217 protein-coding genes, 1 tRNA gene and 2 pseudogenes (1 of these 220 running past the window's edge) are annotated in these 228,329 nt (G+C 56.9%); 101 read left to right on the forward strand and 119 right to left on the reverse strand.

Going from position 1 to position 228,329, the window contains the following annotated elements; genetic code table 11:
* Nucleotides 1-207: 207 nt before the first annotated feature.
* The 4 genes from QOL67_RS15365 to QOL67_RS15380 all read right to left on the reverse strand — a co-directional run bounded on the left by QOL67_RS15365 (nucleotide 208) and on the right by QOL67_RS15380 (nucleotide 4,221).
* Entirely contained in the window at nucleotides 208-909 is a 702-nt protein-coding gene (locus QOL67_RS15365; RefSeq protein ID WP_283426863.1) for a hypothetical protein, read from the reverse strand.
* Between the two features lie 119 nt (nucleotides 910-1,028).
* The gene (locus QOL67_RS15370) at nucleotides 1,029-2,258 is read right to left on the reverse strand and encodes a PDDEXK-like family protein (RefSeq protein ID WP_283426864.1); all 1,230 of its coding nucleotides are present in this window, start codon (nucleotides 2,256-2,258) and stop codon (nucleotides 1,029-1,031) included.
* 107 nt (nucleotides 2,259-2,365) lie between these two features.
* Nucleotides 2,366-2,704 (reverse strand): hypothetical protein, encoded by a 339-nt coding sequence (locus tag QOL67_RS15375; protein ID WP_283426865.1) that lies wholly within the window; start codon nucleotides 2,702-2,704, stop codon nucleotides 2,366-2,368.
* Between the two features lie 212 nt (nucleotides 2,705-2,916).
* Nucleotides 2,917-4,221: a DUF6538 domain-containing protein gene (locus QOL67_RS15380; RefSeq protein WP_283426866.1), complete on the reverse strand. Its 1,305-nt coding sequence runs from the start codon at nucleotides 4,219-4,221 to the stop codon at nucleotides 2,917-2,919.
* 633 nt (nucleotides 4,222-4,854) lie between these two features.
* Here QOL67_RS15380 and QOL67_RS15385 point away from each other — a divergent pair.
* On the forward strand, nucleotides 4,855-6,462 hold the full coding sequence (locus tag QOL67_RS15385; protein WP_283426867.1) for a reverse transcriptase domain-containing protein: 1,608 nt from the start codon (nucleotides 4,855-4,857) through the stop codon (nucleotides 6,460-6,462).
* A gap of 705 nt (nucleotides 6,463-7,167) precedes the next feature.
* A pseudogene (locus QOL67_RS15390) lies at nucleotides 7,168-7,542 on the forward strand (DDE-type integrase/transposase/recombinase); the annotation flags it as partial.
* Between the two features lie 208 nt (nucleotides 7,543-7,750).
* Here the strand turns inward: QOL67_RS15390 and QOL67_RS15395 are convergent.
* Together QOL67_RS15395 and QOL67_RS15400 are read right to left on the reverse strand one after the other, a co-directional pair.
* Entirely contained in the window at nucleotides 7,751-10,246 is a 2,496-nt protein-coding gene (locus QOL67_RS15395; protein ID WP_283426868.1) for an ATP-binding protein, read from the reverse strand.
* Nucleotides 10,246-10,974: a response regulator transcription factor gene (locus QOL67_RS15400; RefSeq protein WP_283426869.1), complete on the reverse strand. Its 729-nt coding sequence runs from the start codon at nucleotides 10,972-10,974 to the stop codon at nucleotides 10,246-10,248. The genes QOL67_RS15395 and QOL67_RS15400 overlap by 1 nt, the downstream gene beginning before the upstream one ends.
* A 255-nt stretch (nucleotides 10,975-11,229) precedes the next feature.
* On the opposite strand from QOL67_RS15400, the gene phnD reads away from it, so the two are divergent.
* From phnD to QOL67_RS15425, 5 genes are all read left to right on the forward strand, one after another.
* Nucleotides 11,230-12,207, forward strand: coding sequence for a phosphate/phosphite/phosphonate ABC transporter substrate-binding protein (phnD, locus tag QOL67_RS15405; protein WP_283426870.1), 978 nt, complete (start codon nucleotides 11,230-11,232; stop codon nucleotides 12,205-12,207).
* A 121-nt stretch (nucleotides 12,208-12,328) separates the two neighbouring features.
* A complete protein-coding gene (gene phnC / locus QOL67_RS15410) occupies nucleotides 12,329-13,102 on the forward strand; it encodes a phosphonate ABC transporter ATP-binding protein (protein ID WP_283426871.1) in 774 nt (257 codons plus the stop codon).
* Complete coding sequence (phnE, locus tag QOL67_RS15415; protein WP_283426872.1) at nucleotides 13,099-13,893, forward strand: phosphonate ABC transporter, permease protein PhnE; 795 nt, start codon at nucleotides 13,099-13,101, stop codon at nucleotides 13,891-13,893. The genes phnC and phnE (QOL67_RS15415) overlap by 4 nt, the downstream gene beginning before the upstream one ends.
* Nucleotides 13,893-14,702 (forward strand): phosphonate ABC transporter, permease protein PhnE, encoded by an 810-nt coding sequence (phnE, locus tag QOL67_RS15420; protein WP_283427104.1) that lies wholly within the window; start codon nucleotides 13,893-13,895, stop codon nucleotides 14,700-14,702. The genes phnE (QOL67_RS15415) and phnE (QOL67_RS15420) overlap by 1 nt, the downstream gene beginning before the upstream one ends.
* 55 nt (nucleotides 14,703-14,757) lie before the next feature.
* Complete coding sequence (locus QOL67_RS15425) at nucleotides 14,758-15,660, forward strand: HAD-IIA family hydrolase (RefSeq protein WP_283426873.1); 903 nt, start codon at nucleotides 14,758-14,760, stop codon at nucleotides 15,658-15,660.
* 22 nt (nucleotides 15,661-15,682) lie between these two features.
* Here QOL67_RS15425 and QOL67_RS15430 read toward each other — a convergent pair whose 3' ends face one another.
* Entirely contained in the window at nucleotides 15,683-16,777 is a 1,095-nt protein-coding gene (locus QOL67_RS15430; RefSeq protein ID WP_283426874.1) for a M24 family metallopeptidase, read from the reverse strand.
* Nucleotides 16,778-17,147: 370 nt separating this feature from the next.
* On the opposite strand from QOL67_RS15430, the gene QOL67_RS15435 reads away from it, so the two are divergent.
* The 9 genes from QOL67_RS15435 (at nucleotide 17,148) to QOL67_RS15475 (ending at nucleotide 25,441) form a co-directional block, all read left to right on the forward strand.
* Nucleotides 17,148-17,948: a transporter substrate-binding domain-containing protein gene (locus tag QOL67_RS15435; protein WP_283426875.1), complete on the forward strand. Its 801-nt coding sequence runs from the start codon at nucleotides 17,148-17,150 to the stop codon at nucleotides 17,946-17,948.
* 66 nt (nucleotides 17,949-18,014) lie between these two features.
* Nucleotides 18,015-18,677: an amino acid ABC transporter permease gene (locus tag QOL67_RS15440; RefSeq protein ID WP_283426876.1), complete on the forward strand. Its 663-nt coding sequence runs from the start codon at nucleotides 18,015-18,017 to the stop codon at nucleotides 18,675-18,677.
* 10 nt (nucleotides 18,678-18,687) lie between these two features.
* Nucleotides 18,688-19,350, forward strand: coding sequence for an amino acid ABC transporter permease (locus QOL67_RS15445; RefSeq protein WP_283426877.1), 663 nt, complete (start codon nucleotides 18,688-18,690; stop codon nucleotides 19,348-19,350).
* On the forward strand, nucleotides 19,347-20,069 hold the full coding sequence (locus QOL67_RS15450) for an amino acid ABC transporter ATP-binding protein (RefSeq protein WP_283426878.1): 723 nt from the start codon (nucleotides 19,347-19,349) through the stop codon (nucleotides 20,067-20,069). The genes QOL67_RS15445 and QOL67_RS15450 overlap by 4 nt, the downstream gene beginning before the upstream one ends.
* 31 nt (nucleotides 20,070-20,100) lie before the next feature.
* Entirely contained in the window at nucleotides 20,101-21,060 is a 960-nt protein-coding gene (locus tag QOL67_RS15455; protein WP_283426879.1) for a dihydrodipicolinate synthase family protein, read from the forward strand.
* On the forward strand, nucleotides 21,051-21,983 hold the full coding sequence (locus QOL67_RS15460; RefSeq protein ID WP_283426880.1) for a 4-hydroxyproline epimerase: 933 nt from the start codon (nucleotides 21,051-21,053) through the stop codon (nucleotides 21,981-21,983). The genes QOL67_RS15455 and QOL67_RS15460 overlap by 10 nt, the downstream gene beginning before the upstream one ends.
* 66 nt (nucleotides 21,984-22,049) lie before the next feature.
* Entirely contained in the window at nucleotides 22,050-23,288 is a 1,239-nt protein-coding gene (locus tag QOL67_RS15465) for an NAD(P)/FAD-dependent oxidoreductase (protein ID WP_283426881.1), read from the forward strand.
* 12 nt (nucleotides 23,289-23,300) lie between these two features.
* Entirely contained in the window at nucleotides 23,301-24,404 is a 1,104-nt protein-coding gene (locus QOL67_RS15470) for a cis-3-hydroxy-L-proline dehydratase (protein ID WP_283426882.1), read from the forward strand.
* Nucleotides 24,405-24,415: 11 nt separating this feature from the next.
* Nucleotides 24,416-25,441, forward strand: coding sequence for a trans-3-hydroxy-L-proline dehydratase (locus tag QOL67_RS15475; RefSeq protein ID WP_283426883.1), 1,026 nt, complete (start codon nucleotides 24,416-24,418; stop codon nucleotides 25,439-25,441).
* A gap of 17 nt (nucleotides 25,442-25,458) precedes the next feature.
* On the opposite strand, the gene QOL67_RS15480 is transcribed toward QOL67_RS15475, so the two are convergent.
* Nucleotides 25,459-26,475: an Ldh family oxidoreductase gene (locus QOL67_RS15480; protein WP_283426884.1), complete on the reverse strand. Its 1,017-nt coding sequence runs from the start codon at nucleotides 26,473-26,475 to the stop codon at nucleotides 25,459-25,461.
* A gap of 156 nt (nucleotides 26,476-26,631) precedes the next feature.
* Here QOL67_RS15480 and QOL67_RS15485 point away from each other — a divergent pair, with 156 nt between their 5' ends.
* The 4 genes from QOL67_RS15485 to adh all read left to right on the forward strand — a co-directional run bounded on the left by QOL67_RS15485 (nucleotide 26,632) and on the right by adh (nucleotide 31,713).
* Nucleotides 26,632-27,309 (forward strand): GntR family transcriptional regulator, encoded by a 678-nt coding sequence (locus QOL67_RS15485; RefSeq protein ID WP_283426885.1) that lies wholly within the window; start codon nucleotides 26,632-26,634, stop codon nucleotides 27,307-27,309.
* A gap of 89 nt (nucleotides 27,310-27,398) precedes the next feature.
* Nucleotides 27,399-28,913 (forward strand): aldehyde dehydrogenase (NADP(+)), encoded by a 1,515-nt coding sequence (locus QOL67_RS15490; RefSeq protein ID WP_283426886.1) that lies wholly within the window; start codon nucleotides 27,399-27,401, stop codon nucleotides 28,911-28,913.
* 191 nt (nucleotides 28,914-29,104) lie between these two features.
* The gene (locus QOL67_RS15495) at nucleotides 29,105-30,061 is read left to right on the forward strand and encodes a GAF domain-containing protein (protein ID WP_283426887.1); all 957 of its coding nucleotides are present in this window, start codon (nucleotides 29,105-29,107) and stop codon (nucleotides 30,059-30,061) included.
* Nucleotides 30,062-30,189: 128 nt separating this feature from the next.
* Entirely contained in the window at nucleotides 30,190-31,713 is a 1,524-nt protein-coding gene (adh, locus tag QOL67_RS15500; protein ID WP_283426888.1) for an aldehyde dehydrogenase, read from the forward strand.
* Nucleotides 31,714-31,772: 59 nt separating this feature from the next.
* Here the strand turns inward: adh and QOL67_RS15505 are convergent, their stop codons facing one another.
* From QOL67_RS15505 to gstA, 4 genes are all read right to left on the reverse strand, one after another.
* Nucleotides 31,773-32,180, reverse strand: coding sequence for a globin family protein (locus tag QOL67_RS15505; RefSeq protein ID WP_283426889.1), 408 nt, complete (start codon nucleotides 32,178-32,180; stop codon nucleotides 31,773-31,775).
* Between the two features lie 216 nt (nucleotides 32,181-32,396).
* The gene (locus QOL67_RS15510; protein WP_283426890.1) at nucleotides 32,397-32,618 is read right to left on the reverse strand and encodes a tautomerase family protein; all 222 of its coding nucleotides are present in this window, start codon (nucleotides 32,616-32,618) and stop codon (nucleotides 32,397-32,399) included.
* A gap of 3 nt (nucleotides 32,619-32,621) precedes the next feature.
* Nucleotides 32,622-33,002 carry a nuclear transport factor 2 family protein gene (locus QOL67_RS15515; RefSeq protein ID WP_283426891.1) on the reverse strand — a complete coding sequence of 127 codons (381 nt, stop codon included), beginning with the start codon at nucleotides 33,000-33,002 and terminating at the stop codon, nucleotides 32,622-32,624.
* Entirely contained in the window at nucleotides 32,999-33,610 is a 612-nt protein-coding gene (gene gstA / locus QOL67_RS15520) for a glutathione transferase GstA (RefSeq protein WP_283426892.1), read from the reverse strand. Before gstA ends, QOL67_RS15515 begins: the two co-directional genes overlap by 4 nt.
* 110 nt (nucleotides 33,611-33,720) lie before the next feature.
* Here gstA and QOL67_RS15525 point away from each other — a divergent pair, with 110 nt between their 5' ends.
* The 5 genes from QOL67_RS15525 to QOL67_RS15545 all read left to right on the forward strand — a co-directional run bounded on the left by QOL67_RS15525 (nucleotide 33,721) and on the right by QOL67_RS15545 (nucleotide 38,081).
* Entirely contained in the window at nucleotides 33,721-34,596 is an 876-nt protein-coding gene (locus QOL67_RS15525; RefSeq protein WP_283426893.1) for a LysR family transcriptional regulator, read from the forward strand.
* A 162-nt stretch (nucleotides 34,597-34,758) separates the two neighbouring features.
* Nucleotides 34,759-35,430: an FCD domain-containing protein gene (locus QOL67_RS15530; protein WP_283426894.1), complete on the forward strand. Its 672-nt coding sequence runs from the start codon at nucleotides 34,759-34,761 to the stop codon at nucleotides 35,428-35,430.
* Nucleotides 35,431-35,452: 22 nt separating this feature from the next.
* The gene (locus tag QOL67_RS15535; RefSeq protein ID WP_430458960.1) at nucleotides 35,453-36,466 is read left to right on the forward strand and encodes an ABC transporter substrate-binding protein; all 1,014 of its coding nucleotides are present in this window, start codon (nucleotides 35,453-35,455) and stop codon (nucleotides 36,464-36,466) included.
* 57 nt (nucleotides 36,467-36,523) lie between these two features.
* Entirely contained in the window at nucleotides 36,524-37,291 is a 768-nt protein-coding gene (locus QOL67_RS15540) for an ABC transporter ATP-binding protein (RefSeq protein WP_283426895.1), read from the forward strand.
* A complete protein-coding gene (locus tag QOL67_RS15545; RefSeq protein ID WP_283426896.1) occupies nucleotides 37,284-38,081 on the forward strand; it encodes an ABC transporter permease in 798 nt (265 codons plus the stop codon). Before QOL67_RS15540 ends, QOL67_RS15545 begins: the two co-directional genes overlap by 8 nt.
* Nucleotides 38,082-38,355: 274 nt before the next feature.
* Here QOL67_RS15545 and QOL67_RS15550 read toward each other — a convergent pair whose 3' ends face one another.
* Nucleotides 38,356-40,638 carry an adenosylcobalamin-dependent ribonucleoside-diphosphate reductase gene (locus QOL67_RS15550; protein WP_283426897.1) on the reverse strand — a complete coding sequence of 761 codons (2,283 nt, stop codon included), beginning with the start codon at nucleotides 40,636-40,638 and terminating at the stop codon, nucleotides 38,356-38,358.
* A 180-nt stretch (nucleotides 40,639-40,818) separates the two neighbouring features.
* On the opposite strand from QOL67_RS15550, the gene QOL67_RS15555 reads away from it, so the two are divergent.
* Nucleotides 40,819-41,250 (forward strand): DUF1489 family protein, encoded by a 432-nt coding sequence (locus QOL67_RS15555; protein ID WP_283426898.1) that lies wholly within the window; start codon nucleotides 40,819-40,821, stop codon nucleotides 41,248-41,250.
* 144 nt (nucleotides 41,251-41,394) lie between these two features.
* Here the strand turns inward: QOL67_RS15555 and modC are convergent, their stop codons facing one another.
* The 5 genes from modC to QOL67_RS15580 form a co-directional block, all read right to left on the reverse strand.
* Nucleotides 41,395-42,480, reverse strand: a complete 1,086-nt coding sequence (modC, locus tag QOL67_RS15560) for a molybdenum ABC transporter ATP-binding protein (RefSeq protein ID WP_283426899.1) — start codon at nucleotides 42,478-42,480, stop codon at nucleotides 41,395-41,397.
* Complete coding sequence (modB, locus tag QOL67_RS15565) at nucleotides 42,477-43,172, reverse strand: molybdate ABC transporter permease subunit (RefSeq protein ID WP_283426900.1); 696 nt, start codon at nucleotides 43,170-43,172, stop codon at nucleotides 42,477-42,479. Before modB ends, modC begins: the two co-directional genes overlap by 4 nt.
* Nucleotides 43,169-43,948 (reverse strand): molybdate ABC transporter substrate-binding protein, encoded by a 780-nt coding sequence (modA, locus tag QOL67_RS15570; protein ID WP_283426901.1) that lies wholly within the window; start codon nucleotides 43,946-43,948, stop codon nucleotides 43,169-43,171. The genes modB and modA overlap by 4 nt, the downstream gene beginning before the upstream one ends.
* 210 nt (nucleotides 43,949-44,158) lie before the next feature.
* Entirely contained in the window at nucleotides 44,159-45,745 is a 1,587-nt protein-coding gene (locus tag QOL67_RS15575) for a hypothetical protein (protein WP_283426902.1), read from the reverse strand.
* Between the two features lie 11 nt (nucleotides 45,746-45,756).
* Complete coding sequence (locus QOL67_RS15580) at nucleotides 45,757-47,445, reverse strand: DUF3131 domain-containing protein (protein WP_283426903.1); 1,689 nt, start codon at nucleotides 47,443-47,445, stop codon at nucleotides 45,757-45,759.
* Nucleotides 47,446-47,628: 183 nt separating this feature from the next.
* Between QOL67_RS15580 and QOL67_RS15585 the strand changes: the two genes are divergently transcribed.
* The gene (locus tag QOL67_RS15585) at nucleotides 47,629-49,602 is read left to right on the forward strand and encodes an ATP-binding cassette domain-containing protein (RefSeq protein ID WP_283426904.1); all 1,974 of its coding nucleotides are present in this window, start codon (nucleotides 47,629-47,631) and stop codon (nucleotides 49,600-49,602) included.
* Nucleotides 49,583-50,755 carry an HlyD family secretion protein gene (locus tag QOL67_RS15590; RefSeq protein WP_283426905.1) on the forward strand — a complete coding sequence of 391 codons (1,173 nt, stop codon included), beginning with the start codon at nucleotides 49,583-49,585 and terminating at the stop codon, nucleotides 50,753-50,755. The genes QOL67_RS15585 and QOL67_RS15590 overlap by 20 nt, the downstream gene beginning before the upstream one ends.
* A 106-nt stretch (nucleotides 50,756-50,861) precedes the next feature.
* Here QOL67_RS15590 and QOL67_RS15595 read toward each other — a convergent pair whose 3' ends face one another.
* From QOL67_RS15595 to QOL67_RS15615, 5 genes are read right to left on the reverse strand one after another with little or no spacing between them, the layout of a single operon-like run.
* A complete protein-coding gene (locus QOL67_RS15595; RefSeq protein ID WP_283426906.1) occupies nucleotides 50,862-52,184 on the reverse strand; it encodes a DUF3131 domain-containing protein in 1,323 nt (440 codons plus the stop codon).
* Nucleotides 52,159-54,018, reverse strand: coding sequence for a glycosyltransferase (locus tag QOL67_RS15600; RefSeq protein WP_283426907.1), 1,860 nt, complete (start codon nucleotides 54,016-54,018; stop codon nucleotides 52,159-52,161). The genes QOL67_RS15595 and QOL67_RS15600 overlap by 26 nt, the downstream gene beginning before the upstream one ends.
* Before the next feature lie 31 nt (nucleotides 54,019-54,049).
* Nucleotides 54,050-54,898 (reverse strand): hypothetical protein, encoded by an 849-nt coding sequence (locus QOL67_RS15605; protein WP_283426908.1) that lies wholly within the window; start codon nucleotides 54,896-54,898, stop codon nucleotides 54,050-54,052.
* Nucleotides 54,898-56,406, reverse strand: coding sequence for a sugar phosphate nucleotidyltransferase (locus QOL67_RS15610; RefSeq protein ID WP_283426909.1), 1,509 nt, complete (start codon nucleotides 56,404-56,406; stop codon nucleotides 54,898-54,900). Before QOL67_RS15610 ends, QOL67_RS15605 begins: the two co-directional genes overlap by 1 nt.
* Before the next feature lie 15 nt (nucleotides 56,407-56,421).
* Nucleotides 56,422-57,573 (reverse strand): acyltransferase, encoded by a 1,152-nt coding sequence (locus QOL67_RS15615; protein ID WP_283426910.1) that lies wholly within the window; start codon nucleotides 57,571-57,573, stop codon nucleotides 56,422-56,424.
* Between the two features lie 155 nt (nucleotides 57,574-57,728).
* Here QOL67_RS15615 and QOL67_RS15620 point away from each other — a divergent pair, with 155 nt between their 5' ends.
* Both QOL67_RS15620 and QOL67_RS15625 read left to right on the forward strand, forming a co-directional pair.
* A complete protein-coding gene (locus QOL67_RS15620; protein ID WP_283426911.1) occupies nucleotides 57,729-58,262 on the forward strand; it encodes an OmpA family protein in 534 nt (177 codons plus the stop codon).
* 151 nt (nucleotides 58,263-58,413) lie between these two features.
* Nucleotides 58,414-59,202: a family 16 glycosylhydrolase gene (locus QOL67_RS15625; RefSeq protein ID WP_283426912.1), complete on the forward strand. Its 789-nt coding sequence runs from the start codon at nucleotides 58,414-58,416 to the stop codon at nucleotides 59,200-59,202.
* Between the two features lie 15 nt (nucleotides 59,203-59,217).
* Here QOL67_RS15625 and QOL67_RS15630 read toward each other — a convergent pair whose 3' ends face one another.
* From QOL67_RS15630 to QOL67_RS15645, 4 genes are all read right to left on the reverse strand, one after another.
* Complete coding sequence (locus QOL67_RS15630; RefSeq protein ID WP_283426913.1) at nucleotides 59,218-59,343, reverse strand: hypothetical protein; 126 nt, start codon at nucleotides 59,341-59,343, stop codon at nucleotides 59,218-59,220.
* Between the two features lie 157 nt (nucleotides 59,344-59,500).
* A complete protein-coding gene (locus tag QOL67_RS15635) occupies nucleotides 59,501-61,231 on the reverse strand; it encodes a methyl-accepting chemotaxis protein (protein WP_283426914.1) in 1,731 nt (576 codons plus the stop codon).
* 314 nt (nucleotides 61,232-61,545) lie between these two features.
* A complete protein-coding gene (locus QOL67_RS15640) occupies nucleotides 61,546-62,151 on the reverse strand; it encodes a nicotinate-nucleotide adenylyltransferase (protein WP_283426915.1) in 606 nt (201 codons plus the stop codon).
* 106 nt (nucleotides 62,152-62,257) lie between these two features.
* Nucleotides 62,258-62,788 carry a YcnI family copper-binding membrane protein gene (locus QOL67_RS15645; protein ID WP_283426916.1) on the reverse strand — a complete coding sequence of 177 codons (531 nt, stop codon included), beginning with the start codon at nucleotides 62,786-62,788 and terminating at the stop codon, nucleotides 62,258-62,260.
* A gap of 670 nt (nucleotides 62,789-63,458) precedes the next feature.
* On the opposite strand from QOL67_RS15645, the gene QOL67_RS15650 reads away from it, so the two are divergent.
* Nucleotides 63,459-63,956 (forward strand): hypothetical protein, encoded by a 498-nt coding sequence (locus QOL67_RS15650; RefSeq protein WP_283426917.1) that lies wholly within the window; start codon nucleotides 63,459-63,461, stop codon nucleotides 63,954-63,956.
* A 55-nt stretch (nucleotides 63,957-64,011) separates the two neighbouring features.
* Here QOL67_RS15650 and QOL67_RS15655 read toward each other — a convergent pair whose 3' ends face one another.
* Complete coding sequence (locus QOL67_RS15655; RefSeq protein ID WP_283426918.1) at nucleotides 64,012-64,569, reverse strand: hypothetical protein; 558 nt, start codon at nucleotides 64,567-64,569, stop codon at nucleotides 64,012-64,014.
* A gap of 96 nt (nucleotides 64,570-64,665) precedes the next feature.
* Here QOL67_RS15655 and ettA point away from each other — a divergent pair, with 96 nt between their 5' ends.
* On the forward strand, nucleotides 64,666-66,321 hold the full coding sequence (ettA, locus tag QOL67_RS15660; protein WP_283426919.1) for an energy-dependent translational throttle protein EttA: 1,656 nt from the start codon (nucleotides 64,666-64,668) through the stop codon (nucleotides 66,319-66,321).
* Nucleotides 66,322-66,416: 95 nt separating this feature from the next.
* On the forward strand, nucleotides 66,417-67,394 hold the full coding sequence (locus QOL67_RS15665) for a hypothetical protein (protein WP_283426920.1): 978 nt from the start codon (nucleotides 66,417-66,419) through the stop codon (nucleotides 67,392-67,394).
* Nucleotides 67,395-67,493: 99 nt separating this feature from the next.
* Here QOL67_RS15665 and QOL67_RS15670 read toward each other — a convergent pair whose 3' ends face one another.
* Entirely contained in the window at nucleotides 67,494-67,973 is a 480-nt protein-coding gene (locus tag QOL67_RS15670; protein ID WP_283426921.1) for an REP-associated tyrosine transposase, read from the reverse strand.
* 141 nt (nucleotides 67,974-68,114) lie between these two features.
* Between QOL67_RS15670 and QOL67_RS15675 the strand changes: the two genes are divergently transcribed.
* Nucleotides 68,115-68,501 (forward strand): hypothetical protein, encoded by a 387-nt coding sequence (locus tag QOL67_RS15675; protein WP_283426922.1) that lies wholly within the window; start codon nucleotides 68,115-68,117, stop codon nucleotides 68,499-68,501.
* 96 nt (nucleotides 68,502-68,597) lie between these two features.
* The gene (locus QOL67_RS15680) at nucleotides 68,598-68,813 is read left to right on the forward strand and encodes a hypothetical protein (protein WP_283426923.1); all 216 of its coding nucleotides are present in this window, start codon (nucleotides 68,598-68,600) and stop codon (nucleotides 68,811-68,813) included.
* Between the two features lie 59 nt (nucleotides 68,814-68,872).
* Here the strand turns inward: QOL67_RS15680 and QOL67_RS15685 are convergent, their stop codons facing one another.
* A complete protein-coding gene (locus QOL67_RS15685) occupies nucleotides 68,873-69,238 on the reverse strand; it encodes a BrnA antitoxin family protein (protein ID WP_283426924.1) in 366 nt (121 codons plus the stop codon).
* Between the two features lie 145 nt (nucleotides 69,239-69,383).
* Nucleotides 69,384-69,791: an acyl-CoA thioesterase gene (locus QOL67_RS15690; protein WP_283426925.1), complete on the reverse strand. Its 408-nt coding sequence runs from the start codon at nucleotides 69,789-69,791 to the stop codon at nucleotides 69,384-69,386.
* An 87-nt stretch (nucleotides 69,792-69,878) separates the two neighbouring features.
* Here QOL67_RS15690 and QOL67_RS15695 point away from each other — a divergent pair, with 87 nt between their 5' ends.
* Nucleotides 69,879-71,036 carry an NAD(P)/FAD-dependent oxidoreductase gene (locus tag QOL67_RS15695; RefSeq protein WP_283426926.1) on the forward strand — a complete coding sequence of 386 codons (1,158 nt, stop codon included), beginning with the start codon at nucleotides 69,879-69,881 and terminating at the stop codon, nucleotides 71,034-71,036.
* On the opposite strand, the gene trxC is transcribed toward QOL67_RS15695, so the two are convergent.
* The 9 genes from trxC to QOL67_RS15740 form a co-directional block, all read right to left on the reverse strand.
* The gene (gene trxC, locus QOL67_RS15700; RefSeq protein WP_283426927.1) at nucleotides 71,020-71,451 is read right to left on the reverse strand and encodes a thioredoxin TrxC; all 432 of its coding nucleotides are present in this window, start codon (nucleotides 71,449-71,451) and stop codon (nucleotides 71,020-71,022) included. The genes QOL67_RS15695 and trxC overlap by 17 nt on opposite strands.
* A gap of 120 nt (nucleotides 71,452-71,571) precedes the next feature.
* Nucleotides 71,572-72,552, reverse strand: coding sequence for an ABC transporter substrate-binding protein (locus QOL67_RS15705; protein WP_283427106.1), 981 nt, complete (start codon nucleotides 72,550-72,552; stop codon nucleotides 71,572-71,574).
* A gap of 196 nt (nucleotides 72,553-72,748) precedes the next feature.
* The gene (locus tag QOL67_RS15710) at nucleotides 72,749-73,594 is read right to left on the reverse strand and encodes an ABC transporter permease (RefSeq protein WP_283427107.1); all 846 of its coding nucleotides are present in this window, start codon (nucleotides 73,592-73,594) and stop codon (nucleotides 72,749-72,751) included.
* Nucleotides 73,594-74,466 carry an ABC transporter permease gene (locus QOL67_RS15715; protein WP_283426928.1) on the reverse strand — a complete coding sequence of 291 codons (873 nt, stop codon included), beginning with the start codon at nucleotides 74,464-74,466 and terminating at the stop codon, nucleotides 73,594-73,596. Before QOL67_RS15715 ends, QOL67_RS15710 begins: the two co-directional genes overlap by 1 nt.
* On the reverse strand, nucleotides 74,463-74,894 hold the full coding sequence (locus tag QOL67_RS15720; protein ID WP_283426929.1) for a GNAT family N-acetyltransferase: 432 nt from the start codon (nucleotides 74,892-74,894) through the stop codon (nucleotides 74,463-74,465). Before QOL67_RS15720 ends, QOL67_RS15715 begins: the two co-directional genes overlap by 4 nt.
* Nucleotides 74,887-75,666: an ABC transporter ATP-binding protein gene (locus QOL67_RS15725; protein WP_283426930.1), complete on the reverse strand. Its 780-nt coding sequence runs from the start codon at nucleotides 75,664-75,666 to the stop codon at nucleotides 74,887-74,889. The genes QOL67_RS15720 and QOL67_RS15725 overlap by 8 nt, the downstream gene beginning before the upstream one ends.
* An 83-nt stretch (nucleotides 75,667-75,749) precedes the next feature.
* Nucleotides 75,750-77,207: a dihydropyrimidinase gene (hydA, locus tag QOL67_RS15730; RefSeq protein ID WP_283426931.1), complete on the reverse strand. Its 1,458-nt coding sequence runs from the start codon at nucleotides 77,205-77,207 to the stop codon at nucleotides 75,750-75,752.
* Entirely contained in the window at nucleotides 77,197-77,457 is a 261-nt protein-coding gene (locus QOL67_RS15735) for a hypothetical protein (protein WP_283426932.1), read from the reverse strand. Before QOL67_RS15735 ends, hydA begins: the two co-directional genes overlap by 11 nt.
* A gap of 98 nt (nucleotides 77,458-77,555) precedes the next feature.
* The gene (locus tag QOL67_RS15740) at nucleotides 77,556-78,806 is read right to left on the reverse strand and encodes a Zn-dependent hydrolase (RefSeq protein ID WP_283426933.1); all 1,251 of its coding nucleotides are present in this window, start codon (nucleotides 78,804-78,806) and stop codon (nucleotides 77,556-77,558) included.
* Nucleotides 78,807-78,961: 155 nt separating this feature from the next.
* On the opposite strand from QOL67_RS15740, the gene QOL67_RS15745 reads away from it, so the two are divergent.
* Complete coding sequence (locus QOL67_RS15745; RefSeq protein WP_283426934.1) at nucleotides 78,962-79,609, forward strand: TetR/AcrR family transcriptional regulator; 648 nt, start codon at nucleotides 78,962-78,964, stop codon at nucleotides 79,607-79,609.
* Between the two features lie 81 nt (nucleotides 79,610-79,690).
* The gene (locus tag QOL67_RS15750; protein WP_283426935.1) at nucleotides 79,691-80,308 is read left to right on the forward strand and encodes a TetR family transcriptional regulator C-terminal domain-containing protein; all 618 of its coding nucleotides are present in this window, start codon (nucleotides 79,691-79,693) and stop codon (nucleotides 80,306-80,308) included.
* A 172-nt stretch (nucleotides 80,309-80,480) separates the two neighbouring features.
* On the opposite strand, the gene preA is transcribed toward QOL67_RS15750, so the two are convergent.
* Nucleotides 80,481-81,785 carry an NAD-dependent dihydropyrimidine dehydrogenase subunit PreA gene (gene preA, locus QOL67_RS15755; protein WP_283426936.1) on the reverse strand — a complete coding sequence of 435 codons (1,305 nt, stop codon included), beginning with the start codon at nucleotides 81,783-81,785 and terminating at the stop codon, nucleotides 80,481-80,483.
* Nucleotides 81,786-81,799: 14 nt separating this feature from the next.
* Entirely contained in the window at nucleotides 81,800-83,122 is a 1,323-nt protein-coding gene (locus QOL67_RS15760) for an NAD(P)-dependent oxidoreductase (protein ID WP_283426937.1), read from the reverse strand.
* Between the two features lie 416 nt (nucleotides 83,123-83,538).
* Between QOL67_RS15760 and QOL67_RS15765 the strand changes: the two genes are divergently transcribed.
* Nucleotides 83,539-83,745, forward strand: coding sequence for a cold-shock protein (locus QOL67_RS15765; protein ID WP_283426938.1), 207 nt, complete (start codon nucleotides 83,539-83,541; stop codon nucleotides 83,743-83,745).
* A gap of 61 nt (nucleotides 83,746-83,806) precedes the next feature.
* Here the strand turns inward: QOL67_RS15765 and QOL67_RS15770 are convergent, their stop codons facing one another.
* Nucleotides 83,807-84,574: a type 1 glutamine amidotransferase domain-containing protein gene (locus QOL67_RS15770; RefSeq protein WP_283426939.1), complete on the reverse strand. Its 768-nt coding sequence runs from the start codon at nucleotides 84,572-84,574 to the stop codon at nucleotides 83,807-83,809.
* A 68-nt stretch (nucleotides 84,575-84,642) separates the two neighbouring features.
* Here QOL67_RS15770 and QOL67_RS15775 point away from each other — a divergent pair, with 68 nt between their 5' ends.
* Nucleotides 84,643-85,527: a LysR family transcriptional regulator gene (locus tag QOL67_RS15775; protein ID WP_283426940.1), complete on the forward strand. Its 885-nt coding sequence runs from the start codon at nucleotides 84,643-84,645 to the stop codon at nucleotides 85,525-85,527.
* Nucleotides 85,528-85,601: 74 nt separating this feature from the next.
* Here QOL67_RS15775 and QOL67_RS15780 read toward each other — a convergent pair.
* The 4 genes from QOL67_RS15780 to pdxH form a co-directional block, all read right to left on the reverse strand.
* Nucleotides 85,602-85,678: transfer RNA gene (locus tag QOL67_RS15780), tRNA-Pro, on the reverse strand.
* Nucleotides 85,679-85,724: 46 nt separating this feature from the next.
* Nucleotides 85,725-86,171, reverse strand: a complete 447-nt coding sequence (locus tag QOL67_RS15785; protein ID WP_283427108.1) for a DUF192 domain-containing protein — start codon at nucleotides 86,169-86,171, stop codon at nucleotides 85,725-85,727.
* A 47-nt stretch (nucleotides 86,172-86,218) separates the two neighbouring features.
* Nucleotides 86,219-86,776, reverse strand: coding sequence for a cold-shock protein (locus QOL67_RS15790; RefSeq protein ID WP_283426941.1), 558 nt, complete (start codon nucleotides 86,774-86,776; stop codon nucleotides 86,219-86,221).
* Nucleotides 86,777-86,872: 96 nt separating this feature from the next.
* Nucleotides 86,873-87,478 carry a pyridoxamine 5'-phosphate oxidase gene (gene pdxH, locus QOL67_RS15795; protein ID WP_283427109.1) on the reverse strand — a complete coding sequence of 202 codons (606 nt, stop codon included), beginning with the start codon at nucleotides 87,476-87,478 and terminating at the stop codon, nucleotides 86,873-86,875.
* Nucleotides 87,479-87,602: 124 nt separating this feature from the next.
* Here pdxH and fabI point away from each other — a divergent pair, with 124 nt between their 5' ends.
* From fabI to QOL67_RS15840, 9 genes are all read left to right on the forward strand, one after another.
* Nucleotides 87,603-88,421, forward strand: a complete 819-nt coding sequence (fabI, locus tag QOL67_RS15800; protein WP_283426942.1) for an enoyl-ACP reductase FabI — start codon at nucleotides 87,603-87,605, stop codon at nucleotides 88,419-88,421.
* Nucleotides 88,418-89,032 carry a LysE family translocator gene (locus QOL67_RS15805; RefSeq protein WP_283426943.1) on the forward strand — a complete coding sequence of 205 codons (615 nt, stop codon included), beginning with the start codon at nucleotides 88,418-88,420 and terminating at the stop codon, nucleotides 89,030-89,032. Before fabI ends, QOL67_RS15805 begins: the two co-directional genes overlap by 4 nt.
* 15 nt (nucleotides 89,033-89,047) lie before the next feature.
* Complete coding sequence (locus QOL67_RS15810; RefSeq protein ID WP_283426944.1) at nucleotides 89,048-89,806, forward strand: L,D-transpeptidase family protein; 759 nt, start codon at nucleotides 89,048-89,050, stop codon at nucleotides 89,804-89,806.
* A gap of 73 nt (nucleotides 89,807-89,879) precedes the next feature.
* Nucleotides 89,880-90,398, forward strand: coding sequence for a xanthine phosphoribosyltransferase (gene gpt, locus QOL67_RS15815; protein WP_283426945.1), 519 nt, complete (start codon nucleotides 89,880-89,882; stop codon nucleotides 90,396-90,398).
* Between the two features lie 111 nt (nucleotides 90,399-90,509).
* Complete coding sequence (locus QOL67_RS15820; RefSeq protein WP_283426946.1) at nucleotides 90,510-91,685, forward strand: aminotransferase; 1,176 nt, start codon at nucleotides 90,510-90,512, stop codon at nucleotides 91,683-91,685.
* A 107-nt stretch (nucleotides 91,686-91,792) separates the two neighbouring features.
* Entirely contained in the window at nucleotides 91,793-93,646 is a 1,854-nt protein-coding gene (locus tag QOL67_RS15825; protein ID WP_283426947.1) for a peptidylprolyl isomerase, read from the forward strand.
* 15 nt (nucleotides 93,647-93,661) lie between these two features.
* A complete protein-coding gene (gene trpE, locus QOL67_RS15830) occupies nucleotides 93,662-95,173 on the forward strand; it encodes an anthranilate synthase component I (RefSeq protein WP_283426948.1) in 1,512 nt (503 codons plus the stop codon).
* Nucleotides 95,170-95,352 carry a VOC family protein gene (locus tag QOL67_RS15835; protein ID WP_283426949.1) on the forward strand — a complete coding sequence of 61 codons (183 nt, stop codon included), beginning with the start codon at nucleotides 95,170-95,172 and terminating at the stop codon, nucleotides 95,350-95,352. The genes trpE and QOL67_RS15835 overlap by 4 nt, the downstream gene beginning before the upstream one ends.
* Nucleotides 95,352-95,558, forward strand: a complete 207-nt coding sequence (locus QOL67_RS15840) for a VOC family protein (RefSeq protein WP_283426950.1) — start codon at nucleotides 95,352-95,354, stop codon at nucleotides 95,556-95,558. The genes QOL67_RS15835 and QOL67_RS15840 overlap by 1 nt, the downstream gene beginning before the upstream one ends.
* Before the next feature lie 39 nt (nucleotides 95,559-95,597).
* Here the strand turns inward: QOL67_RS15840 and QOL67_RS15845 are convergent, their stop codons facing one another.
* Nucleotides 95,598-95,774: a hypothetical protein gene (locus tag QOL67_RS15845; protein ID WP_283426951.1), complete on the reverse strand. Its 177-nt coding sequence runs from the start codon at nucleotides 95,772-95,774 to the stop codon at nucleotides 95,598-95,600.
* A gap of 316 nt (nucleotides 95,775-96,090) precedes the next feature.
* Between QOL67_RS15845 and QOL67_RS15850 the strand changes: the two genes are divergently transcribed.
* A complete protein-coding gene (locus QOL67_RS15850) occupies nucleotides 96,091-98,052 on the forward strand; it encodes a bifunctional 2',3'-cyclic-nucleotide 2'-phosphodiesterase/3'-nucleotidase (protein ID WP_283426952.1) in 1,962 nt (653 codons plus the stop codon).
* A 55-nt stretch (nucleotides 98,053-98,107) separates the two neighbouring features.
* Here QOL67_RS15850 and QOL67_RS15855 read toward each other — a convergent pair whose 3' ends face one another.
* The 20 genes from QOL67_RS15855 to QOL67_RS15950 form a co-directional block, all read right to left on the reverse strand.
* Entirely contained in the window at nucleotides 98,108-98,680 is a 573-nt protein-coding gene (locus QOL67_RS15855) for a hypothetical protein (RefSeq protein WP_283426953.1), read from the reverse strand.
* Nucleotides 98,681-98,689: 9 nt separating this feature from the next.
* Nucleotides 98,690-99,112, reverse strand: a complete 423-nt coding sequence (locus QOL67_RS15860; RefSeq protein ID WP_283426954.1) for a hypothetical protein — start codon at nucleotides 99,110-99,112, stop codon at nucleotides 98,690-98,692.
* Nucleotides 99,113-99,271: 159 nt separating this feature from the next.
* Nucleotides 99,272-102,409, reverse strand: coding sequence for an efflux RND transporter permease subunit (locus QOL67_RS15865; RefSeq protein ID WP_283426955.1), 3,138 nt, complete (start codon nucleotides 102,407-102,409; stop codon nucleotides 99,272-99,274).
* A gap of 3 nt (nucleotides 102,410-102,412) precedes the next feature.
* Nucleotides 102,413-103,549 (reverse strand): efflux RND transporter periplasmic adaptor subunit, encoded by a 1,137-nt coding sequence (locus tag QOL67_RS15870; RefSeq protein WP_283426956.1) that lies wholly within the window; start codon nucleotides 103,547-103,549, stop codon nucleotides 102,413-102,415.
* Nucleotides 103,550-103,742: 193 nt separating this feature from the next.
* A complete protein-coding gene (locus QOL67_RS15875; RefSeq protein WP_283426957.1) occupies nucleotides 103,743-104,111 on the reverse strand; it encodes a Na+/H+ antiporter subunit G in 369 nt (122 codons plus the stop codon).
* 11 nt (nucleotides 104,112-104,122) lie between these two features.
* Nucleotides 104,123-104,392 (reverse strand): K+/H+ antiporter subunit F, encoded by a 270-nt coding sequence (locus QOL67_RS15880; RefSeq protein ID WP_283426958.1) that lies wholly within the window; start codon nucleotides 104,390-104,392, stop codon nucleotides 104,123-104,125.
* Nucleotides 104,389-104,880: a Na+/H+ antiporter subunit E gene (locus QOL67_RS15885; RefSeq protein ID WP_283426959.1), complete on the reverse strand. Its 492-nt coding sequence runs from the start codon at nucleotides 104,878-104,880 to the stop codon at nucleotides 104,389-104,391. The genes QOL67_RS15880 and QOL67_RS15885 overlap by 4 nt, the downstream gene beginning before the upstream one ends.
* Entirely contained in the window at nucleotides 104,877-106,409 is a 1,533-nt protein-coding gene (locus QOL67_RS15890; RefSeq protein WP_283426960.1) for a monovalent cation/H+ antiporter subunit D, read from the reverse strand. Before QOL67_RS15890 ends, QOL67_RS15885 begins: the two co-directional genes overlap by 4 nt.
* The gene (locus QOL67_RS15895; protein WP_283426961.1) at nucleotides 106,406-106,774 is read right to left on the reverse strand and encodes a Na+/H+ antiporter subunit C; all 369 of its coding nucleotides are present in this window, start codon (nucleotides 106,772-106,774) and stop codon (nucleotides 106,406-106,408) included. The genes QOL67_RS15890 and QOL67_RS15895 overlap by 4 nt, the downstream gene beginning before the upstream one ends.
* A gap of 1 nt (nucleotide 106,775) precedes the next feature.
* Nucleotides 106,776-109,643, reverse strand: a complete 2,868-nt coding sequence (locus QOL67_RS15900) for a monovalent cation/H+ antiporter subunit A (RefSeq protein WP_283426962.1) — start codon at nucleotides 109,641-109,643, stop codon at nucleotides 106,776-106,778.
* A gap of 129 nt (nucleotides 109,644-109,772) precedes the next feature.
* Complete coding sequence (locus QOL67_RS15905; RefSeq protein ID WP_283426963.1) at nucleotides 109,773-111,710, reverse strand: multiheme c-type cytochrome; 1,938 nt, start codon at nucleotides 111,708-111,710, stop codon at nucleotides 109,773-109,775.
* An 11-nt stretch (nucleotides 111,711-111,721) separates the two neighbouring features.
* Nucleotides 111,722-113,002: a BatD family protein gene (locus QOL67_RS15910; protein ID WP_283426964.1), complete on the reverse strand. Its 1,281-nt coding sequence runs from the start codon at nucleotides 113,000-113,002 to the stop codon at nucleotides 111,722-111,724.
* Nucleotides 112,999-114,570: a vWA domain-containing protein gene (locus QOL67_RS15915; protein ID WP_283426965.1), complete on the reverse strand. Its 1,572-nt coding sequence runs from the start codon at nucleotides 114,568-114,570 to the stop codon at nucleotides 112,999-113,001. The genes QOL67_RS15910 and QOL67_RS15915 overlap by 4 nt, the downstream gene beginning before the upstream one ends.
* Nucleotides 114,567-115,550, reverse strand: coding sequence for a VWA domain-containing protein (locus tag QOL67_RS15920; RefSeq protein ID WP_283426966.1), 984 nt, complete (start codon nucleotides 115,548-115,550; stop codon nucleotides 114,567-114,569). The genes QOL67_RS15915 and QOL67_RS15920 overlap by 4 nt, the downstream gene beginning before the upstream one ends.
* Nucleotides 115,543-116,028, reverse strand: coding sequence for a DUF4381 domain-containing protein (locus QOL67_RS15925; protein ID WP_283426967.1), 486 nt, complete (start codon nucleotides 116,026-116,028; stop codon nucleotides 115,543-115,545). Before QOL67_RS15925 ends, QOL67_RS15920 begins: the two co-directional genes overlap by 8 nt.
* On the reverse strand, nucleotides 116,025-117,008 hold the full coding sequence (locus tag QOL67_RS15930; protein WP_283426968.1) for a DUF58 domain-containing protein: 984 nt from the start codon (nucleotides 117,006-117,008) through the stop codon (nucleotides 116,025-116,027). The genes QOL67_RS15925 and QOL67_RS15930 overlap by 4 nt, the downstream gene beginning before the upstream one ends.
* A gap of 12 nt (nucleotides 117,009-117,020) precedes the next feature.
* Complete coding sequence (locus QOL67_RS15935; RefSeq protein WP_283427110.1) at nucleotides 117,021-118,016, reverse strand: AAA family ATPase; 996 nt, start codon at nucleotides 118,014-118,016, stop codon at nucleotides 117,021-117,023.
* Nucleotides 118,016-119,008 (reverse strand): HAD family hydrolase, encoded by a 993-nt coding sequence (locus QOL67_RS15940; protein ID WP_283426969.1) that lies wholly within the window; start codon nucleotides 119,006-119,008, stop codon nucleotides 118,016-118,018. The genes QOL67_RS15935 and QOL67_RS15940 overlap by 1 nt, the downstream gene beginning before the upstream one ends.
* Before the next feature lie 91 nt (nucleotides 119,009-119,099).
* Nucleotides 119,100-120,659 carry an arylsulfatase gene (locus tag QOL67_RS15945; protein ID WP_283426970.1) on the reverse strand — a complete coding sequence of 520 codons (1,560 nt, stop codon included), beginning with the start codon at nucleotides 120,657-120,659 and terminating at the stop codon, nucleotides 119,100-119,102.
* Nucleotides 120,660-120,879: 220 nt separating this feature from the next.
* Nucleotides 120,880-121,659: a 23S rRNA (adenine(2030)-N(6))-methyltransferase RlmJ gene (locus QOL67_RS15950; RefSeq protein ID WP_283426971.1), complete on the reverse strand. Its 780-nt coding sequence runs from the start codon at nucleotides 121,657-121,659 to the stop codon at nucleotides 120,880-120,882.
* Nucleotides 121,660-121,864: 205 nt separating this feature from the next.
* Here QOL67_RS15950 and QOL67_RS15955 point away from each other — a divergent pair, with 205 nt between their 5' ends.
* From QOL67_RS15955 to rodA, 6 genes are all read left to right on the forward strand, one after another.
* The gene (locus tag QOL67_RS15955) at nucleotides 121,865-122,503 is read left to right on the forward strand and encodes a TorF family putative porin (protein WP_283426972.1); all 639 of its coding nucleotides are present in this window, start codon (nucleotides 121,865-121,867) and stop codon (nucleotides 122,501-122,503) included.
* A 164-nt stretch (nucleotides 122,504-122,667) separates the two neighbouring features.
* Nucleotides 122,668-123,708, forward strand: a complete 1,041-nt coding sequence (locus tag QOL67_RS15960) for a rod shape-determining protein (RefSeq protein WP_283426973.1) — start codon at nucleotides 122,668-122,670, stop codon at nucleotides 123,706-123,708.
* A 79-nt stretch (nucleotides 123,709-123,787) separates the two neighbouring features.
* A complete protein-coding gene (gene mreC / locus QOL67_RS15965; RefSeq protein WP_283426974.1) occupies nucleotides 123,788-124,681 on the forward strand; it encodes a rod shape-determining protein MreC in 894 nt (297 codons plus the stop codon).
* Entirely contained in the window at nucleotides 124,674-125,204 is a 531-nt protein-coding gene (locus QOL67_RS15970; RefSeq protein WP_283426975.1) for a rod shape-determining protein MreD, read from the forward strand. Before mreC ends, QOL67_RS15970 begins: the two co-directional genes overlap by 8 nt.
* Nucleotides 125,204-127,147, forward strand: a complete 1,944-nt coding sequence (gene mrdA / locus QOL67_RS15975) for a penicillin-binding protein 2 (protein WP_283426976.1) — start codon at nucleotides 125,204-125,206, stop codon at nucleotides 127,145-127,147. The genes QOL67_RS15970 and mrdA overlap by 1 nt, the downstream gene beginning before the upstream one ends.
* 7 nt (nucleotides 127,148-127,154) lie before the next feature.
* Nucleotides 127,155-128,300 (forward strand): rod shape-determining protein RodA, encoded by a 1,146-nt coding sequence (rodA, locus tag QOL67_RS15980; protein ID WP_283426977.1) that lies wholly within the window; start codon nucleotides 127,155-127,157, stop codon nucleotides 128,298-128,300.
* 7 nt (nucleotides 128,301-128,307) lie between these two features.
* On the opposite strand, the gene QOL67_RS15985 is transcribed toward rodA, so the two are convergent.
* Nucleotides 128,308-129,153, reverse strand: coding sequence for a LysR substrate-binding domain-containing protein (locus tag QOL67_RS15985; protein WP_283426978.1), 846 nt, complete (start codon nucleotides 129,151-129,153; stop codon nucleotides 128,308-128,310).
* Between the two features lie 102 nt (nucleotides 129,154-129,255).
* Between QOL67_RS15985 and QOL67_RS15990 the strand changes: the two genes are divergently transcribed.
* Both QOL67_RS15990 and QOL67_RS15995 read left to right on the forward strand, forming a co-directional pair.
* Entirely contained in the window at nucleotides 129,256-129,666 is a 411-nt protein-coding gene (locus QOL67_RS15990) for a VOC family protein (RefSeq protein WP_283426979.1), read from the forward strand.
* Nucleotides 129,663-130,592, forward strand: coding sequence for a 2-hydroxyacid dehydrogenase (locus QOL67_RS15995; RefSeq protein ID WP_283426980.1), 930 nt, complete (start codon nucleotides 129,663-129,665; stop codon nucleotides 130,590-130,592). Before QOL67_RS15990 ends, QOL67_RS15995 begins: the two co-directional genes overlap by 4 nt.
* Before the next feature lie 83 nt (nucleotides 130,593-130,675).
* On the opposite strand, the gene QOL67_RS16000 is transcribed toward QOL67_RS15995, so the two are convergent.
* Together QOL67_RS16000 and QOL67_RS16005 are read right to left on the reverse strand one after the other, a co-directional pair.
* Nucleotides 130,676-131,467 (reverse strand): SseB family protein, encoded by a 792-nt coding sequence (locus tag QOL67_RS16000; protein WP_283426981.1) that lies wholly within the window; start codon nucleotides 131,465-131,467, stop codon nucleotides 130,676-130,678.
* Entirely contained in the window at nucleotides 131,464-132,045 is a 582-nt protein-coding gene (locus QOL67_RS16005; RefSeq protein ID WP_283426982.1) for a uracil-DNA glycosylase family protein, read from the reverse strand. Before QOL67_RS16005 ends, QOL67_RS16000 begins: the two co-directional genes overlap by 4 nt.
* An 85-nt stretch (nucleotides 132,046-132,130) precedes the next feature.
* Here QOL67_RS16005 and QOL67_RS16010 point away from each other — a divergent pair, with 85 nt between their 5' ends.
* From QOL67_RS16010 to QOL67_RS16045, 8 genes are all read left to right on the forward strand, one after another.
* Entirely contained in the window at nucleotides 132,131-132,475 is a 345-nt protein-coding gene (locus QOL67_RS16010) for an ArsR/SmtB family transcription factor (RefSeq protein ID WP_283426983.1), read from the forward strand.
* Nucleotides 132,468-133,505, forward strand: coding sequence for a permease (locus tag QOL67_RS16015; protein ID WP_283426984.1), 1,038 nt, complete (start codon nucleotides 132,468-132,470; stop codon nucleotides 133,503-133,505). The genes QOL67_RS16010 and QOL67_RS16015 overlap by 8 nt, the downstream gene beginning before the upstream one ends.
* Before the next feature lie 291 nt (nucleotides 133,506-133,796).
* Entirely contained in the window at nucleotides 133,797-134,456 is a 660-nt protein-coding gene (locus tag QOL67_RS16020; protein ID WP_283426985.1) for an ABC transporter ATP-binding protein, read from the forward strand.
* Nucleotides 134,434-136,068 carry a KpsE/RkpR family capsule polysaccharide export protein gene (locus QOL67_RS16025; RefSeq protein WP_283426986.1) on the forward strand — a complete coding sequence of 545 codons (1,635 nt, stop codon included), beginning with the start codon at nucleotides 134,434-134,436 and terminating at the stop codon, nucleotides 136,066-136,068. Before QOL67_RS16020 ends, QOL67_RS16025 begins: the two co-directional genes overlap by 23 nt.
* Nucleotides 136,068-136,901 carry a 3-deoxy-8-phosphooctulonate synthase gene (gene kdsA / locus QOL67_RS16030; RefSeq protein ID WP_283426987.1) on the forward strand — a complete coding sequence of 278 codons (834 nt, stop codon included), beginning with the start codon at nucleotides 136,068-136,070 and terminating at the stop codon, nucleotides 136,899-136,901. The genes QOL67_RS16025 and kdsA overlap by 1 nt, the downstream gene beginning before the upstream one ends.
* A gap of 31 nt (nucleotides 136,902-136,932) precedes the next feature.
* Nucleotides 136,933-138,429: a phosphomannomutase/phosphoglucomutase gene (locus QOL67_RS16035; RefSeq protein ID WP_283426988.1), complete on the forward strand. Its 1,497-nt coding sequence runs from the start codon at nucleotides 136,933-136,935 to the stop codon at nucleotides 138,427-138,429.
* 267 nt (nucleotides 138,430-138,696) lie between these two features.
* The gene (locus QOL67_RS16040; RefSeq protein ID WP_283426989.1) at nucleotides 138,697-139,188 is read left to right on the forward strand and encodes an RNA polymerase sigma factor; all 492 of its coding nucleotides are present in this window, start codon (nucleotides 138,697-138,699) and stop codon (nucleotides 139,186-139,188) included.
* Entirely contained in the window at nucleotides 139,185-139,922 is a 738-nt protein-coding gene (locus QOL67_RS16045) for an anti-sigma factor family protein (protein WP_283426990.1), read from the forward strand. Before QOL67_RS16040 ends, QOL67_RS16045 begins: the two co-directional genes overlap by 4 nt.
* A gap of 75 nt (nucleotides 139,923-139,997) precedes the next feature.
* Here the strand turns inward: QOL67_RS16045 and QOL67_RS16050 are convergent, their stop codons facing one another.
* The 9 genes from QOL67_RS16050 to QOL67_RS16090 form a co-directional block, all read right to left on the reverse strand.
* Entirely contained in the window at nucleotides 139,998-140,717 is a 720-nt protein-coding gene (locus QOL67_RS16050; protein ID WP_283426991.1) for a c-type cytochrome, read from the reverse strand.
* A gap of 72 nt (nucleotides 140,718-140,789) precedes the next feature.
* On the reverse strand, nucleotides 140,790-142,082 hold the full coding sequence (locus tag QOL67_RS16055; protein WP_283426992.1) for a sulfite oxidase: 1,293 nt from the start codon (nucleotides 142,080-142,082) through the stop codon (nucleotides 140,790-140,792).
* Nucleotides 142,083-142,324: 242 nt separating this feature from the next.
* Nucleotides 142,325-144,517, reverse strand: a complete 2,193-nt coding sequence (locus tag QOL67_RS16060) for a methyl-accepting chemotaxis protein (RefSeq protein WP_283426993.1) — start codon at nucleotides 144,515-144,517, stop codon at nucleotides 142,325-142,327.
* Nucleotides 144,518-144,556: 39 nt separating this feature from the next.
* A complete protein-coding gene (locus QOL67_RS16065; protein WP_283426994.1) occupies nucleotides 144,557-144,970 on the reverse strand; it encodes a rhodanese-like domain-containing protein in 414 nt (137 codons plus the stop codon).
* A 271-nt stretch (nucleotides 144,971-145,241) separates the two neighbouring features.
* Nucleotides 145,242-147,254, reverse strand: a complete 2,013-nt coding sequence (locus tag QOL67_RS16070; protein ID WP_283426995.1) for a M3 family metallopeptidase — start codon at nucleotides 147,252-147,254, stop codon at nucleotides 145,242-145,244.
* Nucleotides 147,255-147,411: 157 nt separating this feature from the next.
* The gene (locus QOL67_RS16075; protein ID WP_283426996.1) at nucleotides 147,412-148,467 is read right to left on the reverse strand and encodes a HesA/MoeB/ThiF family protein; all 1,056 of its coding nucleotides are present in this window, start codon (nucleotides 148,465-148,467) and stop codon (nucleotides 147,412-147,414) included.
* A complete protein-coding gene (gene dut / locus QOL67_RS16080) occupies nucleotides 148,467-148,934 on the reverse strand; it encodes a dUTP diphosphatase (RefSeq protein ID WP_283426997.1) in 468 nt (155 codons plus the stop codon). The genes QOL67_RS16075 and dut overlap by 1 nt, the downstream gene beginning before the upstream one ends.
* Before the next feature lie 48 nt (nucleotides 148,935-148,982).
* Nucleotides 148,983-150,179: a bifunctional phosphopantothenoylcysteine decarboxylase/phosphopantothenate--cysteine ligase CoaBC gene (gene coaBC, locus QOL67_RS16085; RefSeq protein ID WP_283426998.1), complete on the reverse strand. Its 1,197-nt coding sequence runs from the start codon at nucleotides 150,177-150,179 to the stop codon at nucleotides 148,983-148,985.
* A 66-nt stretch (nucleotides 150,180-150,245) separates the two neighbouring features.
* Complete coding sequence (locus tag QOL67_RS16090) at nucleotides 150,246-151,031, reverse strand: ChaN family lipoprotein (protein WP_283426999.1); 786 nt, start codon at nucleotides 151,029-151,031, stop codon at nucleotides 150,246-150,248.
* A 128-nt stretch (nucleotides 151,032-151,159) separates the two neighbouring features.
* Here QOL67_RS16090 and cobU point away from each other — a divergent pair, with 128 nt between their 5' ends.
* The 4 genes from cobU (at nucleotide 151,160) to QOL67_RS16110 (ending at nucleotide 154,778) form a co-directional block, all read left to right on the forward strand.
* The gene (gene cobU / locus QOL67_RS16095; protein ID WP_283427000.1) at nucleotides 151,160-151,681 is read left to right on the forward strand and encodes a bifunctional adenosylcobinamide kinase/adenosylcobinamide-phosphate guanylyltransferase; all 522 of its coding nucleotides are present in this window, start codon (nucleotides 151,160-151,162) and stop codon (nucleotides 151,679-151,681) included.
* Nucleotides 151,678-152,256, forward strand: coding sequence for a histidine phosphatase family protein (locus QOL67_RS16100; protein WP_283427001.1), 579 nt, complete (start codon nucleotides 151,678-151,680; stop codon nucleotides 152,254-152,256). Before cobU ends, QOL67_RS16100 begins: the two co-directional genes overlap by 4 nt.
* Nucleotides 152,257-152,314: 58 nt before the next feature.
* Entirely contained in the window at nucleotides 152,315-153,181 is an 867-nt protein-coding gene (locus QOL67_RS16105) for a glutathione S-transferase (protein ID WP_283427002.1), read from the forward strand.
* An 82-nt stretch (nucleotides 153,182-153,263) separates the two neighbouring features.
* Nucleotides 153,264-154,778, forward strand: coding sequence for a YifB family Mg chelatase-like AAA ATPase (locus QOL67_RS16110; RefSeq protein ID WP_283427003.1), 1,515 nt, complete (start codon nucleotides 153,264-153,266; stop codon nucleotides 154,776-154,778).
* Here the strand turns inward: QOL67_RS16110 and gshB are convergent.
* The 3 genes from gshB to rsmI all read right to left on the reverse strand — a co-directional run bounded on the left by gshB (nucleotide 154,775) and on the right by rsmI (nucleotide 157,042).
* Nucleotides 154,775-155,710 carry a glutathione synthase gene (gene gshB / locus QOL67_RS16115; RefSeq protein ID WP_283427004.1) on the reverse strand — a complete coding sequence of 312 codons (936 nt, stop codon included), beginning with the start codon at nucleotides 155,708-155,710 and terminating at the stop codon, nucleotides 154,775-154,777. The two genes, QOL67_RS16110 and gshB, sit on opposite strands and share 4 nt — an antisense overlap.
* Before the next feature lie 71 nt (nucleotides 155,711-155,781).
* Nucleotides 155,782-156,153, reverse strand: a complete 372-nt coding sequence (locus QOL67_RS16120; RefSeq protein WP_283427005.1) for a YraN family protein — start codon at nucleotides 156,151-156,153, stop codon at nucleotides 155,782-155,784.
* 28 nt (nucleotides 156,154-156,181) lie between these two features.
* Nucleotides 156,182-157,042, reverse strand: a complete 861-nt coding sequence (gene rsmI, locus QOL67_RS16125; RefSeq protein WP_283427006.1) for a 16S rRNA (cytidine(1402)-2'-O)-methyltransferase — start codon at nucleotides 157,040-157,042, stop codon at nucleotides 156,182-156,184.
* A 93-nt stretch (nucleotides 157,043-157,135) separates the two neighbouring features.
* Here rsmI and QOL67_RS16130 point away from each other — a divergent pair, with 93 nt between their 5' ends.
* The 4 genes from QOL67_RS16130 to QOL67_RS16145 all read left to right on the forward strand — a co-directional run bounded on the left by QOL67_RS16130 (nucleotide 157,136) and on the right by QOL67_RS16145 (nucleotide 163,260).
* A complete protein-coding gene (locus QOL67_RS16130) occupies nucleotides 157,136-158,308 on the forward strand; it encodes a penicillin-binding protein activator (RefSeq protein ID WP_283427007.1) in 1,173 nt (390 codons plus the stop codon).
* Entirely contained in the window at nucleotides 158,268-161,081 is a 2,814-nt protein-coding gene (locus QOL67_RS16135; RefSeq protein ID WP_430458961.1) for a [protein-PII] uridylyltransferase, read from the forward strand. Before QOL67_RS16130 ends, QOL67_RS16135 begins: the two co-directional genes overlap by 41 nt.
* Nucleotides 161,078-162,619, forward strand: coding sequence for a murein biosynthesis integral membrane protein MurJ (gene murJ, locus QOL67_RS16140; RefSeq protein ID WP_283427008.1), 1,542 nt, complete (start codon nucleotides 161,078-161,080; stop codon nucleotides 162,617-162,619). The genes QOL67_RS16135 and murJ overlap by 4 nt, the downstream gene beginning before the upstream one ends.
* Nucleotides 162,620-162,714: 95 nt before the next feature.
* Nucleotides 162,715-163,260 (forward strand): HdeD family acid-resistance protein, encoded by a 546-nt coding sequence (locus QOL67_RS16145; protein ID WP_283427009.1) that lies wholly within the window; start codon nucleotides 162,715-162,717, stop codon nucleotides 163,258-163,260.
* A gap of 11 nt (nucleotides 163,261-163,271) precedes the next feature.
* Here QOL67_RS16145 and QOL67_RS16150 read toward each other — a convergent pair whose 3' ends face one another.
* On the reverse strand, nucleotides 163,272-163,958 hold the full coding sequence (locus QOL67_RS16150) for a rhomboid family intramembrane serine protease (protein WP_283427010.1): 687 nt from the start codon (nucleotides 163,956-163,958) through the stop codon (nucleotides 163,272-163,274).
* Nucleotides 163,959-164,045: 87 nt separating this feature from the next.
* On the opposite strand from QOL67_RS16150, the gene trpS reads away from it, so the two are divergent.
* Entirely contained in the window at nucleotides 164,046-165,083 is a 1,038-nt protein-coding gene (trpS, locus tag QOL67_RS16155; RefSeq protein ID WP_283427011.1) for a tryptophan--tRNA ligase, read from the forward strand.
* Between the two features lie 162 nt (nucleotides 165,084-165,245).
* A pseudogene (locus tag QOL67_RS16160) lies at nucleotides 165,246-166,089 on the forward strand (IS1/IS1595 family N-terminal zinc-binding domain-containing protein).
* A gap of 630 nt (nucleotides 166,090-166,719) precedes the next feature.
* Here the strand turns inward: QOL67_RS16160 and QOL67_RS16165 are convergent.
* Nucleotides 166,720-167,280, reverse strand: coding sequence for a GNAT family N-acetyltransferase (locus tag QOL67_RS16165; RefSeq protein ID WP_283427012.1), 561 nt, complete (start codon nucleotides 167,278-167,280; stop codon nucleotides 166,720-166,722).
* A gap of 257 nt (nucleotides 167,281-167,537) precedes the next feature.
* Here QOL67_RS16165 and QOL67_RS16170 point away from each other — a divergent pair, with 257 nt between their 5' ends.
* The 3 genes from QOL67_RS16170 (at nucleotide 167,538) to QOL67_RS16180 (ending at nucleotide 171,736) form a co-directional block, all read left to right on the forward strand.
* Nucleotides 167,538-169,031, forward strand: a complete 1,494-nt coding sequence (locus QOL67_RS16170) for a BCCT family transporter (protein ID WP_283427013.1) — start codon at nucleotides 167,538-167,540, stop codon at nucleotides 169,029-169,031.
* Between the two features lie 225 nt (nucleotides 169,032-169,256).
* On the forward strand, nucleotides 169,257-169,742 hold the full coding sequence (locus QOL67_RS16175; RefSeq protein WP_283427014.1) for a VOC family protein: 486 nt from the start codon (nucleotides 169,257-169,259) through the stop codon (nucleotides 169,740-169,742).
* A gap of 101 nt (nucleotides 169,743-169,843) precedes the next feature.
* A complete protein-coding gene (locus QOL67_RS16180) occupies nucleotides 169,844-171,736 on the forward strand; it encodes a PhoX family protein (RefSeq protein ID WP_283427015.1) in 1,893 nt (630 codons plus the stop codon).
* A gap of 113 nt (nucleotides 171,737-171,849) precedes the next feature.
* Here the strand turns inward: QOL67_RS16180 and QOL67_RS16185 are convergent, their stop codons facing one another.
* The 5 genes from QOL67_RS16185 to QOL67_RS16205 all read right to left on the reverse strand — a co-directional run bounded on the left by QOL67_RS16185 (nucleotide 171,850) and on the right by QOL67_RS16205 (nucleotide 178,047).
* Nucleotides 171,850-172,578 carry an SDR family oxidoreductase gene (locus tag QOL67_RS16185; protein ID WP_283427016.1) on the reverse strand — a complete coding sequence of 243 codons (729 nt, stop codon included), beginning with the start codon at nucleotides 172,576-172,578 and terminating at the stop codon, nucleotides 171,850-171,852.
* Complete coding sequence (locus tag QOL67_RS16190) at nucleotides 172,575-174,107, reverse strand: ATP-dependent DNA helicase (RefSeq protein WP_283427017.1); 1,533 nt, start codon at nucleotides 174,105-174,107, stop codon at nucleotides 172,575-172,577. The genes QOL67_RS16185 and QOL67_RS16190 overlap by 4 nt, the downstream gene beginning before the upstream one ends.
* Nucleotides 174,108-174,282: 175 nt before the next feature.
* The gene (locus QOL67_RS16195; protein ID WP_283427018.1) at nucleotides 174,283-174,981 is read right to left on the reverse strand and encodes a substrate-binding periplasmic protein; all 699 of its coding nucleotides are present in this window, start codon (nucleotides 174,979-174,981) and stop codon (nucleotides 174,283-174,285) included.
* A 269-nt stretch (nucleotides 174,982-175,250) separates the two neighbouring features.
* A complete protein-coding gene (ccrA, locus tag QOL67_RS16200; RefSeq protein ID WP_283427019.1) occupies nucleotides 175,251-176,537 on the reverse strand; it encodes a crotonyl-CoA carboxylase/reductase in 1,287 nt (428 codons plus the stop codon).
* A 151-nt stretch (nucleotides 176,538-176,688) separates the two neighbouring features.
* Nucleotides 176,689-178,047 (reverse strand): 1-acyl-sn-glycerol-3-phosphate acyltransferase, encoded by a 1,359-nt coding sequence (locus QOL67_RS16205; protein WP_283427020.1) that lies wholly within the window; start codon nucleotides 178,045-178,047, stop codon nucleotides 176,689-176,691.
* 192 nt (nucleotides 178,048-178,239) lie between these two features.
* Here QOL67_RS16205 and QOL67_RS16210 point away from each other — a divergent pair, with 192 nt between their 5' ends.
* The 6 genes from QOL67_RS16210 (at nucleotide 178,240) to QOL67_RS16235 (ending at nucleotide 185,026) form a co-directional block, all read left to right on the forward strand.
* Nucleotides 178,240-180,234: a protein meaA gene (locus tag QOL67_RS16210; protein WP_283427021.1), complete on the forward strand. Its 1,995-nt coding sequence runs from the start codon at nucleotides 178,240-178,242 to the stop codon at nucleotides 180,232-180,234.
* A gap of 192 nt (nucleotides 180,235-180,426) precedes the next feature.
* Entirely contained in the window at nucleotides 180,427-180,741 is a 315-nt protein-coding gene (locus QOL67_RS16215; protein ID WP_283427022.1) for an H-NS histone family protein, read from the forward strand.
* Between the two features lie 191 nt (nucleotides 180,742-180,932).
* The gene (gene deoD / locus QOL67_RS16220; RefSeq protein WP_283427023.1) at nucleotides 180,933-181,637 is read left to right on the forward strand and encodes a purine-nucleoside phosphorylase; all 705 of its coding nucleotides are present in this window, start codon (nucleotides 180,933-180,935) and stop codon (nucleotides 181,635-181,637) included.
* A gap of 110 nt (nucleotides 181,638-181,747) precedes the next feature.
* Complete coding sequence (locus QOL67_RS16225; protein WP_283427024.1) at nucleotides 181,748-182,413, forward strand: alpha/beta hydrolase; 666 nt, start codon at nucleotides 181,748-181,750, stop codon at nucleotides 182,411-182,413.
* Nucleotides 182,414-182,514: 101 nt separating this feature from the next.
* Entirely contained in the window at nucleotides 182,515-184,209 is a 1,695-nt protein-coding gene (locus QOL67_RS16230; RefSeq protein WP_283427025.1) for a hypothetical protein, read from the forward strand.
* Nucleotides 184,210-184,441: 232 nt separating this feature from the next.
* Entirely contained in the window at nucleotides 184,442-185,026 is a 585-nt protein-coding gene (locus QOL67_RS16235; RefSeq protein ID WP_283427026.1) for an HNH endonuclease, read from the forward strand.
* Between the two features lie 101 nt (nucleotides 185,027-185,127).
* On the opposite strand, the gene QOL67_RS16240 is transcribed toward QOL67_RS16235, so the two are convergent.
* The 16 genes from QOL67_RS16240 to QOL67_RS16315 form a co-directional block, all read right to left on the reverse strand.
* On the reverse strand, nucleotides 185,128-185,988 hold the full coding sequence (locus QOL67_RS16240; protein ID WP_283427027.1) for an urea carboxylase-associated family protein: 861 nt from the start codon (nucleotides 185,986-185,988) through the stop codon (nucleotides 185,128-185,130).
* Between the two features lie 49 nt (nucleotides 185,989-186,037).
* Complete coding sequence (locus tag QOL67_RS16245; protein WP_283427028.1) at nucleotides 186,038-186,472, reverse strand: DUF4399 domain-containing protein; 435 nt, start codon at nucleotides 186,470-186,472, stop codon at nucleotides 186,038-186,040.
* Nucleotides 186,473-186,530: 58 nt separating this feature from the next.
* Nucleotides 186,531-188,171 carry an FAD-binding dehydrogenase gene (locus QOL67_RS16250; protein ID WP_283427029.1) on the reverse strand — a complete coding sequence of 547 codons (1,641 nt, stop codon included), beginning with the start codon at nucleotides 188,169-188,171 and terminating at the stop codon, nucleotides 186,531-186,533.
* Nucleotides 188,172-188,309: 138 nt separating this feature from the next.
* The gene (locus QOL67_RS16255; RefSeq protein ID WP_283427030.1) at nucleotides 188,310-188,462 is read right to left on the reverse strand and encodes a hypothetical protein; all 153 of its coding nucleotides are present in this window, start codon (nucleotides 188,460-188,462) and stop codon (nucleotides 188,310-188,312) included.
* Nucleotides 188,463-188,650: 188 nt separating this feature from the next.
* Complete coding sequence (locus tag QOL67_RS16260; protein WP_283427031.1) at nucleotides 188,651-189,430, reverse strand: succinate dehydrogenase iron-sulfur subunit; 780 nt, start codon at nucleotides 189,428-189,430, stop codon at nucleotides 188,651-188,653.
* 52 nt (nucleotides 189,431-189,482) lie between these two features.
* Nucleotides 189,483-190,301, reverse strand: a complete 819-nt coding sequence (locus QOL67_RS16265) for a hypothetical protein (RefSeq protein WP_283427032.1) — start codon at nucleotides 190,299-190,301, stop codon at nucleotides 189,483-189,485.
* A gap of 46 nt (nucleotides 190,302-190,347) precedes the next feature.
* Nucleotides 190,348-190,902, reverse strand: coding sequence for a hypothetical protein (locus tag QOL67_RS16270; RefSeq protein WP_283427033.1), 555 nt, complete (start codon nucleotides 190,900-190,902; stop codon nucleotides 190,348-190,350).
* A complete protein-coding gene (gene sdhA / locus QOL67_RS16275; RefSeq protein WP_283427034.1) occupies nucleotides 190,902-192,710 on the reverse strand; it encodes a succinate dehydrogenase flavoprotein subunit in 1,809 nt (602 codons plus the stop codon). The genes QOL67_RS16270 and sdhA overlap by 1 nt, the downstream gene beginning before the upstream one ends.
* Nucleotides 192,711-192,734: 24 nt before the next feature.
* On the reverse strand, nucleotides 192,735-193,106 hold the full coding sequence (gene sdhD, locus QOL67_RS16280) for a succinate dehydrogenase, hydrophobic membrane anchor protein (protein WP_283427035.1): 372 nt from the start codon (nucleotides 193,104-193,106) through the stop codon (nucleotides 192,735-192,737).
* Nucleotides 193,107-193,117: 11 nt separating this feature from the next.
* A complete protein-coding gene (gene sdhC, locus QOL67_RS16285; RefSeq protein WP_283427036.1) occupies nucleotides 193,118-193,501 on the reverse strand; it encodes a succinate dehydrogenase, cytochrome b556 subunit in 384 nt (127 codons plus the stop codon).
* Between the two features lie 256 nt (nucleotides 193,502-193,757).
* Nucleotides 193,758-194,423: a DUF1194 domain-containing protein gene (locus QOL67_RS16290; protein ID WP_283427037.1), complete on the reverse strand. Its 666-nt coding sequence runs from the start codon at nucleotides 194,421-194,423 to the stop codon at nucleotides 193,758-193,760.
* Between the two features lie 53 nt (nucleotides 194,424-194,476).
* On the reverse strand, nucleotides 194,477-195,229 hold the full coding sequence (locus tag QOL67_RS16295; protein ID WP_283427038.1) for a DUF4344 domain-containing metallopeptidase: 753 nt from the start codon (nucleotides 195,227-195,229) through the stop codon (nucleotides 194,477-194,479).
* A gap of 8 nt (nucleotides 195,230-195,237) precedes the next feature.
* Complete coding sequence (locus tag QOL67_RS16300) at nucleotides 195,238-196,269, reverse strand: MaoC family dehydratase (protein ID WP_283427039.1); 1,032 nt, start codon at nucleotides 196,267-196,269, stop codon at nucleotides 195,238-195,240.
* Nucleotides 196,269-196,472, reverse strand: a complete 204-nt coding sequence (locus QOL67_RS16305; protein ID WP_283427040.1) for a DUF1737 domain-containing protein — start codon at nucleotides 196,470-196,472, stop codon at nucleotides 196,269-196,271. The genes QOL67_RS16300 and QOL67_RS16305 overlap by 1 nt, the downstream gene beginning before the upstream one ends.
* Before the next feature lie 4 nt (nucleotides 196,473-196,476).
* Nucleotides 196,477-197,028, reverse strand: coding sequence for an NnrU family protein (locus QOL67_RS16310; protein ID WP_283427041.1), 552 nt, complete (start codon nucleotides 197,026-197,028; stop codon nucleotides 196,477-196,479).
* Between the two features lie 140 nt (nucleotides 197,029-197,168).
* Complete coding sequence (locus QOL67_RS16315) at nucleotides 197,169-198,023, reverse strand: HpcH/HpaI aldolase/citrate lyase family protein (RefSeq protein WP_283427042.1); 855 nt, start codon at nucleotides 198,021-198,023, stop codon at nucleotides 197,169-197,171.
* Between the two features lie 310 nt (nucleotides 198,024-198,333).
* Here QOL67_RS16315 and QOL67_RS16320 point away from each other — a divergent pair, with 310 nt between their 5' ends.
* The gene (locus tag QOL67_RS16320) at nucleotides 198,334-198,651 is read left to right on the forward strand and encodes a hypothetical protein (RefSeq protein ID WP_283427043.1); all 318 of its coding nucleotides are present in this window, start codon (nucleotides 198,334-198,336) and stop codon (nucleotides 198,649-198,651) included.
* 12 nt (nucleotides 198,652-198,663) lie between these two features.
* Here the strand turns inward: QOL67_RS16320 and QOL67_RS16325 are convergent, their stop codons facing one another.
* Both QOL67_RS16325 and QOL67_RS16330 read right to left on the reverse strand, forming a co-directional pair.
* The gene (locus QOL67_RS16325; RefSeq protein WP_283427044.1) at nucleotides 198,664-199,404 is read right to left on the reverse strand and encodes a sulfite exporter TauE/SafE family protein; all 741 of its coding nucleotides are present in this window, start codon (nucleotides 199,402-199,404) and stop codon (nucleotides 198,664-198,666) included.
* A 75-nt stretch (nucleotides 199,405-199,479) separates the two neighbouring features.
* Nucleotides 199,480-199,683, reverse strand: coding sequence for an SHOCT domain-containing protein (locus QOL67_RS16330; RefSeq protein WP_283427045.1), 204 nt, complete (start codon nucleotides 199,681-199,683; stop codon nucleotides 199,480-199,482).
* Between the two features lie 221 nt (nucleotides 199,684-199,904).
* Between QOL67_RS16330 and mdh the strand changes: the two genes are divergently transcribed.
* The gene (gene mdh, locus QOL67_RS16335; protein ID WP_283427046.1) at nucleotides 199,905-200,867 is read left to right on the forward strand and encodes a malate dehydrogenase; all 963 of its coding nucleotides are present in this window, start codon (nucleotides 199,905-199,907) and stop codon (nucleotides 200,865-200,867) included.
* 52 nt (nucleotides 200,868-200,919) lie between these two features.
* Here the strand turns inward: mdh and QOL67_RS16340 are convergent, their stop codons facing one another.
* Nucleotides 200,920-201,918: a glycosyltransferase family 2 protein gene (locus QOL67_RS16340; RefSeq protein WP_283427047.1), complete on the reverse strand. Its 999-nt coding sequence runs from the start codon at nucleotides 201,916-201,918 to the stop codon at nucleotides 200,920-200,922.
* A gap of 889 nt (nucleotides 201,919-202,807) precedes the next feature.
* Between QOL67_RS16340 and sucC the strand changes: the two genes are divergently transcribed.
* The 7 genes from sucC (at nucleotide 202,808) to lpdA (ending at nucleotide 212,645) form a co-directional block, all read left to right on the forward strand.
* Complete coding sequence (sucC, locus tag QOL67_RS16345; RefSeq protein WP_283427048.1) at nucleotides 202,808-204,004, forward strand: ADP-forming succinate--CoA ligase subunit beta; 1,197 nt, start codon at nucleotides 202,808-202,810, stop codon at nucleotides 204,002-204,004.
* Nucleotides 204,005-204,572: 568 nt separating this feature from the next.
* Entirely contained in the window at nucleotides 204,573-205,454 is an 882-nt protein-coding gene (gene sucD, locus QOL67_RS16350) for a succinate--CoA ligase subunit alpha (protein ID WP_283427049.1), read from the forward strand.
* Between the two features lie 251 nt (nucleotides 205,455-205,705).
* Nucleotides 205,706-208,666 carry a 2-oxoglutarate dehydrogenase E1 component gene (locus QOL67_RS16355; RefSeq protein WP_283427050.1) on the forward strand — a complete coding sequence of 987 codons (2,961 nt, stop codon included), beginning with the start codon at nucleotides 205,706-205,708 and terminating at the stop codon, nucleotides 208,664-208,666.
* Between the two features lie 3 nt (nucleotides 208,667-208,669).
* On the forward strand, nucleotides 208,670-210,160 hold the full coding sequence (gene odhB, locus QOL67_RS16360; RefSeq protein ID WP_283427051.1) for a 2-oxoglutarate dehydrogenase complex dihydrolipoyllysine-residue succinyltransferase: 1,491 nt from the start codon (nucleotides 208,670-208,672) through the stop codon (nucleotides 210,158-210,160).
* A gap of 162 nt (nucleotides 210,161-210,322) precedes the next feature.
* Entirely contained in the window at nucleotides 210,323-210,706 is a 384-nt protein-coding gene (locus QOL67_RS16365) for a hypothetical protein (protein WP_283427052.1), read from the forward strand.
* A gap of 188 nt (nucleotides 210,707-210,894) precedes the next feature.
* Nucleotides 210,895-211,164 carry a hypothetical protein gene (locus QOL67_RS16370; RefSeq protein WP_283427053.1) on the forward strand — a complete coding sequence of 90 codons (270 nt, stop codon included), beginning with the start codon at nucleotides 210,895-210,897 and terminating at the stop codon, nucleotides 211,162-211,164.
* A gap of 86 nt (nucleotides 211,165-211,250) precedes the next feature.
* The gene (lpdA, locus tag QOL67_RS16375; protein WP_283427054.1) at nucleotides 211,251-212,645 is read left to right on the forward strand and encodes a dihydrolipoyl dehydrogenase; all 1,395 of its coding nucleotides are present in this window, start codon (nucleotides 211,251-211,253) and stop codon (nucleotides 212,643-212,645) included.
* Between the two features lie 70 nt (nucleotides 212,646-212,715).
* Here the strand turns inward: lpdA and QOL67_RS16380 are convergent, their stop codons facing one another.
* Genes QOL67_RS16380 through QOL67_RS16395 form a run of 4 tightly spaced genes read right to left on the reverse strand, consistent with a single transcriptional unit; the run spans nucleotide 212,716 to nucleotide 215,624 of the window.
* Entirely contained in the window at nucleotides 212,716-213,321 is a 606-nt protein-coding gene (locus tag QOL67_RS16380) for a pyridoxamine 5'-phosphate oxidase family protein (RefSeq protein WP_283427112.1), read from the reverse strand.
* On the reverse strand, nucleotides 213,305-214,048 hold the full coding sequence (locus QOL67_RS16385; protein ID WP_283427055.1) for a lysophospholipid acyltransferase family protein: 744 nt from the start codon (nucleotides 214,046-214,048) through the stop codon (nucleotides 213,305-213,307). Before QOL67_RS16385 ends, QOL67_RS16380 begins: the two co-directional genes overlap by 17 nt.
* Entirely contained in the window at nucleotides 214,048-214,950 is a 903-nt protein-coding gene (locus QOL67_RS16390) for a cell division protein FtsX (RefSeq protein ID WP_283427056.1), read from the reverse strand. The genes QOL67_RS16385 and QOL67_RS16390 overlap by 1 nt, the downstream gene beginning before the upstream one ends.
* Nucleotides 214,947-215,624 (reverse strand): cell division ATP-binding protein FtsE, encoded by a 678-nt coding sequence (locus QOL67_RS16395; protein ID WP_283427057.1) that lies wholly within the window; start codon nucleotides 215,622-215,624, stop codon nucleotides 214,947-214,949. The genes QOL67_RS16390 and QOL67_RS16395 overlap by 4 nt, the downstream gene beginning before the upstream one ends.
* Before the next feature lie 144 nt (nucleotides 215,625-215,768).
* Between QOL67_RS16395 and QOL67_RS16400 the strand changes: the two genes are divergently transcribed.
* Entirely contained in the window at nucleotides 215,769-216,917 is a 1,149-nt protein-coding gene (locus QOL67_RS16400) for a zinc-ribbon domain-containing protein (RefSeq protein ID WP_283427058.1), read from the forward strand.
* Between the two features lie 24 nt (nucleotides 216,918-216,941).
* Here the strand turns inward: QOL67_RS16400 and QOL67_RS16405 are convergent, their stop codons facing one another.
* The 5 genes from QOL67_RS16405 to argH form a co-directional block, all read right to left on the reverse strand.
* Nucleotides 216,942-219,506, reverse strand: coding sequence for a TIGR02302 family protein (locus QOL67_RS16405; RefSeq protein ID WP_283427059.1), 2,565 nt, complete (start codon nucleotides 219,504-219,506; stop codon nucleotides 216,942-216,944).
* A gap of 21 nt (nucleotides 219,507-219,527) precedes the next feature.
* A complete protein-coding gene (gene lysA, locus QOL67_RS16410; protein WP_283427060.1) occupies nucleotides 219,528-220,808 on the reverse strand; it encodes a diaminopimelate decarboxylase in 1,281 nt (426 codons plus the stop codon).
* Between the two features lie 83 nt (nucleotides 220,809-220,891).
* Nucleotides 220,892-221,209 (reverse strand): DUF2834 domain-containing protein, encoded by a 318-nt coding sequence (locus QOL67_RS16415; RefSeq protein WP_283427061.1) that lies wholly within the window; start codon nucleotides 221,207-221,209, stop codon nucleotides 220,892-220,894.
* 104 nt (nucleotides 221,210-221,313) lie between these two features.
* Nucleotides 221,314-221,511: a hypothetical protein gene (locus QOL67_RS16420; protein ID WP_283427062.1), complete on the reverse strand. Its 198-nt coding sequence runs from the start codon at nucleotides 221,509-221,511 to the stop codon at nucleotides 221,314-221,316.
* Between the two features lie 139 nt (nucleotides 221,512-221,650).
* A complete protein-coding gene (gene argH / locus QOL67_RS16425; protein WP_283427063.1) occupies nucleotides 221,651-223,045 on the reverse strand; it encodes an argininosuccinate lyase in 1,395 nt (464 codons plus the stop codon).
* A 22-nt stretch (nucleotides 223,046-223,067) separates the two neighbouring features.
* On the opposite strand from argH, the gene QOL67_RS16430 reads away from it, so the two are divergent.
* From QOL67_RS16430 to phbB, 5 genes are all read left to right on the forward strand, one after another.
* Nucleotides 223,068-223,670 carry a TlpA family protein disulfide reductase gene (locus QOL67_RS16430; RefSeq protein ID WP_283427064.1) on the forward strand — a complete coding sequence of 201 codons (603 nt, stop codon included), beginning with the start codon at nucleotides 223,068-223,070 and terminating at the stop codon, nucleotides 223,668-223,670.
* A gap of 41 nt (nucleotides 223,671-223,711) precedes the next feature.
* A complete protein-coding gene (locus QOL67_RS16435) occupies nucleotides 223,712-224,329 on the forward strand; it encodes a hypothetical protein (RefSeq protein WP_283427065.1) in 618 nt (205 codons plus the stop codon).
* 200 nt (nucleotides 224,330-224,529) lie between these two features.
* Nucleotides 224,530-225,369 (forward strand): EAL domain-containing protein, encoded by an 840-nt coding sequence (locus tag QOL67_RS16440; RefSeq protein WP_283427066.1) that lies wholly within the window; start codon nucleotides 224,530-224,532, stop codon nucleotides 225,367-225,369.
* A 202-nt stretch (nucleotides 225,370-225,571) separates the two neighbouring features.
* Complete coding sequence (locus QOL67_RS16445; protein WP_283427067.1) at nucleotides 225,572-226,750, forward strand: acetyl-CoA C-acetyltransferase; 1,179 nt, start codon at nucleotides 225,572-225,574, stop codon at nucleotides 226,748-226,750.
* A gap of 193 nt (nucleotides 226,751-226,943) precedes the next feature.
* Nucleotides 226,944-227,666 carry an acetoacetyl-CoA reductase gene (gene phbB / locus QOL67_RS16450; RefSeq protein ID WP_164644962.1) on the forward strand — a complete coding sequence of 241 codons (723 nt, stop codon included), beginning with the start codon at nucleotides 226,944-226,946 and terminating at the stop codon, nucleotides 227,664-227,666.
* A 74-nt stretch (nucleotides 227,667-227,740) separates the two neighbouring features.
* On the opposite strand, the gene QOL67_RS16455 is transcribed toward phbB, so the two are convergent.
* Complete coding sequence (locus QOL67_RS16455) at nucleotides 227,741-227,899, reverse strand: hypothetical protein (protein ID WP_283427068.1); 159 nt, start codon at nucleotides 227,897-227,899, stop codon at nucleotides 227,741-227,743.
* Nucleotides 227,900-228,015: 116 nt separating this feature from the next.
* Here QOL67_RS16455 and gcvA point away from each other — a divergent pair, with 116 nt between their 5' ends.
* On the forward strand, nucleotides 228,016-228,329 hold the beginning of the coding sequence (gcvA, locus tag QOL67_RS16460; RefSeq protein ID WP_283427069.1) for a transcriptional regulator GcvA. 637 nt of this gene lie beyond the right edge of the window; only the first 314 of its 951 coding nucleotides appear in the window; it begins with the start codon at nucleotides 228,016-228,018; the stop codon falls past the right edge of the window.

Raw genomic sequence — 228,329 nt, forward strand, 5'->3', positions numbered from 1 at the left:
ATTCATTGGGGCATTTTGGGGGGCAGAACGGTTCAATGGGACCGAGTGGGCTCTTCGTTCACTGATGTTCGGATTAGTGGCTGGGGTGGTAGGAAGCCTTGCGTCTCGATGAAACGCATCGGCTTTCCCGAACCAACTCCAAAACTGGGGCAGCTACTGGGGCGAAACGCTAGTGAGCCGTGGGCACTTTGGCCTGTCTTTGTGGCCCTAACGATGGAGATGGACCTGAAGGCACCGCCAGCGTTCACAGAACTCTTCCGTCCGCTTTTTTGCCTCGTCATCTGGATTGATGATGAAGAACGTCCGAGGGCTGTAGGCTTTGGCTCGCACTGCTAGAGCTGGGCTTTGGATCTCAGCTAGCCAGTGATCAACTTCAGCACCGTGCCCACCCTTACGCCTCGTATTGTGATGATAGATCACTGCACAGCGTCCGTCCGCTAGAGCTCTGACCTCACTCAGAGGAATGTGCTTGCCGAACTTGGCTCGCCCTTTCCGACGATCATCATCGTCAACTATGCCATTATCAGGGTCCGCAAACACAAGGTCGCAGTCAGTCGCCGCCAGCAACGCTCTGGACATCCAGTCAGACCGCCCCTGACGTCTGAGGCCATGATGCAGGTGCGACTGATCAGTGCTTTCATCAAACGAAACAGCACCATCAACCACTGGAAGAAGAGAGGTTATCGACCGTTCAGTGGCCACAACTGTTTTGAGATGATTGAAGAGCGGCGGATCAAGCACAGCATACCTATCGGCCTGATCCAGATATCCGATGTGGCGTCCATCACCATTGTGAATTTCATCAGGAAAGCGATACCAAACCACCCCCAGCTTCCTCTCTGGCGATAATGCTCTGAGCAGGCCAAGCTTGATGAAGTCGCCGATATCGCCCGCGTACCTATCCTGCATGTCGGCTCACTTCCCGATCTCCCAATAACGCCATTACCAGCTCTCGGTTCCGCCGACTGAACCGTCTGAAGTCTGGAGTGGCAGTCGGTCGAGGCGAACCAGGAAGAGCGGGGGCGGCATCAAACTTCCTCCAACCCCTTGAGAGCATCGTCAAAACCCCGAAGCGTTTTGGAATAGAAGCTTGCAATGTCATCTCGCATTTTGGCCAAATCGGCTTCCTCGATGCCTTGTTCAAGCATCTTTTCCATTTGCGGCCGGTTCCTCAGAGATTTGGATACTATGCGGCTAAACTCGGGAGACAGAGGGCGAACCTGGCTGGGAAGAGCATTGCCTTCTTTGAGGGCCGTAAATACTTTTTGCCTCTCCTGTTGATCACCACGCCCAATGACCATTCGAACGGCTAGCGTTCGTTCCGAAACCTCAATTTCGCAGAGAAGAATTCGGTTGGAAGGGGTCCAACCACTCCCAGACTGCATGGATTGAAACCTGTCCCACTCCGTAACTGCGAGGCGAATGAACCGAGCGTTGGCGGAATCAATTGCGACCGTCAAACCGGCATTGGAGGTCTCCAGGCCTTCATTAATTGATTTGAGCGTTACTTCCTCAGAAAGGAGTTTTGCGAGCTCTCGAGCTGGGTTTGGTCTTCGGTCTGTAAGGAACTCAAGCGCATTCTTGTGCTTTGCCCAAATTTTCTCGGCTAAGTCCTCAAGTGCGGGGTCTTCCAAGTACTTTCTCCTGATCATCTGGGTGTAAGATTCGAGCATCATTCGGGCTTTAGGGTCTCCCGATTGATTGTTGTTCGCGGATTCTAGGTTCCTCACCAGCGATGAGAAGTTGATACTGATCCAATCGGGATCACTCGCGTCATCATCCCTCAAAGTCATGAAGTAAAACAGGTGCTTCGCTTGCGGCCAAGTTTCGCGAACAGTGGTTGCGTATCTCTTTAGCTGTCCTGCACTTTCTCGAGCTTCAACTTTGAGTTCGATGGCAAATACTAGGTCGTCGCTAGGCTGCAGCCCTGGCAGTCGCAAGAGCAGGTCTATGTTCCGCCACTCTCTCAAGACTTCGATTTCGCCGAGGTCTCGTAAATGGAGTTGTAGCAATAGTTTGGGCTCTCCGGATGCTGTTACCAGTGTTTCTAGTAACGCTCTGGTGCAAGTATCATCAAAACCGTGTTGACCGCGAGGATTCACAACGTTCGCGAGAAAATTCGAATGCCGGATTTCGGTTCGTTCTACCGATAAGGCCTCAAATGGGCAATACACATCCAGTCGTTCACTTAACCTCGCAAAGTCGGACGACTTCACGATCAAGTTAGACAGTTCAATATCTAAAGGGGTATGTTCCAAATCTGGCCCTCCACCCTTCAACCTTCAACCTTCAACCTTCAACCTTCAACCTTCAACCTTCAACCTTCAACCTTCAACCTTCAACCTATGAGGTGATTACCAAGGGGTCAAGGAGCATAGGACTGGCGTATCCCGAGGAAGCAGGAAGCGCCGACCTGAGTGTCGCTAAGGAACTGACTGTAAATTGAAACACCTTTTTTTCTCAAAAGAAGTGGTTGCCTTCGACCTATACGTAATTCTCTGTCTTTACCTATGAATTGATGCCGAATAATTGTGAAGTTCAACCGTAACCCCAACCGCTGAGCCCAAAAATTCATGTCTTCCTTCAACACGGAAACTAAATCCGGCTGGAGGAAATCCGCCAGTTTTCCACCCAACCTCAAATCCTCTGACCTTTCACCGACATTCTCCTGATGATCGCCCCTGTTCATCAACTGGAGGATCATTCATGAACTTGCTCAGCACCACCGCACTGCACCTTTGCTCTTACGGCGATACTCACTGCCATAACTGCGGGAGAGCCGTTTCGAAGTGGATAGAGAAGTGCCCTAAGTGCGGCTACGAGTTGTAAAAAAAAAGAAAAGTGGACCCCGGCCAGCACGAAGCCAGCCGGGGTTAAGCTTAGGGCATCCTGTGACCCTCTCTATGTCAGGAACAGTCACATCGGCAGGCGGATCTGATCCACGATGCCTCGCTTCTGCTGGTCCGAAATGCCCGCGCTGTAGATACCGTAGGTCATCCCATTTTCTGAGCGAGCTGACTTGTGGCCAACGATGCTAGCCGTGAAGTGCTCAGGCACACCGGTGCGCTCACATTGGGTCACAAACCACTTACGCGTCGAATGAAACACCAGGCCTGGACGCTCAAGTCGCTTCGCCTTTCTCAGAGCTGTGAAGCCCTTGGTCACACGATCAACCGTCAAGTCAGGAAACAGCGGTCCCTCGCTTGGAAGACTCCGAAACAATTCCTCCAACGCAGGATGCACAGGCACCTCGCGTTCTGCCGCATCCGTCTTTAACAGCCGAAGCTCATTTGGACGCACGTGAACAAAGCCACCAAGATTGCCCTTTGAGGTCAGGTCTTCTCTGAGCAGCCCTACCGCCTCACCAGCCCGCATGCCTGAGAGCAGACAGGTCAGCATCACGGGTCGCAAAGCATCGTCCTTGGTCGCCAGCAGCTGAACCACTTCCTCATCTGTTGGCACGGCATAAGGCTGTGGTTTGATCTTCTGATCGAACAGCACTGTCCTGAAGGGGTTCTGCTCAAGATGTCCCTCATAAACCGCCCAGTCCAGGAACGCGTTGACCTGTGCCCAGATCCTCTTCTGCGTTCGAGTTGTGATCCGAGCAGTTCCTTGAACGGAGAAGGCCACCAACTGGTCGAGCGACAACCCTCTGGTCCTCTCCGACTTGCCAATGACCGGTGACAGCTGAGCCACCAGACTAAGGAACTCGCGCCCCTCATCTCTGGTCAAACTGCACAGCGATTGGTCGCCATATTTTGAGAGGAACAAGCCCACCGAATACCGCACCGATTTAAACCCACCGGGCCGAAGCTCATTGGACCTGCGACCTAAGTAGACAGCGCCCTGATCCTTAATCGGGATCTTTTGGCGGGGCCGAACCCGCTCAAAGTTGGAGCGATCCTCAAGCTGCCCGGAGGCCTCCAGAGTGGACCGTAGACGATCAAGAGCTGCCCCTGATGCTTCAGCCCAATCAAGGACGTCAGCGGTCTTCTCTGGCTGAGAGAGGGCTTCTTCCGCACCCGCTCGGACCTGCGAAACAGTCTTCTCATATCGAAGGTTTACCTCCGCTGCCCGTGCGCGAGCGGTGTGGACGGAGTTGGTCTTAAGGCTTTGTTTCAGGGCTTGTTGACCAAGGACCAGCTCAACGTCCTTAGGCCAGTTACGTCTGAACAACCACGTGTGGCCCTTCAAGTACGCATAACGAATTTGAGCAGACATCAGTCTCCTCCTTTCTGTTTTGGGTGAGGCGGCTAACCGCGTTGATGGACCCGTAGAACAAGGTCAAAGTCCGGCTCGCCGTACTCGCCCGTCAGAGGTCCGGTCACTGAGTAGCCACCGATGCAGTCGTTAAAAACGAAATCGACCCGAAACAGATGTTCGGGCCAATCTTCAGTTGCTCGGATAACGACGATGTCGTCGGGTTGCGGCTCAACCATCTCTTGCGCCTCGAATCCAGGCGGCGAGAAAGACCAGCATCAACGCCATCGAGACAGTTGGATGTGTCCTGGCACCGAGCCAAAGTATCGCGGTCAACACGGAACGAGGGGGTGCGCTCATAAGAAAACCCCCGGCGGTATCGCCGAGGGTACGAAACGATTTCATGGTGTATCTCCTTACGTTGTTTCTATTTTAGATACGCAAGGGACCTCGGTTTATGGCGGCAATACTGCTCTCACCTGACAGTGATGCAGCACAACCATTATGGTGCCATTCCGGAGGCCTTAACCTCTCTCGCATACGCATTGACATCTGTCGCAATTTCAAGTTTGAGTTGTTTTACGGCGTGGAGCCTAGGCGGCGGTGCAGCTACCCGGTCTCTTAGAGGCCGATGACGCTCTTTGGGGAAACCCATTGGACGACGGTGGTTCCTCGTTAGAACTACTGGAAACCCTTACTTTAGGCACTGCCGCCGAAATCATGAGAAAAGAACTTCGAGACGAAATCAAAAGGCTTTGCCGTAAGGCGTTCCAAAAGCAAGAAGCGGAACGCGTAACCGAGTTAAAGTATCAAAAGAAGTTTACAACTCGCACGGGACTTCCTGCGAGAACCGGTTGGCCGAAGGGGTCGACATATAGCCATCGACATTTTGACCCCAGCCACTGCGTTAGAAACGCAAATGCTCAGGCAACGGCGATTTGGTCAAAGGTTCTCGACAATAGTTATCAGCCGACTCCGGCTATCTGCTATTCAATCCCAAAGCCGACTGGCGGACAGCGTGAAATAATGGCATTCTCGATTCCGGATGCCGCACTAGCCAATGTCCTTTTCCGCGCTGCACGCGATAGAAACAGAAAACGACTTTCGCCTTTTTCATTTGCCTACCTGCCCGACAGAAACGTGTTTGATGCGATTATTTCTCTGAATCAGTTTGAAGCTGACGGCAAACTGATTGCAGTTCAAATCGACTTCGAAAAGTACTTTGACTCCATTCCGAAAGGATACCTAGAGGGTCTGATAGACGACAATGCAATTGTTAGTCTGACACCTCATGAGCGCTACGTTTTCAAAGCGTTTTTGTCCCATCAGTTCGGGAGTTCTGAGCACTTCTGGTCCAAGGATTTCAAGAGCAGACATCGAGGGACACCTCAAGGCAACTCAGTCTCTTTGCTATTGGCGAATTTAGCCAACGATCAGTTGGATCGAAAACTAGCAAGGGAAGCCGGGAGGTTTGTGCGCTTTGCGGACGATGTGGTTGCCTTTTGCGATAGGCATGAGGACGCTGAAAGAATAGCTCGCTGTTTTGAGCGTCATTGTGGCAATAGTGGTCTGAGCATTAATCGAACAAAATCCCCAGGAATTACTGCTGTCTCGAGAAATGAACAGGAGATTAAGACGATTGCCGAGTTTAAGTATCTTGGCTATTCTCTTTCAAACGAAGCACTTCGCATCCCGGCCCCAAAAGTGCGTCAGTACCAGCAAAAATTCTCTAGATTGACACATATCTATTTGATCCACTCGTTGCAGTTTGGGTTCAACTCAAAAAGATGCTCCGCCTCCGCCGGGTATGACTGGGACCTGCTTGGGCTTATCTCTGAAATCCGCAGGTCCGTGTATGGCGGCCTAGACGAGAGAGATATTCAGGACTTCATTTTGAGAGGCAAACGTCTGCGCTCGATGCAAGGGCTAATGGGTTTTTATTGCCTGCTTGAAGATCCAGAGCGACTTCGAATACTCGATGGTTGGCTGGTGAACCATATTCGCCGCTCAATGGTTTATAGAAATAAGTTGCTTTTGACTAAGTATGGGGCGAGTTGCCCAACCCCTTCCAACAGTGAGCTGATATCAGGAAAGTGGTTAAACCTTGGGGCATGGGGTAGAGACCCTGATGAAGTAGAGCCACAACTGCCCAGCTTTGTTAGAGGCTGGCGTGCCGCGAGAAAATACTACCTCACTTTTGGCTTGGAAGGTGTGCAACCGCCAAAATACGGAGACGATTCCTCTTTCAACGCGCTCCCCTAAGTTTGCAGCCAGTTTACCCTGAATCAACTGACTCTCTAGACCTCAGACCGAAATCTGTGACCGAGTGGTGGCGGTCAGGGTCGACCCGCCAACTGACGGAGTGGTCCACGTCTCGCATGGTCCGTTGCAGAATGCTTGCCGTCGTCGCTTCAGGACGGGCCACAAAGACAGGCCAAAGTGCCCACGGCTCACTAGCGTTTCGCCCCAGTAGCTGCCCCAGTTTTGGAGTTGGTTCGGGAAAGCCGATGCGTTTCATCGAGACGCAAGGCTTCCTACCACCCCAGCCACTAATCCGAACATCAATGAACGAAGAGCCCACTCGGTCCCATTGAACAGCTCTGCCCCCCAAAATGCCCCTGTTTATGCCCCTGTTGGTTTGGGAGTGTCTGAGACAGGAAGATTGGCCCCAGTAGTGACGACTGAGATGGTCTGAGTGGAGTCCGATTAAGCCCTCTAGGCTGGGACCCTTAAGCTTCCCCTTCTGCCACTTTGCGCCCTAAGGATGCTCGGTAGATATCTCAGGCAACAAACCAACCTTTAGCCTGAACTCTTCCCTCATGACCTCACTGGCTTCTGCTTTGTAGTTGGCATTCACCAAGATCGCGTCATGGATAGGCAAAGCAGTGATCGCCTTGGCCTTCAGGGACAGAAAGACATCAACAAGGATGGGCCCCACATTGCTGCGCAATGCACTGCTGGGCAGTGGTGAGCAACCGCATGAAACGTGACCTTGCAATCTAGGCGCTGGAGGTGGCGATCGCATTCAGGGCACCGCCCAAACGCAGCATTCATCACTCGGATCGCAGTAGCCAATATTGCTCCCGCGATTATCACAGGTTCCTGCGCCAACATGGGTTCAAGGTATCGATGGCTGGTCATGGCAATTGCTATGATAATGCGGCGATCGAGACGTTCTTCAAGACCATCAAAGCTGAACTGATCAGGCGACAGTCATGGGACACACGGCGGCAAGCTGAGATGGCCATCTTCGAATACATGGACGGCTTCTACAATCCGCGACGCCGACACTCAGCATTGGACTGGAAAAGCCCTGTCGCCTTCGAACGGAAAGTGGCCTAAACGAGCAATTGGGGCGGCACAAAAACGGAGCAGGTCCAATTTACCGTTGGGCCACATCTCGCGCTTGCAATCGCTGCCGACCAAAGCGCCAGCATCCCGGATCAGTTGTCCGTCTCTGACTTATACGCGCAAACGGGCTCTGATGCTGAGGCTACACGAAGCCAAATGCACGACCTGAGTCAGCAACAGGCGCATCGTGACACCCCATTCAGCCCAGCACGTCACGCAATGACGTTTCCGTCACTGGCTTAGACAGGATTGCCGGCTGCGCTTTGTTGATTGCCTCAACGCGCCCCTGCATATCTCTTGTCGACATCAAGATCAGAGTGCAATCCGGAAATTGATGATAACCAAGCTGCAATAGTTCCCAACCGGACCGTCCATCGTCCAAATTCAAATCGCTGATCAAAAGCCCCAGCTCTCGCATGGCTCTCAAACGCCGCTGCCCTGCGGCAAAACTCGAAGCCGTCTCCACACTATAACCCAACTCAGCCAAAACCGCCGCCGTGGCGCCCAAATACGCTGGGTCATCATCAATCACTAGAGCCGGACCGCGCCCCACGCCGTGCTCTGCGCCCGATGCAATCTGAGCGTTGAGTGGGAACAACATCGTAACAGTTGTGCCATGATCAGTCGGGCCAGTACGACTGAGGATCGACAAGGTGCCACCCGATTGATGCACAAAACCATCCACCATCGACAAACCAAGCCCGGTGCCGCCGCCATCATCCCTTTGTGAGAAAAATGGCTCCGTCGCCCGACTGCGCGCGTCCTCACTCATACCTCGACCTGTGTCGCAAATGGCCACAAACGCACCACCGCCGCCATCTGCATCCGCACCAACGCGCACACTTACCTGCCCGGCGCCATCAATTGCCTGGCCCGCATTCACGCAAATATTCAGAACCGCACTCTCCAATTGGCCAGGGTCAACACGTGCAAACACTGGCGCATCAGGCAGCTCAAATGACATGGACACGGTTTCCGGCATGCCAATCTCCAGCAGGTCTGCCATACCCTCAACCAACTGGCCGATGTCAGTAACCTGCGGTGCCAAGTGCTGCTTACGTGCAAATGCCAACAGCCGCTCCGTCAAAGACACGCCAAGATCCAATGCCGACCGTATCCGCGCCTGCAAGTCTCTGGACCTCTCTGGATCGGCCTTTTCCAAAAGGTGCAAATTGCCCGATATGCTCGACAAGATGTTGCCAAAGTCATGCGCCACCTCGCCGGAAACTTTGCCCAACGCCTCTACACGCCGGATTTCTTCCAAACGTTGTTCCATTCGCTTGCGCTCAGTGGTTTCCGACAGCAGCCAGACCTCCTCGCCATTGGGTAAAGGGGAGCGTCGCAGCTCCAGAACATTGCCGGAGGGATCGACATATTCCTCAAACCCGCCGTGTTCACTGGCTGAGGTTTGTCGTTCAAAACGAGACTGCGCAATCAACTCCGAAACTTTGGTACGCACACCATCTTCTGCACCGGGCAGTCGCAGAAGGTGCCGCAAGTTGGCGTTCTCCGCCTCAATCCAGCCCCCCGCGGACGCTATTGCCACCCCGTCTTTAATGTTGCGGAACACCCGCGAAAACAGCGCGTTCTGATGCCCAACCTGCCGCGTGCGACGCTCCAGTTTACGCGCACTTTCCCGGAAAACGTGGAACGCGGCATAGAGCTGGCCAATCTCGTCCTCAGACGTTGGGCCGTGTGGCAATTCGGTGCGGTGGTTGCCCGCAGCCAACCTCCGCATGGCAGCAGCAATCAAATGCAGGTTTCGCGCCACGTAGCGCGACACATACAACGACGAAGAAATCGCCACCAAAAGGCTTGCTGCCGTCAATGCCAGAAATACATTTTTGGCAAATTCCAAATTGCCAGACGTTTCCATGCGCGCCTGCGACAACCTTGCCTCCGCTTGGGTGACCTTGCCTTCGGCAAACGTACTGACGCGGTGCGCCTCCTGCCGAATGCGAAACAACGCGTTCTCCGCATCCAACCGCGCCGCCAACGCTCGGTGTTTCAACACAAACAGACTTTCACTGCGCACGGATGCAGCCTCAATCTCCGCCAAAGCGTCTTCATGCATCGGCGTCACGAACCGATGTGCTTCTTCCCGTTGCTTGGTGTGTCGGCGGCTAAACTCTCCAAGCTCGATCAAGGCATTGGATCGCCCCGCCCCAATGGCGCTTGCGGTTAGTTGCTGCAGTGCCGCCCAAACTTCGCGTTCCTCCAACGGCAATGCCCGATCACTGGCCAAACGCCGCACCCGCTGGTTCAAGCGCTCCATATCCCGGTCAATTGCATCCAGTTCTGCCTGACGCGCCGCCTGTGGCGCCAATGCCTTGGATAAATCGTCAATCGCCAATCGCAGACGTGCGACAGGCAGATGCAATTCGGTGTCCTCCGCAGCGAGCACCTCAATGCGGCGCAGGTTTTCCAGGACCTTTTCTTCCTCTTTTTCCAGTTGGAACGGAGGAAATAACGCGTGCAAAAACGGTGCAGACGTCGCCAGTTCTGCGGATTCCCGTGACAAATCAAGCGCATCGGACACCTCAGCCAAGGTCTCTTTGTGCAAAACATTCATCCAGAGCTCAGTACGATTGAGCACCAACATGCCAACCAAACTCACCAGCAGGATCAACCCGAACAGTACCGATATGGCTGCAGACAGGCGTGCCCTTACGCTCAACCGCGACAAAATCGCCATCACGCGACATCCGTGCCAAGGTTAAAGATGTAGCCCTGCGCCCGTCGGGTCTGAAGATGCACCGGCTTAGACGGCACCGGCTCAATCTTGCGTCGTAGCCGCAGTATAAGCACGTCAATTGTGCGATCCACATAGCGCTCCATGTCTGAACCCAACTCTTTGAGCAGCTCTGGCCGCGGGATCACCCGATCGGGATTGCGGGCAAAATACTCCAACAGTCGGTATTCCGCATTGGTAAGGGGAACTTCGTCTCCCTGCGCGTCCAACAACCGGCGCGATTGCACATCAATCCGCATGTCCCGAAAGGCAATGCCCTGCCCAGTTGCAAGATTTGATTTGGCGCTGCCATGACCATATCGACGCAACACGGCGCGAATGCGTGCCACCAACTCGCGTGGATTGAATGGTTTTATCAGGTAGTCATCCGCGCCGGTTTCCAGGCCAATAATCTTGTCGATCTCATCGCCGACACCGGTCAGCATGACAATTGGAATTTCGTAACGCTCTCGAATGTGGATCGCCAGCGTCAATCCGGACTCCCCGCGCAACCGTAAATCTATCAGCGCCAAATCCACCTGTGGCGGATCTCCCAAGGCCATAAATGCCGCAATGCCGGGGCAACACACAGCATCAAACCCGCTCTCCCGCATCAAAGCAGACAGCGTGTCGCGCACACTCTCATCATCGTCCACAATGGCGATCAGAGGATCATCTTTACCCGTTTGCATGAAACCCCATCCTGCGGTGTTGCGTGACCTCCCACCATCAGGGGGGACAATTGTTCTGAATCAGTTTCGTAGATCATGCCAGATTGTAAGTCTGCGCGCGCGGCTTTGTAACATTGTTAACATGAAAGCCCGCATTCATCTGTTCCGTTAACAAAACCTTCCTCGCCTCAGCGCCCCCGCGTCTCCTACGCTGATCTGGTCAACGCCTTGCTTTGGGATCACAACTCCATGGCCAGCGTTATTAGGGAGGACACCATGACACCAATTTTCACCCGCGCGGCAACAGCCTTGGGCATTCTATCGGTAAGCGCTTTTGCTGCCGCCGCTGAGTGTGCAGACCGTGGCGCACTGGACGATCTATATTGCGACGCCAACGGCGATCTGGTTGCGGACACCCCAACGGACCCAGCTGAACTGAACAATCCGGACACTCTGGTCTTTGCTTATACACCAGTTGAAGATCCCGCCGTTTACGCAGACATCTGGGCGCCGTTCATTGCCCATATGGAAGACGTCACCGGCAAAGACGTGCAATTCTTCGCAGTACAATCCAACTCCGCCGAAGTGGAAGCCATGCGCTCCGGCCGCCTGCACGTTGCAGGTTTCTCCACAGGTCCAACGCCTTTTGCGGTGAACCTCGCAGGTGCGGTCCCATTTGCCATCATGGGCGCAGACGACGGTCAGTTTGGCTACAAGCTGCAAGTCTTCACCCAAGCTGACAGTGAGATCAAAGAAGTCAAAGACCTCGCCGGTCGCCGTGTGGCGCACACTTCGCCAACATCCAACTCCGGCAACCAGGCCCCTCGCGCCCTGTTCCCCTCACTGGGCGTCGAGCCGGATAAAGACTACGAAGTGACCTACTCAGGCTCACACGACCAATCCATGCTGGGTGTTGTGGCTGGCGACTATGACGCTGCACCAGTGGCCTCCGAAGTGGTGGAGCGTATGGCGGAACGCGGTCTCTATGATCCCAAAGACGTGCGCATGGTCTGGGAAAGCGATCCATTCCCAACCACCTCGTTCACCGTGGCTCACAACCTGGACCCTGAGCTGTCTGAGAAAATCAAAGAAGCTTTCTTCACCTTTGAATTCTCCGGCACAAAACTGGGTGAAGAATTTGCCGGCGTGAGCAAATTTATCCCGATCACTTACAAAGATCAGTGGGCGGTCATCCGCCAGATCCAGAGCTCCAACGGCGTGGAATACACCCCGCAGGGTCTCGCAGGTAAGTAACTCAAAGACCAACCAAGCCCGGTCAGCGCATGTCGTTGTCCGGGCACCTTTTCGGCCTTGCGCAAAGCTCTCGGTGGCGGGCGCGTTTTGGGCGGGGCCGCGCCATGTCCGGAAGACCGCAATGCTTAAAATATCAAAACTCACAAAACGCTACGGCTCGGGCGATCCCGTGCTCAAGGAACTGGACCTGACCGTTGAGGGTGACCAGCTCACCTCCGTAATTGGCTCCTCAGGCGCCGGCAAAAGCACGCTGTTGCGCTGTATCAACCGCTTGGTGGAACCCACCTCAGGCTCCATTGATCTGAACGGCACCGAATTTACCACGCTGAACCGGCGCGACCTGCGCCATGCGCGCCGCCGCATCGGCATGGTTTTTCAAAGCTTCAATCTAATTGACCGCCTGACCGTGATGGAAAACGTACAATCCGGTCGTTTGGGCTACATCTCCACATGGGCCGCTCTCACCCGACGTTATCCACGTGAAGACATCCGCCACGCCTACGAGCTAATGGAGCGGGTTGGCATCGCCCACTATGCAGACCGCCGCGCAGACGAACTCTCAGGCGGTGAACGCCAACGCGTTGGTGTAGTGCGCGCATTGATGCAGCGTCCCGAAATCCTGCTGGCAGATGAACCAACAGCCTCGCTTGATCCCAAAACATCGGAACAGATCATGTCGCTGCTGCGTGACCTCGCTTCTGAATTGAAACTGCCTGTGATCATCAACATCCACAACGTAACCGAAGCCAAAGAATACAGCGACCGCATTGTCGGCATGCGCTATGGCCGCATCATCTTTGATGACCTGCCGAGTAAACTCACCCAATCCGAGATGGATGAGATTTACGCCGGTGTGCCCGCCATGGATCGCGCCGAAGTTGGGGCCGTGGCATGAGCATGGCCAAAGACACCTGGCGCAAGCCACCGTTCATATCCAACCCCCTGCTGCGCTATGGGCTCTACGCTGCGGCGGCAATCTACGTAGTCTTCACCTTGACCACACTGCCCATCGACTGGGACCGCGTGTCTGACGGTATGCGTCGCGCGCAGCGCATCTTCAGCGGCGCCTTTCCGCCAAGTTTTGAGCGCTCCGGCCTGCTGATCGACGGCTTTCTCGAAAGCTTGAAAATAGCGATCCTTGCCACCGTTGGCGGCATTCTGCTTTCCGTCCCATTGGCCTTCATGGCTGCCAGCAACATCGCCGTCAAACCCGTCTATATTCTGGGCCGCGGCATCATCATCGTTGCGCGCAGCTTCCACCCGGTCATCGTCGCCATCATCTTTGTGAAAGCCGTGGGGTTTGGCCCATTCGCAGGAGCTCTCACCTTGGTTGTCTACTCCATTGGATTTGTTGCCAAACTTCTGGCTGAACGCATTGAAGAAATCGACTTCGGTCAGGTTGAGGCCATGCGCTCCGTTGGCGCAGGGTTCCTCGCCACATTGGTCTACGCTGTGATCCCACAGATCATGCCGCGCCTTGTGGGCTTGGGCATTTACCAACTCGACAGCAACCTGCGCGCCTCCGCAGTGGTGGGCATCGTCGGCGCTGGCGGCATCGGCGCCACTCTGGCCAATGCTTTTGGCCGCTACGACTATGACTTCGCGCTGGCCATCACCATGGTCATTGTGGGCGTGATCCTCGTGTCCGAGGCAATCAGTGGCTTTATCAGGAAGCGGATCGCATGATGAGCTCTCAATCTATGCAACAAACACTTGACCACTGGTCCCGGTTCACCCTGCAGCAACGCCTCATGCGCTACGGCGGATTTGCCCTCACCCTTCTGGTTGTGGCTTGGGCGCTTTCCAGCATCAATGTGATCTGGGAATGGGTGTGGGATGCACCTGTACAGATGGGTGATCTCTTTGGCCGGATGATGCCACCGGACCCCAGCAACCTGCCTTCGATCCTTGAGGCAATTTGGCAGACCGTGAATATCGCCACTTTGGCCACCATGTTTGCCGTCGTGGTTGCACTTCCTGTGGCTTACATCTCGGCACAAAACACCACTCCCAACCGGGTCACACTTTGGATTGGCCGCTTCATTCTGGTGTCGTCCCGCTCGGTCAACACCATCATCTGGGCGCTGTTGTTTGTGGCCATCTTTGGGCCTGGCATTGTCGCGGGTATTGTCGCGATCATGTTCCGCTCAATTGGCTTCCTAGGCAAACTGCTCGGTGAAGCCATTGAAGAGATTGACACAAAACCAGTCGAAGCGCTGGAAGCCTGTGGTGCCTCGCGCTTTAAGATTGTGCTCTACGCCATTGTGCCCCAGGTCATGCCCGCCTTTTTTGCAATCGCTATCCTGCGCTGGGACATCAACCTGCGGGAATCCACGGTTCTTGGGCTTGTTGGTGCCGGCGGCATTGGCATGATCCTGCAAGGAGCTATCGACACTTTCAACTGGCCGGAGGTTTCCATGGTGTTGCTCACCATCCTCGCGCTGGTGGTGTTTGGTGAAGTGGTCTCTTCTTACTTGCGCAAGAAAATCCTCTGACCTTACAACGGCGGCCGACATCCTCGGCCGCCCATTTTCTTTCCGGACCCTATTTATGATCGACACGCAAACAGCGTTTGACCGCTACGAAAGCCTGCGCCACGCGCTGCCTTCCGCTACCTTCCCGGACACCTCCCATGCTGGCCGCGATCTCAGCGACACAGCAGAGCACTATGACGCCTACATCCTTGATGCCTTTGGTGTTTTGAACCGCGGCGAGACAGCTATTGAAGGCGCGGTCGAGCGCATGACAGAGCTACGCGCCGCAGGCAAACGGCTGATCGTTCTGACCAACGCCGCCAGCTATACGCGTGTTGAAATCCTCGCCAAATACCATCGCCTTGGCTTTGATTTCACCGCTGACGAAGTGGTCTCGAGCCGCGACGTGGCCTTCGCGAACCTGCCCAAACTGGCAGACGGTCAAGTCTGGGCAGCCATCTCCGCAGAGGGTGATAACTTCAGCGACGCGCCCGCCTCCGCAACGCTCCAGGATGTCATCGAGAACCCAAATCTCCTAAACACAGCAAGTGGCTTTCTGTTCTTATCCACCGCCCGCTGGAATAACGCAGACACCGACGCCCTTACAAGGGCACTGCAGGACACCCCTCGCCCTTTGGTCATCGCCAATCCCGACTTGGTGGCCCCTCGCGAAGACGGCCTCACCATTGAGCCCGGCATGATCGCCCACAACATCGTGGACCGCGTCGATGCCGAAGCCACATTTTTCGGCAAACCCTACGGAAACGCTTTTGACACCGCTCTGGCCCGCCTCCCCGGTATCCCACGTCACCGCATCGCTATGGTGGGCGACACGTTGCATACGGATGTGCTTGGCGGCGCTGCAGCGGGTATCGGCACCATCTTGATCACAGATCATGGCTTGTTCAACGGCTTCGACGTCGCGCCTTACATCAAACAATCCGGCATTAAGCCGAACTGGATTGTTTCAACAACTTAGGTTTTGAAAAACGTCGCTTGCCTCAGCGCGCCACAATCAACAACTCCTTGGGAAAGGACGTCAACGCCCGCACGCCATCGGCCGTGACCAGCATGTCGTCCTCAATCCGTACGCCAAAGTTGCCGAGATCGTACAGACCCGGCTCATTGGTCCAGACCATGCCTTCGCGCATCACCTCGTGATTGCCGCGCATAATGTAAGGTGCCTCATGCACCTCGCGCCCCAATCCATGCCCGGTCTTGGTGCGAATGCGATCAACAAAAGGGGAGGCTTCCAACACACCAGTGACGGCATCATCAATCTGATGCGCTGTCACGCCTGGTTTGGCCACCTCAAAGCCACGTAGATTGGCAGCCAAAACAGTCTCATAGACTGCCCGCCCCTCATCGCTTACATCTCCAACAAACACGGTGCGCGTGATATCCGCCGCAAACCCATCTTTGCGGGCTCCAAAATCAAACAACAACGCGTCCCCTTCTTGCACCGCATAATCCGACCGTGCCTTACCATGTGGCCGCGCCGTGTTGTCGCCTGCCACAACAATGGGCGAAAACGCCAGATCATCCGCCCCTTCGGCAAACAACGCCTGGATCAATGCGCTTTCGATCTGCTTTTCCGTTTGCCCAATCTGCACACCGTCCAGCACGTGTGACAAAGCCCGCTCTGACACGTCAATCGCCACCTGAAGCGCCGCCACATCTGCCTCCGACTTGATCACCCGCAAGCCCGATATTGCCTTTTCACCATCTACAATCCGCAAGTCCGACTGCGCTTTGGTCAATGCCACCTGCACAAACACACGCATCACCTGGCCTTCGACCGCCAAAGAGCCAATCTTCAGATGCTCGGTGAGCGCCGCAAAGGCCGCGTCATACCCGTCCTGATCGCGCCAATCAAACACCGCACCGTCAAATTCCACCAAAGCCCAACTGCCCAATTCCAAGTTCGGCACAATCGCCGCTGGCGCGCCCTCCTCGGGGATCACCGCCAAAAATGGGCGCTCATGGCTCATAAATGGTTTGCCAAAGGCCCGGGTGAAATTTGGCCCCGGCACCAGCGCCACAGCATCCACATTCAGATCCCGCGCCACTTGGCGGTATTCGGACAGCTTCGACATTCTGATCTCCTGAAAACTCTCTGTGCAGCTTCACTTCTGCATTTTTGGATACAGTATCCACAAAATACATTTACGCACAATCACCTTAATCCGACGGCAAGCGCGATCCAAGGAATCGCCGCCGAGTCTCTGTCAGAATTCGAGAGATGGACACTCCTAAGGGGTACGTATCCAACATGATCCTAGTTGGGAACGCAACGCCCCTATATTTCCGGACCTCCTCCACCGCGTAAAAAAGTCATTTATTTCAGGTAACTACGTCTCTCGACGTCCTTAAACCGGTCAACTCTCATTTGGCGCAAATATTTTATATTGGATTTTGTATCCAATTTGGATTAGCACTCGGTCCACCAACTTTTGGGAGGACCCTATGCTTAAGAAACTCGCTGCCATCGCGGCACTCACCACCTTCGCCGCCATTCCGGCCAAAGCTGACACCCTTGACGACGTGGTTGATCGCGGCACACTGCGCTGCGGTGTGGTGCTCGATTTCCCGCCAATTGGCTACCGTGATGCCAACAACGAGCCTGCCGGCTACGACGTTGAGTATTGCAACGACTTGGCCGCCGCGCTGGAAGTGGAAGCCGAAGTGCTGCCAGTGACCTGGGCGGAACGCCTGCCAGTGATTGTAACCGGCCGTGCCGACGTGGTGTTTGGCGCCACATCTGACAGCCTCGCCCGTGCGCGCACCGTTGGCTTCACCATCCCCTACGCGATCTACTACGCCCAAGGCGTGGTGAATGCAGACAGCGGTATCTCAACATTCGAAGACATCCGCGGCAAGCGTGTTGCCGCTGCCATCGGAACCGTACCAGAGCAGGAATGGCTGAAAATCGCCGCTGAATGGGGCGAAGAAGGCAACTACCAAGGCTACCAGTCCGAAAACGAAGTGTTCTTGGCTGTAGCACAAGGCAAAGCTGACATCGGCATCACCACCAACACCGCTGTTCTGCCCATCACGCAGCAGTACGACAGCATTCTCGCAGGCCCACGCATGCCTTGGACCACCGACTACACCTCTGTTGTGGGCAAGCGCGAAGACGTAACCTGGCTGAACTTCCTCAACCTGTTTGTGACCCACCAAGTGCGCTCCGGCCGCTATTCCGAACTGTGGGGCAAATACGTGGGTGGCGAAGCGCCAGAGCTGCGCATCCCCGGCGTGATGTACTGATCCACCACTCCCTAAAACCCGCCCCTGTCCAGCACATGCTGGGCGGGGGCCACGGGAACAAACCACATGTTTGATTACAACTTCCATTGGCGACCGGTGATGAAAAGCCTGCCAGACCTGCTTGAGGCAGCAATGCTGACCCTGCAGGTGGCTGTGCTCGCCATGATCCTTGGCATCGTCATCGGCCTCTGCCTCGCCTTGATCCGCCTGCACATGCGCGGCCCGCTCTTGTGGCTGGCCTCCACCTGGGTGGAACTGGCCCGCAACACCCCTGCCCTGTTTCAGCTTTTCTTCTTTGGCTTTGGTCTTGGCTCTTTTGGCCTGCACCTCTCGCCCTACATGATTGTGCTCATGGGGCTGACCTTCAACTGCGCCGGTTATCTGGCGGAAAACTTTCGCGGCGGCTTTCAAGCCATTCCGGACACCCAAATCCGCGCCTCCCGCTCGCTCGGAATGAACGCATGGCAAGCCTACACCCGCATCGTGATCCCGCAGGTGTTTCGCATCGTCTATCACCCGATCACCAACCAAATGGTCTGGGCCGTGCTGATGTCGTCGCTTGGCATGCTCGTCGGCTTCCGCGAACTCTCCGGTGAGACGCAATTCTTCGCCTCCCGCACCTTCCGGATCTTTGAATACTTCGCCGTCACCGCGGTCATCTACTACGTGATCGTGAAACTCATCCTCGGAGCCTCCCGCCTTTTGGCGACCCGGCTCTTCCGGTACTGAGGAGCGCCCCATGGAACCTACTATTAGCTTTTTCAGCGGATTTGCTCCCAAAGACCTTCTGTTTCTTGGCGAAGCGGCCGTCCGCACCATGTGGATTTCGGTCTTGTCGATCTCCATCGGTACTGTGCTCGGCGTGATCTTTGGCTGGATATTATATGAGGGAAAATGGGCCGCGGCCCTCACCGTCGCCCCCATTTTGGACGTCTTCCGCTCGGTGCCTCTGATCATCCAATTGGTGTTGTTCTACAACTTCGCCCCCATCATTGGCCTCAACCTTGATCCGTTTGCCTCTGGCGTGGTGATCCTAACGATCTACACCGCGTCCCTAGTGGCCAGCGTCGCCCGTGGTGGGATCGAAGCCGTCGACGCCCCCATGCGCCGCGCCGCACGCAGCCTTGGCATGAGCTACTGGCAAGATCTGCGCTACGTGGTCCTGCCCATCGGTGGTCGCGCCGTGTTCCCGGCTTGGGTTGGGGTTGCCCTTGGCGTGATGAAAGACAGCGCGCTGGTCTCCGTACTCGGCTACGTCGAACTGCTCAAAGCCAGCCAAATCCTGATCACCCGGACACAGGAACCCTTCCTCATCCTTTCCATCGCAGGCGCGTTCTACTTCGCGCTCAGCTACCCAATTTCGCGCTATGCCGCGTCGCTTGAAAGAAAGTGGGCCCAATGATCGAAATTCATGACCTGCACAAATACTTTGGTTCCCTGCACGTGCTCAAGGGCATCGACCTGAACGTCGAAAAAGGCGAGGTGCTCTCCGTCATCGGCGCGTCGGGGTCCGGCAAATCCACACTGCTCTACTGCATCAATGGGCTGGAGCCTGTGCAGCAGGGCAAAGTGGTGGTCGACGGCACCGACGTGCATGCCAAAGGCACCGACATCAACAAACTGCGCCAGCAGCTTGGCATGGTGTTTCAACAATGGAACAGCTTTCCGCATCTGACCGCGCTGGAAAACGTCGCCCTCGCGCCCAAGATCGTGAAAGGCAAATCCAAAGCCGAAGCCCGCGAGATCGCCGCGCAACAGCTCAAACACGTGGGTTTGGGTGACAAACTCGACGTCTACCCATCCGCCCTCTCCGGTGGTCAACAACAGCGCCTCGCCATTGCCCGCGCCCTCGCTATGGAGCCGGAATACATGCTCTTTGACGAAGCCACCTCCGCACTTGATCCGGAGCTGGTCGGCGAAGTGCTCGAAACCATGCGCATGCTGGCCGAAGAAGGCATGACCATGATCTGCGTGACCCACGAAATGGGCTTTGCCCGCGACGTGAGCGACCGCGTCGCCTTCTTCCACCAGGGCGTCATGGAAGAAATCGGCCCGCCCGAGCAAATCTTCGGAAACCCGCAGTCTGAACACACCCAAAAATTCCTCGCCAACGTGCGCTAACCCCGCACGCAAGACCAAAAAGGCAAAAGCTATGACCAAAAACATCTTCTCCGGCACCATGCCGGCCCTCATGACCCCGTGCAAAGCAGACCGCAGCCCGGACTACGACGCGCTTGTGAAAAAAGGCCACGACATGATCGCGGCAGGTATGTCCGCTGTGGTCTACTGTGGTTCCATGGGCGACTGGCCCCTGCTGTCCGACGAAGAGCGCATGACCGGCGTGCAGCGACTGGTTGAGGCAGGCATCCCGGTTGTCGTTGGCACCGGCGCCATCAATCCCAAGTCCGCCGTCGCGCACGCGGCTCATGCGCAGAAAGTTGGCGCCGTTGGCCTGATGGTGATCCCGCGTGTATTGTCCCGTGGCTCCTCCATGGCTGCACAGAAGAACCACTTCAAAGCCATCCTTGAGGCCGCGCCCGACGTGCCCGCGATCATCTACAACAGTCCTGTGTATGGTTTTGCGACCAAAGCTGACCTGTTCTTCGCGCTGCGTTCCGAACATAAAAACCTGATTGGTTTCAAAGAGTTTGGCGGCAAAGATGATCTGCGTTACGCCGCAGAGCACATCACCTCCCAGGACGATCAAGTCACCCTGATGGTGGGCGTGGACACCGAGGTCTACCATGGTTTTGTCAACTGTGGCGCCACCGGCTCCATCACCGGCATCGGCACCGCTCTGCCAAAAGAAGCCCTGCTGCTCGCTGCCCTGTCACAAAAAGCCGCCGCTGGTCACGCTGAGGCCCGCAAACGCGCGCAGGAACTCGAAGAAGCTTTTGGTGTGCTCGCCAGCTTTGATGAAGGCACCGACCTGGTCCTTTACTACAAATACCTGCTCGTCCTGAACGGCGAAGAGGAATACCGCCTGCACTTCAACGAGACCGACGTTCTGAGCGACGCCCAGCGCAACTACTGTGAGGCGCAATACAGCCTGTTCCGCACCTGGTTTGCCGACTGGTCCAAGCAAGGCGGAGTCATCGCTGAATGCATGTGATCGACAGCCATACCGGCGGGGAGCCGACACGGGTGATCCTGGACGGCGGGCCGGATCTGGGGACCGGCTCCCTCACAGAACGCGCGCACCGTCTGGCGACGGAGCATGAGGATTTCTATCTCTCCGTGATGCGCGAACCGCGTGGCCAACCCGCTATGGTTGGCGCGCTTCTGGTGGAACCGGTGGACCCCACCTGTGTGGCAGGCGTGATCTACTTTGACATGGGCGCTGTGCTCGGCATGTGCGGCCATGGCACCATTGGTCTTACCGTGACATTGGCACATCTGGGCCGCATCACACCCGGAGTGCATCGCATCGAAACGCCGGCTGGTGTGGTTGAGGTGGAACTCAGCGATGCCAACACTGTGACCGTCAGAAACGTCGAAAGCCGTCGTGTGCGCAAACACGTCACTCTGGACGTGCCAGGTTATGGCATGATCACCGGTGACGTGGCCTATGGCGGCAACTGGTTTTTCATCCTCGATCCAAGCCCGCTGCCCGTCAACATTGGCAACATCCGCGCGCTGACCGACATGGGCATCGCCATTCGTGATGCTGCCAATGACATCGGCGCGGGTGGTGAGAACGGCGAACCGATCGATCACGTGATCTTTCAGGGTGAAGCGCCGGAGAAAGGCGTGCACAGCCGCAACTTTGTGCTCTGCCCGGATGATACTTACGACCGCTCCCCTTGTGGCACGGGCAGCTCCGCGCGGCTGGCCTGCTTAGCCGCAGACAACCGTTTGGCCCCTAGCGAAGAAATCGTGCAGCACAGCGTGATCGGCAGCCCCTACACGCTGTCCTATCAAACAGGCCCCAACGGTGGCGTCATCCCTTCGATCACCGGCCAAGCCTTTGTCACCGCACAAAGCACCATCCTGTTTGAAACCGAAGACCCCTTCAAACACGGCATCGCGCATTAGCGCCTTCCGGACAGACATCCCTCCCCGTGCCTGTCCGGTCTCTCCCTCTCACGACAGGTCACAGGCATGACAAACGACATCATCGTCATTGGCGCCGGCATCATTGGCATCTCCACCGCGTTGGAGTTGCAACGCCGCGGCCATCAGGTCCGCGTGTTGGATCGCGCAGGCATCGCAACAGAAGCCTCCAGCGGCAACGCTGGCGCTTTTGCTTTCACCGACATTGAGCCGCTTGCCACCCCCGGCATCATGCGCAAAGCCCCCAAGTGGCTGCTCGATCCGCTTGGCCCCCTGTCGATCCCTCCGGCCTACGTCCTAAAAATCGCCCCTTGGATGCTGCGCTTCTGGCGCGCCAGCTGGAAAGACCGCTACACCGCCTCAGTGGATGCACAAACTCAGTTGATGACCCATTCCCGCGCCGCGCTGGAACGTCAGATCATAGTCACAAAAGGCGAAGACATGATGCAGCGAGAAGGCCAGTTGCAGCTCTATGAAGGCGAAAAGGAATTCCGCGCCAGCCTGTCCGGCTGGGAGCTGCGTCGCTCCCACGGCATTGATTTCCAAATATTGGAAACACCCGAAGTCATCGCAGAGATCCAGCCCGGCCTTGATCCTCGGTTCACCCATGCGGTCTTCACCCCCGGCTGGATGAACACGGTTGATCCACAAGCGTGGACACAACATCTCGCCGACGCCTTTCTCGCTCATGGCGGACGCATCGACACCGCCAACATTCATGCGCTGGAATGCCATGACAGCGCCGCCGTTTTGCATACGGAAAACGGTCCCATCTCGGCTCCCAAGGTGATCGTGGCGGCGGGTGCATGGTCCCACCACCTCGCCCACACAATGGGAGACAAGATCCCGCTTGAAACAGAACGCGGCTACAACACCACGCTGCCCACTGGCGCCTTCCCGCTGCGCACCCACCTGACCTTTGGCGGCCACGGTTTTGTGGTGACCAAAATCAACGGCGGCGTACGCGTGGGCGGCGCAGTGGAGCTTGGCGGTCTCAAGCTTAAGCCAAACTACAAGCGCGCCGACATTCTCCTGCAAAAAGCCGCCAGATTTATGCCTGCACTGGACACCTCAAGAGGCAATCAATGGATGGGGTTCCGCCCCTCCATGCCAGACAGTCTACCGGTTATCGGTCCCGCCGCGCGCAGCAACAACATCCTTTACGCTTTTGGGCACGGCCACCTCGGCCTCACCCAATCCGCAGGCACCGCAGAACTGATCGCGGACCTCGTGGACAACACCTCCCCCGCCATTCCTCTCACCGCTTATGCGGCCACCCGTTTCTGAAAGGAACACGCTATGAAAATCACCGGTTTCAACGTCTATCAAGTTGACCTGCCTCTAAAAGAAGGCCGCTACAACTGGTCCAACGGCAATTTCATCGAAGTCTTCGACAGCACCGTGCTGGAAATCCTCACCGATGAGGGCCTCAAGGGCTACGCCGAATGCTGCCCGCTGGGCTCCGCCTACCTGCCGTCTTTTGCCAAGGGCGTCCGCGCAGGCTTGGCTGAATTGGCCCCGCACCTCATTGGTCAGGACCCGCTCAACATCGGTGCGATCAACCGCACCATGGACGCCGCTCTGCGCGGCCACCCCTACGCCAAGGCCCCTGTCGACATCGCTTGCTGGGACCTTTTGGGCAAAGCCACGATGCAGCCAGTTTACACTCTTTTAGGCGGTGCCGCACAGGACGACGTGGTGCTCTACCGCGCCATCAGTCAGGAAGACCCGGACGTCATGGCCAAGAAGATCGAAGGCTATGCCGCCGAGGGCTACACCAAGTTCCAACTCAAGGTGGGCGGCGAGGCCAATGACGACATCGACCGCATCCACGCCACCCGCGCTGTGCTGAAGAAAACCGATCAGCTTGTGGCCGACGCCAACACCGGCTGGACCCGCCACGAGGCCGCCCGCGTGGTGAACGCTGTGGCCAATCTCGACGTCTACATTGAACAGCCCTGTCTGACCTATGAGGAAAGCATCTCCATCCGCCGCCGTACCTCTCTGCCATTTGTGATGGACGAGGTCATCGACACACCCAACACTTTGGTAAAAGGCATAGCCGAAGATGCGATGGACGCCATCAACCTGAAAATCTCCAAGGTCGGCGGCCTCACCAAGGCCCGCCTGATGCGTGACCTCTGCGTGGCGCATGGCATCCCCATGACCATCGAAGACACTTGGGGCGGCGACATCACCACCGCAGCCATTGCCCATCTGGCCCGCTCCACACCCGCAGAATTCACTTTCTCCGCGACAGACTTCAACTCTTACGGCACAGTCACCATCGCCGAGGGTGCGCCGAAGCGCAAAAACGGCCGCATGACCGCGCCGGACACGCGCGGTCTTGGCATCACACCTGTGTTTGACGCTCTGGGCGATCCTGTCGCCACCTACCGCTGAAGGACTTCTAAATGCGCAGCAGCAAAACCATCCATGTGGTCTCCGCCCATGCTGAGGGCGAAGTGGGTGACGTGATTGTCGGTGGCGTAACCCCGCCACCGGGCGACACCATCTGGGAGCAACGCAGCTTCATTGCCAAGGACCAAACCCTACGAAACTTTGTGCTGAATGAACCTCGTGGCGGCGTATTCCGCCACGTGAACCTGCTTGTGCCGCCCAAACACCCGGACGCCGACGCCGCTTGGATCATCATGGAGCCAGAAGACACACCGCCAATGTCTGGCTCCAACTCGATCTGCGTCTCCACCGTGCTTCTGGATGGCGGCATCATCCCGATGCAGGAACCGGAAACCTTTATGACGCTGGAGGCTCCCGGCGGTTTGGTGAAAGTCCGCGCCGAATGCAAAGACGGTAAGGCCCAGCGCATCTTTGTGCAAAACCTGCCCAGCTTTGCGGACAAAATTGGCGTGCCGCTTGAAGTACCCGGCCACGGAACCATCACGGTTGATACGGCCTACGGAGGCGACAGTTTTGTGGTTGTCGACGCAGAGGCGCTTGGCTTTGAGATTGTGGAAGATGAGGCCAAGGACATCGCACGCCTTGGCGTCGCCATCACCAATGCCGCCAACGACCAACTTGGCTTCACGCATCCGGAAAACCCGGATTGGAACCACATCTCTTTCTGCGCGTTCTGTGGTCCTCTGTCTCGTACTGAAACGGGCCTCACGGGCAAATCTGCTGTGGCTATCCAACCGGGCAAAGTGGACCGCTCGCCCACTGGCACAGCTGTCTCCGCCCGCATGGCGCTTATGGTTGCCAAAGGTCAGATGAAACCCAACGAGACATTTGATGCGGTGTCCATTATCGGCTCCCGTTTTTCCGGCCGCATCGTAGAAAGCACAACCGTCGGCGACCGCTCCGCAATTGTGCCGGAAATCTCCGGCCGTGGCTGGGTCACCGGCATTCATCAACATATGCTGGACCCTGATGACCCTTGGCCCACAGGTTACCGCCTCAGTGACACTTGGGGCGCCTAATAATGGCTGGGCGGCCCTTAGCCGCCCAGTTTCTTTAGATCTTCCAGAAGCGCTTTGGGCACCTCAACATAGCCGCGCTCTGTATTGCGCGCCCGCGCCTCAAACCGCCGTTGAGATGGCAACCGCGCACCCTGATCCAGAATATCCGCAAACAGCCGCTCCGCTCGGGCATTGTTATCAGCCACTCGCCCGCCGCTCAGGTGATACGGATCAAGCGCCAGAATGATCTGCCCATGATAGGGCGCACCACCCTGCCCTTCGGCAAACGCCATGCTTTGTGCACTGGTCAGATCATCAATCAGCGGCCCCGCCATCAGTTCAATCATGATCGACAGTGCGGAACCCTTGTAGCCACCAAAGGTCAACATCGCGCCATCCAGCGCCGCCTGCGGATCAATAGTTGGGTTGCCTTCATCATCTACTGCGACACCTTCCGGCAACGGCTTTCCAGCCCGCAGGTACAGTTCAATTTCCCCCCGCGCAAACCCGCTGGTGGCAAAATCAAACGTAAATGGATTTTTGCCCATACGTGGCCAGGAAAACGCCAACGGATTGGTCCCCAGAGTACCGCGTTTTCCTCCAGCCGGAGCGACCCAGGAATGGCTGGGTACCATCGACAACCCCGCCAAGCCTTCTTCAGACAACCGTTCCACCTCTGGCCAAAGCGCGGAGAAATGGAAGCAGTTGTTCACAGTCATCGCCGCCATGCCAAACTTGCGCGCCTTCTCGATCAATGTCGGCATCGCCTCATTCACCGCCAAAATAGACATCGCATCACGCGCATTTACCCGCACAATTGCACCCTCTGACGGATCAATATGCGGCAACGCATGCCCATCGATCTTTCCAGCCTTCATCGTTTGATGGCACATCAATAGGCGGAACAGCCCGTGGGACTGACAATCATCGCGCTGACATTGGAGAAGCATCTCGGCAATTGCTGCAGCGTGTCGGTCACCATAACCAACGTCAGATAAGGTTTGCACCGCAAGCTGGCGCAGATCTTCCAGGGTGATTTGAGCCATTTCAGCCATCAATACTTCTCCCGCCAAATTTTATGGATATTGGATACAATAAACTCAAGCCGCACCACAAGCTGGAAAATTACCTCACGAACGCAAATCTTGTTGGAAAATCAGCATACAGCCGGTACCTGTATCCAAAACACAGCTTTAAATGAAGGATACGGCATGACTGGGAAGCGCGCGGTTACCAAACAGAGTCTGCCAGAGATGATCGCCAACGATCTACGTGAGCGCATCCTTAGTGGCGACATGTCTGAAGGGGAACCAATCCGTCAGGAAGCACTTGCCGAGGAGTATGACGTCTCCCGCATGCCAATCCGCGAGGCTCTGAAACGGCTCAATGCCGAAGGACTGATCCAATGGGCCAACAATCGTGGTGGCACTGTCACCAAGCACTCAATCGGCGAGATTGGTGAAATCTTTGACCTGCGCATTCTGATCGAAACCGACCTCTTCCGTCGTGCAATACCGCAGATGTCGCTCGCCGATTTTGACAAGTGTGAGAACATCTTACAGCAGATGGAAACCTCGTATGACGAGGATGATGTGGCACGCTGGGGAACGCTCAACCACGCGTATCACAGTGCACTTTACGCCGCTGCCGGACGTAGCCTTACCAAAGACATCCTTGACCGCATCAACATCCAATCCGACCGCTACGTGCGCCTACACCTTAGCGTCATGGAACAGCGCGAGCCGGCCAAGGAAGAGCACCGCAACCTGCTCAAACTAGCTCGGGAGCGAAACACTGATGCAGCCTGCGGCCTGCTTGCCGCACATATTGAGCGCACCAAGAACGAACTTCTTGAGCTGATCGAGGCAAAACGCGCAATCGAAACCTAATTCCAAGTCGCTTTTTGCGGAACAGACTTGCTTGCGTCGATAAATTGGATACAATATCCACAAGCAATCTTTCAAACAGCGAGTCCCACATGACTTTTGTCCCTCACGGCAACCACCTCATTGCTGGCACCTGGGTGTCCGGCGGCGCCAAATTTCCATCTGAACCTGCGCACGGCCCAGCCCATGACTTCTCCATTGGCACTGTCAATAATGTTGACGCAGCTGTGCAAGCCGCCGAAGACGCCTTCTGGAGCTTTGGCTACTCGTCCCGCACCGAGCGCGCCGCCTTCCTGAACGCCATCGCCGATGAAATCGACGCGCGGGCTGAGGCTATCACCCAAATTGGCACCCAGGAAACCGGCCTGCCCGAAGCCCGCCTGCAAGGCGAGCGCGGCCGCACCACCGGTCAGCTGCGTCTGTTTGCCGAACACATCCTCAAAGGCGATTACCTCGATCTGCGCCACGACCCGGCCCTGCCCGATCGCGCACCAATGCCGCGTCCCGAGCTCAAGATGATGCAGCGCCCCATTGGGCCTGTGGCCGTGTTTGGCGCGTCCAACTTCCCGCTGGCTTTTTCCACCGCAGGTGGTGACACCGCCGCCGCATTGGCCGCTGGCTGCCCCGTTGTGGTGAAAGGCCACTCCGCGCATCCCGGCACCGGTGAAATCATCGCCGAAGCCATCCATGCGGCGATCAAATCTTGCGACCTGCACCCCGGTGTGTTCAGCCTGATCCAGGGTGGCAACCGCACTGTGGGTTCCGCTCTGGTGCAACACCCGCTGATCAAAGCGGTTGGTTTCACTGGCTCGCTCGCAGGTGGCCGTGCCCTGTTTGATCTCTGCGCCGCCCGCCCGGAACCAATCCCCTTCTTTGGCGAACTCGGCTCCGTGAATCCCATGTTCATCTTTGAGAACGCGCTGGCCAACCGCCATGCTGAGCTCGCCACAGGTTGGGCTGGCTCTCTGACCATGGGCGCCGGCCAATTCTGCACCAACCCCGGCATCGCTGTTGTGCTTGCTGGCTCGAACGCAGAAACCTTTGCGCAAGAAGCCACAGCCGCCCTCACCGATCAGCCAGAGCAAACCATGCTCACGGACGGCATCGCCGCTGCCTACCGCAAAGGCCAAACTTTGGTCGCCGAAACCACCGGCGTGCAAGAGCTGTTAAAAACCAGCTGCGACCTGCGCGGCGCCACACCGTACCTCTACCAAACCACCGCACAGAACTGGCTGGCCAACGAAGTGCTGGGCGAGGAAGTCTTCGGCCCGCTTGGCGTGATCCTTGTCGCCGACACCCTCGATGAAATGCGCGCCGTGGCCAAGCAACTGCAAGGTCAGCTCACCTGCACACTGCATATGGACGACGCTGACACCGAAGCCGCGCAAAGCCTGCTGCCCATTCTGGAACGCAAAGCTGGCCGCATTCTGGCCAACGGCTTCCCCACCGGCGTCGAGGTCAGCGACACCATGGTGCACGGCGGCCCTTACCCGGCCTCCACAAACTTTGGCGCCACCTCGGTGGGCACGCTCTCCATCCGCCGCTTCCTGCGTCCGGTCTGTTATCAGAACCTGCCAGCGGCTCTGGATCCAACCACACAAACCTAAGACCCGGCCCACCGGGCCAAACCCAAAGACACCTCCCCAAAGGGCGGCATCACATCCGATGTCGCCCTTTTTTGTATCTCCCCGCGCCTTTGGTCGCAGTTGCACTTTGTCCGCTTTCCAGTAGCTTACCGCAAAGACCCGCAGCCACTTTTAGCCAGAACTCTGTTTAGTCCCCAGTCGGAGCGAACCTTATGCGCCCCATTTCCCATGTTGACCGCGTTCTGGACGCTGCTTTTTCTCCCTCTGCCGCTGCACACTCCCGTCTTGCCGCCAGTTGGCGCCGCTCTGCCCACAAACACGGGCTGGATCCAGCTTCCAAGCGCGACGTGGCCCGCGTCACCCAAAACTGCCTCAAACACCGTCGAGCGTCCCTGGACACTTTCATGACCGTTGCCGCCCCGCGTCTGGACTCGCTTTACGCTCTGGTCGGCCAATCCGGCTGTGGCGTGTTTCTGTCCGACGCCAAAGGCGTGATCCTGGATCAACGTCTCAGCGACGCGGACGCCCCCACCTTCGATCACTGGGGCCTGTGCAATGGTGCCGACTGGAGCGAAGCGCAGGAAGGCACCAATGGCATTGGCACCTGCCTCACCGAAGGCCGCCGCTTGATCATCCACCGCGACGAACACTTCTTTGCCTGCAACACCGGCATGAGCTGCATCGACGCCCCAATTTATGGCAGCGACGGCACAATTGTCGCCGCTCTGGACGTTTCCTCTGCCCGCGCGGATCAAACCGAAGCCTTCAACCGCCTGATCGCCGCACAGGTTGCCCAAACAGCCCGCGCCATCGAAGAAGCCCACTTCCGCGCCACTTTCCCCACCGCCCGCATTGTGGTGGCAGAAAGCGAAGACGCCGAGGCCGCCACCCTGCTTGCCATCGACAGCGATGATCTGGTGGTGGGCGCCACCCGCGAGGCCCGCCGCGTCTTTGGCATGGAAAGCAGCGCCGCGCTGACGCCGCGCCCAGCCGCAGACATCTTGGGGCGAGAAGACGGCCCCACCGGATTTGAAAAAGCCGAGCGCGCCGCCGTAGTTCGCGCCATCGCCCGCGCAGACGGCAACATCAGCCAGGCGGCGCGCCAGCTTGGCATTGGCCGCGCCACGCTCTATCGCCGCATGAAACGCCTCGGCCTTAACGAAACGTGACCCCATGTGTCTCACCCCTGAGACACCTCGTTTGTACAACCGTTTGCCCCCTCCCTGACGCGCACCTCCGCACACGCCATCCTCCCTGCAATCCGATCGGAGGAGATCGGACCTAGAGGAGGACCACTATGAACGACATGACCCACACCGAGACCGGCACCTACGTCTCGCCTTTTGCAGATCGCTACGACAATTTCATCGGCGGCGAATTTGTTGCACCGGTCAACGGCCGCTACTTTGACAACGTCACCCCGATCACCGGCGAGAAAGTCTGCGAAGTCGCCCGCTCCGACGCCGCCGACATCGAAAAAGCGCTGGACGCCGCGCACGCCGCCAAAGACGCTTGGGGAAAGACCTCCGCGGCTGAGCGCTCCAACCTGCTGTTGAAAGTGGCTGACGCCATCGACGCCAACCTAGAGCGCCTCGCGCAAGCAGAGACCTGGGACAACGGTAAACCAATCCGCGAAACCATGGCGGCTGACATTCCACTTTCCGCTGACCACTTCCGCTACTTCGCAGGCGTGCTGCGTGGTCAGGAAGGCAACATGTCCGAGATTGACGCGGACACCGTGGCGTATCACTTCCACGAGCCTCTGGGCGTTGTTGGTCAGATCATCCCATGGAACTTCTCCATCCTGATGGCCGCTTGGAAACTGGCCCCTGCTCTGGCCGCAGGTAACTGCATCGTGCTGAAACCAGCTGAGCAAACCCCAGCCGCAATCATGATCCTTGCGGAAATCATGTCCGAGTTCCTGCCAGCTGGTGTTCTGAACATCGTAAACGGCTACGGTGCCGAAGTGGGCGCCCCACTGGCAAGCTCCAAGCGTATCGCAAAGATCGCCTTCACTGGCTCCACCGCCACCGGCAAAAAGATCATGGAAGCGGCCACCGACAACCTGATCCCGGTCACGCTGGAACTGGGCGGCAAATCGCCAAACATCTTCTTCTCTGATGTCATGGCCAAAGATGACGCCTTCCTAGACAAAGCGGTCGAAGGCTTTGTGCTGTTTGCCTTCAACCAAGGCGAAGTCTGCACCTGCCCGTCCCGTGCCCTGATCCAGGAAGACATCTACGAAGAGTTCATCAAACGTGCCATCGCCCGCGTTCAGGCCATCAAACAGGGCGACCCACGCAACCCGGAAACCATGGTTGGCGCACAGGCTTCCGTGGAACAGCAAGAGAAAATTCTCTCCTACCTGACCATCGGTGTGGAAGAAGGTGCCGAAGTGCTGACCGGTGGCGCAGCGGCCAAATTCAATGGTGAGCTTTCTGGCGGCAACTACATTCAGCCAACCATCCTGAAAGGCCACAATAAAATGCGTGTCTTCCAGGAAGAAATCTTTGGCCCGGTTGTCTCCGTGACCACCTTCAAAACCGAAGAAGAAGCGCTCGAGATTGCCAATGACACCATGTACGGCCTCGGCGCCGGTGTTTGGTCACGTGACGCCAACACCTGCTACCGCTTTGGCCGCGCCATCGAAGCTGGCCGTGTCTGGGTGAACAACTACCACGCCTACCCGGCCCACGCTGCCTTTGGTGGTTACAAACAGTCCGGTATTGGCCGCGAGAACCACAAAATGATGCTGGACCACTACCAGCAGACCAAGAACATCCTGATGAGCTACAACCCAAACAAGTTGGGCTTCTTCTAGGAACCGCCCCCCCGTGAGGAAACTTCCCCCGCTGCGTTTGTGGCGGGGGCTTTTTATGCCTACTCTGACCCAGCGCCAATCATCACATCAGACAGTGTCCCATAGGCTGCAATCCAGGCTGCTTGCACATCATCTGTGAACGCCTCCCCAAGCCCCTGACGCAACGCCCACATCAGCGCTTCACCGACAAAGCGGTAATCTTCAGGCGTAACCTCATAATCAGTGTGACGCTGTCCCAATCCAACAACCGCAGGTAAAAACCGCCCCGGTGAATTGAGGCATTTCATCACCAACTCTAACATCTGCATAAATTTCTTTTTTTGCTCCGCCATGTCTTCGGGAAACAGCGGTCGCAAGTGCGGCGCCAGATCAAAAAACCGACCGTAAAACAGACCCGCAATCGCCTCTGCATTTGGCGTTACCATCCGAAAGCTGCTCTGCACCAAATTGATCTGTTCCGGGGTCATCTCAAGGATCCTTCACAAAGGTAGCAATTGTAACCTACACCAATTTCCACCCCGCGGCCCGAAATTTAACTTACGCAACAGCGGCCAAAGGTCTTACTGTTTCGCGTAAACAAAAACACTCGCGCCTCACTGGTCGGCCCATTCTGTGCCGCGCACCTGCGAAGTGACCCCGTGCCACAGTTTCACTTCGCAAGCCACGCACAGGCGCCTTTGGGCTTATCGCGCTTGCGCCCGATACGCCTCCACAGGCAATCCACCAATGCCCCAATCTTCCAGCGCAACCTCATTGATGACAACAAAGGTGGTTGCCGGGCTTTTGCCAAGTACGTTCTTTAGCAGGTCCGTGACCCCCGCAATCAACTGGGCCTTTTGTTCCACGCTTGGGCCGTCACCATTCGGGCCACCTTCGCGGGTCACTTCAATATTCACATAAGGCATCAATCAATCCTCTAGCGGAACATAGGTGAAAACTTTGGTCACGATGCGCCAGCCAGACCCGTCATCAACAAGCGTGAGCACATCCAAAAATGCACGCCCCATCATGCTCATATGTGCGGTAACATGCGCCAAACGCCCCCCTGGAAACGCAATTTCCAGCACATGTTCTTCGCGCGGATCACCACGTTTGGCCGGTGGTTCGCGGCTGTCCACACGCTCCATGTATGTCTCCAGATCGAGACAAAGCTCATCCCCGTGAGTGGCGCAGACATAGGACAAACGCGGATGAAACACCCGGCGCAAAAGCGCACTGTCTGCCTGGTGCAGCCCCTCAAAGTACGTTTCCATCAGCAAGCTTACGGCTTTAAAATCAGCTGGTGTCATTGGATCAGCCCCTCCGCTCGCATTGCGCGCTGAACCGAAGGGCGAGACGCCACACGGGTCACAAACGCTGCCAGAAGAGGCCAGCGCGTGATGTCGATTTCGGTGAAGTTGGCCCAGTTTGAGACCACAAACAAATAGGCGTCAGCGACAGAAAACCGGTTAGAAACCAACCATTCTCGGCAATCTTTCAACTGCGTTTCAATCAGATCAAATTTGCCCGCGACTGCTGCGCGCGCGGTGTCTTTAGCAATCTCAGATGTGCCATTTCGAAACAATGGGCCAAATGCCTTGTGCAACTCAGTTCCTATCCAATTGAGCTGCTCGTTCACACGTGCGCGATCCAGCGTGCCCGCTGCTGGTGCCAAACCCGCCTCAGCGTTGCTATCCGCGATAAATTGCAAAATTGCCGGCCCTTCGGTCAGCACGCCGCCTGCATCCAACTCCAACGCGGGCACATATCCTTTTGCGTTGATCAAGTGATAGTCCGCGCCAGCTTCGGTGCGACCGGCATCGGTGTCCACCATTTCGATGTCATAGGCGAGCCCGGCTTCCTGCAAAATGATGTGGCTGGCCAGCGAGCAGGCACCGGGTTTGTAGTACAGTTTCATGGGATACTCCTGTGATAAAAGATGCCCCATGGCTAAACGCCGAAATCATAAATTGATAATATTGTGTTCTCACTTTAATGATCAGAAAAATCGATCATGAAGGCGTTCTTTTGAAACACGATCAACTTTTGGCATTAGACGCAATTGTCTCAACCGGCACATTTCGGGGCGCAGCCGAACGGCTGAACAAGTCCCAATCAGCGGTCAGCCACGCTATCCGCCTGCTCGAAGAAGAACTTGAAATTTCACTGTTCAGCCGCGCGGCCTACCGCCCAGCCCTAACGCCTGCCGGCGAGATTTTTTACCGCGAAGCCTCACGCGTGTTACGTCAGATGCAAGATTTGCGGTCAACAGCAGCCCGGCTGCGCGCCCGCGTGGAACCAGAGATAACCCTTGCTGTCACGGCAACAATGGACCTCGACCCACTGTTGTCCGCTTTGGCGGACGTTGGACAGCGCCACCCGGCGACACATCTCCGGTTGGCCATGGAAATGATGGGCGGGCCAGCCGCGAGATTGATGGAGGGCAAGGCAGATATTGCATTGGCCTCGATGGATGGGGTGCCGCTGGATAAAGTTGAGGCTGAACCCGTCGCAGAGGTGACAATTCGCCCGGTCGCCAGTCCCAAATTGGACCTGCCTTCCGGCACCCGGGCACTCTCTGTCTCAGACATGCAAAGCTATATCCAAGTTGTCACCGCAGGAACCGGCGGCGATGCCTATGCGCAAAGCCGAGACTTGCTCCCCGGAGGACGCAAATGGACGGTTTCCGATCTCAGCGCGAAGAAAAAGGTGATTGTCTCCGGCTTGGGTTGGGGCGGCATGCCGGATCACATGACCCGCGAAGAACGGGAGGCAGGAGGTTTGCGGTCTCTGAACCTCGAGGGGTTTCCCCCGCGGCATACGGTCCTCTACAAAATAAGGCGCAGAGATCGCCCACCGGGCGTTGTCGCCACAGACCTTTGGGACCGAATTGGGACAGGCTGATGTCGTTTACCGCCTGCTTGCCTTCCCCATGCGCTGCGCACCATAGCGCGTTGGGATCGAGCTCCGCAACATTGCGGCCTGCCAGCCCCGCTAATAACCCTCTTGACACACGGCGTTCAATATTCGCAAAAATGTCCAACATTTTTGATTTTGGTCGGTAAAATGATCCTGCGACGCGACAGCCAAGAAGACGACACCGTTATTGCCATGCTTGCGGCTGCTTTACGGCGCGACATCTCTTTTGGCACGTTGTTGCCAGACCAAAAGTTGAAGTTGCAAGCCCTGCGCACGCGGTATGGAGGATCCAACCACTCGATGCGTGAAACCCTACGGCTGCTCACCGCCGAAGGGCTGGTGGAGGCCACGTCCCAGCGCGGATTTCGGGTCGCCTCAGCAACTGAGGATGATGTGCGCGACATTCTGATGGTGCGGACGGAGATCGAGAAACTGGCCGTCGCTTTGGCCGTCGAAAACGGCGATATCGCTTGGGAGGGCCGCGTGATTGCCGCGCATCATGCCCTTCGCAAAGCCGAAGAGTGCATCGCCGAGACCGCTGATGACTTGACTGCGATGGAGTGGGATGAGGCCTGTCGGGCGTTTTCCTACGCACTCATTGATGCCTGCGGCAGCCCGCGTCTCATCGACCTTCAGCGCAAACTATACAATCAAAGCCGCCGGTTTCGGCTGGCGCTGCTCCGCGAAGGGCACCTTGACTTTGACAGGCGCGGCAAACGGCAACAGGCGCTTGTCGATGCGGTTCTGGCCCGCGACAGCAAGGCTGCGATTGCAGCTTTGGCAGAGGACATCAAATCGGAATTACAGCCGGACACTTGAAACAGATCATTGGGAGGATAACGTGATCAAACTTACTCGCCGGAAGGCACTGGCCCTGATGGGCGGCACGGTGGCAGCAAGCGGATTGGCCGCGCCTGCACTGGCCATGAACAAAAAAATCAAAGTGGGCGCACTGCGTTTCACATCCCACTCCGGCAACTTCGTGGCCTTTGAGCGCGGTTACTTCGCCGAGGCAGGATTGGATGTGGAATTTGAGTTTTTCCAAGCTGCACAACCCATGGCCGTCGCCATCGCAAGCGGCGACATCGACTATGCGGTGACCGCTATTTCTGGCGGTCTCATTAGTCTGGCTGACAAAGGCGCAATCAAAGTTATTGGCGGCGCATTGCAAGAAGAAGCTGGCATTGATGGTCAGAAGTACCTGATCTCCGATGCCTCCTATCAAGCTGGCATCAAAAGCCTCAAAGATCTCGATGGCAAGAAATACGCCGTCACCCAGGCAGGCTCATCCTTCCACTACATGGGCGCCAAAATGGCAGCCGCCGAAGGCATCAACCTGAACTTCACTCCTTTGCAAAAGGTTGGTGCGATCATCGGCGCGATGAAGTCCGGTCAAGTGGATGGTTGGTCGATTGTGCCGCACATCGCCAAACCTCTGGCCAAAGCGGGCGCATGGCACATTGCGGGCAATGTCTCGGACTACATCCCGGATTATCAGGTCACCACCGTGTTCACTTCCGCCAATAACGCAGCCAACGAGCGTGGTCAGACCGAAAGCTTCCTGGCCGGTTTCTCCAAAGGCGTGGATGACTATGCTGCCGCCATGATTGACGGCACAGCGGATCAGGACGCGATGGTCGATCTGATCCACAAATATGTCTACACAGACCGCGAACGCGCCAAGGCAGCCGGATCCATCATCAATGGCACCATGCGCATCAGCTCCGGTGCTGCCCTGAACGTGGGCTCTGTTCAAGACCAGTTGAGCTGGTTCCAATCCGAAGGATTGGTCGGCGCAGACATCACCCTCGACACACTCGTAGACAGCTCCTACGTGGAAACAACCGGCGCCTAGACCGCCCTCAGGTGGGGCAGCAAGAGCCGCCCCGCCGCAGACTTCTTGAGGCACGACATGGACATCAGGCTTGATGGTATCGGCCATTCTTACGATGGCTTTGAGGTGATGCGCGACATCACACTCGACATCCCAAACCAACAAATCATCTGCATTGTCGGGCCGTCAGGCTGCGGAAAATCGACGCTCCTGAGGTTCATTGGCGGGCTGGAACGCCCCCAACGTGGTCAGGTTTTGCAGCTGGGTAATCCCCCCAAAGACTGCCTCAACCCGTTGACCTATATCTTTCAGGATTTTGCCCTACTGCCGTGGCGGTCAGTAACCGGAAACATCTCGCTGGTCTTGGAGGATCACGGTATCCGAGGCGCCGCCGCGCGCGAGATCATCACCGATGTTCTGGCCCGCACCAAGCTCACCGATTTTGCCAAAGCCCTGCCCAAACAGCTGTCAGGCGGCATGAAGCAACGCGTGGCCATTGCCCGCGCCTTGGCGGTGAAACCCGCCGTTATGTTGATGGACGAGCCACTGTCTGCGCTCGACAGCCAAACCCGCGAGTTGTTGATGGATGATCTGGTCAGCCTTTGGTCGCGCCAGCCTTTCACAGCTGTCTACGTCACGCATAACTTAGCGGAGGCCGTGCGCCTTGGGCACAAGGTAGTTGTTTTGTCGCGCCGCCCCGGCCAAATCCGCGAGATTGTCGAGATCGACAAACCTTTGGCTGACCGTGAGTTTGGCGACGCGGACCTCGACGCCTACCAGAAACGCCTGTGGAACCTGATGCGCGACGAAGCCCGCGCCGCAGATGAGGAGTTGCTGCATGTCTGAAACTTCAGAAAAAGCCGTCACCTTTCGCGGCGGCGGGTTTGCCCCCAAACCCAAAGCCTGGATTGGTGTCGCAGTCTTTGTTGTGCTTATCGCCATCGCAGAATGGGGTACTCAGTCAGGCTGGATTTCACCTCTGACCCTGCCCAAACCGTCCGATGTTTTGGAGACATTCCGCCAACTTTATACCAGCGGATTGCTGTTTCAACATTTAGGCCCCTCCTTGGCACGCCTCGCTGTGGGCGCCACCTTTGGTGTCAGCATAGGCATCGCCGTTGGCGTGTTAATTGGGCTGTTTTCCCATATCCGATCCGGGCTTGTACCTTTGGTGGCCGCAATTTTTCCCATCCCGAAAATTGCCCTTTTGCCGCTGTTTGTGATCTGGTTTGGCATTGGCGAAGGCTCCAAATATGCCCTCATCGCATTTGGCACCTTCACCCCCACCGTTGTCGCCACCTACGGCGCTGTCGACAATGTGGATCGCACATTGATCCGTATGGGTCAGAGCTTTGGCCTGTCATGGTGGTCCATTGTGCGCAAAATCATCCTGCCAGGGGCTATGCCAGGCATCTTGTCTGGCCTGCGCATCAGCCTCGCAATTGCGATCATCCTGCTTGTCGCAGCAGAAATGCTGGGCGCGCAATACGGGATTGGCGCGTATATCCTTGAGGCCGGCTCGCTTTATGACCTAGAGCGGTTGTTTGCAGGAGTTGTGATCCTGTCGCTGCTTGGTGTGATTGTGAGCACTGTCATCGGATTCATCGAACGACGCATGCTTGGCTGGCGCTCCTGAACACAGCGCCAATAATCGCTCTGATGGAGGCGTGACCTTCATCATCAGGCCACCCAGATTCAGTAAAACACAAACGACGCAGCATGCCCGCGAGATCGAATTTGTGTTATCGATGTGAACGCATCAAGTCGAAAAGCAAACAGCCCACCTATGGTTCATAGGGATAGACAGAAAACGGCGCAGGGTCCTCCCTGCGCCGTTTCTCATTTAGACAATTCAGTGATTGAAGAACCCCAAAAATCCAAGACGGAAACCGAAAGCTCCTCAGTTTCCTTCACCCACACTTGCTGTGGCCACAGCTGCGGCATGTCATACAGCCTTCCACCATCTGCAAATCAAACTGACCACAGCTTGGGCAGGCTTTGCCACGTGGGGCGCCACCAACTGCCATTACTTCAGCCTGCGGGTCGGATTTCAGCCCCATGCCTTCACCTTCGATGAAGCCAATCGCAATCATGTGGCGCTCCAGCACGCCGCCAATCGCAGCCAGAATGGACGGGATGTATTTGCCCTCCATCCACGCGCCACCACGCGGGTCAAACACAGCCTTCAGCTCTTCGACCACAAACGATACGTCCCCGCCACGACGGAACACCGCCGAAATCATCCGGGTCAACGCCAATGTCCAGGCGTAGTGCTCCATGTTTTTGGAGTTGATAAACACTTCAAACGGACGGCGATGCCCATTGATGATCACATCGTTCACCGTCAGGTAAATCGCGTGCTCGCTGTCTGGCCATTTCAGCTTGTAGGTCGCACCTTCAAGGCTTTGTGGCCGTTCCAGCGGCTCCGCCATGTAAATGACCTCACCGGAATCTGCCACATGGTCCGCTGGCTGCTCACCCGGCGCTTTCTCACTGCTTTCAGACACGGTCAAAACCGAGCCCGTCACATCGTTTGGACGATAGGTGGTGCAGCCTTTGCAGCCGGTGTCCCACGCCTGCATGTAGACATCTTTGAAGCTTTCAAAGTCGATGTCTTCCGGGCAGTTGATGGTTTTGGAGATCGAGCTGTCGATCCATTTTTGCGCCGCCGCCTGCATGCGCACATGCGCTGCGGGTGCCAATGTCTGTGCATTCACAAAATAGCTTGGCAGCTCCTTGTCGCCAAACTTGTCGCGCCACATTTGCACTGCGTAATCAACCACTTCCTCTTCCGTGCGCGAGCCGTCTTTCTGCAAAACCTTGCGGGTGTAGGCATAGGCAAACACCGGTTCGATGCCTGAGGACACGTTGCCCGCATAGAGGCTGATGGTGCCGGTTGGTGCAATCGACGTCAGCAGCGCGTTGCGAATGCCGTGCTCAGCAATCGCCGCCTTCACGTCCTCGTCCAAGTCCTGAACCAGGCCACCGTTCACGTATTTGTCTTTGTCAAAGAGCGGGAAAGCCCCCTTCTCTTTTGCCAGATCCACCGACGCCAGGTAAGACGCGCGCGCAATGGCTTTCATCCAGGCTTCGGTCTGCAAGGCCGCTTCTTCGGTGCCGTACTCCAGGCCCAACATCAGCAGAGCATCCGCAAGGCCGGTCACACCAAGGCCGATCCGGCGCTTGTTCTGAGCTTCATTCTGCTGCTCCGGCAGCGGGAATTTGGACGCATCCACAACGTTGTCCATCATCCGCACGGCAGTTGCCACCAGATCAGTCAGCGCCTCTTCATTGAGTTCCGCCGCTTTTTCAAACGGGTCGGTTACCAATCGTGCAAGGTTGATCGAGCCCAGCAAACACGCACCATAAGGCGGCAATGGCTGCTCACCACATGGGTTGGTTGCCGCAATCTCTTCGACATAGCTGAGGTTGTTGCGCTGGTTGATGCGGTCGATGAAAATCACACCTGGCTCAGCATAGTCATAGGTGCCCTGCATGATCTTGTTCCACAGGTCACGCGCATCCACGGTGTGATACACCCGATCGCCAAACTTCAGCTCCCACGGACCATCCGCTTTCACCGCTTCCATAAAGTCATCGGTCACCAGCACGGACATGTTGAACATGCGCAGACGGGCCGGGTCAGATTTGGCAGTGATGAAATCTTCAACATCCGGGTGGTCACAACGCATGGTCGCCATCATCGCGCCGCGACGGGAGCCCGCAGACATGATGGTGCGGCACATTGCGTCCCACACATCCATAAAGCTCAACGGTCCGGACGCATCCGCCGCCACGCCCATTACGTCCGCGCCGCGCGGACGAATGGTGGAGAAGTCATAGCCAATGCCGCCGCCCTGCTGCATGGTCAGCGCCGCTTCTTTGAGCATGTCAAAAATGCCGGACATGCTGTCGGGTACCGTGCCCATCACAAAACAGTTGAACAATGTCACATTGCGCGCGGTGCCTGCGCCAGCCGTGATCCGGCCGGCTGGCAGATATTTAAAGTCTTCCAACGCGCCGTAGAATTTCTCTTCCCACTTGGCCGAGTCTTTTTCCACTTTGGCCAGATCGCGGGCGATCCGTCGCCAGCTGTCTTCCACCGACAGATCAATCGGCGTACCGTCCGCCTCTTTGAAACGGTATTTCATGTCCCAGATTTGCTCTGCGATGGGGGCGGCGAAACGGCTCATCGGTGGATTCCTTGGTTGTGCTGCGCGTGAGTTTAGGGTTTTTTAATCTATATCAAATCTGCGTCATCTGACAACGGGCAAATATGGTATTTTTCGCGAAGGAACCACATTATTTTGGGGTTGAAGGTTAACAACCCCACTATATACTGTGTTGTCCGTGCATAATTCTGTGGATAAACTGTGGGTAAAACCGTGCATCTTGTGAAACTTTCGGTTGGCTCAGAGAGCCCGGAAACGCTTGCGGCCTGGCAAGAGGCCAACAAAGCGCGCTTTCCTGACGGACTCCCCCGCCACGTCACGCGCATGTGGCCTAAACGTGAGGCTGAAATCCTCAATGGAGGCTCAATTTATTGGGTCATCAAGGGCAGCATTCAGTGCCGTCAGCGCGTTTTGCGTTTGGACGAAGTCATAGGCGAAGACGGCATCCGCCGATGCGCGATCGTTTTGGAGCCAAAAGTGCATCTGACACAGGCCGCTCTCAAACGTCCTTTTCAAGGATGGCGTTACCTGAAGCCCGAGGACGCTCCTGCCGATCTGCCTGCCAACCGCGCCAATGACGATGTTTTGCCGGACGACCTCAACCGCGCCCTGGCAGAAATAGGCGTTCTCTAAAGAGATGCAACGCGCGGTGCAGTAACCGTTGCGCGCGCCCTGCGCCTCACAAAAACGCACCTCTGCGATACAGTCGTAATACCGACGCAATACTGACATGGATTTTCCAGAGATTTGGCGGATTAACGCGCCAACAAATCAAACTCAGCGCGTGCCAATATCCTGCGGTGCCACGGACACGGATTTCATCACCGCATAACAGCGCACACCTTCTGACAACTCAAGGGCAGCCGCCGACCGTCGCGTGATCCGCGCCAAAATGCGCCCGGCTTTGGTGTCCACCGACACAATGGCGCCCGGCCCACCGCCGGATCGAACCGAGTGCACCTTGCCCTCCACAATATTGAGCGCAGACAACCCTTTAGGCGCCTCTCTTGAGAGGATCACATCATGCGCAGCCACGCGCACACGCACCTTATGTCCCGTTGGATGGCCCACCTCTGGCAACATCAAAGCCACGCCATTGGCTGAAAGTTCTGTAAGCCCGTCCTCGTGATGCTGCGCCACTACCGCCTCAAGTACCGCCCCCACAGCCCGCGGTCCCATAGGCGTAAAGCTCGGATCAGACAGCACTTCCGCCGCCGTCCCCACCCGATCCACCTTGCCTTCTTTGAGCGCCACAACCGTGGTCGCCAACCGCGCCACCTCGGCAATTGAATGAGTAACATACAGAATTGGAAGGGAAAATTCATCCCGCAGCCGCTCAAAATACGGCAATATCTCCGCCTTACGTGGCTCATCCAACGCCGCCAGAGGTTCATCTGCCAAGATCAATTTAGGCCGCGCCAACAATGCACGCCCAATAGCCACCCGCTGCTTTTCGCCGCCCGACAATTCCGACGGCCGCCGCTCCAACAACGCGGCAATGCCAAGGATATCAACCACCTGATCAAAGCTCGCCACCTCTGGTCGCGCTTTTGCCAACCCATTGCCGTACATCAAGTTTTTGCGCACCGACATATGCGGAAACAAGCGGCCCTCCTGAAACACATACCCAAGGCTGCGCTGATGTGTGGGCACCCAAACTCCTGCCGCACTGTCACTCAGAACCGCGTCATTCACAACAACCCGACTCTTTTTGGGTTTACTCAGCCCCGCCACCGCGTTGATCACACTGGTCTTTCCGGATCCAGAGCTGCCAAACAACACCGTCAGCCCAACCGGTGCCTCAAATCGCACATCGAGGTCAAAACCTCGAAACCCCTGCCGGATGTGCACCTCAACACTCATGCCTGCCCCACCTTTCTGGCGATGCGGCGGGCGAGCACTTCAGACAATATCAACGCCCCTGCAGCCACGATGATACTAACCACCACAAGCCGCATCGCTGCCGTTTCACCACCAGGCACTTGCAAAAACGCGTAGATTGCACTTGGCAAGGTCCGTGTTTGGCCGGGAATATTGCTGACAAATGTAATGGTTGCACCAAATTCTCCCATCGCTTTGGCAAAAGCGAGCACCATTCCCGCCAATAGCCCAGGCAACATCAATGGTACCGTGACTGTGAAAAACACCATCAAACGTGAGGCCCCAAGCGTGGCGGCGGCCTGCTCCAACTTTGGGTCAATCGCTTCAATCGAAAGCCGGATGGACCGCACAAGCAATGGAAACGCCATTACGGCTGCCGCCAGGGCTGCTCCGGTCCAACGAAAGGCAAACACCACGCCAATTTCTTTGAGAGCACCGCCAATAAGACCCTGCGTGCCAAATGTCACCAGCAACAAATACCCTGTCGCAACTGGAGGAAGAACAAGTGGCAAGTGTACCAAAACGTTAACAATTTGTTTACCAAAAAAGTCCCAGCGCGCGAGTGCATAAGCGACAAGAACCCCCGGTACAACAGCGCCCAACATTGCCCAAAAGGCCACCTTAAGAGACAGGCCCACTGCCGCCCATTCCTGCGGTCCCAACCACTCCGTCATTGTGTTTCCTCCAACACAACAAACCCACGATTGGCAAAGGCCTCCCTCGCTGCATCGCTTTCCATGTAGGTCATAAATTCAAGCACTTCCGGCCGATCTTGCCCAGTGACAACAGCGGTAGGATAGACAATCTTACTGTGCAAATCCGCCGTAAACCGAGCGGCGATCCGCACACGATCATCCACCTCTGCATCCGTGGCATACACAATCCCCGCGGCCACTTCTCCCAGCGCCACCAGCGCCAGCGCCGCACGCACATTATCTGTTTCGACCACATTGGGTCGAATGCCCTCCCAAAGCCCGAGGGATTGCAGGGCTTCTCTGCCGTAAATGCCTGCGGGCACCGCCTCAACCAGAGCCATCGCAACCTTGCCAGATTTTAATATTTCCGACAAATCTGCGACAACGCCTTCCTTCGAACTGGCCGCTATACTCACAGGAACCACAAGCGCCAACTCATTGCCAAATCTGGTGTTTATATTTTCCTTGGCCAGAAGACCTTTATTGTTCAGGTACGTCATCCACTTGACATTTGCCAACATTACCACATCTGCAGGCGCGCCATACGCAACCTGCCGCGCCAAGGTGGAAGATCCGGCAAACGAGGCGGTGATCTTATGTCCACTTTTCTCTTCAAACCTGGAAATTACGTCTGAAACCGCTTCCTGTAGGCTGGCGGCGGCAAAAATGCTGATCTGCTCAGCCCGAACAGACGACACAGCTACACCGAAGATGCCGGTCGCCAGAAGAAGCACAGAGAAGTAAGACCGCAGCATGGAACCCATTGTGTCCAGACAAGTTTTGTTGCCTGCATAGGCCTAGCCAATGTAGGCCAACCTACGCAAGGACTTTGCGCCCCTTCCCGGACATTCAGGATGGGCCGTCTGAGTGGCAAACCCATGGTCGTCCGCCCCTCCGAAGCCAAAACACATGTCAAACGCGACCGCCAAAGCTCTCGACCTTTACCGCACAAAAAAACGGAGAGCTTAGGGCTGAAGCACATGTCCCGCCCCTGTGCGCGACAACAAAGCTGGCAGCGCCGCGGACACAAAATACCGCGACAACAGTTGATACTCTTCCACTGATGCCTGCCCCGGCAATGCCACACCTTGGTGCTCAACCGTGCCTGCGGCGGCCATCTCGGTCTCCAACTCAGCCAAAATTTGATCCACCATCGCGTTTTCATACAAGACATTTGACGGCGTTGCGGCAATTTCTGTCAGGGTGCTCAGCCCTGGAATGGCGCTGGCTTGAGAGGGTATGATCCTATTGTCTGGAACCGCCTGTAAAATTGCGCGCGCTGTCTGTGCATCAAATCCCAGGTGCTGAACCAAATAGGCCATACGGGCGCTGCTCTGACCCTGAACTGGCGGAGAAGAATCTGTCCTCTCGGTATCCCGCCCCAGATTGCCCAAAGGCACCGGTTGGGTCGAATTGCTTAGTGAGGCATACGAACCTGTTGCATTGGGCTGGAACTGAGACACCTGCGCCTGCAGCCGCTCCATCGCCTCAAACAGCTTTTTTACCTCAGCCTGCGATGGTTGCCCAATAGGTTCAGCATCCTGCTGTGAAAACAGCGCCGAGGGTCTGGCCCGCATTGCATCCGCATCTTGTGCCTCAACAAACAGGTCTTTCAACGTGGCCAGTTCTCGTCGCAAGGTTTCAGCATCCAGCACGTCTGGTGCGCCCGCACTATACGGTGACAGCACCGGCTGGATCGTCACTGGCTGCACTTGCACGGGCGGAATTGTGTTGCTTTGCACCATTGTGGTCTGCGGCACTTGCGCAGAGTACGTGAGAGGAGCAGCGGAGGTGGCCGGCGCAATCCCAGTTGCCATTGGAGTTCCATACCCTGGCGCCACCACTTGTGGCTGTGGCATTGGAGAATTCCACGCCGCCGGCTGCGTCATACCCCCTGCGCTCTCTGCGTTTGGCACAGGCCACCCTCTTGGCAACACGGCGTAATCCTGGCGCGCAGCAATCCAACGCAGATAGGCTGTGACCGCCGAAAAGCCTTTGAGCGACACCCGCCCAACTTCGGTGGACCCCCGCCGGGTGCTCAGCTCCCCACCCGCGCCCAAAAGCAATTCAAGTTGCACATCCAATGGCTGCAAGATGCGCTCAGGCACCTGTATCTCCGAGACGCCCTCAGACACAAAAAACATGTCGCCAGCCAATGCGTGTTCCAGCCGCATCTGCAGCTGCCCCCGCTCAGTCAGAAACACCTCAAGCCCGTCTTTACGCGCCGCGCAAGCATAGGTACGCGGCCGACAGATCACCTCAAACACGTCGACATCCAACCGCGGCGTAGGGGCAAACCGCGCATACCCATCTGGATCAAACCGGAAATAGACCCCTTGCACCAGCCCTTCTTGAAAGCTGGGCCAGCCAAACGCCCCTCGCAACGCCTGTCGTGCCTCCCGTGCGCCAATGGCAAAGGGAATGGCCGTATCCAGGATGGCATTTTCCGAAGCAAACGCCTCGGCGCTCCGATCTTGGCCTCGCGCTGGTTGCACCGCCACAAAGGACGCGGCGCCGATCGAAACGGCCAAAGAGAAAAATAGTGCCTGCATGGTATGTCGCATTAGAAATCAGCCTTCTCTTGTACTGAATGACGCAAAGCCGGCAGCCAGTCGTCTTTCTGGGGGGGGTCCGGGTAATGGCGCAACAATCGTATGTCTTGATCGCGGAACGCGGTGTACCAGACCTCTGTGTCGCCCGTGTAAGGCGTCAGAATTGTGCCCTGCACCTTGTGCAGCAAGGCGGTGAGAATGATGCCATTATTGTTGGCTGTGAAAATGCCGACCCGTCCCTGCCCGCGCTCGTAAAGCCCTTCATACATGCCGTTTTCCGGATCGTAGAGCTCGATCATCGCCTCATAGAGCACGTCCGTGTACTCGGTCTCCCACAAGGCCCAGAGGCCCAGCGCCGCCTTGGCCGCCACTGCGGAATGATCCGGGACGTAGTCGCCGCGCGGCGTCACGGTGTTCCACGGGTAGCCGTCCGAAAAGATTGTATCGTAAGTGAAATACGGTGGCCCTTTGACATTGTGTTCTGAGCGCGCAGTCATAAACCCGGTCTGACGCCAACGGTTTTCCTGCACCTGATAAATCCGATCGGCAAACTCGGCGCGCCACCCGTCGGTATGCACCCACTCAGGACTGCTGTCGTCATGTGGGAGATCAAAACCCAGCTCCAACCCGTCTTGCAGGTAACTCTCTGTCACCACATAATTTTGAGAGTGGAAAATTCGAGGGTCGCGGCCATCATACGGCACCTGAATGCCAAAAATGGACGCTGTCAAAAACGGCTCTGCACGATGGGCCAATCGCGGCCGAAACCCCCAGAGGGCAAAACCCTTGGCCGCATACTCTTCATACCCCAGCCGCCCTTCCTGGGCATAGACCGTTTCATCCGTTTCCTTGTCGACATAGGCGCCAAACATCAGCCCCTCATCGTCAATCACATTGCGAAAATCCCACTTCAAAAGCACCGAATCGATGGTGTTGGCCAAATAGGGGTAGCGATTTTTGTAGATCCGCATCCACACAAGAAAGCGCCCGATATCCAGTGCGGAAAATCCAATTTCACCCGGTTTATTGGTATAATCCACCTTTGCGCCGGTTTTGGTGTGATACACTTTGTTGGGCAGCTCTTTGCGAAATAAATCCAAGCCTTTGATGGTCGTCAACAACTGCGTGATGCGGCGATCAAATTCTGGCTTTTCAATAAGGCAAAGCTCATAAGCGCTAACCAGACCTGCCATATAAGATGCAGTGTCCCACAGTGTGGTGGACGGGTAATTCCCCACCGAATTGGCCAATCCGGTGGACTCCTGCGTGAACTGTTCGAAGTAGTGCCATGCAACCTGAGCTGCCCGCATATCACGTTCATTTAGGAACCCGCGACGGCTGCGGTATTTTCGCACATAAGCGTTGTGCTTGTCATAGCCATGCGGGGCATTTTCCCCTCGGCTTTGTTGATCAAAGTAATCCGCAGGCATGTCGCACATGCGTGGCGGTTTTTCACGGCGGCGCTGCTCAACGGCCATACTACTGGTAACGCTGGGCAAATTGCCTCTCATAAGGGCGGGAATTTCATCCAATGCGCCCCCAGCTATGATCGGAATGACCTCGTCTTCCTGGGCTAGAAACACGCGGCGCGCAGAGACGCCAACTGCGTAACTCGCTCCGGTGATACACACCACCACAAGGCAAAACATCAAGACACCCACGATCGGGGCTCGCTTGCTGGAACCAACAGCACTCTTCATAAAACACACTCCAAACGGAATACATCTATAAAACCCCAAAATGGTTAAGAATTGGCAACTTCAATATTTGATCGCCAAATTACCGGTAATGGACAAAATAAGAACAAAAAATTACACGCAAACGCCTTCTTAACCTCATCCCGATATTCTTTCCATGTTCTTTGAGTAACCGGGTGTTGTTTTATGTCTCATGATCGCGCGCTGCCTGACCTATCTCTGGATGTCATTGGCACAATTTCAAATGAGCCAAGTGCATTTCGGGATCGCACGGTGCCCATGTGGACACACGGGGTGTCGTTTCTCTTTTCGTTTGGAGGCGGCATATGCCTACTCGCGGTCGCTATTTTTGTCGTGTTTTTTTACGAACTTGTGGCACAAGAGGGACAACGCATTCTTGCGGTATTGCTCGCCTTTGGAGCCGTGGTGCCAATCCTGGGCATTTTGATTTTTGATGTTGGACACGCCCGAGCACTTTCCGGCTACCGCCACATCCGAAAGCGCAATGCCGTAACCGGCCAGGCTCTTGTTGCGGTGCTCGCAGGAGGGGTGTTTGGCTTTCTGCACCCGCTGATGGCGGCGCCTTTTGTTGTTGGCGGCGTGTTGAGCTGGCTCCTTTGCGGCATGGCCGCGCGATGGACCCGCCGCGAACCCATGTGGGAGTTCTTGCCGCAAGAAGCCACCAGCTTCCTGTCCGGACGGGATCAAAGGGCCATCGATTTGGCCAACGCCGCCCGCGGGGACAGCGCGTTACTGGAAGGGCTGCAGAAAGTGCTGAGCCTTGGCGCACTTATCGCAGGTTTTGCTGTGGCCAGTTGGCTCAGCGCAACTGAGGTTATCAACATCGCAGCCATCGCCACCAGTGCTTTGGTGACCTATTGGTCTGTGGACGCGTTTTTTGCCTATTTTCGCCAACGCTCCGTTGCCGATCCCGAACGCCTTGGCCGCGCCGATGAGGTGGTGCTTTTACCGCCCCCGTATTCGGCGGATCCGGAGGGCGACAACACTTCCCTTGTTGTGCACCATTTAACTGTGCGCCCGGCAAGCGGAGCGGCCCTGTTGTCCGATGTGTCCTTTCGCGTCGAGCCTGGCGAAGTGATTGGCCTGTCTGGCGACAGCTTCTCCGGCAAGTCTCTCTTAATGCAAGCCCTGCACGCACCACATGACCTCACCGGGTTACAGATTGAAGGTCATGTCGCCCTGCAAGGCGCCTCTCTTTGGAGCCGCAATGGTGAGGACCGCCCGATCCAAAGTGTATTGGTGCCCCCCGAAACCTTGTCCGTGCCGGGCGGTGGCGCGGCGAACCTGTCCTGTTTTTGCGGAGATGCGCAATTGGATCGCGCCCGCAAGGCCCTGCAATCTTTGGTCTTTACCGCGGACACCGTGTCTCGAATTCTCAACGCATCAGACGTACGCCACCTCTCCCGCACAGAGCAAAAGGCCTTGTCTCTGGCGCGCGCATTGGCGCTGCGCCCTGGGCTATTTTTGATTGACCGACCCGAAGATGGCGCCAGTGAAAGCCTGCTCGCAGCCCTTGGTGACCGTTTGCGTTCTGAGGCCCGACTGGGCCATACCACATTGCTCGCCACCGAAAACCGCCAGCTCCTGGAACGCTGCGACCGCTTGTTAATGATGCAAAACGGACGCGTGATCGAATTTGCTTCAACGGCGGAAATCCGGGCGCGGTTGTCTTCCGGTTGGAGCCGTTTTGTCACCACCCGTGAGCTGGACAATGAAGAGGCGTTGGATGCCTGGCTTTGCAGCCAATTCCGCCGCGACGGGGATGAAGGGAACCGCCGTGCGGTCTGTATGGTGGCCAATGAAATGCTGGCCGTGGCCTGCCAGGCACCAAGCGACAGCAGTAACAGCTCGGATAACGTCTCTTTTGAATTCAAACATTTTGTTGGGCAGTGCCAATTGCGCATGATTGACCCGCGCTTGGCTCTCTCTTCAGGCGCCATGCAAAAAGCTCGGGTCGCCGCAGACACCTCTGTCGAAGGTGAGCGCTTGTCCCCACTTGCCAAAATTATGCGCGACAGCCTGGAAGTGGAAACCGGTGGCGAAGACGGAGAAGGTTATCTTCAGGTCACAATGAAAACCTATGATCCTCGGCTGCAGGAAAACCGCAAAGGGCATGCCGATGCACCGTCCCAAACTTGATCTTCACCCACCGCGCAGCCTCAACCCCTTGCAATGGATGTGGGTATTATGGGCGCTCTTGGCGACAAGCCTGCTGGTGATCAGCGCTTGGGCCTTTGCCACCCGTTTTTCGGTACAGCCCGCGCGCAGTGTGCGCGGCTCCTTTGAAAGCCAAACGCCCTTCGTCGACGTGGTTTTGCCAGCTGATGTCACATTAAGCGAGCTGCTAATTATCAATGGTGATCCAGTGGTTGTTGGGCAAAAGCTCGCGAGACTTGATCAAGTTGCGCTCCATGAATTGCTCGACAGGCTGCGCCAGGATCTCGCGGAAAATGCAGCAGCAAGCACGTGCTGGCGGGATCCTTCTCTCCCTCCGACAAGTTCCGGAGAAACGCTCTCGACGTCTTTGCAATCCTGTTACAACGCCAAAAGACGCCAGCAATTGGCGCGGGAGCAGCTGATGCACCGCCGCCATAGCCTTCAACGCGAAACCGCGCTTGCCGTGCGCGAGCTGGTCTTGCGCGCAAAAAACACGCCGCCAGCCGAGCAAAAAATCCTGATGCTGCGTGCCGCGTTGGAGCGGGAAACCCTCAATAGTGTGGTACGTGATGTGGAGTTTGAATTGGCAGACCTAATTCAATCTCAAGACGCCAGCCGCCTTCATGAGCTGACGGCGCTGGAAGCAGATTCGGCTGCCCTACACACGCGCTTGCTAACCCTGGAAGAAATCGCCGCTGATCCATGGCTCTACGCCCCACAGGACGGGCGTATCGAGCGCCTCCGCCGGCTGCCGGAAACCGCCGCGCGGGCGTGGGATGTCACTTTGGCGCAAATTCAAACGGACGCTCCCAACACGTATCAAGCCCGGTTTGTAATCCCGGTATCAGAAGCGGACACCCTACATGTTGGCGATCCGTTGTTTGTCACTCTGGCAGGTATACCGGTGCCGCAAAACCGGTTTCCGGCCCGCGTGCAAACCATCAAAAGCATGGACACCAGCGCTAGCAACGCCAGCGAAGTGCTTGTGCGCCTGTCCACGCCGGACCAACAAACACTAGGCATTTTGCGCACTTTGCCAGCAGGCACACGCTCATCCATGCAAGTTGACCTCCCGGTGCAAAAGCTCAGTAGCATGTTAAGCGCTGCCACAGACCGCATGAAACGCTCTTTCTAGCTCGCCAGCCACCCCATCCGTGATTTATCCATAGAAAAGCTCCGAAACCACTCCGGAGCTTTATCTATTGCAGCACATTTCTTGTCCCAATATTTTGAGACCGCCGTCACTCAACCAGCAGCAATGGCCCTTTGTGTTTATAGTGCAAGGCTTCCAAAACAACCGCATTGGTGTTCAAGGTCAGCGCCATGTTGACACGGCCATCAGCCTCATATTGCCCCGCATACCAGCCGTGTTCACCAGCCAGGTGATCCAGACCGACAACCACTTCCTCTGTGTACGGGGTGCCATACAGTGCCTGCCAGGCAAACGCAGCTTTCAAACTGACTGTTCTGAGCGCATCATGAGCGCTGCCGTCTTCGGCCAACACCGCCCAATCTGCCCCGTTGCCAAAAACCGCCCCATACAGAAAATGCGGCGCTTGATCGATGTGATCTTCGCTCACCATAGTGGCCTGGCCTGTCTGCCGTGCCCGCGCTTCTTGCGCCTGATACAGCCGACTGGCCAAAAGCCGTCCTTCTGCATTCAAACCTGTTTCGAAAGCTTGCAAAACATAAGGTTCACTGACCACTGGTGTGATCGCCCCAAAATCTTTTGCCCGCCGTCGATCGATGCCGATGTTTATACCTGACACCTCTTCCCACGCCATGATAGGGCGCGCAGTGCTGGCACCCAACACATCCAATCCCCAAAGCGCGGCCGCCCGTGCGCCATACTGCTCATAGCCAATGCGCCCTTCCTGATGATACCGTGTCTGGCCGTCCTGCCGGCTACTGCCCCACAGCCGCCCCTCCGCGGTCATCGCTGCCAAATCCCAGGTCGCAAGCAAGGCCCGTATGCGCGGGCCATATTCTGGCGTTTGGATCTCCAGAATACGCAACGCCATGAGCAGTCGAGACACATCCAGCGCAGACCAGCCGATGCCCTCCGGCACGGGCGTGTTGGCATAATCCACCATGGCAAGACTGCGGGTATCATACGCTTTATTTGGCAGCCGTCCTTCAAACAACGGCAGGCGCTCCAATCCGCTCAAAAACGCATCGCTGCGGCTCAAAAACGTACCGTCATCCACTATCCCCAAGCCTTTTGCAGCCAGAAGCGCCATGAGATAACTGCCTTGATCCCACAGGGTTGCGCTGGGGTGGTCATGGATGGCATCCACAAGCCCGGTTTCGGCCCGATAATGGCTTTCGAAATACCGCCAAGCCGTCGCAGCCGAGCGCCAGTCCTGTGTCGTCATTCCCTGTCCAGGTTTGGGCTGAAGCCCCTCGGTTTGTGGCAGTTGCGCCAAGCCGGTGTCACGCATAACGCGGCCCCAACCGTCCTGCTGCACGGCGATCCCCGCCGTCAGCAAAAGCCCGGTGAGGAACGCAAAACTTGACCGATTGGCCCGGACAGGGGCGTCAGTTTGAATAGGAGTGGGCGACATGTTGCACCTCCGTTGTACTCTGCTGGGAGACTGTGGTGTGGTCTTGCGACAAATGCGCGGGCGGACGCCAGCGCGCCATTTGGACAGCGCGCACCACAAAGCTCATATTCACGCCCAGCCAAAACAGATTGACCCACAACAGTGACGCGCTGTAGCCGGGGACGTGCTGCGCTGTTTGCCAAACACCAAGAACGGCCGCACCGCCCATGACACCCAAAAGGGTCACATGCGGCCAGACATGCCGCATGTTTGGCGTGCCACCAGCATTGGGCAGTTTGGGTGTTGGAGCAAACTGAGGCGTTTGGCGACGCAATACACAATAGAGCGCCCGCAGCTGAACTGGCAGAGCCACAACAGCCATGACACGTCCGGCGCCGATCGCGTGCCCCTTACAGGCCGCAACCATGGCCAACTCTCCCAGGACCACCGCCGGCAAAAATCGTTGAAAGAACTCCACCGAAAAGGCCGAAACCGGCGCCCACCCCGTGGCAAGTGACACAACCGGAGCCAATAGCAGGACCGGTGCCCACAGGATGCTCAGATAAGACCAGAACGTCGCCCCATAATGCAGCTTTTGGCGCCAGTTCAGCCCTTTGCGAAACAGTGGATTGTCCCAGATTGCGATATCAAACGTACCACCGGCATATTTGAGCCTCTGCGCTGCCCAGGCTGTCATACACCATGGCGACAACATGCGTGCTTCCACCTGAGGGTGGTATACCGAAGTCCACCTTGCCGCTTGATCTGCGTGTATCAAAATCGACGTGTATAGGTCTTCTGACACATGAAACCGGTACGGTTGCAAGGGATGCGCTGAGAGGCAAGCCTGAGTGTTCAAACGACTTTTTGCTGCGGCCTTACTTACGGACTGCGTTTTGTCACGCAAGGCGGCATCAAACACCGCTTCCCGACGATGAATGGACGCCGCGCCACAGCAGAACGAGGCACCGTTGCGGTTTCGCCGCCGCTGAATCACATCAAAAAACACACTTGGGTCGGACAAAAAGGGATCCCGCCCAACGCGGTTTTTTCCACTCATCCAAGTCAAAACACGCGCGATCACCCGCGAGCACCACCTCGCTGTCCTGGGACACGCCCGTATCCACCTTGGGCTTTGACGTGTTACCCATCTGTGCCAACTCTCGCCTTCCGGCAAGTCATAAAACCAATGCGGCGTCTGAACCCAAGCCACGTTTGGATCACGAAAATAGCCCATGGTGTTCTGCAAAAACGACGGAAGCAGCCTGGTGTCAGCGTCGCAAATCACAACAAAATCCCCTGATGTGCGCAACAGCGCATGCCTCAAGTTACCTGCTTTAAACCCCTCATTTGTTTGCCGTGCGAAGTAGCTTATGCCGCGGCGATCCGCCTCCAACGCCATTCCGGCACGATCCCCGTCATCCAACAAACAAACGCGTACCCGCACCCCGTCAGGCACGTATACAGCCGCCGCAGCCTCCAACGAAGGCCCCACAACGTCGAGCGGCTCATCATACGTGGTGACAAAAATATCCACCGTGGTGGTTGTGGATTGCGGCGTGCGCCAGGGATTATCATCCCAAACCGCGCCAAAAGGCGTGTCCCCTTCATCCCAGATGTCGAAGTAAAACAACGACGTGCCCAAGAAAAACAAACTCTCCGCAGTGGCGACACAAACGGAAAACACAAAGGCGTCCGAATTTAGGGAGGCAGTCCAGCGCCAGTGCAAATAGGCCGCGCCGGCGGCAATGGTTGCGCCAGCCAAAAAGTTCCAAACCCACCGGCGACAGGAACCGAGGGGCGCATAGATGGGCGCTTGGCGATGGGAAAACTGCTCAAAATACGGCTTGGTCATTGTGTGTGCACCTCCAATGGCCCTGTCATCATCAGCGCGCATTCGCCTGTTGGTGATCGCGTACAAACATGTCCACAACACGCATAATTGCGTCAGCTTCTGTCCCGTGATGGTCCTTGGCCGTGGATCCCGTCGAGTAAGACCAAACACCGGCCGCAACCTTGATCCGAAGATCCCGGGTCAACAGCACCTCCTGCGACAAGCTGGCAAAAACTGAATACTCGTATTTGCACAGATCGCTTGGATCAGAGAACGAAAAATAGAGGTTCAAAGTGGGTTGTCCTGGCACAAGATGAAGTTGGTCTTGGGGGACAATCCGAATGCCTGCTGCCGCGAGTTTGGCGTCAAAGGCTTTTTGCAGCTGGCGCCCAAATGTTCCATCAAATCCAGGTGGAGGCTTAAGAGTTGTCAGGTCCAGGTGTAGTTGCTTAACCCCCCGTAACACTTCTCCTTTTTCAGACCGAGGCAAAGCCCTCGGGTCAAAACCAAGGCTCAAAGCCGCCTGATTTTTCAGGCAAACTTCCGGCGCTTCGGGGTGGTCACGCGGCAGCCCTCCTGCCTGACTTCCGCCATCATGCACACCAAACAATCGATAAATAAACCCAGTGTTGCTGGTGTCCAGAGGACGGCTTGAAAAGCTGCGCCGCTCCTGACACTGCGCGCCCCCCGGGCAATGCGTTCCAACAAAGTCAACCCGCTCCCACAAAATCCAAAATCTGTCCTGCGCTGAGGTTGCACGTACGGTATCAGCCCGCACCGAATGGAACATAAAAACGATACAAACCCCGATCAAACCGACTTGCCACACCAGTGACCCAAATCCCAACAACCATCGCCAAACCTTTGCAGCCAGGCGCTCCACTTGCCCTTTTTGCCTCATCACACACCTCCGCCAGCCTGCCGCACCGTAGGTTGAGGCTGTATCAAAGGCTCCCTATCCTGAAGCGGCTCAACCTCAACACCGCCAAGCGGCGTGTGCGGTTGCGCATGGCTGTCCATATAGCGGTGATCAACCGCCCAATCAGGCGCCACAATCATGTCATCAACCCAAGTTCCCGGTTTTATGCGGGTTTGCGCACACACCACGGATCGGCGCACCAAGCTGCGTCCACAGGCCCGTGCGCCGGCACCAAGCACAACCGGCCCCTCCAGCTTTGCACCAGCTTCCACCACCGCATCCGCGCCGATAAAGGCTGGTCCAACAATCACTGCACGCGGCGAGACTTGTGCTCCATCCGCAGCCCAGACGTGCCGCCGTATCAGCTGCCCGTTTGGCATCAGGTCAGGGATAAGCCCGCGCAGTCCGCGAGATAGGCCAGAGAAATAGTCTTGTGGGTTGCCCATATCGATCCAACTGAAAGGGGCATCGTAGACCTGCAAATGTTGCCCTGCGGCCAAAAGCCTGGGCAGCAAATGCTGCGCAATGTCTTGCTCAGGCTGCGCAGACACATGTTTCAAAACTCTTGGCGCAAAGACGTAGATGCCGGTGCTGGCCAGGCAGGATGGGGCATCTTTGGGCGCTGGCTTCTCGATAAACCGTCGAATGCGTCCAGATCTCTCCGCATCAATGATGCCGTATTGTTGCACACGCGCGGGCGGCACATGCTGTGCGGCCATTGTCACATCCGCACCACTGGCGCGATGCTGCGCCAATAATGCCGCCACATCGACATTGGTTACAGCATCGCCGCAAAACACCAGGAAATCCTCGTCAAACGCACGGGTGTTGCGCTGCAGATGTCGCAGGGTGCTGGCCGATCCTAGGGGAGCACCCTGCCACTGATCACCGTACCACTCACCTTCATTCAAAAATTGGAAACTGCGCAATGGCGAGCTGCGCACATGCGCGTGGAACTGAGGGGCCAGGTGCCCGGGATTGAGGATAAAGTCCCTGATCCCAAACCCCGAAAGATGCCGCAGCACATGGTCCAGTATCGGTCGCCCGAGGAAATCGAGCAGCGGTTTGGGTGTATCCTGACTGAGCGGCGCCATGCGCGCGCCTTGTCCTGCCACCAAAATCACGGCCTTTACGCCGGTCAATTGCCGGGCGCGAAATACCGGGGCCGCAAGCGCATCTTTACGGGTTTTAAACACTCTCAACAATTTGGCCAAAGAGCATTTTGAGATTTCCTTCTGAACACGCTCGCCCGCCCCAAAGAACCCAACCGCCATCTGATGTGGCGCTTCACTTTGAAACTCGACCAATGCTGCAAGGCCAGAGCGCGCAATCCGGCGCACTGCACTGAGATCCACCAAAATTGCCGAGCGCCCGCGGACGGCACATTGGGCTTCTGCGGCTTTCAACGTGGCGTAGTCGGCTGATGTCAGCCGTGCCGCGGCGATCTTCAGGATCGAAATCATGCCGACATCTTCAGAATTCGTAAGCATTGGAGTCTCCTTGATCTAAGAGCGCGTTCCGGCTTTCTGCGGTGAACGAAACAAGGGAAAATCAGGCAGAGAACCCAATCCCACTGTCCACGCGGTCAACCTGAGGCGGCTCAGCGCCCAGACGAAACAGCCGGTTGCGGGAAGCGTCCAGGCAAGTTCCAACACAATAGACTGACTGGGCGTGACATCCCGTCCCGCCAACGCCACTTCCGCAAGGTCCAGAAAAACCGGATGGCACAAATAAAGCCCGAACGCGTACTTCGAAAGCCGCGACAGCCCAGCCGGCCACGCCTTATGGGCCAGGGTCAGGCATAAAACCAAAAGCGCCACCGGCATCAAGTAATCCGCCCAAAAGACAAAAGGATTGTCATACACCCAGAGGCCGGTTGCGATCACCTTGGCTGTACTAATCAGCTTGAGGGCGAGCAACACAATCACAATCAGGGCAATTGGCCAAATCCAGATTTGCCGCTGCGCTGCCGTGGTTTGGCGCCATACTCCCAAAACCGCACCTGCCGCCATGCCGTAGCCAATATAACTCAGTACCTTGAGGGCACGCACCGCATAGCCAAGCGTTTCCGTGTCCCAAAGGGCGGCATACAGCACAGGGTCCACCCGCTGTTTCAGCAGCAATGCCGGTACCACCATAAGGCCCAGCGCGGGCTTCCGTTCCGCCACCCCGAATAGTGGGAAAAACAGCAGGAGCGCAAACAGCGTTGGGATAAAATGCATGTGATACTTCACATCCCCCAACAGCAGATACCCGGCCCAAGTGACAGGCTGTTGAAGCGCGGCAAAAACCTCAGCCTCATACCCCAACGACCGGGCCTTCAGAAGGTTGTAAAACGCATAAGCCGCGGTCCAGAACACAAATGGGATCAGCAGCCTACGTGCCTGTTCAGCCATCACTGTGCCATAACTGCGGGGGCGCCGGGAAAGCGCCATCAACAGCAACATAATCGAGATCATCAAAAACAGTTCCGTCCGCGCCGTATACAGCAGCGCGCGCAGCACCATGGGCGCCAGGCGCGCCGCAGGATCCGCCTCCGGGAACGGCTGCCCTTGGGCATCCGCTGTCACATGCAACCCAACCATCGACACACCTGCAAAAAGGCGCAAGGCGTCGATCCAAGTGTGCCGCCCCGCATAAGGACCATCTGCAACCATGCAGTTCACCATTTACCAAACAAACAACACAATCAGTGTCGCCGCCACATCTGAACAAAAAGTGAACAAATGCGCATTTGTTTTTATTTTGTTCTACATTCATTTACCGCTTCGCAACAGTTTGTTCTTACCCTGATGGGGCTAGGAGAGTTGTTATGTGTGTCTTTCGGTTCCCCCATCTACTGATGCTGGCTTTGCTCGGCGGTTTTGATCCAAGCGCAGCAAATGCATTGAATGAAGCTGATCTCTGCGCCCGTGCCGTGGAGCAGTACGGCGTGGAACCCACGCAATGCGGTTCGCTCAGCGCCGGGTCGCCGTCGTCCTCCCAAACGGCCCTGCCCAATGAGGTGCTGGAAAGCCACATTTTTTTCCCACAAGGCGGCGCCAGTTTGAATGACGACGCACAGGTACAGCTTGCGGTGCTGCTGTCCGTGCTAAATACATCGGTGATGCAGTCCGCGTGCTTGCGCCTGATTGGCCACTCTGACAGCAGCGGTGGTGCGGACGCCAATAAGGCACTGGCACTCAAGCGTGCCGAAACAGTTGCAGCTGCGCTGCGCGACGGGTTGAAAGACCCTTCGCGCATCCGCGTCGTCGACTCCGCAGGCGAAGCACTGCCTCTGTCCGGTTTGGAAAGCACGTCCGTACATAACCGCCGCGTGGAAATTCAGGCCAAGACCTGCCCGTAACGCAAAATCCGTCCCATTACGGCAAATCCACCGCAATCATTAACCAAAATGCACGTTAACCAACGCGCGCGTTTTCTCTTGCCCTCCTGCCCTGTCTGGTGATCTCAAAGGTGTGGAAATAATCCATTAACCTTGATCGGGTGGGGGCCTGATGCGTGGGATACTCGAAAGCTGGCGCCGCCTGCGTCTTGGCTGGGCCGTGGCGTTAGCGGCAGCCAGTCCGGCGTTGGCTGATCCAATCAACGGATTTAGTGAACAGTTTGTGCAGCCACCTGTAGCGAGTTGGCATGTCGCACATTACAACTTCAGCCACCCGGCGTTTGACACCGACTGGAGCCGCAAAAACCTGCGGTTTGATCAAGGGCTGCATCTGTCGTTGACCCCGCAGACTTCCACAGAAAACCGCTTTTTAGGGGCTTCAATCCGGCGCGACACGCCAAGCCACTATGGCCGCTACGAGGCGGTGCTGCACCCGGCGCGGGGTGACGGCATTGTCACCGGTTTTTTCACCTATACCGGGCCGCACTATGGCACCCGACATGATGAAATCGACATTGAGTTTCTTGGGCAGGACACCACCCAAGTTCAGGTCGCCTGGTTTGTGGACGGTCATCTCAGAAGCCGTAAAATCCCATTGGGGTTTGACGCCGCTGACCAACCGCGCCGTTATGCCTTTGAATGGCATTCGGATCGCTTGCGGTGGTTTGCCGAGGACAAGCTGATTTTTGAAGTGACCGAGGCAGAGTCCCCGCTGCCAAAGGAACCAGGCTACTTGTTTGCCAATCTATGGGCGGTGGACAAAAGCGTCGCCTCCTGGGCCGGCGTTGCGGCAGAGGGAACCTCTGCACAGGCTTATGTGGGCCACATGCAATTTGCGCCGCTTATCACGCTCACATCGGGGTTGGGTACGGCACTGGCCACCGGACGGCTCTCACCATAGCCGATCGGCGCCAACTCAATGGCCTTTCAAAAACCCAAATGCAGCAGAGGTTGCAAAGCCGTTTTCTGCAGAGCCCGTTGCAGCCATGGTCGACACCGCCATAACCGTCAGAGTCACAAACATCACCACGTGTTTTTGCATAAAAAGTCCTCTCTGCTACCAGCCGCTACAACATTCATGCTGGCGGGATTCGGTAAAACCAAAGTGAACTCCGCAAAATTTTCACTGCCCCAATCCACACAAAAAGGCCGGCACACATTCCCTGCACACCGGCCTTCAAAATTGTTCCACCTGCTGTTTAAGCCGTCTGACGGAAGTCCTCGTCATAGGCATTGGAATTTGCCCCGCTCACCGAAGACGGGCGGAAACTGCCAACCAGCTCAGCCAACTCACCGGCGGCTTCTTGCAATGCCCGTCCCTGCGCGCTGGAGCGGTCCACCAGGCTGGCGTTCTGCTGAGTGACCCGGTCAAGATCCATCACACCAGAGTTGATCTCGGTGATCGCGGTTGCCTGATCGCGGGAGCTGTCGGCAATCTGCACTGCCAGCTTGCTCACTTCCTGGATCTTGGTGATGATCTCTTCGATCGCCTTGCCAGCCTGATCCACCAGATCCACGCCAACCTCAACCTGGTCAGATGAGGTATCAATCAATTCCTTGATCTCATGCGCACTGGTCGCGGAACGCAGCGCCAGAGAGCGCACCTCCGAAGCCACCACAGCAAAGCCACGACCGCTATCACCAGCTCGCGCAGCCTCAACCCCGGCATTCAGCGCCAAAAGATTGGTCTGGAACGAAATGTCCTCAATCACGCGGTTGATCTCGCTGATCTTTCCGGAGCTGTCTTTGATGTCTTGCATCGCTTCCATCGCGGATTTCACAATCTCGCCGCCGCGCAACGCGTCACTCTTGGTGGCTGTCACTGTGCTTTCAACCGATTTGGTTTGATCAGACGCGGTCTGCACACTGTCAGTGATCGAGCCAATCGCGGCTGCGGTCTCCTCCAGCGTTGCGGCCTGAGCCTCAGTACGTTTGGCAAGATTCTGCGTGCCTTCCGCCATCTCGCCAGTCTCGTCTTCGATCTGCGAAATGGTACCCAACACGCGGCCAATCACATCGTCCAAAGCTTCTGCGGTCTTGTTGAAATCCGCCCGCAACATTTCATAATCGCTGCTAAACGCCGTGGTGATGCGATGGCTCAATTGGCCCTGCGCCAGATGATTCAACCCATCCGCCAGTTCATTGACCACCTCGGATTGCTCCCGCGCCGACGCCTGGGCCTGCTCTTCCATGTTCTTGTTGGCTTTGATGGTTTCCACAAATTCGCGCACCGCCCGCGCCAGCCGGCCCAATTCATCTTTGCGATCGGTTGAGGGCACCTCACTTGCGGTGTCACCCTCCCGCAACGCTGTGATCCGCGCCACAATCCGCGCCAGCGGACGGGTCACACCTGCTGCAGAGACATAAACAATGGCAGACATCACCAAACAGATCAGCGCCACAGCCAGCAGCGACTGCATATACAGCTTGTTCACCACAGCAGCGATCACGCCGTCATAAAATCCCATCACCATTTCGGCCACAACTGTGCCATCGGTGTGGTGGATCGGAAATTTCACATAGGCCACATGGTTCGTTTCAAACCGCGCTTCGGCTTCTTCCATCGCCAGAATCTCGGCCACGCCTTCTTCCCAACCGGTTTGATCCGCGCCTTCAACAGCCACTTTTGCAAAAAGCTCACCATCGACAAACACTTTGGCAAACAACGCATTTTCCATCTGGGTCACACCGGCAATGGCACCTGCGGCACCATCGGTGTTAAAATCCCAAACCGCGGCTGCCACCGGCGGTGCCACAAAGGTCTGCGACAGCGCCAATTCGCTCTCAAACGCCTTAATCAGGGTGTTGCTTTGCTTGCTCACCCAAAACACGGTGGTCGCAATGAAGGACACCAGGATACAGGCCACGATCGGCAACAATAGCCGCCCCATAATCGACAACCCAAAAGACCGCTTCTTTTCACCAGTCATTATTCGCTCCGGCCAGACCGTCGCCACATCCTGTGGAGGGGCCTGCATAGGCGCCATTTTTTGGCGCAGTTTCAATCTGTTACGCGATCATAACCTGCCATCAGACAAGCCCAAATCCTCACCTCCCACCTGGCCCAATTGCCAAATGAAAACCCGTAAACACTGTGTGCCTCTGTGTGTCTTGATGGGGAAACCGCAGTTTCGCTTGTCCAAAAGACGCACAGACGCCTTTAGTTCCTCGATCAAATTAGATCTGCTGAGTTAATAGAGACTTACGCGGGACAACAGTATTTCACTTATAAAGCAGAAACACTTTAACCCTTTGGCCACGAACCGTTTTTTCGCAACTCAGTAGAGCTGATTGCCTGCATAGGGACATTGGCAAACGCCCAAGCCGGCGCGTGGGCGCGACTCAGGGCACGGCTGTTTTTGGGGTGCAGCCGCGCCGTTCGAAACACCTGTGCCGCCTTGGCTGTGCGCGCTTCGATCCGATCACCGGGACGGGCCAGTACCCCCACGGGCACTCGGGCCATTATGTCCTGCCAGTCTTTCCAGCGATGAAACTGCGCCAAATTATCGGCGCCCATCAGCCAAACAAACCGCGCCTGCGGACATTTGTCCTGCAGCACAGCCAGCGTCTCCGCTGTGTAGCGTGTCCCCACGTGGCTCTCAAAATCAGAGACATGCACCCGCGGATGCGCCATGATCTCCCGCGCCGCCGCCAAGCGCCGCGCAAGTTTAGCCGGTCCACGATCCTTGAGCGGATTGCCCGGGCTCACCAGCCACCAGACCTGATCCAGACCAAATCGCTTGAGCGCCTCTTTGGTAATGTGCACATGGCCTGCATGTGGTGGATCAAACGATCCCCCAAGCAGGCCAATTTTCTGGCCGCGCGCGACATATGGCAATCCGTAAGGCACGCAGGCTAAAAAGCTTTGGGCGGGCGGGAAGTCAACATCAAAGCGCCAAAGGCACAAAAAAGGGCGACCGATCTTGGCCGCCCATCTCCAATTTCATATTATGGGTTTAGTGCGAGTGCGCGTTGGGTGCAGTCAGCATCAACCCAGGCGCTGGCTTTTTAAGCTCATGTGGATCCTGACCTTTGGCCGGGATTTCCACCCATGGATTTGCCCCTTCAAAACAGGACTGCACCGTTGGGAAGAACAACATTTCGCCAGCTGGAAGCGACTTATCAAGCTTCGCCATAAAGACAAATTCATCAAAGTGAGGAGCCGCCAATTCACCGGTCCAGACCACCTCTTTGACACCTTCCGTCATGGTCCGCCCATGCAGCTCATAACTGTTTTCATACGCGCCGTTCACTGTCTCCAGCGTCCAGCCTGGCTTGGGCATTGGCTTCACCGACAGCACGCCTTCTGGGATCTGCACCCGCATGGATTTGGTGGCCGAGCCATCGCAGCCATGGCCGATACGCACCACAGCTTTATAGTAGCTGCCCACCTCGGCTTCTTTGACTTCAAGTGTGGCATGGGCGTTGGCGACAGTTCCGGTTACCGCCGCAAACACGCAGGCGGACACAATGTGAGAGATTTTCATTTTCATTTTCCTGATATCTTTGAGATGTGGAGGGGTCCCTCCGTTTGCCTGGTCAGGAAAAAGATGGCGGTGCTCTTGCAAAATAGGCTGTTTCGCCCGCCCTCACAGACCACGTCTGAGACGGCCAGAGGGCCCGCTCCCGGTAGGAGGAAACAGGGGTCGGCACTGATTGCGTTGGCACGAGCAAAACGGTTGCGGCTACGATACAGCTTGGGCACTCCAGCCCAGCGTCGCCACCCATTTCGCCGCAGATGTCCCCAGCGCCAAACAGCCCTGTAACGTCAAACACAGGCTCCGCTACCGCGCGGGTGACATGGGCGGTTGAAAACGTCGCAAAACTCAGTGCCGCAAACAGCAACACGAAGAGATTTATCAGGACTCTGCTTTTCAACGCCTGCGGTCTTTCAGCTATTCAAGGACAACTTTTGGCTTTGTCACCTGTGGGTAACCGCTGCGACATGACCTAGCTCAAGCCACCGCAAGAAAACACCTTTAAATTGTGCCATCAGGCCTCAAACTGCAGATACTCTTCCAAAAGCATCTCCCAGCTTTCCTGTGGATCAAACGATCCCCCAAGCAAGTCAATTTTCTGTCCACGCGCGACATATGGCATTCCGTAAAGCATGGAGTTTTAGTGGACTGTTGCGGCGGGAAGACCAAACTCAGGCGGATGACGACGCCGCCGCTCTCCCGAAAGCTGCAATCAGCTCTTGCACGCATAGCGATAAACAAAATACACAATCTCTCGGAAAATTACGAAAGTCGAATAATGAAAAAGCTTATTGTAGCAGCAACGGCACTGTGCCTATGTACCGCACTCCCCGCCGCAGCCGCCGACAAATATGTCAGTTATCGTATCAAGAAAAAAACCCCTACCGTGGAAGGCACTTTGTTGGTCGACGGTTTTTCAATTGGTGAAATTCAGACGTTTGTCCGAAAAAACTGTGCCGGAAAAGTTGGGGACGTTGCTCTAGTCGGAAAACCACGCAAAAAACGCGGGAACCTGCTCCAGAAATTCAAAACAACATGCAGTGGAGGACCGGCGCAGCGATATGCTGGCGCCAAAAGTGTCACTTTGGAACACGAGTTGATGCCGGATGGTCGCGTACTGACCGAAATGCTCTATGGCCTTAACGGCGACGTTCAGTTTCTTCAAGAATACAACTAACTCTAAGCCGACAGGTGGCAAATCGTTTTCGACTAGCCGCCTGTCTCAGACCGCCTCACTCACACTGCAGATACTCTTCCAACAACATCTCCCAACTCTCCGCTGGGTCAAAGTCATCCAACAGCCCGTCGCCCTCGCGTCCGGTAAACGCCGTCATCCCATGTTGCACCATGTAGCGTGGCGAATGCGTGGGCGGCCCAAAGTCCGCCATCTGCGCACACAATGCGGAATGCTTGGGGCTGCCGCTATCGCCAAACCGCGCCACAGCCTCCTGCATGCGCGGGCCAAACGCCTCGCCAGTGGCATGTTGAATTTCCAGCATCATCACCTGACCGGCCTGATGTGCGGTGGTGTCTTCCACCCGCAGCGTGTCAAACGCCGTGCGCAGTTGCATGGTCACTACCATCTCAAACGCGCGGTCATCCTGATCATCTTTAAAACAGCGGATCACCCCTCCCGCCAAATCGGCAGGCGAATAGGCGTTGGACAACTCACTGAGCGCCACACAGCCCACCTCATGGGTGCTCTCCAGATTGCCATCCGCCTCATAATTGGTCACCTGCGCCACCCCCTGAGTGGCCCACAACATTCCCACAACCGCCAACCACCGCATGTCACTTTCCTTCTTCAAAACCGCGCGGATCATTGCCCTTTTGCCCACGCTTGGCTAGACCCGCTGAAACAACATTTTTCTTCGGAGTCGACTCCCATGGCAGCTTATCAGTACGTCTACCACATGCAGGGTGTGTCCAAGACCTACCCCGGCGGCAAGAAATGCTTTGAAAACATCCACCTGTCCTTCCTTCCAGGCGTGAAAATTGGTGTGGTTGGTGTCAACGGCGCCGGTAAATCGACCCTGATGAAGATCATGGCCGGTCTGGACAAAGACTTCACCGGTGAAGCCTGGTCCGCCGAAGGCGCCCGCGTTGGCTACCTGCCACAGGAGCCAAAGCTCGACGAAAGCCTGTCCGTGCGCGAAAACGTAATGCTGGGCGTTGCCGCGAAAAAGGCCATTCTGGACCGCTACAACGAACTTGCCATGAACTACAGCGACGAAACCGCTGAGGAAATGGCCGCACTTCAAGACGACATCGACGCCCAAAACCTCTGGGATCTCGACAGCCAGGTCGACATCTCCATGGAGGCCCTGCGCTGCCCCCCTGATGACGCCCGCATTCAAGACCTCTCCGGTGGGGAAGCCCGCCGCGTGGCGCTCTGCAAACTGCTGCTCGAAGCGCCCGAAATGCTGCTGCTGGATGAGCCGACCAACCACCTGGACGCGGAAACCATCGCCTGGCTGCAGCAGCACCTGATCGACTACAAAGGCACCATCCTCTGCGTCACCCACGACCGTTACTTCCTGGATGACATCACCAGTTGGATCCTCGAGCTCGACCGCGGCAAAGGCATTCCTTACGAAGGCAACTACTCCGCATGGCTGGAGCAGAAAGCCAAACGTCTGGAGCAGGAAGCCCGCGAGGACAAATCCAAGCAGCAAACCTTGCAGCGCGAACTTGACTGGATGCGTCAGGGTCAAAAAGCCCGTCAGGCCAAATCCAAAGCCCGTATCAGCGCCTATAACGAGATGGCCAACCAGTCTGAGCGTGAGAAAGTTGGCCGCGCCCAGATCGTCATTCCAAACGGGCCTCGTCTGGGCTCCAAGGTCATCGAGGTCAACGGGCTCTCAAAGCACTATGGCGACAAGCAGCTGATCGAAAACCTCGAATTCTCCCTGCCCCCGGGCGGCATTGTTGGCGTGATCGGCCCCAACGGCGCCGGTAAATCCACGCTCTTCAAAATGCTCACCGGTCAGGAACAGCCGGACGAAGGCACCGTGGAATACGGCGACACCGTGAAGCTCTCCTACGTCGACCAGTCCCGCGATGACCTAAACGACAAAGACACCGTCTGGGAAGCCATCTCCGGCGGCGCGGAAATCATCGAACTGGGTGACGCCCAGGTCAACTCCCGCGCCTATTGCTCGTCGTTCAACTTCAAAGGTGGCGATCAACAGAAACCGCTGAACCTGCTGTCCGGTGGGGAACGCAACCGCGTGCACATGGCGCGTCTGCTCAAAGAAGGCGGCAACGTGCTTCTGCTCGACGAACCGACCAACGATCTGGACGTGGAAACCCTCCGCGCGCTCGAAGACGCCCTGGTGGATTTTGCAGGCTGCGCCGTGGTCATCTCCCACGACCGCTTCTTCCTCGACCGCATCTGTACCCACATGCTGGCCTTTGAAGGCGACGCCCATGTGGAATGGTTTGAAGGCAACTTTGAGGACTACGAGGAAGACAAGAAACGGCGTCTTGGGGCGGATGCTCTGGAGCCGAAACGCTTGAAGCATAAGAAATTTTCACGGTAAGTGTTTGACCCCGTCAAACACTTACAGCGCGTGGCAGGGTTTTGGCGCAGCCAATAACCCGTACGCGCCCCGGTGAGACGGCACCCAAACGCTGAGTGACCAAAAACAAAAAACACCCGCGCTCCGGCGCGGGTTTTCTCTTTTCACCACCTCAATTGATCCCCCGAAAAGCCCGCAAAGCGGACTTACGCGTCCGACCCGTCCAAAAAAGGGCGGGCGACGGACGCGTTTCCTCTTTCAAGAACACTGCACTTGGAATGAAAACTGCGGGGCAAACCACACAAAAAGTGCCCTTGTATTTCAAACAACTTCGCCCGACAAAAAGTGAACCAACGCAAAATCGTATTGAACCACCCGTGCATCTGAGCAATCTTAAATTGATCGATCTAGGGAGTAAAACCATCGTGTTACCCGCCTCTTACGACGTCAAGTTGCGCAAACTGGAGAAAACGATCCAGCAAGCCAAAAGAGATTTTGAAAAAGAACAGGACATTGATTCACTGGCGAGCGATATAACCGACGCATTAATATCATTACATCTACTCCTAGACAGAGCACAGAACCAAATCTGGGCGAAATACAATTCAAAAAAAGAAGGCAGGGGCAAACCCAATATATATTTTCCAGTTACGTCGAACAAAGAACGTTTCACCGAACGCCTGCAGAAGGACCAGTTACATGAGCTGCAGAATAAGAACCCCCGCATTTTTGAGCTGATTGAAAATACTCAACCATTCGAACAAGATAGCAATTGGTTGGAGAAACTGCATGAAATTTCATCAAATCGTCACGAGCGGGACGCAACGATCCAAAATCGTCAAGCAGTAACCGGATTTGGCTTAGGTAGAGGCCAAGATCTTTACATCCGCCATATGAGCATCACAAACGGAAATGTGTTCTTTGACGGCCTCGCCACCAATCAGCAAACTGGACAAACGGAACCTCTCAAATTTACTCCCACCGTCGAAAACCGTTTGTTGCTGGAAGACCTATCAACCGACCCAATAGAATTTGCAAAGCTCGCGCATTCACGTTCAAAAACTCTTCTAACACAAATTTTCAACGCGCTTTAGCTCAAAACCACGAACTTACCCTGCCCTCGTAGGGTGCGCATTCACTGCGCACCACTTCGCCCAACCACACATGGCAACGGTGCGCAATAAATGCGCACCCTACACCCATCGCCCACATGCAATGTCTCGATGCACCGACGAATACGGCCACTCCTCGGCGCGCTGAACACACCCATGTTTGACCGGGTTCATATGACAATACGTGATCGCTGCTTTATAGCTCTCCGCATCACGAATATGATGCTCCCAAAAGCGCCGCTGCCACACCGCCCGCTCCCGTCGAGCCACATGGCTGCTCCGCTGAACGCCCTTCGGTACGGATCGCGAAAACCGCGCCTTGATGATCTGCCATCGCCTTGCATAATCGCTATCGCCCCGAGGCAAAGTCCAAACCGCATGCATATGGTCGGGCATCACGACCCACGCATCAATATAAAACCGGCGCTCTGCATGTGTTTTGAAGACTGCCTCTCGGAGAGCATCAATGCGCTGCACTAACAAATCCCCGCCACGCGCAGCAAGATTGACGGTAAAAAACACCGTCGCGCCGGGCACCTTGGGGCGAATATAGTGGGACATGTCTCCAGCCTACCAAATTCCAGTTAACGGCTGATTAACCAACACCAAACATCACACCCCCGCCATCCCGCTGTAACACCTCTTAAACCCACCACGCCACGCCCCCATCCTCAGTGCACCACCACTCACGAGGATCACCCCATGCGCCACCTGCTCCCAGCCCTCATCGCCGCGCTCCTCATGGGTGCACTCATCGCGCTAGACGTCGCCCGCCCCCTCGGCGCGCACCCATGGTGGAGCCAAAAGACCCTCCTGATCGGCGCGCCCCTCGGCCTGATCCTCGCCACCCTCACAAGCCTCAAACTGCGCCCGATCCCGCTGACCATCACCTTTGCCATCACCATCGCACTGGCCTTCGCCACCGCCAAACACGGTCAAGCCCAATTCGCTGCCTCATATGCCGAGGATCAACTGGCCGGAAAGCTCTGGTACTTCGGCTGGATCGCAACCGGTGCCACCCTCGCCGCAACCCTCACGGCCACGCTCACAGCCCTCATCCAAACCCTGTGCCCCAACAAACCCAGATAAGTTTTAGCCACCACCCACAGCAAAGCCCTTTCCATGCCACATTTGCGCCCCATTTGACCTTAGTAATGGTTAATGAGATCAACCGGAGACGCAGACATGGCCCTTATCCTCATCTTTGCTGGCAGCATCGCAGGCATCCTGCTTGGTGGCATTCAGATGATGTTTCAGGACGCCTCGGTCTGGACCGCCCTCACCACCTACCTGAGCTTCTCCCTCGGCTTCCCGCTTAGCGCCGGCCTCATCGCCCTGGCGCTCACCGCGCTGCGCAGCCGCTTTGCGGAGCAGGACGAATTTGGCCTCTACAACGTCTGACCCTTCACAGTTTTCAAATCTACTGGGAAGTCACAGCCCGCTGTGACGGGGCAGCGCCCCTAATCGCGCAACCGTGCCGCCAAATGCGCTTCCAACTGCACCTCTTCGGCAATCTTCATCTGCGCCCAGGTCGCCAGTAACCGATTGATGCGCGCCTGATAGCCCTGCCCCATCGCGCGGTAAAATTTCGCCACCGAGCGGTCCAGATACAGCGTCACCTTCTCTTTTGGCTCCGCCACGTCCAGATCCTGCTCCAGCGTGTGCCAGGCCTCAGGCACCGCCTCCCGCAGCGCCTCTGTGATCCAGGTCTCTGCGGTCAATGCCAGCAAGTTGCGCCCCAAAGCTTCTCGCGCAATGCGCTGCGTCTTGGTGCCTTTGCTGGCCCGTTGAAACGGCGGCCAATGCTCGCTCTGATCCTCAGACATGCTGCGCCTCCCTGAAAGACACCCTGCCGATCAGAGGTTAAACCCACCAAACTGCACCGCGCGCCGCCGTTGCGCGCGCCCAAATATGCACCTCCGCGAAACAGCCGCGATACAGACGTAATACCGACGTGCAAATTCGCCCAGTTTAGCGCGGCGGCCAGGCCGCATCTTCTTGCGGCACAGCCCGCGGTTTTCCATCCTCATCAATCGCCACATAGGTGAACACCGCCTCGGTCACCTTCTCTGAAACGCCCCGCCGGTGCCGCACCGCCCAGGCCTCTATTTTGATGCCCATAGAGCTGCGCCCCACCCGCTCCACCCAGGCCCAAACACAAAGGATATCACCGACTTGCACCGGTCTGATGAACTGCATCGCATCCACCGCAACCGTGGTCACCCGCCCCTTGGCGCGTTGGGCCGCGATGATCCCGCTGGCAATATCCATCTGGCTCAACACCCAGCCCCCAAAGATGTCGCCATTGATGTTCACATCTGACGGCATCGCCAACACCCGCAGGGTTGCTTCTCCGTCTGGCTGTCTCTCATCACTCATGGCGCATCCTTTCTTGGCTTTCCCCACCCTAACCCTCTGGTGTCCCCACGAAAAGCTGGTAGAAACCCGGGCCAGAAGGACGCTTGTATGACCCAGTTTGACATCATCGTAATTGGCGCAGGCCCCGCAGGTAGCGCTGCGGCCACCTGGGCCGCCAAACAGGGCCGCTCCGTGGCGCTGATCGACAAAGCCGCCTTCCCGCGCACCAAACTCTGCGGCGGGCTATTCACCGAACGCAGCCGCGCCTACTACCATGAAATATTTGGCCAAGATGTGGATCTCACTCACGCCGTGACACGCGACGAGATTGCCTTCTGGTACGACGGTCGAGAGCTCGCCGTTCTCAAGGACATCCCGCCGCTGCATCTCACCATGCGTCTGGATCTGGACACCACGATGCTGACCCATGCCTTGGATGCCGGTGTTGAGGACTATACCGGGCACCACATCTCGGAACTCACTGAGACATCATTGAAATTACGCAACGGACCCATCTTATCAGCTGCCGTTATTATTGGAGCAGATGGCGTGAACTCGGTTGTCGCCAAACAGCTTTTTGGCAAATCTTTCGACACAAAAACCATTGGCTTTGGCCTTGAAATCGAGGCACCTCTGTCGGAGCAAAACCCTAAGAACCACCCTTTGCGCATCGACTTCGCCGCCGCCACTTGGGGCTACGGCTGGTCCTTCCCAAAACAAGGCTCCACCACGGTTGGCGTTGGCGGTCTACGGGCGCCAAACCCAGACATGAAAGACCACATGCAGCGCTACATGCGCACGCTGGGCTTGCCATCTGAAGAGGTGAAAATCAAAGGCCACCACCTGCCTTTTGGCGACTTCCGCCCCACCCCAGGCCGCGCCCATATCCTGCTCGCGGGCGACGCTGCTGGTCTGGTGGATCCAATCACCGGTGAAGGCATCGGCTTTGCCATGAAAAGCGGTCAACTCGCCGCCGAGGCTGCCTGTAACGCGCTCAAGTCCAACGCGCCGCACACTGCAATTGACCTCTACAAGGCCGAGCTCACGGATATGCACCGCAACTTGCGCATCGCCCGCAACCTGCGGCGTATTATCTTTGCCCCGCGTTGGCAGAAAGCTTTCATTGGCACTTTCCGCCGCTCCGGTACCGTGCGCATGATGTATATGCGTCTTCTGGCAGGCGAAGTGGAGTATCCGGAGCTGGCGCGTCGTGTGCTGACCCGCCTGCCTCGCTACTTGCTGAACGCGATCAGACGGACGCCTTAACCCACTTCACAATGGCCGATTTGGGCATCGCGCCGGACTGCCGGGCACGTTCCTTGCCATTGGTGAAAGCCGCCATCGTCGGAATGCCACGAATGCGATATTTCGAACCGGCATTCTTATGCGCTTCGGTGTTCAGCTTCACCAACCGCACCGCGCCGTTAACCTCTTGTGCAGCCGCCTGATACTGCGGCGCCATCTGCCGGCAAGGCCCACACCAGGGCGCCCAAAAATCCACCACCAATGGCACATCATCAGTGCGCACAGCCTTCTCAAACATGGATAGGTCCACCTCAGCAACTTTGCCGTTCATCAAACCCTTGCCACAGCTGCCACACTTCGGTCCTGCCGCGAGTTTGTCGTAAGGCACACGATTGACTTGGCCGCAGCCAAAACAGGTCAACTTTTTGCCACTCATCGTCTCTCTCCAGCGTCACATTCTGCAAATCACATATGTGTCAGTCCATCGATTTGGAACCCCAAAGGCAAAGAAAAAGGCCGGGCAACACCCGGCCTTTCCCAGCATTGAAAACTTAATTTAGTTCAGTGCTTTGTCGGTGATCGCGTGGGTCCAGGCGCCTTCCGGCTTCTTGGTGATCACAGGATCAGACCCACCGGACATCAGGCTGTCCACAGTGCGGTCAAAGTCGGCCACATCCAGCGCGCCATTGCTGCCCGCAGTCAGCTTGGCAATCTCGCTCATCATACGCACTTGATGCTCTTCGGTCTGTGCACCGGAAGCATCGTTGTCCAGCACGATCAGCGCCGCTTCTTCTGGGTTCTCTTCAGCCCATTTCCAGCCCTTCATGGACGCGCGCACAAAACGCACCATTTTGTCCTCAAACGCCGGATCGGCCAGCTTCTCTTCCATGACGTACATGCCGTCTTCCAGCGTAGCCACACCCTGGTCTTCGTACTTGAACACCACCAGGTCGTCCGGGCTCAGACCGGCGTCAATGATCTGCCAATATTCGTTGTAGGTCATGGTCGACACACAGGCTGCCTGCCCTTGCAGAATTGGGTCGACGTTGAAGCCCTGCTTCAGCACTGTCACACCACCATCAGAGCCGTCTGTTGCCAGACCCAATTTGCTCATCCAGCTCAGGAACGGGTACTCGTTGCCAAAGAACCAAACGCCGAGCGTCTTGCCAGCAAAATCTTCCGGCGAGGACACACCAGCGTCTTTGCGGCAGGTCAGCATCATGCCAGAGGCTTTGAACGGCTGCGCAATGTTCACCAGCGCCAGGCCTTTTTCACGGGACGCCAAAGCAGACGGCATCCAGTCCAGCACCACATCGGCACCGCCACCGGCAATTACCTGAGCCGGGGCAATATCCGGTCCACCTGGCTTGATAGTCACGTTCAGATCTTCTTCGCCGTAGAAGCCTTTGTCTTGCGCCACATAATAGCCGGCAAATTGCGCCTGCGTGACCCACTTCAATTGCAGCGTCACATCATCCGCAGCATGTGCCACGCTGGCAGCAACGCCCAGTGCCGCGGCTGTCAGTGCTTTCATCATCGTTTTCATTTTGGCTTTCTCCTTGTTGGTATTTGGCTTTTTGTTATTGATGCACCATCTCCGTGATGCCTGTCACAAAGCAGAACCCTCTGGGATTGCTATGAATTCATTCAAATGTGCTTTTGCCTAACTTCGCATCTTCCGGGCACAGGATTGCACATCCCCTGCCCGGATGGAAAAGGAAGTTACCTTTTCGTCATCGCGATTTCCTTTGCGAAGGGTGCCAGAAGGTCACGGATTTCTCCAGCAAGGCCACACCGCCGTAAAACAGCGACCCCGCCAAGGCTGCTACAACAATCTCCGCCCAAACCATATCCAGCGCAAGCCGCCCGACCTCTGTCGAGATACGGAAGCCCATACCTTTGATTGGACTGCCAAAAAATTCAGCCACAATCGCGCCAATCAGCGCCAGTGTGGTCGAAATTTTGAGGCCGTTGAAGACAAAAGGCATTGCCGCAGGCAAGCGCAACTTAAACAGTGTTTGTTTGTAGTTTGAACCATAGGTCCGCATCAGATCACGTTGCATGTGATCCGTCGCCTGGAGCCCCTCCACCGTGTTCACCAACATTGGGAAAAACACCATGATCACCACCACAGCTGCTTTGGATTGCCAGTCAAAACCAAACCACATCACCATAATTGGAGCCATGCCAATGATCGGTAAGGCCGCCACGAAGTTGCCCACCGGCAGCAGGCCCCGTTGCAAAAACGGGAAGCGGTCAATCACCAATGCGGTCAGGAAGGCTGCGCCGCAGCCCAGGATATAGCCCGACATCGCGCCCTTGATCACCGTCTGTACAAAGTCTTGCCACAGCGTCGGGATTGACGTGGCAAACGTAACCGCAATGGCTGTTGGCGCAGGCAGCAACACCGGGTTGATTTCAAACCCACGCACCGCACATTCCCAAAGCACCACAATGGTCAGCCCAAAGATCACCGGCACCGCCAGCGCAGTGAACCGTGTTCTAGGCTGGTGTGACAGACATGAATTTATCCGCCAGCCAAGCAGCCACGTCACTATTCCAAATACAATCCAGCCCATCATGCCATCCCCATCCGTTTGAGAACCACTTTTTGGATCACGCCAATGATCGCCACCAGTGCCGCCGCAAGGGCTGCCGCGGTAATCAACGCGCTCCATATCTGGATCGTTTGTCCGTAGTAGCTACCCGCCAATAGGCGCGCGCCCAATCCAGCAACGGCACCGGTAGGCAATTCGCCAACAATGGCCCCAACCAACGAAGCCGCCATCGCCACTTTCAGTGACGGGAACAAAAACGGCATCGAGCTTGGCAGACGCAACTTCCAGAACTCCTGCCCTTTGCCGGCGCTCCAGGTTTTCATCTGATCCACCATCATATGATCCGGGCTGCGCAGGCCTTTCACCATGCCAACAACCACTGGGAAGAAGCTGAGATACATGGAAATCACTGCCTTGGGCAGCAGGCCAGAAATGCCAATTGCGTTCAGAACCACAATAATCATGGGCGCAATTGCCAGGATCGGAATGGTCTGGCTGGCAATCACCCAAGGCATGACGCTCATGTCCATAGTGCGGTTGTACACGATCCCCACCGACAGCGAGACTCCCAGCGCAGTGCCCATAGCAAAACCCAAAAGCGTCGCTGAGAGCGTGATCCAACTGTGATAAATCAGGCTGCGTTTGGAGAACGCGCGGCCTTTGACAACCATTTCTCCAGTGGTTTTCCAAATCTCGCGGCCCACTTGATGTGGCGCCGGAAGTTTGGGTTTTTTCTGGTTCATCGTGTCCGCCACCATCTCAGAGAAGGTGATCTCTACGTTGGCCCGTTTGGCCTTGTCATAAGCCCAGGACGCATTGAGCGCCACGGCGCCCGCGTACCACAGCACAAAGATCGCGGCGACAACGGTCAGGATAGGTCCGATATTCCTCATGCCCGCCACTCCATTCGCACTTCGCGCACAGACTCTTGGATCTCGCCGTCGTGGCGACTGACCTCTTCAAATCCTTCACGTTTGTAGAATTTCTGTGCCTTTTCATTGGGCTCATGTGTGGTTAGCCAGACAAATCCGCGCCCTGACTTGGCTTTATCCATCAGCGCCTTGCCCACGCCCGCGCCGGTTTTGCGGCAATACAGGCCACCAACGCGCGACACATTTACATCAAACGATAGGTAGCCCTCTATCGGGTCACCTGCGACCCAAATCTCGCGCTCAGGCATCGCCTCGCGAATGAATTCGGCAATTTCCGCTGGTGCATAAGGTGAGGTCATCCACTCCGTAGCAGCCTCCCAGTCACAGACGATCTGCGCCATCGCTGGCACATCCGCCTCCACTGCCCGTCTTACGGCAACCTCAGTCATCGCCATGCCCCGCACGCAGACCATCACGCACCCGATGCGCAATTTCGATGAACTCAGGGCTGTCGCGAATGTCCAGCGGCCGTTCTTTGGGCAATGTGCTCTCAATCACATCATGTATGCGCCCCGGGCGTGGGCTCATCACCACAATCTTTGTGCTTAGATACACTGCTTCTGGAATGGAGTGCGTCACAAAGCCAATGGTCTTATTGGTCCGCGCCCACAGCTCCAAAAGCTGCTCGTTCAAGTGGTCACGCACAATCTCGTCCAGCGCGCCAAATGGCTCATCCATCAACAAAATATCCGCCTGAAACGCCAAGGCCCGCGCAATGCTGGCCCGCTGTTGCATCCCGCCAGACAACTGCCAAGGAAATTTGTTCTCAAACCCTTCCAGATGCACCAGCTCCAGCACCTCTTGCACGGATTTGTCTTGTTCTGCCCTTCCGATCCCCATGATCTCCAAAGGCAGGCGAATGTTGCCACCAATGGTGCGCCACGGGTACAGCCCCGCGTGCTGGAATACATAGCCGTAGGCGCGAGATTTGCGTGCCTCGGTTGGGCTCACCCCATTGACGGAGATCTCCCCCGCCGTGGGCTGCTCCAAATCGGCCATACAGCGCAGGAATGTGGTCTTGCCACAGCCCGACGGCCCAATGAAGGAGACAAAATCCCCTTTGTTGATATCAAGGTTGATGTCCTTGAGCGCATGAACCGGCCCGTCGTTTGTTTCAAACGTCAGGCTCAGGTTCTTGGCTGAAATGACTGTGTCGTTCATCTTGGCTCTCGTTTCACCGCCCTGTGCGGAGTTGTTTTTTGGGTGGCCCCAGGTTGATCCCGGGTGCCACCTTTTTAGCTGTCTTAAACGCCGGTCGCCGGAATACCGGAGCGCTTCACCGGCTGTGGCGAGGTCAACTCTTTCCAAGTCGACAAAGCCTTGTTCACCGTGGTGTTGGCTTCACGTTCGACAAACTTACCATGGCCTTCCTGCGTGCGGATCTCGCCGTCATGCACCGCCACCTGACCACGGGTCAGCGTGAAGCGCGGCAGGCCTTTGACCTCTTTGCCTTCAAACACGTTGTAGTCGATCGCCGATTGCTGCGAACTGGCCGAAATCGTCTTGGACTTCTCCGGATCCCAAACCACCAGGTCCGCATCCGCGCCTACGAGAACCGCGCCTTTTTTCGGGTAGCAGTTCAGGATCTTGGCGATGTTGGTCGAAGTCACAGCCACAAATTCATTTGGCGTCAATCGCCCCGTCGCCACACCGTGTGTCCACAACATCGGCATACGATCTTCGAGACCACCGGTGCCGTTTGGAATTAGCGAAAAGTCGTTGAGACCATTACGCTTCTGTTCTGTGGTAAAGGCACAGTGATCGGTGGCCACCACGCTCAAAGAGCCTGATTGCAGACCGGCCCATAGGCTGTCTTGGTGTTTCAGATTACGGAATGGCGGGCTCATCACACGGCGCGCGGCGTGGTCCCAATCCGGGTTGAAATACTCGCTTTCATCCAGCGTCAGGTGCTGGATCAGCGGTTCCCCCCAAACGCGTTTGCCCTGCATACGCGCACGACGAATTGCCTCATGCGCCTCTTCACAAGAGGTGTGCACCACATACAGCGGCACGCCCGCCATATCGGCAATCATGATCGCGCGATTGGTGGCTTCACCCTCAACCTGCGAAGGGCGCGAATATGCATGCGCCTCAGGTCCCGTATTGCCCTCAGCCAGCAACTTCGCAGTCATCTCTGCCACCACATCGCCGTTCTCGGCATGCACCATGGCAATTCCGCCCAGCTCGCTGAGACGGTTAAACGAGGCAAACAGCTCGTCGTCATTGACCATCAACGCGCCTTTATAGGCGAGGAAGTGCTTAAACGTGTTGATCCCACGCTGCTCGATCACAGTTTTCATATCGTTGAACACCTGTTCGCCCCACCAGGTCACCGCCATATGGAACGAGTAGTCACAGTTCGCGCGGGTCGATTTATTGTCCCAGCGCTTGATCGCATCCAGCAAGCTCTCGCCTTGGTTGGGCAGACAGAAATCCACCACCATTGTGGTGCCGCCCGCCAGACCAGCGCGTGTGCCGCTCTCAAAATCATCAGTGGAATAAGTGCCCATAAACGGCATCTCAAGATGCACGTGTGGGTCAATCCCACCCGGCATCACGTAACAGCCGGTGGCGTCCAGTTCCTCATCGCCTTTGAGGCCCTTGCCAATCTCAATGATCTGACCGTTCTCAATCAGCACATCCGCTTCATAAGACAGATCTGCGGTCACCACGGTGCCGTTCTTAATGACTTTAGTCGCCATCGAAACTCTCCCTGTTTTGCTCTCTAGCTTGCGCCAAGAGCTCATTGAATTCAGCGGACAAAATCTGTGCGCTGGCTTTTTCTATCGAACATTCGAGATTCCAAAGCGCCTGAACCAAGGGCTGGTTGTACGCCCCGTCCGCCAAAAGGGTCTCGCTCAACTTTTCAAGCTCAGCAGACAGGATGACGACGTCTGAAACCGTAAGCTGTACCGAAACTTCCTCAGCCAAATTTTGCATTGTTTTGCTCATTTGCACGCCAGCTTCATTTGGCCAAAATTATCCCGGGTGTGTGGGGGCTGACCCCCACCTATGTCTGTGTCCGGGGGCAGCGCCCCCGGTCTTGTCAATTATTCCACAACTTCCGCTGTCTCGAGCACCGCATGCAGCATCACATCCGTGCCCGCTGAGGCCCACTCTTTGCTGATGTCTTCGGCCTCATTGTGTGACAGCCCGTCGACACAAGGACACATGATCATAGCGGTCGGCGCCACATCGTTGATCCAGCAGGCGTCATGCCCGGCACCAGAGACAATATCCATGTGGCTGTAGCCGAGACGCTCCGCCGCCTCGCGCACCGCGCCCACACAAGCCTCATCAAAGGCGGGTGGATCAAACTGGCCAACAATCTCCCAGTCCAGCCCCACTTCGATCTCTTCACAGAGCTGCGGCGCTTTCTCGGCAAACTCTGCCAGCATCGCGTCAATCACCTCCTGCAGGTGGCTGCGGAAATCGATGGTGAAGACCACCTTGCCCGGAATGATGTTGCGCGAATTTGGATAGACATCCACATGCCCAATTGCGCCCACCGCGTTTGGTTGATGTTTCATCGCAATCTCATGCACCAGCTCGGTGATCCGCGCCAAGCCCCGCCCAGCGTTCTTGCGCATCGGCATTGGTGTGGACCCTGTGTGGCTTTCTTTGCCAGTCACTGTGCACTCAATCCAGCGCAGGCCCTGACCGTGGGTCACAACCCCAATGTCTTTGTTCTGGGCTTCCAGAATAGGCCCCTGCTCGATGTGCAATTCAAACATCGCATGCATCTTCCGCGCGCCAACTTCTTCGTCGCCAACCCAGCCAATCCGCTTGATCTCATCACCAAAGCTTTTGCCTTCAGCATCCACACGATCATAAGCCCAATCCTGTGTGTGGCGACCTGTGAACACGCCCGATGCCAGCATAGCGGGCGCATAACGTGTGCCTTCTTCGTTGGTCCAGTTGGTCACAACAATTGGGTGTTTGGTTTTGATGCCCAGATCATTCATCGTGCGCACAGCTTCCAAGCCGCCGAGCACACCCAGCACACCGTCATACTTGCCGCCAGTTGGCTGCGTATCCAGATGGCTGCCCATGTAGACCGGCAGCGCCTCAGGGTCTTCGCCCGGACGCGTGGCAAACATATTGCCCATCGTATCCACGCCCATGCTCATACCCGCAGCCTCACACCACGATTGGAACAGAGCCCGGCCTTCCGCATCTTCATCAGTCAAAGTCTGGCGATTGTTGCCACCGGCGATACCGGGGCCAATCTTGGCCATCTCCATCAGGCTGTCCCACAGCCGATCCGCGTTCACCTTGAGGTTCTCACCCGGTGCACCCATAGCATCTACTCCCTAATGTCTGGCCCGGGCTTGCGCCCATTTGGGCTGCCCTTGCTGGTGGGGCTCTTGATCTCACGGCCTTCCTGACCGTATGGTCAAAATCAGACGACCACACCCTGACCAACCGGTCAAGATTTTTTATCAGGGCTTTTTTGATGGCAGAGACCTCAGCGGCATCCCCCAAAGCGACCAGCAAAAAAATGCGCCGTCAGGAAGCAGAAGCGCTTATTTTGTCGGCAGCTGAAAAAGTCTTTGCTGAGGCAGGCTTTGGAGGCGCCACCATGCAGCTCATCGCTGACGTCGCCGGGTTGCCCAAGGCCAACCTGCATTATTACTTTCCAACCAAGGAGTTGCTCTATCGGCAGGTGGTGCAGAAAATCTTTCAGATCTGGCTTCAGGCAGCCGATATCTTTGATCAGGCCGACGGCCCGGAAGAAGGCATTGGCGCCTATATCGACGCCAAAATGGAGATCTCCCGCCGCCATGCGGACGGCTCCAAAGTCTGGGCCAGCGAGGTCATGCATGGGGCACCGGTGATTCAGGATTATCTGGAAACCACGCTCACCGACTGGACCAACGGGCGAATCGAGGTGATCGAACGCTGGATCGCCGAGGGCCGCATGGCGCCGATCGATCCGCGCCACCTGCTCTACATGCTTTGGGCCACCACCCAGCATTACGCTGACTTTGGCCACCAGATCGACACCCTTAACGGCGGCAGCCCTCTCAACGACAAACAGTGGGAAGCGGCCAAATCCAATATCAAAACCATCATCCTGCGCGGGATTGGTGCCACCGAGTAAGGCTTTCCTATCCTAAATCCCTGTAGACCCACGCCTTTGGCTGCATTAGCCTAAAAAGGCAAGAAATACGGAATGTTACCCATGGCCGAGGCATCAGCGCGCAAACCCAGCCGCATTCAGCAACGCAATCGCAAGCGCATCTTGGATGCCGCGCTAGAGGTGTTTTCACGCCACGGCTACCGCGGCGCCACGCTGGACCTGATCGCCGAAGAGGCCGGCCTGTCCAAGCCCAACATCCTTTATTATTTTGGCGGCAAAGAAGACATCCATGTCACCCTGCTCAACCAGCTGATGGAAACCTGGCTCGACCCGCTGGACCATATGGACCCGGACGGCGAACCGCTTGAAGAAATCCTCGGCTACGTGCACCGGAAATTGGAAATGAGCCGCGAATTCCCGCGCGAAAGCCGCCTCTTTGCCAATGAAATCTTGCAAGGCGCGCCGCGTATGGGGCCCCATCTGGAAAGCGACCTGAAACCGCTGGTCGACAAAAAGACCGCGCTTATTCGCACATGGATCGCTCAAGGCAAACTGGCCGACGTAGACCCGCGCCATCTGATGTTCTCGATCTGGGCCACCACCCAGCATTACGCCGATTTTGACGCGCAGGTTCAGGTGCTCAGTGACAGCGACACCGACGCGCTCGACGGTGCCGACACCTTCCTCGATCAGATGTTCCGCAAACTGCTGACTCCCTAGGCGGCTCACGCCCCTACATTCCACCAAGCCGAACAGTTTTGCGTGACGCATTGCGCCCGCCTCCTTGTGGCCTCCGCACAAAAAAAGCCGCCGCGACTGGGGAACCGCGACGGCTTGGAACAGGACGGAAAGCCCCTGCCATGCGGGAAGGGCATTCCCGCTTTGCTAAGGTTTACTCCGCAGCCGTTGACATCGGATTGTTTGGATGTGCTGTCCAATTTCCATAGTCAGCCTCAACCGGCTTGCCTGTGCGCTCATCCAATTCACCGGTCTCCAGCGTGCGCATGGTGATACAGTTTTCCACCGGACACACATTAACACAGAGGTTACACGCCACGCATTCGTCGTCTTTCACCGTGAAGACACGGTCTTCAGACATCTCAATCGCCTGGTGAGAGGTATCCTCACAGGCCGCGTAGCACCGGCCACAGCTGATGCAATCGTCTTGATTGATCTCCGCCTTAGTGATGTGGTTGAGGTTCAGATATTGCCAGTCAGTGACATTTGGTGTCGCCATGCCAACAAAATCTGCGGTGCTTTCATAGCCTTTCTCATCCATCCATTGGCTCAGACCAGAGATCATTTCTTGAACAATCTTAAAGCCATAGGTCATCGCCGCCGTACACACCTGCACATTGCCTGCACCCAGTGCTATAAACTCCGCCGCGTCACGCCACGTGGTGATGCCGCCAATACCCGAAATCGGCAGCTTCGCCGTCTCAGGGTTGCGTGCAATCTCTGCAACCATGTTGAGCGCGATTGGTTTCACCGCTGGACCACAGTAGCCGCCATGGGTGCCCTTGCCGTCAATCATCGGCTCCGGACTCATCGCATCCAAGTTTACAGTGGTGATCGAGTTGATTGTGTTGATCAGGCTGACCGCATCCGCCCCACCGCGCAGCGCTGCCTCTGCAGGATGCAGGATGTTGGTGATGTTGGGTGTCAGCTTCACAATCACCGGCAGGTCGGTGGCCTCTTTGCACCAGCGGGATACCATTTCGATGTACTCAGGCACCTGGCCAACCGCAGCACCCATACCGCGCTCCGCCATGCCGTGTGGACAGCCAAAGTTTAGCTCAAACCCGTCACAGCCGGTCTCCGCGATCATCGGAAGGATGCGTTTCCACTCATCCTCCTCGCAAGGCACCATGACCGAGGCAATCAACGCGTGATCGGGATAGTCCCGCTTCACGCGCGCCATTTCCTCAAGGTTCACTTCCAATGGACGGTCGGTGATCAGCTCGATGTTGTTCAAGCCAAGTAGCCGCCGATCCGCGCCGTGGATCGCCCCGTATCGCGGACCGTTCACATTGACAACGGGAGGACCTTCCGCACCCAAAGTTTTCCAGACTACGCCGCCCCAACCTGCTTCAAAGGCGCGGCGCACATTATACTCTTTATCCGTTGGCGGCGCCGAGGCGAGCCAGAACGGGTTGGGGGATTTGATCCCTACAAATTCACTTTCGAGATTGGCCATTCGCTTATCTCCCCTTACGCCGACAGTTTGGCGTGAATGTCTTCGGCCGCGTCACGACCCTCAGCCACCGCAGTCACGGTCAGATCATCGCCGCCTGTGGCACAATCGCCACCAGCCCAGATGCCATCCACGGACGTACGTCCGCTGTCATCCACTTTGATCTTGCCCCACTCCAGCGCAGGCAGGCCTTCACCTTCCAGCGTCTGGCCAATGGCTTTGAACACCTGATCCGCTTGTAAGCGCACGGTTTGTCCGGTCGGCTTCAAATCATTGTCGGTGTATTCAAGCTCGATCTCACGCACCGCACCATTGCCGATCACCCCTTTCGGCGAGGCGTTGGTGATGATCCGTACGCCTTTGGACGCCGCCAGATCCTGCTCAAACTCGGACGCATTCATCCGGTCTTTGCCACGACGATAGACCAGCGAGACGTTCAACGCGCCCAACAGCTTCGCCTGCACCGCAGCATCCACAGCGGTCATGCCGCCACCAATCACCACAACATCGCGACCAATCGCCATTTTACTCAGGTCATCCGCCTGACGCAGCTCTGCGATGAAATCCACCGCGTCATCCACGCCGTCTTTGTCTTCGCCATCCACGCCCAGCGCGTTCACGCCGCCAAGGCCTATGCCAAGGAACACCGCGTCAAACTCAGTTTTTAAACCCTCAAGAGACAGACCGTCGCCCAGCTTTTTGCCGGTTTCCACGGTAATACCGCCAATTTTCAAGAGCCAATCAACCTCACGCTCGGCAAAACTCTCGACTGATTTATAGGCCGCAATGCCAAATTCGTTCAGACCGCCCGCCTTAGCACGTGCATCATACACTGTGATGTCATGCCCATGCATCGCCAAACGGTGCGCTGCCGACAAACCGGCGGGACCGGCACCGACCACCGCAATCTTTTTGCCCGTGCTCGCCGCACGTTCAAACGGATGCTGTCCAGCGTCTACCAGCTTGTCGGTGGCATACCGTTGCAAACGACCAATCTCGACCGGATTGCCCTCCGCAGTTTCACGCACACAGACCTGCTCACAGAGCGTCTCTGTTGGACAAACACGGGCGCACATGCCGCCCAGAATGTTCTGATCAAAAATCGTCTTGGCCGCCGCTTCCGGCGTGCCGGTGGCGATCTGTCGAATGAACAGAGGAATATCAATATCTGTCGGACAGGCCGTCATACACGGCGCATCGTGACAGAAATAACACCGATCCGACGCCACAAGAGCCTCGTGATCATCAAAACGGGGGTGCAAATCCCCAAAGTTCTCGGTCAGTTCCACAGAGTCTAAACGCGCTGCTTGAATGCCGTTGCTAAACGGTGTGTTGGACATAGGACCTCCCCATACACCTTGTTGGCTACCCCCACAGGCTTGCACAGGTTTTTTGACCAATCAATAAAAAAATTTACCACATGGTCAAAAGATTGCGCAGCCACCCCAGTTGCCACACGATGGGCGTGATGCATAAAAACTCACCATTTTTCTAACATCCGCAAAGCGTTGCCTATTCCAGATCTGGCAGGCACAACAGTCCGTCCATGCGAGGCACAACTATGACGTTTTGATGAAATCATCCCAAATGTAAGACTATTTCTGCAAAAAACTCTTGTTTTCTGCCTGAGATTTTATCAGATGGTAGACGCGCAGTTTCTATTTTCGACCCCCTGCTCCTAACCGGCTCAGCTTTCGATCAAGATACCCGCCGGGTTGCCGCATGTTGCGGGCAGCACAAAACAAGGAGAACGACGATGGCTACTGGCACCGTCAAATGGTTCAACACCACCAAAGGCTTCGGCTTCATTGCACCTGACGAAGGCGGCAACGACGTATTTGTCCACATTTCTGCAGTTGAGCGTTCCGGCCTGACCGGTCTGGCCGACAACCAGAAAGTGAGCTACGAGCTGCAAGCTGGCCGTGATGGCCGCGAAAGCGCGATCGATCTGGCCCTGCTCTAAGCAGGTCTTGGACAAGCGATTTTTTGAAAGGCGCCCCTCGGGCGCCTTTTTGTTTGCAATTTTACGTTCCCGACGCCACCCTTTTCATCTCTTCCAAGGTCCGCTCTGCCGTTACTGTGGCGGAGTTTGGATTTTGCCCGGTGATCAGTCGCTCATCCACCACTGTGTGCTGCGCCAAAGGGATCATGGCCTTACTGTACTGCAACCCTCGATCCTTTAGCCGTTGCTCCATGTTATACGGCACCAGTCGCTTAACTCCGGCGATTCCTTCGTCAAAGTAAGAAAAACCCGTGCCCCGCTTGCCATCAATCAGGTAGGTTCCATCGCTCAAGAGCACTTCTTGCAGGGCCGCAACCCCATGACAAACCGCTGATACAACTTTGCCACCTTCATAGAAGTCTGCTGTTTTTGCGTGTAACTCTGAATTTTCAGCAAAATCCCACATGGCCCCGTGCCCACCGGCAAAATAGACCACATCGTAAGTTGCCCAGTTCACGTCCGAAATTGATTTTGTATTCTCAAGTAACGTCATAAACGCTGGATCTTGCCGGCGCTTTTTGGTCGCCTTGTCCATAACAAAGAAACCCAGACTTCGGCCATCTACATGGATCCTCCCCCCCTTTGGACTCACAATGTCCATCGCAATGCCCGCGGCTTCGAAGACATCATAAAAATGTGTCAGTTCAGACAGCCATAACCCGGTCGGCGCGGCCTTGGAGTTGTCAAATTTGGTGTGATTGGTCACGATGATCAGAACTTTGCTCATTCTCATGCCCTTTTTCTGGCGTACGACCTCAATGGATGTCGCATGGTTGATTTGATAGATCAAAACTATTTATACCGATCAGGGACAACAATTCCTCCCACGACCACAACTATCATGTATGAGATTCACCAATGCGCTTACCTCTCGCTATGCTCGAAATTTTCAATGCCATAGCCCAAGCCGGAAGCATGCGGGCGGCAGCTCAAACGCTGGGCATCAAACCCTCAACCGTGAGCCACCAATTAAAAAATCTCGAGCAACAGCTTGGGACCACATTGTTTATTCGCACCACCCGCGCCGTCAACTTAACCGAGGCAGGCCGCGCTCTGGCGCGCAATACAGAACCGGCTTTCTACCTGCTTGGCGATGGGCTTCACCAAGCAAAGACCGCTGGCCACACTGCCACGGGCGCGCTCAAACTGGCCGTCCCGGAGTTTGCCCTGTTCCTGCTCCTGCAAAAGAACCTGCCAGACTTTCAATGTGAGTACCCGGAAATTGAAATCGAGCTATCTGTGGATGATGCAATTTCGGACATTCTGGAGACCGGCTTCCACGCGGGGTTTCGTCTGGGCGGCGTCGTAGCACAAGACATGGTCGCAAAGCCGCTCACTCCGCCCTTAGAAACGGCGGTGGTCGCAAGTCCCAAATACCTTGCGACACACGGTATCCCCAAAACGCCCTCGGATTTACTGGCACATAATTGCCTTCGGTATCGGTTTCACAGTTCTGGCCTCATCGCCCCCTGGTCATTTCACGGAGCTGAAGGCCCTTATCCCGTGGATGTGCGCGGAAATCTGATTGCAAACTCGTTACCAGTGACCCTCGAACTGGCCAAACAAGGGCGCGGGATGGCTTTTGGGTTTCGTGATTACGTCTTAGAAGACCTAAACAGCGGAGATCTTGTTGAGGTGCTTCAAAACCACGTCGCTCCGGTTCCTGGAATTCACATCTATTTCCCACGCGAATACCGCACCATGATCCCCCTTCGTCTGCTCATTGAACATCTTCAAGCATAGACAACTCGGCGGCTCCAAACAGAAAAAGACGCAACCTTGCGGCTACGTCTTTTTTCTCTTCCTCTGGGAGGAAATGGTCGGGACGGCAAGATTCGAACTTGCGACCCCCTGTACCCAAAACAGGTGCGCTACCAGGCTGCGCTACGCCCCGACATGTGAAGCAGGGTTTACCTCCACTGTTCGGGAATGAAAACCCCCTAACAACGCCAGTTTGCTATTTCTTGCAAAAAATTTTTGTGGCGCATTTCACTGCCCACAGAAATGCCCATGGCCGCTGCCAACCCGCCATTAATTTCTAAAACATAGCGCACTTCGTCGCCGCCAAAAATCGGTGTTTCATCCAACGGAATTGCGTTGCTATGGATATGCTGAACCACCCCATGTTCGTCTGCGAATAGCATATCGAGAGGAATCAAAGTGTTCCGCATCCAGAAAGACGCCGATCGCGTGGTCTCATAGACAAAGAGCATGCCCGCGCTGCTTGGCATATGGGAGCGATTCATCAGCCCCTGTGCCCGTTCGGTCTCAGTGTCTGCCACATCTACGGAGAATCGCGCCTGCCCAAAGTCGCCGCGTATCAGCAAGCTGTCCTCGAGGCAGGCGTCTTCTGCTTGGGCAGGCAAGGAGATCACGAGCCCTGCCAGCAGCCCAAATATCCCAACGCCGATCCAGTGACCGGCGCCAAAGAGTGTTAGTCGTTTTCCAAAACCGCGTTTTCCCACGCCAATACCTCAGTTGCCATGCGACCACGTTTACCGTCGATCACACGCAGCGCCAAGGCCTCGCCTGGCTGCAGGTCAGACAGACCCGAGCGGCGCAACACTTCGATGTGCAGGAAAATATCTTCTGGACGGCCAAACACATTGGCAAAGCCAAAGCCCTTGCCCTTGTCGAACCACTTCACCCGCGCCGGTTCAAGCGGCGTCGCGCGAATGTCGTCCAGATCCATGCCTTCAAAATCGGACAGCGCCACCGGCGTCTCCGTTTCTGGTGCTTCGATCTTGAACACCTCCACGGCCTGTGCGCCGCGTTGGGTCACTTGCACGGACACATCAATTACGGAGCCATCCGCAACCGAGCTTTGGCCGAAGTTGCGCAACACATTTGCGTGCAACAAAATGTCCGGTCCACCGTCGTCTGAAATTATGAATCCGAAACCCTTGACCGGGTCGAACCATTTCACCACGCCCATCACCTGCGTGACGTCATTTTCTAGAGTACTCAATGCCTCAACCTTAGTTTGTATCATCCCCATGATCTGCGCGACTGTGCTGCATCACGACGACTTCGGCAAGCGCAAAATTTCCATGCTTTTCATGCGCTTGCCACTAAAGTTTTTAACTAATTAAGGGTTAAGGCGCTGAATTTCCCACGGTTTTTCAGGTGTTTCGCGTGTCCAGCGGAACCTATCGTGTAGCCGAAACGCCCCATCTGCCCAAAATTCGATTTCGGCAGGAATAAGCCGATACCCACCCCAAAAAGGCGGACGCTTCGGATGAGTGCCGTGCGCGGCTGTTATTTTTGCCACTTTTGCCATCAATTCTGTCCGAGAATTAAGCGGTTGGGACTGCTCAGAGGCCCAGGCACCCAGCTTGCTCTTCAAACTTCGCGACTCAAAATATGCATCTGCTTGAGGACCATCTTCCCGCCTAACGTGTCCTCTGACCCGAATCTGGCGGCGCAAGGATTTCCAGTGAATCACAAAAGACGCCTTGCCGGCCCCGTCCAGTTCCTGCGCTTTTGCACTGCCGTAATTTGTGTAGAACACAAACGCTGCGTCCTCGATGTCTTTCAAAAGCACCATTCGCGAATTTGGCATGCCTTCTGCATCCACGGTGGAAAGCGCAATCGCATTGGCATCATTTGGTTCACTCTTTTCAGCGTCAGCCAACCACATCCGCGCAATCTTTAATGGGTCATCTCCCGCAAAAATCCCAGCTCTCTCGCTCATAACTGCCTCCAAAATCATCATCCTGCCGCTCAGGCTAGGTAAATTCCAATCCCGCGAAGACCTTGATGCGACAGGGTCAATCGCCTAAACGTCACGCATAACCAAGTGGGACGGAGTTCACCGGATGTCAAATCAACTCATGGCAGGCAAACGCGGTCTGATTATGGGGCTTGCCAACGACAAGTCTATTGCCTGGGGCATTGCAAAGGCCTGCGCCGACGCTGGCGCCGAGCTGGCATTCTCATATATGGGCGACGCTTTCAAGAAACGTGTTGTCCCCCTAGCGGAACAACTCAATGTCGACACGCTTATTGACTGTGATGTGTCTGACCCAGCCTCTCTAGATGCGGCCTTTTCAGAAATCGAAGAGAAATGGGGCAAGATCGATTTCATCGTGCATGCGATTGGCTTCTCTGACAAAAACGAATTACGCGGTCGCTACGTGGAAACGTCCAAAGACAATTTCCTTATGACCATGGACATCTCCGTTTATTCGTTCACCGCCGTGATGCAGCGCGCCGAGAAAATGATGACAGACGGCGGCTCCGCTTTGACGCTCACGTACTACGGAGCTGAGCAAGTTATGCCACACTATAACGTCATGGGTGTGGCCAAGGCCGCATTAGAAGCTTCTGTGAAGTATCTTGCCGAAGACCTCGGCAAAGACGGCATCCGCGTAAACGCTATCTCTGCTGGTCCAATCAAAACCTTGGCCGCTTCCGGCATCGGGGATTTCCGTTACATCCTGAAATGGAACGAACTGAACTCACCCCTGCGTCGCAATGTTAGCATCGAAGACGTGGGCAACTCCGCGCTTTACCTGCTGTCAGATCTTGGCAGCGGTGTAACCGGCGAAAATCTGCACGTCGACGCAGGCTACCACGTCGTTGGTATGAAAGCCGTCGACGCGCCGGACATCGACGCCGTGGTTGGGCGTAAATGAGCCTCGCCGCCTTTGTCGCCGCCGTCTTTCTTTGTTTGATGGCCGCTGTCAGCCCCGGCCCGGCCGTGCTCATGGCTGCCCGTGTGGGTCTGCAACATGGCCTCAAAACCGGCGCTGCCTTATCTGTGGGAATTGGCCTCGGTGCGGTCTTCTGGGCCGCCTCCGCCCTCTTTGGCCTCGCGCTGCTGTTTGAATACGCGCCTTTCCTGCTGACGGTACTGAAATTCGGCGGCGCAGCCTTCCTGATCTGGACAGCCGTAAAAATGTGGCGTGCCGCAGATGAACCGCTGGTAGACAGCGACACCGATCTTGCCGCAACCACACCATTGGCTGCGTTGCGCCTCGGCATCTGGACCCAACTGGCCAACCCGAAGCCAGCCGTCTTTTTTGGCGCGGTTTTTGTTGGCACTGTGCCCACCGACGCCACCCCATTGGCGCTGGCCCTGCTGTTGGTATGCATCTTCCTTGGCGAGTTCCTCTGGAACACCTCCGTGGCGCGGCTGTTTTCTCTGGACCGCACGCGCAAGATCTACATCAGCTTAAAGCACCTGATTGACCGCGTCTTTGGGGGTCTGCTGGCCGCTTTGGGCATCAAGATCGCCGCGTTCTAAGCCGGCACCCCGATCATGCGCAAATTCCTCAAGGCCCTCTTTCTATTGCTCTGCATCACAAGCGCCTTGGGGATTCTTGCCCTCTACTACCGCCAACACCTACCCAATCCTGTCACCGAGATCATCTGGCCCCGCGACAACATCAAAGTGGTGCGCACCCGTCAAACGCCCATGTTGGAAACAGGCTTTGCCGCGCTCAACACCTCCCTTGGTGCCCCGATCTATATCCGGATTTTCAAAGAGGAGCGCGAACTGGAGCTCTGGGTGCACACCCCAGCCAACACCTATGCCCTCTTCAAAACCTACCCCATCTGCAACCACTCCGGCGGCCTTGGACCCAAACTTAAAGAGGGAGACCGACAATCGCCGGAGGGCTTCTATACCGTCACCAAGTCCGCTTTGAACCCCAACAGCAGCTACCACCTATCCTTCAATCTCGGCTTTCCCAACCGGTTTGACCGTGCACATGATCGCACCGGCAGCTTCCTGATGGTGCATGGCGACTGCGTTTCTATCGGCTGTTACGCCATGACCGATCCGGCCATTGAGGAAATCTACGTCGCGGTCGAAGAGGCACTTAAAGGTGGTCAATCCTCGATCCCGGTACACGCATTCCCATTCCGGCCGACGCCAAAGCGCATGGCCTTGGCCTCCGGCCAGCGTTGGGAAGCCTTCTGGCAGCAACTTGCCCCCGCCTACCACGCTTTCGCCGAAACAGGCCGGCCGCCATTGATCACTGTAGACAACGGCAGGTATCTCGTCACAACTTGGTAAACACGCAAACAGTTTGCGCCGCGTGGCCCTTCTGCTAGAACGGCTGAAATCTGCGACAAAGGGGTGAGTCCACATGAGCGAGCGTCTGCCACACGAAAAAGGTTTCCACATCAGCTGGGATCAAATCCACCGCGACAGCCGCGCGCTGGCGTGGCGTCTGGACGGCAAAGGGCCAAACGACGGCGCTTGGAAAGCCGTGGTTGCCATCACCCGTGGTGGTATGGCCCCTGCGATGATCGTCAGCCGCGAGCTCGACATCCGCACCGTCGATACTATTTCAGTGAAATCCTACTACTCCGGCGGTGGCGCTCAAGACAAACAGCGCGAAGCGCAGGTTCTCAAAAGCCCCGACGCTGAGCTCATGGGGGACGGCGAAGGCATTCTGGTTATTGATGACTTGGTGGATTCCGGCAAAACCCTCGAACTGGTGCGCAAGCTGTACCCCAAGGCCCACTTTGCCACCGTTTATGCCAAACCAGCTGGCGAGCCGATGGTCGACACCTTCATCACCGGCGTGAGCCAGGATACCTGGATTTTCTTCCCTTGGGACATGGCCCTGCAATACGTTGAGCCCTATCGCGGCACCGATTGATCGCAGCGCATGGTGGGCACGCCCCACACGCAACACCGCACAATTCGGACCGCAGCGAGAGGCCTTGCTGCGGTTTTCTTTTGTCCGCTTCCTGCTTGAGAGACTGACCCAATGACCCTCCCCCGCACAGCCGCCACTTTTGCTCCGCCCGTGATGGAAGCTCGTCGCTGGCTCGAAGGTGTGACCTTCCCGGATAAGCGCCCACTGATCAACGTCAGCCAAGCCGCCCCTGTCGCAGCACCGCCGGAACCTCTCCTGCAACACATCGCAGACACCGCGCTCACCAATCCTGAGGCGCACCTCTACGGGCCCGTGCTTGGCCTACCGGAACTGCGCACCGAGGTGGCCACGCAATGGTCCGCGGCCTACACAGCCGAAATCGCTCCTGCGCAAGTTGCCATCACCTCCGGCTGCAATCAGGCCTTCTGTGCCACCCTGACCGCCATTGCTGGTGAAGGCGACGAGGTGATCCTGCCAACGCCATGGTACTTCAATCACAAAATGTGGCTGGATATGCAGGGCGTCACCGCCGTGCCGCTGTCCACAGACGCGCAGCTCTTGCCCGACCCAGACCACGCCGCCGCGCTGATCACAGAGCGTACCCGCGCCATTGTTCTGGTCACCCCCAACAACCCGGGCGGCGTCGAATATCCGGCAGAACTGGTCCGCGCCATGTATGAGCTTGCCAAATCCCGTGGCATCCGGCTTATCGTGGATGAAACTTACCGCGACTTTGACAGCCGCACCGGCGCGCCACATGACCTCTTTGGTGACCCGGATTGGCAGGAGACACTGGTGCAACTCTACTCCTTCTCCAAAGCCTACCGCCTCACCGGCCACCGGATTGGCGCCATGGTTGGCAGTGTGGAGCTTTTGGCAGAGGCCGAAAAGTTCCTGGACACCGTCACCATCTGCCCCAACCAGCTTGGCCAGCACGCTGCCCTCTGGGGCATGCAAAACCTCAGTCATTGGTTGGCGGGCGAGCGCGCCGAAATCCTCGATCGTCGCGCCGCCATCACCGACAACATGCCGAACCTCGCCGCTCAAGGCTGGGAGCTTCAAGGCGCCGGGGCCTACTTCGCCTATATGAAGCATCCGTTTGACATGCCGTCGGACCAACTGGCGCAGCAATTGGTGCGAAGCCACAGCATCCTGACCCTGCCCGGCACCATGTTTACACCCAAAGGGGATCAGGCCGGCAAAAACACCCTACGCATCGCCTTCGCCAACGTGGAGCGCGCAGGAATTGCCGACCTTTTTGCCCGTCTCGCCACGGTCAAAGCCTGACGCAAACACAACACAGGCGGGACAGGCCAATCATGCTTGCCCCCCCTGCCCCAACCGCGTAGACCTTCGCAGAAGAAACTTGAACAAACACAGGGCGGAACACCAATATGTCGCAAGGAAAAGGCTCCGGCAAAACCTCCAAGACCTTCGTCTGGATCCTCATGGCGATGCTCATTCTGGGTCTCGGCGGGTTTGGCGTGACCAACCTGTCCGGCACCGTGCGCTCCGTGGGCACCGTGGGCGAAGAAGATATCTCCGTCGACGACTACGCCCGCGCCTTACAAGAAGAGCTGCGCGCACTTGAGGCCCAAACTGGCCAGTCCCTACCCTTTGCCCAGGCCCAGGCCTTTGGTATCGACCGCATGGTTCTGGCCCGCCTGTCCACAACACGCTCGTTGGACGCTGAAAACAAGCGCCTTGGCATTTCCATTGGCGACGAAAACCTCGCTCAGGAATTGATGAACATCCCATCGTTCCAAGGTCTGGATGGCTCTTTTGACCGCGACGCCTACGCCTTTGCCATTGATCAGGCAGGCATGAACGAATCTGAATTTGAGGACAGCGTGCGCGAAGACACCGTCCGCTCCCTGCTGCAAGGCGCCGTGGTCTCCGGTCTGGTTATGCCTGACGTCTACGCCGACACCGTGATCGAATTTGTCGCCGAAGAGCGCGACTTCACTTGGTCGCAACTGACCGGTGACAATCTGACCACCGCAGTCACCGCCCCAACCGCGGCAGAAGTCGAAACATTCTACAACGACAACCAGGACCGCTTTATGCTGCCCGCCACGCGGCAGATCACCTACGCGTGGCTGTCACCAGAAATGATCATTGATCAAGTGGATGTTGACGAAGCGTCTCTTCAAAAACTCTATGACGAACGAGACAGCGAGTTTAACCGCCCGGAACGCCGTTTGGTAGAGCGTCTGGCCTTTGCTGATGACGCTGCGGCGCAAGCCGCGATGGAGCAAATCGCAGCTGGCACCGCCACCTTCACCAGCTTGGTCGAAGGCCGTGGTCTGTCGCTGTCTGATGTGGATTTGGGTGACGTGACCAAAGCGCAGCTTGGCGAAGCTGGCGAAGCTGTATTCCTTGCACCCGCTAATGGCATCGCGGGCCCTGCCCCCTCCACGCTTGGCCCCTCTCTGTTCCGCGTGAACGGCATACTTGGTGCACAGTCGACCTCCTTTGACGAAGCCAAAGACCTGCTGCGAGAAGAACTTGCCGCAGAGCGCTCCCGCCGCCTAATTGACACCCAGATCGGCAACATCGACGACTTGCTTGCCGGTGGCGCGACACTGGAAGAGTTGGTTGAAGAAACCGATATGGAGCTGGGTATCCTCAACTGGCACCCTGCATCCGAAGATGATCTTGCCGGCTATGAGGGCTTCCGCGCCGTCGCCTCCGCTGTAACCTTGGACGACTTCCCACAGATTGAAGTGCTTGAAGACGGCGGCATATTTGCCCTGCGCCTCGAAGGTGAAACCCCAAGCCAGCCAGCCCCGCTGGCAGATGTGGCTGAGGAGGCTGCTGCAGCCATCACCGCAGAGCGCACCACCGAAGCCCTCAAAGGCCTGGTCGAGACCCTGACGCCACGCCTGAACGACGGCACCAGCTTCACTTCTTTTGGCTTCACTGCCAACGAAGAGGTCGACATGGACCGCGCCGCCTTTGTGCCAAGCACACCACCACAGTTCCTGACAGAGGTCTTTGAGATGGAAGTGGGCGATTTGCGCACCCTGGACAGTCCCGACGGCCTGATCGTTGTCCGCCTGAACGCCATCAAGGCCCCGGCCACCGACGATCCAGAAGTTACTGCCCTGAAGGCTGCGATCACCGCGCAGCTGTCCAGCGGCATTTCGCAGGACGTTTTTGCGGCCTACGCTCAGGCGCTGCAAACCATGTACCCGACTCAGATCAACCAACAGGCACTGAACGCGGTGCACGTGAACTTCCAGTAAAGAAAGGCCGCCAAGGTGGACCTGACTCCCTCGTTTGAAGATTTTGCCAAAGCCTATGAGGCCGGTGAAAATCAGGTAGTGTACACGCGGCTCGCCGCCGACCTCGACACCCCGGTGTCGCTCATGCTCAAGCTTACTGGCGCCCACAAAGACGCCTTTATGCTTGAGTCTGTGACCGGTGGCGAAGTGCGTGGACGGTATTCCATCATTGGCATGAAGCCCGATCTGATCTGGCAAACCCATGGCACCGAAAGCCGCATCAACCGCACCGCGCGGTTTGATCCAGACGGCTTTACACCACAGGACGGCGACCCGCTGACCAACCTGCGGGCTCTGATCGCGGAAAGCCGCATCGACCTACCTGAAGATATGCCGCAGGCCTCCGCTGGTCTGTTTGGCTACCTCGGCTATGATATGATCCGCCTTGTGGAGCATCTGCCCAACGTGAACCCGGACCCGCTGGGCCTGCCCGACGCCTGCATGCTGCGCCCCTCTGTGGTGGCTGTGCTGGATGGTGTGAAAGGCGAAGTCACCGTGGTCTCCCCTGCGTGGGTCAGCGACGGCCAATCCGCCCGCGCCGCTTACGCACAAGCAGCCGAGCGCGTGATGGATGCCGTGCGCGACCTCGAACGCGCCATGCCGCAAGCTGCACGTGATCTGGGTGATGCCCATGAGGTCTCGCCACCGGTCTCCAACTTCACCAAAGACGGCTACTTGGCCGCTGTCAAGAAAGCCAAAGAGTACATCAAGGCAGGTGACATCTTCCAAGTTGTGCCCGCCCAACGCTGGACACAGGACTTCCCGCAGCCGCCATTTGCGCTCTACCGCTCGCTGCGCCGCACCAACCCGTCACCGTTCATGTTCTACTTCAACTTCGGTGGTTTTCAAGTTGTCGGCGCCAGCCCCGAAATCCTCGTGCGGGTCTTTGGCGACGAAGTCACCATCCGCCCGATCGCAGGCACCCGACCGCGCGGAGAAACACCTGAGCAGGACAAAGCGCTCGAAGAGGACTTACTGGCAGACAAGAAAGAACTTGCCGAGCACCTCATGCTGCTTGATCTGGGCCGCAACGATACCGGCCGCGTCTCCAAAATTGGCACCGTGCGCCCGACCGAGAAATTCATCATCGAACGTTACAGCCACGTGATGCACATCGTCTCCAACGTGGTGGGTGAACTGGCTGAGGACAAAGACGCGTTGGACGCCTTCTTTGCCGGCATGCCCGCAGGCACTGTCTCCGGTGCGCCCAAAGTGCGCGCGATGGAAATCATCGACGAGCTGGAACCAGAGAAACGCGGCATCTACGGCGGCGGCGTGGGCTACTTTAGCTCAGGTGGCGACATGGACATCTGCATCGCGCTGCGTACAGCAATTGTGAAAGACCAAAAGCTCTACATTCAGGCCGGTGGTGGCGTTGTTTATGACAGCGACCCAGAAGCGGAATACATGGAGACCGTACACAAATCCAACGCCATCCGTCGCGCTGCCGCTGACGCTGCGCGCTTTACCGGCAACGGCAATACGTGAGCGAAACGTCAAATACCTCCGCAGCACTGGGCACTGTGACTCCCTATTTCACGGTGCCAGACGCGGAGGCCTTTATCCATTTCGCACAATCCGCCTTTGACGCGAAGATAATCAAAGAAGACCGCTACGACAGCGGCGTGGTCCAACACGCCCGTCTACAGATTGCACCTCGGTCCTGATGCTCAACCAGGCAACAGACACCTACCCTGCCAATGCTTCCCAAATGTACATTCAGGTTACCGATGCCACTACGTCTTATGCCCGTGCCCTGGAACTTGGCGCCACCTCGATCATGCAACCAAACCTGCGCCCCCACGGCGAGCAAATGGCTGGGATCATCGATCCAAGCGGCAACACCTGGTGGATCGCCAGCTCGGCAAATTAACCACGTAGCCCCCAACAAAAAAGCCACCCCTAAGGCGGCCTATTTTATCTTCTTGGCAATCTTTTCTTCTTTGGACAATTTGTTGCCCCAGGTATTCTTACTGATCCCCATATCATAGGCCATCGGCTTGGTTTTGCCTTTGCTGACCTTACCGCCTTTGTCCAAATACTGCTGGATCAGATCCTCATCGGTGGTCTCTTTAGGCACATGTTTCATCGCCATCTTCCCCCATCTGCAAGGTGCGGAATCGCGCCATGCTTTGTTTCTCCAGCCTATCAACGGGTCCGTGAATGGCCAGCCCAAACAACAGCATTCCAAATCATATTGCATATACTCAGACTTGATGGATGCTGTTTCCGTCACAAACTCACCCCTCAGTTGTCCCACCAACACTCAGGCGCAGAACGCAAAAGTTTGTCCAAACGGTAAAACCAACGTTACACTGTGCAATCACATAGCAAGAAAGATCGTCAGTTTGATTCGTCGGGGATCACGCGAGGCGGCGTATTTTTTAAAACTTAGGGAGCCCATCATGTCTCAATTCACCTTATCACGTCGCCATTTTCTGGCTTCAACGGCAGGCTTCATTGCCCTGCACCCTTTCTCCGCCAACGCTGCCACCAATCAGGCACACCTACGGATCATGGAGACCACCGACCTGCACGTGCACGTCTTCCCGTATGATTATTATGCCGACAAACCACGCGACACAGTTGGCCTCTCCCGCACCGCCTCCCACGTAAAAGCCATCCGGGCTGAGGCCACCAACTCCATGCTGATCGACAACGGTGACTTTCTGCAGGGCAACCCAATGGGCGACTACATCGCTTATGAGCGCGGCATGAAAGAAGGCGACATGCACCCCGTCATCACCGCGATGAACACCGTTGGCTTTGATGCCTCAACGCTGGGCAACCATGAGTTCAACTACGGCCTCGATTTCCTGATGAAATCTCTCGCGGGCGCGGACTTCCCGGTGATCTGTGCCAACGTTGCGCTCGAAGAAGGCGGCAGCCCAACCAAAGACAAAACCCTGATCAAGCCTTACGTGATCCTCGACCGAGAAATCACCGACGGCGCTGGTGAAACCCACCCGATCAAAGTCGGCCTGATTGGCTTTGTGCCACCACAAGTGATGAACTGGGACCGCCGCCATCTCGAAGGCAACGTCATGGCGCGTGACATCGTCGACACCGCCAAAGCTTATGTGCCGGTGATGAAAGAACAGGGCTGTGATCTGATCATCGCGCTCTCCCACTCCGGCATTGGTGCCGCCGACCACAGCGACGGCATGGAAAACGCCTCCGTTCCACTGGCAGCGATCGACGGCATCGACGCAGTTCTGACCGGCCACCACCACCGTGTGTTCCCCTCCTCCGCCTATGACGGCATGGCAGGCGTGGACGTGGCCAACGGCACGCTGATGGGCAAACCCGCCGCCATGGGCGGATTCTGGGGCTCTCACCTTGGTCTGATTGACCTGATGCTGGAACGCTCCGGCAACGAGTGGAAAATTGTCAGCCACTCAACAGAGGCCCGCCCGATTTCCAAACGCAACGAAGACCGTTCCATCACGGCGCTTGTGGAAGATCAGCCAGACGTCTTGGCCAGTGTTCAGGCCGAACACGACGCCACATTGGCTTACGTGCGCCGTGCAGTTGGCAAGACAGACGCGCCATTGCACAGCTACTTCGCGCTGGTCGCGGATGACCCGTCGGTGCAGATCGTGTCGATTGCCCAAAGCTGGTACATTGCGGAGATGATGAAAGGCACCGAATACGAAGGCTTGCCCATTCTATCTGCCGCCGCCCCTTTCAAAGCTGGTGGGCGTGGTGGTCCAGAGTATTACACCGACGTGGCCAAAGGCGACGTGGCGATCAAAAACGTGTCGGACCTTTATCTCTACCCCAACACTGCTCGCGCGGTGAAGGTGAGTGGCCAAGAGGTCAAAGACTGGCTGGAACGCTCGGCGGGTATCTTCAACCAAGTGGAAGCCGGCAAAGCGGATCAAGTGCTGCTGAACCCGGATTTCCCATCTTACAACTTTGATGTGATGGACGGTGTCACCTATGAAATCGACCTGTCCCAGCCTTCCAAATTTGACCCCAAGGGCAATCTGATCAACGCCGATGCCAACCGCATCGTGAACCTGATGTTTGACGGCAAGCCTTTGGACATGAACGCGGAATTCATCATCGCCACCAACAACTACCGCGCTGGCGGCGGCGGCAAATTCCCAGGCGCCATGGGCGACACCATTGTGTTTGAAGGCCCGGACACCAACCGCGACGTGATCGTGCGCTACATCGTTGAGAAAGGCACCATCAGCCCACGTGCGGATGCCAACTGGACCTTCGCCCCATTGCCGGGCACGTCGGTATTGTTTGATACTGGGCCGAAGGCCGCAGACTACAGCGACAGCGTGGACGGTGTCTCGATTGAAGCTGCAGGAGAAGGCCCCGACGGTTTCGCGCGCTTTCGCATTCAGCTGTAAGCGTCGCTGCACAAAGACAAAGGGCCGGAGGTTTCTCCGGCCCTTTTCTATACACTCAAAGACAGGTCCAAGTTTCCACATCATACTGAGGCGACGGCATCTTTGGCCACGGTTGGGGCGCCTCACTTGGATTGCGCAACAGCGGGTCAAACTGCCCTTTCCGGTTGCGTAAGCTCTCTGGATCCAGCGCCAATCTCTGACACTTTGCCAGGTCGCTGATGGTCGTGCCGCGGGCCTGTGTCAGGTCAATCAAATGCCCCTTCCGCTGGCTCAACGTCGCCCGAAACTTCAAAGGTTGATCCAGTGTGAATATATGTGTGTTCACCCCAAACAGCTTGGCCTCGCCTTGCCAGTCCTCACCGGACGCAAACACAAGTTCAAATCGCCCCGGCGGCACCAAAACCTGAAAAAATTCCCCGCCTCGCACGTAAGCCGCCAAGACAACCTTCTCCCTCTCGACATCCCGCAAATGGAGGAGATAGTCGGCATCTCCCGTAGTTTTGATCAGCAATGGCAGAGTGGCAGGCAACCCAGACCGGTTCCACAACAGCCCCTGTGGTCGCTCATCCGAAGACGCTGACAGTGCCGTCACAAACACTGCAAAGAGCGTAGAAATGACCCGCGCCATAGCCGAACCTCACACAACGTCGCCCTCACCAAACTTCGCGATCCTATACAAACACACCGCATAGATCGCGGTGACCGGCGTCAAGAGCACCTCAAACAAGGTGGTCGAGAACAGCGCCAAAACGGTATTGACGACCACAAAGTAAAACAAGAACCACTGAATTTTCTCAACCACAGACCGCGCGCCTGAGCTTGTCACAAATCCCCCTGCAACACCGCCCACAAGCATCAACAACAGGTTTAGCGCCAAGGCCAAAAGCTCAAACGGCAGCATGGTCTGATCGGTCAAACGCCCGCCCCACACAATGCTATGGGGTAAAACACCTGCGATGATAAGCAGATGGAAGATCAAAAACAGAGACGGCAGTACAATCAAGAACCTGCTCGCCGCTCCAAGACTAAGTTTTACGATGAAAGCATCCAACGATTTCATGTTTTTCTGGCCTTCCGCCATTCGACAGCCCCGGCGCCACCAAGGTTTCAAAAACCACGCGCCACCAAAACAACGCCCGGTCCAAAACGCACTGTGGCGGCAACCTGTCATAGGTATGTGCCGCCACAGACTACGTTTTCTCCAGTGTTCAGAGCGGATTTATGCCGCCTCTGACGGCTCCGCCTTCTTGTTTGTCCCTTTGGCCCACTCTCGTGCCTGCTGCAGCAAGACATAGAGGATCGGCACAATCACGACACCAATGACTGTTGCAGCAAGCATGCCGCCAAACACCGCCACACCAATCGCCTTCTGGCTCGCGGCCCCGGCCCCGTTGGCCGCCAACAATGGCACCACGCCCAACAGGAAGGACAGGGCTGTCATCATCACGGCCCGGAAACGCTGGCTGGCCGCTTCAATCGCAGCCTCCTTGATACTCAGACCTGCTGCCCGCCGTTCCATCGCAAACTCCACGATAAGAATGGCATTTTTGGAGGCCAAGCCAATCAGCATGATCATCCCGATCTGCGTGTAGAGGTTCACATCCCCGCCAGACACCGCCACCGCCGCCAGCGCGCCGAACAACGCCACCGTCACTGAGAGCAAAATGCCAATTGGCATCGTCCAACTCTCATACTGAGCCACAAGGAACAGGTAGGCAAAGACCACCGCCATGATCAGGATAATCACGACAAGCCCGCTGCCGGACTGCTGTTGCTGCGCGGTTCCGGTCCATTCAAAACTATATCCTGGTGGCAGAGCGTTGACGGCCTCTTCTTCCAAGACACGAATGGCATCGCCGGTTGAAAGCCCTTCTTTTGGCACCCCGGTCACAGTGGCGGAGCGGAACATATTGTAGCGGTTCAGCGCCACCGGCCCAAGCTCGTTGCGCACGGTTACAAGCGTGCCCATTGGCACCATATCTCCGCTTTGCGACCGCACATATAACGCATTGATGTCCTCAACCTGTGAACGGAACTCGCCATCCGCCTGGATCATCACGCGATAGACACGTCCAAACAGGTTAAAATCATTCACATAGATCGAGCCCATATAGCCTTGTAACGTTGTGAACACATCAGAGATCGACACGTTCAAAGACTTGGCCTTCTCGCGATCCAGATCCACATAGACCTTGGGCACGTTCGCGCGGAATGTGGAGTAGCTCTGTGCCATCTCATCACGTTGGTTGGTCGCATAGACCAAAGAGCCAACAGCCGCTGCCAGGTCCTGCGCAGAGCCACCGCCAGTCTGCTGCACCTTCATTTCCACGCCCGCGCTCATTCCGAGACCAGAAATCGGCGGTGGATTAAACGCAATCACACTGGCAGAAATCTCCTGGTTGGCGACGCCATAAACCTTCGCCAAAATCCCGTCCGCACTCAGCTCATCCGTCTGACGATCATCCCATGGATCAAGGTTCAAAATGATCATCGAACCGTTGGAACCGGAGCCGTTGAGCAAACTAAACCCATTCACCATTACAGAACCAGCCACGCCCGGAATTTCCATCAGCTGTTCATTCAAGCGTGCCGTAACGGTCTCGGTTCGCTCCAACGACGCCGCATCCGGCAGTTGCACATCCACAAACAGCGTGCCGTTGTCTTCCAAAGGAATAAAGCCCGCTGGAATGGTGTTAAACAAGGTACCGGACCCCGCAACCATCACCGCCAACATAACCACGGCAATGATCGGAATGCGCACACACCGACGCACAACGCCAACATAAGCACCGCGCGCGCCATCCACGCCTTTCTCAAACACCGCCATCACCCCTTTGGGGCCACCTGGATCGCGTGCTTTCAAGATCAGCGAGCACAGCGCCGGAGACAGTGTTAGCGCGTTTATTGAGGAGATCACAACCGCTGTAGAAATGGTCACGGCAAACTGCGTATACAGCCGTCCTGTGATGCCGGGCATAAAGGTCACCGGTACAAACACCGCCAACAGAACCAACGTTGTCGCAATAACGGGGCCCGTAATCTGCCCCATCGCCTTACGGGTTGCTTCCGCCGCTGGTAGCCCCTCTTCCGCGATGATCCGTTCGACGTTCTCAACCACAACAATAGCATCGTCCACCACAATCCCAATGGCCAAGACCAGAGCAAACAGCGAGATGGTGTTGAGCGACATGCCAAACAACAACAAGAACGCAAATGTGCCGATCAAAGACACTGGAATGGCGATCGCCGGGATGGCTGTTGCCCGCACATTTCCAAGGAAAATGAACACCACCGAAATCACCAGAATAAAGGTCAAAATCAAGGTTGAGACCACATCACTCAGCGACTGTTCCACAAACAGCGTGCTGTCATAGGGGATGGCATAGGTCACATCATCCGGGAATGCGGCTGAGAGGCGTTCAACTTCAGCCTTCACTGCATCTGCTACCGCAAGCGCATTCTCGCCTGGTGCCTGATAAATTGCCAAAACCGTCGCTGGATTGCCATCTGCACGGCCAGAGGCGTTGTAATAGTTTGCGCCCAACTCCACACGTGCCACGTCTTTCATGCGCACGATGCTCCCGGCCTCGCCAGTCCGCAGCACAATCTCTTCAAACTCCTTCACAGTGCTCAAACGGCCCTTGGATTTGATGGTGTATTGAAATTGCTGACCTGTTGGGATCGGAGGTGTCCCAATCTGGCCCGCTGAGACTTCGAGGTTTTGCTCCCGGATAGCTGCAACCAAGTCGCCCGGCGTCAGGCCAAGCCCAGCCATGCGGTCAGGGTCCATCCACATCCGCATGGAGTATTCAAAATTGGTCATCACATCAGCCTTACCCACCCCTTTGACGCGCGCCAGCGCGTCACGAAGGTTGATGGAGGCATAGTTGGAAAGGAACACTTCATCATAGGTGCTGTTGGGCGACGCAAGTGTCACGATCAAAAGCATGTTGGTGGAGGACTTTTGTGTCACAACCCCGCTGTTTGTCACCTCTGTGGGCAACTGCGACGTCGCCTGAGCCACCCGGTTTTGCACATTCACTGACGCGATGTCCGGATCTGTTCCAACTTCGAAAGTTACGGAAAGGTTGTAAGAGCCGGTGTCCGTGCTGTCAGACGACATATAGATCATGTCGTCCACCCCGTTCACCTGTGCCTCAATTGGCGCGGCGACGGTGTTTTCAACGGTTTCTGAATTGGCTCCGGTGTAATTGGTCGACACTGTGACCACCGGTGGTGTGATGTCCGGAAACTGCTCAACAGGGAGCGCATTATACCCGATGAACCCCATTATGGAGAGCACCAGTGAGATCACAAACGCCGTCTTGGGGCGTTGGATGAAAATCGCTGAAAACACGGCTTATTGCTCCTCTGTCGACTGACCGGCCAGCACCGCGTCCACGGTTACGCCGGGGCGCACTCGCTGCAGACCTTCGACAATCACCCCTTCGCCTTCGCGCATGCCGTCTTCAACAACCACAGCTGCTTCTACCTGACGGCCCAGCGTCACATAGCGCTGCTCCACCGTCTGTTGTTGCCCCACAACAAGTACAAAGTCGCCGCGCTGATCTCGCTGCACAGCCGCCTGAGGGATCATCAACACCTGACTTGGCGAGGCGCTGGCAATCCGAACATTCAGGAACGCTCCATCCAACAGCAAACCCCGCGCGTTTTCAAACTCGGCACGCAAGGTAATCGTGCCCGTGGCCGGGTTGATCCGGTTGTCAACAAACACCACCTGGCCCACTTCTTCCAGCTCGTCGCCATTCGGCAAGATGACATAGACCTTGGGGGCTTTGTCTTTGTCCGCCAGTTCCTGAAGCTCGGCTTCGTGATGCTCCATCACTTCAACCAATTGTTTTTCTGTGAGCGAGAACTCCACATAGATCGGCGCAGTGCGCACAATGTTGATCAGCGACGCACTTGTCGGCCCCACCAACTCGCCTACACTGACATTTGAGCGCCCAACACGGCCGTCAAACGGTGCGTGGATTTTGGTGTAATCCAAATCCAGCTGCGCCTGAGCAATTGCGGCTTTGGCAATTTCAACCTGCGCCTTGGCCACTTCATTGTTGGCCACCGCCACATCACGGTCTGCCTCTGTGCCCACATCACGCTCAAACAGCTCGGATTTCCGCACTAACTCCACTTCAGTTAAGCGAAGATTGGCTTCCGCTTGCGCCAGGTCGGCTTTACGCGCGTCCACTGTCGCTTGGTAGACCTCAGGTTCGATCTCAAACAACAGATCCCCCGCGGTCACCACGTCACCGTCCTGACCGTGAATCTTCTCCACGAACCCACTCACCCGCGCGACAAGGTCAACCTTATCCACGGCCTCACCTTTACCAATGAAAATCACTTCATCGATCAACTCATCAGTGTAGGCGGCGGCAATAGCAACTTTGGGTGCGGGCGCATCTTGTGCGATGGCGCTCGATGTCAAAAGGCTCACCGAGAGCATGGCCGCCGAGAAGGGCGTGAAATACGGAAACTTCATGGTGTCTATTCCCAATAGATTGGAGATCAGGGCCGACAATGGGCGGTGATCCCATGACAATTGACGCCATAGAAACACGCGACACAGCAGGCGGCAAGCGTGTGTTAACCACAAATGCCAAGCATCTGTCTGAAAAAGCAAAAACGCGCCCATTGCGGAGCCCGTTTTCCTAGCTTGGAACCCATTTGGTCAATTAGTCTTGGTCGTAGTACGCAGGCGGATCATCATAGATCGCCCAACCAAACTCGCCTTCTGACCCCGGCAACTCTTCCTGTTTCATCTTCGCCTGGATGTAGGTCTTGGCCACAAAGTGCGCACTAACCGGCGCGGTCAGGAACAGGAAAATAGTGATCAACAATTCATGGAACGACAGGCTGTTTTTTACGAGAAGAAAATACAACATCGAGGCAATCAACACCCCGCCAACCCCAAGCGTGGTTGCTTTGGTCGGCGCGTGCAAGCGCTGCATAGTATCGTGCAATTTGATCACGCCCACACTTCCGACCAGCCCAAACACACCGGCCAGAACAATGAAGAAGGATATAAGAATTTCTACCAACATCTGCCTCTCCTTTACTCGATGATATCGCCGCGCAGCACAAAGCGGCAGTAAGCCACGGTCGACACAAAGCCCACCATTGCCACCAGCATAGACGCTTCGTAATAAATCGCGGTGCCTTGGTGTACGCCGTAGAGAATTAGCAGCGCGATCGTGTTGATCACAATTGTGTCCAACGCCAGGATGCGATCCGCCGCTGTTGGTCCACTTGCGATGCGCCAAACACACAACAAAATGCCAATCCCAAAACAGGCAAAGCCAAAATAGAGAGCCATCGTGATCATGGGAAAATCTCCTTCAACCGGCGCTCATAGCGGTTTTTGATCTCGTCGCGCACCGCATCCGGATCGTCACAATCCAAACAGTGCACCAGTACACTGCTGCCATCCGCCGACAGCATTGCCGACACCGTGCCGGGCGTCATGGTGATGGTGCCTGCAAGAATGGTGATCGCTTCTGGTGACGTGACTTCCAGGGGCACACAGACCCATTTGGAATGAATGTCTTTGTTGCGTTTGAACAGGATAATCGCGGCCACCTGGAAATTGGCAACAACAATGTCCCACAACACAATCAGCACATATTCAAGGGCTTTGAAATGGTTCTGAATGTGCGGACGGCCCGGCCAATAAGGCGCGGTCAGGATTGGCACAATCACCCCAAAGATACCGCCCAGCAATACGTTGCCCACAGTCACTTTGTTCACCAGCATCAGCCAAATGATCAATAACGTGAAGCTAAACAGCGGATGTGGCAGAAGTTTCCGTCTCATTTCAGATCCTCCCCATGTTGACCAAGCACCGCATCAACATAGCCCGACACATCAAACAACTGCACAGACGCTTGCTCAAGGTATCCCATGACAGGTCCAGCAAACGCGGCCAAAAGCGCCAGCATGGTCAAAGAAGCTGTAACACCAACTAGTGCGTTTACGCCAATTGGCGACACCGTCTCAGATGCTTCGGCCTCTGCGTCCACCATGGCAGTGGATTTCCAAAACACAACGCTGCCGGCCCGCGCAAACCCCACGATAGTCACCAGAGAGCCGATCAGGATCGCGGCCCAAGCGGTGGCCATCCACGGCATGTCCCGCACACCATCCAGCACCAACAGCTTACCAAGGAACCCGCTCAGCGGCGGCATCCCTGTCACACCAATGGCTCCAACAAAGAAGAACGCCGCAAACAGACCATTCTGATAGATCGGAGGCTGCGCGGTCAGCGCGTCACTGCCGCGTCGTGTCACAACCAAATCAGCCAACAGGAACAACGCCGCAGCGGCAAAGGTCGAGTGCAACAGATAATACAAGCCAACCGCGATGGCCTCTGGCGTGAAAGCTGCGACGGCCAGCAACAGCGTGCCCATTGAGCCAACAACCGCAAAGGCCAGCATTGGCATCAGGCGACGTGCGCCAAGAACGCCAATTGCCCCCACCGCCACGGTGATCACCGACGCCGGCATCACCCAGCTTCCGATTAACCCATCCACTGCCGCCACATCTGGCCCAAACACCAGCGTGTAAAAGCGGATGATGGCATAGGCGCCAACTTTGGTCATGATCGCAAACAACGCAGCCACTGGGGCGGGCGCATTGGCATAGGTCCCCGGCAACCAGAACTGCACCGGAAACAGCGCCGCCTTGATGGCAAACACCATCAACAACAACACCGCCGAGACCCGCAGAACACCCGCTTCCTCCACCGGCAGTTCCCGCACTTTCAGCGCCAGGTCAGCAAGGTTCAGGGTGCCCGTCGAGGCATAAAGCGCACCAAGGGCAAACAGGAACAGTGTGGAGCCCGCTAGGTTCATCACAACATATTGCAGCCCCGCCTTAAGCCGGACCTTGCCGCCGCCGTGGATCATCAGACCATAGGAAGCAATCAGCAACACTTCAAAGAACACAAACAGGTTGAAAGCGTCCCCGGTCAGAAACGCGCCGCAGACCCCCATCAGTTGGAACTGAAACAGCGCATGAAAATGTCGCCCGCGATTGTCCCATTCGGTGGCAATTGCATGCCAAAGCACAACCATTGCCAACATCGATGTCAGCAGCACCATCATTGCCGAGAGACGATCCAGAACCAGCACAATGCCAAATGGCGCGGGCCAGTCGCCAAGGTAGTAAACATGCGTTTGCCCATCGGCCACTATGGTCAGCAAACCAAGAGAAATCGCAGCCAGCATCACAGTGCCAGCCACTGATGCATAGCGTGCCAGCTTAATGTCGTGACGCATCACATAAGCAATCACCGGTGCCAGCAGCGCTGGCAGCACAACCGGGGCAATTATCCAGTGGTTCATACGCCCTGCCCCTCTTCATTTTCGGCGGCATCTTCATCCGCGTCCGTCATGTTGATCTCGTCACTATCGGCCTCAAGGTAGGCACCCAGCGCAATCATCACCAATACGGCCGTCATGCCAAAGCTGATCACAATCGCGGTCAGTACCAAAGCCTGCGGCAACGGGTCAGAGTAGCTCACATCGGCATAATTGTTCAGGATCGGCGGTGCATTCACCGCCAAACGGCCGGTGGCAAACAGGAACACATTTACAGCGTAAGACAAGAGCGCCATTCCGAGGATCACAGGAAAGGCTCGCAGGCGCAGGATCAGGTAGATTCCACCCGCCGTCAGCACGCCAATGGCACTGGCAACAATCATCTCCATGTCATTGGCCCTCCTTCTGTTCTTGCTCGTCTGCGCTGTCCTCGGATGGGTCGTGATCCATCGGCGTCACGTTGATGGTTTCGCCTGCAAACCGCGCAATCCGCGACAGGCTGTACAGCATCAGCATCACCGCTCCCAAGACCGCCAAAAACACACCCAGATCAAAGGCCATCGCCGTGGCCCATTCAAACTCTTCGATTGGGGGGAAATGCAGATAACCGTAGGCGCTGGTCAAAAACGGCTTGCCCGCCAGCCACGCGCCCACACCGGTCAGACCGGCAATAATCACGCCCCAGCCAATCATCGAGTGATACTCGATCCTCTGCCGCAGCTGCGCCCAGGCAAAACCAGAGGCCATATACTGCATCAACAGAGCGATAGAGATCACCAATCCGGCGACAAAGCCACCACCGGGCTGGTTGTGCCCCCGCAAGAAGATGTAGATGCCCACCATGATGGCAATTGGCAGCATGGCGCGGGTTGCCACCACCATCATCAGCGGGTGACGATCCCGCGACCGATCCGGCGAAAACGCCCGATCGCGCAGCCGTTTGGCCGCCGGGCCACGCAACAGCGCATCCATCAGCGCAAAGATTGTCAAACCAGCGATGCCCAGCACAATAATCTCGCCGTAGGTGTCGTAGCCGCGAAAGTCGACCAAGATCACGTTCACCACATTGGTGCCACCGCCGCCCTTGTAGGAATTGGCAAGGTGATAGGCCGAAATACTGTCCACGTCGCGTGTCAGGAATGCCATTGCCAAAGCGGCCACCGCGCCGCCACCGGCAATCGCCACCACCGCATCACGCAAGCGCTTGCCGTTGCTGCTTTCCGCCGGTGTGTCTTTTGGCAAAAAGTAGAGCGCCAACAGCAGCAGCATGATGGTCACAGTCTCAACCGAAATCTGGGTCAGCGCCAGATCCGGTGCGGAGAGATACACAAACCCGCCTGAGATCACGAGACCAATGATCGAGATAAAGATCAACGACCGGAACCGCTTGCGATGCTGGCTCACCACCAGCCAGGTTGCCGCCACCAACGACAGCCAACCAACCCAAATCAACGGCGGAACTGGCAGTAGCTCACGCGTCGGCGCCGCCATGCCACTGGTAAAGTACGCATGGGCACCAACCGCAATAGAGGCCACAACCAGAAGCGCCAGATAGCGGCTCATCACCCCGTTGTGTGTGCCCTGCGCAATGGCCTTGGCCGTTGCAACACAGCGCTCCATGACGGCGTCAAAAATCGCTTTGGCCTCTGGCCTCGGCAGACGCGCCCAAATCGCATCCAGCTTGCCATGCAGCACCAACAAGACGCCACCAACCGCAAAGGCAACCACCGACATCCACAGCGCGGGGGTCACCCCATGCCACAGCTTCAAATGCGGATGTGTATCCAGTCCGGTTACAGCATTGGCAGCAACAGTGACCAACGGCTCTGCGAGGAACGGCATTGCACCAATCAAAACCACCAGAACGGTCAACAACGCCGGCGCGGCATAGAGCCCAAATGGCGGATCATGTGGCGTCGACGGGTAGTCATCCCGCACCGGTCCCCCAAACACATGGAAAATGAACCGGAACGAATACGCCACCGAGAAACAAGCGCCAAGAGTTGCCAGAACCGGCACAATCCACGGGTTGTTGTACCACACTGTGTGGGCCGCTTCTTCAAGCATCATCTCTTTGGAGATAAAGCCATTAAGTGGAATGGTCCCCGCCATCGACAGGGCAGTGATTGTGCCAATAATCGCCGTGATCGGCATCAGTTTGGCCAGACCACCCAGCCGTTTGACGTCGCGTGTATGGGCCTCGTGATCGACTATACCTGCGGTCATAAACAGCGCCGCTTTGAAAGTCAGGTGGTTGATGATGTGAAACACCGCCGCGATCACCGCTGCCTTGGTGCCAAAGCCCAGAAGCATGGTCAGCAGACCCAAGTGGCTGACAGTGGAGAACGCCAAGAGCGCTTTCAGGTCATCCTTGAACAATGCAATCACGGCCCCAAGAACCATGGTGATCAACCCAGTGGTCGCCACAATGTAAAACCACGGTTCAGTGCCTGCCAAAACCGGCCACATGCGGGCCATCAGGAAGATACCCGCCTTCACCATGGTGGCCGAATGCAGATACGCGGAAACCGGCGTTGGGGCTGCCATGGCATGGGGCAGCCAGAAGTGGAACGGGAATTGGGCAGATTTAGTAAACGCCCCAATCAGGATCAGGATCAACGCAGGCATGTACCATTCGCTGGCTTTGATCAGCTCGCCCTGTGCCAGAATATCAGTCAGATTATAGCTGCCCACGATATTGCCAAGGATCAGCATACCACCAATCATCGCCAAGCCACCGGCACCAGTCACGGTCAGCGCCATGCGCGCGCCTTGGCGGCCTTCCGGCAAGTGTTTCCAATAGCCGATAAGCAGGAAAGATGACAGGCTAGTCAATTCCCAAAAAATCAACAAAAGCAGGATGTTGTCAGACAAAACGATACCCAACATCGCCCCTTGGAACAGCAGCAGATAGGTATAAAATTGGCCCATCGGGTCATCGCTGGACAGGTAGAACCGCGCATACAGGATAATCAACAGGCCCACACCAAGGATCATGCCTGCAAACAACAGCCCTAGGCCATCCAGAAAGAAGCTGGCCGAAAGGCCAAGCTGCGGCAGCCATTCAATGGTGGTGCTGACAACCTCGCCGCGCATCACTGCAGGCACCTGGGTGCCTAATAAAATCAATGCCAGAATAGTCGGGACAGCGGTGAAGGATGCACAGGCATTGCGCCCGGCACGGATCATGATCCCCGGCACCAATGCGCCGAGAAAAGGTAAAATGGCAACTAAGGCCAGAATACTGCCGTCATTCATCGGCGCCCTCCTGTTCGTTGACCCAGAGTGATAAGCATCCGACCACCCTAAAACAACCGGCGCCTACCCAAAAGGCGGTAGAAAAACTCCGTGTTTCTCGCGGTTTGTGCGAAGATGCCGCAGGTCGGGCTAGAATTGCTCCGCCAGCTGCTGCAGCCCGGGGTCATCCGGATTATAAGCCAAGGCCTGCCGCATACGTTTCTGCGCCGCACGTGCCCCCTCAACCTGGGCTGTCATTCGGATCAAACTGCTCCAGGCCTGCGGGTTTTGCGGGTTGAGCCGCACCGCCTCAGACAAAGCCGCAATGGCAGACGGCAAATTGCCCGACACCATAGAATAGCCCGCCACCTGCAAATGTGCCTCAGCAAAATCCATCTGGTTCTGCACCACCATGCCAAACTCCCGGTAGGCTTGCCCAAGCGCCGCGCGCAACCTGTCAGGTAACCGATCTGGCCGCTGACTCATAATCGCCCGCGCCGCCGCGAGCCGCACCGCGCGCACCTCATCGTTCAGCCCTTGCAACAGATATGGCGCCGTTGCTACCACAGCCCGCGCGCGCAGCGCATTCAGCGCACCAACTCGAATTTGCGGATCTTCGTTTTCCAAAAACGCACCCAGCTCTTTCAAATCCAAGGAGGTCGCCCCCGGCCCCAACAGCCAAAGCGCCGTCGCGCGCACCAAATTGGATTGTGTGTTATCTTGAGCCAATCCCAACAGATCGCCAGCCGCCGCACGTGGATTTGCCCGCCCCTTGGCCAACACCTCACCATAGTGCGGCTCCTGCCAACGCCCTTCGGGGAACCACTCCTGCACTTTGCCCGCCGCCCAAGCGTTGCTCTGATCATCATGACAAGTGATACAGGCATTCGGGCTGTCCAGCGTGTCGCTCAGATCGGGGCGTGGCACCCGAAAGCTGTGATCACGCCGCGGGTCTGTGCCCATATACACCTTGTCCACCATGTGGCAGCTCACACATTGCGCCGCATCCGTTCCTTCGGGATGGTTGGTATGCGCGACATCCTCATAGTCCGCCAACCGCAGACTTTCGAACTCCGTGTTGCCCGCAAGCGAATGGCATTGCGTGCAAACCGCGTTGCCTTCCGCGACAACCTCCGCTGAATGCGGTTCATGGCAATTGGCGCAAGTCACACCCTTCTGAGACATCTTGGATTGCAAGAATGACCCGTAGACGTAAACCTCATCCAAAATTTGCCCGTCGGCGTGGTACAAACCGGGCCGCAGCATCGCGAGGTTGTAATTGTCTGCAAAGGCCGCACCGGGCAGTGGATTGCCGTTGCCAAACCCTTCGCGTCGGGAATGACACCCCGCACATTGCTCCATTGCCTCTGTCGGCTCTGACATCGTCGCTGTGAATCCCCAGTCATCCAACGCCACCGCAAAAGGCTCCGGCTTGGCTCCCTCAACAAGTGTCAAATGCGCGGCGCCTGGACCGTGGCAGGCCTCACAACCCACGCCAATCTCAACTTGCGTGCTCGCGTAGCGCCGTGTCTGGAAATCGTAGCTCTTCTCAAACCCCGTCGCGTGGCACTCCGCGCAGCGGCTGTTCCAGTTTTTATACACGCCCGTCCAATGAAACGCGTCCTCTGGTGGCAAGTCCTGATCAGGATAAAGGTGATACCACTCCCGCTGCGCCACATCCCAAACCACATCAAAGCTCTGCAGCCGGCCTTTGCCGGTCGACAGGATCGGGTGCTCCAACGGATGCACCCCACCAACTGAATGCATGTCATAACGCGCCTCAACGCCATCCTTCTCGCGCACCGTCACAACATAAGAATCGCCATCCCTGTCAAAGGTCGCGCGCATGCCGTCATGCTCAAAACTCTCGCCCTCAAACGCCCCGACAAAACTGTCGTCCCCAGGCATTCGCCAAGCCTCGCCATGGTGCGAGGTCTTCCACGCATCATAGGCTTCCGTATGACAATCCTTACAGGCCTCTGACCCCACATAGTCCGGCACATCTACGCCATGCGGCGTCTGCGCAAATCCAGCAGTGCCCAGCATCAAGCACGCCAGCGCCATGCCGAAAAAAATCTTCAAAGTCATAAACGTGTCTTTCAGTTCTGATGCCTGGAGACCGGATTGAGCGGTGGCAAATCCGGCGCCTTCGTGTCGCGACGATAGCGGGTTTCGCGGTGTTTTCTATGGCAGAGTTTTTTGAGACGATCCCAAGCCTGCGTTTCTTCAGGTGCACTGCCGTTACCAAACCGCGCCGCGCCAATTTGTAGGAATGCTTGCGCGACAGCGTCCTCGGTCTCCCGCCCTGCAAGCGGCACTTTCTGCGACCATTGCAAATAGGTTTGTTTTGCCGGGCTCAAATCCCGTTTTTGCAGAGCCTTTTTCAGCAAACCGTAGGTGTAGCCTGCACTCTGCAGCCGCCGATCCTGCGCTTTCTCCCAAGACCGATGCAATACCGGTACACCCCAGCGCACAAATCCCGCGCCAACAAGCAATAGCCCCACCAAGGCCGCCCCCCATCGCGCCACCTTCGCGGCCTCTAACGGCTCCGCGCTTGGCGCCAACGCCTGCGCATCCGCCTGCACGTCAATTGCCTCAGTGGTGGCTTCTTCCACCTTGCCCGTTTTCAGATTGAACCACTGGACACGCACCTCAGGCAACGCGCCTTCCACGCCACCCTCCACCACGTAGACAGTCTTTTCCAAACGCGAGCCACTAACCACCCCGCGGTTTTCCGTCTCTTCCACCGCCGGACTTTCCGGATATGCCCGCAGCCCGGCAAGCCCTTCTTCCGGCGTCACAGATGGCAAAAACATCGGCGACACGCCTTCGATCTTCACTTCAAGGACCCGCGAAAAACTTGCGCCCGCGTCCAGACCTGTGGTTTCCCCCTCAACAGTCTGCATCAAAGTCAACTTTTCCGCCGCCACAAACGGGTCAAGTCCCTCAGCCCCCTCCGGCACAACACCCGTCACTGTCTGCGACGGCACCGGCAATGTTGCTTCCAGCACATCGCTGCCCTCAAGCGCCCGATAGCGCACCGTCACTTCGCCCGCCGGGATCTCAAACGTGCCCGGCACCACGGGTGTAATCTGATAGCGCCGAGAAATTCCCGACCAGGTCTCGCCACCAATGCTCTTGCTGGTGGGTGAACTCGCCTTTGATGGCAACCGAACCATCAGGTTGGGTGTTTCAAAATCCGGCCACATAGGTGGGTCCGGCATGAAAGTTGGAACCAAGACCGTCAACCTAAGCGTCAAAGGTTGCCCTGGCACCGTCTCATTTTCTTCGAACGTCACATCAAGCTTTGGCACACTATCCTGCGCCCAAAGCGCGACCGAACTGCAAATCCACACGACGCAAACCACGAACCACCTCATGGCTGCTCCTCCCGTGCCGCTTCCAGCCGGAACCGCTGCTTCAGAAAATCTTCGGTGCGCGTGTCCACCGTGCGCATCCATTGCTCCGTGGACAAATGCGCAGGCACCTCATCCTGCGGCACTTCGATCTGAGTGTCTTCCCCGCGCCCGCTTTCGTTGTCAAACACCACGTCATCCGCACCAATCCCACTGTCTTCTCCTGTGTCGGATTGTTCGCGTGTGGTCTCCACATACTCCACAATGGCTTTGGAAATCGGCAAGTTTTGCTGCGCGCCCTTGTGCTCTGGTTCCATCTCCAGCGCCCGTTCAAAAGCCCGCACGCCATCGCGATAGCCGCGCGACTTCAAATGCGCCATACCTTGTAGGAATGCCGCATCCGCCGTTTCCAGTCGCGCCATTTCCTGCGCTGCCGTCTCATATTGTCCACCACGATAGAGCGCCACGCCACGCATATACGGATCCTCAAACGCCTCTGCCGCATCGGCATAGTCCTTACGCTCAAACGCCCGCCAACCTTGCTGATCCGGCGTCAAAAACCAATCTCGCCAGCCTTCCGCCTGCACCTGACCTGGTTGCAGTAGCCACAGCACCATCGCCGCCTGCCCGGCCCAGCGCACCGCCATGCCGCGCCGGAACCACAGAAGCAGCAGCGCCAAGGCCGGCCACGCCAACCAAACGCCGCGATCCTCCCAAGGCTGCGCTTCATCCTCAAGCTGCGCCCGCCGAAAAGCCGAGGCCAATGAGCGCTCAACCTCCGTCACATCGCGATTGTCCGGCGTTACGCGGGTCGCCGACATCCCGTCTGGCACCTGTGGCAAGGCCGTGCCTTCCGGCAACATGAAAAGGAAACTCATCGAGGCCACAGCCTCAGACACCACAGCCCCATCCTCAGCGGAATCGTCTTGCCCCCAAACCTCGGCCAGCTCCGCCGCCGCGCTGGCCGACAGCTCATCAACCATGAACACCACGCCGCCCGATGCCCCTTCCCGCGCCAACAGCGCCTGCGCCGTTGCAAACCCGGCTTGAATGTTCTGCCCTTCGATCGGCATCACCGCCGTGGTCAGCCCTTCCAAATACGGCTGCATCACCCCGGGGTCTTCGCTCATCGGCACCACCACATGCGCGGTGCCTGCAAAAGCTACCAAAGCCGTCCGTGCCCCACTGCGCAATGCCAACAAATCCATGGTCTTCTGCCGCGCCCGCGCCAATCGTTCTGGCGCCACATCGGTATTCTGCATTGATTGCGTGACTTGCATCACCACCACCAACGGCGCGGTTTGCGCCGCAAACGGCGTTGGCACGCGGGTCCAACTTGGCCCCGCCACCGCCGCTACCAAAAGCAGTAACACCAGCGAGATCACATCAATCGGCTGCATCCGCTTTACACTGTTACCCGGCACTGTGAGTGCCGCCGCCAGATGTGGTGCCAACCACCCGTTATTGCCACCCGTCGCACCCCGCCTTTTTCGCAACCGCCACCAAGTCCACAAAACCGGAGCAGCACAGACAAGCAGCCAAGGTCTCAAGAAATGAAACGCCTCAAAGAACAGCGATATGTCAGCTGTCATGCCGGTGTCCTCCTGCGATCCCGCACCCAGAGCGACAACAATAGCGTCAGGCCAAGGCCAAGCGCCGCCATCAAAGGCCAATGCGCCAGGTTCTGTTGCGGCCGCCAGCTCAACGTCTCAACTTCACGGGGATTCAGCCTGTCGATCTCCTCGTAAATCTTATCCAACGCCTCCGCATCCGCAGCGAAATACGCATCCCCCCCGGTGCGTTTGGCCAAATCCGTCAGCAATTCCATGTCGAGCCGATCTTCGCCACTGGCCTCAGGGTCCCCCACGCCAATTGCAAACATCTGCACGCCTTTGTCCCGCGCAATCTCGGCGGCGTTCACCGGACTCATCCGGCTCGCCGTGTCATTGCCATCTGACAACAGGATCAACAGCCGTTCTTCAATCTCGCTGGCTTCAAACGTTTTGATCGCCAAGCCAATCGAGTCACCCAGCGCCGTGTGCGGCCCCGCCATACCCACCTTGGTCTGCGCCAATAACGTTCGCACCGTGTCCAAGTCTTCGGTTAGCGGCGCCTGCACATAAGCCCGCGTACCAAATACAATTAGCGCCACACGGTCACCAGAACGATCCGCCAAAAACGCCTCGACCACATCTTGCACCGCCGCCAAACGCTGCACCGGCTTGCCGTCCTCACCGGGGAAGTCCCGCGTGTCCATGCTGCCGGAAATATCAATCGCCAGGATCACGTCCCGCGTGGCTTTGGTGATCTCCTGCGGTGGTCCCAGACGCACCGGCCCCGCCAAGGCCAGCACCAACAGCGCCCACATAATGCCGCCACAAATCAGCGCCCGTCGCTTATGCGCCACAATGGCAGCCCCGTCCTGCACCGTCAGCCCTGCGGCCTGTGCAATCTGATCAAAGAACGGCACCCGAAGCGCGTCTTGACGCTGGCGATACGGCGGCACAAACCGGCGCCACAAAAGTGGTAGTGGCAGCAGCATCAACACAAGAGGATGGCTCAGTTCAAACATCGCCCGCCTCCCTGCCCTTGTGGGTCTTCACCCAGTCCCGCGCCGCAACCGTCACGTTTGGGTCTGCCGCCGAAGGTGCTTCCTGATAGGCCGCCATGGCCAGCGCAGTCTGGTCCCACGCGCCCCTGCCAGTCTCTTGCAAAAACCCAACCCACGCCGCGCCGCTCAAAGCCGCAACTCTCCGCCGCCCGTAAGCCACCAACGCCGCACGTTTCAGGATAATGGAAATCGCCACAGGGTCATCCCCGGCCACCCGCAATTCTCGCAAGGCAGCACGGCGATACGCATTCGCCTGATAGTGCTGCCAAAACCGCCATCCACGCCACGTCATCAAAGCCAAAACAAGCGCCAACAAAACCAGCCATCCCACGGTTTGAGGCATCATCGACACCGGCGCCGGGTCCGGCACCTCAACCAGTTGGTTAAGAAGTCCAACAAGGCTGTTGTTGTCCACGACTTGATCAGCGCCCTCACTCATCGCACGCGCCCACCCAACAAGCGTACCACCTGGCCCAGTGTGTCTTCTGCTGCGGTCAAAGGCAGCACCGACAAACGCATCCGCTTTTGCCATTCAATCACTTGTTCCAATCGCGACGCTGTCACCTGCGCCACACCGTCTCGCACTTTGCTGTCGGCGAAATCCATCAAAGCCTGCTTGGCGCCATCAGAGCCGGTCACCTGTCCTGTTGTGGGTACGGTCTCCGCACTTGGATCCCCCACCAAACCCAAAACCACATCGTTGTGCTGCGCAATGGCTCCGAGCCTGCGCTCGGTCACCGCATCACAGGCATCAAAATCGCTGATCAGGACCACCAAATGATCCCGCGTTGCCAACCTAGCTACCGCCTCCAGCACGTCATTAAACGGCATCGGCACCATTTTCGGCGCATCTGCCCTGAGTCGGTGGTTGGCCCTTTCCAAACTGGTCAAAAACCGCGTCACCGCCGCCCGCCCCCGTCCGGGGCGCAGCTCGTCTATCTTGCTGTCGCCAAACACCACGCCGCCCACCCGGTCGCCCTGTTTGGCCACCCGATGCGCCACAATCGCCGCGAATTCCGCGGCCGTAACCGCCTTGGTGTTATGCACCGTGCCGTAAAACATCGACATACGTTGATCGACCACAATCAGGGTCGGCCGATCTCGCTCTTCGGTATAAACCCGGACATAGGGTGTTCCAGCCCGCGCCGTGACCTTCCAGTCAATCGCGCGCACATCATCACCCGGCAGGTAATCCCGCAGTTCTTCAAAATCCAAACCCCGCCCCCGAATGCGCGACCGATGCCGCCCTTGCAAGGCGGACCGCGCCGGTTGGTTTGGCAAAAATGAAATCGCGCGCGCTGCCGCCTCCAGAGACCGCATCCCCTGCAAGCTCACATGAATGCGCGGATCATCTGCCTCTGAAGAGGGGGCGCGGTCTGGCGCGACGCCAGCGCGGGATAGGGCTGCACGGTTTCGCATGGCTTCCTCCGCTTATGGCACCGCCACCAGCGTCAACAGCTCGGCCACCACATCGTCTGCCGACACTCCGCTGCCTTGTGCTTCATAGCTCAGCGCCAAACGATGGCGCAGCACATCCGGCGCGATTGCCTGAATATCCTCGGGATCGACATAGTCCCGCCCCTTCATCCAGGCATGTGCCCGTGAACAGCGGTCCAACGCCAATGACGCACGTGGACTTCCGCCCAGCTCAATCCACTTGGCAAGGTTTTCACCAAACTCCGCTGGCGTGCGCGTAGCCTGTACAATCGTGGCCATATAGACCTCCATCGCTTCAGCACAGTGCAGACCTGCAATCTCGCGCCGCGCCTCAAACACGACGTCTTGTGAAATCGGTTCTCGCGGCGCTTTTGCGGCTTTTTCCCCGGCCTGCGACTGCAACTGCGCCTGCTCCTCGCCGCGCACCAACCGGATCACTTCGATCTCGTCTTCCAGTGGCGGATACAGAATGTTCACATGCATCAAGAACCGGTCCATCTGCGCTTCCGGCAGCGGATAGGTGCCTTCCTGCTCCACCGGGTTCTGCGTCGCCATCACCATGAACAGCGGCTCCATCTGATGTGTTGTGCCAGCCACTGTCACCTGCCGCTCTTCCATGGCTTCCAGCAACGCCGCCTGCACCTTTGCTGGTGCGCGATTGATCTCATCAGCCAACACAACGTTGGCAAAAATCGGCCCCGGCTGAAACCGGAACTGCTGCCCGTCTGCTGCGCCTTGCACGTACATCTCCGTGCCAGTCACATCCGCAGGCAGCAAATCAGGCGTGAACTGAATACGCGAATAGTCACACTCCAAGTTCTTTGCCAAAGCTTTGACCGCGCGGGTTTTGGCCAGCCCCGGCAGGCCTTCCAAAAGCAAATTGCCATTGGCCAACAGCCCAATCAGCAACCGGTCAATCACATCACGCTGCCCGATAATGCTTTCGCCCATACGGTCGCGCAGTGCGTTGACTTCGTCCAGAGCTGCCATCACTCAGCCTCGCCCGTAAAAATCCGCGTCCACTCGTTTTTTATATCCACAAGCACCCAGCCGCGATCCTCGGCTTCATCAAGCCCTCGGTTCAGCACGCCAATGTGCCCTTCACGGTCATAGGCCCACTCGCGCTCTGCATCCGTGTGGTGAATGTAGACGCCAAGACGCGCGCCCTCGCCCGCCGTGGTGTACTCCAGCATCTCAAAATCACCATCCGAGTTGCCAACTGCCATGATCGGCCGCTTGCCAATATGGTGGTTGATCGCAACTGGTTTGCCGCCTTTGTCATCGTTGAAGAACAGCGCGTCGTTTTTGATGATTGTCGGCACGCCGTTGACCACCTCATAAGAGGACGTCAGAGACGAGCCAATCGTCTGCTCTGGTGGAATGCTGTAAACGTCCTCCGCAAAGACCCGCATAAAATCAATGCCGCCACCGGACACAATGTAAGTCTTAAACTCTTCATCGCGCAGATAGCGCAACAGTTCGACCATCGGCTGATAAGTCATTTCATCGTAGCCAAGCCCCGTGGTGGGGTGTTTGGCCCCCGAAACCCAAGCCGCCACATCCGCAGAAAATTCATTCAGGCTCTGATTGGCATGGGACAGCGCCAAAATTTCAAGGAGCCCCTCTTTGCCACCGGCCAAAACGCCATCCATGTCGCCCGCCGCTGCAGCTTTCAATACATCACTGGTCAGCTTGGACGGGTCCTCTTTGCCAATCTTGGCCACACGATCCAGCGCAAAAAACAGTTGGAAGTACACAGGCTGTTCTGCCCAAAGCGTGCCGTCGTTGTCAAACACCGCAATCCGGTCAGCCGGCGTAACATAGTCTGCCCCGCCAACGTCGGAAACCGCTTCGACAAACTCAATTATCCGGTCTTTGGATGCCCCCTGCCAAGACGGCAGCGGATCTGCCAAACCAACACCGGCGACGCCAATCAAAGCCAGAGACAAACAGGTTGTTTTAAAAGAACTCAACAAAGTCATGGGACCATCCAAATTGCATCGGGGCGGTGCCCCAAGTCAAAAAATATCCCTCCCGGCCATGTCGGCCGGAAGGGCGTTTTAAGCAAAGCTCTTACTTAGAGCCGATCTGGCTGAAGATCTTTTCTTTGGCATCGCCAATTGTGAAGCTGCCCGGTTTTTGACGGGGCGGGAACTCCTCAAAGGTTGCCAAGAAATCAGACACATAGGCAGATGCCGGCAACAGTAGGTACACGCGATCCAGATACCAATCCCAATAGGTGTTGGAGGTGATGTTGGACCGCTCATATGGATCCCGACGCAGGTTGAACAACAGCGGAATACGCAGTTCTGTCCAAGGCTCCGCCCAAGCCCGCAGGGTTTGCGGGTAGCGGTGCTCTAGGAAGATCACTTTCCAATCGTCATAGCGCAGCGCCGTCAGATCCCCATCATCTGAGAAGTAGAAAATCTCATGACGCGGCCCCTCATCAGACTCTCCCGTCAGATATGGCAGGAAGTTGTAGCCATCCAGATGCACTTTGTACTCACGACCAATGGCCTGAACACCACCTTCTTTGAGTTGCGCTTTGATATCTGGGTTGCCAGCTGCGGCCACATAGGTTGGCAGCCAATCCATATGGTGCATGATGTCGTTGCTGACAGAACCGGCTTCGATCTTACCAGGCCAACGCACCATCGACGGCACACGCCAGCCACCTTCCCAATTGGTGTTCTTTTCACCCCGGAATGGCGTCATCGCCGCGTCCGGCCAACTGTTCATGTGTGGACCGTTGTCGGTAGAATAATGCACGATGGTGTTGTCGGCGATGCCAAGCTCGTCCAGCACATCCAGCAGCTGACCAACATGCATGTCATGTTCAATCATACCTGCTGTGTATTCATCCACGTGTTTACCGGCAATTTCGTCTGCCTTGGCGCGCATCTCGTCTTTGACATGCGTGCGGAAGTGCATCCGTGTGCCGCTCCACCAAACGTAAAACGGCTGACCTTGATCGTTGGCGCGTTTGATAAAATCAATCGTCGCAGCAACGGTTTCTTCGTCAACCGTTTCCATCCGCTTTTTGGTCAGCGGACCGGTGTCCTCAATCGTGCCATCTGCTGACGATTTGATTACACCACGCGGACCAAACCGCTCGCGGAACTCAGGGTTCTGAGGATAGTCCTCATTCTCCGGCTCTTCTTCCGCGTTCAGGTGATACAGGTTGCCAAAGAACTCATCAAACCCGTGGTTGGTTGGCAACATTTCGTCCAAATCACCTAGGTGATTTTTGCCAAACTGCCCCGTCACATAGCCTTCTGCTTTCAGCAGACCAGCAATGGTTGGATCTTCGACCTGCATGCCTTCTTTGGCACCGGGCATCCCAACTTTAGACAGGCCTGTGCGGAACACAGACTGGCCCATGATGTAGGACGAGCGGCCAGCGGTACAGGATTGCTCACCATAGTAGTCGGTGAAAATCATGCCCTCTTCGGCCACACGGTCAATGTTTGGCGTTTGGTATCCCATCAAACCCATGGTGTAGGCGGAGATGTTGGATTGCCCGACATCATCCCCCCAAATCACGAGAATATTGGGTTTATCTTGCGCCGCCGCAGCGGTCGCAACTGTCGCCAGCACAACGGACACCGCTGATATCTGACGGACAGTTCTCATTGGGTTCAGACCCATAACAAAACTCCCTAAAAAATGCACACCTGAAAGCAGTCTTTGCTGAAAAATGGCGACCAAAAGCCGTCAGGCACCACACCCAAAAAATGCGCAACCGACGAGGGTGTGTCAATTGAATTTGCTCGTTAAGTGGTGGATTTCACAATATGAAACGCAACTCAGGCGTAAGTGAAACCGTGCCGTCAAGCGCCACGCTTTGACGAGGTCAGAGGCTAACAAACCTCTCGGTCAGGTCCTGCGCCTCCGCTTGAAGTCCATAAGGCGCGTTGATGATGAACATGCCCGACCCTATCATACGATGGCCCTCTCGTGCAGGGGGGAATTCCACTTCATGGCGCAAGACTTTGGGAAAGCCCTTGTCCTCAAGCGCATCCAACATCGGTTCATGGGCGCCATCGCGCAAAATCGGATACCACAACGCAATCACACCCACATTCCATTTGCGGTGCACATTGGCGATCCAGCCTGGAAGGGTTTTGTAGTCACTTTTGATCTCATAACTTGGATCAATCAACAGCACCCCACGACGCGGTGTGGGCGGGCAAATCCCCATCACGGTTTCGAACCCGTCTTTCTGATGCACCTTCGCCCCACTGCCGCGCATTGCCAGCCGCAAAGCTGTCGCTTCTTGAGGGTGAAGCTCACAGATCTGCATGCTGTCCTGCGGCCGTAAAAGCGCCTGCGCGATTGCTGGAGACCCCGGGTAGGTTTTCTCGCCATGTTTCTCACGCACAGCCATCAAGGCACGCGAAAACGGATGCGAGTCAGCAAACCAGTCTTCTACCCGACCAATACCAGCTTCCGCCTCGCCGGTTTTGACCGCCGCCGCATCATCAAGCTGATACACCCCACGCGCCGCGTGGGTCTCCAAATAGCACATTGGCTTGGGCTTTTGTCCCAAATAGTCCAGCATCACCGCCAAAAGCGCGTGTTTCTGGACATCGGCCAAATTGCCGGCGTGGTAGATGTGTTGGTAACTCAGCATAGGCTTTCAATAGCCTGCCAGCGCACCAAAGCCCAGACGGCAGTTTTCAGCCAATCAAATCCGCTGTTTTTTGCAATCTCCCGCCCAAATCTAAGCGGCTTTTTGCGCCCACCTTCAAAGCCTTCGACCCCGATGCCACATGCGTCTCGAGACAGGCAAGTCTCGCAAAAACAAAAACACCACTCACGCATGAGAGGAACGACCCATGAACTATCGCACATCCCTTTGCGCCGCTGCGCTTTGTGCTCCCTTTGCCTTCGCCACCAGTGCCACCGCACAAGGTTGGAACTGGTCATACGGCGCGGACATGACGTCCGACTACATCGACTCAGGTGTTTCAAAGTCAGACGGCTTTGCGATCCAGCCTTGGGTCGAAGTCGAAAACAGTGGGTTCTATTTTGGAGCATGGGGCTCCAACGTCGACATCGGTACAGACGACAAATGGCAATACGACCTTTACACAGGGTACCGCTCCAGTGTGGGCACTAACTTTGCCTATGATCTTGGCTTGGTTCGAAAATCCTACGACGACACCGGCTATGACAGGAGCGAAGCCGCTGTGGGTTTGACCTATACGTTTTACAACGCCATGTACGTCAAAGGGTATGCCGCCTACGATTGGTCCAACAAGAATTACAACCGCTATGCGCAAGTTGGGTATGACATTGGCGACCGCTGGCGCACCTCCGCCCGCTACGGGGTCGATGACGGTGCGACAAGTGACTATTACTGGGACGTTGGGGCGGAATACGCTTTCACCGACACCATCTCGTTTGACATGCGCTATCACGGGCGTGATGGCGACGACGAAGGTGTGGTTGGCATGCTGAAATTTGCCTTCTAAAACGCAAATTCTTGTGGGTGGCCAAGCTTTGGCCACCCCTCGCGGCGGAATGTCGCCTTTGATTTATCACAGGTCTTTAACAACCGCCTATGTCTTCCTATAAGAAGACCGCTCGGACTCGAGAGAGTCGCGGGCTTTGGGAATTTTTGGGGGAACGAAATCTTATGCTGGGAAAATTGGGCAGCCTGTTTACATCCGACATGGCTATCGACCTAGGGACCGCAAACACGCTGGTCTACGTAAAGGGTAAAGGTATTATTCTCAGCGAACCTTCTGTGGTGGCCTATCACGTCAAAGACGGCGTGAAAAAAGTGCTGGCTGTGGGCGAAGACGCCAAGCTGATGTTGGGCCGCACGCCCGGGAGCATCGAAGCCATCCGCCCTATGCGCGACGGTGTGATTGCCGATTTTGACACCGCCGAAGAGATGATCAAACATTTCATCCGCAAAGTGCACAAGCGCTCCACATTCTCAAAACCAAAGATCATTGTGTGCGTGCCCCACGGTGCCACCCCCGTTGAAAAACGCGCCATTCGTCAATCCGTGTTATCCGCAGGTGCGCGCCGCGCAGGTCTGGTGGCAGAGCCCATCGCAGCTGCCATCGGCGCGGGCATGCCAATTACGGATCCCACCGGCAACATGGTTGTCGACATTGGCGGCGGCACCACAGAAGTCGCCGTTCTGTCTCTTGGCGACATCGTTTATGCACGCTCCGTGCGTGTCGGCGGTGACCGCATGGACGAAGCGGTCATAAACTACCTGCGTCGCCAGCAAAACCTGCTGGTTGGTGAAGCCACTGCTGAGCGCATCAAAACTTCCATCGGCACCGCCCGTATGCCGGATGACGGTCGCGGCACATCCATGATGATCCGGGGGCGCGACCTGCTGAACGGCGTGCCCAAAGAAACCGAAATCTCTCAGGCGCAAGTTGCAGAAGCTCTGGCGGAGCCGGTTCAGCAAATTTGCGAAGCCGTGATGACCGCGCTGGAAGCAACCCCACCGGATCTGGCTGCTGACATTGTGGATCGCGGCGTCATGCTGACCGGCGGCGGCGCGCTGCTGGGTGAATTGGATCTAGCCCTGCGCGAGCAAACCGGCCTGGCCGTGTCGATTGCTGACGAAAGCTTGAACTGTGTGGCCATGGGCACCGGCAAGGCGCTCGAGTATGAAAAGCAACTGCGCCACGCGATTGACTACGACAGCTGACCCGGCCTCTCAGCGCCGGTTTGGCGTCAGCCCTCCGGCGGTGTAGCATTACGCCCACCCCTATTGATCCGGAGGCACCTTGGCCAAAGATCGCACCCAGAGCGAGGATATTTCAGCACCGCTTCGGCGGCTGTTGCTGGGTGTGTTGATCCTCCTTCTGCTTGGCATCTTCTTGATCTGGCGCATCGACAGCCCGCGCGTCGAACGCTTCCGCGCACAGATCACCGACACTGTGGTGCCAAATTTTGACTGGGCGATGGCCCCCGTCACTGGCGCCATCAACATGCTGCGCAACTTCCAAAGCTACACCCGCATTGTCGAACAGAACCGCGACTTACGCCGCGAGTTGCAGGATATGAAGGCTTGGAAAGAAGCCGCGTTGCAGCTGGAACAGGAAAACGCCCGCCTGCTGGATCTCAACAATGTGCGTCTTGATCCGCGCCTGACCTATGTCACCGGCGTTGTTCTGGCAGACAGCGGCTCTCCATTCCGCCAATCAGTGCTGCTCAACATCGGCGCACGGGACGGCATCATCGATGGCTGGGCCGCGATGGATGGCATCGGCCTTGTGGGCCGCATCTCCGGCGTGGGCCAATCCAGCTCCCGCGTGATGCTGCTGACCGACAGCTCTAGCCGCATTCCCGCCCGCATCCAACCGTCCGGGCAAACCGCGTTGATCGTGGGCGACAACTCCGTCGCGCCACATGTAGACTTTCTCGAAACACCCGACCTCGTGCGCCCTGGCGACCGGGTTGTGACCTCCGGTGACGGTGGTGTGTTCCCCGGCGGTCTGTTGATTGGTCAAGTTGCCGTGGATCCCTCCGGGCGTCTGCGCGTGCGCTTGGCTGCTGACTATGAGCGCCTCGAGTTTTTGCGTGTTTTGCGCCACCACGGCCAAGAACGCCTCGACAGCCCTGGTTCCGTGATCGCACCAGACACCCCCGACGCCTTCTCGGAGACCACCGATGGCTGACGCCGCTCTGTCCAACAAAGTGGTGATGCGCTGTGTCTTTACGGTCTTGTGCTTGATCCTGATCTTTGTGCATCTCTTGCCGCTGGAAACCACGCCCCGCCGCTGGGCTGGCCCTGAATTTATGGTGGTTCTGGCCTTGGCGTGGTCTGTGCGCCAACCGGAGTATACGCCACCACTTCTGATCGCCGGCGTTTTCCTTCTTGCCGACTTCCTGCTTTTGCGCCCGCCGGGACTGGGCGCCGCGATCATGGTGTTTGCCTGCGAAATTCAACGCAGCCGCTCCCTGCGCCTGCGCGATGCCACCTTTGCCACCGAATGGCTCACCGCCGCCGCGATCATGCTTGCAATTACACTGGGCTATCGCCTGGTTGGCACCATCTTTTTACTGCCGCTGCCTTCCTTAGGTCTGATGCTGATGCAAACGATCATGAACATCGCCATTTATCCCGGTGTGGTGTTCCTGTCGCATCTGCTGTTTGGCGTGCGTCGCTCGTCTGTGCATGACACACTGGGGGCAAACTGATGCGCAACAAAACCCCAACCGAAGTCACCGAGATCCACACCCGCCTGTCTCGGCGTGCGCTCTTGTTGGGTGGCACCATGCTGGCCTTCATGACCGGTCTTGGTTTTCGCATGCGCCATTTGCAGCTCGATCAGGCTGACCAATACCGTCTGCTCGCCGAAGAAAATCGCATCAACATCCGCCTGATCCCCCCCGCCCGTGGCGAGATCTTTGACCGCAATGGCATTGTGTTGGCGCGCAACGAGCCGTCTTACCGCGTCACGCTTGTCCCCGAAGACGCAGGCAACGTGGACGCCGTGATCGACAAACTGGCCACTTTGGTGGAGCTCGACCCCAATGAACTGGACCGCGCTGTCACCGAAATGCGCCGCTCGCCACCGTTCCTGCCTGTCACCATTGCTGACCGCGTCAGCTGGGATGAGCTTTCCCGCGTGGCCGTAAACACTCCGGCCTTGCCTGGCATCACACCCGAAGTGGGTCTCTCCCGCTACTATCCGCTGCGCGGCGACCTGGCCCACGTGCTGGGGTATGTAGGTCCGGTATCGGATTATGATCTGTCCAAGATTGACGATCCAGACCAGCTCCTTCGCATCCCGCGCTTTCAGATTGGCAAAGTCGGCCTCGAAGGCCGTATGGAGGATGATCTGCGCGGTGTGGCTGGCACCAAGCGGGTCGAAGTGAACGCCGTCGGCCGCATCATGCGTGAGTTGGACCGCCGCGAAGGCGAACAGGGCGACGACATCCAGTTAACCATCGATCAGCAACTGCAATCGTACGCCCAAGCCCGCCTTGGCGACGAAAGCGCTGCCGCAGTGGTGATGGATTGCGAAACCGGTGATCTCTTGGCGGTGGCCTCTGCCCCCACCTTTGACCCTAACCTGTTTGTTGAAGGCATTTCTGTCGCTGACTACGGCGACCTGACAAACAACGACCATCGTCCCCTGGCGGCAAAATCCGTGCAAGGTACTTACCCGCCCGGCTCCACCTTCAAGATGATAACCGCCCTTGCCGCGTTGGAAGCAGGCGTTGTTGGCTATGATGACACAGTTTATTGCCCCGGCCACATGGAAATCTCCAACCGCCGCTTCCACTGTTGGAAGCGCGGTGGCCATGGGCAGATGAACTTGGTGCAGGCCTTGCGCGAAAGCTGCGACGTCTACTTCTATGACCTCGCGCTGCAAGTTGGTATCGACAAGATGTCCACAATTGCCGCCCAATTTGGCATTGGCGAGAAATTTGACCTGCCATTGTCCGGTGTGGCCCGCGGCCTCAACCCATCGCGCGACTGGAAGTCGTCTGTGCGGGGCGAAGACTGGGTGGTTGGCGATACGGCAAATGCCTCCATTGGCCAGGGGTTTGTCTTGGCCTCCCCGCTCCAGCTTGCGGTCATGACCGCCCGCCTCGCAACCGGCAAAGCGGTTCCCCCACGTTTGGTGAAATCCATCAACGGGGTCGACCAGCCGCTGCCCGAACCCCCACGGCTCGACATCAGCCCGACCCATCTCGCAGAGGTGCAACGTGGCATGTACGCGGTGTCCAACCACCGACGCGGCACCGCCTACAGCAAACGCATCATCGAAGATCAGTACCGCATGGCCGGTAAAACCGGCACTTCTCAGGTGCGCAACATCACCGCTGCCGAACGCGCACGCGGGGTGACCCGCAATGAGGATCTGCCTTGGAACCGTCGCGATCACGGCCTGTTTGTGAACTACGCCCCGTTTGAAAACCCAAAAATTGCCGTGGCCGTTGTTGTAGAGCATGGCAGCGGTTCCAAAGCCGCTACCCCAATCGGACGCGACATCACGCTTCAGGCACTTTATGGCGGCACCCCGCCGCTGTCTGCTTACCCCACCAAAGACCGCAACCGCATCGAGAAACAGCAAGAAGAGCTGGAGAAACTGGTGCCAGGCCGCGAGATCACGCGCCGCAACCGGGCATGAGGCGCAAATGAGTTATCTCGAATACAACGTCAAACATGTGCCCGCCGGATTACGAAAGGTCCTGCACCTTAATTGGGCCTTGCTCTTGCTGATCACAGCTGTCGCAGGCGTTGGATTCTTAATGCTCTATTCGGTGGCTGGCGGCTCGTTTTCGCCTTGGGCAGAACCTCAAATGAAACGCTACGCCTTGGGGGTATTTGCGATGTTTGTGGTTGCCATGGTGCCCATTTGGTTCTGGCGCTCTGTGTCGGGTTTTGCCTATCTGGTCAGCCTTATTTTGCTGGTGTTGGTCGAAGTCATGGGCAGCGTCGGCATGGGGGCTCAGCGCTGGATCGATTTGGGTTTCATGCGCCTACAACCGTCTGAGCTGATGAAGATCACCCTCGTGATGTGCCTCGCCGCCTACTACGACTGGCTCCCAACCGAAAAAACCAGCCGCCCCCTTTGGGTGCTGCTGCCCGTGCTGCTGATCATCATCCCCACCGCATTGGTCCTGCGCCAACCGGACCTCGGCACCTCGATCCTGTTGCTCACTGGCGGTGCGATTGTGATGTTCCTGGCCGGAGTGCATTGGGGATATTTTGCCGCTGTGATCAGCATGGTTGTTGGTTTGGTCGTGGCTGTTTTCCAATCGCGCGGCACCGACTGGCAACTCCTGAAAAACTACCAATACCGCCGTATCGACACTTTCCTGGACCCGTCCTCCGACCCGCTTGGCGCAGGCTATCACATCACGCAGTCCAAAATTGCCCTGGGGTCTGGTGGCTGGACCGGACGCGGTTTTATGCAGGGCACACAAAGCCGCCTGAACTTCTTGCCCGAAAAACACACCGACTTTATTTTCACCACCTTGGCCGAAGAATTTGGCTATATCGGTGCAATTTCTCTGCTGTCGCTCTACGCCCTGATCGTTGTGTTCTGCATCGCCTCCGCTATCGCCAACAAAGACCGCTACTCCTCGCTACTGATCCTCGGGATCGCCGGCGCGTTCTTTTTATTCTTTGCGGTCAACATGTCGATGGTGATGGGGCTTGCACCGGTCGTGGGCGTGCCCCTGCCTTTGGTCAGCTACGGTGGCTCTGCCATGCTGGTTCTGATGGTTGGTTTTGGGCTTGTGCAATCTGCCCACGTGCACCGTCCGCGGCAAGTCTAGGAGCAGCCTAAGCGCTCTCCACTCCCACCGTACGGCGCAACAAGCGGACAAGAGGCCGCCGCGCATCCCGTCGCCACGTGAGCAACCCAACCTTGCGAAAGGCACCTGGAATTTGTGTGAACTGCAAGTCCCCATGGTGCTTCACCAACCCCTCCCAGCGCGGAAGGACCGCCTGCCCCAATCCGTCTTCAATCATCTGCGCGATGATCTCCACCGCATCCAGTTCACAGCGCACGGTTGGCTCACCCACTTGAGACCGCAGCGCAGTCCAGCAAACTGCCCCACCCCAAGACATGCGGCTATATACCAAAAACGGCGCACCAGGATTATGGTCTTGTCCCGCTGGGCGCACAAACCCAATGGGCTGCGCAGCAAGCACATCAAATTGCATGGTCTTGGGTAAATCAAACGGCGGTGTCACAATCAGCGCCGCATCCAAGGCGCCGTCTTCAAACTGTTTGAAAAGCTGCTCGGAAGCCGCGGGGATCAAAGCCAGCTCCACGCTCGGCGCATCTGTCTCAAGCGTTTTCACAACCGCCGGACCATAGTCACTCAGCGCCGTGGACACCGCCCCCAACCGCAGCTGTCCGCCAAGCTGCTCTTGCGCCAATCGCCCGGCCAACCCCGCCTTCAGCACCACCATCTGTCGCAGATCCGACAACAACGCCTCACAATCAGGCGTGGCCGTCATGCGGCGTCCGTCCCGCACCAAAAGCGGCACTTTCAACGCCGCCTCCAGCGTTGCCACGCGTTGCGCCGCTGCCGCCGCCGTAATGCCCTGACGACGCGCAGCTGCCGCCAATGACCCTTCATCCACCGCCGCCAGCAGCGTTTCTACAAATCTCACGTCCATAGTTTTCCTTATGTCTGAAGATGCAAAAACAAGCAACTCTTCTTCACTTTACCCTTCTACCTAGGCGCAGAGACCCTATTCTCCTCTTCAAAGGAACCGCGCATGACCATCTTTCATCTTGCCTACAACGTCCGCGATCTCGAACAGGCCCGCGCTTTTTATGGCGGCCTTCTGGGCTGCTCCGAAGGCCGCAGCACCGACACCTGGGTGGACTACAACTTCTTCGGACACCAATTGTCCCTGCACATCGGCGAGCCCTTTGCCACCGCTGCCACCGGCCACGTCGGAGAGCACATGGTGCCGATGCCACACCTTGGTGTGATTCTGCCCAAAGGGGAGTGGGACACCCTCGCTTTTCGCCTGACGAATGCGGGCCTCGAGTTTGTTCTCAAACCCTTCACCCGCTTTGCAGGGGAACCTGGTGAGCAAAGCACCATGTTTTTCAACGACCCGTTTGGGAACCCCATCGAAATCAAAGGCTTTGCCGACATGTCCGGAGTATTTGCCACATGATCAACGTTCTTTTTGCCGCCAAGCCAGAGCGCTGGGTGGAATATGAAACCCCGCTAAAAGACGCATTAGAGGCCGCCGGTGTCACTGCCAATGTGCAGACCAAGTTCGCGCCTGAGGAGGTCGACTACATCGTCTACGCCCCCAACAGCGCAGTGCAGGATTTCACGCCTTACACCCGCTGCAAGGCGGTGCTGAACCTCTGGGCCGGTGTCGAAAGCATCGTGGGCAACAAAACCCTGACCATGCCACTTTGCCGTATGGTGGATCCCGGCATGACCCAAGGCATGAAAGAATGGGTTGTCGGCCACGTGATGCGCCATCACCTGGGCATGGACCGCAATATCCTTGGCCAAAACGGCGACTGGACCCCGCATGTGCCGCCTCTTGCCCAGGACCGCCGCGTGACCATCATGGGCCTGGGCGAATTGGGAAGCGCCTGTGCCGAAGCTTTACGTGATCTGGGGTTTGACGTCGCTGGTTGGAGCCGCCGCGCCAAGGACATCACCGGCGTCACCTGCCTGCATGGCGACGACGGCCTAAAAACCGCCCTCGCCCGCGCCGACATCCTAGTGCTGCTGCTGCCCAAAACCGCCGCCACCGAAAACTTGCTCAACGCAGAACGCCTGTCCTGGATGCCCAAAGGCGCGATGATTGTGAACCCCGGCCGTGGGCCGCTAATTGACGACGACGCCTTGCTGGGGGCGCTCAACTCCGGCCACATCGCCCACGCCACATTGGACGTATTCCGGGTGGAACCACTGCCAAAAGACCACCCTTATTGGGCCTATCCCAACGTCACGGTCACGCCGCACATCGCCTCAGAAACCCGTACAAAAACCTCAAGCGAAGTGGTGGCGGAGAATGTCCGACGCGGAGAGGTTGGCGAACCGTTTGTGCATGTCGTTGATCGCGGCGCAGGCTACTAACCACAAGTCAGAGGGGCCGGCCCCTCTGGCACAGCACGCTGTGCCATTCACCCCGGGATATTTGGGGAATGAGAAAACCGGGATCAGCGCAGAATCGGCGGCTTGTCCGGATCACTTCCCGGCGTGACGGGCACGTGGTCTTCCGCCTTGGGTGGCTCCGGCAAGTCAAACCTTAGCCCTACTCTTGCCAATTGTGCAGCCACCGGATCACTTGCCGCAAAGAAGCCTACATCCAGCGCGCCCGCTTCAATGCCAGAGAAGGTCAGTGCTTCGTTCACCGCTTTGGCCAACGCCCCATCTGCACCTGGCACAACATCCACAAAGCCTAGCATGTGCGAGCGACTGCCGCTTTCATAGGTTGTACCCACCAGATAAGCCATCTTGGCCAGACCAGCCGCCGTGCTCAGCTTGGCATCCAGTGCGGTAATCAGAACTTCCGGCAACCCCGCAGGTGGCAAAAAGCTCTCCACCTTGGCCTCCACCTCATCTGGCGCATGGTCCAGCGTGTCCGCCAGCCAGCCCAAAGCCTCGTTTGGGATCAGGATCGAGGACGGAGCCACCTCTGGATTGACCGCAAGCCCAATGCCCTGCCCCGCCAGCATGTTGGCAATCACCCGCCCGGACAGCCCGGCATAAGGCGCCACCCGCCCCACAAACTGCGCCAGCCGGTCTTCGGTATCAAACACCAGCACAAAGCTGGCATCCGAGGTTTCAAAAATCTCCGGCGCAATGCGATCATCCTCTGGCTCTTTTTCCAGCAGCATAAACAGCTCCGCATCCGCCAACCGCTCATAAAATCGCAGGCGCGCTGCGTCATCTTCAGGCGCCGCTTCCATCGCCGCATGGGCCTTGTCCAATGGGGTCAGATCGCTCACGTCAGCACCTCCTTGATGCGGGTTTGCAGCGCGGGCAGCAGCTCGGCCTCAAACCAGGGATTCTTCTTGATCCATGCCGTATTGCGCCACGAGGGATGTGGCAAGGGGAAGACCAAGGGCGCAAAGTCGCGCCAAGCCCGCACCGTGTCCGTCACCCCCGCCTTCGTGCCGAGATGCCACTTTTGGGCATGGCCACCCACAACAAGCGTTAGCGGCACGTCACCAAGCACTTCCATGACTTGGCCCCGCCAGGTTTTGGCGCAGATTGGTGGCGGCGGAAGGTCGCTTCCCGCCGCATTGTAGCCGGGAAAGCAAAACGCCATGGGCACTATCGCCACACAGGACCTGTCATAGAAAACAGCGTGATCCACGCCCATCCAATCCCGCAGCCGGTCACCACTCGGATCAGTGAACGGCTGCCCACTCTCATGCACCCGCGCCCCCGGCGCCTGCCCCACAATCAACAGCTTTGGCCTTGCCTCAAACCAAACCACTGGCCGAGGGCGGTGGCCAGTCGCGGTGTTTGCAAACCGGTCTGCGCAAAGTTGGCAGGCTTGAATTTCCTGGCGTAAAGACATGCCCTCCTGATAGCTGCCCAAATTTATTTCGACAATATTCGAAATAACTCTTGCGCGACTCATTCATTTCGATATTTTTAGAAATATGAAACATAATGACCCCACAGATATCTCGCTCGAAGTGGCCGCCTCCACCTTTGCGGCGCTTGGTTCAGAGCAACGGCTCTCGGTTCTGCGCTGCCTTGTGCGCGCTGGCCATAACGGGCTTTCCATCGGTGAACTCGGCAAACGCACCGGCGTGACCGGCTCCACCTTGACCCACCATATGAAAATCCTCGCCCAGGCCGGGTTGGTGACTCAAGAAAAACAAGGGCGGTCCATCATCTGCGCCGCCATCGCTTACGACGCCGTACGCGATCTCTCGACCTTCCTGTTGCGAGAGTGCTGCGCCGACGTTGCCAAAAAGTGCAAGGAACACGACCATGGCTGACACAACCCAAAACGCCCCTGCGCCTTGGCGGAACAAGTGGAAGAAACTCGACAAAGCCTGGCTGGCGGTGGGGATCATCCCTCTGACCCTTCTGCTGGTCGCGCCGGAGAAATTCCTGCCAGCCTCTGAGATCGTGTTTGGCGCAATGAGCCACACCGGCATTTTCATCATTATTGCCATCACATTGGTCGCCTTTGTAAAAGCCACCGGCGCAGACAACCTCATTGCCAAAGCGTTTCAGGGCAATCAGGTGCGCATGATCATCCTTGCGGCCTTTATGGGCGGCATGTCACCCTTCTGCTCCTGCGAAGTGATCCCCTTTATTGCGGCATTGCTTGCTGTTGGTGCCCCCTTGGGCGCGGTGATGGCCTTCTGGCTGGCCTCTCCTTTGATGGACCCCGCCATGTTTACAATCACTTGGGGCGAACTCGGCCTGGACTTCGCTGTGGCCAAAACCATTGCTGCCGTGAGCATCGGCATGATGGGTGGTTTCCTGACCATGACCTTCTCCAACACGGCGGTGTTTGCCGAGCCCCTGCGCGAAAAGCCTCAGGTAGGCGGCTGCTGCGGCACCAAAGCGCCGTTCTCGGCCAAACCTGTCTGGAAGTTCTGGGGCGACGCGGATCGTCGGACCATCTTCCGCACCACTTGGGTGGACAACGCCCTGTTCCTCGTGAAATGGCTGTTGATCGCCTACATGTTCGAAGCCCTGATGGTGGTCTATGACACCACGGCTTGGGTCGGACAGTTCTTGGGTGGCGAAGGCTTTGGCACCATCCTGATCGCGGCTTTGATTGGCATGCCCGCCTACCTCAACGGATTTGCTGCCGTGGGCTTTATCAGCGGCCTGATGGAGCAAGGTATGTCCAACGGTGCGGCCATGTCCTTTGTGATTGCTGGTGGCGTCAGCTGTATCCCCGCCGCCATTGCGGTCTGGGCTCTGGTGAAACCACGCATCTTTGCGGCTTACCTCGGCTTTGCCCTCACTGGCGCGCTGATTGCAGGCACCGTCTGGCAAGCGGTCGCATAACCTTCTGCCGCGTCCAAATCTCAGCCAAAACCACCGGTGCCAACAAAGCATCGGTGGTTACGCGCTTCACTGCTTAACAAAGCAATTGGAAACACAGAATTTCTCTCATTTTCTCCGTGACTTCCGCTTTCCCCTTCAATTTTCTACATTTCTTTCTGCATTCCCACCTCAGACAGTTGCTATCTGCCTGACAAATCCGACATATTGGCCAAAACGCCGTCAGAGCGTTAATCATCGTGTTAGAGAGTTTTGTGCTATAGTGGCACATAAGAGCAGTTTCAGGAGCAGGTAATGCTCGAGTTCGACAATGTGAGTAAGTCCTTCTGGACCGGCACGCAGCGCAAGGTCATCCTTGAGCGCGTCTCTTTCCGTGTCGAATTGGGCAACTCCCTAGGTATCTTGGCCCCCAACGGCACCGGCAAAACCACGCTGATCAATATGATGGCGGGGCTGGAAAAGCCCGACGAAGGTGTGATCCGCCGCGATTGTCGCATTTCTTTCCCACTTGGGTTCATGGGCGGGGTTGTGAACAAACACACCGCGGTGGAAAACAGTCGCTACATCGCCCGGCTCTACGGTCTTGATCCAGACTACGTCGAGGCTTTCTGTCGCTGGCTCTGCAATCTGGGCGAATACTTCGACCAGCCGCTTGGCACCTATTCCTCCGGTATGCGCTCGCGCTTCACCTTTGCGCTGATGCTGGCGCTGGATTTCGACATCTACCTGATTGACGAGGGCATGCCCTCTTCCACGGACGTGGATTTCAACAAAAAAGCCGGTGAAGTGCTCCGCGAACGCCTGCGCACCACCACAATTGTGATTGTGTCACACCAGCCGCAAGTGCTGGAAAAATTTGCCCGTTCTGCCGCTGTGCTGTTGAATGGCAAACTGTATATGTTCGACACCTTGGAAGAGGCCAAGCAGCTCTATGACTACCAAACCCAAGGCTAAGAAATTCCGCGTCCGCCGCAGCGAGACCCCACCTGCCCAACCAACTGTGGAAGCAGCACCTGTCGCGCAGCCGGCCGCCCAGCCGCCTCGCCCGCGTGCGGTGACTCTGCCCAATCCGGGGCAATCCACAGCAGAACAACCCGCGCCCGCTAATACGGCACAACCAACGCCACAAGGGGCTGAGGCCGCAATCGACGCGATCAAGCGCGAAGGGCTCACGGGTCGCCAATTGCGTATGGCCCGCCGCATGGCACAGAAAAACAATCTGGCGCCAACCTCCGATTATGACGCCGTGCGTCTGTTGCGCGAAGCGGGCATCGATCCGTTCCAGCGCACCAACATGCTGGACCTGATGCCGTCTGACAAAGCGGGCAAGCCCCCCGCCAAAGGCGGCAAGGTGCAGCTGCCTCAAACCATGCCCATGGGCAAAGAAACCCTGCCTTCAACCGAGACCATGTCACCCGCCGACATGAGGGCACTGGAAATTGGCGAAATTCAAAAAGACATCGCGCGCCGCCGCCGCCGTCGCCTGCTGCTTTTGCTGGCACGCCTCTCGGCCTTTGTTTTTCTGCCTACCTTTTTTGCAGGCTGGTATTTTTACGCGGTCGCCACGCCGATGTTCTCCACAAAATCTGCCTTCTTGGTCCAACAGGCCGATAGCACCGGCGGCTCTGCCCTTGGCGGCCTACTGCCCGCACAGCTCAACTCCAACCAGGATGCCATTGCCGTTCAGGACTATTTGACCAGCAAAGACGCGATGATCCGACTGGACAATGATGTTGGGTTCAAAGACCACTTCTCCAATCCGGAGATCGATCCGATTCAGCGTCTGGACGAAAACCCGTCTAACGAAAAGGCCTATAAGGTCTACAAAAAGTTTGTCAAAATCGGCTACGACCCCACCGAAGGCTCGATCCGCATGGAGGTCAGCGCCGCAGACCCGGAGATCGCAACCCAGTTTTCCAAAGCTCTGATTTCCTATGCGGAACAACGGGTTGACGACCTCTCTCAACGCAAGCGCAAAGACCAGCTGCGCGACGCCCGCAACAGTTTGGAAACCGCCAAAGAAGAGCGCCGCAATGCCCAGATAGATCTGGTGCGCTTGCAGGAGAACACCGTGCTTGATCCTGAGGGCGTGATTGCTTCGCTGCGTCAACAGATCACCAATCTGGAAATCCAGCTGCAAGAAAAGCAATTGCAACTCGCCGCACTCGAAGACAACTCGCGCCCCAACAAGGCCCGTGTGGAAGGTGTGCGTGGTGATGTGCGCCGTCTTCAGGCAGCCTTGGCCACCCAACGCGCACGTATGACCGAGGCCACAGCCGGCGAGGAATCCCTTGCAGCCAAGACCTCACAAATTCAAATCGCACAAGCCGACCTCGCGGCGGCAGATTTGCAGATGCAAACATCTTTGCAAACGCTGAAGCAAACCGAGTTGGAGGCCAACCGGCAGGTGCGCTATCTGACCACCTCAGTAGACCCAGTGTCGGCGCAGGACCCGTCTTACCCGCGCAGCTTTGAAAACACGATCTTGGCCTTCCTGATCTTTTCGGGCATCTATCTGATGGTCTCGCTGACCGCGTCCATCCTCAGAGAACAGGTGTCTTCGTAATGAAACATGTAAATGTTGGTGCTCTCACCATTGGCAATGACCTCCCCCTGACGGTCATTGCTGGCCCATGCCAGCTGGAGAGCAAGGACCACGCCGAAATGATCGCAGGCACCATGAAAGAAGCCTGCGCCAAGGCCGGCGCGCAGTATGTGTTCAAAGCCAGCTATGACAAAGCCAACCGCACGTCGCTTACCGGCATTCGCGGTTTGGGTCTGGACGCAGGCCTTTCCGTGCTCGATGGCATCCGCAAAGACTTTGACGTGCCAGTTCTGACCGATGTGCACACCGAAGAACAATGTGTGCTGGCCGCCGAGGCCGTCGACATCCTACAGATCCCAGCCTTCCTGTGCCGCCAAACAGACATGTTGGTGGCTGCGGGCAAAACCGGCGCGGTGGTGAACGTGAAAAAAGGCCAATTCCTGGCCCCTTGGGAGATGGGCAACATCGTCACCAAGATCGAGAGCACGGGTAACACCAACATCCTGCTAACCGAACGTGGCACCTCCTTTGGTTACAACACGCTTGTGGCCGACATGCGCGCCCTGCCGCAAATGGCCAAAACCGGCTATCCGGTGGTGATGGACGCAACCCACTCTGTGCAACAACCCGGCGGCCAGGGCGGCAGCTCCGGCGGCCAACGCGAATTTGCACCGGTTATGGCCCGCGCTGCTGTGTCTATTGGCACCGCCGCTGTGTTTATCGAAACCCACCAGGATCCGGACAAAGCGCCGTCAGACGGGCCAAATATGATCCATCTTGACCAAATGCCGCAACTGATTGACACATTGATGCAGTTTGATGTGTTGGCCAAAGCCAACCCAATTGCCATTTGAACGCTCTATTTTGACGAAGAAAGACTTTGCTATGAAAAAACCATTGCCGGAAGTGCGCCCAAACACCTGGGAATTTCTGCGCGACCCGATGATCGCTCCCACCGGCTTTCGTGAATATGACGCCCGCTGGCAATTCCCAGAGGCCATCAACCTGCCGGGCATGACCGCCCTTGGCTTTGGTCTAGGCACGCAGATGCAGCGCCGTGGCATCGAGCCCGTCATTGCCGTGGGCAACGACTACCGCGACTATTCCGTGTCCATCAAAATGGCGCTGATTGTGGGCCTGATGAAGGCGGGCATTCACGTCAAGGACATCGGCCCTGCCCTGTCGCCCATGGCCTATTTCTCCCAGTTTCACCTGGATGCCCCTGCTGTGGCCATGGTCACCGCCTCGCACAACCCAAATGGTTGGACTGGCGTGAAGATGGGCTTTGAAAAGCCGCTCACCCACGGCCCGGATGAGATGGCAGAACTGCGCGACATCGTGTTGAACGGCGACTTTGACGCCCATGACGGTGGCAAACATGAATTTATCAACGGCGTGCGCGAGGCTTATCTCGACGATCTGGTTGGCGATTTCAAAATGTCTCGCCCGCTGAAGGTTGTCTGCGCCACTGGCAACGGCACTGCCGCCGCCTTTGCGCCAGAGCTCTTCAAACGCATGGGTGTGGAAGTGGTCGAGAGCCATTGTGAACTCGATTACACTTTCCCGCACTACAACCCCAACCCCGAAGCCATGGAAATGCTGCACGACATGTCTGCCTCCGTGAAAGCCTCCGGCGCAGACCTTGCGCTTGGCTTTGACGGCGATGGCGACCGCTGCGGCTTGGTGGACGACGAAGGTGAGGAAATCTTTGCTGACAAGGTGGGCGTGATCATGGCCAAAGACCTTGGCAAGCTTTACCCCAACGCCACCTTTGTCGCGGACGTGAAATCCACTGGCCTATATGCCGCTGACCCGGATCTTTTGGCCACCGGCGCCAAGACCGATTATTGGAAGACCGGCCACAGTCACATGAAACGCCGTGTGAAGGAAATTGGCGCATTGGCGGGCTTTGAAAAGTCCGGGCACTACTTCCTCGCCGATCCAATTGGTCGCGGCTACGACTGTGGCATGCGCGTGGCTGTCGAGATCTGCAAAATGCTCGACCGCAACCCGGACATGAAAATGTCGGACATGCGCAAAGCCTTGCCCAAAACGTGGTCCACTCCCACGATGTCGCCCTATGCGTCTGATACCGAGAAATACGACATTCTGGAGCGTATCGTGGCCAAGCTCTCCGCTATGCACGAAGCTGGCGACAAAATTGCCGGACGTTCCATCAGCGAAGTTGTGACTGTAAACGGCGCGCGCGTCATTCTGGACAACGGCAGCTGGGGCCTTGTGCGCGCTAGTTCCAACACACCCAACTTGGTGGTGGTGATTGAAAGCAATGAAAGCGACGCAGAGATGCGCCAAATCTTTGCCGACATTGACACGGTGATCCGCACAGAACCCGGTGTTGGCGACTACGATCAAACGATTTAAGGCGTTAACCGCGAGCCTCTTGCGCCCCGCAGCACCTATCCATAGCCCAAGAATTTACAGGCCCGCGCCAATGCCGGGCCTGTTTCTTATTGCACCTGAGCGTTGCGCCTTCTGGCCAAGGGTTGCCCCCCTTGCGTCGCCTCAAGACACTACATTTCTATCGCCCCATCTGGTCTACAAATGCTGGCAGTTGCGGCGGGAATCCAGTACCTTGCCCCACATGGAACGCAAAGCCACGCTCAGCTCGCAACAGGCACCGACGCAGCAATGACACTCGACGTCTTGCTACCGGAACTGCGCGCCTATGCGCTTTCTTTGTCCAAACACCGCCATGATTCCGAAGACTTGGTCCAAGACGCGATCGAACGCGCATTGCGGTCGGACAAGCGCCCAAAACCACTGGCTGATCTGCGCCCATGGATGTTTCGGATCATTCGCAATCTGCATGTGGATGAGACACGAAAAAAACGCGTGCGCATGGAATATTCCAATACGCAAAGCCGTTTATCTATTGACCTAACGCAAAGCCACGACCATGCCGAAGACATAACTGTACGGACGACATTTGCGACCTTACCGCCCGCCATGCGAGAAGTGTTGTTTCTTGTTGATGTCATGGGCATGAAATACGCTGAAGCCGCCGAAATCATGGAGGTGCCACATGGCACTGTGATGAGCCGGGTCAGCCGCGCCCGCCGCGCGTTGATCGAAGCAATTGAGGCCACGCCAGAGCGGGCCAACAAGGACACCAAAAGATGACCGATCTAAGCGACAGCGATTGGGACCTGATCAACGCCTATGCAGACGGCGAACTGCCCGCATCTGACCTGCAGGCCTTTGAGGCCCGCCTGTCTAACGAGCTTGCGTTACAAGAGGCGCTGCAGAAGGTGCAGATGGTGTCCAGCGCATTGGCGCAGATGCGCCCCGAGGTGGCCATGCCCGCTTTGGATTCCGCGCAACCTGCAAACCGCAACTGGCGCCCCCTCGCGACTTGCGCCTCCTTTGCGGCCATGGCGATTGTCGCCGCAGGCGTGTTTATCATGTCATCCAAAGCGCCAAAATCTGCGATCGAGCTACATCAGGCGTTCTTGGACACAAGCTACACACTGTCATCAGTGTCCGACGTTCAAAACGTTGAAGTACAGGCAAATCCGTTGGCGCCTGAGTTGCTGATGGCCAATCTGTATCTGGTGGAGCAGACAACCTTGTCCGGTGGCCGCAGCGCTGCGCATTACAAAGGGCGTAACAACTGCCGTCTGACCCTGATTTCCGGACCAAATGTGGCGTCCACCGCAGTGCCAGAAGGTGTCCGCGCAGTGCAGTGGGATACCAACGGGCGTGGCTTTGTTGTCTTGGCATCAGGCATGGATCAGCGTCGATTTAACGCCATTGCAGAGTTCCTGCGTCAGGCAACCCATGCACCAACCCAACCCAAAACCGTTTTGGCAATGAAACAGGCCACAGATGCGGCGGCCCCTTGTCAGCAAGTCTAATCCGGATCTCGCTTGAACGGAGCTAGGGAGGCCCTTTGCCGCGTTTCGCCGGCAAAGGGCCTCAACTTTAAGACATTAGTTCTTTTTGCCCGGGAAGTTGGGGCGATCTACGCCATAATTCGCGGTGAGGTAGTCGAGAATAATCGTGCGTTCAGGCTCCTCAAACTCGTCCATGCCCTGATCTTCGACCATCCACTCAAACAATTCGAGCCAGCCATCGCGGCTGAGCCCCTGCTGCGCGACAATCATCTCGGAATGACAGGCAGAACAGGCATAAAAGGTCTCTTCAACACCCGGCGCGTCATGGAGAATGCCGTATTCGTAGTCTTCTTGCTCATCAGCGGCCTCACCCGAGGCCGTCTCTACCGAAGAGTCAAAGCTCAGCGGTGCGTCACTGTTCTGATTGAGAAACGCAATCAGATTGGCCCGGTCAGAGGCTTTCTTCATGCCTGCAAAAGTCATCTTGGTGCCTTTGACCAAGGCTTTTGGCTTGGTCAGGAACGCGTCCAGCTGATCGACAGACCATGTGCCCCCCAACGCGATAAGCGGCTTGGAGTATTTGTATCCATCCACAGCGGCCACCGGCCCGCCCACAATTCCATAAAGATTGGGGCCGGTCTTTTTCTTGCCGCCCTGATCAACCGTGTGACAGGCCTTACATTTCTTGAAGGCTTTTTCGCCTTTGGCAATGTTGGCTTCCGGCAGCAGCTCGGCGACGGTTTCGGCATAAGACATAGCTGGCAAAGCAAGCGTCAGGCAAAAGCCCAGACTTGCCCCGATGGCGGGGATACGCATGGAGGTCTCCTGGTAGTGGTGTGAGTGTGTCTTCGGATGGACGGCGCCGCAACGCCGTCCAGATTGGGTAAATTAGCTGACGCGCAGGCCAACCCGGTGCATGGTGTTGTTGAGATACCCTTTGGGGTTCCAATCAATGGCAAACGGCTGCATTTCGCCATTGCTGTCAGTCGCCCGCGCCCAAACTTCGTAGTAGCCGGCCTGCGGGAAGGACACATTGGACCGCCAGTTCTGCCACGCGCCGGAGTTCACCGGTGCATCCAGCTCTGCGGTCTGCCAGGTGGCGCCAAAGTCCGAAGAAACTTCCAGCTTTTCAATTGTGCGGTCACCGGACCACGCGTGCCCGCGCACCTCGGTTTCCATACCCACGTCTGCACCATTGGCTGGGAAAGTCACCAAAGATTTCACCGGCATACGCTCGATGATCACAAAGTCTTCGGTTTCTACCTTTTCACCCGGAGCCACCGGGCGGTTTGGCACACGGTACGCTTTGCCGGTCATCTTTGGACCATCATGCACAACGTCCCGCAGCTCGATGCGTGTCAGCCATTTTTGGGCTGTGGAGGCGGGCCAACCTGGCACCACCAGACGCAGAGGCGCGCCATTAAGCGGGTGCAACGGGGCACCGTTCATTTCAAACGCAATCAGAATCTCATCTGTCATCGCTTTGCCAATTGGCATGCCGCGCGAAATTGGCAGTTTGTCTGGATCGCCAGACAAGTGCGCATCCGCGCCATAGTGGGCTGTGTAAACCACGTTGGATTGCACCCCTGCCGCTTCCAGCACGTCTTTCAATCGCACACCGGTCCACTCGGAACAGGCCACCGCACCATAGGTCCACTGGTTGCCTTTGGCTGGCGGATTAAAAAAGCCGCGCCCGTTGCCGCCACATTCCAGCGTCAGCGCACTGGTGACCACTTCGAACTTTTCTTTCAGATCCGCGATGCTCAACGTCATCGGCGTGTCAACAAAACCGTCAATGGTCAATGTCCAGCTTGCCGCATCGGTATCCATTGGAGGAATGCCGTTGTTGCGCACAAAGTGGCGTGAGGTTGGGGTGATCGCATCATCCAGAAGCTCTGGCGGGGTTTCCGCGTTCACCGGCCGGTCATTAAGCAGCGTCAAGCCGTCTTTGCCCACCAGAACGTCCTCAGACGCCATGGCCGCTGGCACAAAACCAATTGGCATATTGCGATGGAACGGGATCGACGTGCCCACCATGGCCGCCATAGTGGCCAGGCCGGTGCGCTTGAGGAAGCCGCGGCGGTCCGGGTTTGGCACCCGCCCGTAAAACTCCTTGTCCGCCTTCTCCGGGTTCTCGGCGAAAAAGCTGTTTACGTCCTTAGTCTTATCGTCGTCGGCCATATTATCCTCCCATGGCGTAGTGCTGTTGGGCGCCCCACTCTGATTGGTGGTTGCAAGGGACTAACGGATGGCACCGCTAAAATATTCCTTTGAGAGTCATATTTTTGGGGAACAGGCGGCAATGTCGGGTACAGGGCCCCTTTTCAATTAACAAATTTGGTGTGCCAACGACAAAATCCTGAAACAAAAAAGCCCCCGGACGTACATCCAGGAGGCTGTTTCTTAAACCGCGGCCTTGCAGATCACGCGACAAATCTATCTTCATCCACGTCTTCAGCATCCATATCCGGTGCTTGCATGACCTTGAAACCTGACACAGTGCTCGACAGAATTTTGGATTCCGACTGTGCCCCCTGCATGGCGGTGTTAACCTCAAAAAACGCCGCTGCATTTTCCTGTGTCGACTTGTCCAAACGCCCTACGGCCACGTTGATTTCGTTGATACCAACGGAGGTGTCTTTGGTGGCTGCCGCAATGTGGCGAATTTGATCAGTGGCGCCGTTGACCCCAACAACAATCTCATCAAACGCCTTGCCTGTATCGCGGACCAAGGACACGCCCCGCTCCACTGTTGACCCGGTGGTTTTGATAAGCTCTGAAATTTGTCTGGCGGACTCTGACGATTTTTGCGCCAAGGCACGGACTTCAGACGCCACAACAGCAAATCCTTGCCCCGCCTCTCCCGCACGGGCCGCTTCGACACCCGCATTAAGCGCCAGTAGGTTGGTTTGGAACGCAATGTCCTCGATAACAGCCAAGGTGCCATCAATTGAGTCTGTGGCCGCTTCGATTTCCGCCATCGCCTCAACCGCCAAGCTCATGACCTGCTGCCCTTGAGCCGCACGGTTTGTGATGTCATCAACGGAGGTATTTGCTTCAGTTGCCGACGCCGCCATGGAGCCAACCGTAGAGGACATCTGCTCCAACGCCGCCGCCGTTTCTTCCAAGGCCGCCGCGTTTTGCTCGGAGTTTGCCGCCACGGAATCCGTGGTGCGAGACACTTCTGACGACACATTTTCCACAACAGCCGCGGATTTTGACACCAGATTGATTTTCTCAGACAAGCTGTCGGTTGCAGTGTTCATCGAGGTGGCGATATCGCCAAAAATCCCCTGAAACCCGTCGGGCATCCGATAGGTCAAATCCTGCTGCTCCATATGGCTCAGACCGCTGCGCACCGCCTCCAGACCTTCATTTGCAGAACTGCCGATGCTGTTCACCTTCACACAGATCTCTTTGAAGATGCCCTCTTTGTCCTCAGTGCCAAGCTGGCCAGTGAAATCGCCACGCGCACAGGCTTCGACCACTTCGGCGATCTCTTCAGCAGCAACTTTTTCTGAGGCGCGTTGGGCCAGCAACAGCTCGATTGAGGCATGCAGTTCAGCAATTTCCTTGGCGGAGCTGCGGTATTTAAGCGGTTCGGCCTCGTCCCCGCGGGCAGCCGAGGCCAACGCCTGAGTGCCTTCACGCAATGGGCGCAGCTGTCGGCGGCACCAGATCAACATGGCGCCGAGGAAAAGCGCGATCATGCCAAGAAGAGCCCCCATCGCCCGGAAAATCACCGCCGATTTTTCGGCCTGCTGGGCGGAAAAGTCGGACAGCAAAATCAGATCAAAGGCCGTGCCGTCTTGGTTGACGCCAATCCGGTTGCGCGCGGCAACAAAGTGCTGCTCGCCCGTGGCAATCACATCAAATGTCAAATCATTGCCAGCAAGCGCATTCATCGCTGTGGAAGTAATTTCGGCTTGGTCCGGGCCTGCGGCAACGTCGGCCTCAGGGTCCGCTTCAGCAACCAGAGGCGCTTCATAGCCTTGCAACGTCCAGTCCGCATTTGGATGAACCTCAGCTAAAAGCACACTCATTTGCATCGCCTCGGCGATCACCGGCAGGCTGGACTGCGCGTCCAGAGCAAGCAGGCCATAACCCACCACATTCCGTCCGGAGAACAGAGGGAAGGCATAGACCGCGCCAATGCGCGTGTCGTCAATCTGTGTGATCTCAAAGGCCCGTTGGCGACTGTCTTTGATCTGTCGAACAATCTCCGGGGTGCCAGCCTGCTTCAGGGGCTCATCCTGGGTGCTGAACGCAGCGACAGACGTGCCGTCTTTGTCAAAAATGATCAGATCGGAAATTTCGCCCGACGCAGAGGCGCGGTTGAACGTGGAGGTTAAGTCCTCTTTCAGGGCGGCGAAATCTCCGTCTTTCAGAGCATTCATACTGTCTCTGGACCGGGAAATTGTGCGGCCGTGGGTTGTGAGTGTCTTCTCGCTGCGTTGCAGGACCTGCACGGCTGCAACGCTGGCGTTTTCTGCGTTTAGGGACAGCAAAGTTGTCTCAACCCGCTTCAAAATGGCGCCTCCGCCAAAGACAAAGGCTGCGGTCATGGCCATGGCAAAAATACAAAGCCCCACGACGATACGGTTTGAAAGTGACATATGTGCTGTCCCCAATAGTTTTCTTAAATCTCTGGTCGATTATTCAATCGGGAACCCTGCGTTTTCCCACGCTGGGTAGCCATCGCGGAAGTAATACACTTTGCCAAAGCCCCAGGAGACAGCCATTTCAGCAGCTTTTGAGGAGCGCATGCAGGAGTGACCGTTGCAGTAGAACACAACCGGCACATCAGCGCCGACAACTTCAGCCAGAGCATCTTGTGTCAGGGCAGATTTCACATCCAGATGCACGGCACCCGGAATGCGGCCCGCTTCATAATCAGACGGCTTGCGCACGTCGATAAAGGCCACGCCTTCATCAAACAGTTGAACCGCCTCTGCTGGTGATACCGTGGTTGCGCCGGATACCGTTTCAGGGGATTGCGCAGCCAGTGCAGCAAATGGCAATAGCACCAACGCTGCGACTGCCGCGAGCTTGCTCAGAAAATGTGACATTTGGATCTCCAAGGTTACAGTCCGATTGGACAATTGGATCCAAGTAAGCTCAATTCCTCTAATTTTCTGCTAACCGCGAAATCTTGGCAGACCACACAACCCACCATATCTCCTAATTTGGCCACACGGACAACGCCGCTGCTGCGGCAAGAAAATCCGCAATCTCACAATCCACTAAGTGCCAAATTGGAGACCCGGTCCGTACTCCAAATTGGCCAAACACCCGCGAAAGCTGACTCCTCGCGGGTGCTTCTTATGCCAATTCTGTCGCTCAGGCCGCCAAACCGCGGCCTTTCAAAAGAGCCTCAACACCGGGCAGACGCCCGCGGAACCGCTTATACAGCTCGTCCGCCTCCACCGAGCCGCCAGTCGACAAGATATGCCGCTCCAGCGCCTTTGCCGTCTCCGGATCAAACGCGCTGCCCGCCTCCTCAAAGGCTTCAAACGCGTCCGCATCCATCACCTCAGACCACATGTAGCTGTAATAACCTGAGCTATAGCCGTCTCCGGCAAACACATGGGCAAAATGAGGCGTCGCATGGCGCATGGTGATCGCCGCTGGCATGCCCAGCTCCGCCAGAACCTCCGCCTGCTTGGCCATCGGATCGCTTGGGGCCGCGCCTTCGTGAAACGCCAGATCGACCAGCGCGGAGGCAACATATTCCACCGTGGCAAAGCCCTGATCAAAGTTCGCCGCACCCAGCACCTTCTCCAGCATCGCTTGCGGCATCGCCTCGCCGGTCTCCGCATGGGTGGCATACTCCGCCAGCACCTCGGGAACCTCCAGCCAGTGTTCATACAGCTGGCTTGGCAACTCCACAAAGTCCCGCGCCACCGACGTGCCGGAAATGCTCTCATAGGTCACATTGGACAGCATCTGATGCAGCGCATGCCCAAACTCGTGGAACAACGTGCGCGCATCGTCATAGGACAACAGCGCCGGGTCACCCTTTGCAAAGTTGCAGACGTTGATCACAACCGGCCCCTGCACCTCAGGGAATTTCGCCTGCCCCCGCATCGCCGAACACCACGCGCCAGAGCGTTTTCCGCCCCGCGCAAAATAGTCGCCGATGAAAACCGCCACGTGATCTCCGTCGCGTGTCACTTCCCAGGCGCGGCAATCCTCATGGTAAAGCGGCACATCCAACTCTTTGAATGCCAGACCGAACAGTTTGCTTGCACAGGCAAAGCTCGCCTCGATCATGCGGTTAAGCTGCAAGTACGGCTTCAGCGCCGCCTCATCCAAATCATGTTCCGCCTTGCGCCGCTTCTCCGCGTAATAGCGCCAATCCCACGGCGCCAGATCGCCGTTGATGCCATCCGAATGCATCATCTCTGTCAGCACGACAGCATCTGCCTCTGCCCGCGCCTTCGCAGGCGCCCAAACATCCATCAACAGCCCACGCACCGCATCGGGCGTCTTAGCCATCTCGGTTTCCAGCTTGTAGTCGGCAAAACTTGCGTAGCCCAAAAGCTTCGCCCGCTCCTCGCGCAGCGCAAGTATCTCGCCCGCAATCGCACGATTATCGGTCTCGCCCCCATTGGCGCCCCGCGAGGCCCAGGCGTCAAACGCCTTCTCCCGCAGATCACGCCGCGGCGAGAACTGCAAAAACGGCACAATGATCGAACGTGACAAGGTCACAACAGGCCCTTCCGCGCCCTTCTCTTCGCCTGCGGCCCGCGCCGCATCCACCGCAAACGCCGGCAATCCTTCGAGGTCTTCCTCAGCCAAAGGCATGAACCATTCGCGCTCATCCGCCAGAAGGTTCTGCGTGAACTCTGTGCCCAGCACCGCCAAGCGACCTTTGATCTCTTTCATGCGCGCATCCGCGTCGCCTTCAAGCGCAGCCCCGCCGCGCACAAAGCCGCGATGGGTCAACATCAGCACCCGCTGCTGCTCTTCCGTCAGGTCCAACGTGTCCCGCGCGTCCCAAATGGCTTGGATCCGGCCAAACAACGCTTTGTTGGCTGAAATCTCTGCCGAATGCGCCGCCAACTTCGGCGAGAACGCCCGCTGCAACTCTTCCCGCGCCGGATTGCTGTCTGCACCGGCCACCGAGAAGAACACCGACAGCACTTTGTCGAGCCCCTCACCGGCCACTTCCATCGCCTCGATGGTGTTGGCAAAGCTGGGTGCCTCGGCACTGTCGGCAATGGCGTCAACTTCGACTTTATGCGCCGCCAAAGCTTCCTCAAAAGCAGGCGCAAAGTCAGCGTCAGAAATCTTGTCAAACGGGGCGAGCTTAAACGGGGTGTCCCAATTGGACAGCAGCGGATTTGTCATCAGATGAATCTCCTTTGATCCCACCCTAGGCAGCGCTCAAAGCAGGTGCAATCCACCTCACCAATCCGTGCGCAGCTGCACAACTACGCGCGGCATGTGCATCCATCGCCACAGTTGCAATACAGTCGTGATACAGACGCAATACCGATGCGGAAAATCAGGCGTTTTTACCGCCGCAAGTTGGGCAATCAGAGCGGGACTTCAGCCCAATCTTGCGGGTCTCCCCCCACAGCGCATCATAGATCATCATCTCACCGCGCAGGGCCGCCCCGGCGCCGGTGATCACCTTGATTGCCTCCGCCGCCATCATCGTGCCAACCACGCCCGGCAGTGGCCCAACAACCCCAGCCTCTGAGCAACTGGGGGCCATGCCTGGCGCAGGGGCTTCCGGGAAAATACATTGATAACAAGGGGTTCCACCGGCGGGATCAAACACGCTCAACTGGCCCTCCCATTGCGAAAGCGCGCCGGAAATCAACGGTTTGCCCTGTGCCACGCAGACCTCATTCACCAAGTAGCGCGTGCCAAAATTATCCGTGCCATCCAGCACCAGATCATATGCGCCAATGATCTCCGCCGCATCTTCTTCGGTCAGCCGACGCGGATACGGCACCACCGTCACAAACGGATTCTGCGCCGTCATCGCCTCCGCCGCCGACAACACCTTTGGCGTGCCAATCGCCTCATCTTTGTGGATCACTTGACGCTGCAGATTGGAGTTGTCGACCACGTCGTCATCCACCACCCCGATTGTGCCTACTCCAGACGCTGCCAGATACAGCAAAACCGGTGAGCCAAGCCCTCCGGCGCCGACCACCAACACCCTGGCATCTTTAAGTTTTTTCTGCCCCAAACCACCCAGTTCGCGCAGCACAATATGACGTGCATAGCGGTTCAATTCGGTGTCGGTAAACAGCTCTTGCGCGGCACTCTCCTGCGCCGCATCTGAAGTTTTGGCATCTGCTTTTTGGCGCAGTTTCTGCACCATTGAGGAATAGCCCAACACAACCGCAACTGCCGCGCCAATCATCAACCACATCGCCAAGCTACCACCCGTCGCAACCACCAACTGATGCTCTGGCGGAAACACAAGTTGCACGCCGACAACGGCCAGATACAGCAGCCCAATCATGGTCCAGCGCGCAGACTTAGGCGCGCCCATCACCATGCCAATCGCCCAAAGCCCGGCAACCATTGCAAGCACCAAAAACATCAAAGCACTCCCGTCGAGCCAAACCCACCGGACCCACGGCTGGTCTCACTAAGCTCTTGATCCAATTGAAACTCTGCCATCACGACCGGTGCCACAACCATCTGCGCAATGCGCATGCCATGGCTGATCTCAAAGGCCTCCTGACCCGCGTTCAAAACAATCACCCCAAGCGGCCCCCGATAATCACTGTCGATTGTGCCCGGGCTGTTGGGCAAAGTGATCCCATGCTTTAGAGCCAATCCGGACCGCGGCCGCATCTGCACCTCAAAACCCCTTGGGATTTCCAGCGACAATCCAGTGGGGACCAAGGCCCGCGCGCCCGGCGCCAGTGTCACGCCATCCCGTTGATCTAACGGAAAATTTACCCGCACATCCGCCCCGGCAGAGCCTGCCGTTTCATACGACGGCAAACCCACTGACCGATCCGCATCGTCCAACCATTTTAGCTTAATTGGCACCGCAGCCATGTCTTCACTGTCCCCAAATATCCCCGCCGGAGGCCGCGCCTTGGCGCGTCACTTTATCAGCGCCTGCGCCACACGTGCCGCCAGTTTCTCTGCAACGTCAGCCTTGCCCATGCGCGGCCAAGCCTCTGATCCACCGTCCGAGATCAGAGTCACCGCATTTTCACTGCCGCCCATAATCCCGGTCGCCGGGCTCACATCATTGGCCACAATCCAATCGCAGCCTTTGCGCAGCCGCTTTGCTGTGGCGTTGTCAATCACATCATCAGTTTCAGCAGCAAAGCCAACCACCAAGCCAGGGCGCCCGTCATCCATCTGGCTCACGGTGGCCAAAATGTCGGGGTTCTCGGCAAACTCCAATGTTGGCAAGCCGCCTTTGGTCTTTTTTATCTTGCTGTCAGAGGCACTTACCACCCGCCAGTCCGCCACCGCCGCACAGAAAATCGCCGCGTCCGCCGGCAAACATCCCCGCACCGCGTCCATCATTTCCGCCGCCGTCTGTACCTCAACCAAATGCACACCATCCGGGCGCGCCGCATCTGCTGGTCCCGTGACAAACACCACTTCCGCGCCGAGTTTCATCAGCGCATTGGCAATCGCAGTGCCCTGTGCCCCGGACGAGCGATTTGCAATGTAACGCACCGGGTCAATTGGCTCATGTGTCGGCCCCGAGGTCACCAACACCCGCTTCCCTTGCAACGGGCCTTCTGACAGAGCGCCTTGAATTGCTTGCACAATTTCCATCGGCTCAGACATCCGCCCCGGCCCAAACTCACCACAGGCCATATCCCCCTCGTTGGGGCCAACAAACGTTATACCATCTGCCTTCAACTGCGCCAGATTGCGCTGCGTTGCCGGATGATCCCACATGCGCACATTCATCGCAGGTGCCACCAACACTGGCGTATCCGTCGCCAACAACAGCGTCGACGCCATGTCATTGGCCAGACCATTGGTCATCTTCGCCATCAAATCCGCCGTCCCCGGCGCAACCACAATCAAATCGGCAGACCGTGACAATTGTATATGGCCCATATCGGCCTCATCGGTCAGATCAAACAGATCGCGATAGGCTTTCTCTCCCGCGAGTGACGACACCGACAGAGGCGTGACAAACTCTTCCGCAGCACGGGTCAACACTGGCGTCACCCAAGCGCCGCGCTCGCGCAACCTCCGGATCAACTCAAGCGACTTATAGGCCGCGATTCCGCCGGCAATGATCAGGAGAATTCGTTTGTCTGTCAGCATTTAGCAGAGCTCTTTCGCGCTAGGGTGCCCAAATCTAAGCCGCATGAGCCTAAGGAGCAAGCATGCTTATTTGAAGGCTTCACACGGGTCGTCCCGCGCGGCCGCTTCGGTCACAATCCAGAGATCATAAGGCTGCGCCCCTTCGGGTTCACTCTCAAACTGACCAAAAGACATCGAAGACACCTCTTTAGGCAACAACACCGGGGCGCCCCAATCCGTGCGCGCGTGGCCATTGCCTGTGATCACCGCCACCGGCCCACCAGTTTCCGCCAACGCTTCCGTCACCGCTTGCGCCAGCCGCGCATCGCGCAACCGCTGCGCCATAACCATGCCTGGCAACATCTCTTCTGGCAACGCATCACAATGCGCCGCCAGTTGCAGCGCCTCGCGTTCTTCCTGTTGCGCTTTCGGCAACGGCAAAGTCAGGCCAAAAACCGCTCCCGCTCCGTCAAGAACGCCACTCATGTCGCCACCCTTAAACGCAATCCCGGCGGCCTCTCGTGGCACCTGTGCCCCGAAAACTTTTGCATCCCCAAGCACCGCAAATATCGGATAGTACATCGCAAAATCTGGCCAGCCGCTCTCCGCCCAGCCCAGCGCCGCATCCAGTGCGAGTTGATCATCCAGCAATTCTTGTGTCACCTGCGCCGCCTGTTCCGGCACCAACATCTCAAACACAACCGCCTTTGGCGCGATCGCCAGCAAAGCTTGGGTTTGATTGTCATGATGGATCGGATTGTCATGGATTTCCCCAAAGAAAACCACATCCACGTCGCGAAACACATCGTAGGACACCGATTGTGCGGCAACCGAGCCAGCTACGAAGGCAGCGGCCAGAGGGGCAAATATCATTTTCATGGCGCCACAAAACCGCGCACCACGGCCAGATGCAAGCCCACGTCGTGTCGCATGCCGTTTTCCAGCTTGCCCATCAAAAACGAATGACGCAGGGTGCCCGTCAATATGCAAAGGATGACGCCATGCTCCCCAAACTGAGCCTGATTTTAGGTGGTGCCAATTCCGGCAAGTCAGCATTTGCTGAGGCCCTAGTCATGGCAGAGTCACACCCGCGCATATACATTGCAACGGCACAGGCCTTTGACGATGAAATGCGCCAAAAAGTGCAAAGCCATCTGGTGCAGCGCGGTCCCAATTGGAAAACCATCGAAGCACCACTCACGACATCTGATGCGCTAGAAAATCTGCCAGAGGACACAGTTGTCCTTCTAGACTGCGCCACAATGTGGCTGTCCAATCACATGCTTGCGGAAACAGACCTTGCCGCAGAACAAGCCAAACTGCTCGACGCGCTGAAGGCCTGCCCGGCCCAGGTGGTCGTTGTCTCCAACGAGGTTGGCTTGGATGTCGTGCCGGAAAACGCCCTTGCCCGCCGCTTCCGAAATGCCCAAGGCGCTCTCAACCAAGCGATTGCCAAACAAGCGGATTTGGCTGTGCTTGTCGTGGCCGGGTTGCCGATGGTGCTCAAAGGAGAGCTGCCATGACCGAACTGCATTTGGTCCGCCACGGCCCCACCCACGCCAAAACCATGGTGGGCTGGTCAGACTTGCCCGCCGATCTCTCCGACACCGCCCAAGTTGCCCGCCTTGCGGACCACCTGCCCTCTGACGGCATTGTCATAAGCTCAGACCTGCAACGCTGCGTCGCCACCGCCGACGCCATTCAGCGCGACCGCCGCAGGCTTGCCCATGATGCAACCTTGCGCGAAATCCACTTTGGCGATTGGGAGCTCAAGTCTTTTGCAGAAATCGAAGCCAACGATCCAGACCGCATTCGCGCCTATTGGGAAACTCCCGGAGATGTCCGCCCCCCCAATGGCGAAAGCTGGAACGAGGTCACCACCCGTGTAGATGGCGCCATTGATCGCTTGATAACGACACACCAAGGTGCCAAACTGATCGTGGTTGTGCATTTTGGCGTGATCCTGACACAGATCCAACGTGCTGAGCAGCTGACCGCAGACGAGGCCTTTGCGCACCGTATCGACAACCTCTCGGTCACCTCGATCAAAATCACCGATAGCGGATGGATCACACATCCAATCAATCACATTCCGTGATGGGTTTCGTCAAAATGTTTTAATTTTGTGATATGTCATTCCGTGCTAAGTTTCCGACATGACCTATGATTTGTACCTCGGCGATTACGCCTATTCCTCCTGGTCGCTGCGCGGCTGGCTTCTGTTTGAAAAATTCGGCATCAGCCGCAACCTCACATTGGTCGACTTCTCCGACCAATCGGTGGCTGAGCAATTGCAAAAAATCGCGCCGGCGCGCACCGTGCCCACCATGGTGACACCCGAGGGCGCGATTGTCTCCGACAGTCTCGCCATTGCGGAAGAGCTTGCAACCCGTCATCCGGACGCTGGGTTGTGGCCAGCCGACCCCGGCGCCCGTGCCACTGCCCGTAACCTGGCGGCAGAAATGCACGCCGGCTTCTTCACGCTGCGCAACGACTGCCCAATGAACCTGCGCCAAGCCTACGCGGACTCGTCCCCCTCCGACGATCTGCTCAAGGACCTGCAACGCCTTGAAACCATTTGGGAACACGCCCGCGCCACCTATGGCACTGATGGTCCCTGGCTGTGCGGATCTTACAGCATTGCAGATGCTTTCTTTGCGCCGGTAGCCGCTCGCATTGCCGGCTACAACTTACCCGTTGGAGCCGTTGCGCAGGCCTATGTAGACACCACCCTATCTGACCCGGCATTCCGTCGCTGGCGGGCCATGGGGCTCGTGCGCGGTGAAACCCTGCCGTGGTACGCCAAAGACTACCCAACACGCGCCTGGCCTGGCCCCGCAGCGCTCACCGCCAAAGCCGTCGAGGGCGGCACGCCCGAAAATGCCAACTGCCCCTACTCCGGCAAACCTTCCACACATCTGATGGAATTCAACGGACGCACCTTTGGCATGTGCAACGCTTTCTGCCGCGACAAGACTGTGGCTGACCCAGAAGCCTGGCCCGCCTTCATGGCACTGCTCTAAGCATAAATTAACCTTTCTCTAACCATCCCTCGCTACCAATAGTTAACGTTTGTTAAATTGTTTGGTGGCGGGGGTTTTTGCCATGGTCGCACGGGCGTACACCGTGGCGTTTGAAGGCGTTGAGGCGCATCAGGTTGAGGTCCAATGCGCATTGGCGCCCGGCCTCCCGGCCTTTGCCATTGTCGGCCTGCCTGACAAAGCCGTCTCCGAAGCTCGGGACCGCATCCGCGCCGCGCTCGCTTCCATGGCAATCGCCCTGCCCTCCAAACGCATCACCATCAACCTGTCGCCCGCAGATCTGCCCAAAGAAGGCAGTCACTTTGACCTGCCCATCGCCGTGGCTCTGCTCGCCGCGCTCGGCATCATTCCTGAAGATGCATCAGAAAGCACTGTGAGCCTTGGCGAACTCTCCCTTGATGGCTCCCTCGTAGGCGTCACAGGTGCCTTACCCGCCGCGATGAGTGCGGCCGAAGACGACCGTATGTTGCTCTGCCCCGCCGTCAGCAGCCCCGAGGCCGCCTGGGTCGCCGCCACGCAAGTGATTGGTGCGGCCTCTCTGGCTGACGTTGTGCGCCACTACACTGGACAATCCCCTCTTGCGCCCTCACAACCCGGCGAGGTGCAAAGCGAGACCAGCTCCCTCGACCTGCGGGATGTGAAAGGCCAGGAACGCGCCAAACGTGCTTTGGAAATCGCAGCCGCCGGACGCCATCACCTGTTTATGGTGGGCTCTCCCGGTTCCGGAAAATCCATGTTGGCCGCCCGCCTGCCCACCATCCTCCCCCCAATGAGCCCCACCGAAGCCTTGGAAACCTCAATGATCCACTCAGTTGCCGGTATTCTAGACCAAGGTGGCATCTCCCGTGCACGCCCGTTTCGCGAACCCCATCATTCTGCATCGATGGCCGCCATCGTTGGTGGAGGTCGCCGCGCCCAACCCGGCGAAATCTCACTCGCCCACAACGGCGTGTTGTTCATGGACGAAATGCCAGAGTTCTCCCGCCCCGTGCTAGAAACCCTGCGCCAACCTATTGAAACCGGCCAGGTCATGATCGCACGGGCAAATGCCCATGTGACGTATCCCTGCAAATTCATGCTGATCGCCGCCGCCAATCCCTGCCGCTGTGGCCACATGTATGATCCGTCTCAAGCCTGCGCCCGCGTGCCTGAGTGTGGCCAAGACTACCTTGGTCGCCTCTCCGGCCCACTTATGGATCGCCTTGATTTGCGCATAGAAGTCCCGCCGGTTGCTTTTCGAGACCTCGACCTGCCCAACGATGGCGACACATCAGAACAAGTCGCCCAACGTGTGGCCGCCGCCCGCGCACTGCAAACGGAAAGGTTCGAAACCCACGAAGGCATCCGCGTGAACGCCGACGCCCAAGGCCAAGCTCTGGAAGAGATTGCCACACCAGATGCCGAAGGCCGCGCCTTGCTGTCCCAAGTGGCAGAACGCTTTGGCCTGACCGCGCGTGGCTATCACCGCGTCTTGCGCGTGGCCCGCACCATCGCGGACCTCGAGGGCGCCGAGCAAATCCGCCGCCCTCATCTGGCAGAAGCCATCAGCTTCCGCCTGTCCACCTCACAAGAGGTTTAAGCCAGCTTGCCTTCAATCGCTTCCCAGATTTTCTCGGCAATGTTCACCCCATCAAACCGCTCCAGCTCCTGAATGCCGGTGGGCGAGGTCACGTTGATCTCTGTCAGGTAGTCGCCAATCACGTCGATCCCAACAAAAACCTGCCCCTTTTCACGCAGCAACGGCCCAATCGCGGCACAGATCTCCAGATCACGCTCCGTCAGCCCAATCTTCTCCGGACGTCCGCCCACATGCATGTTGGACCGCGTCTCCCCAGCCGCAGGCACGCGGTTGATCGCGCCAACCGGCTCACCGTTCACTAGGATCACCCGCTTGTCGCCGTTGCTCACATCCGGCAGGAATTTCTGCACAATCAGCGGTTCACGGCTGAAGCCGGTGAAGAGCTCATGCAGCGAGGTCAGGTTGCGGTCATTGGCATCCAGGCGGAACACACCCGCACCACCATTGCCGTAGAGCGGTTTCAAAATCACATCGCCGTGCTTGGCTTTGAATTCCTTGATGGTTTCCAGATCGCGGGCAATTGTGGTTGGTGGTGTCAGGTCTGGGAAATCCAGCACCAACAGCTTTTCAGGGTAGTTGCGCACCCAGAACGGGTCATTCACCACCAACGTGTCCGGCGCCAAACGGTCCAGCAAATGCGTGCTGGTGATGTAGTGCATGTCAAATGGCGGGTCCTGACGCAGCCAAACCACGTCAAAATCTTTCAGGTTCACGCGTTCAAACAGCCCCAGGTCTACATGATTGCCCTGCTCACGGCGCACCACCATGGAATGGCCCCGCGCGGTGATCTCGCCTTCTTCGTAGGCCAGATGATCGGGCGAATAGAAAAACAACTCGTGCCCCCGCGCCTGCGCCTCTTCGGCGATGCGGAAAGAGCTGTCTGCGTTGATGTCGACCGAGGTGATCGGATCCATTTGAAAGGCGATTTTCATGTGCGCACCCTGATAATACGTTCGCACTTACATGGCCCATGCCACCCCCGCTTGCAATGGGGAGGCTGATCTTACCAAAGCGCATTCTCAAGGATGTGAACCTCTCCCTGCCCGTTCACCAAAGCCACATCAAATCGCATCTCGGTCAATAGGCCTTTGGGCTCCCCACCGGCAAACTCCTCAGCAGCCTTCATCAACCTTTGCACTTGCTTAGGAAGCAACCGCACCACCGCACTGTCAAAACTACGACTGTGTTTCACTTCGACAAACACCAACTCGTCACCATCGCGCAGGATCAGATCAACTTCACCCGCTTTGCCCCGCCAGCGCGCTTTGGCCAGCGACAGACCTTTCGCCTCATAGTGCCGCAGCACCATGTCCTCGGCGGCCTGCCCAGCCAGATAATTGCTGCGCCCGGTGTCTACTTTGCGCGTGTCACTCATACCAAACCTCTGCCCCACCTCCGGCAGGCTACCCCGCCTTTTGCAGCTTCAACGCCAATTGGTACACTTTACGCCGGTTGATGCCATAGGCCTTGGCAATGGCATCCGAGGCATCGCGCACCGACAACGAATCCAAAGCCTCTCTCAGCGCGGTCTCGATGTCTTCTTCACTGGCAGCCTCGCCCCGCTGCCGATCAATCAACACAACAATCTCACCCTTGATTGTCCGTTCTGGCAACTCCGCTGCCAACTCGTCCAACGTTCCCCGCAGCACTTCTTCAAACTTCTTGGTCAACTCCCGCGCCACAGCAGCTTTGCGTCCGCCGCCCAGAACCTCCGCGGCATCAGCCACCATCGCCATCACACGTTTCGGCGATTCGTAAAAAACCAACGTCCCCGGCACTTCGCGCACAGCTTCCAAGGCCGTTTGCCGTGCTTTCTTGGCATTGGGAAGAAATCCGGCAAAGAAAAACGAATCCGTCGGCAATCCTGCCAGCGACAAAGCCGTGATGATCGCACTGGGCCCGGGAGCGCTGGTCACCAAATGCCCAGCTTCGGCCGCAGCAAGTGACAAATGATAGCCCGGATCGGCAATCAACGGCGTGCCCGCCTCGGAGGCATAAGCCACCGATTTTCCAGCCTCCAGATAGCTCAACAGCTTGCCTCGCGCGCCTTCTCCCGAATGATCGTGATACGACAAAACATGTCGCCCATTCAGCGGGACCCCGTGTATTTCAAGGAGTTTCTTCATCGACCGTGTATCTTCCGCCGCAATCACATCTGCGCTGGCGAGAACATCCAACGCCCGCAAGGTGATGTCACGCGCACTGCCAATTGGTGTGGCGACAAAGTACAAACCGGGCTGCAATTTCACGGTCTGGTGATTCATAGCTGGACCCGCCTTTTCACTCGTTTATTATTCGGCAGCAACGCGGCCGGACCTCAATCACGGGCGTGACCCCAACGGGAGTGGAGCTTACCTATGTTGTCTTTTCTTAAACCCGCCCACCGCTTTGTGAAAGGGGCGGTCGCAGGGCTGTCCACGCTGGCGCTAATCTCTTGTGTTGAAAGCACCGGAAACTCCGGTCCAAAAATTGATGCCTCTGCGCCCGTGCCTGTCGCGCTTCTGGTGCCCAAAGGGTCCAGCAACTCGGGTGACGCGCTTCTTGCACAAAGCCTTGAAAATGCCGCCAAACTGGCAATTGCCGACCTCGGCGGAGTGAAAATTGACCTGCGCGTCTACCCAACAGCTGGAGACCCAAGCACTGCACAAGCTTCCGCCATCCAGGCTGTGGATGAAGGGGCAAAGATCATTCTTGGTCCGGTATTTGGCGAAGCCGCCAACGCCGCTGCCAAAGCTGTGGCGTCCCGAAATGTCAATGTGCTCTCATTCTCAAACAACACCACGATTGCTGGCGGCAACCTGTTTGTGCTTGGCCCAACATTTGACAACACCGCAGACCGTCTGGTTGCGTTTGCCAATAGCCAAGGCAAAGGCAACATCATGACAGTGCATGCCAACAATTCAGCGGGTTTGCTCGGCAACACCGCAATTGCCAACGCCATCACGCGCAAAGGCGCGAACAACGCAGGTGCCGTGGGATATGAATTTTCCCAAGAAGGTGTGATTGCCGCCGTCAGCCAAATCAAGCTGAACGCAGAGCAAAACAGCGCGGACACGCTGTTCCTGACGGCAAATACGTCCGGAGCGCTTCCGCTGCTGACGCAGTTGCTTCCCGAAGCTGGCCTCAGCCCGGCGACCATTCAATACATGGGTTTGACCCGTTGGGACGTCCCTGCTCAAACCTTGGAATTGCCCGGTGTGCAGGGTGGCTGGTACACGATGCCTGATCCCACCCTGACCAACCAGTTCCAGACCCGCTATGCGCAAACCTACGGCGGCCTGCCGCATTCCATTGGCGGCCTGGCGTATGACGGCATTGCGGCAATCGGCGCTCTGGTCAAACAAGGCAAATCTGATGCACTGACCACAGGCGCATTGACACAAGGTGCGGGTTTTCAGGGTGTGAACGGCATCTTCCGCCTGCGCACAGACGGTACAAACGAACGTGGGCTGGCCGTGGCCACAATCCGCGACAAAAAGGTGGTAATCATTGACCCTGCCCCATCCCGATTTGGAGGCGCTGGCAGCTAAAGCTGGCGACATCTTTCCAGCCCCGCCCAGCGCGGGGCTGATCTGCTCTGCTGACAACATCTTCAATTGCGCGGAAGTCACCGCCGAGCTTGCTGAAATCCTTAAAAAGGGCGGCAAAGAAAGTGAGCTGCGCAAAGAAGTGGTCCCGCTGCTTATGGCCCGTCGCAAGGCTGCCATGGCGCAGATCGCGGCCTCTTTCCGTGAGCAGCCCCGCGCGGCCCGCGCGATGACACGATCCTACACATGGCTGACAGATTGCCTGGTCAGCTGTGCTTTCCATGTCGCCACCGTCAGGTTCTATCCTTTGGCCACCCCTACCGAAGCAGAGCGCATCGCGCTCTTTGCCGTGGGCGGCTATGGCCGTGGTGAAATGGCGCCTCAGTCAGATGTCGACCTGCTATTTCTGACGCCATACAAGATCACACCGTGGGCGGAGAGCGTGATTGAATCCATGCTTTACCTGCTTTGGGATTTACGTCTGAAAGTTGGGCATAGCTCTCGCACAGTGAAAGACTGCCTGCGCTTGGGCCGGGAAGACTTCACCATTCGCACTGCATTGTTGGAGAACCGGTTCCTGCGCGGCCACGAGCCACTGGACGAGGAACTCACCTCCCGCCTTGAGGACGAATTGTTCAAAGGCACCGAGCAGGAGTTCATCGAAGCAAAGCTCAACGAACGGGACGAGCGCCACAATAAACAAGGCCAGCGCTACGTTGTTGAGCCCAACGTGAAAGAAGGCAAAGGTGGCCTGCGTGATCTGCAATCTCTCTTCTGGATTGCCAAGTACGTCTATCACGTCTCGGAAGTTTCTGAGCTTGTTGAGAAAGAGGTCTTGGCTCAGGACGAGCTGGAACGGTTTATTGAAGCCGAAAACTTCCTCTGGGCGGTGCGTGGTCATCTGCATCTGACCGCCGGTCGCCCCATGGAGCAGCTGACCTTTGACGTACAAGTCGAAATTGCGGATCAGATAGGCTACAGCGACAAAGGCGGCCGTCGCGCAGTCGAACACTTCATGCAGGAATTCTTCCGCCAGGCCACAGCTGTGGGCGATTTGACCCGCATCCTGTTGACCAAGCTGGAGGCCAACCACGCCAAGGCCGAACCACTTCTCGAGCGCATATTCCGTCGCCGCCCCCGTATGAAACCAGGCTACAAAATGGTGCACAACCGCCTGGACGTGGCCGATGAACAAGTATTCCTCTCCGATCCGCTGAACCTGCTGCGCCTGTTTGAAGAGGGTCTGCGCACCGGCATGTTGATCCACCCGGATGCCATGCGTTTGGTCACCGCAAACTTGCATTTGATTGACGAAGATTTCCGCGCCAACAAAGAAGCGCGCCGCCTGTTCCTCGATCTGCTGCTCAAACACGGCAACCCCGAGCGCGCGCTGCGCCGTATGAACGAATTGGGAGTGCTCGCAGCTTTCATCCCTGAGTTTGAGCCTATCGTGGCGATGATGCAGTTCAACATGTATCACTCCTATACGGTGGATGAGCACACCATTCAGGTGATCTCCAACTTCATGGACATCGAGCGTAAGGATCTTGAGGACGAGCTCCCGCTCAGCTCCGAAATCCTGGCCTCCAGCGGCATCAACCGCAAGGTGTTGATGGTCGCCATGCTGCTGCATGACATTGGCAAAGGACGCGACATTGACCACTCGATTTTGGGCGCCCGAATTGCCCGCAAGGTGGCGCCTAACCTGGGCTTGAACAAAGCCGACAGCGAAACGGTGGAATGGCTGGTACGCTATCACCTGCTGATGTCCGACATGGCGCAAAAACGCGACATCGCCGATCCCCGCACCGTGCGCGACTTTGCCAAGGCCGTACAAACCGTGGATCGCCTCAACTTACTGACCATCCTGACAGTTTGCGACATTCGCGGCGTTGGCCCCAATACTTGGAACAACTGGAAAGCCGTGCTGATCCGTGCGCTCTACGGCCAGACCAAACTGGTGCTTGAGGACGGCATGGAATCCCTCACCCGCGAAAATCGCGGTACCAAAGCCAAAAAGCTCCTGCGTGAAGAGTTGGCTGATTGGCCAACCAAAGACCTCAAGAAAGAGACCGCTCGCCACTACAAACCGTACTGGCAAGGCCTGCACATCACCGCGCACAAAGTTTTTGCTGAGCTTCTGCGCGACATTCCAGACGACGAAATCCGCATCGACCTGCACCCAGACGAAGACCGGGACGCCACCCGCGTGTGCTTTGCCATGGCGGATCATCCCGGCATCTTCTCGCGCATGTGCGGCGCGCTGGCGCTTGTTGGCGCCAACATCGTCGACGCCCGTACCTTCACGTCCAAAGATGGTTACGCCACCGCCGCCTTCTGGATACAGGATTCCGAGGACGCGCCCTATGAGGCCTCCCGCCTGCCGCGCCTGCGCAAAATGATCGAACGCACCCTAGCCGGAGAGGTGGTCACCACCGACGCGATCAAGTCCCGCGACGTCATCAAAAAACGGGAACGGGCGTTCAAAGTCCCAACCACCATCCTGTTTGATAACGAGGGCTCCGAAATCTACACGATCATCGAAGTCGACACCCGTGACCGACCTGGTCTGCTGTTTGATCTCACCCGCGCCTTGGCCAACACCAACGTATACATCGCCTCCGCGGTGATCGCGACTTTTGGCGAACAAGTCGTCGACACCTTCTACGTCAAAGACATGTTTGGTCTGAAGTTCCACGCCGAAAGTAAACAAAAGGCGTTGGAGAGAAAGCTGCGTGAAGCCATACTGCAAGGCGCTGAAAGGGCCAAAGCATGAAGCCGATCCGCCTGATGCGCGGCTTTCTGACCGTCGGCTTCTGGACCCTCCTGAGCCGCGTTCTCGGCTTTGTGCGTGAAATCCTGTTGCTGAGCTTCATTGGTCCCGGCCCGTTGTTGGACGCTTTTGTGGCCGCTTTCCGACTGCCCAACATGTTTCGCCGTTTTTTTGCCGAAGGCGCGTTTAATGCCGCCTTTGTGCCAATGTTCTCCAAAAAACTCGAAGGCGACGACGACGCAGAACATTTTGCCAGCGAAGCGCTCAGCCTCTTGTTTGCCGCCGTCATGACCCTAACAGCCCTCGGTATGATCTTCATGCCCGCGCTGGTCTGGCTCACGGCCGAAGGTTTTGCCGGGGATGAACGCTTTGATCTGACTGTTGGCTATGGCCGGATTGTCTTCCCCTACATCTTCTTCATGTCCTTGGCCGCGCTGTTTTCCGGCGTGCTCAATGCCACAGGGCGCTTTGCCGCCGCTGCTGCGGCCCCCGTGCTGCTCAACATCCTGATCATTCCGGCGCTGATTTTGGGCCACCTCTCCGGCGGTCCTGTCATCACTTGGCTGATATGGACCATCCCAGTGGCAGGTGTCGCACAACTGGGGCTGGTTTGGACTGCCACCCGCCGTGCAGGTTTGCACATCTCCCTGCGCCTGCCCAAATGGACGCCTGACATGGCCCGCATGGTGCGCGTGGCGGTGCCCGCGGCTCTGGCCTCCGGTGTCATGCAAATCAATCTGGTGGTGGGACAAATCGTGGCCTCCAACACCGAAGGCGCGGTGAGCTGGCTTTATGCCGCTGACCGCCTGTACCAGTTGCCTCTGGGCGTGATTGGCATTGCCATCGGCATAGTGCTCCTACCCGACCTCTCACGCCGTCTGAAAGCGGACGACCAAACTGGGGCGCAGAACGCCTTTTCCCGCGCCAGCGAGTTTGCGATGTTCCTGACCATCCCCTGCGCCGTCGCGTTCTTGATCATCCCTTTGCCCATAGTTTCGGTACTCTATGAGCGCGGTGCCACCGGCTCAGATGACGTCGCCGCAATCTCGGTTGCCCTGGCGATTTACGCAATTGGCCTGCCCGCGTTTGTGCTGCAAAAACTGCTGCAACCGCTCTATTTTGCCCGCGAAGACACCAAACGCCCGTTCCGATTTGCAGTCTGGGCCATGGTGGTGAATGCGGCTCTGGCTTTTGGCCTCGCGCCCTACATTCAATGGATGGCCCCGGCCATTGCCGCCACTGTTGCAGCTTGGATTATGGTGGCTCAGCTTGGCTTTGGCGCGCGTGAGTACGGCACCGTTGCCAAGTTTGACACCCGCCTGCGCAAACGTCTTTGGCGCATCTGCGTGGCGTCTGCGGCTATGGGGGGAACACTCTGGATCACCTGGGTCATTCTGGTCCCTTGGTTTAGCCTGCCCGGCTGGCGCTACATGGCTTTGCTGATCCTGCTGTCATTGGGAACAGCTGTCTATTTTGGCGTCGGCCGCCTGATCGGTGCCTATACGCCAGGCGTGTTAAAAGCCGCTGCCCGCCGTGGTTGAGCGGACACAAACCGACAAATAGACTCAGAAACAAGTTGCTCCCCCCCCCATAAGTGCCATTAACCTAAGGCATTCTTAAATCTCGGGAGTGAGACATGAATAATTGGATCGTAATGATGATCGTCGGCCTCTTGGCCGTGGTCTTGGGTGTTCTGGCATTGGCCAACCCTTTCGCAGCCTCCATGACTGCAACCGTGTTTGCGGGCTGGAGCTTTCTTTTCTTGGGCGCTGTTCAGGCCTTCGCATCCTTTAGCGCGCCGTCCACCGGCGCCAAAATTGCCGGGGTCATCCTTGGCCTTCTGGCCATGGTGATTGGTGTACATATCATCGCGCAACCACTTCAGGGCCTGCTGTCTCTGACTTTCGCCGCAGGCATCCTGTTTCTGGTGTCCGGTGTTTTCAAAGGCGTGTTTGGCTTTTCAAACTTCGAAGGCAGCGCGCGGTGGGCATTGTTGCTCTCTGGCCTGATCTCCGTGGTCCTCGGCCTGATGGTGCTCAACAATTTCCCGCAATCCGCCGCAGTTCTGCTCGGAGTTTTGCTGGCTATTGAGCTTCTCTCCAACGGCATCAGCGCCATCGCACTGGCCTTTGCCGTGCGCAATCTGAACAACGCTGAAGCAGACCAAGAGGAAGCGGCCTAATCAGGCCATTTCTACTGGCGGCGGATCTTTTCGCGGATCCGCTGCCACCCTCCGGGGATCAGTGCAAAGGACATCAAAAACCCTGCGCCAAAGCCGATCACATCGGCCACCCAATCCGGACCGCCCCCAAAAACTAGGCTAAAGCCCAACTGAATGGCCACCAACATGCCAATCAGCGAGAACGCGCGAACTTGTGGTTCGCCCACGGCCCCCAAACTGGTCCACAGCAAGAACGTAAACGCACCAATGAGGCCGTAAACGCCAGGGTAGCTGCCCAGCAAAGGTGTGGACACATCCAATATCAGCGCATAGCCCAATGCACCCACAACGCCAGACAGCACAAAGATCACCAGAGTGGCCCAGCCGGAAAACACCTCTCCCACCATCTTGCCCATTGCCAACAGCAGAACGCCGCCAAACAGCGCATGGGTGAAGCTGTAATGCACAAACAGGTAGCTCACAAAGCGGATCATATGTTCCAACGGATACTGTCCGTTGATCACCATCCAATCAAAGATATCCGACGAAAACGCATAGCGCTGAATGGCGTCCAGCCGCCAACCCACCGCCGTCGGCCCGCCTAGGATGCCTTTGGAGCCGAGCCAGAGCGCCGCTTCAACACCAACCAGCAACAGGAATAACGCCGTCACCACCGGCGGCAACGGGTTCACGGGGCTTTGATCATCTGGGTGGGACATGCCTGTTCTCCTTACCCGTCCTGCTTGACGGTGTTTGACCTCGGAGATAAGCCAAGCAGGCTAACAAATCCAGATGGAGTATTTCCAATGAACGAGGCGGTCCAAACGTCCTCCACCTTTACCCCACGCGTCTTTTCCGGGATTCAACCCTCGGGCGGCCTGACGCTGGGCAATTACCTCGGCGCGATGAAGCGCTTTGTCGACATGCAAGAGGCCGGCACCCATGAGACCGTGTTCTGCATGGTTGACCTGCATGCCATCACAGTCTGGCAAGACCCTGCCAAGCTGCAACGCGCCACCCGCGAACTCTGCGCAGGTTTCATTGCTGCAGGCATCGATCCGAAAAAATCGATCCTGTTCAATCAATCCGCCGCGCCAGAACATGCCCAACTGGCATGGATCTTCAACTGCGTCGCCCGCATGGGTTGGATGCAGCGCATGACCCAATGGAAAGACAAAGCCGGTAAAAACTCCCAAAACGCCTCGCTGGGCCTGTTTGCCTACCCGGCTCTTATGGCTGCGGACATTCTGATTTACCATGCCACGCACGTTCCGGTGGGCGAGGATCAGAAACAGCACCTCGAGCTGACCCGCGACGTCGCGACCAAGTTCAACCACGACTACGGCGTGGACTTCTTCCCCATCACCGAACCGGTGATCGAGGGCGCAGCCACCCGTGTGATGTCCTTCCGCGATGGCACCAAAAAGATGTCCAAATCCGACCCATCTGATGCGTCGCGCATCAACATGACCGACGACGCGGACACCATCGCCAAGAAAATCCGCAAGGCCAAAACCGACCCGGAAGCCCTGCCGTCCGAGGCCAAAGGTCTGGAAGAGCGTCCAGAGGCCCGCAACCTGGTCAACATCTATGCTGGCCTGTCCGGCCTGACGGTGGAACAAGTTCTGGCAGACGTGGGAGGCAAGCAATTCTCCGAGTTCAAGCCAATGCTGTCTGACCTCGCGGTTTCAAAATTGTCTCCGATCAGCACCGAAATGGCCCGCTTGATGGAGCACCAGGACGAGATCGACAAGATCCTCGCCCATGGTGCAAGTCAGGCCCGCGAAATCGCTGCGCCGATCCTGAAAAAGACCTACGAGATCGTTGGTATGGTCGGCGCCTAAGCCTTCCACACCACTGCAATCAATCAGCCCCGCCACTGGCGGGGCTTTTTATTGGCGATGCCTGCATAGTGTGTTGGTTGGTTCCGATATGAAGGAATAGGCCAATATCGCCTCTGAACGACACATCAGAGGCACTATGCAAATGAAATCCTGAGACAAATTATGAAAGGCCTTCGCGGCCCTACTTCTGATCAAGCGGCAGCGCTCCTTCAGTCGGTCTAGGAAATGGCTGCGAACAACGCTGAGAAGACTGCGATTGACACTCAAAGCAGAGAGGCCTGCTGTCCGCACTGCCAATTCCCGAACAAGCTGAAATGGGGTCGCACACGCACTGGCGCACAGCGCGATCGTTGCAACCAATACGGCAAGACTTTCAGGTGGTTCAATCGCGCATTTGCAACGGATTGATCAATTCTACAAGGTGCAGGAGGACATGCTCACCGCGGCCACCCCAGCTCCGTCCGGCAACTGGCCCGAAGATTTGGCATCACCAAAGACACAACATGGCGGTGGCAAAAAACCATCCTGCAGGTGTTCTCGCAATCCGTCACGCCACGCTCCGGAATCGTCGAAGTGGATGAGACTTTCGTCCAAGAATGCCGGAAGGGCAGCCGTGAATGGGTGCGACACGAGTTCGACCCAGCCAACAACCCCAAACTGCCGCGCCTGAGCTGGTATGAATACAAGCTGACCGGCACGCTGAAAAAGCGCGGGCTGAGCAGATGCAGCGCTCTATTCAGATGGTTTTTCTGCGTATGCCAAGTTTGCCAAGGCAACTGGCCTCTCGCATTTCGTGCTCGGCACCAAACCCGGCACTCGCAAATTCCAGCAGAGCCTTCACATACAAAACGTGAACGCTTTGCATTCGCGCTTAAAGGCCTTCCTGCGGCCCTTTAAAGGGCCAGCCAAGAAATATCTCGACGGCAATGTGGATTGGTTTTTTGCTCGTGCGAATATGGCAGTAGATTGTGCACTTAGCCGCTTGCTGGATTGCGCCAAACCATAAGCGCAAAGTGCTTTGATGTTCCAACGTAGTTGGGAAGAGCGATCTGATGATTGAATCCGTCGGACAGAGCAACGTTGATAGATGCAGATGGGTCCATTGCTCCAGACAGATTGGGTTGCCCAGAATCTTTGGCGCCCTCTTCAAAGGCCTGCTTCTAAATTCAGTAGTTCCTGAACGCTCGCGCTTGCCCGGAAAGGGTAGTGCAATGGCAACACCGTCTAAGCCAACTTTCACAACCAGAGCCTTCAAAGATACCAGCAAAGGAGAGAGTTCCCGGGCCAGTGATTGGTGGCCCGCTCCAGCCGTAAGAAGCATGCGGCAAACGTAAAGCCAACTGCCGGCCGGATTATGGGTAATCCCGGACCCATCTCTGGTAGCTGTAATCCAATCGTGTGCTGTCAAAGCAACGCGGGGCTGGAGGCGTATGGCGTTCGAATACCCGATAATGCGCCCTGCATTTTCACGATGGCATTCAAGTCATCATGGGTAGTCGTTCGCGCAGACGCAGACATTGTCACAAATTGGCCCTCCCGAGTAGAGGCTGAATATATTGTGCGAAATCAATTGATAAACTCTACTACCTCCAGTGCACGCAACACTGAACCAACACGCTGTGCAGACACTTTTTCTTTATTTGCCCTTTAAGAGCGTCCCCAACGCACGCTCCAAAAAAAGCGCCTTGTGCCCCTTAAACGAGCCCATCACCGGATTGCCAAACCCAATCTTCTCCGCAACCCGAACAGAGCCTGCATGCGCCGGATCAAAAATCGCGCAGGCCATCGGAAACTCTGATGAAAGGGCCTTGTCCGCCCAGTCCATCACCGCCGTCACAGCCTCCGTCGCCAGCCCTTGCCCCTGTGCAGAAGTCTTCAACGCCCAACCGGCTTCTGGTTTACCATGCACACTGGGCTGTGTGTCTCGATGATAATCCGCCAATCCGGCTTCTCCTAAGAACGCGCCGTCGATCTTGCTCTCAATCACCCAATAGCCATAGCCCAGCGCCTGCCAGTGCCCGATGTACCGCAGCACCCGCGACCACGACTCTGCCGCGGTCGACGGCACACCAGAGATATGCGCCACAACTTTAGGGTCCGCCCACATCGCCGCACTGTCCTCAAAGTCCGCGAGCCTATGCCCTCGCAGAACCAGGCGCTCCGTTTCCAGAACCGGTACCAAACTGCTTGTTTTCATCTACCTACCTTTTCTTCCCGACGTCCGTTTCATCAGGTCGGGGCACTCTAAATCCTAGCGGCATCAGGCAGCAACTCCAAAGCAAAGCAAGAATTAGTCTGGCAGAGGATCAAATCAGAGGTGTGAGGTGCAAGGCGCCGACAGAACCTCGCCAACGGAACCAACCGCTTGAGAAGCATACGTACTTAGGGTTAGCCTGTGAGTGTGCAAACCGTTGCAGGTTTCCCTGTGCTTGGCTTAAGAAAGTGATCGCATCAATGCCTGGAAAATCCACAAACCTCCTGCTGATCTCTGCCTTGTTCATAAGCGCGATGATCGCACTTTGGGGGATCATCGATCCCAAAGGGCTGGGCGATCTTGCGGCGGCAGCGGTGCACTTACAGTTTGGCAGCCGTGGCTGGTTTATCATGCTGGAGGCAAGCGGCCTGTTGTTTGTCGCAATTTTTCTCGCGTTTTCCCGCTTTGGAAATATTCGGCTCGGTCCCGATGATGCCGCGCCTGAATTTTCCACACCAGCCTGGGTCGCAATGTTGTTTGCCGCTGGCATGGGCATCGGATTGTTGTTCTACGGGGCTGCTGAGCCACTGACCCACTTCGATGAACTTCGCAGGTATTCCCGCCCCCCAGAAGCCGCCGGCTACGCTCTGTTTGTGACCTACCTGAATTGGGGATTTCACGCATGGGCAATCTACGGCGTAGTTGGGCTAATAATTGCCTATTTTGCCTACCGCCGCGGCCGCCCTCTTTTGCTCAGCGCGCCGTTGATTGACACTCTGGGCGAGGTCGGCTGGGTTCGTCTGCTGGCGTGGCTGTTTGACTTGATGGCCATTGTCGCCATCGCGGTGGGTTTGTCCGGCTCTTTGGCGATGGGGGTGTTCCAAATTCAAACTGGTGTTGCGGGCTTACTTGGCGTGAACGACGCCACCGCGCTGACATATCCAGTGTTTCTCACCATGTGTGTGGCCTTTGTCATTCCGCTCCGGCGCGATCTGGGAGACGGCATGGCCAAGCTGTCAAACGCAGCAATGCTCATTGCGATCGGCCTTATGGTGTATTTGCTGATTGCAGGACCAACCTCCTACCTAATGAACGGTATTGTCTCCGGTTTTGGAAGATATCTGTTCAACGTCCTCCCCGCAGGATTTTCCACTGCGGAATTTTTTGATGGCGAAATCGTTGATTGGTTTCAGGGGTGGACGCTCAATTACATGATTTGGTGGCTGGCTTGGTCCCCATTTGTCGGCATTTTTATCGCCCGTATTTCCCGTGGACGAACCATCCGCGAGTTTCTTGTCGGGGTAATCGCGGCACCAACCTTGTTTTCCGTGCTCTGGTTCGGCATTTTTGGCGGCTTGGGGTTCTTCGACGCCCTGCGTAGCGAAGGCGCGCTGTCTGCCATCAATCGCGCAAATCTGGATGCCACCACATTTGCGCTGCTGGACAAATTCCCTGTCAGCCGGATCACCCACGTTGCGACGATCACCGCCGCCTTTTTGTTTGTGGTGACCAGCGTAGTAAGTGCTGGATTCACATTGGCGATGATAGGCACCGGGGGTGACGAAAACCCCTCCCCCAGAATTCGCACGATTTGGGGCGCGATCCTGGCCGCATTGGGTCTGGCGATGGTATTGGTCGGTGACATCGCATTGGTGCGGTCGATCATTGCACTGTCTGCTATTGCCTTTGTCTTTATTGTACCGGTTCTCGTTGTATGCCTGTTCCGGTCTTTGCAGCGAGAGGAGCACACATGAGCGGTTCACTCATCGACACGATGCTCAATGTCTCTGTTTTTGCCTACATCGGTTTCCTGATTTGGCTGAGCGTTCGACCAGACCCATAGGATATGGAACACAAAGCCGTCTTTGGCACACTCGATCCCACCAATCTGCGCGCCTGCGCACATGCTCCGCGCCAAATCGCAAGTTTTCAGCCCGCAAACACGCGCCTACCTTTGTTCCCAACAAAGGAGACCTCTTATGACTGCGCCTTACGCCCCCTCCGCGCGCATTGGCCATGTGCACTTGAAAGTAGCCGACCTCGATCGTGCCATAACGTTCTATTCCAACGTTTTGGGGTTTGAAGTGCAAAGCCGCCTCGGCAATGACGCAGCCTTTCTTGGCGCCGATGGCTATCACCATCACATCGGCCTCAACACATGGCGCAGCAAAGGCGGCACGCCAGCCCCCGAACATCACACCGGCCTATTTCACACCGCGATCCTCTACCCATCCCGCGCGGACCTCGCCACCGCTGTGCAACGTGTCATCGACGCTGGCTTCCCCGTTCTGGGCGCATCTGACCATGGTGTGTCTGAAGCCATCTACTTCAACGACCCCGATGGCAACGGCGTAGAGCTCTACCGCGACCGCCATACCGCTGAGTGGCCGCGCCACGACGATGGCAGCCTGCAAATGTACAGCCGCCCTCTCCAGTTGGATGATCTGCTATCAGGTGTCGCTTGAGGTCTGAGGTTGTCACAAAACTGCAAACGACTTGTCACGAATCTGAATCCACCGCCTCCTAACTTGGACATCACCAATGATCCAAGCCTCAGGAGTCAGGCATGTCCCACGACGATCTTTCCTTTGACGAAATTGACGAGCTGATTTCGCCACGCGCTGAAGAAACCGATTTTGACCAAGTTGTAGAAACCGCCTTGTCCCGCCGAGGCTTTCTTGGGGGTGTGATGACCTTTGGTCTTGGGTCGTTCCTTGTTGGAACCACCGCTATGCCCTGCAAAGCCCTGGCAGAAGGCCCCGCCGACCGCTTCGGATTTGCCGCCGTTGCAGCCAACACCGAAGACACCATCACCGTGCCCGAAGGCTTTGAATGGGACCAGGTAGTGACCTGGGGTGATCCGCTTTTCGCCGACGCGCCAACCTTTGACGAAGCCACCCGTGGCACCGCCGCGTCTCAGGCCCGCGCCTTTGGTGACAACAACGACGGCATGTCGATCTTCACCAAAGATGGCCGCACCGTCATGGCCATCAACAACGAGTACACCAACCGCAAGATCCTCTGGGGCAACAACCCGGACCGTCGGTGGGTCACAGAGGACGACGTTCAGAAAGGCATGAACGCCCACGGCATCTCTGTCTTTGAAGTTGCGCGTGACGAGAGCGGCAAATGGCAGGTTGTACTCGACAGCGACCTAAACCGCCGCATCACACCGCAAACAGACATGGACCTGACCGGCCCTGCCGCAGGCCATGACCTCTTGAAAACCGACGCCGATCCAGCCGGCACCAAGACCCGCGGCACCTGGAACAACTGCGGCAACGGCGAAACTCCGTGGGGCACCTATCTGACCTGCGAAGAAAACTTCAACGGCTACTTCTCCGCTGCGGACGAAGCCCACGAAGTCTCCACAGAACTCAAGCGCTACGGTGTGTCTTCCAAAGACTGGGGCTATGGCTGGGCCAAAGTGGATGATCGCTTTGACGTCTCCAAAAACCCAAATGAACCCAACCGCGCGGGCTATGTGGTTGAAATCGATCCATTTAACCCAACCTCCACGCCCAAAAAGCGCACCGCTCTGGGCCGCTTCAAACACGAAAACGCGGCTGTTGTACTGGCACCCAACGGCAAAGCAGTGGTTTACCTCGGTGACGATGAGCGCGGCGAATTCCTCTACAAATTTGTCTCCCACTGCACCTACTCCGCCACCGGCGACAACAGCGATCTATTGGAAAGCGGCGACCTGTTTGTGGCCAAGTTCTTCGATGACATGCGCGGCGAATGGCTGGCCCTGACGCCCGAAACCACCGGCATGTCCGACGCAGAGATCCGCATCCACACCCGTCAGGCCGCGTCCCACGTTGGCGCGACCACGATGGACCGCCCAGAATGGGTGGCGGTGAACCCAACCAAGGCAGAAGCCTATGTTGCGCTCACCAACAACAAGAACCGGGGCAAAAAGCCAAATGCGGGGGGCGACGACACTTCCGCAAACGGCCCAAATCCGCGTGACCACAACAATTACGGCCAAATCGCCCGCTGGATGCCGGACAACGAAGACCACAGCGCAAACGGGTTTAGCTGGAACCTCTTCGCGCTGGCTGGCAACCCGGATGTGCATGATGATGCCTATGCAGGCAGCGAGAACATCAATGCGGGCAATATGTTCAACTCACCGGACGGCATGGCCTTTGACGACACCGGCCTGTTGTGGATCCAGACCGACGGCAAATATTCTAACAAAGGTGACTTTGCGGGCATGGGCAACAACCAGATGCTTGCGGGCGACACCGTGACCGGTGAAATCCGCCGCTTCTTGGTTGGTCCCAAAGAATGTGAAGTCACCGGCGTTTGCTGGTCCCCGGATCGCCGCACCATGTTTGTCGGCATTCAGCACCCGGGCGAAAAAGGCAACTCCCACTTCCCGGATGGCGGCACCTCTGTGCCACGGTCTGGTGTTTTCGCGGTACGGCGCACAGACGGCGGCCTCATTGGATAACGACGACGCACATTCTGACTACCCAAATACCTTTTTGCATCCCGCTTTTTAGCACCAATCTATTGGCCCTTGACCGCCCCCTGGTCGAGGGCTTTCCTTTTGGCGCAAGGTGCTTAACCACGCCCGATGTAAGGCATCTTGGTCGCCATCACTGTCATGAACTGCACATTGGCATTGAGCGGCATCTCGGCCATGTGCAACACCGAGCGCGCCGCATCCTGCACATCCATTGTCGGATTGGCGGGTTTGCCCTCAGCCTGCAATCGCGCGTTCAGATCTGCAACCATATCGGTCTCTGCATTGCCAATGTCGATCTGACCACAGGCAATATCATACGGCCGCCCGTCCAAAGACAACGTCCGTGTCAGCCCCGTCACCGCATGTTTTGTGAGCGTGTAACACACCGAGCCCTCACGTGGCACATGCGCGCTCAGTGACCCGTTGTTGATGATCCGCCCGCCCTGCGGCACCTGACGCCGCATCTGCGCATAAGCCAGCTTTGCCGCAATAAACATGCCACGCACGTTCACGTCTAGCACCTGATCAAACCCGCCAAGATCGATCTCATCAATCGATCCAGCCGGCCCAAACATACCGGCATTGTTGAACAATGCGTCCAGCCGCTCTGCCCGCGCCACAAACCGGGCAAAAGCACTCTCCATAGCCGCCGCATCGGTCACGTCCGCCACCAAAGGCACCGCGTTTACATGCTCATCCGCAATAGCTTGTAGCTTCTCTGCGCTGCGTGCCAACACGCCAACCCGCCAACCGGCTTCCAAAAACGCCACGGCGGTGGCCTTGCCAATCCCTTGGCTCGCGCCGGTCACAATGATGCTCTTCACGCATTTTCCTCCTGCGCCATCAACTCCAGCGGCGCTGGCGCCACCGTCAAATCACTCACGTCCAACGGCCCAGTGGGTTTTGCCAACCGGTTGCGCACCACCCAATAAAGCCGCTCACTCGCCCGCGTAATCGCCACATAGGCGAGCCGTTTCCACAACGGTTGCCCCGCTTCCGAGCGGTTCATCCGCGCCGCCACAAACAGGTCAGGCGCAAACACCTGCACGTTTTCCCACTGCGACCCCTGCGCCTTGTGAATGGTCACTGCCGCCCCATGCAGGAACGTCGCGCCCATACGTGCCGCATAAGGGATAAACGGCTCTTCCTCATCCGGCATCTCAATCTTCACAATCGACGCAGCAGACACGCGCGGATCTTCCGCGCCCATCACATGCAGCCGTGAGAATCCCGGCTTGCGCCCCGGCCCGAGGTAAATCACCTGCGCGCCTTTGATCAGGCCGCGCGCCTCCAGATCCAACCGCTTCTTGCGGTGTTTCATCGGCAGCTCAATCCCGTCACAGATCAGCGGCTCACCTTCCATCAACGCATCTTCCGGCGCGCCATGCACCTGCCGAAACGCATTGATCAGCCGGATACGCGTCGCATTGCGCCACACCAAAACCGGCGACCGCGCCATCAAATCAACTTCCACACGGCTCGCATAAACAACCCGATCATCTTTCTGAGCGGTCTGCGCAACCATGCTTTCAAAATCATGGAATTCCAGCTGCGGATCAGCCAGCGCATGGGCCAAATCCAAAATCGGATTGTCCGCATCTTGCCGGTGAATGCGCTCCAGATTGTACACCGCAGGCGCGGGCAGCTTATCAAACACCATCGCGCCCGACTGGTTCACCGGCGCCAATTGTGCTGGATCCCCAAACAGCACCAACGTGCTGAAAATCTCTTTCAAATCCTCAAACTGCTTGTCATCCAGCATCGAGCTTTCGTCGATAAACCCGATGTCCAACGGATCATCCCGCCGCTTCCAACCAGTGATAAAATCACTGCCCCGCAACCCAGCCGCCGCCAAAGCGCCGGGAATGGATTTGTGCAGCTGATAAAACGCATGTGCCCGATCCAGCGCCTCATCGGTCAGCCCCTCAATCTCCGGTTTCTCGCCTTTTTCAGCCAGCCACTCGGCGATCTTCTCATATTCCGGATCATACACCGGCGTGTAGATAATCCGGTGAATGGTGGTCGCAGGCACACCGCGCATCCGCAACACGCTTGCCGCTTTGTTGGTGGGGGCCAGAATGGCCAGCGTACGGTGGTCTTTCTTACGCTTGCCTTCATAGTCACCGGAGACAATGTCCACGCCCGCGCCTTCCAATGCTTTCACCATCTCCGCCAGCAACAAGGTTTTGCCCGACCCAGCCTTGCCGGTCACCGCGGCAATTGCCTGCTTGCCTTCGGTCGCAGGCGTCAACAGACCCTCGTCCAAATCCACCCCCAGCCCCTTGAGCAGGGCGGAGATATTGTCAAAGGCCTCGGCCTGATCGTGGCTGAATGTAACGGATGTGCTGCTCATGGCGCGACCCTATAATGGGCAGCGATTGGGGGCCAGCGGGTTTCGCTGAATTCGGCTGTGAATCAAGCTGCGGCCGCCGAGCATCGTCCTACCGCACAAGGAAGCCAGTTTCGAGCAATCAAGGCAAAACCTCCGGCCGTTGAGCCGGAGGCACTCATAGTTCTAGCGCGTCAACTTACTTCGCGTGGGCGTCCCAAGCATCCCGCAAGGCTTCGCCATCTGGATGCTGGCGAGAAAACAGCACATAGACTGGCGCAGAACGCACCTCGGCTGCCTTGTGAATGTCCCCCGCTGCATCACCGAGAACCTCTTTTAGAGACAACTCACCAACGACGCGATTTTCAATCAGTACATCTGCGCGACCAGAGTGCAGCATCTTCCAAGCACTTTCCGCTGAAGTCACGGTCCGCATGTCCATCCCGCGCTTTTGATATTCCGCTTCATACCAATACCCCGCATAGCCAATAACAGAGAGGCCCTGTGCTTGAATATCGTCAATTGAGGTCACATTCAGGCCGTCTGGGTACTTAGCGCGGCTGTAAAAAATCACATCTGTCTGTCCGTCCACAGGCACCTCTGGATAGTAGAACTCATCAACGCGCTCGTCTGTGCGTGACCAGGAAAATGTCGCGACATAGTCGCCTTTCTTCGTCATCTCGAAGGATCGCTTCCATGGCATGTACTCAAGCTCAATGTCATAGCCCGCTGACTTCATGACTTCGCGTACACGCTGAGTATGCAGGCCATTTTCCGGCAGCTCTGAGCCGATGTAAGGCGCCCATTCGCCCGCCGCAAAAGTAAGGGTCTCGGCCATAGAAGACGTTGCGGCTGCAACAGAAATTGCACACGCCGTAAGGGTGGTTTTGATGTTCATTTTGACACTCCGCTAAAAGACTAATCCAAAGGCCTAAGCGGGAGTTCTTTCTAAAAAATGAAATGATGAAACAAGAAATGATTTGAGTGACCAAAAGGTGAGGGCAAGACCCTGCGCGTAACATTGCGCCTAACATAGAACAGACAACTCAAGTGAAGCTATGAATACATCACGTGCCTATAAGCACGTCAAAAAAAGACCCCCGAAACCAAAAGGCTCCGGGGGCTGAGGAGGAAAACGGGGGAAACCGTTTGACCAATCCGTAAATGTTACTTGCTTGCGTCGATCACATCTTCCAGCGTGCGCAGGCCGGTTTTTGGCGCCTGCACCAGCACCGACATGTTGCCCGGCTTGTGTTCGTTGCGCAGCATCTTCATATGCGCGTCTGGCAGCTCCGCCCATGGGAACACCTCAGACATACAGGGGTCCAGACGTCGCTCCACCATCAGCTGGTTTGCGGCCGCAGCCTGCTTCAGATGGGCAAAGTGGGAGCCCTGCAGACGCTTCTGGTGCATCCACATGTAGCGCACGTCGAAGGTGCAGTTGAACCCAGACGTGCCGGCGCAGATCACAACCATGCCGCCTTTTTTCACCACAAGCGTAGACACCGGGAAAGTCGCCTGACCGGGGTGCTCAAACACCATATCCACGTTTATGCCTTTGCCGGTGATCTCCCAGATCGCCTTGCCAAACTTGCGCGCTTCTTTCAGCCAATCATTGTACTCTGGCGTGTTCACTGTCGGGAGTTGCCCCCAGCAGTTGAAATCATTGCGGTTGATCACACCTTTCGCGCCGAGCCCCATGACAAAGTCACGTTTGCTCTCGTCCGAAATCACGCCAATCGCGTTGGCACCGGCGGTGTTGATCAGCTGGATCGCGTAAGAGCCCAGCCCACCAGACGCGCCCCAAACCAGAACGTTCTGGCCCGGCTTCAGATCGTGTGGCTCGTGGCCAAACAGCATCCGATACGCGGTTGCCAGTGTCAGCGTGTAGCACGCGCTCTCTTCCCAGGTCAGGTGTTTTGGACGTGGCATCAACTGCTGCGCCTGCACACGGGTGAACTGAGAGAACGATCCGTCAGGGGTTTCATAACCCCAGATGCGCTGGCTGTCGGAGAACATCGGGTCACCGCCGTTGCAGTGCTCGTCGTCGCCGTCATCCTGGTTGCAGTGGATCACAACTTCGTCGCCCACTTTCCAGCGCTTCACCTTGTCACCAATGGCCCAAACGATGCCGGCCGCATCGGAACCTGCAATGTGGTACGGCTGCTTGTGCACGTCAAACATGGAGACCGGCACACCGAGGCCAGCCCAAACGCCATTGTAGTTCACGCCCGCGGCCATCACCAAAACCAGCACTTCGTGGCTGTCGAGCGTTGGCACATCGACAACTTCTTGAAGCATCGCCTTGTCGGGCTCACCCTGGCGGTCGCGGCGGATCGCCCATGCGTACATCTGCTTGGGCACATAGCCCATCGGGGGCAATTCACCCACTTCATAAAGATCTTTTTGTGGTGCGTCGTAGGTCGCAATGCCGTTGTCTGTATCCAGAGCCATTTTCGCCTCCTGATTGGTCGTTTCGCCGCGATGCAGAATCGCGTTCCTGCCACCGTGATATTGATGGAGGAGTAACATTGCAACCTTCATGGGTCCAATTTTGTAATTTAATAACCCAGCAACCGCAGCATCAATTGCTGCACTTGCACACTCACTCCACCAAATGCCTTATGGAGTTGGCGTAAAACCGCAAAATCTCTGCTTGATCTGTGTTGGCCGCAAAGGTTCCATTGCTTTCTGTCAGCACACGCCGACCCACCAGTGTTTTTAGCGCGCTCTCAATCGCCACATCCGGTGCATCCCGCATGAACTGGGCCCGCCCCTCCGGCAGCGCGGCCAAACGCGCCACAAAGTCTGCACCCACCTCTTCCCGCGTCAGCGGCCCCTGCGCGGTTTCAAAAACAACCGACATCAAGGGCACTGGCAAAATTGGCACAACCGCATTGATTTGCTTCATCAGCTTCAAACCCAGCGGTTTGGCCAGATCACCCTGCACATCCTTGGAAAACTCCGTCATCGAGACCGGCTCGCCAAATCGCACCGTAGCATTGCCAAACCGATGCACTTTGCCGCGCAGTCGCAACAGCAGTTGTCTGAAGAAAAATCCGACAATCACGCTGATCCGTGCGCGGAATCCTTTTCCGCCCTGCGCCGCTGAGTCCAACAGAATGCGATCTTCCAACACACGATCGTAATTGATCGCAACAGGCACAAAAACCACATCCCGCCCGTCTGGCTGATAAGCGTCGGTGATGTATTTGATCAACCCCAACTTCGGATCCTGCGGTGCCCCGTCAAGCGACAGACGCCCTTCTGGGAACATCGCCTGCGCCACTCCGGCTTCGGTTGCCAATCGCACATAAGCCGCCAGCACTCTGCGATAGAGGTCATTACGCGATTTGCGCCGGATAAAATATGCCCCCATCGCTCGGATCAACCGGCTCAGCGGCCAGACCCGCGCCCATTCACCCACGGCATATGACAGCGCAGAGCGCCGCGCCGCCAAATAAGTCACAAGCACGTAGTCCATGTTGCTCTTGTGATTGATCACATAAACAACCGTGCTTTCCTGCGGTATTGCGTCTAGCGCGGCCTCATCCACATGGGTCAGACGCACGCGGTAAAACGCCCGACTCAAAAACCGTGCAATCCGAATGGCGACGCCAAAATACATGGTTGCCGAAAACGACGGCACAATCTCGCCCGCATATCGTTTGGCCGTCTCAAAAGCGACGGCCTCCGGGATGCCCTCCTCCGCTGCGTGTTCAGAAACCGCCCGTGTCACATCCGGCTGATATATCAGTCGCTGGATCATATCGTGGCGTTGCGCCAGCTTGAACGGTTCAATGGGCCGTTCCAACCGGTCATTCACCCGTGCAACCACCCGCTCCATCCGCCGCCGGAAAAACCAGCGCACCGAGGGAAACAGCAAATGGCTGGCAGCTGTGATCACCGCAAACAGCAGGGTCAGTACAAACAGCCAAAGGGGGAGCTCAATTGTCGACGTCATAACACGACTCTGACAACAGCTCGCGCCAAGGACAATAGATTTCGCGCAACTCTACCTTGATGTGCCTTGATGGTGACGAGTGGCTTTCGCCGCAATGCAGCGAATTGACTTGCAAACGATGTTTCGCGTACATACGCTCAAACGAAAGATTGTTGCTAGGTCACTTCGAGACCCCCAGCAGAGGACAGAAGTATGTCGCAGACGCAGAAAAATCAGACCCTTGATAAGCCAACCAAGGATCGCCCCTGGTTGATTCGCACCTACGCTGGTCATTCCACCGCCAAAGCGTCCAACGCGCTCTACCGCTCCAATCTGGAAAAAGGCCAAACCGGCCTCTCTGTCGCCTTCGACCTGCCAACACAAACCGGCTATGACAGCGACCACATCCTTGCGCGTGGCGAAGTGGGCAAGGTGGGCGTGCCCGTCAGCCACCTCGGCGACATGCGCACGCTGTTTGATCAGATCCCGCTGGAGCAGATGAACACCTCCATGACAATCAACGCCACTGCCCCGTGGCTGCTGGCGCTGTATATCGCCACCGCAGAGGAGCAAGGCGCGGATGTCACCAAGTTGCAAGGCACGGTGCAAAACGACCTGATCAAAGAATACCTGAGCCGCGGTACCTATATCTGCCCGCCAGAACCCAGCCTGAAGATGATCGCGGATGTGGCGGAGTACTGCTACACCAATGTGCCCAAGTGGAACCCGATGAACGTCTGTTCCTACCACCTGCAAGAAGCGGGCGCGACGCCAGAGCAAGAACTGGCTTTTGCGCTGGCCACCGCCATCGCCGTGCTCGACGCGCTGAAACCCCGCGTGCCTGCCAAAGATTTCCCGGCCCTTGCAGGCCGCATCTCCTTTTTTGTGAACGCGGGCATCCGTTTTGTCACCGAGATGTGCAAGATGCGCGCCTTTGTGGACCTCTGGGACGAGATTCTTGTCGAGCGTTATGGTGTGACCGACCCCAAATTCCGCCGCTTCCGCTACGGTGTTCAGGTAAACTCGCTTGGCCTCACCGAACAGCAGCCAGAAAATAACGTCTACCGAATTTTGATCGAGATGCTCGCTGTCACCCTGTCCAAAAAGGCCCGTGCCCGTGCGGTACAATTGCCGGCTTGGAACGAAGCGCTGGGTTTGCCACGTCCATGGGATCAGCAATGGTCTATGCGTATGCAGCAAATCATGGCCTTTGAAACCGATCTTTTGGAATACGACGACTTGTTTGACGGAAACCCGGCTGTGGATTCCAAAGTCGAAGAATTAAAAGACGGCGCCCGCCGCGAGTTGGCCAATTTGGAAAGCATGGGTGGTGCGATTGGCGCGATTGATTATATGAAATCCCGCCTTGTCGACAGCAATGCAGAACGCTTGAACCGCATCGAGGCGGGTGAGACGATTGTTGTGGGTGTGAACAAGTTCCAAAAGGGCGAGCCCTCCCCTTTGATGACCGGAGACGGCGGTATCATGGTGGTGGATCCTGCTGTGGAGCAGGAACAAATCACCCGCCTGAACCAGTGGCGAAGCCAGCGTGACAATGCTGCAGTGGAAAAGGCTCTGGCCGACTTGCGCGCCGCCGCCAAAGGCGGCAAAAACGTCATGCCAGCGTCAATTGCTGCGGCCAAAGCTGGTGTCACCACAGGGGAGTGGGCCGCGCAGATGCGTGTTGTGCACGGTGAATACCGCGGTCCAACTGGCGTGTCTGGCGCACCGTCCAACAAAACTGAAGGGCTGGATGATTTGCGCGCCGCCGTGGATGCCGTGTCTGATAAACTTGGCCGACGACTTAAATTTGTCATCGGAAAACCGGGACTTGATGGTCACTCCAACGGCGCAGAGCAAATTGCCTTCCGTGCCCGGGATTGCGGCATGGACATCACCTATGACGGCATTCGCCTGACACCTGAAGAGATCGTGACCAAGGCGATCGAAGACGCCGCTCATGTGGTTGGCTTGTCGATTCTGTCTGGGTCGCACATTCCGCTGATTGACGACCTGATGCAGCGCATGCGCGACGCCGGTTTGGGGGACATTCCCGTCATTGTGGGGGGGATTATCCCGGATGACGACGCCGAGCGCCTACGCGCAATGGGCGTGGCCCGTGTTTACACCCCCAAAGACTTTGAGCTGAACACCATCATGGGCGACATCGTCACATTGGCGAATCCCAGCTCCGTAGCAGCCCAGTAGCGCGGGCCAGGGGCCGGCGAGCAGGGTTCAAATTTCGGAAAACGCAGATTTTGCGGGTACGGAAAACCTTACTCGCAATTTATGGTTGCAAAATTTGATGAACAACCCTCAAAAATAGTATTCCGCCTTGCGCTTCCCCAATAATCACTGCGAAAATCAAGCTTGCCCCCAATAGACGAGTGGATCTTCGGAATGAATTTGGAAGACATGAGCCGCGAAACCCTAATTGATCTGCGCGCGCAGATTGATATCCAACTGGAAAAGCGCGAGGCTCAACGCAAAACCGATGCGCTTAAAGCCATCGAAGAAGCAGCCGAAAAATACGGCTTCTCTTTAGAAGAACTGGCCAGTGTGACTGGCAAAAAACGCGGCAGCTTGATGAAAGGTGTGCCAAAATACGCGCACCCTGACGACAAAACCAAAACCTGGACCGGCAAAGGCCGTAAACCCAAATGGTTTGACGAAGCGCTGGCCGCAGGCATCACACCGGACGCCATGGAAATCTGAGCTGGTTTGAAAGATTCTAAACACAAAGCCGAAGCGCGTTGAGACACGTCGCTTCGGCTTTTGCTTTTGCCTGCAGATGTTTTTCAGATTTTCGACTTGTACCGCGATACAATTTTGAGCATCTGATTCACTCTTATATGTTTGCCCCAGCGGCAGACCTCCCCGCCCATAGAAAACAAAAAGGAATTGTCATGACCGTACATATTGGAGCTCAACCCGGAGACATCGCAGAAACCGTTCTTCTGCCCGGCGATCCTTACCGTGCGAAATGGGCGGCAGACACTTTTCTCACCGACGTTAAATTGGTGAACGAAGTGCGAGGCATGCTGGGCTTCACCGGTATGTGGAAAGGCAACCGCGTCACCATTCATGGCACCGGCATGGGCATGCCCTCCTTGTCGATCTACGTGAACGAGTTGATCAAGGACTACGGAGCCAAAACCCTGATCCGCATCGGCTCCTGTGGCGGTATGCAGGACAGCGTGAAAGTGCGCGACGTGATTGTCGCCATGACCGCCACCACACTCTCCACCCCGTCGCGTGGCATCTTCAAAGAGATGAATTTCGCGCCTTGCGCCGACTACAGCCTGCTGCGCGCCGCAGCTGACGCCGCTGAAGCCAAAGGCACAGCCACCCATGTCGGCGGCATCTACAGCTCCGACGTATTCTACGACGAGCGCCCAGACCTGACCGAACAGATGACCCGCCACGGCATTTTGGGTGTCGAGATGGAAGCTGCCGAGCTTTACAATCTTGCCGCCCGCCACGGTCGTCGCGCGCTGGCTGTTCTCACGGTGTCTGACCACCTGCTGACCGGCGAAGCTCTGCCGTCTGAGGACCGCGAGAAAACCTTTGGCGACATGGTGGAAATTGCGCTCGAAGCCGCTTTCGCCTGATCCGCAACACATCCCGTCAGGCGGCCGCGCACATCTTGCGACAGGCCGCCTGACATGCCACACACGCCCCTGACCGCTGCACCCGCAGCCACAAAGACAAGGGGCCCACCATGACACGTGTACTGCAAGCTCAACGCAAGGAACCGGTTTCCGGCGAAACCCGATCAGCGGTGGTGTTCCTGCACGGCTATGGCGCCAACGGTGCTGACCTGATGGGCCTGGCCGACCCGCTTGCTGAACACCTGCCAGACACCTTGTTCCTGTCACCGGACGCGCCAGAAGAAATCCCCGGCATGCCCATGGGCCGCCAATGGTTCCCAATCCCCTGGATCGACGGCTCTTCCGAAGAAGAAAGCGAACGCGGCATGATGGCTGCGGTCGAAGATCTCAACGCTTTCCTTGACGCCTTGATGGTCGACGAAGACCTGCTGCCCGAGCAGGTTGTGCTCTTAGGTTTCTCTCAAGGCACCATGATGAGCCTGCACGTGGCGCCCCGCCGCGAAGATGAGCTGGCGGGCATTGTGGCTTTCTCCGGCCGCCTGCTGCAACCCGACCTGCTCAAAGACGAAGCCGTTAGCAAGCCACCTATCTTGTTGATCCACGGGGATCAGGATGACGTTGTGCCACCACAATCCCTGCCTGAAGCCGCCGAAGCGTTGCAAGAGGCCGGCTTTAGCGACGTCTACGCCCACATTATGAAAGGCACTGCCCACGGCATCGCCCCGGATGGCTTGAGCGTGGCACTTGCCTTTATGCGCGACAAACTGGGCCTTTAAGGCCACGTGCCGCGCATTTTCGCGGCAATCAAAGAGCCTGTGGCGCAAAAGTGTTTTGCGCCACCTGCCTGCTGCGGTAGGAAAATATAAGATTTGATGTATTGGATTTTATTGTGTTGCACGCCATCAACCCCAAACCGTCTCTTTCTCGCCTGACCACTGGGCGCGCAAAACTCGCATGTTTTCTCTGCGCCACGGCGCTTGTGCCCGCGCAGACGGCCTTTGCCCAAAGCGTAAACCCGCTGGACAACGGCCCCACCCGCATCGGCTCCTTTGAAACCGGTAACATGTATGACGCTGGCACACTGGAGCTCAACGTTGGCGCCCGTCAAACCAGTCCAAGCGACCGCGCTGGCACAGGCAACCAAAACTATCACGGCGGCGGATCTTATGCCTTCACGGATCGTTTTACCCTTGGGCTAGAGCTGCAAAACTACATCGACCCGGTTGGCGGCCCCATCGACGGCTTTCCCGGCGTCGGCCCAGAACGCATTCCGCAACTGGAAACCAACCAAATTGCGCTGTGGGGCAAGTATCAACTCTACAAAGACGATCGTTGGGCCATTGCCGCGCTTGGCTCTGCTGAGGTTTTCACCAACATGCAGACCGATCTCTGGGGCAACTGGTTCCGCCCGCAGTCCAACGTTGCCATCGGCGCGTTGAAGATGCCAATCTCTTACACCGTCAATCCAAAGCTACAGGTGCACCTCACACCCGGCATCACCTTAGGTCCGGATGAGATCGACGGCGGTCAATTCTACGGCAACATGGTCACCATGGGCGCCGGCGTGTCATACAGGGCCCACCCACGACTGGCCCTGTTTGGTACCGTAGAATCTTCCGTGGGCAGTCCCAACACCATTGCCAGCAGCGGTGAATGGGTGACCGAGCCTGTCTGGACCGCCGGGGGGCGCTACAACGTCAGCCCGCGCATCGCCTTTGAAGGCTATGTCACCAACGGCTTTGGCATCTCACCTGCCACCAGCACTTGGGCCTTTTGGCCGGACGGCGACCACGTGATGGTTGGCGGCCGCTTGATATATACGCCAGGCGACAAACGAGACGAAAGCTACCGCACCCTGTCCCTGCCCGCGACACAGCCCCAACTCAATGCACAACAGGACGGCTTCACGTTGGGATCTGCTGCAACGCTGGAACCCGGCCTGATGCGCACCGACCTCTGGTATGGCAGCGACAACAACGCCGGTGCGTCGATCAATTTTAGCCCTGACCGCGACATCGAACTCCAGTTCATTTTTGAACAATTCTCAGACAACACCACCGCGGATGCCAATCTGGTGCCTACCACACATGTGCGCTACATGATTGGGCCTAAACTGCGCCTGATGGACCAGAACAACGGCAATCCGTTCTCTCTTGCCGGGCGAATGCTTTACGGCCGCCAGATCAGCTCCTCGTCTCAAAAAGTTGGTGTGTTCTTCACCGACCTGACCGCCAACTACAAAACCCGCAATGGTTTTTCGTTCACCGCAAGCCCAAAGGTTGCGGCATGGGGCAGCAAAGAGCTTGTTGGTTTTGGCATGGGGGTTGGTTACAACTTCGACAATGGCCTGGAGCTAATGGCGGAGGCCACGCCTATCGGCCGCGATGGCAGCGAAACCACTTGGGCCGCAGGCGCGCGGTATCACTTCGGTCAATCCGGCTTCTCCGTTGACGCACAAGCGACCAACGCCATTGGCCGTCACGGCATTGGCAGCATGATCGCGCAAGACGACACACGGTTTGCGCTGACGCTATCCAAAACCTTCGACATCTCTGGCGCAAAGTTCTGGTAATCACCCAACACAACTGCTGTAAGTTCCTTTCACCCCACCGCAAAAACCGGTGGGGTGATTGCGTATTGGGCATCTGGCGTCACATACCCGTCATCCCCCCAAGCCATGCTGCACATGCCACATCACAAATGCCGCTAACGCATATTGTGAGGCTTGTCAGAATGAGACCACGAGATATAGTGGATATAGGCCTCGTGCCACTGCGGCACGAACGCAGCGAGGGAGCACCCTTATGGACGGCGATTTTAGGACAGAATTCACGCGACATCCGGGCGGACTGAAGCATCATCCGGCATTGGTGCTCAATGCAGATTACCGCCCCCTCTCCTACTACCCGCTGTCGCTGTGGCCTTGGCAGGACGCGATCAAAGCCGCTTACATGGATCGGGTCGACATCGTGGCCGAATACGACCATGTGGTGCGCAGCCCCTCTACAGAGATACGAGTCCCTTCCGTTGTAGTGCTCAAAGACTATGTAAAACTGAAAAAGCGCGTGGCCTTCACGCGCTTTAATCTTTTTCTGCGGGACGGGTTTAGTTGCCAGTATTGTGGCTCGCGTGGCGACCTGACATTTGATCACGTCATCCCGCGCGCCGCTGGTGGGATCACCAGCTGGGAAAACGTGGTTGCAGCCTGCTCCCCCTGCAACCTCAAGAAAGGCTCCAAAAGCCTGCGCCAGATCGGCATGAGCCTGCGCAAACCGCCACGCCAACCGGGCTCCGAAGAATTGCGCAACATAGGTCGCAAATTCCCGCCCAATTTCCTGCACGAAAGCTGGATGGATTATCTCTATTGGGACGCGGAACTGGACGCCTGACACATCGCGTGAAAACCGTTAACGCGCCTCAGAGCCAAAAAATGTGAACCTCCGCAAAACAGTCGGGATACCGACGCAATACCGACGCGGTTTTCTACAGGTTAACCGCCCAATCCATGGCTCCTGTCGTAACCGTTGATCGAAGGCGACCTCCAGCCTTCCAAGGCGCCCTCTTCAGGCGCAAACACCTCAACCAAAAGCGGGTAACACGCCGCTGTGTCCGAGCTGTGCTCACTGGAACAATCGCCCCCCGGACAGGCGCTTAACGCCCCCAAAAGATCAATCTCAGCAAAGAACTCCAGATAGTCCCCCGGCCTTACCGGACTGGCTTTCATGAAGTATTGCCCGGTGTCTCGTGTGAAGCCTGTGCACATAAAAACATTAAGAACATCATGCACATAGGGCTCTGCCTCGTGCGGCGGCATGCCCGTGTGTGCCGCCAAAGCGCGCGTCAGATTGGAGTGGCAGCAGTAGTGGTACTGATCCCCACTCAAAAGGTTACCAGTATAGGGATCGCAACGCGTCCCAATGACGTCATGCACCGACCCACCATAGCCATCAATACCGTACCAGCCCAAAGTATCGTGCACGATGGTCGCCATGGGCCGCAAGGTTGGCAAGCAGGTCCACATCCGCTCCCCCGAGGTAATGTGGGTGCCGTGCAAAGCCCTTGTTTTACCTGAGAAAAATCGCTCCCTCAGGTCTTTTGAATTCCACAGATTCAGGTCTCCAACCTGCGGTCCTTCCACTGACGAAATCCGAAAAAACTGTCCCGCAGGTACCTCAAAACACCGCGCATCCCGCGCCGGTATCAGCACCTCATCGATCTTTCGAGCGGTCTCACGCGCCGCCTGATACAACGCCACTGGCGCCTCTGGCAGCGTCTCATTGGGATAGCAGATCACCGGCTTGATTGCACGGCGGTCATCTGCATCGGCGGGGGGCAAAGGCATGTCTGTCATACCCCGATCCTGCCCCCGACCTACACGCTCTTGCAATGCAAAAATCGTGTTATTTCACAGTGATGGTAATCACCTCAGACACAACCGGTGGGTTATGTGGCACATGAAATTCGTCCCCCAAAACCAGCTGCAACGTGTGTGTCCCCGCAGGCAGATCCAACGTTACCTCGGTCTGACCACCGCCAAAATGCTTGTGATTGTCATCGGTTGGCACGCCATTCTCCATCAATTCCGCATCCTCAGCGCCCTCACCAAGCGGCGGGCGGTTGATAAAAATGTGATGGTGTCCAGTATTCTCTTTCTCTGTTCCAGCAGGCGCAACCCCCATGCCAGACAGACCAAAGTTCACCACAAACGGTGCTTCTACGGAATCGCCGTCACTGAGATTTATGAAGTAGACCGTCGCTCCATCAGGCGACGACGTGTCCCCTGCAAAAACCTGAGAACTCAGCATAATTGCCAAAGCAGCTACAAATTTCTTCATCACGTTTCCTCCGAACTCATTAACAATACTCAGAGGATAACACACATCCCTTAGCTATCTAAACGCTCCGCCCTGCAGCCCGCCCGGAGAAGATACACCCGCCGAGAAACGTACCTTCCAGGGCGTTGTACCCATGGTACCCGCCACCGCCAAAGCCCGCGACCTCTCCCGCGGCAAACAGCCCCTCAAACGCACTGCCATCCGGCCGCAACACTTGCCCGGTGACATCTGTGTGCAGCCCACCCAAAGACTTCCGCGTCAGAATGTTCAACCGCACCGCAATCAACGGCCCGTTTTTCGGATCCAGAATGTGGTGTGGCTTCGCCGTACGGATCAACCGATCTCCACGATAGTTGCGTGCCCCACGAATGGCCGTCACTTGCGCATCCTTGCAATATTCATTGTCAATCTGCGCATCCCGCGCCGTGATCTGAGATCGAATTTTCTCAATATTCACAGGTACATCTGGTGTGACGTTATTCATTCCGGCAACCAACTCCTCCAACGAGTTGGCCACCACAAAATCCTCACCGTGCTCTTTGAACGCCTCAACAGGCCCCGGCGCACCTTTGTTCATCACACGTCTCTTTAGCACCTCTGACCACTTGCCAGAGGTCAGGTCGGGGTTCTGCTCAGAGCCAGATAAGGCAAACTCTTTCTCGATGATCTTCTGGGTCAGGATGAACCAGCTATGCTCATGCCCGGTCGACAAAATTCGCTTCAGAGTGCCAAGGCTGTCAAACCCCGGTAAATACGGCGCTTCCATGCGCTCCCCTAAAGCATCAAACCACATCGAGCTTGGTCCCGGCAAAATGCGAATGCCATGATTGGGCCAAATCGGATCCCAATTCGCCAGCCCTTCGGTGTAGTGCCACATCCGATCGCCATTGATGATTCCAGCCCCGGCCCCTTCGGCCACCCGCTGCATCTGACCATCCACATAATCCGGCACACCGGCCACCATGCGCTCAGGTGCTTTGCCCAGCCTGTCTTCCGGCCAATAGCCCCGCACCATGTCATGATCGCCGCCAATCCCCCCGGAGGTGATCACCACCGCCTCCGCGCGATGTTCGAAGTCGCCAACAACCTCTCTGGACGTGGATTGCCCACGATCCGCAGAGTCATCAGACAACACCTGCCCTCGCACACCTTTTACAACGCCGTTTTCCACAATTAAATCAGCGACCTTATGCCGAAACGCCAATTCAACTTTCCCACCGGACACATGCTCCCGTACCAGCCTTTCAAATGGCGACACAACGCCCGGCCCCGTGCCCCAGGTGATGTGAAACCGCGGCACCGAGTTGCCATGCCCATGCGCCATCTCACCACCGCGCTCAGCCCAGCCCACAATCGGGAACCAGCGCATGCCGATACTTTGTAGCCATGCGCGCATCTCACCCGAAGCAAACTCCAGATAAGCTTCCGCCACCTTGCGTGGATTGGCATCCTCTGGTCGGTCAAACTGTGCAGAGCCCATCCAATCGGCTCGAGCCAACTCCGGGCTGTCTTTGATGCCCATGCGCCGCTGCTCCGGCGTATCCACCATAAACAACCCGCCCAGCGACCAAAACGCCTGCCCGCCCAGGCTCTGTTCGCCTTCCTGGTCCAGCAGCAACACCTTGCGCCCCCGGCCTGCCGCTTCGTTGGCCGCCACAAGCCCAGCCAAGCCGCCGCCTACGATGATCACATCGGTCATGGCACATCCTCCCCTGTTTCAGGAAAGGCTAGCCGCAGGCCTACCAATCCAACAAGCCAGACCTAACGTCAGCACTGTCCAGCAAACAAAAAAGCGCCCCGAAACCTCGGAGCGCTGATCGTCATTTGTATGTGTGGCTTACGCGGCTTTCACATACTCATAGTAAGTTTCGCTAGACGGTTTCACCTCTGCGATACGCGGTGGTTGGGTGTAGTAGCCGTAGGCTTGTTCCAAGACTTCCTGCGCGCGGGTGGCAAAATCTTCAGGGCTCTCGTTTTTAGACGCGGACATTGGGGTGCTCCATGTAAATCCGGTGTCCTCCCTCGCCCGCCAATTTAGGTCAGATAACGCGCGCGTAAACCGACGATCCCGCAACGACGCTATGCAAAAATTGCAAATGTATGCGGTGAGATACATCTTATTCCAAAGGAAAAGCCCGCCTGAAACAGACGGGCTTTCCAAGTCTCTGACGCGTCGTCTTAAACGTGACGCTCGATCAACATCTTCTTGATCTCGCCAATCGCCTTTGCCGGGTTCAATCCCTTTGGACAAGTTTTGGCACAGTTCATGATTGTGTGGCAGCGGTACAGCTTGAACGAATCTTCCAGCTCGTCCAGACGCTCACCAGTCGCCTCATCACGGCTGTCGATGATCCAGCGATAGGCATGCAATAGCGCTGCAGGGCCGAGGTATTTGTCGCCATTCCACCAGTAGCTTGGGCAAGATGTGGAGCAGGACGCACACATCACACACTCATACAGACCATCAAGCTTCTTGCGGTCTTCAATCGACTGGCGCCACTCTTTGGCCGGACGGTTGGTCTTGGTTTCCAGCCACGGCATAATCGACGCGTGCTGCGCGTAGAAATGCGTCAGGTCCGGGATCAGGTCTTTCACCACTGACATATGCGGCAGCGGGTAGATCTTCACATCACCTTTGACCTCATCGAGACCATAGATACAGGCAAGCGTGTTGATCCCATCTACGTTCATCGCGCAGGAGCCACAGATGCCTTCGCGGCAAGAACGGCGAAAGGTCAGCGTTGGATCAATCTCGTTTTTGATCTTGATCAGCGCATCCAGGATCATCGGACCACATTTGTCCATATCGAGGAAATATGTGTCAATCTGCGGGTTTTTACCGTCGTCCGGGTTCCAGCGGTAAATCTGAAACTTGCGCACGTTGGTCGCACCTTCTGGCTTGGGCCAGGTCTTGCCGGTCACAATCCGACTGTTCTTGGGGAGGGCAAATTCGACCATGGTCTTTCCTTCCTATACGTGGGCGCGCGCGATGCGCTTACCTTCGTTCTGTTCAGGCCTTCTGTGATGGCATCGGACCATCTGCAAAAAGCGTTTGATTGTTCTTAATCAGCTCGGCCACTTGTTTGCGGGCGGGCTGCGCGAGCGCCAATTGGTTCAGCTGGCGCATAAACTCTAGGGCCCCGGGGTTGAGGCTTTGATTGGACCGCCCAGCGAGCGGTTCCAACGTATCGATCTCGGCATCTGACAGCCCTGCAAATTGCAACAACTGACGACCTGGACGGTCCAGTGTGGTCTCGTCCTCAAGCGCGAACACACGCACGCGCTTTGGACCAACCAGATCTTCCATTTCGGACTGCACCGCGTCCCAATCCCGGCTGCGCGCAGTTTCCTGAAGGAAATCCTCCAGCGTGCCAGCATAGCTGTCTGACTTCACGGCCTGATTATGCACACTGCGCTTCCAGCTCTGCATATTGCGCGTGTACAGCACGTAGTCGGGCTCAAACGGGGCCAAATGCTCCTCAAACAAGCGGAGGATCTCAGACAGCCGCGGGAAGGCTTCCCGTACATCAGACCGCCCCATCATCGCGCCACAGATGTTCTCGTGGCTGATGATGCAAACACGATCATCACCTTCCAACTCCGCACGCACTTGCTGAAGTAGCGCAACCAAATCTGTTTCATGTTTGGCTGGGCGCATGCTGAACAGAGTACAAGTCCGGCCCAACTCCCGCGTCAGCGAGCCTTTGGATGGCACCCGAATATCTAGACGGGCTGCCAAAGCGTCAAGATTGCGCGACAAAAAGCGATGCAGCGACGTTGATCCCGTCTTCTGCGCCCCAATATGCACGATCACACGGCGTGACGACATCAGATGCCCCCCCGCAGCACAACGTGCAGATCATATGTCCCGCATGTTACCGGCAATAGCGGCTCCCACCATGCATGACGCCCGCACTCTTGGGACATCCGGTTGCGAGATCGATCTGCTTTTGTGCCTGATACTGAGGATCAGCAAGTTTGTTGCAAGTCATCTTATACTTGATGCCACGCCCAATGGAGGCACCGCCAACACCAGCGCCCATCAACAGCCAGAACTCAGATGCGGTCCCGTACGAGGCAATTGTTGCGGCCGTGACAAGGGTCCCCACAATCAAATGCGCGTTGCCTTTGCGATGGCATTGCGCCACCAGCTCTTTGCTCGCCACATTTGTCGCAGATAGCGCAGCACTGAACTGCACGTCGTAGGTGTCGTTCAAACAGTCGTTGATTTTCTGGACACCGACTTCCGTCCCGCCAGTGGCGACCAAAACCGTCGGAACCTTCTTGTTCACCGCAACAAGATAACTGCCTGGCGCGTGGGTTCTGGACATGCAGGATTGCACCTGTTCAACAACAACCGAGGTCTCAGCCGAAACCTGCGTCGCCAAACCGGCAACAACCATACAAAATCCAAAACCCAACGGTTTCATCAGAACGTCCGTGCCTTCGGTGCGATCTTCTTCAGGCTGATACCGCCTTCATCTTCTGTGGTCAGAGGATCTTTGATCACAGGACGATAGGTCAGGTCCACCTTGTTGCCATCTACACGGCTCACAGTGTGCACACGCCAGTTTTTGTCGTCCCGGTCCGAGTAGTCCTCATGTGCGTGCGCACCACGGCTTTCTTTACGGGCTTCCGCGCCGTGGATTGTCGCCAACGCGTTTGGCATCAGGTTGGTCAGTTCCAGCGTTTCCATCAGATCGCTGTTCCATACGAGAGATGTGTCCGTCACGTGCAGATCATCGATCTTCGCCGCGATGTCAGTCATCTTCTCAACGCCTTCTTTCAGCGTCTTGTCGGTCCGGAACACAGCTGCATCCGCCTGCATGGTGCGCTGCATTTCCAGACGCAGTTCCGCTGTTGGCGCGCCACCTTTGGCGTTGCGTACATTGTCAAAACGATCAAACGCGGCGTCAACCGACGCCTGGTTCAGAACTGGATTTGACGCGTCCGCATCTACAACCTTGCCGGCGCGAATAGCCGACGCGCGGCCAAACACCACAAGGTCGATCAGCGAGTTGGAGCCAAGACGGTTCGCGCCATGTACAGAGGCACAGCCCGCTTCACCCACAGCCATCAGACCCGGCACAACAGCGGTTGGATCTTCGGCAGATGGGTTCAAAACTTCCCCCCAATAGTTGGTTGGAATACCACCCATGTTGTAGTGAACTGTTGGCAGAACCGGGATCGGCTCTTTGTTCACATCCACACCCGCAAAAATTTTCGCAGATTCAGAGATCCCTGGCAGACGCTCCGCCAACGCTTCGGCCGGCAAGTGGTTGAGGTTCAAATGGATATGATCACCGTTCTCCCCCACACCGCGCCCTTCACGGATCTCCATTGTCATGGAGCGGGACACGTAATCCCGAGGTGCGAGGTCTTTATACTGAGGCGCATAGCGCTCCATAAAGCGTTCGCCTTCGGAGTTGGTCAGATAGCCACCCTCGCCACGCGCACCCTCGGTGATCAGACAGCCAGAACCGTAGATACCCGTGGGGTGGAACTGCACAAATTCCATATCTTGCATTGGCAGACCCGCACGGGCCACCATACCACCGCCATCACCGGTACAGGTGTGCGCAGAGGTTGCAGAGAAATAGGCGCGGCCATAGCCACCGGTCGCCAGCACAACCATCTTCGCGTTGAAGACATGCATGGTGCCATCATCCAGCTTCCAACAGACCACACCCTGACACTGACCGTCCTCAGACATAATCAGATCAAGCGCGAAATACTCGATGTAGAATTCGGCGTTGTTCTTGACCGACTGGCCATAGAGCGTGTGCAGGATCGCATGACCGGTCCGGTCCGCTGCCGCACAGGTGCGCTGCACAGCAGGGCCTTCGCCAAACTCAGTGGTGTGGCCACCAAACGGACGCTGGTAAATCTTGCCTTCTTCGGTCCGGGAGAATGGCACACCGTAGTGCTCCAGCTCGTACACCGCTTTGGGCGCTTCACGGGCGAGGTATTCCATCGCATCCGTATCGCCCAGCCAGTCAGAGCCTTTCACAGTGTCATACATATGCCACTGCCAGTTGTCCGGGCCCATGTTGGACAGGGACGCCGCGATACCGCCCTGCGCCGCAACGGTGTGCGAGCGGGTAGGGAAAACTTTGGTCACACAGGCAGTGCGCAGGCCTTGTTCAGCCATGCCCAGCGTCGCGCGCAGACCAGCGCCGCCGGCGCCAATAACCACGACATCATATTCGTGGGTTTCATATTCATATGCTGCAGTCATCTTTTTAGATCCTTACGCGCGGGGTCACAGGGCAAGCTTAACAAGCGCAAATAGGCTTGCCGCGATCAGTGCAAAGCAAAACGCTTTGTTTGCCACCAGCAGCAGTTTGCCAGCCGTGCCATGCACGTAGTCTTCGATGGCTTCCTGCGCTTCGTTCATCAGGTGGATCAGCCCCACAACCAGGCCAAGACCGGTCACGATTGCTGGGAAGGGACGGCTGAAGTAGGAAATCACCTCTTCATAAGAACCACCAAGGCCACACCCTATGGTGAAAATGAAAAGCGGTGCCAAAACACCCATGATCACCGAGCGCACCATCATCTGCCAATGGGCTGCTGTGCCGTTGCGGCCGGAGCCAAGGCCCACTGCGCGTTTGCGGTCAGTCAGATATCGCATCGTGTTTCTCCTTATACCGCAATCACAGTGATGATGGTCAGCACAGTTGCGCCGACAAACATGCCTAGCCCCATACGCTCGGACGTTTTTACATCCATGCAATAGCCCAGGTCCCAGATCACGTGTCGCAGACGGCCAAGTGTGTGATACCACAGGCCCCAGGTCGCAGCAGTGAGCAGAAGTCCACCAAACCAGCTGCGCATAAAGCCATCAATGCCAGCGAAAGCACTCTCAGAGGTTGCTGCGGCCACAAGCCACCACACAACAAAGAGGGCCACACCCAGCAAGCCGATGCCACTGATGCGAACCATGATAGACGACGCTGAGGTCATCTGCGGACGGTAAATACTCAAATGAGGCGAAAGCGGGCGGTTGCCCCGATTGACATCGGCCATATTGGCTCCTTTCAGGTTAGCTGAAATCGTTTTACCGCTTTTTTGCACCTTGTCACGGTTTCAATACCCTAAATGTCATGGTTTTTTCGTGCAATGCCACGGATTTTTCACTTTTGTGATCACACTTTTTTATATGTGATCACACTTACCCTCGAAAGCCTTTTTGTCGGGAAAAATTGTCTCAAGCATAACAAAATCTCAACCAGCACACTTCCATAGGATGTTTGCGCTCACAGATTGACGCGCCAGAATACCCTTACCGCAGCTCCGAGAGTTGCTGAGACACCTCACGCATCAGTTTTTGTCGAATCCTTTTGGGGTATTCTTCAAAACCATTTGCGGTCACGACAAACGCACCCGGCCCTGTGATCACATTTTCCCAATAGTAGCCCGTGAGATCATTTTCTTCAGTTTCGATGACCAGCCCATTCACCGTCACGCCCATCCACTCAAGACGCTTTCTTCCTATTTCCGGCAGCACGCCTTCATTTGAGGGCCCATCGCCTGATACATCCAAAACCATCCGGCGACAGCCTGGCCCTGCCGCCAGTTCCACTGCCGCCCGTGACAATGCATCTCCTATCGCTGTCGAATACCTACGCCAGCCGCGCGGCGCGACGTCTACCGCAACGGCCAAAGCCTCTGCTTCCACTCCGTTGCGCACCCGCATCCACGGCACCGACATCACCTGCCGATCCGCGCCGGTCCACTGCATCACAGCCACCGCAGCCTCAGCCTTGATCAACGCCTCAACAACAACGCCATCCCGCAATCCCGCCGCAAGCCCCCTCATTTGAATGTCGTATTCGGTGGCATCCACACTGCCGGACACATCAACCGCCAACAAAAGCGCAAGATCACAGGCACAGGCCATAGGTGCCTGACCACAAAGAAAAAGTAAGAGAGAAAGACGCAGGATCATATCGTCACTTTAACGCAGGTGCCGAAAAAAAACCTCTCACGTCCTTGTGTGGCTCACATCTCCGGAGCCATCTCAACCAGCGCATCCGCAAACTCTGTACACATCACAATCTCGACACGCCGCGGGTCGTAGTAAGCATTGGCCTCTTCACACGGCACAATCGAAATTAGAAGATCTTCCGGTAGCCGGAACTCCTGATTGAGCGCCTCAACTTCCGCCTGCACGATCTCAGCGGTAAGTGAACCACCATCGTTTTCCACCTCGATGTCCCCAAAGGTCAGCGTTTGACCACCTGCGTCATGTACAATTTCATCAAGCGCCCCACCCCAGCTCTGTGCCGCTTGATCATACTCGTCCGGACAGTACTCAGCCCGCTCTTCCGGCAACCCCAAATCCTGCGCAACGTCTTCGCGTTCCTCGGGGTTGGCCCCATAGAACAGGCACACCGTATTGTAATAACGCTGCAAATCAGGCCCGTGCACGTCCCAGAAAACAATGTCTGAATTCGCCTCTGCCTCTCCAAGGAAGCCAAAGGCCGCGTCATAGGCCAACTGCACAGCGCTTTCTTCTTCATAAAAGGCATCGATCAAAAAGATCGACAACACATCTGCCGCGTCTTCCTCCTGCCCAAAAATCGGCAAGCCTAGAATGTCGATCAGCGCATGGCCCAGCTCGTGATAAAATATCCCAAGCAGGTTGCTTTCAACATAAGCGATGGTGTCATCGCTCGTGGTGTCAAAGGAAAGCTCGGCCTGTGCAGGACAGGCCAAAGCTAGGGCGGCAGCGGTGCAAAGAGGTCTCAACATGAGACCAATCACATCGGCATCAACGCCCAGTAGTCAAGGTCAAGCAGCACATCTGGCTGGTATTTCCCGTCCTCACCTTTCAGCGCAAACGGTTCCCCGCCCTTCGTGGCCACCAAACGCAAGCGGATCGCACCAACGCCAGGTGCCGAAGTTTCCGCCTTGTCCAATACCTCAGACCACGCCTTCACGGTCAAGCCAGAGAACGCCGGATTGGCATGCGCACCGCCATTGAGGCCGACAATCATCTGCGCGTTGGCTAACCCATTGAAGCTCAACGCGCGTGCCAGAGAAATAATGTGTCCACCATAGATCAGGCGCTGCCCGTCCGGGCGGAAGGTGGCGTCAAAATGCACCTTGGCGGTGTTCTGCCACAGGCGCGTTGCCATCATGTGCTCCGCTTCTTCCAGCGTCACACCGTCCACGTGATCAATGGTCTCCCCCACCTCATAGTCGCCCCAGCGATGGGCTTCGCCCGCCTGGGCAAAATCATAGCCGGTGAAGTTCAATCCGTCCGGGATCACCAAATCAGCTGGATCGATCACCTTGGACAGCTCCGGCACCACAGTCTCAGGTGCCGGGGCGTCTACGTCGCGTTTGCGCACCATGACCCAGCGCACATATTCCATGACCACTTCGTCGCGCTGGTTCATGCCCCGCGTACGCACATAGACCACACCGGTTTTACCGTTGGAGTTCTGCTTTACGCCAATCACTTCGGAGGACGACCGCAACGTGTCACCCACGTAAACCGGCTTCAGCCAGCGCCCCTCGGCATAGCCGAGGTTTGCCACCGCGTTGAGCGACACATCCGGAACCGTTTTGCCAAAGACCACATGGAACGCCGCCAGATCATCCAGCGGCGATTGCGGCAGGCCAGAGGTGCGCGCAAACTCGTCGCTCGAATACAGAGCATGACGCGCAGGATAGAGCGCATGATACAGCGCCCGCTCCCCTGCCCCCACGGTGCGTGGCACCGCGTGCTCGATCACTTGACCCAGCGTGTAGTCTTCAAAAAACCGGCCCGGATTGGTCTTGGCCATCAGTGTTCTCCCAGTTTGGTCTCCAGGGTGTAGGTGCCCTCCACTTCCTTCACCACAGATTGACCGCAACGCATCACGCCGGTCTTGTGGCAAAAGGTCTGTGTCGGGGAGCCATACAGCTCCCACCCCTTGTTAAGCGCGTCCGTCACTTTGTGACAAAACGCCGATGTGTCCTCTTCGGAGAGAAAACGATAGAGTTTCATGTGTTTACCCTCCAAATGGGTTTGGGCCGACAAGCCCGTGAATATATCCGATCACACCCATCAGAATGATGGAGGCACCAAAGAACATGCCGTCTTTGGCAATGCTGCCGGTCTCTGTTGGCGTCCAAGGCCCTTCGGCTTTGTTGATCACGACAATCTCGGCAAGCGCCCAAACCAACAGGCCGCCAAACAGGACCAGCGACGGCATATCGCCGTTGACCCAAAGGTGCGCACCAGCCCACAAAGCAAACCCGATCAGCATCGGGTGACGCATCCCATTGAACAACTTGCCTTTGCGCGGCGCAGGGCTCATCAGGAAAATGGCAAACAGGACCGCCAAATTGTTGATGTGTTTGGCAAAACTTGGTGCCACCCACAAAACGTCCTCAACCGGTGCCGCCTGATAGCCAATCACCATGAGCACAATCGAGGCAACAAGCGCAATCGCCACAAGCCCTTTGCCTTTGTCGCCCATAGGCTCCCGCACACCGGGCAGGACCCGCTTGAAAAAATGGGCCCCGGCCCAAAGTAGCACCCCAAGAACCAATATAGTCATCTCGCTCCCTCGCTGGATTAAAATGTTGAGGACCTCTTCAACAGTGAATGTTTCGGAAATGTCCCGAGAGCACCAAGCGTGCGGCAGGGTATTTTCGAAACATTTGTGTCCTCAACATTTGGTTGGTTATGGGGGTAGAGTTAACCTTCCAGCGCGGCGATTGCATCCGCCTTTGCCAAAATTTCTCGCGCAGTGACAACGTGCAGGTTTTCGACAATCTTGCCATCCACAACGGCGACGCCCTGCCCGCTGGCTTCACATTCCTCAAACGCCACGATCTGCCGTTTGGCGAGATCAATCTCACCTTCGCTTGGCGCAAAGGCCGCATTGGCCACGTCCACCTGCGCCGGGTGAATCAGCGTTTTGCCATCAAACCCCATGTCACGGCCCTGATCACATTCTACTTTGAGCCCCTCGGCGTCTTTGAAGGCATTATAAACGCCATCAACAATCACAATACCTTCAGCTTTCGCAGCCAACAGACACAGACCCAACCCCGCCATCATTGGCAGGCGGTCTGGACGGAAACGAGTTTGCAGCTCTTTTGCGAGGTCATTGGTGCCCATCACAAAGCCAGTCAACTGTGGATGCGCCGCAATCTCTGCCGCATTCAACATGCCGCGTGGTGTTTCCATCATCGCCCAAATTGGCTTGTCTCCAATCAGCGCTGCTAAAGCATCCAGCTGCGCAGCGCTTTCCACTTTGGGTAGCAACACCGCGTCACAATTCATGCCTGCTGCAGCCTTGGCATCCGCCGCACCCCATTGCGTGTCCAAACCGTTGATCCGCACAACACGCATTCGGCTGCCATAGCCACCTTGCGTCAGCGCCTCAGCCAATGTGGCACGGGCGTTTTCCTTTTCGTCCGGCGCCACCGCATCTTCCAGATCAAAGATGATTGCATCCACCGGCAAACCACGTGCCTTTTCCAAAGCACGGTCCTTGGACCCAGGAATATAAAGAACCGACCGAAAGGGGCGCGCGCGCTGATCCATGACTCTCTCCGCAATTATGTTGCGCAGAGAGGTGCATTTTTCTCAGAAAACTTCAAGGAGAATTTTGCCGCAGCGCAGAAAAGACTCGCACGTTCTCAAGCGGGTGCGCCCAATGTCGCGAATTTGGAAACAATAAAATCGTTACGTTAACCATTTTTTTGCCTCGACCTGCGCACACTCACCTTATCGCTTCCTGTGGGAGGAACGCAAAGACGGTTCAAAAGGACCGCGATCATAAGAAGAGGCGAGAGCTTTAACATCCATGGCGTGCAAAAGGCGCGCACATGCCTTCTTTATGAGAGGAAACCACATGAAACGCACTTTTTTGACCCTGACGGCCGGTCTTGGCCTTTCGATCTGCGCCACCTCAATCGCCCAGGCACAGAACATGCAACACTGCGCCACCCGCGACCTGGTTGTGGAACGTCTGGCCCAGAAGTACGGGGAATCCCGTCAGGCGCTTGGTCTTGGCACACAGGGTTCAATGGTGGAGATTTTTGCCTCCGAAGATTCCGGCAGCTGGACCATCACCGTCACCATGCCAAACGGCTCAACCTGTCTCATGGCGACCGGCCAGTCCTATGAAAAGCTTGCAGAAGCTCTGCCTGCCAAAGGTGACGACGCCTGATGTCAAACGCCCTTATGAAAGCGCGTCAAAAATCAGCTTCACGCCGGTGATCGACAAGAGCAAATAGGTCAATGCAAAGAAGACCTGCTCTGAAACGGCGTGATGCAGCTTCACACCTACCCAGGCTCCCAGTAATGCAAATGGTGCCAAAATGGCGCCCGCGCGTAGGGTTTCGGCGGTAAACACCCCAAGAAACGCATACGGAACAAATTTCGCGGTATTGATGGCCCAGAACACCAGCACCGTGGTGGCCTGATACGCTGTTTTTCCCAACCCACGTGACAACAGATACACAGCCGCAGGTGGTCCACCTGCATGGCTGACAAAACTGGTGAAACCTGCAAAAGCCCCTGCCAAAAAGCCGGCCCCAACCGGCATTTGGCGTCGCACCCCGGATCGCGGCCAAAGTTGCCAGATCACGAACCCAAGCGACACAGCGCCAATCAAAAGACGCAGCGCGTCGTCGCTAGCAATTCCAAACAACGCCGTGCCAGCAACTACTCCCGGCACCCCGCCCAAAATCAAAACCCTTGCGTCCGGCCAGCTCCATTTTGCCCAATACGGGCGCAGCGTTGCCAAATCGACCAACATCAAAAGTGGCAACATCAGCCCCAATGCTTGAGTGGGCGGTAGAATCAACGCCAAAACCACGGCGCTTGCAAAAGCCGCACCTGATCCAAAACCTGCCTTGGAAACGCCTGCAAACAGGACCGCGACCGGTGCCAAAATCCAAAATGTGAGAGAATCAGTCATACAAAAACAGGCGCGGCCAATGCTGCGCCTGCTGCAATTAAAGGCAACCTATGCTGCAAAGCAGCGTGATCGCGCTTATTTGCCGTCAAGAATCTTTTTGCGCTGATCCTTGTATTCCTTCTCGGACACCAGACCATCCGCATAGGCTTTTTCGAGAGAGGCCAACTGGTCCCCAACGCTCACCGCTTGCACGTTAGTGGTTGCACTTCCGCCACCGCATGCAGACACGGTCATGGCCACCAAAGTCAGTGCCATCAGGGTTTTCAGAGTCGTTCTCATTTTTTAGTCCTCAATGAAGCCTGTGAATTATCTCGGACATCTACTCACATGCGCAGCGTCAAATCAAGCGGCCCAAACCATACAAATTACGTGAGAATTTGCCGTCCTCTCTATCTATCTCACATGCGGCAGTATGCCCGGCCATGGCTTCAAACACTTGCGTCAACGCGCAATTCGACTTAAGCCACCGGCGATAATCAACCGGACCGGAGACTGATCCCATGGCACGACCAAAGATCGCCCTCATCGGCGCAGGTAACATCGGCGGCACGCTCGCCCACCTCGCTGCAATCAAAGAACTTGGTGACGTTGTACTGTTTGACATCGCTGACGGCCTGCCTCAGGGCAAGGCACTCGACATCGCAGAATCTGGCCCCGTTGAGAAAATCGACGCCGCCATGTCCGGCTCCTCGGACTATGCTGCGATTGCTGGCGCAGACGTCTGCATCGTAACCGCAGGCGTGGCACGTAAACCAGGCATGAGCCGTGATGACCTGCTGGGTATCAACCTCAAAGTGATGAAATCTGTTGGCGAAGGCATCCGCGACAACGCACCAGACGCTTTTGTGATCTGCATCACCAACCCGCTGGACGCGATGGTTTGGGCACTGCAGAAATTCTCCGGCCTGCCAACACACAAAGTGTGCGGCATGGCGGGTGTTCTGGATAGCGCACGCTTCCGTCACTTCCTGGCTGAAGAATTCAACGTCTCCATGCGTGACGTAACTGCCTTTGTTCTGGGCGGCCACGGCGACACTATGGTGCCTTCCGTGCGCTACTCCACCGTTGGCGGCATCCCATTGCCAGATCTGATCGACATGGGCTGGACCACACAAGAGAAACTGGACGCGATGGTTCAGCGTACCCGTGACGGCGGCGCGGAAATCGTTGGCTTGCTGAAAACTGGTTCCGCTTTCTACGCACCAGCTGCCTCCGCCATCGAAATGGCCGAAGCATTCCTCAAAGACCAAAAGCGCGTTCTGCCATGTGCCGCTTACTGTGACGGCGATCTGGGCGTGAAAGACATGTATGTCGGCGTGCCAACCGTGATCGGCGCCGGTGGTGTTGAGAAAGTTGTGAACATCAAGCTCAACAAGGATGAGCAGGAAATGTTCGACACTTCTGTGAACGCCGTAAAAGGTCTCGTGGACGCCTGCAAAGGTATCGACAGCTCGTTGGCATAAGCCACGCTGCAACAAAATTGAAAAAGGCGCCCACTGCGGCGCCTTTTTGTCTTTAAAGCTGCGTGGGCATTCGCCCCTCTTGAATATCCTTGAGCGCGGCGTCCACCGCCGCGGGCGCCAGATCCACTTTTGCCTGTGGGAAAACAGCTGTGATCTTGGCTGGCACGTCCAGGTCAAACCTCTTCGTCCGCCCAAGAAGGTTGAGCACCATGGCTTGAAACCCGCTGATCTCTTTGACGTGCCGGTAAAGATCATCAAGAAACGGTTCGTTGTCGCGGTTGTCCCAAACGTCCTGTGCTTGTCGCATCCGCGCTGGATTGTGGGGCTTTAACACTTTTCCGTCCGGCGCCTTCTTACGCATTTTGTCGAGCCAATGCTCTTTTGTCATGCCGTCAAAATGCAATATTGCGCTCTCTGGAAACTCGCTTTGCCCCTTATGAACAGGTGTCCCCTCAGGCAACCTGGCCCGATGCAAAGCAAGTGGCAGACCGGAAGAAACACGAGTGAACGCCTTTCCGTGCCAATAGCCTGCCAACCCCTTTTGCAGGTATCGCGCATATTTCCCATACAACAGAGGCAACGCCCGATGAATGCGAGGCGGGAACGGCAATCGAAAATCGCCAGCAAAGACCTGTGGCTGCTGTTGTCCCCGGCGATGTACCCGCTCCGCGTTTTGCATCACCACAGTCAGCACCTCCTCAGGTTGCTGCTGGAGGAAGGCAAAAAGTACGTCTGTGTTGGTGACATATTCATCGGCATCAATGTGGGCAATCCAATCCGCCTCACTTTGCGCCATGGCCGCATCCGCATTGATCGTTTGACGAATGCGAAAGTCCCAAGGCCGTTCCCCTTTGGAACTGCCTTTCCAATACTCGGCATCACAATTGATAATCTCAATTTGTGCATGCTCTCCAACGATGTTTTCCAGCTCGGGATTGGGTGCGTCCAGATGCAGCCAAATTTTGTTGACCCCCAAATCCACATGATGCGCCAGAAACCCCAATGTCACCGCCGTTGGCTCAAAAGCCGTTGTCACAATATCCCAACGCAAATGTCTTCTCCAATGCGATGCCGTATCGGCTCAAAATGCGTCTCCTGAATGATGGAGACAGCGCACCATGTAAAACAACAAAGCGCGCCCGCCTGTCAATTTTTTCGTTTTGGTTGCGTTGGCCCGTAAACTGCATACACTTTCTGCATGTATGCGCTTTGGCGCCGCCAATTCTTTTAAACAATTCGTTTGAGGCCCCCTATGTTCCATCGCCTAGCTCTTCCAGTCGCCCTGATATTTTCCGCAACCTTGACCGCCTGCGGAAGCTCCCAAACAACCACGGACCGAAGTGTACGTAGCGGCCCTCAGATCGAGCCTCCCGTCTCCCCAGGCCCCAACAACCAGGTCCCGACACCAGGATACGCAGCGACCGCGGCCTCAAACGCCGGCCTAACTTGCCCGCAGGGGAGCACCCTTGTGAGCACCCAGTCTGGCGTGACGTCTTGCACTCCGACTTAACCGTCCAACTGCGCAGTTGGGAACCGCACCACACCTGACGCGGCCCGCTCGGACCGCATACCGGCAGAAGTCTCTGCAATAGGTCAGCGGGTCGCCAGTTTGCAGTGCTGCCACACCATCGTTCCTCCCCAAGGTTCGGCTCAAATTCCGGACAAAGCCTCCAAGACAAGGCTGGCGCAACTCGGTTTATCTGCGTCGAACCGTTTGCGGTAACGCTGCAATGCAATCCGACTCGGACACGCATCCCCTTATTTCATAGACATTTTGTTAACCCTGTGCGGTTTTTCGCCGAACTGACCCATTTTGTGATCACACTTTTTCTGACTGTGATCACAAATAAGAAAAAATCCACCATTCCTGTCGAATTTGCTTATCGGTTCGACAGGACTGTGCCAGAACTGCGCCAATCGTAGCAAGATGGGACAGTTCCATGAACATCCACGAATATCAGGCGAAAGCCCTGCTTCGCTCCTACGGCGCCCCGGTGTCCGAAGGCCGCGTCGTTCTGAAAGCAGAAGACGCCAAATCCGCCGCTGGTGAACTGGACGGCCCACTTTGGGTTGTGAAAGCACAAATCCACGCTGGTGGCCGCGGCAAAGGCTCCTTCAAAGAAGCTGACGCAGGCGAAAAGGGCGGTGTCCGTCTTGCCTTCTCAGTTGAAGAAGCCGCTGAAGAAGCCAAAAAGATGCTGGGCCGCACCCTTGTGACCCACCAGACCGGCCCAGCGGGCAAACAGGTCAACCGCATCTACATCGAAGATGGCTCTGACATTGAAAACGAACTCTACCTGGCTCTGCTGGTAGATCGCGCCACCTCGCGCGTGTCGTTTGTCTGTTCCACCGAAGGCGGCATGGACATCGAAGAAGTGGCCGAAGCCACCCCTGAGAAAATCCTGTCCTTCTCTGTCGATCCGGCCACTGGCTACCAAGCCTACCACGGCCGCCGCATTGCCTTCTCCCTCGGCCTCAAAGGCGCGCAGGTAAAGCAGTGTGTGAAACTGATGGGTCAGCTCTACCAAGCCTTCATGGAAAAAGACATGGAGATGCTGGAGATCAACCCGCTGATCGTTCTGGAAGGTTCCGGCGATCTGAAAGTGCTCGACGCCAAAGTCGCGTTTGACGGCAATGCCATGTACCGCCAGCCTGCGGTTGCGGAGCTGCGTGACGAAACCGAAGAAGACTCCAAAGAGCTTGAGGCGTCCAAGTATGACCTCAACTACATCGCTCTGGACGGTGAAATCGGCTGCATGGTGAACGGTGCCGGCCTGGCGATGGCCACCATGGACATCATCAAACTCTACGGTGCTGAGCCTGCGAACTTCCTCGATGTTGGCGGCGGCGCCACCAAAGAGAAAGTGACCGAAGCCTTCAAAATCATCACGTCCGACCCACAGGTCAAAGGCATCCTTGTGAACATCTTCGGCGGCATCATGCGCTGTGATGTAATCGCAGAGGGCGTTGTGGCCGCGGTGAAAGAAGTTGGCCTGCAGGTGCCACTGGTTGTGCGCCTTGAGGGCACCAACGTGGAAGCCGGCAAAGAGATCATCAACACCTCCGGTCTTGATGTGATCGCAGCCGACAACCTGTCCGACGGCGCTGAAAAAATCGTGAAAGCGGTTAAGGGCTAAGCGATGAAGGTTTTCCTTGTCAGTTCGTTGTTAGCGTTTTCCCTTCCTCAGGCGGCGGTGGCTTCAAGTTCACTGCCAAAAGAGGTCGCTAACCGTGTCACCCAAGGCAGCGATGCTTGCGCGGCCTTCATGGCTTCGGGAACCAGCACAAAGACTCTCAAGAGCTTGGGCTTCAAGGGGTTTATGGGGAACATGCGGTTCGCTGTTAAAAGGTCCAATGCCCTTGCCCGAACTGAAATAGTCGTTGGAACCCAAAGCAAGAGAAAATGCTTCGTGTCAGTTAATATTTGGACACGTTCTGACTACAAGGAAGCCTTTGCAATTGCTGGAAAGTCTCTAATTGACAAAGGGTACACTCGGAAAACCCGGAAAATAAGCAGCAATGTTTCGGAGCAATTCTTTCAACTAGGCACCCAAAAGGTGAATTTGCGTTTCGCATCGAGCGGATACGGATCGAGCCAGGTCACTTTCGAAAGACAAAGATAGAGTCCGAAGGGCACCAGCTGCCCCTCGCAACAATGGCGAACGAGTCGATTTGCCAAAGTTCTAACCCCAAGGAGACTGCCAAATGGCTATCCTCGTAGACGAAAACACCAAGGTTATCTGTCAGGGCTTCACCGGCTCTCAGGGCACCTTCCACTCTGAACAAGCCATCGCTTATGGCACCAAAATGGTCGGCGGCGTAACGCCAGGCAAAGGTGGCATGGACCACCTCGGCCTGCCGGTCTTCAACTCCGTGCACGAAGCCAAGGCAACCACCGAAGCCAACGCCTCTGTGATCTATGTTCCTCCGCCCTTCGCAGCGGACTCGATCCTCGAAGCGATCGACGCTGAGATGGAACTGATCATCTGCATCACCGAAGGCATTCCTGTGCTGGACATGATGAAGGTTGAGCGCGCGCTGCAAGGCTCCGCGTCCCGCCTGATCGGCCCAAACTGCCCCGGCGTGATCACACCTGACGCCTGCAAAATCGGCATCATGCCAGGCCACATCCACAAGCGTGGCTCCGTGGGTGTTGTGTCCCGCTCCGGTACACTGACGTATGAAGCCGTGAAGCAAACTGCTGACATCGGTCTGGGCCAATCCACAGCTGTGGGCATCGGCGGCGACCCGATCAAAGGCACCGAGCACATCGACATCCTCGACATGTTCCTGTCTGACGATGAGACCCAGTCGATCATCATGATTGGTGAAATTGGCGGTTCAGCAGAAGAAGAAGCTGCTGAGTTCCTGGCTAACGAGCGCAAGAAAGGCCGTTGGAAACCAACTGCTGGCTTTATCGCTGGTCGCACGGCCCCTCCCGGCCGCCGCATGGGCCACGCTGGCGCAATCGTTGCCGGTGGCAAAGGTGGTGCAGACGACAAAATCGCCGCGATGAAAGAAGCTGGCATTGTTGTTGCTGACAGCCCAGCCGGTCTCGGCGAAGCTGTGCTCAAAGCGATCGGCTAAATGCCTGCCGCTCGGCATATCAATAAAGGGCAGCGCCTGACCCAGGGTGGGTGCGAAAGCGCCCTCCCATGGGGAGGGTCAGGCGCTGCCCGGCGTTGCCGTCGGGCCCATAACTGAAAGGTGAACGCGAAAAATTATGTTTCCGCGCAACCTGCGCTAAGTCTTTTGAAACATTCCCGCGTTCATCTACCCCAAGCCAGCCCTATGTGGGGCCAACATAAATCCGGTCCCATCCTTCACGAGGTGCCATCATGACCGAACAGTCGCCAAACGACATCTTCCACGCCTCCTCCTTTATGCAGGGGCACAATGCGGAATACCTCGAACAGATGTATGCCCGCTACGCCGCCGACCCCGCTGCGGTTGACGAAGTCTGGCAGGAGTTTTTCCGCCAGCTTGGTGATGCAGAACTGGACGTCAAGGCAGAGGCCGCAGGCCCGTCATGGGCACGTAATGACTGGCCGCCACAGCCAAACGACGACCTAACCTCTTCCCTGACCGGCGAATGGCCGGAACAGGTTGAAGCCAAGGCCGCTGGCAAAAAGATCAAAGAGAAAGCCGCCGCATCCGGCGTTGAGGTCTCTGACGAAGCGATCAAACGTGCGGTGCTGGACAGCATTCGCGCCCTGATGATCATCCGCGCCTACCGAATTCGCGGCCACCTGATTGCCGACATCGACCCGCTGGGCATGCGCGATAACACTCCACATCCAGAGCTTGATCCAAAATCCTACGGCTTCTCCGACGCCGACATGGATCGCCCGATCTTCATCGACAAAGTGCTCGGCTTGGACATCGCCACGATGCGCCAGATCATGGACATCGTGAAGCGCACTTACTGTGGTACATTTGCGCTGCAATACATGCACATCTCCAACCCAGAAGAAGCGAGCTGGCTCAAAGAGCGCATCGAAGGGTACGACAAAGAGATCACCTTCACCCGTGAGGGCCGCAAAGCCATCCTGAACAAGCTGGTTGAGGCCGAAGGTTTCGAGAAGTTCCTGCATGTGAAATACATGGGCACCAAGCGCTTTGGTCTGGACGGCGGCGAAAGCCTGATCCCTGCCATGGAGCAGGTGATCAAACGCGGTGGCAGCCTGGGTGTCGAAGAGATTGTCATCGGTATGCCCCACCGTGGCCGCCTGTCGGTGCTGGCCAATGTGATGGCCAAGCCCTACCGCGCGATCTTCAACGAATTCCAGGGCGGCAGCTTTAAGCCAGAAGATGTCGACGGCTCCGGTGACGTGAAATACCATCTCGGCGCCTCTTCCGACCGTGAGTTTAACGGCAACACTGTCCACCTCAGCCTGACCGCCAACCCCTCCCACCTTGAGGCGGTGAACCCGGTTGTGCTGGGCAAAGTTCGCGCCAAACAAGATCAACGCAACGACGATGCCCGCACCTCTGTAATGCCGATCCTGTTGCACGGCGACGCGGCTTTTGCGGGCCAAGGTGTTGTGGCGGAGTGCTTTGCCCTGTCTGGCCTAAAGGGCCACAAAACCGGCGGCACCATGCATATCGTGGTGAACAACCAGATCGGTTTCACCACCGCGCCGCATTTCTCCCGCTCCTCCCCATACCCAACGGACAACGCACTGGTTGTGGAAGCACCAATCTTCCACGTGAACGGCGACGATCCCGAAGCAGTTGTGCACGCGGCCAAAGTTGCCACCGAGTTCCGACAGAAATTTGGCAAAGACGTCGTCCTCGACATCTTCTGCTACCGTCGCTTTGGGCACAACGAGGGCGACGAGCCCATGTTCACCAACCCGATGATGTACAAGCGCATCAAGAAGCACAAAACCACATTGACGCTGTATACCGAACGTCTGGTGAAAGACGGCCTCATTCCAGAGGGTGAGATCGAGGACATGAAAGCCTCTTTCCAAGCCCATCTGAACGAAGAGTTCGAAGTGGGCAAAGACTTCAAACCCAACAAAGCTGACTGGCTTGATGGACGCTGGTCGCACTTGGACAAACGCGGCGAAGACTATGAACGCGGCCAAACCTCGATCAAGCCGGAAACCTTGGCAGAAATCGGCAACGCCCTAGCGTCCGTGCCCGAAGGCTTCCCGCTGCACAAAACCGTGGGCCGTCTGCTGGACACCCGTGGCAAGATGTTCTCTTCCGGCAAAGGTTTTGACTGGGCCACCGCCGAAGCCATGGCCTTTGGCTCACTGATGACCGAAGGCTACCCCGTGCGCCTATCCGGTCAGGATGCCACCCGCGGCACGTTCTCGCAGCGCCACTCCGGCATCATCAACCAGGACACGGAAGAGCGCTACTACCCGCTCAACAACATCCGCGCCGGTCAGAGCCAATACGAAGTCATCGACTCTGCGTTGTCTGAATACGCGGTGCTTGGCTTTGAATATGGCTTCTCGTTGGCAGAACCAAATGCGCTGACCCTTTGGGAGGCCCAGTTTGGCGATTTTGCCAACGGTGCGCAGATCATGTTTGACCAGTTCATCAGCTCAGGCGAAAGCAAATGGCTGCGCATGTCCGGTCTGACCGTTCTGTTGCCACATGGCTTTGAAGGCCAAGGCCCGGAGCACTCCTCCGCACGTCTTGAGCGTTTCTTGCAGATGTGTGGTGGCGATAACTGGATTGTGGCCAACTGCACCACGCCGGCCAACTACTTCCACATCCTGCGCCGTCAGCTGCACCGCACCTTCCGCAAGCCGCTGATCCTGATGACACCCAAATCCCTGCTGCGCCACAAACTGGCGACATCTGAAGCGGAGGATTTTGTCGACGGGTCTTCCTTCCACCGCGTGCTGTGGGATGACGCCCAGAAAGGCCAGTCCGACACCGAGTTGAAGAAAGACAAAGACGTCAAACGTGTCGTCATGTGTTCCGGCAAAGTCTACTACGACCTGCTCGAAGAGCGCGACGCCCGTGGCATCGACGATGTCTACCTGATGCGGATTGAGCAATATTATCCGTTCCCAGCCCACTCGCTGATCAAGGAGCTTGAGCGCTTCAAAGATGCAGAAATGGTCTGGTGTCAGGAAGAACCCAAGAACCAAGGTGCCTGGTCCTTCATCGAACCCAACATTGAATGGGCGCTCACACGCATCAAAGCCAAACACTCCCGTCCGGTATACGCAGGCCGCCCGGCCTCCGCCTCGCCTGCCACCGGACTGGCAAGCCAACACAAAGCCCAACAAGCAGCGCTGGTGGATGCCGCGCTCTCCATGGAAGGAAATTGATCCATGACCGAAGTTCGAGTCCCTACCCTTGGCGAATCCGTCACCGAAGCCACCGTTGCCACCTGGTTCAAGAAACCGGGTGATGCGGTTGCTGTCGACGAAATGCTCTGCGAGCTGGAAACCGACAAAGTGACCGTCGAAGTCCCGGCCCCAGCCGCCGGTGTTCTGGGAGAGATTGTCGCTGCCGAAGGCGACACCGTGGGTGTTGATGCTCTGCTGGCCAACATCACCGCGGGCGAAGGTGCCGCACCTGCGCCAGCCGCTACCGCAGCACCCGCCGCCGCAGCCCCTGCATCCGGTGGTGGTGATGCGGTTGACGTGATGGTCCCAACTCTGGGTGAATCCGTAACCGAGGCCACCGTCTCCACATGGTTCAAAGCTGTGGGTGACACCGTTGCGCAAGACGAGATGCTCTGTGAGCTGGAAACCGACAAGGTTTCCGTCGAAGTGCCTGCGCCTGCCGCTGGTGTGTTGACTGAGATCGTCGCAGCTGAAGGTGCCACTGTGGACGCCTCCGCAAAACTGGCCGTAATTGGTGGCGCGTCTGCCTCCGCACCAACAGCGCCTGCCGCAGCCCCAGCTGCCGCACCTGCTGGTTCCGCTGATGTCGAAAACGCCCCATCTGCCAACAAACTGATGGCGGAAAAAGGCATTGCTGCATCTGCTGTCACCGGCACAGGCCGCGATGGTCGCATCATGAAAGAAGACGTGATGAAAGCCGCCTTGGCCCCAGCACCTGCCGCTGCCCCAGCCCCGGCTGCAGCCCCACGTGCACCGGTATCCGCTGACGACGCCTCCCGCGAAGAGCGCGTGAAAATGACCCGTCTGCGTCAGACCATCGCCAAGCGTCTGAAAGAAAGCCAGAACACCGCCGCCATGCTCACGACCTACAACGAGGTCGACATGGGCGAGGTCATGGCACTGCGCAGCCAATACAAAGACCAGTTCGAGAAAAAGCACGGCGTGCGTTTGGGCTTCATGTCTTTCTTCACCAAAGCTTGTGTGCACGCGCTGAAAGAAGTGCCAGAGGTGAACGCAGAGATCGACGGCACCGACATCGTGTACAAGAACTTCGTACACATGGGTGTGGCCGCTGGCACGCCAACCGGTCTGGTTGTGCCTGTGATCCGCGATGCCGACAGCATGTCTTTTGCGGAGATCGAAAAAGCCATCTCTGAAAAAGGCAAACGTGCCCGTGACGGCAAACTGTCCATGGCGGAAATGCAGAGCGGCACCTTCACGCTGTCCAACGGCGGTGTCTACGGCTCTCTGATGTCCTCGCCAATCCTGAACCCACCGCAGTCCGGTATCCTCGGTATGCACAAAATTCAGGACCGTCCAATGGCAATCAACGGTCAGGTTGTGATCCGTCCGATGATGTATCTGGCCCTGTCCTACGATCACCGCATCGTGGACGGCAAAGGCGCCGTGACCTTCCTCGTGCGCGTGAAAGAAGCGCTGGAAGACCCACGCCGCCTGCTGATGGATCTCTGATCTGATGGCCGACCTTCCTCACAGAGGGCAGCGCACGACCCTGGGTGGGCGTGAAGCGCCCTCCCGTGGGGAGGGTCGTGCGCTGCCCGTGCCACACGTGGCCCGTGTAAAGACTTGCACCACATTTTCCAGCCATGGATGCTCTTGAACGGAAGGCGTGTCGTGACCGAACCACATCCGAAGTTTCAAACCCTGACCAGTTTCCTTAGCGCCATACCAGGCATCAAAATTTTTTCCTCAGGTGATTTGCCTAGCGGCGGCTGGTGGGTCAAATTGGACATTGATATCCGGCAGGGGCACGCTTGGCATTTGGTGCAAGAGCTTGGATACGTTCTCAATAACTTGTCTGTTCAAGAACGACTTCCGACGGTTTTTAAGCCAGTTTCGCCTCCTCCCTACCTAAACGGTGGGCCCTCCGACTACCTTTCTTGGGTGATTGAATGTCCGGAAAAAAGCTTTGCTCCGGGAACAGCCCAAAAGTGGCTAGAAGGGCGCTTACCTAATCCCGCACATAAGCTGAGTGAATGGCAGGGGTTAGACGAATGATTGCGCCCATTGCCTCGATACTTCGCCTAAAGGGCGCCTCGTTTTGCACCTCCGCGATACAGACGCAATACCGACGCTATGCAGACGTGCAAAAATCGCCCAAACTGGCCCTATTGGAGAGACGCGCATTTCCCCTGCCCGCCGCTGGCTCCGCGCCGCACGAGATGCAGGACATAGGAGGATAGACCATGCCCACCCATGTGCTCTGGCAAGCTGATGTTGCCGATTTTGACGCCTGGCTCACCGTCTTCCGACAGGACGCCGCCAACCGCAAAGCCGCCGGGATTGTCGACCTCAACGTCTGGTCTGATCCTGACCGTGACAACCACGCCATTGCGCTGTTTGCCATCATTGACAAAGACCAGGCCCGCGCCTTTTTTGAGAGCGAGGAGCTGGCCATGCACCTAGAGCGCGACGGCATCACCAACGTCACCGTCAAACTGTTGAAACCCGAATAAAGACCAACCATATCAATCTCTTGTAGTGAGAGTTCTTCCACAACTCGGGGCATCACGCCCCAGCAATAGACCAAGGAAACACACCCATGGCTCAATACGACGTCATCATCATCGGCGCAGGCCCTGGCGGCTACGTCTCTGCAATTCGTTGCGCACAGCTCGGCCTGAAAACCGCCATCGTGGAAGGCCGCGAAACCTTGGGCGGCACCTGCCTGAACGTGGGCTGTATCCCGTCCAAGGCGCTGCTGCACGCAACCCACATGCTGCACGAAGCCGAGCATAACTTTGCCGACATGGGCCTGAAGGGCAAAAGCCCGTCTGTGGATTGGACACAGATGAAGTCCTACAAGACTGATGTTGTTGGACAAAACACCGGCGGCATCGAGTTCTTGATGAAGAAGAACAAGATCGATTGGCTCAAGGGTTGGGCATCTATTCCTGCCGCTGGTCAGGTCAAAGTGGGTGACGACACGCACGAAACCAAGAACATCGTGATCGCGTCTGGCTCCGTGCCATCCTCCCTGCCAGGTGTTGAGGTCGACAACGACAAAGGCATCGTGGTCGACAGCACCGGCGCGCTGGACCTGCCTAAGGTTCCAAAGAAGATGACCGTGATCGGCGCTGGTGTGATCGGCCTCGAGCTCGGCTCCGTCTACGCCCGCCTTGGCGCAGAAGTGACCGTGGTGGAATACATGGACGCCATCTGCCCTGGCATGGACGCGGATGTGCAGCGCACGTTCAAACGTATCCTTGAAAAACAAGGCCTTAAGTTCATCATGGGCGCGGCTGTGCAAGGTGTGGATGCCACAAAAACCAAAGCCAAAGTGCGCTACCTGCCTAAGAAAGGCGGCGACGAAGAGGTTGTGGACGCAGACGTGGTCCTGGTTGCCACCGGCCGTAAACCCTTTGCCGAAGGCCTTGGCCTCGACGCGCTTGGCGTAAAACTGACCGAACGCGGCCAGATCGCTGTGGACGGCAAATGGGCCACCAACGTGCCGGGCATCTACGCCATCGGCGACGTGATCGAAGGCCCTATGTTGGCCCACAAAGCCGAAGACGAAGGCATGGCGGTTGCCGACGTGCTGGCTGGCAACCATGGCCACGTGAACTACGGCGTGATCCCGGGCGTGGTCTACACCACCCCAGAAGTGGCCACCGTGGGCGCAACTGAGGCCGCACTGAAAGCTGAAGGTCGCAAGATCAAAACCGGTAAGTTCATGTTCATGGGCAACGCCCGCGCCAAGGCGGTTCATCAAGGCGACGGCTTTGTGAAAATCATCGTAGACAAAGAAACCGACCGCGTGCTCGGCGCCGCGATCATTGGCCCGGCAGCGGGCGACATGATCCACGAGCTCTGCGTGGCCATGGAGTTCGGCGCCTCGGCACAGGACATCGCCCTGACCTGCCACGCGCACCCAACCTACTCCGAAGCGGTCCGCGAAGCCGCGCTCGCTTGCGGCGACGGCGCAATCCACAGCTAAGCTGTTTATCTAGAACAACAAAGGGCGCCTCTAGGGGCACCCTTTTCGTTTGGAAACATGGCCCAGGCCATTACCACATCGTCTTCGCTGCCCGCGCGGCCCAGCCCTCGTCATAGGGTGTACCGCCTTCGGCCCCATCCGTCTGTTCGGCCAGGATCTGCCCTACGGTGGGCAGGTCAGCGCTCTCATCCTCCGAGGTCCACAACCCGGCCCGCATCACCGCCCGCGCACATTGCGTGTAGATTTCGCCAATCTTGATCACAATCACCGCGCGCGGATGTTTGCCTTTGACCTCAAAACTCTCACACAGCGCTACGTCCGTAGTCACCTTGGCAAGGCCATTCACCCGCACAACAATGTTGGACCCGGGCACCATGAACATCAGCGAGATACGTCCGTCCGCCACAATGTTGCGCAGCGTATCTATACGGTTGTTGCCGCGCCAATCCGGCATCGCCAATGTGTGGTCATCCAGCTCACGCACCACAGGGCCATCGTCTCCCCGCGGGCTGCCGTCGGTGCCTTCCGGCCCGACAGTCGACAGCACACAGAACCGCGACGCCATGATCCATTTGCGATAGAGCGGCGTCATCTTCTGTGCCACTTTGTTGACCGATGCCGAAGCCGGCTGTCCGTAAAGCGCCTCTAACTCCGCAAGATCACTGACGTACTGCATCCGGATCAAACCCCGCTTCCACCATCAAAGCGTTGGACTTGGTTTCAATCACCTCTTCCAACCGCACCATAAACTCTTTCTGATCCGCACCCTGCTCAATTGGCTCCAGGAACTCGACCACAGCCAGGCCCGGCGTACGCAACATCGTGCCTTTGGGCCAGAACATACCCGCATTTGTCGCAACAGGAACAGCCGTCTGGCCGGTCTCCTTGTAAAGCACGTACGGCCCAACCTTATAAGGCATGTGCTCCCCCACCGGCACACGTGTGCCCTGCGGATAAATCACCAATTGACCGGGAGGCACCCGGCCGCTGTCCACATCCGCCAGCATGGCTTTGATCGCTGCGCCACGCTTGCCACGGCGTACCGGCACACACCCCAGTCGCCACGCATAGACGCCAATGATCGGCGTGAACAGCAACTCGTATTTCATGATGAACCGTGGCTGCGGCACCGCCTTGAAAATCATCATAATGTCGAGGAAAGACTGGTGTTTCGCAGGCACGAGCACCGCACCACTTGGCACATTGCCCCGTACCTCAGATCGAATACCCACCAGCCAGCGCGCAGACCAAATCGCCCATGTGGCGTAGGTTTTACAGGCTGTCATTGCGCCTTTGGGCGATAGCAAGGCCCAAGGAAAAAATACAATCCCCATCACCAGCATCACAACCGCATTCTGAACCACATAGATGATCGACATCACCCATCGAAATGCCAAGCGCATTAGGTCAACTCCCCAAGAGTACGTCGTGCTGCGGCTCCAGTGGCCACATAAGCCACCACAGCGGCAAGCACTGGGATCAATGTCAACAACGCCCAGCCAAGACCGTGGAAGCCCAGCCCCGTCAAAAAGCCTCCGCTTTCTTGCGTCGCCGGCAGCAAGAACACAGAAAGTGCTCCAAGCGCAGTGCCAACAGCCGCCCCCAACAAGGCACGTAATGTGAAGCGGCGCACAAAGGCGCGCGCAATGTAGCTGTCCCGCGCACCAATCAAGCGCAGCACAGAGATCACCTGCGAGTTCGCCGCCAACGCCGCGTTCGCCGCCAAAGTGATCATTGCCGCCGTCGCAGCCCCAATCAAACCAATCGACACCCAACCCAGCAAACGCAATCGACCGGCTGCGCGTTCCAACGGACGCCGCCAACGGGTGTGATCATCCAACACAGCGCCAGGCACTTCAGCTTGTAAGCGCAGGCGCAATCCCGCGCCGTCATAGCCGCCTTCAGTTTCCACAATCTCGATGAGCTGCGGAACCGGCAGGCTATCAAGCGGCAAGTCTGGTCCAAACCACGGCACCAAAAGGCGCCGCTGTTCGTCCACACTCAACGCCCGCGCCGTGGCGATCCCCGGTGTGCTTTCCAACACCGTGAGCGCCGCGGCCGTTTGCGCCGCCATTTGCTCGGCCGGCGCAGAAATGCGCAACGTAGAGCTTTGTGCCAGCTCCTCCCCCCAGCGCGTCGCCAAACGACCCGATGCCAGCGACAAGGCCAAAGCAAACACTGTCAAAAACGCCATCGCACCTGCAGCAAACAAAGTCAGCCGAGCGGTAAATCCAGTTGGTGGCACAACACGGTCTGCCTGTGCATCCCCCACGATCAAAGTCGATAGTTTCAGACCTTTGCTCATAGGTCCGCCCCCGCCAATTGGAGTTTGCGCCCCGAAATCCGCAACACGCGAGCTTGTACATGATGTTTCGCCGAGCGGATCAAGTTCAAATCATGGGTGGCAATCAGGATCGTTTTGCCCATTTTGTTGAGCTCCACCAACAGTTGCAACAAGCGCTGCGACATTTCCCAATCCACGTTTCCGGTTGGTTCATCCGCCAGAACCACGTCTGGCGACATAATCACAGCCCGCGCCAGCGCAGCACGTTGGCGCTCCCCGCCAGACAATTCTGGCGGCAGCGCGCTCGCCCGGTGCCCCAAGCCAACCCACGTCAAAAGTTCTTTAAGGTTGGAATGCTGCTCAAGCGAATCCCGCGCGGACACGGTCAACGGGAGAGCCACATTCTCTCGCACCGAGAGGTGATCCAAAAACTGACAGTCCTGATGCACCACGCCAATTTGGCGCCGGGTCATCGCATGGTCCTCCCGATCCATCTCACGCACATCTTTGCCAAACAGCTGCACCTGCCCTGCTGTAGGGCTTAACGCGCCATAACACAGTTTTAAAAATGTGGTCTTTCCTGACCCCGACGGGCCGGTCAAAAAATGGAAAGATCCGGGTGCCAGCTTCAAGGACACCTCGCTCAGCAGCTCACCACCGCCATAGCTATACGCAATATTGTCTAGTTCGATCACCGGAGACCTCATTTGTCCCGATTGTTGTGCACGAGCATCGCCTTGGTTGCAATCTGTTCCACGTCGCCTTTGCACTTTCGCCAAGTGATGTTTCAGAATATGGTTCCTTAACAAAAGCAAGAACTTCGACAGCAGGGGACGAGTATGCGGCTAACTTGCCCAAATTGCGGGGCACAATATGAAGTGCCTGACGACATCATTCCGACCGGCGGGCGGGATGTACAATGCTCCAACTGTGGCAACACCTGGTTTCAGGTTGACGCCAATATGCTGGCGGAAGCACCCGAAGACTCCCCAGTTGAGCAGGACTCCCTAGAGGAAACCTCCGCGGAGACCCATCAGGCCGCGCCTGCGCCCGAAGAAGAGATCTTCGAAGAGGTCGAGCCCCCAGAACTGTCCATAGTTGCTGAGCCTGAGGCGGATCAGGATCTCCTTGAAGACGAAGACGAAAATGCGGACGACATAGACCTAGGCGGTGCCGATTGGGATCTGGAAGCCGAAGATGATTGGGTAAAGGCCAGCGACGACGCATCACCGGAACCTGCGGTGGCAGCGTTTGAAGCTCCAGAGGCCGAAGCGGAACAGCCTGAGCCTGAGCCTGAGCCTGAGCCTGAGCCTGAGCCTGAGCCTGAGCCTGAGCCTGAGCCTGAGCCTGAAGATGCGGCGCTGGATCAGGATGTCAAGGAAGCGGCGCCAGAGCCCGCCCCTAAACCCCGCGGCCTAGACGACTCTGTCAAAGACATCCTGCGCGAAGAAGTTGAATACGAGAGCCAGGCCCGCGCCGCAGAACAACCTCAGAGTTTAGAAACCCAAGGGGACCTGGGTTTGGATCAGGGCGAAGATCGTCCCGTGGAACCGGCCCGCAAATCCGATGCAGCCGCCGCGCGCATGCGCCGTTTACGCGGCGAAGACGATGCGGCCACAGCTGCGGCTGTGGCTTCTACAGTGCACAGCAGCAAAGACACCCGTCGTGATTTGTTGCCCGACATTGAGGAAATCAACTCCACCCTACGCACGACAGGGGACTCGCCACGTAACCCGGACTTGGGACAAAAGCCCGGCAACAGCGCCAGCCGGGCCCGCGGTTTCCGCTTGGGTTTTGCGTTGGTGATTTTGATCGCCGGGGCTGCTATTTTTGTATATAGCTCACACGACAGCCTCAGCCAAAGTTACCCACAGGCCGCGCCCTATATTGATGGTTTCATGGCCTCTGCCAACGACGCACGTATCTGGCTGGATGATCAAGTCACTGGGCTGTTTTTGAAACTCAACGCGGTTACCGGCAAGTCTTAAGCTTGGCGGCTCCGGCCAAGATGGTCAGAACCGCTCCAGCAACCGTTCAAGATAGCTTCGCTCGGCTTCTGAACGCTCTGCATCCCCGGCCCGGCGGCGAATTTCGTCCAGCAAACGCCGCGCTTGGCGATACACATCTTCGCCCTGCAACAAGCCTTCATCTGTGCCAGACGCCCCGCGGTTGCCTTGGCTACGCCCCAACGGGTCCTGGGCATTGCCCTGCGCTTCAGCTGTACCTTGTTGGCCTTGCTGTTGCTGTTGTGCCATTGCTTCGCCAAGGTTGCGCAGCCCATCACGCAGCGCGTCCATCGCTTCTGCTTGCCGATCAATCGCCGTGGCCAGATCGTCTTCGCGCAACGCCTCCTCAGCACCTTCCATCGCACCTTCGGCCTGACCAAGCGCTTCGCGCGCCGCATCCCCTTCGGGGGTGCCCTGCCCTGGTAGATTTTGCATTTGACGGTTCAATTCTTGACGCAGGGCCTGCTGGCGATCTTCAAGCGCACCTTGATCATCGCCATTGGATTGTCCGGTTTCACCGTCGCCTTCGCCCTCACCGTCTCCTTCACCACCGGTGCCGTCATGTGCCTGACCACGCCCTTCGCCACCGCTGTAGCCTTGGTTCTCTTGCGACTGACCACTCTGGGCGCCGGGATTAAACTGCTCCTGCAGCTCACGGAACGCCTCATCCGACAGCCCCTGCTGCTCCCGCAACGTGTCCGCCAGACCTTCCATGGCCTGCTCACCTTGATTTTGCTCACCTTGGCCTTGTGTAACCCGCATGTTCTCCATGAGCTGTTGCAACTCTTCCAGCGCTTGCTGCGCTTCCGCCATACGGCCTTCTTCCATCAGCTCTTGGATGCGATCCATCATGCGCTGCAAGTCGTCCTGGCTCATCTGCATGGAGTTCTCAGCGCTCTGCTGGTCTTCGCCCTGCTCACCGTTCTCTTGTTGACGCCGCGCCAACTCGCGCATGTAGTCTTCCGTTGCCTCGCGTAGTTCCTGCATCAAACGCGCAATTTCTGCATCGCTGGCACCGTTCTTCATGGCTTCTGACAACCGCTCCTGCGCCTGTCGCAACCGCTCCGCCGCGCCACCAAGATCGCCATCTTCCAGGTTGAGCGCCAACTGCCAAAGTGCGCCAGCCAATTCATCCCGCTTCTCTTCTGACAGCCCATGAGAGACATTCACCTCCAAGCGGCGCAGGATTGTCCGGAACCGCAAGTAATCCGTCTCCCGCCGGAATACACTGTCTTCGGGACGGTGTGAGACCGCCCGCATCAGCTGCGCCACTCGCTTGCCGTTTTCGCGCGACCACAGCAAATCCCGGCGCATCTCAATCACCGCTGCAGCCAGCGGGTCAAAAAACCGTCGCGCCGGCAATTCAAACTGCAACGCCCCAGATTGCCCTTCAAGCCCTGCGTCGTCCTCAACGGTCAACGTGACTTGCACCGGCAAATGCGCCCAGGGATGCTCCGAGAAATCCTCAATCAACGTCTCTTCAAACGACGCCCGGTCGCCAGAAATTGGCAACGGCAGCTCGACAACCAGAGCGTCCCGTGGCTCTGGTTCCACCCGCAGTCCATACCGCCGCACCACGCCCTCTAAGTCCAATGCAACCGTTGCAGTCCCCGCCACCACACCATAATCATCCGTCGCTTGAAACGGCAGGATCATCTCCCCCCGCCCCGACGCTTCGACCTGCCCGCTCAGGATCACCGTTGGCGCCCGGTCATCCTGCATGACGATGTTCCACGCGGCCCCACCGGGTCCAGCAATCTCCAGCTCCCCGGTCTGACGGACATCAAAGCTCTGCTCCGGCTCCGCCGCACTCTCAATTGCCCCCAAACGGCCGGAGACTGTTTCCGCGACAGTCAAGGCTCCAACTTCGCCGTAGAGGCGCAGCAAAACCCGGCTGCCCTCCGGCAACACAATCTTTCCGCCAGGTTGATCATTCAAGTAAAGCGCAGGTTTGCCTGTGTAACTGGGCGGCTCAATCCAGCCCTCCCAGGTTGGGCCACTGGCCAGGGCCGCACTCCCACCTGGTCCCAACTCCCGCACGGAAGCGAGGTTGGAGAACGAACCAACAAAAAATGCCATCATCAGCAACAGCACAGCAGTATAACGCACACCAAACGGGTCCAGCCGCGAAACCCGCAAATCCGGTTGAACCGCCCTTGCATCTTTGGACAGCACCGCCATGCGCGTTTGGTGTGCCGCCCAAAGCGCTTGAGACGCCGCGTCCTCTTTGCCCACCGCAGGCACATCACGCAACGCGGCGATCGGGCGTCCGGGCAAAGTCGCGTCTAGGCGTGCAATCGCCATGTCACGGGACGGCAAAACAAGCTTTCGTGCCCCGCGCACCACAAACACACCGGTTCCGGCAATCGCAAGAAACCCACAAATCCAAATCATTTCCAGCGGCAAATGATCCTGCACGCCCACCATAAGTGCGGCCAACACCACAAAGGCGATTGTCCACACCGGCCAAAATGCTCGGGTGAATGATTCTGCAAACAGACCCAACCGGGTCAGGCCAATGACCCACCGAAGGTGCAACAAGGCTGCATCTGAAGGGGTTGGACGGGTCACGGCGCTCCTATCGGCTGGCTCTTAGTCGCTGGTCTGATCCAGCCACTCTGGGATGCTATCGCGGTTTATCATCTCTTCATAGCTTGGACGTCGGCGGATAACCGCAAATTGATCATCTTTCACCAGGACCTCAGGGATCAGCGGCCGCGTGTTGTACTCGCTGGCCATCACCGCGCCATAGGCCCCCGCGCTGCGGAAAGCGATCAAATCACCGTCTTCAAGCTCTGCCATATTGCGCCCCTTGGCAAAGGTGTCGCCAGATTCACAAACCGGCCCAACGATGTCATATTGTGCAGGCTCCTGCCCCGGCGCGGCCTCGATGACCGGTACGATATCATGGTGCGCCTCATACATCGCAGGACGGATCAGGTCGTTCATCGCCCCGTCGACAATCAGAAACTCGCGGTCCTCGCCGGATTTCACGTAGATCACCTTGCAGACCATGATGCCCGCGTTGCCCGCAATCAAACGGCCCGGCTCAATCTCAATCTCACAATTCAAATGGCCCAGCACCCGTTTCACCATCGCGCCATATTCCATCGGCAGCGGCGGCGCAGAGTTGGAGCGTTCATAGGGAATGCCCAAGCCACCGCCCAGATCCAACCGTTTGATGTCGTGCCCTTCGGCCCGCAACTGCTCGGTCAGCTCGGCCACTTTCTTGTATGCAGCTTCAAACGGCTCCAATTGAGTCAGCTGGCTGCCGATGTGCACATCAATGCCAATGACTTTGAGGCCAGGCAATGTCGCCGCAAGCGCGTACACTTCTTTGGCGCGGCTAATAGGGATACCAAATTTGTTCTCGGATTTACCGGTTGCGATTTTGGCGTGGGTCTTGGCATCCACATCCGGGTTCACGCGGATGGTGATCGGCGCCTCAACACCCAAACGGCTCGCAACCGCGCTGATTGCGGCCATTTCCGGCTCGCTCTCCACGTTGAACTGGCGAATACCGCCGGTCAGCGCAAGCGCGATCTCGTCTTCAGTTTTGCCCACACCGGAGAACACAATCTTGTCGCCCGGCACACCGGCGGCTTTGGCGCGTGCATACTCGCCGCCAGACACTACGTCCATTCCCGCGCCCAGTGCAGCCAGGGTTTTCAGGATCGCCTGATTGGAGGCCGCTTTCATGGCGTAGCACACCAAGTGATCGGTGCCTTCCAGCGCCTCATCAAACAGGCGGAAGTGACGTTCAAACGTCGCGGTAGAATAGCAATAAAACGGCGTGCCAACCTGTGCGGCAATTTCCTTCACCGGCACATCTTCGGCAAACAACTCCCCGTTGCGATAAAGAAAATGATCCATGGTGCCGTCTCCTGCTTGCGCTAGCGTAGTTCGGCCTCTCTCATACGCCGCGGCGCAGCGCCAATCAATCCTCGTACGAAGAGTTACTTCACCGGTTTTGCCCGCAAGAACAGATAAAGCGGCAAGCCACAGCTCACACCAATCATCCAGGTCGCCGGAATCGCCAAGAGCGAAATCCAATTGCGCCGCACCCAGACCTCGACCAGTATCCACAAATTCAGCGTGATGGCGGCAATCACCAGATCCCAATAAAGGCCCGTCACCGCTTCATTCGCTTTCCAAAGCGCCATCAAAGCCTGCAGGTCAAACCCGTTTGTGGCGATCCATGGCCCTAGATACATCATGGGCTGAACCGCGCCCCAAATGGCCAATCCCAGAAATACCCAACGCAAAGGTGACATGTCTTCCCCAATCCAAAAATATGAGCGGCACCACAGATACGGCATCGCCTTAGATTCGGATCAGAATGTCCCGATTAGGGATATGCTTTCAAGGGTCTATGCCCTTAGCAGCCGTACCACCGGCATCCACCACCCACGGAAATGCTCACTGTACCGTTTGTCACGCCAACGCTGCCCGAAGTATGTACCCCGTCGGACCCAATTCCGATATTGGCATTGGCCCGGGGTGTCCATGGTTCTCCATCCACGCCACAGGCGGTCACGACCGCCAAACTCAGACAGGCAAAAACAACGCGGAACATAAGGGGTCTCCCGTGGCAGCAGCGCCGAACTGAGCACTTGCACCCCCAGTGCAAAGCTCATCGACACGACCACCATACGGAAAAACCGTAATAAATGAAAAGGGGAAACAGCGCCCTCTGGCGTCACTTCCCCTGTGTCTTAGCCGTCCAGCTTGGCTTTCCAAGCGGCAACTTGCTCGCGCACACGTGTAGGTGCGGTGCCACCGTAAGACATGCGCGAGGACACAGAATTGTGCACGCCCAGCACACCAAACACATCTTCGGTGATAGCGGCGTGTACGGACTGCATGTCTTCCAGCGTCAGATCTGGCAGGTCGCACTCTTTACTTTCGGCCATCGCCACCAGAGACCCGGTCACGTGGTGCGCATCGCGGAACGGCATGTTCAACGCCCGCACCAGCCAATCGGCCAAATCGGTTGCTGTAGAGAAGCCACTGCCTGCCGCCGCTTCAAGGCTGTCTTGGTTGGCGGTCATGTCTTTGACCATGCCTTCCATCGCAGCCAACGCCAGCATCAGGTTGTCGGCTGCATCAAAGACCTGCTCTTTGTCTTCCTGCATGTCTTTGGAATACGTCAGGGGAAGGCCCTTCATGACCATCAGAAGCGCAGTGTTGGCCCCAAAAATCCGGCCAATTTTTGCGCGGATCAGCTCCGCAGCATCCGGGTTCTTCTTCTGTGGCATGATCGAGCTGCCGGTGGAGAAGCGATCCGACAGCGTCACAAAACGGAACTGCGCCGAGGACCAAATCACCAGCTCTTCTGCAAAGCGGCTCAGGTGCATGGCGCAGATGCTGGATGCCGAGAGGAACTCCAGCGCAAAGTCACGGTCTGCCACGGCATCCAAAGAGTTCGCAGATGGGCGATCAAAGCCCAGTGCATTGGCTGTCATCTCGCGATCAATTGGGAAGGATGTTCCTGCCAGCGCAGCCGCGCCCAAAGGCGATTCATTCATCCGAACACGTGCATCTTTGAAGCGAGAAAGATCGCGACCAAACATTTCCACATACGCCATCATATGGTGACCCCAGGTCACCGGCTGCGCGGTCTGCAAATGTGTGAAGCCCGGCATCACCCAATCCGCGCCGGCTTCCGCTTGCGCGACAAACGACCGGATCAGCGCCTCAAGCCCCGCAATCGCGGCATCAATCTGATCGCGCACCCAGAGTTTGAAGTCGGTCGCAACTTGGTCATTCCGGCTCCGGCCGGTGTGCAAACGCCCGGCCGGTTCCCCAATCAAAACCTTCAAACGTGCTTCCACATTCATGTGAATGTCTTCCAGCGCAGTCGAAAATTCAAAATTGCCGCTTTCAATCTCTGACAAGACCGTGAGAAGCCCTTCCCGAATGGCTTCCGCATCGCTATCAGTCAGGATGCCCGTCTTGGCAAGCATTGCCGCATGGGCCCGAGAGCCAGCAATGTCCTGTGCCGCCATACGTTGATCGTAGCCAATAGATGCGTTGATCGCTTCCATAATGGCGTCCGGTCCGGCGGCAAAACGGCCACCCCACATCTGGTTTGAGGTATCTTTGGTCATGAGAAGCCCTTTTGGAGGGAAGATGAAATTAAATGGGTCCGCGCTGGTGTATACAGGCTTGGCAGCAATCGCAATTGCCGCCCTCTCCTTTGTTGCCTTGAAACCGACGGCAACCGCCGAAACCCGCGATTTTTCCGCCGTTGTCGACATGCGCGACGGCGATATGCGCAAACTGAACTTCCATTCAGCCCCCAAAAAGGTATCGCAAAACAGCTTCATCACCGAGGACGGAGGCGAAGCCACATTGGCGGACTACAAAGGCAAAGTGGTGCTGCTAAATTTCTGGGCCACATGGTGTGCCCCCTGCCGCCACGAAATGCCTATGCTGTCTGAGCTGCAGTCCGAACTTAACGGCGACGACTTTGAGGTTGTGACCCTCGCAACCGGCCGTAACATGGTCCCAGCGATGCAGAAATTCTTTGATGAGATTGGCGTGGACAACCTCCCGCTTCACCGCGACCCGAAACAGGTCGTTGCACGCGAAATGGCGGTCTTTGGGCTGCCGGCAACCATCATTATGGATCGTGACGGTCGAGAAATTGCGCGTTTACAAGGAGATGCGGACTGGTCCAGCGAAAACGCCCGTGCTATCCTTGCCGCCGTGATCGCCATGGGAAATCCCTGAGGCCTGAAGCCCTGTCGTTTGGCACATAAGAAGAGACACACATGATCCGCCACGCCTTGGTTTCTTTTTTCCTGTTGGGTGTCCCCGTCCAACTTGCTGCGCAAGATATCCAGCAGCACGGCAGGCACACCAAGATCGAGATGGTGAAAAAATTCGACCTACGCGGCGATGCCCGTGCCGCCTTCCGCCAATTCAAGCGCAAATCGGACTACTTCGGCACCATCTATATAAACCGCCCAGAGCGCCACGCCGGCGTGCACTCCAACGCAAACTCGCCTTGGCTGTCTGATGCCTACGCCCAAGCCTTGTGCCACAAAAAATCTCGTAATCCGGATTACTGCGTACTTTATGCCCGCAGTCTGCCCAAGAACTACGACGCGACCCATTTTGGCGTCACCTTGTCATACGCAGGCAACAAGGAGTTTCGCGAATACAGAAAGCTACAAAACAAAAAACGCTCCGGCGCTTTCGCAATCGCAGACAACGGCGCTACGGGATATTCTTGGGCGGAAGCCTCACCGCAGATAGCCCAACACGAAGCGCTTCGTCGCTGCGCGAAAGCCTCAAGTGAGGTGCTACGGGAAGCTCCTGAAAACCTTCACAGCCTGCTCTCCAGCCCAGCCCGACAAGCCTGCCGCGTGGTCCATCGCTCCAACTAAGTGCAATCAGACCCACACCAACCGTTCCTTAAACTCTGAGACACAAACTGGCCCTACAGCCTCCAAGTCGCCTCAAGTTAGTTAAAAACAGGGCTAAAACACCCCTGTTCAGCCCCCTGCCAGATAGGCATTTTAAGACATGGTTCATGTCTGTGTCCTTAAATGGGCACGCTGCTAAATGGGATGATGGGAAGCCTGCTATGGATCGCCCAAAGAAAAAGAAACGCAAAGCTGGCGCGGCGCGAGAGCATCGCAGCCCACTGGCCTACGCCCTCGATACAAGGGATTCCTCCACGCTGGACATGGTCCGCGAGGCCATTGCACACAAGCAAGTGATGCTTGCCTACCAGCCAGTAGTGCAATCCTCCAACACCAAACGGCCCGCCTTTTATGAAGGATTGGTGCGTGTCTTGGATGAAACCGGCCGTATCATTCCCGCCAAAGATTTTATGGGCGCCGTAGAGGACAATGAGCTGGGACGTCAGTTGGACGTTTTGGCCCTGGAACTTGGCCTTCAAGCGCTGGCGGAACAGCCAGGCCTGCGCCTGTCCATCAACATGTCCGCGCGATCCATCGGATATGCCCCTTGGATGGATTGCCTGCAGCGTGGCCTGGCCCGTGCCGCCACAATCCCTGAACGGCTGATCTTCGAAATTTCCGAAAAATCTGTCGTGCAAGTTCCTGAGATCGTCAAAGGTTTCATGGACGAGCTGCACATCAAAGGCATGTCCTTTGCGCTTGACGACTATGGCGCTGGCTTGACCACGCTAACGGTGTTCCGCGACTTCGATTTTGATATCATCAAGTTGCATGGCAGCTTTAGCCGCAACATTTCCCAGGATGGCAGCAATCAGGTCTTGGCCTCAGCTGTAGCCGCGATCTGCGAACGTTTTGACATGCATTCTGTGGCCAGCCGCATCGAGAGCCCGGCCGACGCACAGATGATGACAGACCTTGGCTTTGACTGTCTGCAAGGCTTTGCTTTCGGCGCTCCCACGATCTCGCCGCCATGGAAGCAACGCAAAAGCGACGCCGCCTAACTCCTCCTCTGCCCCCTCAATCAATCACAATGCTCACCGTTATGGCGCAATCTCGCCGTGCGACTTTAGGCCTGTGACAGCCTGACCGTTGCCGCAGTGCGGCAAATACGCTATTGACGTTACGGAAACGAAGTTCTGCGGGTTGCCTGAGGGGGGCGGTCCCGCCCATGCTTCGTCCAGCATTTTGGTAGAGGATTTGCATATGACCAACGTAGTGATTGCTTCCGCGGCGCGGACCGCTGTGGGTAGCTTCAGCGGCGCGTTCGCCAACACCCCCGCACATGATCTCGGCGCCACCGTGCTTCAGGCACTGGTTGAGCGTGCCGGCATCGACAAGGCGGACGTCTCTGAAACCATTCTCGGTCAAGTGCTGACCGGTGGCCAAGGTCAAAACCCGGCGCGTCAAGCGCACGTCAACGCTGGCCTGCCGATCGAAAGCGCCGCCTGGGGCATCAACCAGGTGTGTGGCTCCGGCTTGCGTGCCGTGGCTCTGGCCGCGCAGCACATCCAGTTGGGTGATGCCTCCATTGTGGCCGCTGGTGGTCAAGAAAACATGTCTCTCTCGCCCCACGTCGCACACCTGCGTGCCGGCACCAAAATGGGCGACGTGAAATACATCGACTCCATGATCCGCGACGGCCTGTGGGACGCGTTCAACGGCTACCACATGGGCCAAACCGCTGAAAACGTGGCCGAGAAGTGGCAGATCAGCCGCGAGGCACAAGATGCCTTTGCCGTGGCCTCCCAGAACAAGGCCGAAGCCGCTCAAAAGGCAGGCAAATTTTCCGACGAAATTGTGCCTTTCACTGTGAAAACCCGCAAAGGTGACATCGTTGTGGATGCCGACGAATACATCCGCTACGGCGCCACCATGGAAGCCATGCAAAAATTGCGCCCGGCCTTCGTACGTGACGGCGGCACAGTGACGGCGGCCAACGCCTCCGGCCTCAACGACGGCGCTGCAGGTGCCCTTTTGATGACCGCAGAAGAAGCCGATAAACGCGGCATCGAGCCTCTGGCCCGAATCGCCTCTTACGCCACTGCCGGATTGGACCCATCCATCATGGGCGTTGGCCCGATCTACGCCTCCCGCAAGGCGCTGGACAAAGCTGGCTGGTCTGCTGAAGAGCTGGATTTGGTGGAGGCCAACGAAGCTTTCGCCGCACAGGCCTGCGCAGTGAACAAAGATATGGGCTGGAACCCAGAGATTGTGAATGTGAACGGCGGCGCCATCGCCATTGGCCACCCAATTGGGGCCTCCGGTGCACGCATCCTGAACACACTGCTGTTTGAAATGAAGCGCCGCGACGCCAAGAAAGGTCTCGCGACCCTTTGCATCGGCGGCGGCATGGGTGTGGCCATGTGCCTTGAGCGTCCTTGACGCCACGCCCCTATGCGTTTGAGAATAAAAGGGGCGTCAAAACGACGCCCCTTTTTTGGTACTAAGAGGTCATTTTTCGCACAAGCAGCAAAAAATATCTGCAGTGCGGCAATTCATCGCGTAATTATGTTGCGCAACATGATTTAAAAACGTAACAGAGTTACCAGCACATTTACTCACTTGGAGGAATATCATGGCAAGAGTAGCACTCGTCACCGGCGGCAGCCGCGGTATCGGTGAAGCCATCTCAAAAGCACTGAAGGCCGAAGGCTATGACGTCGCAGCAACTTACGCTGGCAACGACGAAAAGGCCGCCGCCTTCACCGAAGCCACTGGCATCAAGACCTACAAATGGAATGTGGCTGACTATGAAGCCTCCAAAGCCGGATTGGCACAGGTCGAGGCCGATCTTGGCCCTATTGACGTGATTGTCGCCAACGCCGGCATCACCCGCGACGCACCTTTCCATAAGATGACACCGGAGCAGTGGCACGAGGTGGTCGACACCAACCTGACCGGCGTGTTCAACACTGTGCACCCTGTCTGGACGGGCATGCGCGAGCGTAAATTTGGCCGCATCATCGTGATCTCCTCGATCAACGGTCAGAAAGGTCAGTTTGCTCAGGTTAACTATGCCGCCACAAAAGCCGGCGATCTTGGCATTGTGAAGTCCCTGGCCCAGGAAGGCGCCCGTGCGGGCATCACCGCCAACGCAATCTGCCCCGGCTACATCGCCACTGAGATGGTCATGGCCGTGCCTGAGAAAGTCCGCGACTCCATCATTGGCCAAATCCCAACCGGCCGCCTGGGGGAACCAGAAGAGATCGCGCGTTGTGTGACCTTCCTCGCCTCTGACGACGCGGGCTTCATCAACGGCTCCACCATCTCAGCCAACGGTGGCCAATTCTTCGTCTGATCCACGACACCTCAGAACACCAAAAGGGCCGGTCGTCTGACCGGCCCTTCTCTTTTGCCCCGTAAGTGCCTGTATCAGGCGCAGCGGGACGGTTCCGTAAGAACACCTTGGTTCAGCGGAACGGATTTGCCACCAAACAGCGCTTTGAAAAGGCCAACAAAGGCGGCGCTACGGGCAGCGTGCGCATCGCTGTAGGCTTGCTGAGTGCGGGCGTTGGGTGCGGTCTCGATCATGGTTGCCTCTCTTCTGTTTGACGATGGAAAACTTAACTGAGACCAATATGGCGCTAACGTACCTTCACGACAAACGAGACTTCCCCCACCTTCACTTAAGCTGTACTTAACTGAATATGTCTGATCGCCTGCCCCCCCTCACCGCGCTGCGTGCCTTTGATGCCGCGCAACGCCATATGTCTTTCGCCAAAGCCGCCGACGAGTTGCACGTCACGCCTGCAGCACTCAGCTATCAGATCAAATCTCTTGAAGAGCACCTCGGCGCGCAGCTGTTTCACCGCCTCAACCGTGCGGTGGCCCTCACCGAAATTGGCGAGACCCTTGCCCCCGGCATTCAGGAAGGTTTCCAAACCCTGTCCGCATCCTGGCGCGCCGCCCAGCGCCAGATGGATGACGCCACGCTTATGGTCACCGCCGGCCCCGCCTTCAC

The sequence above is a fragment of the Shimia sagamensis genome, assembly GCF_900182745.1.
Classification (GTDB): domain Bacteria; phylum Pseudomonadota; class Alphaproteobacteria; order Rhodobacterales; family Rhodobacteraceae; genus Shimia; species Shimia sagamensis.

What these genes read in the sequence shown, in the direction of transcription:
- QOL67_RS15365 (WP_283426863.1), bottom strand. Translation starts at nt 909, where the DNA reads ATGCAGGATAGGTACGCGGGCGATATCGGCGACTTCATCAAGCTTGGC.
- QOL67_RS15375 (WP_283426865.1), bottom strand. Translation starts at nt 2,704, where the DNA reads ATGATCCTCCAGTTGATGAACAGGGGCGATCATCAGGAGAATGTCGGT.
- QOL67_RS15380 (WP_283426866.1), bottom strand. Translation starts at nt 4,221, where the DNA reads ATGTCTGCTCAAATTCGTTATGCGTACTTGAAGGGCCACACGTGGTTG.
- QOL67_RS15395 (WP_283426868.1), bottom strand. Translation starts at nt 10,246, where the DNA reads ATGGCGATTTTGTCGCGGTTGAGCGTAAGGGCACGCCTGTCTGCAGCC.
- QOL67_RS15400 (WP_283426869.1), bottom strand. Translation starts at nt 10,974, where the DNA reads ATGCAAACGGGTAAAGATGATCCTCTGATCGCCATTGTGGACGATGAT.
- phnD (WP_283426870.1), top strand. Translation starts at nt 11,230, where the DNA reads ATGACACCAATTTTCACCCGCGCGGCAACAGCCTTGGGCATTCTATCG.
- phnC (WP_283426871.1), top strand. Translation starts at nt 12,329, where the DNA reads ATGCTTAAAATATCAAAACTCACAAAACGCTACGGCTCGGGCGATCCC.
- phnE (WP_283426872.1), top strand. Translation starts at nt 13,099, where the DNA reads ATGAGCATGGCCAAAGACACCTGGCGCAAGCCACCGTTCATATCCAAC.
- phnE (WP_283427104.1), top strand. Translation starts at nt 13,893, where the DNA reads ATGAGCTCTCAATCTATGCAACAAACACTTGACCACTGGTCCCGGTTC.
- QOL67_RS15425 (WP_283426873.1), top strand. Translation starts at nt 14,758, where the DNA reads ATGATCGACACGCAAACAGCGTTTGACCGCTACGAAAGCCTGCGCCAC.
- QOL67_RS15430 (WP_283426874.1), bottom strand. Translation starts at nt 16,777, where the DNA reads ATGTCGAAGCTGTCCGAATACCGCCAAGTGGCGCGGGATCTGAATGTG.
- QOL67_RS15435 (WP_283426875.1), top strand. Translation starts at nt 17,148, where the DNA reads ATGCTTAAGAAACTCGCTGCCATCGCGGCACTCACCACCTTCGCCGCC.
- QOL67_RS15440 (WP_283426876.1), top strand. Translation starts at nt 18,015, where the DNA reads ATGTTTGATTACAACTTCCATTGGCGACCGGTGATGAAAAGCCTGCCA.
- QOL67_RS15445 (WP_283426877.1), top strand. Translation starts at nt 18,688, where the DNA reads ATGGAACCTACTATTAGCTTTTTCAGCGGATTTGCTCCCAAAGACCTT.
- QOL67_RS15450 (WP_283426878.1), top strand. Translation starts at nt 19,347, where the DNA reads ATGATCGAAATTCATGACCTGCACAAATACTTTGGTTCCCTGCACGTG.
- QOL67_RS15455 (WP_283426879.1), top strand. Translation starts at nt 20,101, where the DNA reads ATGACCAAAAACATCTTCTCCGGCACCATGCCGGCCCTCATGACCCCG.
- QOL67_RS15460 (WP_283426880.1), top strand. Translation starts at nt 21,051, where the DNA reads ATGCATGTGATCGACAGCCATACCGGCGGGGAGCCGACACGGGTGATC.
- QOL67_RS15465 (WP_283426881.1), top strand. Translation starts at nt 22,050, where the DNA reads ATGACAAACGACATCATCGTCATTGGCGCCGGCATCATTGGCATCTCC.
- QOL67_RS15470 (WP_283426882.1), top strand. Translation starts at nt 23,301, where the DNA reads ATGAAAATCACCGGTTTCAACGTCTATCAAGTTGACCTGCCTCTAAAA.
- QOL67_RS15475 (WP_283426883.1), top strand. Translation starts at nt 24,416, where the DNA reads ATGCGCAGCAGCAAAACCATCCATGTGGTCTCCGCCCATGCTGAGGGC.
- QOL67_RS15480 (WP_283426884.1), bottom strand. Translation starts at nt 26,475, where the DNA reads ATGGCTGAAATGGCTCAAATCACCCTGGAAGATCTGCGCCAGCTTGCG.
- QOL67_RS15485 (WP_283426885.1), top strand. Translation starts at nt 26,632, where the DNA reads ATGACTGGGAAGCGCGCGGTTACCAAACAGAGTCTGCCAGAGATGATC.
- QOL67_RS15490 (WP_283426886.1), top strand. Translation starts at nt 27,399, where the DNA reads ATGACTTTTGTCCCTCACGGCAACCACCTCATTGCTGGCACCTGGGTG.
- QOL67_RS15495 (WP_283426887.1), top strand. Translation starts at nt 29,105, where the DNA reads ATGCGCCCCATTTCCCATGTTGACCGCGTTCTGGACGCTGCTTTTTCT.
- adh (WP_283426888.1), top strand. Translation starts at nt 30,190, where the DNA reads ATGAACGACATGACCCACACCGAGACCGGCACCTACGTCTCGCCTTTT.
- QOL67_RS15505 (WP_283426889.1), bottom strand. Translation starts at nt 32,180, where the DNA reads ATGACCCCGGAACAGATCAATTTGGTGCAGAGCAGCTTTCGGATGGTA.
- QOL67_RS15510 (WP_283426890.1), bottom strand. Translation starts at nt 32,618, where the DNA reads ATGCCTTATGTGAATATTGAAGTGACCCGCGAAGGTGGCCCGAATGGT.
- QOL67_RS15515 (WP_283426891.1), bottom strand. Translation starts at nt 33,002, where the DNA reads ATGACACCAGCTGATTTTAAAGCCGTAAGCTTGCTGATGGAAACGTAC.
- gstA (WP_283426892.1), bottom strand. Translation starts at nt 33,610, where the DNA reads ATGAAACTGTACTACAAACCCGGTGCCTGCTCGCTGGCCAGCCACATC.
- QOL67_RS15530 (WP_283426894.1), top strand. Translation starts at nt 34,759, where the DNA reads ATGATCCTGCGACGCGACAGCCAAGAAGACGACACCGTTATTGCCATG.
- QOL67_RS15540 (WP_283426895.1), top strand. Translation starts at nt 36,524, where the DNA reads ATGGACATCAGGCTTGATGGTATCGGCCATTCTTACGATGGCTTTGAG.
- QOL67_RS15545 (WP_283426896.1), top strand. Translation starts at nt 37,284, where the DNA reads ATGTCTGAAACTTCAGAAAAAGCCGTCACCTTTCGCGGCGGCGGGTTT.
- QOL67_RS15550 (WP_283426897.1), bottom strand. Translation starts at nt 40,638, where the DNA reads ATGAGCCGTTTCGCCGCCCCCATCGCAGAGCAAATCTGGGACATGAAA.
- modC (WP_283426899.1), bottom strand. Translation starts at nt 42,480, where the DNA reads ATGAGTGTTGAGGTGCACATCCGGCAGGGGTTTCGAGGTTTTGACCTC.
- modB (WP_283426900.1), bottom strand. Translation starts at nt 43,172, where the DNA reads ATGACGGAGTGGTTGGGACCGCAGGAATGGGCGGCAGTGGGCCTGTCT.
- modA (WP_283426901.1), bottom strand. Translation starts at nt 43,948, where the DNA reads ATGCTGCGGTCTTACTTCTCTGTGCTTCTTCTGGCGACCGGCATCTTC.
- QOL67_RS15575 (WP_283426902.1), bottom strand. Translation starts at nt 45,745, where the DNA reads ATGCAGGCACTATTTTTCTCTTTGGCCGTTTCGATCGGCGCCGCGTCC.
- QOL67_RS15580 (WP_283426903.1), bottom strand. Translation starts at nt 47,445, where the DNA reads ATGAAGAGTGCTGTTGGTTCCAGCAAGCGAGCCCCGATCGTGGGTGTC.
- QOL67_RS15585 (WP_283426904.1), top strand. Translation starts at nt 47,629, where the DNA reads ATGTCTCATGATCGCGCGCTGCCTGACCTATCTCTGGATGTCATTGGC.
- QOL67_RS15590 (WP_283426905.1), top strand. Translation starts at nt 49,583, where the DNA reads ATGCACCGTCCCAAACTTGATCTTCACCCACCGCGCAGCCTCAACCCC.
- QOL67_RS15595 (WP_283426906.1), bottom strand. Translation starts at nt 52,184, where the DNA reads ATGTCGCCCACTCCTATTCAAACTGACGCCCCTGTCCGGGCCAATCGG.
- QOL67_RS15600 (WP_283426907.1), bottom strand. Translation starts at nt 54,018, where the DNA reads ATGACCAAGCCGTATTTTGAGCAGTTTTCCCATCGCCAAGCGCCCATC.
- QOL67_RS15605 (WP_283426908.1), bottom strand. Translation starts at nt 54,898, where the DNA reads ATGAGGCAAAAAGGGCAAGTGGAGCGCCTGGCTGCAAAGGTTTGGCGA.
- QOL67_RS15610 (WP_283426909.1), bottom strand. Translation starts at nt 56,406, where the DNA reads ATGCTTACGAATTCTGAAGATGTCGGCATGATTTCGATCCTGAAGATC.
- QOL67_RS15615 (WP_283426910.1), bottom strand. Translation starts at nt 57,573, where the DNA reads ATGGTTGCAGATGGTCCTTATGCGGGGCGGCACACTTGGATCGACGCC.
- QOL67_RS15620 (WP_283426911.1), top strand. Translation starts at nt 57,729, where the DNA reads ATGTGTGTCTTTCGGTTCCCCCATCTACTGATGCTGGCTTTGCTCGGC.
- QOL67_RS15625 (WP_283426912.1), top strand. Translation starts at nt 58,414, where the DNA reads ATGCGTGGGATACTCGAAAGCTGGCGCCGCCTGCGTCTTGGCTGGGCC.
- QOL67_RS15630 (WP_283426913.1), bottom strand. Translation starts at nt 59,343, where the DNA reads ATGCAAAAACACGTGGTGATGTTTGTGACTCTGACGGTTATGGCGGTG.
- QOL67_RS15635 (WP_283426914.1), bottom strand. Translation starts at nt 61,231, where the DNA reads ATGACTGGTGAAAAGAAGCGGTCTTTTGGGTTGTCGATTATGGGGCGG.
- QOL67_RS15645 (WP_283426916.1), bottom strand. Translation starts at nt 62,788, where the DNA reads ATGAAAATCTCTCACATTGTGTCCGCCTGCGTGTTTGCGGCGGTAACC.
- QOL67_RS15650 (WP_283426917.1), top strand. Translation starts at nt 63,459, where the DNA reads ATGACGACGCCGCCGCTCTCCCGAAAGCTGCAATCAGCTCTTGCACGC.
- QOL67_RS15655 (WP_283426918.1), bottom strand. Translation starts at nt 64,569, where the DNA reads ATGCGGTGGTTGGCGGTTGTGGGAATGTTGTGGGCCACTCAGGGGGTG.
- ettA (WP_283426919.1), top strand. Translation starts at nt 64,666, where the DNA reads ATGGCAGCTTATCAGTACGTCTACCACATGCAGGGTGTGTCCAAGACC.
- QOL67_RS15670 (WP_283426921.1), bottom strand. Translation starts at nt 67,973, where the DNA reads ATGTCCCACTATATTCGCCCCAAGGTGCCCGGCGCGACGGTGTTTTTT.
- QOL67_RS15675 (WP_283426922.1), top strand. Translation starts at nt 68,115, where the DNA reads ATGCGCCACCTGCTCCCAGCCCTCATCGCCGCGCTCCTCATGGGTGCA.
- QOL67_RS15680 (WP_283426923.1), top strand. Translation starts at nt 68,598, where the DNA reads ATGGCCCTTATCCTCATCTTTGCTGGCAGCATCGCAGGCATCCTGCTT.
- QOL67_RS15685 (WP_283426924.1), bottom strand. Translation starts at nt 69,238, where the DNA reads ATGTCTGAGGATCAGAGCGAGCATTGGCCGCCGTTTCAACGGGCCAGC.
- QOL67_RS15690 (WP_283426925.1), bottom strand. Translation starts at nt 69,791, where the DNA reads ATGAGTGATGAGAGACAGCCAGACGGAGAAGCAACCCTGCGGGTGTTG.
- QOL67_RS15695 (WP_283426926.1), top strand. Translation starts at nt 69,879, where the DNA reads ATGACCCAGTTTGACATCATCGTAATTGGCGCAGGCCCCGCAGGTAGC.
- trxC (WP_283426927.1), bottom strand. Translation starts at nt 71,451, where the DNA reads ATGAGTGGCAAAAAGTTGACCTGTTTTGGCTGCGGCCAAGTCAATCGT.
- QOL67_RS15705 (WP_283427106.1), bottom strand. Translation starts at nt 72,552, where the DNA reads ATGATGAAAGCACTGACAGCCGCGGCACTGGGCGTTGCTGCCAGCGTG.
- QOL67_RS15710 (WP_283427107.1), bottom strand. Translation starts at nt 73,594, where the DNA reads ATGGGCTGGATTGTATTTGGAATAGTGACGTGGCTGCTTGGCTGGCGG.
- QOL67_RS15715 (WP_283426928.1), bottom strand. Translation starts at nt 74,466, where the DNA reads ATGAGGAATATCGGACCTATCCTGACCGTTGTCGCCGCGATCTTTGTG.
- QOL67_RS15720 (WP_283426929.1), bottom strand. Translation starts at nt 74,894, where the DNA reads ATGACTGAGGTTGCCGTAAGACGGGCAGTGGAGGCGGATGTGCCAGCG.
- QOL67_RS15725 (WP_283426930.1), bottom strand. Translation starts at nt 75,666, where the DNA reads ATGAACGACACAGTCATTTCAGCCAAGAACCTGAGCCTGACGTTTGAA.
- hydA (WP_283426931.1), bottom strand. Translation starts at nt 77,207, where the DNA reads ATGGCGACTAAAGTCATTAAGAACGGCACCGTGGTGACCGCAGATCTG.
- QOL67_RS15735 (WP_283426932.1), bottom strand. Translation starts at nt 77,457, where the DNA reads ATGAGCAAAACAATGCAAAATTTGGCTGAGGAAGTTTCGGTACAGCTT.
- QOL67_RS15740 (WP_283426933.1), bottom strand. Translation starts at nt 78,806, where the DNA reads ATGGGTGCACCGGGTGAGAACCTCAAGGTGAACGCGGATCGGCTGTGG.
- QOL67_RS15745 (WP_283426934.1), top strand. Translation starts at nt 78,962, where the DNA reads ATGGCAGAGACCTCAGCGGCATCCCCCAAAGCGACCAGCAAAAAAATG.
- QOL67_RS15750 (WP_283426935.1), top strand. Translation starts at nt 79,691, where the DNA reads ATGGCCGAGGCATCAGCGCGCAAACCCAGCCGCATTCAGCAACGCAAT.
- preA (WP_283426936.1), bottom strand. Translation starts at nt 81,785, where the DNA reads ATGGCCAATCTCGAAAGTGAATTTGTAGGGATCAAATCCCCCAACCCG.
- QOL67_RS15760 (WP_283426937.1), bottom strand. Translation starts at nt 83,122, where the DNA reads ATGTCCAACACACCGTTTAGCAACGGCATTCAAGCAGCGCGTTTAGAC.
- QOL67_RS15765 (WP_283426938.1), top strand. Translation starts at nt 83,539, where the DNA reads ATGGCTACTGGCACCGTCAAATGGTTCAACACCACCAAAGGCTTCGGC.
- QOL67_RS15775 (WP_283426940.1), top strand. Translation starts at nt 84,643, where the DNA reads ATGCGCTTACCTCTCGCTATGCTCGAAATTTTCAATGCCATAGCCCAA.
- QOL67_RS15790 (WP_283426941.1), bottom strand. Translation starts at nt 86,776, where the DNA reads ATGATACAAACTAAGGTTGAGGCATTGAGTACTCTAGAAAATGACGTC.
- pdxH (WP_283427109.1), bottom strand. Translation starts at nt 87,478, where the DNA reads ATGAGCGAGAGAGCTGGGATTTTTGCGGGAGATGACCCATTAAAGATT.
- fabI (WP_283426942.1), top strand. Translation starts at nt 87,603, where the DNA reads ATGTCAAATCAACTCATGGCAGGCAAACGCGGTCTGATTATGGGGCTT.
- QOL67_RS15805 (WP_283426943.1), top strand. Translation starts at nt 88,418, where the DNA reads ATGAGCCTCGCCGCCTTTGTCGCCGCCGTCTTTCTTTGTTTGATGGCC.
- QOL67_RS15810 (WP_283426944.1), top strand. Translation starts at nt 89,048, where the DNA reads ATGCGCAAATTCCTCAAGGCCCTCTTTCTATTGCTCTGCATCACAAGC.
- gpt (WP_283426945.1), top strand. Translation starts at nt 89,880, where the DNA reads ATGAGCGAGCGTCTGCCACACGAAAAAGGTTTCCACATCAGCTGGGAT.
- QOL67_RS15820 (WP_283426946.1), top strand. Translation starts at nt 90,510, where the DNA reads ATGACCCTCCCCCGCACAGCCGCCACTTTTGCTCCGCCCGTGATGGAA.
- QOL67_RS15825 (WP_283426947.1), top strand. Translation starts at nt 91,793, where the DNA reads ATGTCGCAAGGAAAAGGCTCCGGCAAAACCTCCAAGACCTTCGTCTGG.
- QOL67_RS15840 (WP_283426950.1), top strand. Translation starts at nt 95,352, where the DNA reads ATGCTCAACCAGGCAACAGACACCTACCCTGCCAATGCTTCCCAAATG.
- QOL67_RS15845 (WP_283426951.1), bottom strand. Translation starts at nt 95,774, where the DNA reads ATGAAACATGTGCCTAAAGAGACCACCGATGAGGATCTGATCCAGCAG.
- QOL67_RS15850 (WP_283426952.1), top strand. Translation starts at nt 96,091, where the DNA reads ATGTCTCAATTCACCTTATCACGTCGCCATTTTCTGGCTTCAACGGCA.
- QOL67_RS15855 (WP_283426953.1), bottom strand. Translation starts at nt 98,680, where the DNA reads ATGGCGCGGGTCATTTCTACGCTCTTTGCAGTGTTTGTGACGGCACTG.
- QOL67_RS15860 (WP_283426954.1), bottom strand. Translation starts at nt 99,112, where the DNA reads ATGAAATCGTTGGATGCTTTCATCGTAAAACTTAGTCTTGGAGCGGCG.
- QOL67_RS15870 (WP_283426956.1), bottom strand. Translation starts at nt 103,549, where the DNA reads ATGAAGTTTCCGTATTTCACGCCCTTCTCGGCGGCCATGCTCTCGGTG.
- QOL67_RS15875 (WP_283426957.1), bottom strand. Translation starts at nt 104,111, where the DNA reads ATGTTGGTAGAAATTCTTATATCCTTCTTCATTGTTCTGGCCGGTGTG.
- QOL67_RS15880 (WP_283426958.1), bottom strand. Translation starts at nt 104,392, where the DNA reads ATGATCACGATGGCTCTCTATTTTGGCTTTGCCTGTTTTGGGATTGGC.
- QOL67_RS15885 (WP_283426959.1), bottom strand. Translation starts at nt 104,880, where the DNA reads ATGAGACGGAAACTTCTGCCACATCCGCTGTTTAGCTTCACGTTATTG.
- QOL67_RS15890 (WP_283426960.1), bottom strand. Translation starts at nt 106,409, where the DNA reads ATGAACCACTGGATAATTGCCCCGGTTGTGCTGCCAGCGCTGCTGGCA.
- QOL67_RS15895 (WP_283426961.1), bottom strand. Translation starts at nt 106,774, where the DNA reads ATGGAGATGATTGTTGCCAGTGCCATTGGCGTGCTGACGGCGGGTGGA.
- QOL67_RS15900 (WP_283426962.1), bottom strand. Translation starts at nt 109,643, where the DNA reads ATGAATGACGGCAGTATTCTGGCCTTAGTTGCCATTTTACCTTTTCTC.
- QOL67_RS15905 (WP_283426963.1), bottom strand. Translation starts at nt 111,710, where the DNA reads ATGACTTTGAAGATTTTTTTCGGCATGGCGCTGGCGTGCTTGATGCTG.
- QOL67_RS15910 (WP_283426964.1), bottom strand. Translation starts at nt 113,002, where the DNA reads ATGAGGTGGTTCGTGGTTTGCGTCGTGTGGATTTGCAGTTCGGTCGCG.
- QOL67_RS15915 (WP_283426965.1), bottom strand. Translation starts at nt 114,570, where the DNA reads ATGACAGCTGACATATCGCTGTTCTTTGAGGCGTTTCATTTCTTGAGA.
- QOL67_RS15920 (WP_283426966.1), bottom strand. Translation starts at nt 115,550, where the DNA reads ATGTTTGAACTGAGCCATCCTCTTGTGTTGATGCTGCTGCCACTACCA.
- QOL67_RS15925 (WP_283426967.1), bottom strand. Translation starts at nt 116,028, where the DNA reads ATGAGTGAGGGCGCTGATCAAGTCGTGGACAACAACAGCCTTGTTGGA.
- QOL67_RS15930 (WP_283426968.1), bottom strand. Translation starts at nt 117,008, where the DNA reads ATGCGAAACCGTGCAGCCCTATCCCGCGCTGGCGTCGCGCCAGACCGC.
- QOL67_RS15935 (WP_283427110.1), bottom strand. Translation starts at nt 118,016, where the DNA reads ATGGCAGCTCTGGACGAAGTCAACGCACTGCGCGACCGTATGGGCGAA.
- QOL67_RS15940 (WP_283426969.1), bottom strand. Translation starts at nt 119,008, where the DNA reads ATGACTTTGTTGAGTTCTTTTAAAACAACCTGTTTGTCTCTGGCTTTG.
- QOL67_RS15945 (WP_283426970.1), bottom strand. Translation starts at nt 120,659, where the DNA reads ATGAGAACTGTCCGTCAGATATCAGCGGTGTCCGTTGTGCTGGCGACA.
- QOL67_RS15950 (WP_283426971.1), bottom strand. Translation starts at nt 121,659, where the DNA reads ATGCTGAGTTACCAACACATCTACCACGCCGGCAATTTGGCCGATGTC.
- QOL67_RS15955 (WP_283426972.1), top strand. Translation starts at nt 121,865, where the DNA reads ATGAACTATCGCACATCCCTTTGCGCCGCTGCGCTTTGTGCTCCCTTT.
- QOL67_RS15960 (WP_283426973.1), top strand. Translation starts at nt 122,668, where the DNA reads ATGCTGGGAAAATTGGGCAGCCTGTTTACATCCGACATGGCTATCGAC.
- QOL67_RS15970 (WP_283426975.1), top strand. Translation starts at nt 124,674, where the DNA reads ATGGCTGACGCCGCTCTGTCCAACAAAGTGGTGATGCGCTGTGTCTTT.
- mrdA (WP_283426976.1), top strand. Translation starts at nt 125,204, where the DNA reads ATGCGCAACAAAACCCCAACCGAAGTCACCGAGATCCACACCCGCCTG.
- rodA (WP_283426977.1), top strand. Translation starts at nt 127,155, where the DNA reads ATGAGTTATCTCGAATACAACGTCAAACATGTGCCCGCCGGATTACGA.
- QOL67_RS15985 (WP_283426978.1), bottom strand. Translation starts at nt 129,153, where the DNA reads ATGGACGTGAGATTTGTAGAAACGCTGCTGGCGGCGGTGGATGAAGGG.
- QOL67_RS15990 (WP_283426979.1), top strand. Translation starts at nt 129,256, where the DNA reads ATGACCATCTTTCATCTTGCCTACAACGTCCGCGATCTCGAACAGGCC.
- QOL67_RS15995 (WP_283426980.1), top strand. Translation starts at nt 129,663, where the DNA reads ATGATCAACGTTCTTTTTGCCGCCAAGCCAGAGCGCTGGGTGGAATAT.
- QOL67_RS16005 (WP_283426982.1), bottom strand. Translation starts at nt 132,045, where the DNA reads ATGTCTTTACGCCAGGAAATTCAAGCCTGCCAACTTTGCGCAGACCGG.
- QOL67_RS16010 (WP_283426983.1), top strand. Translation starts at nt 132,131, where the DNA reads ATGAAACATAATGACCCCACAGATATCTCGCTCGAAGTGGCCGCCTCC.
- QOL67_RS16015 (WP_283426984.1), top strand. Translation starts at nt 132,468, where the DNA reads ATGGCTGACACAACCCAAAACGCCCCTGCGCCTTGGCGGAACAAGTGG.
- QOL67_RS16020 (WP_283426985.1), top strand. Translation starts at nt 133,797, where the DNA reads ATGCTCGAGTTCGACAATGTGAGTAAGTCCTTCTGGACCGGCACGCAG.
- QOL67_RS16025 (WP_283426986.1), top strand. Translation starts at nt 134,434, where the DNA reads ATGACTACCAAACCCAAGGCTAAGAAATTCCGCGTCCGCCGCAGCGAG.
- kdsA (WP_283426987.1), top strand. Translation starts at nt 136,068, where the DNA reads ATGAAACATGTAAATGTTGGTGCTCTCACCATTGGCAATGACCTCCCC.
- QOL67_RS16035 (WP_283426988.1), top strand. Translation starts at nt 136,933, where the DNA reads ATGAAAAAACCATTGCCGGAAGTGCGCCCAAACACCTGGGAATTTCTG.
- QOL67_RS16040 (WP_283426989.1), top strand. Translation starts at nt 138,697, where the DNA reads ATGACACTCGACGTCTTGCTACCGGAACTGCGCGCCTATGCGCTTTCT.
- QOL67_RS16045 (WP_283426990.1), top strand. Translation starts at nt 139,185, where the DNA reads ATGACCGATCTAAGCGACAGCGATTGGGACCTGATCAACGCCTATGCA.
- QOL67_RS16050 (WP_283426991.1), bottom strand. Translation starts at nt 140,717, where the DNA reads ATGCGTATCCCCGCCATCGGGGCAAGTCTGGGCTTTTGCCTGACGCTT.
- QOL67_RS16055 (WP_283426992.1), bottom strand. Translation starts at nt 142,082, where the DNA reads ATGGCCGACGACGATAAGACTAAGGACGTAAACAGCTTTTTCGCCGAG.
- QOL67_RS16060 (WP_283426993.1), bottom strand. Translation starts at nt 144,517, where the DNA reads ATGTCACTTTCAAACCGTATCGTCGTGGGGCTTTGTATTTTTGCCATG.
- QOL67_RS16065 (WP_283426994.1), bottom strand. Translation starts at nt 144,970, where the DNA reads ATGTCACATTTTCTGAGCAAGCTCGCGGCAGTCGCAGCGTTGGTGCTA.
- QOL67_RS16070 (WP_283426995.1), bottom strand. Translation starts at nt 147,254, where the DNA reads ATGACAAATCCGCTGCTGTCCAATTGGGACACCCCGTTTAAGCTCGCC.
- QOL67_RS16075 (WP_283426996.1), bottom strand. Translation starts at nt 148,467, where the DNA reads ATGTTTTTGGTGCTTGCAATGGTTGCCGGGCTTTGGGCGATTGGCATG.
- dut (WP_283426997.1), bottom strand. Translation starts at nt 148,934, where the DNA reads ATGGCTGCGGTGCCAATTAAGCTAAAATGGTTGGACGATGCGGATCGG.
- coaBC (WP_283426998.1), bottom strand. Translation starts at nt 150,179, where the DNA reads ATGCTGACAGACAAACGAATTCTCCTGATCATTGCCGGCGGAATCGCG.
- QOL67_RS16090 (WP_283426999.1), bottom strand. Translation starts at nt 151,031, where the DNA reads ATGATATTTGCCCCTCTGGCCGCTGCCTTCGTAGCTGGCTCGGTTGCC.
- cobU (WP_283427000.1), top strand. Translation starts at nt 151,160, where the DNA reads ATGCTCCCCAAACTGAGCCTGATTTTAGGTGGTGCCAATTCCGGCAAG.
- QOL67_RS16100 (WP_283427001.1), top strand. Translation starts at nt 151,678, where the DNA reads ATGACCGAACTGCATTTGGTCCGCCACGGCCCCACCCACGCCAAAACC.
- QOL67_RS16105 (WP_283427002.1), top strand. Translation starts at nt 152,315, where the DNA reads ATGACCTATGATTTGTACCTCGGCGATTACGCCTATTCCTCCTGGTCG.
- QOL67_RS16110 (WP_283427003.1), top strand. Translation starts at nt 153,264, where the DNA reads ATGGTCGCACGGGCGTACACCGTGGCGTTTGAAGGCGTTGAGGCGCAT.
- gshB (WP_283427004.1), bottom strand. Translation starts at nt 155,710, where the DNA reads ATGAAAATCGCCTTTCAAATGGATCCGATCACCTCGGTCGACATCAAC.
- QOL67_RS16120 (WP_283427005.1), bottom strand. Translation starts at nt 156,153, where the DNA reads ATGAGTGACACGCGCAAAGTAGACACCGGGCGCAGCAATTATCTGGCT.
- rsmI (WP_283427006.1), bottom strand. Translation starts at nt 157,042, where the DNA reads ATGAATCACCAGACCGTGAAATTGCAGCCCGGTTTGTACTTTGTCGCC.
- QOL67_RS16130 (WP_283427007.1), top strand. Translation starts at nt 157,136, where the DNA reads ATGTTGTCTTTTCTTAAACCCGCCCACCGCTTTGTGAAAGGGGCGGTC.
- murJ (WP_283427008.1), top strand. Translation starts at nt 161,078, where the DNA reads ATGAAGCCGATCCGCCTGATGCGCGGCTTTCTGACCGTCGGCTTCTGG.
- QOL67_RS16145 (WP_283427009.1), top strand. Translation starts at nt 162,715, where the DNA reads ATGAATAATTGGATCGTAATGATGATCGTCGGCCTCTTGGCCGTGGTC.
- QOL67_RS16150 (WP_283427010.1), bottom strand. Translation starts at nt 163,958, where the DNA reads ATGTCCCACCCAGATGATCAAAGCCCCGTGAACCCGTTGCCGCCGGTG.
- trpS (WP_283427011.1), top strand. Translation starts at nt 164,046, where the DNA reads ATGAACGAGGCGGTCCAAACGTCCTCCACCTTTACCCCACGCGTCTTT.
- QOL67_RS16165 (WP_283427012.1), bottom strand. Translation starts at nt 167,280, where the DNA reads ATGAAAACAAGCAGTTTGGTACCGGTTCTGGAAACGGAGCGCCTGGTT.
- QOL67_RS16170 (WP_283427013.1), top strand. Translation starts at nt 167,538, where the DNA reads ATGCCTGGAAAATCCACAAACCTCCTGCTGATCTCTGCCTTGTTCATA.
- QOL67_RS16175 (WP_283427014.1), top strand. Translation starts at nt 169,257, where the DNA reads ATGACTGCGCCTTACGCCCCCTCCGCGCGCATTGGCCATGTGCACTTG.
- QOL67_RS16180 (WP_283427015.1), top strand. Translation starts at nt 169,844, where the DNA reads ATGTCCCACGACGATCTTTCCTTTGACGAAATTGACGAGCTGATTTCG.
- QOL67_RS16190 (WP_283427017.1), bottom strand. Translation starts at nt 174,107, where the DNA reads ATGAGCAGCACATCCGTTACATTCAGCCACGATCAGGCCGAGGCCTTT.
- QOL67_RS16195 (WP_283427018.1), bottom strand. Translation starts at nt 174,981, where the DNA reads ATGAACATCAAAACCACCCTTACGGCGTGTGCAATTTCTGTTGCAGCC.
- ccrA (WP_283427019.1), bottom strand. Translation starts at nt 176,537, where the DNA reads ATGGCTCTGGATACAGACAACGGCATTGCGACCTACGACGCACCACAA.
- QOL67_RS16205 (WP_283427020.1), bottom strand. Translation starts at nt 178,047, where the DNA reads ATGACGTCGACAATTGAGCTCCCCCTTTGGCTGTTTGTACTGACCCTG.
- QOL67_RS16210 (WP_283427021.1), top strand. Translation starts at nt 178,240, where the DNA reads ATGTCGCAGACGCAGAAAAATCAGACCCTTGATAAGCCAACCAAGGAT.
- QOL67_RS16215 (WP_283427022.1), top strand. Translation starts at nt 180,427, where the DNA reads ATGAATTTGGAAGACATGAGCCGCGAAACCCTAATTGATCTGCGCGCG.
- deoD (WP_283427023.1), top strand. Translation starts at nt 180,933, where the DNA reads ATGACCGTACATATTGGAGCTCAACCCGGAGACATCGCAGAAACCGTT.
- QOL67_RS16225 (WP_283427024.1), top strand. Translation starts at nt 181,748, where the DNA reads ATGACACGTGTACTGCAAGCTCAACGCAAGGAACCGGTTTCCGGCGAA.
- QOL67_RS16235 (WP_283427026.1), top strand. Translation starts at nt 184,442, where the DNA reads ATGGACGGCGATTTTAGGACAGAATTCACGCGACATCCGGGCGGACTG.
- QOL67_RS16240 (WP_283427027.1), bottom strand. Translation starts at nt 185,988, where the DNA reads ATGACAGACATGCCTTTGCCCCCCGCCGATGCAGATGACCGCCGTGCA.
- QOL67_RS16245 (WP_283427028.1), bottom strand. Translation starts at nt 186,472, where the DNA reads ATGAAGAAATTTGTAGCTGCTTTGGCAATTATGCTGAGTTCTCAGGTT.
- QOL67_RS16250 (WP_283427029.1), bottom strand. Translation starts at nt 188,171, where the DNA reads ATGACCGATGTGATCATCGTAGGCGGCGGCTTGGCTGGGCTTGTGGCG.
- QOL67_RS16255 (WP_283427030.1), bottom strand. Translation starts at nt 188,462, where the DNA reads ATGTCCGCGTCTAAAAACGAGAGCCCTGAAGATTTTGCCACCCGCGCG.
- QOL67_RS16260 (WP_283427031.1), bottom strand. Translation starts at nt 189,430, where the DNA reads ATGGTCGAATTTGCCCTCCCCAAGAACAGTCGGATTGTGACCGGCAAG.
- QOL67_RS16265 (WP_283427032.1), bottom strand. Translation starts at nt 190,301, where the DNA reads ATGTCGTCACGCCGTGTGATCGTGCATATTGGGGCGCAGAAGACGGGA.
- QOL67_RS16270 (WP_283427033.1), bottom strand. Translation starts at nt 190,902, where the DNA reads ATGAAACCGTTGGGTTTTGGATTTTGTATGGTTGTTGCCGGTTTGGCG.
- sdhA (WP_283427034.1), bottom strand. Translation starts at nt 192,710, where the DNA reads ATGACTGCAGCATATGAATATGAAACCCACGAATATGATGTCGTGGTT.
- sdhD (WP_283427035.1), bottom strand. Translation starts at nt 193,106, where the DNA reads ATGCGATATCTGACTGACCGCAAACGCGCAGTGGGCCTTGGCTCCGGC.
- sdhC (WP_283427036.1), bottom strand. Translation starts at nt 193,501, where the DNA reads ATGGCCGATGTCAATCGGGGCAACCGCCCGCTTTCGCCTCATTTGAGT.
- QOL67_RS16290 (WP_283427037.1), bottom strand. Translation starts at nt 194,423, where the DNA reads ATGATCCTGCGTCTTTCTCTCTTACTTTTTCTTTGTGGTCAGGCACCT.
- QOL67_RS16295 (WP_283427038.1), bottom strand. Translation starts at nt 195,229, where the DNA reads ATGTTGAGACCTCTTTGCACCGCTGCCGCCCTAGCTTTGGCCTGTCCT.
- QOL67_RS16300 (WP_283427039.1), bottom strand. Translation starts at nt 196,269, where the DNA reads ATGGCCAAGACCAATCCGGGCCGGTTTTTTGAAGACTACACGCTGGGT.
- QOL67_RS16305 (WP_283427040.1), bottom strand. Translation starts at nt 196,472, where the DNA reads ATGAAACTCTATCGTTTTCTCTCCGAAGAGGACACATCGGCGTTTTGT.
- QOL67_RS16310 (WP_283427041.1), bottom strand. Translation starts at nt 197,028, where the DNA reads ATGACTATATTGGTTCTTGGGGTGCTACTTTGGGCCGGGGCCCATTTT.
- QOL67_RS16315 (WP_283427042.1), bottom strand. Translation starts at nt 198,023, where the DNA reads ATGGATCAGCGCGCGCGCCCCTTTCGGTCGGTTCTTTATATTCCTGGG.
- QOL67_RS16320 (WP_283427043.1), top strand. Translation starts at nt 198,334, where the DNA reads ATGAAACGCACTTTTTTGACCCTGACGGCCGGTCTTGGCCTTTCGATC.
- QOL67_RS16325 (WP_283427044.1), bottom strand. Translation starts at nt 199,404, where the DNA reads ATGACTGATTCTCTCACATTTTGGATTTTGGCACCGGTCGCGGTCCTG.
- QOL67_RS16330 (WP_283427045.1), bottom strand. Translation starts at nt 199,683, where the DNA reads ATGAGAACGACTCTGAAAACCCTGATGGCACTGACTTTGGTGGCCATG.
- mdh (WP_283427046.1), top strand. Translation starts at nt 199,905, where the DNA reads ATGGCACGACCAAAGATCGCCCTCATCGGCGCAGGTAACATCGGCGGC.
- sucC (WP_283427048.1), top strand. Translation starts at nt 202,808, where the DNA reads ATGAACATCCACGAATATCAGGCGAAAGCCCTGCTTCGCTCCTACGGC.
- sucD (WP_283427049.1), top strand. Translation starts at nt 204,573, where the DNA reads ATGGCTATCCTCGTAGACGAAAACACCAAGGTTATCTGTCAGGGCTTC.
- QOL67_RS16355 (WP_283427050.1), top strand. Translation starts at nt 205,706, where the DNA reads ATGACCGAACAGTCGCCAAACGACATCTTCCACGCCTCCTCCTTTATG.
- odhB (WP_283427051.1), top strand. Translation starts at nt 208,670, where the DNA reads ATGACCGAAGTTCGAGTCCCTACCCTTGGCGAATCCGTCACCGAAGCC.
- QOL67_RS16370 (WP_283427053.1), top strand. Translation starts at nt 210,895, where the DNA reads ATGCCCACCCATGTGCTCTGGCAAGCTGATGTTGCCGATTTTGACGCC.
- lpdA (WP_283427054.1), top strand. Translation starts at nt 211,251, where the DNA reads ATGGCTCAATACGACGTCATCATCATCGGCGCAGGCCCTGGCGGCTAC.
- QOL67_RS16380 (WP_283427112.1), bottom strand. Translation starts at nt 213,321, where the DNA reads ATGCAGTACGTCAGTGATCTTGCGGAGTTAGAGGCGCTTTACGGACAG.
- QOL67_RS16385 (WP_283427055.1), bottom strand. Translation starts at nt 214,048, where the DNA reads ATGCGCTTGGCATTTCGATGGGTGATGTCGATCATCTATGTGGTTCAG.
- QOL67_RS16390 (WP_283427056.1), bottom strand. Translation starts at nt 214,950, where the DNA reads ATGAGCAAAGGTCTGAAACTATCGACTTTGATCGTGGGGGATGCACAG.
- QOL67_RS16400 (WP_283427058.1), top strand. Translation starts at nt 215,769, where the DNA reads ATGCGGCTAACTTGCCCAAATTGCGGGGCACAATATGAAGTGCCTGAC.
- lysA (WP_283427060.1), bottom strand. Translation starts at nt 220,808, where the DNA reads ATGGATCATTTTCTTTATCGCAACGGGGAGTTGTTTGCCGAAGATGTG.
- QOL67_RS16415 (WP_283427061.1), bottom strand. Translation starts at nt 221,209, where the DNA reads ATGTCACCTTTGCGTTGGGTATTTCTGGGATTGGCCATTTGGGGCGCG.
- QOL67_RS16420 (WP_283427062.1), bottom strand. Translation starts at nt 221,511, where the DNA reads ATGTTCCGCGTTGTTTTTGCCTGTCTGAGTTTGGCGGTCGTGACCGCC.
- argH (WP_283427063.1), bottom strand. Translation starts at nt 223,045, where the DNA reads ATGACCAAAGATACCTCAAACCAGATGTGGGGTGGCCGTTTTGCCGCC.
- QOL67_RS16430 (WP_283427064.1), top strand. Translation starts at nt 223,068, where the DNA reads ATGAAATTAAATGGGTCCGCGCTGGTGTATACAGGCTTGGCAGCAATC.
- QOL67_RS16435 (WP_283427065.1), top strand. Translation starts at nt 223,712, where the DNA reads ATGATCCGCCACGCCTTGGTTTCTTTTTTCCTGTTGGGTGTCCCCGTC.
- QOL67_RS16440 (WP_283427066.1), top strand. Translation starts at nt 224,530, where the DNA reads ATGGATCGCCCAAAGAAAAAGAAACGCAAAGCTGGCGCGGCGCGAGAG.
- QOL67_RS16445 (WP_283427067.1), top strand. Translation starts at nt 225,572, where the DNA reads ATGACCAACGTAGTGATTGCTTCCGCGGCGCGGACCGCTGTGGGTAGC.
- phbB (WP_164644962.1), top strand. Translation starts at nt 226,944, where the DNA reads ATGGCAAGAGTAGCACTCGTCACCGGCGGCAGCCGCGGTATCGGTGAA.
- QOL67_RS16455 (WP_283427068.1), bottom strand. Translation starts at nt 227,899, where the DNA reads ATGATCGAGACCGCACCCAACGCCCGCACTCAGCAAGCCTACAGCGAT.